General features: G+C 38.5%; 231 protein-coding genes, 2 tRNA genes, 1 pseudogene and 1 other annotated feature. Of the genes and pseudogenes, 217 read left to right on the top strand and 17 right to left on the bottom strand.

Features of this window, described 5'->3' with window-relative positions:
- Nucleotides 1–685: transposase (locus tag FAR12_RS02360; protein WP_137298122.1), on the bottom strand; the 685-nt coding region annotated here is incomplete at its 3' end.
- Between the two features lie 713 nt (nucleotides 686–1,398).
- On the opposite strand from FAR12_RS02360, the gene murG reads away from it, so the two are divergent.
- The 32 genes from murG to pyrE all read left to right on the top strand — a co-directional run bounded on the left by murG (nucleotide 1,399) and on the right by pyrE (nucleotide 33,529).
- Complete coding sequence (gene murG / locus FAR12_RS02365) at nucleotides 1,399–2,496, top strand: undecaprenyldiphospho-muramoylpentapeptide beta-N-acetylglucosaminyltransferase (RefSeq protein WP_126405787.1); 1,098 nt, start codon at nucleotides 1,399–1,401, stop codon at nucleotides 2,494–2,496.
- 161 nt (nucleotides 2,497–2,657) lie between these two features.
- Complete coding sequence (gene murB / locus FAR12_RS02370) at nucleotides 2,658–3,566, top strand: UDP-N-acetylmuramate dehydrogenase (protein WP_126405789.1); 909 nt, start codon at nucleotides 2,658–2,660, stop codon at nucleotides 3,564–3,566.
- Between the two features lie 228 nt (nucleotides 3,567–3,794).
- Nucleotides 3,795–4,580, top strand: coding sequence for a cell division protein FtsQ/DivIB (locus FAR12_RS02375; RefSeq protein ID WP_126405791.1), 786 nt, complete (start codon nucleotides 3,795–3,797; stop codon nucleotides 4,578–4,580).
- Nucleotides 4,558–5,256: a DUF881 domain-containing protein gene (locus tag FAR12_RS02380; RefSeq protein WP_126405793.1), complete on the top strand. Its 699-nt coding sequence runs from the start codon at nucleotides 4,558–4,560 to the stop codon at nucleotides 5,254–5,256. The genes FAR12_RS02375 and FAR12_RS02380 overlap by 23 nt, the downstream gene beginning before the upstream one ends.
- A gap of 58 nt (nucleotides 5,257–5,314) precedes the next feature.
- Nucleotides 5,315–6,043: a DUF881 domain-containing protein gene (locus FAR12_RS02385; protein WP_126405794.1), complete on the top strand. Its 729-nt coding sequence runs from the start codon at nucleotides 5,315–5,317 to the stop codon at nucleotides 6,041–6,043.
- A gap of 2 nt (nucleotides 6,044–6,045) precedes the next feature.
- Nucleotides 6,046–6,387 (top strand): small basic family protein, encoded by a 342-nt coding sequence (locus FAR12_RS02390; RefSeq protein WP_126405796.1) that lies wholly within the window; start codon nucleotides 6,046–6,048, stop codon nucleotides 6,385–6,387.
- Between the two features lie 282 nt (nucleotides 6,388–6,669).
- Entirely contained in the window at nucleotides 6,670–7,959 is a 1,290-nt protein-coding gene (gene ftsA, locus FAR12_RS02395) for a cell division protein FtsA (RefSeq protein WP_126406704.1), read from the top strand.
- Nucleotides 7,960–8,089: 130 nt separating this feature from the next.
- Nucleotides 8,090–9,232 (top strand): cell division protein FtsZ, encoded by a 1,143-nt coding sequence (gene ftsZ, locus FAR12_RS02400; protein ID WP_126405798.1) that lies wholly within the window; start codon nucleotides 8,090–8,092, stop codon nucleotides 9,230–9,232.
- Nucleotides 9,233–9,497: 265 nt separating this feature from the next.
- Nucleotides 9,498–10,430 carry a sigma-E processing peptidase SpoIIGA gene (gene spoIIGA / locus FAR12_RS02405; RefSeq protein WP_126405800.1) on the top strand — a complete coding sequence of 311 codons (933 nt, stop codon included), beginning with the start codon at nucleotides 9,498–9,500 and terminating at the stop codon, nucleotides 10,428–10,430.
- 153 nt (nucleotides 10,431–10,583) lie between these two features.
- A complete protein-coding gene (gene sigE / locus FAR12_RS02410) occupies nucleotides 10,584–11,303 on the top strand; it encodes an RNA polymerase sporulation sigma factor SigE (RefSeq protein ID WP_126405802.1) in 720 nt (239 codons plus the stop codon).
- 166 nt (nucleotides 11,304–11,469) lie between these two features.
- A complete protein-coding gene (gene sigG, locus FAR12_RS02415; protein WP_126405804.1) occupies nucleotides 11,470–12,249 on the top strand; it encodes an RNA polymerase sporulation sigma factor SigG in 780 nt (259 codons plus the stop codon).
- 178 nt (nucleotides 12,250–12,427) lie between these two features.
- Nucleotides 12,428–12,691 (top strand): YlmC/YmxH family sporulation protein, encoded by a 264-nt coding sequence (locus FAR12_RS02420; protein WP_126405805.1) that lies wholly within the window; start codon nucleotides 12,428–12,430, stop codon nucleotides 12,689–12,691.
- Between the two features lie 76 nt (nucleotides 12,692–12,767).
- On the top strand, nucleotides 12,768–13,580 hold the full coding sequence (gene pgeF / locus FAR12_RS02425; protein ID WP_126405806.1) for a peptidoglycan editing factor PgeF: 813 nt from the start codon (nucleotides 12,768–12,770) through the stop codon (nucleotides 13,578–13,580).
- An 11-nt stretch (nucleotides 13,581–13,591) separates the two neighbouring features.
- Nucleotides 13,592–14,263 carry a YggS family pyridoxal phosphate-dependent enzyme gene (locus FAR12_RS02430; RefSeq protein WP_126406706.1) on the top strand — a complete coding sequence of 224 codons (672 nt, stop codon included), beginning with the start codon at nucleotides 13,592–13,594 and terminating at the stop codon, nucleotides 14,261–14,263.
- A 13-nt stretch (nucleotides 14,264–14,276) separates the two neighbouring features.
- Nucleotides 14,277–14,735: a cell division protein SepF gene (locus FAR12_RS02435; protein ID WP_126405807.1), complete on the top strand. Its 459-nt coding sequence runs from the start codon at nucleotides 14,277–14,279 to the stop codon at nucleotides 14,733–14,735.
- 6 nt (nucleotides 14,736–14,741) lie between these two features.
- Nucleotides 14,742–15,005 carry a YggT family protein gene (locus FAR12_RS02440; protein ID WP_126405808.1) on the top strand — a complete coding sequence of 88 codons (264 nt, stop codon included), beginning with the start codon at nucleotides 14,742–14,744 and terminating at the stop codon, nucleotides 15,003–15,005.
- 85 nt (nucleotides 15,006–15,090) lie between these two features.
- Nucleotides 15,091–15,864 (top strand): YlmH family RNA-binding protein, encoded by a 774-nt coding sequence (locus FAR12_RS02445; RefSeq protein WP_126405809.1) that lies wholly within the window; start codon nucleotides 15,091–15,093, stop codon nucleotides 15,862–15,864.
- Between the two features lie 116 nt (nucleotides 15,865–15,980).
- Nucleotides 15,981–16,496 (top strand): DivIVA domain-containing protein, encoded by a 516-nt coding sequence (locus FAR12_RS02450; RefSeq protein ID WP_126405810.1) that lies wholly within the window; start codon nucleotides 15,981–15,983, stop codon nucleotides 16,494–16,496.
- Between the two features lie 42 nt (nucleotides 16,497–16,538).
- Nucleotides 16,539–16,789 (top strand) — a binding site (T-box leader).
- A gap of 83 nt (nucleotides 16,790–16,872) precedes the next feature.
- On the top strand, nucleotides 16,873–19,644 hold the full coding sequence (gene ileS / locus FAR12_RS02455) for an isoleucine--tRNA ligase (RefSeq protein ID WP_126405811.1): 2,772 nt from the start codon (nucleotides 16,873–16,875) through the stop codon (nucleotides 19,642–19,644).
- A gap of 158 nt (nucleotides 19,645–19,802) precedes the next feature.
- Nucleotides 19,803–20,093, top strand: a complete 291-nt coding sequence (locus tag FAR12_RS02460; protein ID WP_126405812.1) for a hypothetical protein — start codon at nucleotides 19,803–19,805, stop codon at nucleotides 20,091–20,093.
- A gap of 230 nt (nucleotides 20,094–20,323) precedes the next feature.
- On the top strand, nucleotides 20,324–20,818 hold the full coding sequence (gene lspA / locus FAR12_RS02465; RefSeq protein WP_126405813.1) for a signal peptidase II: 495 nt from the start codon (nucleotides 20,324–20,326) through the stop codon (nucleotides 20,816–20,818).
- Nucleotides 20,790–21,701 carry an RluA family pseudouridine synthase gene (locus tag FAR12_RS02470; RefSeq protein ID WP_126405814.1) on the top strand — a complete coding sequence of 304 codons (912 nt, stop codon included), beginning with the start codon at nucleotides 20,790–20,792 and terminating at the stop codon, nucleotides 21,699–21,701. Before lspA ends, FAR12_RS02470 begins: the two co-directional genes overlap by 29 nt.
- A gap of 187 nt (nucleotides 21,702–21,888) precedes the next feature.
- Nucleotides 21,889–22,431, top strand: coding sequence for a bifunctional pyr operon transcriptional regulator/uracil phosphoribosyltransferase PyrR (gene pyrR / locus FAR12_RS02475; RefSeq protein WP_126405815.1), 543 nt, complete (start codon nucleotides 21,889–21,891; stop codon nucleotides 22,429–22,431).
- A 125-nt stretch (nucleotides 22,432–22,556) separates the two neighbouring features.
- On the top strand, nucleotides 22,557–23,855 hold the full coding sequence (locus tag FAR12_RS02480) for a uracil-xanthine permease family protein (protein WP_126405816.1): 1,299 nt from the start codon (nucleotides 22,557–22,559) through the stop codon (nucleotides 23,853–23,855).
- Nucleotides 23,856–24,028: 173 nt separating this feature from the next.
- Complete coding sequence (locus FAR12_RS02485) at nucleotides 24,029–24,961, top strand: aspartate carbamoyltransferase catalytic subunit (RefSeq protein ID WP_126405817.1); 933 nt, start codon at nucleotides 24,029–24,031, stop codon at nucleotides 24,959–24,961.
- Nucleotides 24,924–26,210 (top strand): dihydroorotase, encoded by a 1,287-nt coding sequence (locus FAR12_RS02490; RefSeq protein ID WP_126405818.1) that lies wholly within the window; start codon nucleotides 24,924–24,926, stop codon nucleotides 26,208–26,210. Before FAR12_RS02485 ends, FAR12_RS02490 begins: the two co-directional genes overlap by 38 nt.
- Nucleotides 26,207–27,310 carry a carbamoyl phosphate synthase small subunit gene (locus FAR12_RS02495; protein ID WP_126405820.1) on the top strand — a complete coding sequence of 368 codons (1,104 nt, stop codon included), beginning with the start codon at nucleotides 26,207–26,209 and terminating at the stop codon, nucleotides 27,308–27,310. The genes FAR12_RS02490 and FAR12_RS02495 overlap by 4 nt, the downstream gene beginning before the upstream one ends.
- The gene (gene carB, locus FAR12_RS02500) at nucleotides 27,289–30,501 is read left to right on the top strand and encodes a carbamoyl-phosphate synthase large subunit (RefSeq protein ID WP_126405822.1); all 3,213 of its coding nucleotides are present in this window, start codon (nucleotides 27,289–27,291) and stop codon (nucleotides 30,499–30,501) included. The genes FAR12_RS02495 and carB overlap by 22 nt, the downstream gene beginning before the upstream one ends.
- Nucleotides 30,501–31,274 carry a dihydroorotate dehydrogenase electron transfer subunit gene (locus FAR12_RS02505; RefSeq protein WP_425456138.1) on the top strand — a complete coding sequence of 258 codons (774 nt, stop codon included), beginning with the start codon at nucleotides 30,501–30,503 and terminating at the stop codon, nucleotides 31,272–31,274. The genes carB and FAR12_RS02505 overlap by 1 nt, the downstream gene beginning before the upstream one ends.
- Nucleotides 31,271–32,182, top strand: a complete 912-nt coding sequence (locus FAR12_RS02510; protein WP_126405826.1) for a dihydroorotate dehydrogenase — start codon at nucleotides 31,271–31,273, stop codon at nucleotides 32,180–32,182. The genes FAR12_RS02505 and FAR12_RS02510 overlap by 4 nt, the downstream gene beginning before the upstream one ends.
- Before the next feature lies 1 nt (nucleotide 32,183).
- Nucleotides 32,184–32,900: an orotidine-5'-phosphate decarboxylase gene (gene pyrF, locus FAR12_RS02515; protein WP_126405828.1), complete on the top strand. Its 717-nt coding sequence runs from the start codon at nucleotides 32,184–32,186 to the stop codon at nucleotides 32,898–32,900.
- Nucleotides 32,897–33,529: an orotate phosphoribosyltransferase gene (pyrE, locus tag FAR12_RS02520; RefSeq protein WP_126405830.1), complete on the top strand. Its 633-nt coding sequence runs from the start codon at nucleotides 32,897–32,899 to the stop codon at nucleotides 33,527–33,529. Before pyrF ends, pyrE begins: the two co-directional genes overlap by 4 nt.
- Nucleotides 33,530–33,557: 28 nt before the next feature.
- Here the strand turns inward: pyrE and FAR12_RS02525 are convergent, their stop codons facing one another.
- Together FAR12_RS02525 and FAR12_RS02530 are read right to left on the bottom strand one after the other, a co-directional pair.
- Nucleotides 33,558–33,818 carry a DUF3949 domain-containing protein gene (locus tag FAR12_RS02525; RefSeq protein WP_126405832.1) on the bottom strand — a complete coding sequence of 87 codons (261 nt, stop codon included), beginning with the start codon at nucleotides 33,816–33,818 and terminating at the stop codon, nucleotides 33,558–33,560.
- Nucleotides 33,819–33,921: 103 nt separating this feature from the next.
- On the bottom strand, nucleotides 33,922–35,637 hold the full coding sequence (locus tag FAR12_RS02530) for an Rqc2 family fibronectin-binding protein (protein ID WP_126405834.1): 1,716 nt from the start codon (nucleotides 35,635–35,637) through the stop codon (nucleotides 33,922–33,924).
- Between the two features lie 354 nt (nucleotides 35,638–35,991).
- Between FAR12_RS02530 and FAR12_RS02535 the strand changes: the two genes are divergently transcribed.
- From FAR12_RS02535 to spoVM, 17 genes are all read left to right on the top strand, one after another.
- Nucleotides 35,992–38,691: a cation-translocating P-type ATPase gene (locus tag FAR12_RS02535; protein ID WP_126405836.1), complete on the top strand. Its 2,700-nt coding sequence runs from the start codon at nucleotides 35,992–35,994 to the stop codon at nucleotides 38,689–38,691.
- 62 nt (nucleotides 38,692–38,753) lie between these two features.
- Nucleotides 38,754–39,629, top strand: a complete 876-nt coding sequence (locus tag FAR12_RS02540; protein WP_126405837.1) for a YicC/YloC family endoribonuclease — start codon at nucleotides 38,754–38,756, stop codon at nucleotides 39,627–39,629.
- A gap of 60 nt (nucleotides 39,630–39,689) precedes the next feature.
- A complete protein-coding gene (gene remA / locus FAR12_RS02545) occupies nucleotides 39,690–39,953 on the top strand; it encodes an extracellular matrix/biofilm regulator RemA (protein WP_126405839.1) in 264 nt (87 codons plus the stop codon).
- A gap of 9 nt (nucleotides 39,954–39,962) precedes the next feature.
- Nucleotides 39,963–40,580 carry a guanylate kinase gene (gene gmk, locus FAR12_RS02550; RefSeq protein WP_126405841.1) on the top strand — a complete coding sequence of 206 codons (618 nt, stop codon included), beginning with the start codon at nucleotides 39,963–39,965 and terminating at the stop codon, nucleotides 40,578–40,580.
- The gene (rpoZ, locus tag FAR12_RS02555; RefSeq protein WP_126405843.1) at nucleotides 40,581–40,796 is read left to right on the top strand and encodes a DNA-directed RNA polymerase subunit omega; all 216 of its coding nucleotides are present in this window, start codon (nucleotides 40,581–40,583) and stop codon (nucleotides 40,794–40,796) included.
- Between the two features lie 138 nt (nucleotides 40,797–40,934).
- Complete coding sequence (coaBC, locus tag FAR12_RS02560) at nucleotides 40,935–42,146, top strand: bifunctional phosphopantothenoylcysteine decarboxylase/phosphopantothenate--cysteine ligase CoaBC (RefSeq protein WP_126405845.1); 1,212 nt, start codon at nucleotides 40,935–40,937, stop codon at nucleotides 42,144–42,146.
- A complete protein-coding gene (gene priA / locus FAR12_RS02565; RefSeq protein ID WP_126405846.1) occupies nucleotides 42,143–44,542 on the top strand; it encodes a primosomal protein N' in 2,400 nt (799 codons plus the stop codon). The genes coaBC and priA overlap by 4 nt, the downstream gene beginning before the upstream one ends.
- Before the next feature lie 24 nt (nucleotides 44,543–44,566).
- Nucleotides 44,567–45,055, top strand: coding sequence for a peptide deformylase (gene def / locus FAR12_RS02570; RefSeq protein WP_126405848.1), 489 nt, complete (start codon nucleotides 44,567–44,569; stop codon nucleotides 45,053–45,055).
- Nucleotides 45,048–45,995 carry a methionyl-tRNA formyltransferase gene (fmt, locus tag FAR12_RS02575; protein ID WP_126405850.1) on the top strand — a complete coding sequence of 316 codons (948 nt, stop codon included), beginning with the start codon at nucleotides 45,048–45,050 and terminating at the stop codon, nucleotides 45,993–45,995. Before def ends, fmt begins: the two co-directional genes overlap by 8 nt.
- Entirely contained in the window at nucleotides 45,988–47,331 is a 1,344-nt protein-coding gene (gene rsmB, locus FAR12_RS02580) for a 16S rRNA (cytosine(967)-C(5))-methyltransferase RsmB (RefSeq protein ID WP_126405852.1), read from the top strand. Before fmt ends, rsmB begins: the two co-directional genes overlap by 8 nt.
- Nucleotides 47,332–47,411: 80 nt before the next feature.
- Entirely contained in the window at nucleotides 47,412–48,497 is a 1,086-nt protein-coding gene (gene rlmN / locus FAR12_RS02585) for a dual-specificity RNA methyltransferase RlmN (protein WP_126405854.1), read from the top strand.
- 8 nt (nucleotides 48,498–48,505) lie between these two features.
- On the top strand, nucleotides 48,506–49,255 hold the full coding sequence (locus tag FAR12_RS02590) for a Stp1/IreP family PP2C-type Ser/Thr phosphatase (protein WP_126406708.1): 750 nt from the start codon (nucleotides 48,506–48,508) through the stop codon (nucleotides 49,253–49,255).
- A 5-nt stretch (nucleotides 49,256–49,260) separates the two neighbouring features.
- Nucleotides 49,261–51,243 (top strand): Stk1 family PASTA domain-containing Ser/Thr kinase, encoded by a 1,983-nt coding sequence (gene pknB / locus FAR12_RS02595; RefSeq protein ID WP_126405855.1) that lies wholly within the window; start codon nucleotides 49,261–49,263, stop codon nucleotides 51,241–51,243.
- 94 nt (nucleotides 51,244–51,337) lie between these two features.
- Nucleotides 51,338–52,222 carry a ribosome small subunit-dependent GTPase A gene (gene rsgA / locus FAR12_RS02600; RefSeq protein ID WP_126405857.1) on the top strand — a complete coding sequence of 295 codons (885 nt, stop codon included), beginning with the start codon at nucleotides 51,338–51,340 and terminating at the stop codon, nucleotides 52,220–52,222.
- Nucleotides 52,223–52,224: 2 nt separating this feature from the next.
- Nucleotides 52,225–52,878, top strand: coding sequence for a ribulose-phosphate 3-epimerase (gene rpe, locus FAR12_RS02605; RefSeq protein ID WP_126405859.1), 654 nt, complete (start codon nucleotides 52,225–52,227; stop codon nucleotides 52,876–52,878).
- A 74-nt stretch (nucleotides 52,879–52,952) separates the two neighbouring features.
- Entirely contained in the window at nucleotides 52,953–53,600 is a 648-nt protein-coding gene (locus FAR12_RS02610) for a thiamine diphosphokinase (RefSeq protein ID WP_126405861.1), read from the top strand.
- Nucleotides 53,601–53,704: 104 nt separating this feature from the next.
- On the top strand, nucleotides 53,705–53,785 hold the full coding sequence (spoVM, locus tag FAR12_RS02615) for a stage V sporulation protein SpoVM (protein ID WP_017551496.1): 81 nt from the start codon (nucleotides 53,705–53,707) through the stop codon (nucleotides 53,783–53,785).
- Nucleotides 53,786–54,091: 306 nt separating this feature from the next.
- Here spoVM and rpmB read toward each other — a convergent pair whose 3' ends face one another.
- Nucleotides 54,092–54,280: a 50S ribosomal protein L28 gene (rpmB, locus tag FAR12_RS02620; RefSeq protein ID WP_126405863.1), complete on the bottom strand. Its 189-nt coding sequence runs from the start codon at nucleotides 54,278–54,280 to the stop codon at nucleotides 54,092–54,094.
- A 371-nt stretch (nucleotides 54,281–54,651) separates the two neighbouring features.
- Between rpmB and FAR12_RS02625 the strand changes: the two genes are divergently transcribed.
- The 126 genes from FAR12_RS02625 to FAR12_RS03245 all read left to right on the top strand — a co-directional run bounded on the left by FAR12_RS02625 (nucleotide 54,652) and on the right by FAR12_RS03245 (nucleotide 186,257).
- A complete protein-coding gene (locus FAR12_RS02625; RefSeq protein WP_126405865.1) occupies nucleotides 54,652–55,014 on the top strand; it encodes an Asp23/Gls24 family envelope stress response protein in 363 nt (120 codons plus the stop codon).
- A gap of 15 nt (nucleotides 55,015–55,029) precedes the next feature.
- Nucleotides 55,030–56,703, top strand: a complete 1,674-nt coding sequence (locus tag FAR12_RS02630) for a DAK2 domain-containing protein (RefSeq protein WP_126405867.1) — start codon at nucleotides 55,030–55,032, stop codon at nucleotides 56,701–56,703.
- A gap of 82 nt (nucleotides 56,704–56,785) precedes the next feature.
- On the top strand, nucleotides 56,786–58,837 hold the full coding sequence (recG, locus tag FAR12_RS02635) for an ATP-dependent DNA helicase RecG (protein WP_126405869.1): 2,052 nt from the start codon (nucleotides 56,786–56,788) through the stop codon (nucleotides 58,835–58,837).
- A 186-nt stretch (nucleotides 58,838–59,023) separates the two neighbouring features.
- A complete protein-coding gene (gene fapR, locus FAR12_RS02640; RefSeq protein WP_126405871.1) occupies nucleotides 59,024–59,587 on the top strand; it encodes a transcription factor FapR in 564 nt (187 codons plus the stop codon).
- A 60-nt stretch (nucleotides 59,588–59,647) separates the two neighbouring features.
- Nucleotides 59,648–60,637 carry a phosphate acyltransferase PlsX gene (plsX, locus tag FAR12_RS02645; protein WP_126405873.1) on the top strand — a complete coding sequence of 330 codons (990 nt, stop codon included), beginning with the start codon at nucleotides 59,648–59,650 and terminating at the stop codon, nucleotides 60,635–60,637.
- 21 nt (nucleotides 60,638–60,658) lie between these two features.
- Entirely contained in the window at nucleotides 60,659–61,606 is a 948-nt protein-coding gene (fabD, locus tag FAR12_RS02650) for an ACP S-malonyltransferase (RefSeq protein ID WP_126405875.1), read from the top strand.
- On the top strand, nucleotides 61,603–62,346 hold the full coding sequence (fabG, locus tag FAR12_RS02655) for a 3-oxoacyl-[acyl-carrier-protein] reductase (protein WP_126405877.1): 744 nt from the start codon (nucleotides 61,603–61,605) through the stop codon (nucleotides 62,344–62,346). The genes fabD and fabG overlap by 4 nt, the downstream gene beginning before the upstream one ends.
- A 165-nt stretch (nucleotides 62,347–62,511) precedes the next feature.
- Nucleotides 62,512–62,745, top strand: a complete 234-nt coding sequence (acpP, locus tag FAR12_RS02660) for an acyl carrier protein (RefSeq protein WP_126405879.1) — start codon at nucleotides 62,512–62,514, stop codon at nucleotides 62,743–62,745.
- Between the two features lie 148 nt (nucleotides 62,746–62,893).
- Nucleotides 62,894–63,634, top strand: coding sequence for a ribonuclease III (rnc, locus tag FAR12_RS02665; RefSeq protein ID WP_126405881.1), 741 nt, complete (start codon nucleotides 62,894–62,896; stop codon nucleotides 63,632–63,634).
- A gap of 31 nt (nucleotides 63,635–63,665) precedes the next feature.
- Entirely contained in the window at nucleotides 63,666–67,232 is a 3,567-nt protein-coding gene (smc, locus tag FAR12_RS02670) for a chromosome segregation protein SMC (RefSeq protein ID WP_126405883.1), read from the top strand.
- 31 nt (nucleotides 67,233–67,263) lie between these two features.
- Nucleotides 67,264–68,256, top strand: a complete 993-nt coding sequence (ftsY, locus tag FAR12_RS02675; protein WP_126405884.1) for a signal recognition particle-docking protein FtsY — start codon at nucleotides 67,264–67,266, stop codon at nucleotides 68,254–68,256.
- 591 nt (nucleotides 68,257–68,847) lie between these two features.
- Complete coding sequence (locus FAR12_RS02680) at nucleotides 68,848–69,180, top strand: putative DNA-binding protein (protein WP_126405886.1); 333 nt, start codon at nucleotides 68,848–68,850, stop codon at nucleotides 69,178–69,180.
- 11 nt (nucleotides 69,181–69,191) lie between these two features.
- Nucleotides 69,192–70,559, top strand: coding sequence for a signal recognition particle protein (gene ffh / locus FAR12_RS02685; RefSeq protein WP_126405888.1), 1,368 nt, complete (start codon nucleotides 69,192–69,194; stop codon nucleotides 70,557–70,559).
- A gap of 117 nt (nucleotides 70,560–70,676) precedes the next feature.
- Nucleotides 70,677–70,949, top strand: a complete 273-nt coding sequence (rpsP, locus tag FAR12_RS02690; protein ID WP_126405890.1) for a 30S ribosomal protein S16 — start codon at nucleotides 70,677–70,679, stop codon at nucleotides 70,947–70,949.
- 8 nt (nucleotides 70,950–70,957) lie between these two features.
- Entirely contained in the window at nucleotides 70,958–71,188 is a 231-nt protein-coding gene (locus tag FAR12_RS02695) for a KH domain-containing protein (protein ID WP_126405892.1), read from the top strand.
- A 169-nt stretch (nucleotides 71,189–71,357) separates the two neighbouring features.
- A complete protein-coding gene (locus FAR12_RS02700; RefSeq protein WP_126405894.1) occupies nucleotides 71,358–71,744 on the top strand; it encodes a YlqD family protein in 387 nt (128 codons plus the stop codon).
- 12 nt (nucleotides 71,745–71,756) lie between these two features.
- Nucleotides 71,757–72,275, top strand: coding sequence for a ribosome maturation factor RimM (rimM, locus tag FAR12_RS02705; RefSeq protein WP_126405896.1), 519 nt, complete (start codon nucleotides 71,757–71,759; stop codon nucleotides 72,273–72,275).
- The gene (gene trmD / locus FAR12_RS02710; RefSeq protein ID WP_170972088.1) at nucleotides 72,275–73,015 is read left to right on the top strand and encodes a tRNA (guanosine(37)-N1)-methyltransferase TrmD; all 741 of its coding nucleotides are present in this window, start codon (nucleotides 72,275–72,277) and stop codon (nucleotides 73,013–73,015) included. The genes rimM and trmD overlap by 1 nt, the downstream gene beginning before the upstream one ends.
- Before the next feature lie 136 nt (nucleotides 73,016–73,151).
- Nucleotides 73,152–73,496 (top strand): 50S ribosomal protein L19, encoded by a 345-nt coding sequence (rplS, locus tag FAR12_RS02715; protein WP_126406710.1) that lies wholly within the window; start codon nucleotides 73,152–73,154, stop codon nucleotides 73,494–73,496.
- A gap of 318 nt (nucleotides 73,497–73,814) precedes the next feature.
- Nucleotides 73,815–74,366, top strand: coding sequence for a signal peptidase I (gene lepB / locus FAR12_RS02720; RefSeq protein ID WP_126405900.1), 552 nt, complete (start codon nucleotides 73,815–73,817; stop codon nucleotides 74,364–74,366).
- 216 nt (nucleotides 74,367–74,582) lie between these two features.
- On the top strand, nucleotides 74,583–75,446 hold the full coding sequence (gene ylqF / locus FAR12_RS02725; RefSeq protein ID WP_126405902.1) for a ribosome biogenesis GTPase YlqF: 864 nt from the start codon (nucleotides 74,583–74,585) through the stop codon (nucleotides 75,444–75,446).
- Nucleotides 75,447–75,548: 102 nt separating this feature from the next.
- Complete coding sequence (gene rnhB / locus FAR12_RS02730; protein ID WP_126405904.1) at nucleotides 75,549–76,319, top strand: ribonuclease HII; 771 nt, start codon at nucleotides 75,549–75,551, stop codon at nucleotides 76,317–76,319.
- 10 nt (nucleotides 76,320–76,329) lie between these two features.
- Complete coding sequence (locus tag FAR12_RS02735; protein ID WP_126405906.1) at nucleotides 76,330–78,036, top strand: hypothetical protein; 1,707 nt, start codon at nucleotides 76,330–76,332, stop codon at nucleotides 78,034–78,036.
- Entirely contained in the window at nucleotides 78,033–78,326 is a 294-nt protein-coding gene (locus FAR12_RS02740) for an EscU/YscU/HrcU family type III secretion system export apparatus switch protein (protein WP_126405908.1), read from the top strand. Before FAR12_RS02735 ends, FAR12_RS02740 begins: the two co-directional genes overlap by 4 nt.
- A 204-nt stretch (nucleotides 78,327–78,530) precedes the next feature.
- Nucleotides 78,531–79,691: an ADP-forming succinate--CoA ligase subunit beta gene (gene sucC, locus FAR12_RS02745; RefSeq protein ID WP_126405910.1), complete on the top strand. Its 1,161-nt coding sequence runs from the start codon at nucleotides 78,531–78,533 to the stop codon at nucleotides 79,689–79,691.
- Between the two features lie 73 nt (nucleotides 79,692–79,764).
- Nucleotides 79,765–80,667 carry a succinate--CoA ligase subunit alpha gene (gene sucD, locus FAR12_RS02750; protein WP_126405912.1) on the top strand — a complete coding sequence of 301 codons (903 nt, stop codon included), beginning with the start codon at nucleotides 79,765–79,767 and terminating at the stop codon, nucleotides 80,665–80,667.
- 80 nt (nucleotides 80,668–80,747) lie between these two features.
- Nucleotides 80,748–81,614, top strand: coding sequence for a DNA-processing protein DprA (gene dprA, locus FAR12_RS02755; protein WP_126405914.1), 867 nt, complete (start codon nucleotides 80,748–80,750; stop codon nucleotides 81,612–81,614).
- A 382-nt stretch (nucleotides 81,615–81,996) separates the two neighbouring features.
- Nucleotides 81,997–84,072, top strand: coding sequence for a type I DNA topoisomerase (gene topA / locus FAR12_RS02760; RefSeq protein WP_126405916.1), 2,076 nt, complete (start codon nucleotides 81,997–81,999; stop codon nucleotides 84,070–84,072).
- 345 nt (nucleotides 84,073–84,417) lie between these two features.
- Entirely contained in the window at nucleotides 84,418–85,320 is a 903-nt protein-coding gene (xerC, locus tag FAR12_RS02765) for a tyrosine recombinase XerC (protein WP_126405918.1), read from the top strand.
- A gap of 25 nt (nucleotides 85,321–85,345) precedes the next feature.
- Nucleotides 85,346–85,888 carry an ATP-dependent protease subunit HslV gene (gene hslV / locus FAR12_RS02770; protein WP_126405920.1) on the top strand — a complete coding sequence of 181 codons (543 nt, stop codon included), beginning with the start codon at nucleotides 85,346–85,348 and terminating at the stop codon, nucleotides 85,886–85,888.
- A 13-nt stretch (nucleotides 85,889–85,901) separates the two neighbouring features.
- Nucleotides 85,902–87,308 carry an ATP-dependent protease ATPase subunit HslU gene (gene hslU, locus FAR12_RS02775; RefSeq protein ID WP_126405922.1) on the top strand — a complete coding sequence of 469 codons (1,407 nt, stop codon included), beginning with the start codon at nucleotides 85,902–85,904 and terminating at the stop codon, nucleotides 87,306–87,308.
- A gap of 81 nt (nucleotides 87,309–87,389) precedes the next feature.
- Entirely contained in the window at nucleotides 87,390–88,169 is a 780-nt protein-coding gene (codY, locus tag FAR12_RS02780) for a GTP-sensing pleiotropic transcriptional regulator CodY (protein WP_126405924.1), read from the top strand.
- Between the two features lie 426 nt (nucleotides 88,170–88,595).
- Nucleotides 88,596–88,991 (top strand): flagellar basal body rod protein FlgB, encoded by a 396-nt coding sequence (flgB, locus tag FAR12_RS02785; protein WP_126405926.1) that lies wholly within the window; start codon nucleotides 88,596–88,598, stop codon nucleotides 88,989–88,991.
- A gap of 2 nt (nucleotides 88,992–88,993) precedes the next feature.
- Entirely contained in the window at nucleotides 88,994–89,443 is a 450-nt protein-coding gene (gene flgC, locus FAR12_RS02790) for a flagellar basal body rod protein FlgC (RefSeq protein WP_126405928.1), read from the top strand.
- 14 nt (nucleotides 89,444–89,457) lie between these two features.
- Entirely contained in the window at nucleotides 89,458–89,766 is a 309-nt protein-coding gene (gene fliE / locus FAR12_RS02795) for a flagellar hook-basal body complex protein FliE (protein ID WP_126405929.1), read from the top strand.
- 210 nt (nucleotides 89,767–89,976) lie between these two features.
- Nucleotides 89,977–91,569, top strand: coding sequence for a flagellar basal-body MS-ring/collar protein FliF (gene fliF, locus FAR12_RS02800; RefSeq protein ID WP_126405931.1), 1,593 nt, complete (start codon nucleotides 89,977–89,979; stop codon nucleotides 91,567–91,569).
- A gap of 12 nt (nucleotides 91,570–91,581) precedes the next feature.
- Nucleotides 91,582–92,598, top strand: coding sequence for a flagellar motor switch protein FliG (gene fliG, locus FAR12_RS02805; RefSeq protein WP_126405933.1), 1,017 nt, complete (start codon nucleotides 91,582–91,584; stop codon nucleotides 92,596–92,598).
- Complete coding sequence (gene fliH, locus FAR12_RS02810) at nucleotides 92,582–93,355, top strand: flagellar assembly protein FliH (RefSeq protein WP_246010283.1); 774 nt, start codon at nucleotides 92,582–92,584, stop codon at nucleotides 93,353–93,355. The genes fliG and fliH overlap by 17 nt, the downstream gene beginning before the upstream one ends.
- 1 nt (nucleotide 93,356) lies before the next feature.
- A complete protein-coding gene (gene fliI / locus FAR12_RS02815) occupies nucleotides 93,357–94,673 on the top strand; it encodes a flagellar protein export ATPase FliI (RefSeq protein WP_126405937.1) in 1,317 nt (438 codons plus the stop codon).
- Between the two features lie 6 nt (nucleotides 94,674–94,679).
- Nucleotides 94,680–95,123 carry a flagellar export protein FliJ gene (gene fliJ, locus FAR12_RS02820; RefSeq protein ID WP_126405939.1) on the top strand — a complete coding sequence of 148 codons (444 nt, stop codon included), beginning with the start codon at nucleotides 94,680–94,682 and terminating at the stop codon, nucleotides 95,121–95,123.
- A 9-nt stretch (nucleotides 95,124–95,132) separates the two neighbouring features.
- Nucleotides 95,133–95,726: a MotE family protein gene (locus FAR12_RS02825; protein ID WP_126405941.1), complete on the top strand. Its 594-nt coding sequence runs from the start codon at nucleotides 95,133–95,135 to the stop codon at nucleotides 95,724–95,726.
- Nucleotides 95,727–95,754: 28 nt separating this feature from the next.
- Nucleotides 95,755–97,095 carry a flagellar hook-length control protein FliK gene (locus FAR12_RS02830; RefSeq protein WP_126405943.1) on the top strand — a complete coding sequence of 447 codons (1,341 nt, stop codon included), beginning with the start codon at nucleotides 95,755–95,757 and terminating at the stop codon, nucleotides 97,093–97,095.
- 11 nt (nucleotides 97,096–97,106) lie between these two features.
- Nucleotides 97,107–97,757, top strand: coding sequence for a flagellar hook assembly protein FlgD (flgD, locus tag FAR12_RS02835; protein ID WP_126405945.1), 651 nt, complete (start codon nucleotides 97,107–97,109; stop codon nucleotides 97,755–97,757).
- Nucleotides 97,758–97,771: 14 nt separating this feature from the next.
- Nucleotides 97,772–98,158 carry a TIGR02530 family flagellar biosynthesis protein gene (locus FAR12_RS02840; RefSeq protein ID WP_126405947.1) on the top strand — a complete coding sequence of 129 codons (387 nt, stop codon included), beginning with the start codon at nucleotides 97,772–97,774 and terminating at the stop codon, nucleotides 98,156–98,158.
- 84 nt (nucleotides 98,159–98,242) lie between these two features.
- Nucleotides 98,243–99,109, top strand: coding sequence for a flagellar basal body rod protein FlgG (gene flgG / locus FAR12_RS02845; RefSeq protein WP_126405949.1), 867 nt, complete (start codon nucleotides 98,243–98,245; stop codon nucleotides 99,107–99,109).
- A 52-nt stretch (nucleotides 99,110–99,161) separates the two neighbouring features.
- Nucleotides 99,162–99,383, top strand: coding sequence for a flagellar FlbD family protein (locus tag FAR12_RS02850; RefSeq protein ID WP_126405951.1), 222 nt, complete (start codon nucleotides 99,162–99,164; stop codon nucleotides 99,381–99,383).
- Nucleotides 99,373–99,801 carry a flagellar basal body-associated protein FliL gene (gene fliL, locus FAR12_RS02855; protein WP_126405953.1) on the top strand — a complete coding sequence of 143 codons (429 nt, stop codon included), beginning with the start codon at nucleotides 99,373–99,375 and terminating at the stop codon, nucleotides 99,799–99,801. The genes FAR12_RS02850 and fliL overlap by 11 nt, the downstream gene beginning before the upstream one ends.
- Nucleotides 99,802–99,847: 46 nt before the next feature.
- On the top strand, nucleotides 99,848–100,846 hold the full coding sequence (fliM, locus tag FAR12_RS02860; protein ID WP_126405955.1) for a flagellar motor switch protein FliM: 999 nt from the start codon (nucleotides 99,848–99,850) through the stop codon (nucleotides 100,844–100,846).
- Nucleotides 100,836–102,086, top strand: a complete 1,251-nt coding sequence (gene fliY / locus FAR12_RS02865) for a flagellar motor switch phosphatase FliY (protein WP_126405957.1) — start codon at nucleotides 100,836–100,838, stop codon at nucleotides 102,084–102,086. Before fliM ends, fliY begins: the two co-directional genes overlap by 11 nt.
- 20 nt (nucleotides 102,087–102,106) lie before the next feature.
- Nucleotides 102,107–102,469, top strand: a complete 363-nt coding sequence (cheY, locus tag FAR12_RS02870; protein ID WP_126405959.1) for a chemotaxis protein CheY — start codon at nucleotides 102,107–102,109, stop codon at nucleotides 102,467–102,469.
- Between the two features lie 81 nt (nucleotides 102,470–102,550).
- Complete coding sequence (locus FAR12_RS02875) at nucleotides 102,551–103,225, top strand: flagellar biosynthetic protein FliO (protein WP_246010284.1); 675 nt, start codon at nucleotides 102,551–102,553, stop codon at nucleotides 103,223–103,225.
- Nucleotides 103,222–103,887, top strand: a complete 666-nt coding sequence (fliP, locus tag FAR12_RS02880) for a flagellar type III secretion system pore protein FliP (RefSeq protein ID WP_126405961.1) — start codon at nucleotides 103,222–103,224, stop codon at nucleotides 103,885–103,887. Before FAR12_RS02875 ends, fliP begins: the two co-directional genes overlap by 4 nt.
- Nucleotides 103,888–103,901: 14 nt before the next feature.
- Complete coding sequence (gene fliQ, locus FAR12_RS02885; RefSeq protein ID WP_126405963.1) at nucleotides 103,902–104,171, top strand: flagellar biosynthesis protein FliQ; 270 nt, start codon at nucleotides 103,902–103,904, stop codon at nucleotides 104,169–104,171.
- Between the two features lie 4 nt (nucleotides 104,172–104,175).
- Entirely contained in the window at nucleotides 104,176–104,952 is a 777-nt protein-coding gene (fliR, locus tag FAR12_RS02890; RefSeq protein ID WP_126405965.1) for a flagellar biosynthetic protein FliR, read from the top strand.
- Nucleotides 104,953–106,035, top strand: a complete 1,083-nt coding sequence (gene flhB, locus FAR12_RS02895; RefSeq protein ID WP_126405967.1) for a flagellar biosynthesis protein FlhB — start codon at nucleotides 104,953–104,955, stop codon at nucleotides 106,033–106,035.
- Nucleotides 106,036–106,128: 93 nt separating this feature from the next.
- On the top strand, nucleotides 106,129–108,168 hold the full coding sequence (gene flhA / locus FAR12_RS02900) for a flagellar biosynthesis protein FlhA (RefSeq protein ID WP_126405968.1): 2,040 nt from the start codon (nucleotides 106,129–106,131) through the stop codon (nucleotides 108,166–108,168).
- Nucleotides 108,165–109,334 carry a flagellar biosynthesis GTPase FlhF gene (flhF, locus tag FAR12_RS02905; RefSeq protein ID WP_126405971.1) on the top strand — a complete coding sequence of 390 codons (1,170 nt, stop codon included), beginning with the start codon at nucleotides 108,165–108,167 and terminating at the stop codon, nucleotides 109,332–109,334. Before flhA ends, flhF begins: the two co-directional genes overlap by 4 nt.
- Nucleotides 109,331–110,197 carry a MinD/ParA family protein gene (locus FAR12_RS02910; protein WP_126405973.1) on the top strand — a complete coding sequence of 289 codons (867 nt, stop codon included), beginning with the start codon at nucleotides 109,331–109,333 and terminating at the stop codon, nucleotides 110,195–110,197. Before flhF ends, FAR12_RS02910 begins: the two co-directional genes overlap by 4 nt.
- 11 nt (nucleotides 110,198–110,208) lie before the next feature.
- Nucleotides 110,209–111,303: a protein-glutamate methylesterase/protein-glutamine glutaminase gene (locus FAR12_RS02915; RefSeq protein WP_126405975.1), complete on the top strand. Its 1,095-nt coding sequence runs from the start codon at nucleotides 110,209–110,211 to the stop codon at nucleotides 111,301–111,303.
- Nucleotides 111,304–111,382: 79 nt separating this feature from the next.
- A complete protein-coding gene (locus tag FAR12_RS02920; RefSeq protein WP_126405977.1) occupies nucleotides 111,383–113,437 on the top strand; it encodes a chemotaxis protein CheA in 2,055 nt (684 codons plus the stop codon).
- Between the two features lie 31 nt (nucleotides 113,438–113,468).
- Nucleotides 113,469–113,939, top strand: a complete 471-nt coding sequence (locus FAR12_RS02925; RefSeq protein ID WP_126405979.1) for a chemotaxis protein CheW — start codon at nucleotides 113,469–113,471, stop codon at nucleotides 113,937–113,939.
- A gap of 4 nt (nucleotides 113,940–113,943) precedes the next feature.
- Complete coding sequence (locus FAR12_RS02930) at nucleotides 113,944–114,585, top strand: chemotaxis protein CheC (protein WP_126405981.1); 642 nt, start codon at nucleotides 113,944–113,946, stop codon at nucleotides 114,583–114,585.
- Nucleotides 114,578–115,075, top strand: a complete 498-nt coding sequence (locus tag FAR12_RS02935; protein ID WP_126405983.1) for a chemotaxis protein CheD — start codon at nucleotides 114,578–114,580, stop codon at nucleotides 115,073–115,075. The genes FAR12_RS02930 and FAR12_RS02935 overlap by 8 nt, the downstream gene beginning before the upstream one ends.
- A gap of 181 nt (nucleotides 115,076–115,256) precedes the next feature.
- Nucleotides 115,257–116,021 carry a FliA/WhiG family RNA polymerase sigma factor gene (locus tag FAR12_RS02940; RefSeq protein ID WP_126405985.1) on the top strand — a complete coding sequence of 255 codons (765 nt, stop codon included), beginning with the start codon at nucleotides 115,257–115,259 and terminating at the stop codon, nucleotides 116,019–116,021.
- A gap of 49 nt (nucleotides 116,022–116,070) precedes the next feature.
- Nucleotides 116,071–117,426, top strand: coding sequence for a FapA family protein (locus FAR12_RS02945; protein WP_126405993.1), 1,356 nt, complete (start codon nucleotides 116,071–116,073; stop codon nucleotides 117,424–117,426).
- An 84-nt stretch (nucleotides 117,427–117,510) separates the two neighbouring features.
- Nucleotides 117,511–117,813: a hypothetical protein gene (locus FAR12_RS02950; protein WP_126405996.1), complete on the top strand. Its 303-nt coding sequence runs from the start codon at nucleotides 117,511–117,513 to the stop codon at nucleotides 117,811–117,813.
- A 9-nt stretch (nucleotides 117,814–117,822) separates the two neighbouring features.
- Nucleotides 117,823–118,383, top strand: a complete 561-nt coding sequence (locus FAR12_RS02955) for a hypothetical protein (protein ID WP_126405999.1) — start codon at nucleotides 117,823–117,825, stop codon at nucleotides 118,381–118,383.
- 155 nt (nucleotides 118,384–118,538) lie between these two features.
- The gene (gene rpsB / locus FAR12_RS02960) at nucleotides 118,539–119,240 is read left to right on the top strand and encodes a 30S ribosomal protein S2 (RefSeq protein ID WP_126406002.1); all 702 of its coding nucleotides are present in this window, start codon (nucleotides 118,539–118,541) and stop codon (nucleotides 119,238–119,240) included.
- A 169-nt stretch (nucleotides 119,241–119,409) separates the two neighbouring features.
- Nucleotides 119,410–120,291, top strand: a complete 882-nt coding sequence (tsf, locus tag FAR12_RS02965; protein WP_126406005.1) for a translation elongation factor Ts — start codon at nucleotides 119,410–119,412, stop codon at nucleotides 120,289–120,291.
- A 374-nt stretch (nucleotides 120,292–120,665) separates the two neighbouring features.
- On the top strand, nucleotides 120,666–121,391 hold the full coding sequence (gene pyrH, locus FAR12_RS02970; RefSeq protein WP_126406008.1) for a UMP kinase: 726 nt from the start codon (nucleotides 120,666–120,668) through the stop codon (nucleotides 121,389–121,391).
- Nucleotides 121,391–121,948: a ribosome recycling factor gene (gene frr, locus FAR12_RS02975; RefSeq protein WP_126406011.1), complete on the top strand. Its 558-nt coding sequence runs from the start codon at nucleotides 121,391–121,393 to the stop codon at nucleotides 121,946–121,948. The genes pyrH and frr overlap by 1 nt, the downstream gene beginning before the upstream one ends.
- Nucleotides 121,949–122,298: 350 nt before the next feature.
- Complete coding sequence (uppS, locus tag FAR12_RS02980) at nucleotides 122,299–123,075, top strand: undecaprenyl pyrophosphate synthase (protein ID WP_126406014.1); 777 nt, start codon at nucleotides 122,299–122,301, stop codon at nucleotides 123,073–123,075.
- Between the two features lie 22 nt (nucleotides 123,076–123,097).
- On the top strand, nucleotides 123,098–123,877 hold the full coding sequence (locus FAR12_RS02985; RefSeq protein WP_126406017.1) for a phosphatidate cytidylyltransferase: 780 nt from the start codon (nucleotides 123,098–123,100) through the stop codon (nucleotides 123,875–123,877).
- Nucleotides 123,878–124,064: 187 nt separating this feature from the next.
- The gene (locus FAR12_RS02990; protein WP_126406020.1) at nucleotides 124,065–125,210 is read left to right on the top strand and encodes a 1-deoxy-D-xylulose-5-phosphate reductoisomerase; all 1,146 of its coding nucleotides are present in this window, start codon (nucleotides 124,065–124,067) and stop codon (nucleotides 125,208–125,210) included.
- A 14-nt stretch (nucleotides 125,211–125,224) separates the two neighbouring features.
- The gene (gene rseP / locus FAR12_RS02995) at nucleotides 125,225–126,493 is read left to right on the top strand and encodes an RIP metalloprotease RseP (RefSeq protein ID WP_126406023.1); all 1,269 of its coding nucleotides are present in this window, start codon (nucleotides 125,225–125,227) and stop codon (nucleotides 126,491–126,493) included.
- Nucleotides 126,494–126,692: 199 nt separating this feature from the next.
- Nucleotides 126,693–131,012: a PolC-type DNA polymerase III gene (locus FAR12_RS03000; RefSeq protein WP_126406026.1), complete on the top strand. Its 4,320-nt coding sequence runs from the start codon at nucleotides 126,693–126,695 to the stop codon at nucleotides 131,010–131,012.
- Between the two features lie 302 nt (nucleotides 131,013–131,314).
- The gene (gene rimP, locus FAR12_RS03005) at nucleotides 131,315–131,785 is read left to right on the top strand and encodes a ribosome maturation factor RimP (RefSeq protein WP_126406029.1); all 471 of its coding nucleotides are present in this window, start codon (nucleotides 131,315–131,317) and stop codon (nucleotides 131,783–131,785) included.
- An 82-nt stretch (nucleotides 131,786–131,867) separates the two neighbouring features.
- Nucleotides 131,868–133,007 carry a transcription termination factor NusA gene (nusA, locus tag FAR12_RS03010; RefSeq protein WP_126406031.1) on the top strand — a complete coding sequence of 380 codons (1,140 nt, stop codon included), beginning with the start codon at nucleotides 131,868–131,870 and terminating at the stop codon, nucleotides 133,005–133,007.
- 17 nt (nucleotides 133,008–133,024) lie between these two features.
- Nucleotides 133,025–133,306 (top strand): RNase P modulator RnpM, encoded by a 282-nt coding sequence (gene rnpM, locus FAR12_RS03015; RefSeq protein WP_126406034.1) that lies wholly within the window; start codon nucleotides 133,025–133,027, stop codon nucleotides 133,304–133,306.
- The gene (locus FAR12_RS03020) at nucleotides 133,306–133,608 is read left to right on the top strand and encodes a YlxQ family RNA-binding protein (protein ID WP_126406038.1); all 303 of its coding nucleotides are present in this window, start codon (nucleotides 133,306–133,308) and stop codon (nucleotides 133,606–133,608) included. The genes rnpM and FAR12_RS03020 overlap by 1 nt, the downstream gene beginning before the upstream one ends.
- 19 nt (nucleotides 133,609–133,627) lie before the next feature.
- A complete protein-coding gene (gene infB, locus FAR12_RS03025) occupies nucleotides 133,628–135,865 on the top strand; it encodes a translation initiation factor IF-2 (protein WP_126406041.1) in 2,238 nt (745 codons plus the stop codon).
- A complete protein-coding gene (locus tag FAR12_RS03030) occupies nucleotides 135,865–136,146 on the top strand; it encodes a DUF503 domain-containing protein (RefSeq protein WP_126406044.1) in 282 nt (93 codons plus the stop codon). The genes infB and FAR12_RS03030 overlap by 1 nt, the downstream gene beginning before the upstream one ends.
- Before the next feature lie 107 nt (nucleotides 136,147–136,253).
- A complete protein-coding gene (gene rbfA / locus FAR12_RS03035; RefSeq protein ID WP_126406045.1) occupies nucleotides 136,254–136,625 on the top strand; it encodes a 30S ribosome-binding factor RbfA in 372 nt (123 codons plus the stop codon).
- A gap of 119 nt (nucleotides 136,626–136,744) precedes the next feature.
- The gene (gene truB, locus FAR12_RS03040; RefSeq protein WP_126406048.1) at nucleotides 136,745–137,668 is read left to right on the top strand and encodes a tRNA pseudouridine(55) synthase TruB; all 924 of its coding nucleotides are present in this window, start codon (nucleotides 136,745–136,747) and stop codon (nucleotides 137,666–137,668) included.
- A gap of 64 nt (nucleotides 137,669–137,732) precedes the next feature.
- Nucleotides 137,733–138,692, top strand: a complete 960-nt coding sequence (ribF, locus tag FAR12_RS03045; RefSeq protein ID WP_126406051.1) for a bifunctional riboflavin kinase/FAD synthetase — start codon at nucleotides 137,733–137,735, stop codon at nucleotides 138,690–138,692.
- Between the two features lie 176 nt (nucleotides 138,693–138,868).
- Entirely contained in the window at nucleotides 138,869–139,138 is a 270-nt protein-coding gene (gene rpsO / locus FAR12_RS03050) for a 30S ribosomal protein S15 (protein WP_126406054.1), read from the top strand.
- A gap of 257 nt (nucleotides 139,139–139,395) precedes the next feature.
- On the top strand, nucleotides 139,396–141,513 hold the full coding sequence (gene pnp, locus FAR12_RS03055) for a polyribonucleotide nucleotidyltransferase (protein WP_126406057.1): 2,118 nt from the start codon (nucleotides 139,396–139,398) through the stop codon (nucleotides 141,511–141,513).
- Nucleotides 141,514–141,791: 278 nt separating this feature from the next.
- Nucleotides 141,792–142,730, top strand: coding sequence for a polysaccharide deacetylase family protein (locus tag FAR12_RS03060; protein ID WP_126406060.1), 939 nt, complete (start codon nucleotides 141,792–141,794; stop codon nucleotides 142,728–142,730).
- A 123-nt stretch (nucleotides 142,731–142,853) separates the two neighbouring features.
- Nucleotides 142,854–144,092, top strand: coding sequence for a M16 family metallopeptidase (locus tag FAR12_RS03065; protein ID WP_126406063.1), 1,239 nt, complete (start codon nucleotides 142,854–142,856; stop codon nucleotides 144,090–144,092).
- Between the two features lie 118 nt (nucleotides 144,093–144,210).
- A complete protein-coding gene (locus FAR12_RS03070) occupies nucleotides 144,211–144,456 on the top strand; it encodes a YlmC/YmxH family sporulation protein (RefSeq protein WP_126406066.1) in 246 nt (81 codons plus the stop codon).
- A 252-nt stretch (nucleotides 144,457–144,708) separates the two neighbouring features.
- Nucleotides 144,709–145,602, top strand: a complete 894-nt coding sequence (gene dpaA / locus FAR12_RS03075; RefSeq protein WP_126406068.1) for a dipicolinic acid synthetase subunit A — start codon at nucleotides 144,709–144,711, stop codon at nucleotides 145,600–145,602.
- Between the two features lie 5 nt (nucleotides 145,603–145,607).
- Nucleotides 145,608–146,207 (top strand): dipicolinate synthase subunit B, encoded by a 600-nt coding sequence (gene dpaB, locus FAR12_RS03080; RefSeq protein ID WP_126406071.1) that lies wholly within the window; start codon nucleotides 145,608–145,610, stop codon nucleotides 146,205–146,207.
- 406 nt (nucleotides 146,208–146,613) lie between these two features.
- On the top strand, nucleotides 146,614–147,663 hold the full coding sequence (asd, locus tag FAR12_RS03085) for an aspartate-semialdehyde dehydrogenase (RefSeq protein ID WP_126406074.1): 1,050 nt from the start codon (nucleotides 146,614–146,616) through the stop codon (nucleotides 147,661–147,663).
- 56 nt (nucleotides 147,664–147,719) lie between these two features.
- On the top strand, nucleotides 147,720–148,964 hold the full coding sequence (dapG, locus tag FAR12_RS03090; protein WP_126406076.1) for an aspartate kinase: 1,245 nt from the start codon (nucleotides 147,720–147,722) through the stop codon (nucleotides 148,962–148,964).
- 77 nt (nucleotides 148,965–149,041) lie between these two features.
- Complete coding sequence (gene dapA / locus FAR12_RS03095) at nucleotides 149,042–149,917, top strand: 4-hydroxy-tetrahydrodipicolinate synthase (protein WP_126406079.1); 876 nt, start codon at nucleotides 149,042–149,044, stop codon at nucleotides 149,915–149,917.
- A 168-nt stretch (nucleotides 149,918–150,085) separates the two neighbouring features.
- On the top strand, nucleotides 150,086–151,753 hold the full coding sequence (locus tag FAR12_RS03100; protein ID WP_126406082.1) for a ribonuclease J: 1,668 nt from the start codon (nucleotides 150,086–150,088) through the stop codon (nucleotides 151,751–151,753).
- 190 nt (nucleotides 151,754–151,943) lie between these two features.
- Nucleotides 151,944–152,702 carry a ClpP family protease gene (locus FAR12_RS03105; RefSeq protein ID WP_126406085.1) on the top strand — a complete coding sequence of 253 codons (759 nt, stop codon included), beginning with the start codon at nucleotides 151,944–151,946 and terminating at the stop codon, nucleotides 152,700–152,702.
- A complete protein-coding gene (locus FAR12_RS03110) occupies nucleotides 152,699–152,911 on the top strand; it encodes a YlzJ-like family protein (RefSeq protein WP_126406089.1) in 213 nt (70 codons plus the stop codon). The genes FAR12_RS03105 and FAR12_RS03110 overlap by 4 nt, the downstream gene beginning before the upstream one ends.
- Before the next feature lie 233 nt (nucleotides 152,912–153,144).
- Complete coding sequence (locus tag FAR12_RS03115) at nucleotides 153,145–155,496, top strand: DNA translocase FtsK (RefSeq protein ID WP_126406091.1); 2,352 nt, start codon at nucleotides 153,145–153,147, stop codon at nucleotides 155,494–155,496.
- Nucleotides 155,497–155,903: 407 nt separating this feature from the next.
- Nucleotides 155,904–156,629: a GntR family transcriptional regulator gene (locus FAR12_RS03120; RefSeq protein ID WP_126406715.1), complete on the top strand. Its 726-nt coding sequence runs from the start codon at nucleotides 155,904–155,906 to the stop codon at nucleotides 156,627–156,629.
- A gap of 52 nt (nucleotides 156,630–156,681) precedes the next feature.
- On the top strand, nucleotides 156,682–157,782 hold the full coding sequence (locus FAR12_RS03125; RefSeq protein ID WP_126406094.1) for a BMP family lipoprotein: 1,101 nt from the start codon (nucleotides 156,682–156,684) through the stop codon (nucleotides 157,780–157,782).
- 357 nt (nucleotides 157,783–158,139) lie between these two features.
- Nucleotides 158,140–159,666 (top strand): ABC transporter ATP-binding protein, encoded by a 1,527-nt coding sequence (locus tag FAR12_RS03130; RefSeq protein WP_126406098.1) that lies wholly within the window; start codon nucleotides 158,140–158,142, stop codon nucleotides 159,664–159,666.
- Nucleotides 159,666–160,724, top strand: a complete 1,059-nt coding sequence (locus tag FAR12_RS03135; RefSeq protein WP_126406101.1) for an ABC transporter permease — start codon at nucleotides 159,666–159,668, stop codon at nucleotides 160,722–160,724. Before FAR12_RS03130 ends, FAR12_RS03135 begins: the two co-directional genes overlap by 1 nt.
- A 1-nt stretch (nucleotide 160,725) precedes the next feature.
- Nucleotides 160,726–161,685 (top strand): ABC transporter permease, encoded by a 960-nt coding sequence (locus FAR12_RS03140; RefSeq protein ID WP_126406104.1) that lies wholly within the window; start codon nucleotides 160,726–160,728, stop codon nucleotides 161,683–161,685.
- A gap of 190 nt (nucleotides 161,686–161,875) precedes the next feature.
- A complete protein-coding gene (yfmF, locus tag FAR12_RS03145) occupies nucleotides 161,876–163,156 on the top strand; it encodes an EF-P 5-aminopentanol modification-associated protein YfmF (RefSeq protein ID WP_126406107.1) in 1,281 nt (426 codons plus the stop codon).
- Nucleotides 163,156–164,454, top strand: a complete 1,299-nt coding sequence (gene yfmH, locus FAR12_RS03150) for an EF-P 5-aminopentanol modification-associated protein YfmH (protein WP_126406110.1) — start codon at nucleotides 163,156–163,158, stop codon at nucleotides 164,452–164,454. Before yfmF ends, yfmH begins: the two co-directional genes overlap by 1 nt.
- A gap of 187 nt (nucleotides 164,455–164,641) precedes the next feature.
- Nucleotides 164,642–165,364 carry an elongation factor P 5-aminopentanone reductase gene (ymfI, locus tag FAR12_RS03155; protein WP_126406113.1) on the top strand — a complete coding sequence of 241 codons (723 nt, stop codon included), beginning with the start codon at nucleotides 164,642–164,644 and terminating at the stop codon, nucleotides 165,362–165,364.
- 70 nt (nucleotides 165,365–165,434) lie between these two features.
- Entirely contained in the window at nucleotides 165,435–165,695 is a 261-nt protein-coding gene (locus FAR12_RS03160) for a DUF3243 domain-containing protein (RefSeq protein WP_126406116.1), read from the top strand.
- A gap of 271 nt (nucleotides 165,696–165,966) precedes the next feature.
- Complete coding sequence (locus FAR12_RS03165; RefSeq protein WP_126406119.1) at nucleotides 165,967–166,758, top strand: DUF3388 domain-containing protein; 792 nt, start codon at nucleotides 165,967–165,969, stop codon at nucleotides 166,756–166,758.
- A gap of 137 nt (nucleotides 166,759–166,895) precedes the next feature.
- Nucleotides 166,896–167,813 carry a helix-turn-helix domain-containing protein gene (locus FAR12_RS03170; RefSeq protein ID WP_126406122.1) on the top strand — a complete coding sequence of 306 codons (918 nt, stop codon included), beginning with the start codon at nucleotides 166,896–166,898 and terminating at the stop codon, nucleotides 167,811–167,813.
- Nucleotides 167,814–167,876: 63 nt separating this feature from the next.
- Nucleotides 167,877–168,455, top strand: coding sequence for a CDP-diacylglycerol--glycerol-3-phosphate 3-phosphatidyltransferase (pgsA, locus tag FAR12_RS03175; protein ID WP_126406125.1), 579 nt, complete (start codon nucleotides 167,877–167,879; stop codon nucleotides 168,453–168,455).
- 46 nt (nucleotides 168,456–168,501) lie between these two features.
- Nucleotides 168,502–169,755, top strand: a complete 1,254-nt coding sequence (locus FAR12_RS03180) for a competence/damage-inducible protein A (protein ID WP_126406128.1) — start codon at nucleotides 168,502–168,504, stop codon at nucleotides 169,753–169,755.
- Between the two features lie 246 nt (nucleotides 169,756–170,001).
- The gene (gene recA, locus FAR12_RS03185; RefSeq protein WP_126406131.1) at nucleotides 170,002–171,042 is read left to right on the top strand and encodes a recombinase RecA; all 1,041 of its coding nucleotides are present in this window, start codon (nucleotides 170,002–170,004) and stop codon (nucleotides 171,040–171,042) included.
- 256 nt (nucleotides 171,043–171,298) lie between these two features.
- Nucleotides 171,299–172,861, top strand: coding sequence for a ribonuclease Y (gene rny / locus FAR12_RS03190; RefSeq protein ID WP_126406134.1), 1,563 nt, complete (start codon nucleotides 171,299–171,301; stop codon nucleotides 172,859–172,861).
- A 150-nt stretch (nucleotides 172,862–173,011) separates the two neighbouring features.
- Nucleotides 173,012–173,809, top strand: a complete 798-nt coding sequence (locus FAR12_RS03195) for a TIGR00282 family metallophosphoesterase (RefSeq protein WP_126406137.1) — start codon at nucleotides 173,012–173,014, stop codon at nucleotides 173,807–173,809.
- Between the two features lie 190 nt (nucleotides 173,810–173,999).
- On the top strand, nucleotides 174,000–174,260 hold the full coding sequence (gene spoVS, locus FAR12_RS03200) for a stage V sporulation protein SpoVS (RefSeq protein ID WP_003211281.1): 261 nt from the start codon (nucleotides 174,000–174,002) through the stop codon (nucleotides 174,258–174,260).
- Between the two features lie 408 nt (nucleotides 174,261–174,668).
- Nucleotides 174,669–176,402: a 2-oxoacid:acceptor oxidoreductase subunit alpha gene (locus tag FAR12_RS03205; protein ID WP_126406140.1), complete on the top strand. Its 1,734-nt coding sequence runs from the start codon at nucleotides 174,669–174,671 to the stop codon at nucleotides 176,400–176,402.
- A 2-nt stretch (nucleotides 176,403–176,404) separates the two neighbouring features.
- Nucleotides 176,405–177,271 (top strand): 2-oxoacid:ferredoxin oxidoreductase subunit beta, encoded by an 867-nt coding sequence (locus tag FAR12_RS03210; protein WP_126406145.1) that lies wholly within the window; start codon nucleotides 176,405–176,407, stop codon nucleotides 177,269–177,271.
- A 197-nt stretch (nucleotides 177,272–177,468) separates the two neighbouring features.
- Nucleotides 177,469–179,013, top strand: coding sequence for a tRNA (N6-isopentenyl adenosine(37)-C2)-methylthiotransferase MiaB (gene miaB, locus FAR12_RS03215; RefSeq protein ID WP_126406148.1), 1,545 nt, complete (start codon nucleotides 177,469–177,471; stop codon nucleotides 179,011–179,013).
- 1 nt (nucleotide 179,014) lies between these two features.
- Nucleotides 179,015–179,446, top strand: coding sequence for a YlbF/YmcA family competence regulator (locus tag FAR12_RS03220; RefSeq protein ID WP_126406151.1), 432 nt, complete (start codon nucleotides 179,015–179,017; stop codon nucleotides 179,444–179,446).
- A gap of 161 nt (nucleotides 179,447–179,607) precedes the next feature.
- Nucleotides 179,608–179,796: a hypothetical protein gene (locus FAR12_RS23230; protein WP_170972068.1), complete on the top strand. Its 189-nt coding sequence runs from the start codon at nucleotides 179,608–179,610 to the stop codon at nucleotides 179,794–179,796.
- Nucleotides 179,797–179,947: 151 nt separating this feature from the next.
- Complete coding sequence (locus FAR12_RS03225) at nucleotides 179,948–180,490, top strand: outer spore coat protein CotE (protein ID WP_126406154.1); 543 nt, start codon at nucleotides 179,948–179,950, stop codon at nucleotides 180,488–180,490.
- A gap of 209 nt (nucleotides 180,491–180,699) precedes the next feature.
- Complete coding sequence (gene mutS, locus FAR12_RS03230; RefSeq protein WP_126406157.1) at nucleotides 180,700–183,312, top strand: DNA mismatch repair protein MutS; 2,613 nt, start codon at nucleotides 180,700–180,702, stop codon at nucleotides 183,310–183,312.
- A gap of 21 nt (nucleotides 183,313–183,333) precedes the next feature.
- Nucleotides 183,334–185,172: a DNA mismatch repair endonuclease MutL gene (gene mutL / locus FAR12_RS03235; RefSeq protein WP_126406159.1), complete on the top strand. Its 1,839-nt coding sequence runs from the start codon at nucleotides 183,334–183,336 to the stop codon at nucleotides 185,170–185,172.
- Nucleotides 185,173–185,332: 160 nt separating this feature from the next.
- Entirely contained in the window at nucleotides 185,333–185,782 is a 450-nt protein-coding gene (locus FAR12_RS03240; protein ID WP_126406161.1) for a hypothetical protein, read from the top strand.
- A gap of 121 nt (nucleotides 185,783–185,903) precedes the next feature.
- Entirely contained in the window at nucleotides 185,904–186,257 is a 354-nt protein-coding gene (locus tag FAR12_RS03245) for a hypothetical protein (protein ID WP_126406162.1), read from the top strand.
- Between the two features lie 49 nt (nucleotides 186,258–186,306).
- On the opposite strand, the gene mreBH is transcribed toward FAR12_RS03245, so the two are convergent.
- A complete protein-coding gene (mreBH, locus tag FAR12_RS03250; RefSeq protein ID WP_126406164.1) occupies nucleotides 186,307–187,314 on the bottom strand; it encodes a rod-share determining protein MreBH in 1,008 nt (335 codons plus the stop codon).
- A 276-nt stretch (nucleotides 187,315–187,590) separates the two neighbouring features.
- Here mreBH and miaA point away from each other — a divergent pair, with 276 nt between their 5' ends.
- The 3 genes from miaA (at nucleotide 187,591) to spoVK (ending at nucleotide 190,084) form a co-directional block, all read left to right on the top strand.
- Entirely contained in the window at nucleotides 187,591–188,556 is a 966-nt protein-coding gene (gene miaA / locus FAR12_RS03255) for a tRNA (adenosine(37)-N6)-dimethylallyltransferase MiaA (protein ID WP_126406166.1), read from the top strand.
- Nucleotides 188,557–188,582: 26 nt separating this feature from the next.
- Complete coding sequence (gene hfq / locus FAR12_RS03260) at nucleotides 188,583–188,822, top strand: RNA chaperone Hfq (RefSeq protein ID WP_126406168.1); 240 nt, start codon at nucleotides 188,583–188,585, stop codon at nucleotides 188,820–188,822.
- 314 nt (nucleotides 188,823–189,136) lie between these two features.
- Nucleotides 189,137–190,084, top strand: a complete 948-nt coding sequence (gene spoVK / locus FAR12_RS03265) for a stage V sporulation protein K (RefSeq protein WP_126406170.1) — start codon at nucleotides 189,137–189,139, stop codon at nucleotides 190,082–190,084.
- 15 nt (nucleotides 190,085–190,099) lie between these two features.
- Here the strand turns inward: spoVK and FAR12_RS03270 are convergent, their stop codons facing one another.
- Nucleotides 190,100–190,726: a trimeric intracellular cation channel family protein gene (locus tag FAR12_RS03270; protein ID WP_126406172.1), complete on the bottom strand. Its 627-nt coding sequence runs from the start codon at nucleotides 190,724–190,726 to the stop codon at nucleotides 190,100–190,102.
- 214 nt (nucleotides 190,727–190,940) lie between these two features.
- On the opposite strand from FAR12_RS03270, the gene hflX reads away from it, so the two are divergent.
- From hflX to FAR12_RS03295, 5 genes are all read left to right on the top strand, one after another.
- A complete protein-coding gene (gene hflX / locus FAR12_RS03275; RefSeq protein WP_126406174.1) occupies nucleotides 190,941–192,197 on the top strand; it encodes a GTPase HflX in 1,257 nt (418 codons plus the stop codon).
- A gap of 12 nt (nucleotides 192,198–192,209) precedes the next feature.
- A complete protein-coding gene (locus FAR12_RS03280; protein WP_126406176.1) occupies nucleotides 192,210–193,481 on the top strand; it encodes a methionine gamma-lyase family protein in 1,272 nt (423 codons plus the stop codon).
- A 122-nt stretch (nucleotides 193,482–193,603) separates the two neighbouring features.
- Entirely contained in the window at nucleotides 193,604–194,014 is a 411-nt protein-coding gene (locus FAR12_RS03285; RefSeq protein ID WP_126406178.1) for a MerR family transcriptional regulator, read from the top strand.
- A 28-nt stretch (nucleotides 194,015–194,042) separates the two neighbouring features.
- Nucleotides 194,043–195,377, top strand: a complete 1,335-nt coding sequence (glnA, locus tag FAR12_RS03290) for a type I glutamate--ammonia ligase (protein ID WP_126406180.1) — start codon at nucleotides 194,043–194,045, stop codon at nucleotides 195,375–195,377.
- Between the two features lie 443 nt (nucleotides 195,378–195,820).
- Complete coding sequence (locus FAR12_RS03295) at nucleotides 195,821–196,318, top strand: hypothetical protein (protein WP_170972069.1); 498 nt, start codon at nucleotides 195,821–195,823, stop codon at nucleotides 196,316–196,318.
- A 68-nt stretch (nucleotides 196,319–196,386) separates the two neighbouring features.
- On the opposite strand, the gene lexA is transcribed toward FAR12_RS03295, so the two are convergent.
- Nucleotides 196,387–197,010 (bottom strand): transcriptional repressor LexA, encoded by a 624-nt coding sequence (lexA, locus tag FAR12_RS03300; RefSeq protein ID WP_126406182.1) that lies wholly within the window; start codon nucleotides 197,008–197,010, stop codon nucleotides 196,387–196,389.
- Nucleotides 197,011–197,165: 155 nt separating this feature from the next.
- On the opposite strand from lexA, the gene yneA reads away from it, so the two are divergent.
- From yneA to FAR12_RS03355, 11 genes are all read left to right on the top strand, one after another.
- Complete coding sequence (gene yneA / locus FAR12_RS03305; RefSeq protein ID WP_126406184.1) at nucleotides 197,166–197,480, top strand: cell division suppressor protein YneA; 315 nt, start codon at nucleotides 197,166–197,168, stop codon at nucleotides 197,478–197,480.
- A gap of 17 nt (nucleotides 197,481–197,497) precedes the next feature.
- Nucleotides 197,498–198,154, top strand: coding sequence for a YneB family resolvase-like protein (locus FAR12_RS03310; RefSeq protein WP_126406186.1), 657 nt, complete (start codon nucleotides 197,498–197,500; stop codon nucleotides 198,152–198,154).
- Between the two features lie 75 nt (nucleotides 198,155–198,229).
- Entirely contained in the window at nucleotides 198,230–198,463 is a 234-nt protein-coding gene (locus FAR12_RS03315) for a DUF896 domain-containing protein (protein ID WP_126406189.1), read from the top strand.
- Nucleotides 198,464–198,753: 290 nt separating this feature from the next.
- Complete coding sequence (gene tkt / locus FAR12_RS03320) at nucleotides 198,754–200,760, top strand: transketolase (RefSeq protein ID WP_126406191.1); 2,007 nt, start codon at nucleotides 198,754–198,756, stop codon at nucleotides 200,758–200,760.
- Nucleotides 200,761–200,918: 158 nt separating this feature from the next.
- A complete protein-coding gene (gene sirA / locus FAR12_RS03325; RefSeq protein WP_126406193.1) occupies nucleotides 200,919–201,356 on the top strand; it encodes a sporulation inhibitor of replication protein SirA in 438 nt (145 codons plus the stop codon).
- Nucleotides 201,357–201,484: 128 nt separating this feature from the next.
- A complete protein-coding gene (locus FAR12_RS03330) occupies nucleotides 201,485–201,700 on the top strand; it encodes a YneF family protein (RefSeq protein ID WP_126406195.1) in 216 nt (71 codons plus the stop codon).
- Between the two features lie 145 nt (nucleotides 201,701–201,845).
- Nucleotides 201,846–203,594 carry an ABC transporter transmembrane domain-containing protein gene (locus FAR12_RS03335; protein WP_126406197.1) on the top strand — a complete coding sequence of 583 codons (1,749 nt, stop codon included), beginning with the start codon at nucleotides 201,846–201,848 and terminating at the stop codon, nucleotides 203,592–203,594.
- Between the two features lie 4 nt (nucleotides 203,595–203,598).
- A complete protein-coding gene (locus FAR12_RS03340; protein ID WP_126406200.1) occupies nucleotides 203,599–205,389 on the top strand; it encodes an ABC transporter ATP-binding protein in 1,791 nt (596 codons plus the stop codon).
- A 105-nt stretch (nucleotides 205,390–205,494) separates the two neighbouring features.
- A complete protein-coding gene (locus tag FAR12_RS03345; protein ID WP_126406203.1) occupies nucleotides 205,495–206,202 on the top strand; it encodes a cytochrome c biogenesis CcdA family protein in 708 nt (235 codons plus the stop codon).
- A 192-nt stretch (nucleotides 206,203–206,394) separates the two neighbouring features.
- Nucleotides 206,395–206,754 carry a response regulator gene (locus FAR12_RS03350; protein ID WP_126406206.1) on the top strand — a complete coding sequence of 120 codons (360 nt, stop codon included), beginning with the start codon at nucleotides 206,395–206,397 and terminating at the stop codon, nucleotides 206,752–206,754.
- Between the two features lie 136 nt (nucleotides 206,755–206,890).
- On the top strand, nucleotides 206,891–207,379 hold the full coding sequence (locus FAR12_RS03355; RefSeq protein ID WP_126406209.1) for a CcdC family protein: 489 nt from the start codon (nucleotides 206,891–206,893) through the stop codon (nucleotides 207,377–207,379).
- A 248-nt stretch (nucleotides 207,380–207,627) separates the two neighbouring features.
- Here FAR12_RS03355 and FAR12_RS03360 read toward each other — a convergent pair whose 3' ends face one another.
- Nucleotides 207,628–208,053 (bottom strand): DUF2621 domain-containing protein, encoded by a 426-nt coding sequence (locus FAR12_RS03360; RefSeq protein WP_126406211.1) that lies wholly within the window; start codon nucleotides 208,051–208,053, stop codon nucleotides 207,628–207,630.
- Nucleotides 208,054–208,262: 209 nt separating this feature from the next.
- Here FAR12_RS03360 and FAR12_RS23235 point away from each other — a divergent pair.
- Both FAR12_RS23235 and FAR12_RS03365 read left to right on the top strand, forming a co-directional pair.
- Nucleotides 208,263–208,359, top strand: a tRNA-Sec gene (locus tag FAR12_RS23235).
- Nucleotides 208,360–208,669: 310 nt separating this feature from the next.
- Nucleotides 208,670–209,443, top strand: a complete 774-nt coding sequence (locus FAR12_RS03365; RefSeq protein ID WP_126406214.1) for a LysM peptidoglycan-binding and 3D domain-containing protein — start codon at nucleotides 208,670–208,672, stop codon at nucleotides 209,441–209,443.
- 256 nt (nucleotides 209,444–209,699) lie between these two features.
- Here the strand turns inward: FAR12_RS03365 and FAR12_RS03370 are convergent, their stop codons facing one another.
- Nucleotides 209,700–209,951, bottom strand: coding sequence for a hypothetical protein (locus FAR12_RS03370; RefSeq protein ID WP_126406217.1), 252 nt, complete (start codon nucleotides 209,949–209,951; stop codon nucleotides 209,700–209,702).
- A gap of 257 nt (nucleotides 209,952–210,208) precedes the next feature.
- Here FAR12_RS03370 and FAR12_RS03375 point away from each other — a divergent pair, with 257 nt between their 5' ends.
- The 6 genes and pseudogenes from FAR12_RS03375 (at nucleotide 210,209) to FAR12_RS03400 (ending at nucleotide 215,092) form a co-directional block, all read left to right on the top strand.
- Nucleotides 210,209–211,072 carry a hypothetical protein gene (locus FAR12_RS03375; protein ID WP_126406220.1) on the top strand — a complete coding sequence of 288 codons (864 nt, stop codon included), beginning with the start codon at nucleotides 210,209–210,211 and terminating at the stop codon, nucleotides 211,070–211,072.
- A gap of 4 nt (nucleotides 211,073–211,076) precedes the next feature.
- On the top strand, nucleotides 211,077–212,108 hold the full coding sequence (locus FAR12_RS03380) for an alpha/beta fold hydrolase (protein WP_126406223.1): 1,032 nt from the start codon (nucleotides 211,077–211,079) through the stop codon (nucleotides 212,106–212,108).
- Between the two features lie 186 nt (nucleotides 212,109–212,294).
- Entirely contained in the window at nucleotides 212,295–212,504 is a 210-nt protein-coding gene (gene fbpA / locus FAR12_RS03385) for a Fur-regulated basic protein FbpA (RefSeq protein WP_126406226.1), read from the top strand.
- 132 nt (nucleotides 212,505–212,636) lie between these two features.
- Nucleotides 212,637–213,572 (top strand): aldo/keto reductase, encoded by a 936-nt coding sequence (locus FAR12_RS03390; RefSeq protein WP_126406229.1) that lies wholly within the window; start codon nucleotides 212,637–212,639, stop codon nucleotides 213,570–213,572.
- A 14-nt stretch (nucleotides 213,573–213,586) separates the two neighbouring features.
- A pseudogene (locus FAR12_RS03395) lies at nucleotides 213,587–214,534 on the top strand (aldo/keto reductase family protein).
- Between the two features lie 18 nt (nucleotides 214,535–214,552).
- Entirely contained in the window at nucleotides 214,553–215,092 is a 540-nt protein-coding gene (locus FAR12_RS03400) for an NADPH-dependent FMN reductase (protein ID WP_126406232.1), read from the top strand.
- 36 nt (nucleotides 215,093–215,128) lie between these two features.
- Here the strand turns inward: FAR12_RS03400 and FAR12_RS03405 are convergent, their stop codons facing one another.
- Both FAR12_RS03405 and FAR12_RS03410 read right to left on the bottom strand, forming a co-directional pair.
- Entirely contained in the window at nucleotides 215,129–215,449 is a 321-nt protein-coding gene (locus FAR12_RS03405; RefSeq protein ID WP_126406235.1) for an ArsR/SmtB family transcription factor, read from the bottom strand.
- Nucleotides 215,450–215,866 carry an SRPBCC family protein gene (locus FAR12_RS03410; RefSeq protein WP_126406240.1) on the bottom strand — a complete coding sequence of 139 codons (417 nt, stop codon included), beginning with the start codon at nucleotides 215,864–215,866 and terminating at the stop codon, nucleotides 215,450–215,452. It lies immediately after the preceding gene.
- Between the two features lie 180 nt (nucleotides 215,867–216,046).
- On the opposite strand from FAR12_RS03410, the gene FAR12_RS03415 reads away from it, so the two are divergent.
- The 4 genes from FAR12_RS03415 to FAR12_RS03425 all read left to right on the top strand — a co-directional run bounded on the left by FAR12_RS03415 (nucleotide 216,047) and on the right by FAR12_RS03425 (nucleotide 218,493).
- Nucleotides 216,047–216,937, top strand: a complete 891-nt coding sequence (locus tag FAR12_RS03415; RefSeq protein WP_126406242.1) for a GNAT family N-acetyltransferase — start codon at nucleotides 216,047–216,049, stop codon at nucleotides 216,935–216,937.
- A 32-nt stretch (nucleotides 216,938–216,969) separates the two neighbouring features.
- Nucleotides 216,970–217,146, top strand: coding sequence for a hypothetical protein (locus FAR12_RS23240; protein WP_170972070.1), 177 nt, complete (start codon nucleotides 216,970–216,972; stop codon nucleotides 217,144–217,146).
- A 148-nt stretch (nucleotides 217,147–217,294) separates the two neighbouring features.
- Entirely contained in the window at nucleotides 217,295–218,053 is a 759-nt protein-coding gene (locus FAR12_RS03420) for a GNAT family N-acetyltransferase (RefSeq protein WP_126406245.1), read from the top strand.
- Nucleotides 218,054–218,124: 71 nt separating this feature from the next.
- Complete coding sequence (locus FAR12_RS03425) at nucleotides 218,125–218,493, top strand: YkvA family protein (RefSeq protein WP_126406248.1); 369 nt, start codon at nucleotides 218,125–218,127, stop codon at nucleotides 218,491–218,493.
- A gap of 43 nt (nucleotides 218,494–218,536) precedes the next feature.
- Here FAR12_RS03425 and FAR12_RS03430 read toward each other — a convergent pair whose 3' ends face one another.
- From FAR12_RS03430 to FAR12_RS23250, 3 genes are all read right to left on the bottom strand, one after another.
- The gene (locus FAR12_RS03430) at nucleotides 218,537–219,748 is read right to left on the bottom strand and encodes a hypothetical protein (RefSeq protein ID WP_126406251.1); all 1,212 of its coding nucleotides are present in this window, start codon (nucleotides 219,746–219,748) and stop codon (nucleotides 218,537–218,539) included.
- Between the two features lie 132 nt (nucleotides 219,749–219,880).
- Nucleotides 219,881–219,974 (bottom strand) — tRNA-OTHER (locus FAR12_RS23245).
- Nucleotides 219,975–220,014: 40 nt separating this feature from the next.
- Nucleotides 220,015–220,176, bottom strand: coding sequence for a hypothetical protein (locus FAR12_RS23250; RefSeq protein ID WP_170972071.1), 162 nt, complete (start codon nucleotides 220,174–220,176; stop codon nucleotides 220,015–220,017).
- Between the two features lie 100 nt (nucleotides 220,177–220,276).
- On the opposite strand from FAR12_RS23250, the gene FAR12_RS23255 reads away from it, so the two are divergent.
- A complete protein-coding gene (locus FAR12_RS23255) occupies nucleotides 220,277–220,429 on the top strand; it encodes a hypothetical protein (RefSeq protein ID WP_170972072.1) in 153 nt (50 codons plus the stop codon).
- 11 nt (nucleotides 220,430–220,440) lie between these two features.
- Here the strand turns inward: FAR12_RS23255 and FAR12_RS03435 are convergent, their stop codons facing one another.
- Together FAR12_RS03435 and FAR12_RS03440 are read right to left on the bottom strand one after the other, a co-directional pair.
- Nucleotides 220,441–221,109, bottom strand: coding sequence for an SOS response-associated peptidase (locus FAR12_RS03435; protein WP_126406254.1), 669 nt, complete (start codon nucleotides 221,107–221,109; stop codon nucleotides 220,441–220,443).
- 145 nt (nucleotides 221,110–221,254) lie between these two features.
- Nucleotides 221,255–221,539, bottom strand: a complete 285-nt coding sequence (locus tag FAR12_RS03440; RefSeq protein ID WP_126406257.1) for a phage holin family protein — start codon at nucleotides 221,537–221,539, stop codon at nucleotides 221,255–221,257.
- 136 nt (nucleotides 221,540–221,675) lie between these two features.
- On the opposite strand from FAR12_RS03440, the gene FAR12_RS03445 reads away from it, so the two are divergent.
- The 9 genes from FAR12_RS03445 to FAR12_RS03485 all read left to right on the top strand — a co-directional run bounded on the left by FAR12_RS03445 (nucleotide 221,676) and on the right by FAR12_RS03485 (nucleotide 229,296).
- A complete protein-coding gene (locus tag FAR12_RS03445) occupies nucleotides 221,676–221,894 on the top strand; it encodes a DUF1659 domain-containing protein (RefSeq protein WP_126406260.1) in 219 nt (72 codons plus the stop codon).
- A 37-nt stretch (nucleotides 221,895–221,931) separates the two neighbouring features.
- On the top strand, nucleotides 221,932–222,144 hold the full coding sequence (locus FAR12_RS03450) for a DUF2922 domain-containing protein (RefSeq protein ID WP_126406263.1): 213 nt from the start codon (nucleotides 221,932–221,934) through the stop codon (nucleotides 222,142–222,144).
- A gap of 68 nt (nucleotides 222,145–222,212) precedes the next feature.
- Nucleotides 222,213–222,350 carry a YvrJ family protein gene (locus tag FAR12_RS03455; RefSeq protein WP_126406266.1) on the top strand — a complete coding sequence of 46 codons (138 nt, stop codon included), beginning with the start codon at nucleotides 222,213–222,215 and terminating at the stop codon, nucleotides 222,348–222,350.
- Nucleotides 222,351–222,886: 536 nt separating this feature from the next.
- Nucleotides 222,887–223,087, top strand: coding sequence for a cold-shock protein (locus FAR12_RS03460; protein WP_019152604.1), 201 nt, complete (start codon nucleotides 222,887–222,889; stop codon nucleotides 223,085–223,087).
- Between the two features lie 135 nt (nucleotides 223,088–223,222).
- Nucleotides 223,223–224,368, top strand: a complete 1,146-nt coding sequence (locus FAR12_RS03465) for an exonuclease SbcCD subunit D (protein WP_126406269.1) — start codon at nucleotides 223,223–223,225, stop codon at nucleotides 224,366–224,368.
- Nucleotides 224,365–227,505, top strand: coding sequence for an AAA family ATPase (locus tag FAR12_RS03470; RefSeq protein ID WP_126406272.1), 3,141 nt, complete (start codon nucleotides 224,365–224,367; stop codon nucleotides 227,503–227,505). The genes FAR12_RS03465 and FAR12_RS03470 overlap by 4 nt, the downstream gene beginning before the upstream one ends.
- Nucleotides 227,506–227,636: 131 nt before the next feature.
- Nucleotides 227,637–228,341, top strand: coding sequence for a YwaF family protein (locus tag FAR12_RS03475; protein WP_126406275.1), 705 nt, complete (start codon nucleotides 227,637–227,639; stop codon nucleotides 228,339–228,341).
- Nucleotides 228,338–228,841, top strand: coding sequence for a P-loop NTPase family protein (locus tag FAR12_RS03480; RefSeq protein ID WP_126406278.1), 504 nt, complete (start codon nucleotides 228,338–228,340; stop codon nucleotides 228,839–228,841). The genes FAR12_RS03475 and FAR12_RS03480 overlap by 4 nt, the downstream gene beginning before the upstream one ends.
- A gap of 2 nt (nucleotides 228,842–228,843) precedes the next feature.
- A complete protein-coding gene (locus FAR12_RS03485) occupies nucleotides 228,844–229,296 on the top strand; it encodes a GNAT family N-acetyltransferase (RefSeq protein WP_126406281.1) in 453 nt (150 codons plus the stop codon).
- Here the strand turns inward: FAR12_RS03485 and FAR12_RS03490 are convergent, their stop codons facing one another.
- Nucleotides 229,297–229,617 (bottom strand): DUF3889 domain-containing protein, encoded by a 321-nt coding sequence (locus FAR12_RS03490; protein ID WP_126406284.1) that lies wholly within the window; start codon nucleotides 229,615–229,617, stop codon nucleotides 229,297–229,299.
- A 120-nt stretch (nucleotides 229,618–229,737) separates the two neighbouring features.
- Here FAR12_RS03490 and FAR12_RS03495 point away from each other — a divergent pair, with 120 nt between their 5' ends.
- Nucleotides 229,738–230,538 carry an MBL fold metallo-hydrolase gene (locus tag FAR12_RS03495; RefSeq protein ID WP_126406287.1) on the top strand — a complete coding sequence of 267 codons (801 nt, stop codon included), beginning with the start codon at nucleotides 229,738–229,740 and terminating at the stop codon, nucleotides 230,536–230,538.
- Nucleotides 230,539–230,686: the final 148 nt, after the last annotated feature.

The raw sequence follows: 230,686 nt of genomic DNA on the forward strand, positions 1-230,686 counted from the left end.
TTCGTAAGGCTTTTCGTTCTGTAACGTCTGAAGATGCTTCAATTTGTTTATCATATTCGGTTACGACTTCATCTACTTTTTGAACCATTTGATTGAGTTCTTTCAATGATAGTTGTTCATCGCTTTCACGCTCAATTTCAGGCATAATTTGGTTATCAAGTAGCTCATTGTACAACTGGTTTGACTTATCAATTAAACTCTGATGAAATTTCTCGATCGCTTTCTTCCAGACAAACGTAAATTTATTCGCATTCGCTTCAATCTTTGTACCATCAATAAATATCGCTTCTTGATCGATCAGTTTTTCTTCAATCAATTGACAACGAAATTGGACGAAACATTGGCGGATTAAATCTTTCACTTCCGGTTGAACACGAAATCGGTTGATTGTACGGTAGCTTGGTTCATACCCTTGAGCTAGCCACATCATACGGATACTGTCTTTTAATAGAGCTTCAATTTTACGCCCGGAAAAAACAGATTGAGTGTAGGCACATAGAATAATTTTAAGCATCATGCGTGGATGATAGGCAGGACAACCTTCATTTCGAAGAAATGGTTCAAACGCTTCTTGAGGGATACTTTCAACTAAATGATGGACATGGAAGGCAATATCATTATTTTGTAATTTTACTTCTAAATCCAAAGGCAAAACAATTTGATTCATGATATAATTTTTAAACATAAGGACCCTTCTTTCGGATGAAATTTGGTGTGGTAACTTTATTTTATCAGAAGTGGTCCTTATTTTTATTCTAAAAATAATCAAAGCCGGTGAAATTTTACTTGTCGTAAAATTTCACCGGCTTTTTCATCTTAGAGGTGGGGTTTTGTCCCAGCCTCTTCTTTTTTGTTTTTGCTGTTTTTTTAGGCTCTGATAATGTTCATTGTTGATTTATTGATCTTCGACAAGAAGTAGTCCCCACTTAACCGGAGTAATTCCGTTTATTTTAAGAAATTAATGGATATTAGGTGAAATATGCGGAGATTCTCCGCTAAAAGACCTTAAAAGTCTCAATATCATGAAAAATATATAACTTAAACGGAAAAATTCCGCTTATCTATAGGGAAAAAGGTGAATTTCTAGATTTAGCAGGAATTTTTCCTCTTATTTTTTTTGCAATAAATTCATCACCCACATTATTATAAAAACTAGTTTTAACAAATGTAAAAGTGGTTGTTCAGTGGCAACATTTAACGTTAAAATATATACTTTGTGTTTATAATGCTATTGGTTGCTGTTTTTAGATGATTTTACACGGTTCTTTTAGTAAAATGATGAAGATAATACAAATTCATGTCGAGATCATTAAAATTATTTAACATTATGATGTTGTTATCTCATATTATCGGTGAATATAGTAGAATGGTTAGGTGTCAAATTTAAGAGGTGAAAACATGCGAATTGTAGTCAGTGGAGGAGGTACCGGAGGACATATTTATCCGGCGCTAGCCCTAATTAGAGAAATTCAAAAAGAAAATAAAGAAGCTAAATTTTTGTATATTGGAACGCAGCAAGGTTTAGAAAGTAAGCTTGTTCCAAGGGAAAATATCCCTTTCAAATCCATACATATTACAGGCTTTAAAAGGAAGCTGTCATTTGATAACGTGAAAACCATTTATCGCTTTGTAAAAGGTGTTTCTGACAGTAAGAAACTATTGAAAGAATTTAAGGCTGATATCGTCATCGGTACGGGGGGCTATGTTTGTGGACCTGTCGTTTACGCTGCGTCGAAGCTTGGAATTCCAACGATTATTCACGAACAAAACAGCGTACCTGGATTAACCAATAAATTCTTGAGCAGATATGTGAACAAAATTGCGATTTGTTTCGATGAAGCAAAAACTTATTTTCCAGAAGAAAAGGTTGTGTTCACAGGAAATCCTCGTGCTTCAGAGGTACTATCACAGGATGGAGCTCGTGGCCGACTTTCTGTAGGTCTTAAACCAGGGATTCCAGCTGTGTTAATTTTCGGTGGAAGTCGAGGAGCAAGACCAATAAACGAAGCTGTGATAAAATCACTTTCGGAATTTGGAACTAAGCCTTATCAAATATTATATGTGACTGGTGATGTTCACTTTGAGAATGTGAAAAAGGAAGTTGAACTAGTTGGGAATCCGGACAATGTTATTATCAAACCATTTATTCATAATATGCCAGAGGTATTAGCGGGAATTGATTTAACCGTTTCAAGAGCTGGAGCTACGACTTTAGCGGAATTAACGTCATTAGGTATTCCAAGTATTCTTATACCAAGTCCATATGTGACGAATAATCATCAGGAAAAAAACGCTCGCTCATTAAGTGATCGAGGCGCGGCTAAACTTCTATTGGAAAATGAGTTAACGAGTAAAAAGCTAATAGAGGAAATCGATAAGATTTTGATGGATGAAAAATTATTAGCAAGTATGAGAGTCGCAGCTGAAGAGCTTGGGATTCAAGATGCTTCTAAAAGACTGTTCAACGTCATGAAAGAATTAACTAGCAGAAAATGATTGGTCGTTTTTGACCAAAAAAAGCATAATTTATAAGTAAGGCTCTTTTCTCGAACGTGTAAGGGTGTTTGGGAAAAGAGCATTAGAATCAAAAACAAAAAACATTAGTGACATGAAAATATTAAGTAATCAATAACCTCAAGTTTGAAAGGGAGGTCAACATGAACGAGCTGATTTCAACATTGAATGAGTTAAACGTGGGTAAGGTAAAGGAAAATGAACCACTCGCAAATCATACAACAATTAAAATTGGTGGCCCAGCAGATTGTTTTATTGAGCCATCTTCACTAGAAAATCTTCAAAAAACAATGGAAATCATCCGAAAAACTAAAATCAAATGGCGGGCTATTGGACGAGGATCGAATCTACTTGTTTCAGATAAAGGAATTGAAGGAATTGTTATAAAGCTTGGTCCTGGACTAGCTAATTTAGAAGTAGACGGAACAGAAGTAACGGTTGATGGGGGTTACTCTTTAGTAGCTCTCGCTACATTGATTAGCAGAAAGGGGTTATCTGGACTTGAATTTGCAAGTGGTATTCCCGGGTCTGTTGGTGGAGCTGTGTATATGAATGCCGGTGCTCATGGTTCAGATATCTCAAAAATTCTAACGAAAGCCCTTATTTTATTTGAAGATGGAAACCTCGAATGGCTATCGAACGAGGAAATGGGATTTTCATATAGAACCTCCGTGTTACAAAAACAACGTCCGGGTATTGTCGTTCGTGCTGTGTTTCAATTGTCTGAAGGAGACGGTGAAAAGATTAAAGAACAAATGAAAAAAAATAAGAACTATCGAAAAGACACGCAACCATGGGATTCACCATGTGCAGGGAGTATCTTTAGAAATCCACTGCCAAACTACGCTGGGCAATTAATCGAAGAGGCTGGCTTAAAAGGATATTCCATTGGAGGAGCAAAAATTTCTGATATGCATGGGAACTTCATCGTTAATGATGGTGGTGCTACAGCAGAAGATGTATTGGCTTTGATTCAATATGTAAAAGATACCATTTTTGAAAGAAAACATATAAGAATGGAGACAGAGGTAGAAATTATCGGTAGAAAATAGGAGTATTTTCCTAATCTGAAATCAACTCTAATACCAAAATTTATGGTATAATCTAACACTAGATTAATCATTTTTTTTGGTATTAAATTTAGGATAACGGCATGAATATCGTGCCGTTGTTTTTCTCTTTTTATGGTATTATATCTACATAAATAGTAGAAAGAGCAAACATCAAAGGACTTTGATATCACGCAGATTTACCCATAAGGGAAAATAGAGGTGAAAGGATTGGAAAAAGGGAAGATCGTTTCGTTAGAGGATCGTGTTCCTAAGCTTAAGCAACAAAGACGAAGGAAGGCAAATAAGCGCCTTATATTTCTCTTGCTTCTGTTTTTTGCGCTGATCAGCTGTGTAGTTTATTTCCAATCGCCGCTTAGTCATGTTAACAAGATAAGTATTGATGGGAACGATACATATACGGATGATGAGCTAGTCTCCCGAAGTGGTATAACGAACAAGATGAATGTTTGGAAAATAGATGAAGCTGACATTGAGAAAAAGCTAAAAGAGCTCCCAGAGATAAAATCTTCGAAGTTAAAGGTAACATTCCCAAATCATGTTTCCATAAAGGTTGTCGAATGGAAACGAATTGCAAACATTATGAGAGAAGGGAATTTTCATGCTATACTTGAGAATGGTCAAATCCTTGGTGAACAAAAAGGACCAATACCAGTAAATTCTCCAATTCTAGTTGATTTTTCAGAAGGAGAAGCATTGGAAGAAATGATCAGTGGCTTAAAAGCTATTCCAAACGAAGTTTTAAATTCTATTTCAGAAATTCATTATACCCCGAAGGAAACAGATAAATTTCATATTACATTATTTATGAATGATGGTTTTGAGGTAAGTGCTTCTCTAAGAAGCTTTGCGGAAAAAATGTCTCATTATCCATCAATTGTGAGCCAGCTTGATCCAAATATAAAGGGTGTTATTGATTTAGAGGTTGGTTCGTTCTTTAAAGCGTTTGAAGTGGAAGGTGCTGAGGAAGAGAATGAAACTGAAGCTGAAGGGTAAATATGTCATTCTCTCGTTAGTTAGTCTAGTATTAGGTTATATGATCGCTTTTTCCTATCAATTAACTAGGGAAAACGAATCGGATACTATTACAAATAGTCAATGGGAACGAGATATAGAGCTTAGGAATGAATTAATCGCTCAAGAAGAAAATAATCGAGAGCTACAACAAGAATTAGCTGACAAGCAAGAGAAGCTTTTACAAATGGAAGAAGAGTTATCAGAGCAAGAACAAGGTTTTTTTAATCTTGCCGAAGATGCGGAAAAGTATCGGATGTTCCTTGGGAAAGTGAAAGTCAAAGGAAAAGGTGTAACTGTAACTCTTGCAGATGGGCAGTACGATCCGAACGAAGAAAATATCAACAATTATTTAGTACATGAGCACCATGTCTTTAATGTGATTAATGAATTATATGTGTCAGGTGCAACAGCTATTGCGATCAATGGACAAAGATTAACGCATAATTCTTATATCGTTTGTAATGGTCCTGTCATTGAGGTAGATGGAAATCCTCATCCTGCACCATTTGTGATAACAGCAATTGGTGACCCTGAGGTGCTTTCTGCAGCCATTAATATTACTGGTGGCGTAAAGGACATGCTTGTTAATGAGAATATTGAATTTAAGTTAGAAGAGAACCAACAAATCGTACTTGACCCTATTTTAGGATCTTAATGAAAATAAAAACTATCACCCATTCCTTGTCCACATAAATAGAAAGTAAGGTGATTCGGTGGGCAAAAAAAAGACATTAAGTTTCACATTTATTACGATGATTATCGGTTTAATGTTAGCTATTCAATTCCGCTCTGTGCAAACACCAGAGGTTCGAGATACGCGAGACACATGGCAACTCAGAGAAGATTTAAACGAAGAAATGGAATTGAAAGCTCGATTAATAAAAGAGATTCGTGCTAATGAACAAAAATTAGCGGAATATGAAACTGAACGAAAACAAGGTCAGGAGCTGGCGTTGAAAAATACGTTGAATGAATTGAAAGAAGAAGCAGGCCTAACGGATGTAACTGGTCCAGGAGTTACGATTCAAATTTCAAAATTAGATGATGAACTATTACTAGACCATCTTGATTATACACTCTCTCCAGATTTATTAAGACGGCTTTTAAACGAATTAAATATGTATGGTGCGAAAAATGTTTCGATTGGCGGACAAAGGGTTATCAATACTACTGTTATTAGAGAAATTGCTGGCGAAACGAAAATAAATGGTCGTTCTCTTAAAAATTTTCCACTTGAAATTCGAGTCATTACTGAAACATTTGAAGATGCTCAAGAATTATATAATCGCATGGTCGTCTCGAAAGCAGCCGAGGAATTTTTCATTGATAATCTAAAGGTAAATGTTTTAGAGCCAGAGATGAGTGTGACCGTCCCTGCTTATGAAGACTCGATTAGAATTAGAAATATTGAATCAGTTAAAGCTGATAAAGGAGAAAGTTAGAAATGTGGCTTCCGGTATTAGGACTGGTTGTAGGAATTCTTCTAGGATTTATGAGCAATTTTAGTATACCAGACGAATACTCCAATTATCTTTCGATCGCAGTTCTTGCTGCCCTAGATACATTGTTTGGTGGGATTCGAGCTCATCTACAAAACATATACGATGAGAAGGTTTTTGTATCAGGTTTTTTCTTTAATATTATCTTAGCTGCAAGTTTAGCTTTTCTAGGTGTTCATCTTGGTGTAGACTTGTACTTAGCAGCAGTTTTTGCTTTTGGAGTTAGATTGTTCCAAAACATTGCGGTCATTAGAAGAATTTTGATTGCTAAAAACTCGACTAAATGAGTTAATTTACATTGTACGAAGATTTATTAAAAACAAACATAGCTAAACAATTTAGAATTAATTAATTTTATTGCTTTTTGAATCAAATTGACATAGCCTGTTCGTTTTTTTACTTGAAGTGAGCTATTTTGACAATGATTCAAAAAGAAAATTAGAAAAAAATGAATTTATTAAAAGGGAAAATATCAACTTTGCCGAATAATTTTATAGATTAGGTAAATTATTCGTTTGCATTGATTGTTGTTCAGGAAATTGAATTGTTAAGAGGAGGTGCCAATGAGAATGAACAGCAACGACATATACGTAAGTCTTGACATCGGTACATCCAGTGTAAAAGTAATCATTGGTGAAATGGTAAATGATTCTTTAAATATTATTGGAGTAGGTAACGTAAAGTCTGAAGGCTTAAGAAAAGGCTCTATCGTTGATATAGATGAAACCGTTCATTCTATTAAAAAGGCGGTAGATCAAGCTGAGAGAATGATAGGAATGGAAATAAGACAGGTGATTGTAGGTGTAACAGGCAATCACGTCCTTCTTCAGCCGTGTCATGGAGTAGTAGCCGTCTCAAGTGAGAATAGAGAAATCACAAATGATGATGTCGCAAGAGTTATCGATGCGGCACAAGTAATTTCAATTCCACCAGAACGAGAAATTATTGATGTAATCCCGAAACAATTCATCGTTGATGGATTAGATGAAATTACGGATCCGCGAGGAATGATTGGTGTTCGTCTTGAAATGGAAGGAACCATTATTACTGGATCAAAAACGATTTTACATAATACATTACGATGCGTAGAACGAGCCGGGTTAGAGATTTTAGATATCACTCTTCAACCTTTGGCAGCAGGTGCGTTTGCGTTATCTAAGGATGAAAAGAATCTTGGAGTAACCCTAGTTGATATCGGGGGTGGCTCTACCACAATTGCAGTGTTTGTGAATGGTCACCTGCAGGCAACTAGTGTAATCCCGATTGGCGGAGATCATATAACAAAAGATTTATCTATCGGTCTTCGTACTTCAACGGATGACGCAGAAAAGATAAAATTGAAGCATGGACATGCTTTTTATGACCATGCCTCAGAGGAAGAAGTTTTTAGTGTTCCAATTATTGGCTCTGATCAACATCAGCAATTCAATCAACTTGAAGTGGCTGATATTATTGAAGCGAGAATGGAAGAAATCTTTGAATTAATTTGTGGCGAAATAAAGCGCCTCGGTATTTACGATTTACCGGGTGGTTACGTTCTTTCCGGTGGGGTAGCACAAACGCAAGGCGTTCTTGAATTGGCGCAGGTCATTCTTGAAAATCGAGTGCGAATTGCCATTCCTGATTATATTGGTGTTCGTGAACCACAATATACAACTGCTGTTGGGTTAATCAAATTTGCTTATAAGAATGCCAAAATGCAAGGCAGAAGCTTAAGCACTCAATTAGCGGTAAATGAGCCAAAAGAGAAACGTGTTCCAAAGCAAACACAACAAACAAAAACAATAAAACAAGAAAAACAATCAGAAGAAAAAATAACATCGAGAGTTAAGAAATTCCTTGGTTACTTTTTTGAATAGTTGAACGCTCTTTAATACATTATAAGAATTCAACTTATCGATTACTTTCAAGTTAGAAAGCAAAATTCTACTTGTAGAGGACGGGATAAATAGTGCTATTAGGAATATCGACGAATTAGGAGGATTTGTCATGTTGGATTTTGATACAAATTTAGACTCATTAGCGACTATAAAAGTAATCGGCGTCGGTGGGGGCGGAAATAATGCCGTCAACCGAATGATTGAACACGGTGTCCAAGGCGTTGAGTTTATTGCTGTGAATACAGATGCTCAGGCTTTAAATCTATCGAAAGCCGAAATAAGAATGCAAATTGGCGGAAAGCTTACAAGAGGGCTTGGAGCTGGAGCAAATCCTGAAGTAGGTAAAAAAGCTGCTGAGGAAAGCAAGGAACAGATTGAAGAAGCATTGAGTGGAGCAGACATGGTGTTCGTTACTGCAGGAATGGGTGGCGGAACTGGTACTGGAGCTGCACCGGTTATTGCGCAAATTGCGCGTGATTTAGGCGCGTTAACAGTAGGTGTTGTAACACGTCCTTTTACATTTGAAGGTAGAAAACGTTCTAATCAAGCAGCGGGTGGAATTCAAGCTATGAAGGAAGCGGTTGATACATTAATCGTGATTCCGAATGATAGATTATTAGAAATCGTCGATAAGAGTACTCCAATGCTAGAAGCGTTTAGAGAAGCAGATAACGTATTACGCCAAGGTGTTCAAGGTATCTCAGATTTGATTGCTGTCCCAGGTCTAATCAATCTTGACTTTGCTGATGTTAAGACAATTATGTCTAACAAAGGTTCTGCTCTTATGGGAATTGGTGTTTCAGCAGGAGAAAATCGTGCAGCAGAAGCAGCTAAAAAGGCTATCTCTTCACCGCTACTTGAAACATCTATCGACGGAGCTCAAGGTGTCTTAATGAACATTACAGGTGGAACGAACCTAAGCTTGTATGAAGTTCAAGAGGCTGCTGATATCGTAGCAACTGCTTCTGACCAAGAAGTAAATATGATATTCGGTTCCGTTATTAACGAAGACTTAAAGGATGAAATCATCGTTACAGTTATCGCTACTGGTTTTAATGAAGAAGTTGCACAAGCAAAATCTTTTAGACCAAATATCGGACAAGCAAAGCCAAGTTCATATGATGCTGGCGCTCCTCGTCGCGAAGTACGTAGAGAAGAAGAGGTAGTAGAACCAACACGGACAACTGCTTCTCAACAAGAGGATGCATTGGATATTCCAACATTCTTGAGAAATCGTAATCGTAGACGTTAAGTTAACAAACCAAAGCATGGCCAATTTGGTCATGCTTTTTTCTATGGTCTTTTCTTCTATTTTCCTCTGAAAAAACTTCATTTCACGGTTTCCAATCCGCAAATAAGAAAAACTGACAAAATCCGAATGAATATGTGAAAATTTATTCCAGAAAGTGACACACTTCCATATTAAATGTGCGCTATACTTTTTCGTAACAGATTAATAGAAATACACTTCATGCAATCTAGTATATTCCCATCCTGAAGCAAAAGGGGGAGAGATATTGACGATCTATTTGGATGTCATTTGGGCCCTCAACTTTCTGTTCGACACCCTGCTTTTATATTTAACTGCGCTCATTCTAAAACGAAAAGTCAGTTATTTAAGACTTGTTATGGGAGGCATCGTCGGTTCAATCATTATTTTATTATCAATCACTCCGTTAAATGACTATTCCAATCATCCGGCGACAAAATTATTTTTTTCCTTTTTGATGATTTTGGCTGTGTTTGGATACAAACGACTTCGTTTTTTTCTAAATGGTGTCATGACGCTATATTTGGTCACTTTTCTTACTGGTGGCGCATTAATAGGTGTTCATTACTTCATCCAATTTGATTTTCAGTTAGCTTCGAATGTTGCTTTAAGAAGTATTCAAGGATTTGGTGATCCAATTAGTTGGTTGTTTGTACTGTTAGGATTTCCTCTCGCTTGGCATTTTTCGAAAACAACAATAGGAAACATAGAGATTACAAAGATTCAGTATGATCAAATTGTGGATGTTTCCATAAAAATAGACGATGTTTTAATGAACTTTAAGGGTTTGATTGATAGCGGTAATGGGTTATATGATCCTATTTCTAAAATGCCTGTCATGTTCGTATCGTTAAAAAAGATGACGGATATACCAGAGGCCATTTCGATTTTAGCAAATGAAGCGGAGAGTATTATATCAGGGGAGGAGCGTCTTCCTTCAGAATGGGAATTTAAGCTGCGAATCATCCCTTATAAGGTGGTTGGACAGGAGCATCAACTCATTATTGCAGTAAAACCAGACGAGATTATGATTGACAATGGAAAGGAAGCGTTGCAGGTAGAAAAAGGGTTAGTATCTTTTACATTTCAGCAATTATCATCGGATGACGCCTTTGAGTGTATTGTTCATCCGAAAATGTTAACGGGGATGAAAGGTAAAACTTCAACCAAAGTAAGTTAATCGAATGAATCTAGAAATGGATGAAGATTAAGAGAAAAACGAACAAGATTAGCATTTATCATTTGTTCGTTTTTAAAATGAACTATTTTTGAACTTGATGAAACTAGGCTCTTTTTCAAACTAATATGAACATGTTTATAAGGAGGACAACAGATGAAAAACTTGAAACTTCGCTTATCCTACTATTGGTATAAACTATTAATTAAACTCGGAATTAAAACAGATGAAGTCTTTTATATAGGTGGAAGCGAAGCACTCCCTCCTCCTTTGACGAAGGAAGAAGAAGAAATATTATTGCAAAAACTTCCTCAGGGAGATAAGGCAGCACGGTCTATCCTAATTGAACGAAATCTTCGGCTTGTTGTATACATCGCTAGGAAATTTGAAAATACAGGTATCAATATTGAGGATTTAATCAGTATTGGAACAATCGGCCTCATTAAGGCGGTTAATACGTTCAACCCGGAAAAGAAAATAAAATTAGCTACATATGCATCGAGATGTATCGAAAATGAGATTCTTATGTACTTAAGAAGAAATAATAAAATAAGGTCTGAAGTATCCTTTGATGAGCCATTGAATATTGATTGGGATGGAAATGAGCTTTTGCTCTCTGATGTATTAGGGACAGAGGAAGATATTATTACAAAAAATCTTGAGGCGACTGTTGATAAAAAGCTTCTCTTGAATGCTCTCCACCAATTATCCGACCGTGAAAAGCAAATTATGGAACTGCGGTTTGGTCTTGGGAATGGAGAAGAAAAAACACAAAAGGATGTGGCGGATATGCTGGGTATTTCTCAGTCTTATATTTCTCGCCTAGAAAAGAGAATTATTAAGCGACTAAAAAAGGAGTTTAATAAAATGGTCTAGTCGCATGGACGAAAAAAATTTATCGGTGAAAAAATCCAATGTCCACTAGTTTTCATGACTATTCATGACAAATTTCGACAGCTATGACTCGTATCGAGGTGCATATTTTTCCTTCTCAAGGAGATACTGTTTTTTGTACAGCAGCTCCTGTGAGGAGGGAAAAGAATTGACTCGAAATAAGGTTGAAATTTGCGGTGTGGATACATCTAAGCTCCCGGTGCTTAAAAATGAAGAAATGCGAAAGCTCTTTAAGCAAATGCAGAGCGGAGACACGTCTGCACGTGAAAAACTCGTTAATGGGAATTTACGTTTAGTATTAAGCGTAATACAGCGTTTTAACAATAGGGGCGAGTTTGTGGATGACCTGTTCCAGGTTGGTTGTATAGGTCTAATGAAATCAATTGATAACTTTGATTTAGGTCAAAATGTAAAGTTTTCTACGTATGCTGTTCCGATGATTATTGGAGAAATTCGACGTTATTTAAGAGATAACAATCCAATCCGTGTTTCACGTTCATTAAGAGATATAGCCTATAAAGCCCTGCAAGTAAGGGAAAAATTAATGAGTGAAACTTCGAAGGAACCAACAGCAGCAGAAATTGCGAAGGTGCTTGATGTACCTCATGAGGAAATCGTTTTTGCTTTAGATGCCATCCAAGATCCAGTTTCATTGTTTGAACCCATCTATAATGATGGAGGAGACCCGATCTATGTAATGGACCAGTTAAGTGACGAGCGAAATAAGGATATCCAATGGATTGAGGAAATTGCTTTAAAAGAAGGAATGCGTCGCCTAAATGAAAGAGAAAAGCTTATCTTAAGGAAGCGGTTTTTCCAAGGAAAAACCCAAATGGAAGTGGCCGAAGAAATCGGGATTTCTCAAGCTCAAGTATCTCGGCTAGAAAAAGCTGCCATCAAACAAATGAATAAAAACATACAAAGCTAAGCTGCCAAATCGGCAGCTTTTTAAGTCTGTAGACATTTAATAAGAGTGTCTACAGGCCTTTTTAGGATAAAAAGATATCAAGCATTTGGAGTGGAAAATCAACTTTTCCAACTACTATTCATTTTTCTCCTATCTCAACTCATATAAATAATAAGAGAAACCGTAGGAGTTGATTTGTATGGTAAGAATTTCAGAATTTCAGATGAAAGACGTTGTGAATATATCAGATGGAAAAAAACTTGGGAATATTGGAGACATTGATATTAACCTAAAAACAGGCAGAATTGAATCGATTATTATCGTAGGTTCAGGGAGAGTATTAGGCCTATTTGGTAAAGAAGATGAAGTAACTATTTCTTGGAAAAATATTTTGAAAATTGGAGAGGATGTCATTTTAGTTCGTTATAATGATGTCCCAGAGTTAAAGTACTTGCCCGAGTAAGAATTTTTCCTAATATACTGTGACCTACTGCGCTTTTCGTGTTAAACTAAATAAAAACGCTTAAGAGGTAATGAAAATGGAACCATTCATTTTAAAGAATGAACAATTTTTTCTCATTGATGGATGGAACAAAGACTCTCTTGTGGCCGGATTTACCACAAAAAATGGCGGAATGAGCCGTGAGGCATTTTCTTCTTTAAACATAGGATTTCACGTTCAGGATGAATCCAAATCAGTTTGTCAAAATCGAGAATTGATTGGCGACCTGCTTCATTTCCCCATTCAAAACTGGGTAGGAGCTGAGCAGACTCATGGAATCAAGATAGCAAAAGTGAACCGTGACGAGCGAGGCATTGGAGCAACCGTGTATGAAGATTCCTTTAAGGACACCGATGGATTCTTCACGAAAGAGTCTGGGGTGTTGCTAACATTGTGTTATGCCGACTGTGTTCCTCTTTACTTTTACGCTCCAAAACAACATGCAATTGGGGTAGCACATGCTGGCTGGAAAGGGACAGTCCATGGCATCGGTAAAGAAATGGTGAATGTGTTTCAAGGGGAACAAGTGAGTCCAGATGACATTTTTGTTGTGATCGGCCCATCAATTTGCGAAAATTGTTATATTGTTGATGATCGCGTGATAGAATTAGTTCATAAAATACTAGAAGATGTCGAAGAAAAACCATATAATTTAATAAATGGTAATCAATACTATTTGAATTTGAAAGAGCTCAATCGATTGATTTTAATTAAGGCAGGAATTCCAGAGGAAAATATTCAAGTGACAAATTTCTGCACTAGCTGCCATAGTGACCAATTTTTCTCACATAGACGTGATAAAGGAAATACAGGTCGGATGATGAGCTTTATTGGTTGGAAGGAGGATTAGCACAAGTTACAATGCAAGTGACAGACAATCTTACACATATAAATGAACAATTAAACGAAGCTTGCAAGAAGGCAAATCGGAATCCAAATGAAATAACTATCATTGCGGTTACGAAATATGTCACGATTGAAAGAGCCAAAGAGGCGGTTGATGCTGGAATTACGGATTTGGGAGAAAATCGTGAAGAAGGATTAAACGCTAAATGGGAAGTTCTTAAGGACAAGCCAAGATGGCACTTTATCGGTACCTTGCAAACGAGAAAAGTAAAAAACATCATCGATAAGGTCGACTACATACATTCCCTAGATCGATTATCCCTTGCGGCAGAAATTAATAAACGTGCTAATCGTACAATTAACTGTTTTATTCAGGTAAAGACCTCTGAAGAGGAGTCAAAGCACGGTTTAGCTCCAGAAGAGGTAATCCGATTCGTAAAAGAACTACAAGATTTTTCAAATATACGAGTGGTTGGATTAATGACAATGGCTCCTTTTACAAATGACGAAATGATTTTAAGAAATTGCTTTAGAACTGTTAAAGCACTACAGGAGAGTATTCAAGAACTTCATCTAGATTTTGCACCGTGTCATGAGCTATCAATGGGAATGTCCAATGATTTTGCTATTGCCATTGAAGAAGGTGCAACGATGATTCGAATCGGAACCGCATTAGTCGGTGAATAAAGAGGTGTGAATAATGAGTATTAAATCAAAAATAAAAACATTTTTTTTCTTAGACGATGAATATGACTATGAAGAGGAAGGTTATGAAGAAGAAGTAGCACCACCTGCTCGTTCTCAAAAGTACCAACCTACGAGTGCTACAACACAGAAACAAAATGTTGTCAGCCTTCAAAGTGTCCAGAAATCATCAGGTTCTAAGGTTGTTTTGGTGGAGCCACGTGTTTACGCAGAGGCACAGGATATTGCAGATCAATTGAAAAATCGTCGTGCTGTCGTTGTGAATCTGCAAAGAATTGATCGAGATCAAGCAAAGCGTATTGTCGACTTTTTGAGTGGTACTGTATATGCTGTTGGGGGAGACATCCAAAAGATTGGAACAGATATTTTCCTTTGCACACCTGATAATGTTGAGGTTTCAGGAACAATTTCGCAAATTCTACAAGAAACTGAATATGAAGATTCGAGGTGGTAGGGCTACATGTTATTGATATTTACGATATTAGTTAATTTGCTCCAGTATTACTCATGGGCTCTGATTATTTACATTTTGCTTTCATGGTTTCCAAATGCAAGAGAATCAGTGATTGGACAATTTCTAGCGAGAATTTGTGAACCATATTTGGATCCTTTTCGCCGAATCATACCGCCTTTAGGGATGATTGATATTTCTCCAATTGTCGCAATCTTAGTTTTACGTTTTGCGACATCTGGATTAGGACAGTTATACCAATGGATCGCATAATGGAGATCTTTTGATGGAAAAGGGGTAGGATTGTTTTCCCCTTTTTTTTCCTTTTTGAATTTAGCTACTAGCATAAGGTGATTACATGAATATTTATCAGCATTTCCGACCGGAAGAGCGAGAATTTATCGACCAAGTGCTTCAATGGAAGGATTTTGTGGAGAATTCCTATTCTCCAAAGCTAACCGATTTCTTGGATCCGAGGGAACAGCAAATTATAAAAACCATCATTGGCACTGGGTCTGAAATAAAAGTTGCTTTTTTTGGAGGCTTGGAGGAAAACGAGCGGAAGAGGGCGTTGATTTACCCAGACTATTTAAATGTTGAGAAGGATGATTTTAATATTCAATTGTTCGAGATTGAATATGCAACGAAATTCATCACGATAGAACATCCGCAAGTATTAGGAAGCCTTATGGGGCTTGGCCTTAAAAGAGGGAAATTTGGAGATATCATTATTCAAAACGACCGAGTTCAATTTCTTGTCGGGAAAGAAATAAGCGATTATATCCGAATGCAGCTTACACATATTGGCCGTTCGTCCATTTCACTAAAAGAGATTCCCTTAGAGGAAGGGCTTTACATTCATGATAGCTGGCAGGAAATAAGTACAACCGTTTCTTCGCTCCGATTAGATACCATTATGTCAGCACTTCTTAACATCTCTCGACAAAGGTCGCAGGAATATATAAGAGCTGGTCGAGTGAAAGTGAATTGGACAACCATTGAAAATCCTGCTTTTGATTGTGATGTAGCTGATATGATATCTGTTAGAGGCTTTGGTCGTTCGAAGATTATTTCTATCGAAGGAAGAACAAAAAAGGACAAGATCCGGATTATTGCTGGAAAACAGAAATAAGTCGGTTTTGAGAAAAATTATTGGAATCATGCAGGAAAAACGAAATAAATGTCGAATAGTTGGTTATATCAACTATCAATACATAAATATTTTACTAAAATATGGAGGTGGCCTTCATGCCATTAACACCTTTAGATATACATAACAAGGAATTCACAAAAGGATTCCGTGGTTATGATGAAGATGAGGTAAATGAATTTTTAGACCAGGTTATTAAAGATTACGAATTAATTATTCGCGAGAAAAAAGAGTTAGAGGAAAAATTAAGCGACGTCAATGCTCGTCTAGGTCATTTCTCTAATATTGAAGACACACTTAATAAATCAATTGTTATTGCCCAAGAAGCAGGGGAAGAAGTAAAGCGTAATGCACAAAAAGAAGCGAAATTAATTATTCGTGAAGCTGAAAAAAATGCCGACCGAATTGTAAATGAATCTTTATCTAAGGCAAGAAAGATTGCCCTTGAAATTGAAGATTTGAAGAAACAATCTAAAGTCTTCAAAACTCGATTCAAAATGCTCATTGAAGCCCAATTGGATCTTTTAAATAATGATGATTGGGACCATTTGCTTGAATACGAAGTTGATACAACAGAATTAAAATCTGCTGAACAAGAAGACACAATGGCTTGACGCATAGCGTTAGAACGTCATATAATACGTAAATAAAACATAATTCATACAATGAGAGGGACAGTACAAGATTCTAGAACTTACTGTAGCGAGCCGAAGATGGTGGAAGTTCGGCGTAGGTAGAAGATTGGAAAATCACCCTTGAGTACCTAGTTGAACATAGAACAAGTGGTTTTTACTTCTTGTCTGAGTAGGCTAAGGCGAGTCATTCACGTTACGAATTCTTTGAGCGGATAGATTTATTCTATCTACAAGGGTGGTACCGCGGGAGTTAAAACCTTCTCGTCCCTTTTATGGGGATGAGAAGGTTTTTTGTGTTTTTATTAGCCTATAATGTATGATGAGTGGTAATGGAGTTTTTTAGGAGGAAAGAATAATGGAATACAAAGACACATTGTTAATGCCAAAAACTGAATTTCCAATGCGAGGAAACCTTCCAAAGAGGGAACCTGAAATTCAAGAAAAATGGAATGAAATGGATATTTATAAAGCTGTACAGGAAAGAACACAGGGACGCCCGTTGTTTGTATTACACGATGGTCCTCCATACGCAAATGGGGATATCCACATGGGCCACGCGTTAAATAAGATTCTTAAGGATTTTATCGTACGCTATAAGTCCATGAGTGGCTTCCAAGCACCGTATGTACCAGGTTGGGATACACATGGATTACCAATCGAGCAGGCGCTTACGAATAAAGGTGTTAAGCGTAAGGAGCTAACTGTTGCTGAATTCCGCAAACTGTGTGAAGAATATGCTTATCAACAAATTGATAATCAGAGATCTCAATTTAAACGCTTAGGTGTTAGAGGAGATTGGGAAAATCCATATATTACTTTAAAGCCAGAATATGAAGCACAACAAATTAAAGTGTTTGGTGAAATGGCTAAAAAGGGTTATATCTATAAAGGCTTAAAGCCAGTATATTGGTCCCCTTCAAGTGAATCTGCTCTTGCAGAAGCTGAAATCGAGTACCAAGATAAGAAATCTGCGTCAATCTACGTTGCTTTTGACGTGAAAGATGGAAAAGGAGTATTAGATACAGATACTCAATTTATTATCTGGACTACAACGCCTTGGACAATTCCAGCGAACTTAGGAATCACTGTTCATGGTGACTTAAGCTATGTTGTAGTTGAAGCTTCAGGCAAAAAATTCGTGATTGCAAAAGATTTGTTAGAATCAGTAACAAATGAATTAGGATGGGAAAATCCATCTGTTATTAAGACAGTTCAAGGTTCAGAATTAGAATATATTATTGCAAAGCATCCGCTATATGGTCGTGATTCTCTAGTAATGCTAGGAGAACATGTAACGACAGATGCTGGTACAGGTTGTGTTCATACAGCTCCTGGTCACGGGGAAGATGACTTCTTAGTTGGTCAAAAATATGGTCTTGATGTATTAAGTCCAGTAGATGATAAAGGCTGCTTTACAAATGAAGCAGAAGGCTTTGAAGGCTTATTCTATGATACAGCGAATAAACCAATCACAGAAAAGCTTCAAGAAGTTGGTGCTTTATTAAAGCTACAATTTATCACGCACTCTTATCCACACGATTGGAGAACAAAGAAACCAGTTATTTTCCGTGCGACTGCTCAATGGTTTGCATCTATTAAAGATTTCCGTGAGGACCTTCTACAAGCAATTAAAGAAACAAAATGGGTGCCTGCATGGGGAGAAACAAGACTCTTTAATATGGTAAGAGACCGTGGGGACTGGTGTATTTCTCGTCAGCGTGTCTGGGGTGTTCCGATTCCTGTATTTTATGCGGAAAACGGAGAACCTATTATTACGGATGAAACAATCAATCATGTATCAAACTTGTTCCGCGAACATGGTTCAAATATTTGGTTTGAACGTGAAGCAAAAGACTTACTACCAGCAGGCTTTACGCATGAATCAAGTCCAAATGGAATCTTCACTAAAGAAACAGACATCATGGATGTTTGGTTTGACTCAGGTTCTTCGCATCAAGCAGTACTTGAAGAGCGTGAAGACCTTCAGCGTCCAGCTGACCTGTATTTAGAGGGTTCAGACCAATATCGTGGATGGTTTAACTCTTCTTTATCAACTGGGGTAGCTGTTACTGGAAAGGCTCCATATAAGGGCGTTTTAAGCCACGGTTTTGCATTAGATGGTGAAGGACGTAAAATGAGTAAGTCAATTGGAAACGTCGTAGTCCCAGCTAAGGTAATGGATCAGCTAGGTGCCGATATTTTACGATTATGGGTAGCTTCTGTTGATTATCAGTCAGATGTTAGAGTATCTGATGCGATTCTAAAGCAAGTAGCTGAGGTGTATCGTAAAATCCGTAACACGTTCCGTTTCTTACTTGGAAACTTGGAAGACTTTAATCCAAGTGAAAATAAAGTTGCGTATGAAAACCTAAGAGAAGTGGACCAATTTGTTTTAGTAAAATTAAATGAATTGATTAAAAATGTTCGCAACGCATACGAAAATTATGAGTTTGCATCCATTTATCATGCAGTCAATAATTTCTGTACTTTAGATTTAAGTGCTTTCTATTTAGATTTTGCAAAGGATGTTCTTTACATCGAAGGCGCTGATCACCAAGACCGTCGCGCGATTCAAACAGTTCTTTATGAATCCTTAATCGCCCTAACTAAATTATTATCACCAATCCTTTCGCATACTGCAGACGAGGTTTGGAGCTTTATTCCAGATGCGAAAGAGGCAAGTGTTCAATTAACAGATATGCCTGAGTACGTGGAGTTAGCAAATGGTGAGAAATTAGTAGAAAAGTGGACTAAGTTCATGACGCTTCGCGATGATATCCTTAAGGCTCTAGAGGAAGCGAGAAATGCGAAAGTCATTGGTAAATCTCTATCTGCTAAAGTGAGCCTGTATGTAAATGGACCAACAAAAGAATTATTAGATTCCATTTCAGAGAACTTACAGCAGTTATTTATTGTTTCTGGTTTTGAAGTTGCTGGTTCATATGATCAGGCACCTGAGGAAGCGGTAAAATTAGAAACTGCAGCAATCGTTGTTTCCAAAGCAGAAGGCGAAACATGTGAGCGTTGTTGGGTTGTAACACCAGAGGTTGGCCATGATCATGACCATCCAACACTTTGCCCGCGCTGTGCAGAAGTCGTAAAAGAAAATTACAGTCATTTAGCCTAAAGTTAAGACTCTTCGAGATTATTCTCGGAGAGTTTTTTCTTTTATAGTGATATATTCCAACTCCGTTAATGCTTGTTCTCTCTGTTAAATGTTTGTCTGTGTCAGAAAATGCACTAGGGAAATAATAAGGGAAAATAAGATAAAACGGAGGTTTAGATATGGAAGCATTTACGAAAAAGAAGCTCTATTCAGAACTCCGTACAATGAAAAAAGAATTACAAGATAGTCTTGAAAATAATAACTGTTCACCGCTTGTTAAGCCCTTAATTGAGGAAGAGTTAAAGGATGTTGAGAAATCGATGGAAAAGCTCGAAAATGGAAGCTTCGGTTTATGTGAAATTTCTGGAGAGCTAATTCCAACAGATTATTTAGCCATTGTTCCAACGATTCAATCCATGGAAGACGTTGATGAAATAACCAAGTATTATTGTAAGCCGATCTTTACTTGAGGATATTTTTCACACAGATTGTAGTTTTTCGTATTAGTGAGGATTTATGTTTAGTTTTTTGACTTCGGGGCATCTTTTCGAAAAATTTAATGAAAACGGCTTTAATCATTCTCAATTTTCTTGTTACACTTCAACCGTTTCGAAAAGAGCCATCCCTAATGCTATCGTTTTTACAGGTAGTATGCTAAAATGCAAAGGTAACAATTTCGTGAGAGCTGGAGGTTACCTTTGTGTTTTTTTATTACATACTTGCACTTGTAATTATTGTAATTGATCAATTAACAAAATGGCTGATTGTAAAAAATATGGATTTAGGGGAAAGTATTACGATTATCAAAGATTTCCTTTACATTACATCTCATCGTAATCAAGGTGCTGCTTGGGGGATTCTTCAAGGGCAGATGTGGTTTTTCTACATTATCACAATCGTTGTAATTATTGGGATTGTTTATTACATGGCTAAGCATACAAAAGGTAAGAAGCTATTAGGTATTTCACTTGGATTGATGCTTGGTGGTGCTATCGGTAACTTTATCGATCGCGTATTTCGCAAGGAGGTCGTGGACTTTGTCGATACATACATCTTCGGCTACGATTTTCCGATTTTTAATGTAGCGGATTCAGCGTTAGTCGTAGGAGTAGCCCTACTCATGATTCAAATGTTCCGCGAAGAGCGTGAAGCAAAGGAGAAAGCACATGGAGAAAAAGGAACACATCATTCTTGAGGAACATGCAAATGAAAGAATTGATAAAGTACTTTCAACATTAAATAAAGAATGGTCAAGAACTCAAGTTCAGCAGTGGATAAAAGAAGGGCATGTCCTCGTTAATGGACAGCCAATCAAAACAAATTATAAGGGTTCTTTGAATGATAAAATTGAAATCACAATTCCAGAACCAGAAGAATTAGATGTCATTCCCGAGGAAATGGATCTGGAAATTTATTACGAGGATAAGGATGTTATCGTTGTAAATAAACCTAAAGGGATGGTTGTCCATCCTGCACCGGGACATTTAACTGGAACACTTGTTAACGGTTTAATGGCCCATTGTAAAGATTTATCTGGTATTAATGGTGTCCTAAGACCAGGAATCGTTCATCGAATTGATAAAGATACGTCAGGCTTATTGATGGTTGCAAAAAATGACTTTGCGCATGAGGATTTAGTTAATCAACTTGTTGCGAAAACAGTAACGAGACGTTATCGTGCAGTAGTTCATGGAAATATCGCTCATGATGATGGAACGATTGATGCACCAATTGCTCGTGATCCAAAGGATCGTCAAAGCATGACAGTTGTAGATAATGGAAAGCATGCTGTTACACATTTTCACGTTTTAGAACGTTTTAATGACTTTACCCTTGTTGAGTGTCAATTAGAGACAGGAAGAACCCATCAAATTCGTGTCCATATGAAGTATATTGGGTTTCCTTTAGCTGGGGATCCAAAATATGGTCCAAGAAAAACAATTGATTTTGGTGGACAAGTTCTGCATGCCGGAATCCTTGGATTTATTCATCCACGAACAAAGGAATATCTAGAATTCGAAGCTCCACTTCCAAAGGATTTTGTCGAATTGTTGGAAAAGCTTCGAAATAATCGTTGACAAATGTTCCAATAATAAGCTACTATGACTATAGTTTAATAAGTCCTTTAAGACAGTCCAGAGAGGCTGAGAAGGAAACGGATCGTAGGTTGGAATAGGTATGTCTAACTTACATTAAGCATAGCATTCGTCTATCCTCTCACCCTTTGGTTGAGAGGATTTTTGTTTTCCGAGAGGATGTGTAAGAATGGTCGAAAAAGCTGTTGTGTTAGATGAGCAAGCGATTCGTAGAGCATTAACAAGAATTGCTCACGAAATTATTGAGAAAAATAAAGGTATTGAAGGCTGTGTTTTAGTTGGAATTCGTACAAGAGGAATTTATCTAGCGAATCGTCTAGCAGAGCGCATTCAACAAATCGAAGGTAAAGCCATTGCAGTTGGTGAATTAGATATTACTCTTTATCGTGATGACTTAACAACGAAAACAGATAATCAAGAGCCGCTTGTAAAGGGTTCAGATATTCCAATTGATGTTACAAACCAAAAAGTAATTTTAGTGGATGATGTTCTTTATACAGGAAGAACGGTAAGAGCAGCACTGGACGCGTTAGTTGATTTAGGAAGACCATCTTCCGTACAGCTTGCAGTACTAGTAGACCGCGGACACCGTGAGTTGCCGATTCGAGCAGATTATGTAGGGAAAAATATTCCGACTTCAAGCTCTGAAAAAATTGTAGTGGAATTAACTGAAATCGATGAACAAGAACAAGTAAGTATATACGAAAAATAAGATTGACCTTTTAATTGTAGTCCAGAGAGGCTAGCAAAAGGAATTGTATAGGGATACCTCTATACTATTTCGCCTAACCTCTTTGATAAATTTCAAAGAGGTATTTTTTTTAGGGGGAAAATGAAATGAATAAACCAGTACTTGATATTAATGAAAAACCAACACCCGCACAAATGATAACACTTAGCTTTCAGCACATGTTTGCCATGTTTGGAGCAACCATCTTAGTACCAAAATTAGTTGGTTTAAGTCCAGCGATTGCTCTTTTAACAAGTGGAATTGCCACGATTTTATTCTTACTTATCACACAGTTTAAAGTGCCAGCTTACTTAGGTTCATCTTTTGCCTTTATTGCACCGATTTTGATTGCATCAAATGAGGGAGCGAATCCAGGGAACGCAATGATAGGGGCAATGGCAGTAGGAATTACCTACGGAGTTGTGTCTTTAATCATCTGGAAAACAGGCTATAAATGGTTAATGCGTCTTTTACCAGCAATCGTTGTTGCGCCAGTTATTATGGTAATCGGTCTTGGATTATCTGGAACAGCGGTAGACATGGCGATGAATGTAAATGGGGAGTATAACTTCTGGCACTTTACAGCTGCTTTAGTTACATTGTTTGCAGCCATCATCTTCACGGTTTATTTCAAAAATATTTTAAGTGCAATGCCGATTTTACTAGGACTAATCGTTGGATACATTTATTCAGCTATCATCGGAATTGTTGATTTCACACCAGTAAAAGAAGCGAACTGGTTTGAACTTCCTAAATTCTTATTCCCAGGAATCGATTATGAATTTACGATTACATCATCTATCTTACTGGCAATGGTACCAATCGTCTTTGTTACAATTTCAGAGCATATCGGACATCAATTAGTACTAGGTAGAGTAGTTAATCGCAATTATATTAAAGACCCAGGCTTGCATCGTTCGATTGTCGCTGACGGTTTAGGAACTTTTGTTAGTGCGTTCTTAGGTGGACCACCAAAAACAACTTATGGTGAAAATATCGGCGTACTAGCAATTACAAGAGTATATTCAATCTATGTTATCTTCGGAGCAGCAATCATTGCTATCCTGTTCTCATTCGTAGGTAAGGCAATGGCATTCATTCAAACGATTCCGACTGCGGTCCTTGGTGGAATTTCCATCTTACTCTTCGGAATTATTGCTTCAAGTGGTTTGAGAATGCTGGTTGAAAGTAAAATTGATTTTGGAAACAATAGAAACTTAGTGATATCTTCAGTTATCTTAGTTCTAGGTATCGGTGGAGCAGCATTAAGAATAACAGATTCTTTCAGCATTGAGGGAATGGCATTAGCTGCGATTGTTGGGGTTATTCTAAACCTAGTTCTACCAGGAAGAGATAAAGAAAACCAATCGTTAGAAGATGAGATGAAAAATAATGATGTCGCATAGGTACACCTTTTAAATAAATCCGAGAGATTTACAAGGGTGTGATTTTGCTGGCAATAAAGGAGGCATACAGTGCTACCTAATTGTCAGGATTATTTAACACACCCTGAGTCCATATCAGGGTGTGTTTTTTTACAGGTAAACCAGTGTTATCGAAATTGAAGGAGGGTTTCTTTATGAAGCATCTATTAACCACAAATGCTTTATCGCTTGAAGAAGTGAGGATGATTATAGAGGAGGCACAAGTTTTTGCCGAAGGAGCTACCTGGCAACCAGAGCAGCAAACCTTTGTTGCAAATTTATTTTTCGAACCGAGCACAAGAACGAAATGTAGCTTCGAGGTTGCGGAGAGAAAGCTAGGTCTAAATATCATTCCGTTTGAGGTAAATGCTTCAAGTGTGTTAAAAGGAGAAACTCTTTATGATACGATTCGCACATTAGAATCAATTGGTGTGGATGCTGTAGTAATACGACATAGCGAAGATAACTATTTCTCTGAATTAGAAGGCAAACTTAAGACGTCAATTATCAATGCAGGAGATGGCTGTGGGCATCATCCAACACAGTCCTTACTAGACCTGCTCACAATTCAACAGGAGTTTGGACATTTTTATGGTCTAAAGGTCGCGATTATCGGAGATATTCGACATAGCCGAGTGGCTCGCTCAAATGCCGATGTGCTTCACCGTCTAGGGGCAGAGGTTGTTTTCTCAGGACCAGAGGAATGGTTTGATGAAAGTCTTTTGGAAAGTGGTAAATACGAGGAAATTGACCAAGCGATAGCGACGTCTGATGTTGTGATGCTACTACGAATTCAGCATGAGCGACATGAGCAAGATGGACAGGATGGAAAAGAAGCGTATCACAAAAAGTTTGGGTTAACAGTTGAGAGAGAAAAGACAATGAAGGCAGGAAGCATCATTATGCATCCTGCACCGGTTAACCGAGACGTAGAAATTGCTGATGAGCTTGTGGAATGTGAGCGTTCAAGAATATTTAAACAAATGGAGAACGGTGTTTTTGTCCGCATGGCAGTACTGAAAAGAGCATTACAAGAAGGGGGAAAAATCAATGTCAATCATCATCAAAAATGGCCAATTGCTTACTAATGAAGGAGCTCTAGAACAACAGGATATTTTTATAGAAAATGGAATCATCGAAGAAATAGGTGCGTCTATCACGAGAGAAGCAAAAGAAGTCATTGATGCGAAAGGATTACTTGTTGCCCCTGGATTGATTGATTTGCATGTTCACCTGCGCGAGCCTGGAGGGGAAAAGAAAGAGACGATTGCAACAGGGACACTTGCTGCGGCAAAAGGAGGATTTACAACAATTGCTCCAATGCCAAATACAAGACCTGTTCCAGATTCAAAGGAACAATTACAATGGCTTAACCAAAGAATTGAAGAGACAGCGTCCGTAAGAGTACTACCTTATGCGTCGATTACGGTACGAGAGCTTGGTCAAGAATTAACAAACTTCGAAGAATTGAAAGAAGCAGGAGCTTTTGCATTTACGGATGATGGTGTCGGTGTTCAAGATGCATCCATGATGTTAGAGGCGATGAAGAAGGCATCTGCTATCAACATGCCAATTGTCGCTCACTGTGAAGAGAACACGCTCATTAATAAAGGAGCTGTTCATGAGGGAGATTTTTCAAAGAAACATGGAATCAACGGAATTCCTTCCGTATGTGAATCTGTACATATTGCGAGAGATGTCCTTTTAGCTGAAGCAGCAGATTGTCATTATCATGTTTGCCATATCAGCACAAAGGAATCTGTTCGTGTCGTTCGCGATGCAAAGCGAGCTGGTATTAAGGTGACTGCAGAAGTGACACCACATCATCTTTTACTATGTGAGGACGATATCCCTGGACTAGATACAAATTACAAAATGAATCCACCACTACGAAGCAGGGAAGATAGAGAAGCCTTAATCGAAGGGCTCTTAGATGGAACAATCGATTTTATCGCTACTGACCATGCCCCGCATACAGTTGAAGAAAAAGCGGAAGGCATGCAGCTTGCTCCATTTGGAATTGTAGGATTAGAAACAGCGTTCCCACTTCTTTACACATACTTTGTCAAAGACGGAATTTTAACCTTAAAGCAATTGATTGACTTCTTAACGATAAAGCCAGCTGAAGCTTTCGATTTATCTTATGGAAAATTAGAAGTAGGAAAAGCAGCAGATATCACATTAATTGATTTGCAACATGTCGAAAAAATTGACCCAGAGACTTTCGTATCGAAAGGAAAGAACACACCGTTTGGAGACTGGGAATGTGCAGGCTGGCCACAACTTACTATCGCCTCAGGAAAAATTGTTTGGAATAGAGAGGGTGTAACAGCATGAAAAGACAATTAATTTTGGAAGATGGTAGCGTCCTTTTAGGTGAAGGATTTGGAAGTGAAAAAGAAACGATAGGTGAAGTCGTTTTTAATACCGGGATGACAGGGTATCAAGAAATCTTATCTGACCCGTCCTATTGCGGGCAAATTGTTACGCTAACTTATCCTCTCATTGGGAATTATGGCATCAATCGCGATGACTTCGAATCGATTACGCCTGCAATATCAGGTTTTATTGTGAAGGAAGTAGCCGATTTTCCTTCAAACTGGAGAAATGAAATTTCCTTGAGTGAGTATTTTAAAAGCAAAGACATTCCAGGAATTTCCGGCATTGATACAAGAAAATTAACGAGAATTATCCGCAAGTATGGAACGCTAAAAGGGGCAATCTGCTCAGCGGATGAAGATGTTCAAGGAGTTCTGGAGAGATTAAGAGAAACCACACTACGAAATGACCAAGTGAAACAGGTTTCTACGAAAAATGCCTATCCAAGTCCGGGAAGAGGAAAAAGAGTTGTCCTTGTTGATTTTGGAATGAAGCATGGTATTTTACGCGAACTGAACAATAGAGATTGTGATGTTCTAGTCGTACCTTACAATGTTACAGCAGAGGAAATACTCCGTTTAAGTCCAGATGGCGTGATGCTTTCGAATGGACCGGGAGACCCGAAGGATGTAACAGAAGGAATTGAGATGATTCAAGGAATTCTTGGGAAAGTGCCACTATTCGGAATTTGCTTAGGACATCAACTCTTTGCGTTAGCATGTGGAGCAAATACAGAAAAGATGAAATTTGGTCACCGTGGTTCGAACCACCCTGTGAAGGATTTAGTTACAGGTAAAGTAGCGTTAACATCACAAAACCATGGTTATGCCGTAGAAGATGCTTCCATTGAAACTACACGATTAGAAGTGACACATATTGCTTTAAATGATGGCTCAATTGAAGGTTTGAAGCATAAGGATTTTCCTGCGTTTACCGTTCAATATCATCCTGAAGCTTCACCAGGTCCAGAGGATGCCAATTATTTATTTGACCAGTTTATGAGCTTAATAGAATCTGAGGAAAGTGGTGCAAACAAATGCCAAAGCGTACAGATATAAACAGTATTTTAGTCATCGGATCAGGACCGATTGTCATCGGTCAAGCAGCGGAATTTGATTATGCAGGAACGCAAGCGTGTATCGCCTTAAAAGAAGAAGGCTATAAGGTCATTCTTGTTAACTCCAATCCTGCCACCATTATGACTGATACAGAAATTGCTGATGTTGTCTATATTGAGCCGCTCACACTTGAATTTGTTAGTCGCATTATTCGAAAAGAACGCCCAGATGCCATCGTGCCAACATTAGGAGGGCAAACTGGATTGAATTTGGCAGTCGAGTTAGCCAAGTCTGGTGTGCTAGACGAATGTGGCGTTGAAATATTAGGAACGAAGCTTTCAGCGATTGAACAAGCAGAGGACCGGGATCTTTTTCGTAGCTTAATGAATGAGCTTGGTGAGCCAGTTCCAGAAAGCGAAATTGTCCACAATGTTGAGGAATCCCTTCAGTTCGTTCAAACAGTGGGTTATCCAGTCATCGTTCGTCCAGCCTTCACACTAGGTGGTACTGGCGGAGGGATTTGCCACAACGAGGAAGAGCTAATTGAAACAGTACAAAGCGGCTTGAAATATAGCCCTGTAACTCAATGTTTACTGGAAAAAAGCATTGCAGGATTCAAAGAGATTGAATACGAGGTTATGAGAGATTCAAATGACAATGCGATTGTTGTTTGTAACATGGAAAACATTGACCCAGTTGGTGTTCATACAGGAGATTCAATTGTTGTAGCGCCAAGTCAAACATTAAGTGACCGAGAGTATCAGATGTTACGAAATACATCTTTGAAAATTATCCGTGCTCTTGGAATTGAAGGTGGCTGTAATGTTCAGTTAGCGCTTGACCCATACAGCTTCCAATACTACATTATCGAAGTAAATCCACGGGTTAGTCGCTCATCGGCTTTAGCCTCTAAAGCAACCGGTTATCCAATTGCGAAGTTAGCTGCAAAAATTGCGGTAGGTTTGACGCTAGATGAAATGATGAACCCGATTACCGGAAAAACCTATGCAAGCTTTGAGCCTGCACTAGACTATATCGTGACAAAAATTCCACGTTGGCCATTTGATAAATTTGATTCTGCCAAGCGTAATCTAGGGACACAAATGAAAGCAACAGGAGAAGTGATGGCGATTGGCCGCACCTTCGAGGAATCCTTACTAAAAGCAATTCGCTCTTTAGAGGCAGGCGTTTATCATCTTGCTTTAAATGATGGGGCAGATATCGAGAACGAACTATTAGAAAAACGAATTCGCAATGCTGGCGACGAAAGATTGTTTTACATCGGAGAAGCGTTAAGAAGAGGGCATAGCATTGAGACGATTCATGAATGGAGCCAAATCGACCTCTTTTTCCTTCATAAGATGGAAAAAATCGTTAAGTTTGAAGATGTCATTCGTGAAAATCACTTTGATTTAGAAGTAGGAAGAAAAGCGAAAGAAATGGGCTTTTCCGACAAGACATTAGCACAGAACTGGAATAGTACTGAGCTTACGGTTTATGGGTGGCGCAAAGAGAATGGCATCATCCCTGTCTACAAGATGGTTGATACATGTGCAGCCGAATTTGAATCAGAAACACCTTACTACTACGGTTCTTATGAAGAGGAAAACGAATCAATTGTGACAGAGAAGAAAAGTGTTGTTGTGCTTGGTTCAGGTCCGATTCGAATTGGCCAAGGCATTGAGTTTGATTATTCAACCGTTCATGCTGTCTGGGCGATTAAAGAAGCAGGTTACGAAGCGATTATTATTAACAGCAACCCAGAAACAGTTTCCACGGATTTTAGCATCTCCGACAAGCTCTATTTCGAGCCTCTGACAATCGAAGACGTTATGCACATCATTGACTTAGAGCAGCCAGAAGGAGTTGTTGTTCAGTTCGGTGGACAAACAGCTATCAATCTAGCATCTAAGTTAGTAGAAAGAGGCGTGAAGATTCTTGGCACATCACTTGAAAATATCGATGGAGCAGAGGACAGAGATAAGTTCGAGCATGCCTTATCCCTATTAAATATTCCACAGCCTAAAGGGAAAACAGCCCTATCAGTTGAAGAAGCAGTGAAGATTGCAGCAAGTATCGGATATCCCGTATTGGTTCGTCCATCTTACGTTCTCGGAGGGCGTGCGATGGAAATCGTCTACCATGAGGAAGAGCTTTTACACTATATGAAAAATGCCGTCAAAATTAACCCAGAGCATCCTGTGTTAATTGACCGTTACTTAACAGGCAAAGAAATTGAAATTGATGCGATTAGTGACGGTAAGTCTGTCTTAATCCCTGGTATTATGGAGCATATCGAAAGAGCCGGGGTTCACTCAGGTGACTCGATTGCGGTCTACCCAACACAAAGTATAACGGCTGAAATTAAAGCTAAGCTTGTAGATTTTACAGAGAGACTAGCAAAAGGCTTAGGTATTATCGGGCTTTTGAACATTCAATATGTTGTTTCAAAAGGAGAGGTCTTTGTAATTGAAGTTAATCCTCGTTCAAGCCGGACGGTTCCATTCCTTAGTAAAATTACGAAGGTGCCAATGGCGAAGATTGCGACGAAGGTTATTCTTGGACAATCTCTAGAGGAGCAAGGCTACGAATCAGGTCTTGTACCTGAAAAATCTGGCGTATATGTAAAGGTTCCGGTATTCTCCTTTGCTAAACTACGCAGAGTGGATATTACATTAGGACCGGAAATGAAATCAACAGGCGAGGTTATGGGCAAGGATACAACACTAGAAAAAGCATTGTACAAAGGACTCGTGGCATCAGGAATGAAAATTCAGCCATTCGGTACGGTATTGATGACGGTGGCTGATAAGGATAAGGAAGAATCCCTTCAGTTAGCAAAAAGATTTGCTGCGATTGGCTTCCGTATCATGGCAACGAGTGGAACAGCAGACTCTATTAAATCGGTTGGAATTCCGGTTCAAGTAGTCGACAAAATCGGAACAGAGGGACCAGATCTTCTCGATGTCATTCGAAATGGTGAAGCACAATTTGTTATCAATACCTTAACAAAAGGAAAACAGCCAGCTCGTGACGGCTTTAGAATCCGCCGTGAATCCGTTGAAAATGGAATTCCGTGCTTAACTTCTCTTGATACGGCAGAAGCAATGCTCCGAGTACTCGAGTCGATGACATTTTCAGCAGAGCCAATGGGTGCACAAACACCAGTACGAGAGGCGGTTTTTCAGTGATAGTAAACGAGAATTGCACAATTGTTTCACAAAAAGAAATTGCTGCGAATATTTACGAGCTCATCCTTCGAGGTGAGCTTTCTGCTGAAATGAAGGAACCTGGTCAGTTTGTCCACGTTAAAGTAGCGGATGGACATGACCCATTGCTTAGAAGACCAATTAGCATAGCGAATATCAATCATGAAAAGAAGGAATTTACTTTAATCTATCGACAAGAAGGTAGAGGCACAACGCTTTTATCGACGAAAAAAGAGAGTGAAACAGTGGATATTTTAGGACCGTTAGGACATGGATTTCCGATTGAAGAAACCGAGCCTGGGGAAACAGCACTACTTGTAGGTGGTGGTATCGGAGTGCCTCCTCTTTACGAATTATCACAGCAGCTTGTTTCACGTGGTGTGAAGGTTATCCATGTTCTGGGCTTTCAAACGAAGGAAGCGGTTTTTTATGAAGATAAATTTATGGAACTAGGGCAGACCTTTGTAACAACGGTTGACGGAACATATGGTACAAAAGGGTTTGTGACAGATGTTATGAAAGATTTAAGCTTTGACACGATTTATTCATGTGGACCAAAAGCGATGCTAAAAGCTGTAGAAGCGAACTATGCTGCAGATAAAAAGGTCTACCTGTCTTTAGAAGAAAGAATGGGCTGCGGAATTGGCGCTTGCTTTGCTTGTGTTTGTCACACAGCAGATGACCCAACCGGTTTTTCTTATAAGAAGGTTTGTACAGATGGTCCAGTGTTTAGGGCAGGGGAGGTCGTGCTATGAATCGATTAGAGATAAATTTACCTGGGCTGCACTTAAAAAATCCAGTCATGCCTGCCTCCGGTTGCTTTGGCTTTGGAAGAGAGTTTGGTAGCTTGTATAACCTTAGTGACCTAGGTGCGATTATGATTAAAGCGACGACAGTTGAGCCGCGCTTTGGTAATCCAACTCCACGAGTAGCAGAAACTTCTGCAGGGATGTTAAATGCCATCGGTTTGCAAAATCCAGGTCTTGAGAAGGTTTTGAATGAAGAGCTTCCGTGGCTGGCTCAATATGATGTTCCGATTATCGCCAATGTGGCTGGCTCGACCGAAGAGGATTATGTTGAAGTCGCTAAAAGAATTTCGACCGCTCCGAATGTTCATGCTCTTGAGCTGAATATCTCCTGTCCAAATGTGAAGACAGGAGGAATTGCTTTTGGAACAATTCCAGAGGTGGCAAAAAGCTTAACGAAAAAAGTAAAAGAAGTTTCTGAGGTGCCTGTCTATGTGAAGCTTTCTCCTAATGTAACCAACATTGTGGAAATGGCAAAAGCAGTTGAGGATGGCGGAGCAGATGGACTAACAATGATTAATACTTTGCTCGGAATGAGACTTGATCTGAAAACGGGGAATCCGATTCTTGCAAATAAGACAGGAGGTCTGTCTGGCCCAGGCATTAAGCCTGTTGCGATTCGAATGATATACGAGGTAAGTCAACAAGTCTCCATTCCGATCATCGGCATGGGTGGAATCGAACGTGCCGAGGACGTAATTGAATTTTTCTATGCGGGCGCTAGTGCTGTCGCGGTTGGAACAGCCAACTTTGTTGACCCGTTTGCATGCCCGAAAATCATTAAAGATTTGCCAGAATTACTTGAACAACTAGGATTTGACCATATTTCTGAATGTACAGGAAGGAGCTGGAAGTAACTTGAAAAATTCACTAATTATAGCCCTAGATTTCTCTAATAAAGAGGAAGTTTTTCAGTTCTTAAATCGTTTTGATGATGAGAGCCTTTTTCTAAAAGTTGGGATGGAGCTTTTTTATCAGGAAGGTCCTAGAATCATTCAGGAATTAAAAGAAAGAGAGTATCAGATATTCTTAGATTTAAAGCTTCATGATATTCCGAACACGGTATATGGTGGGATGAAAGGTCTTGCGAAGCTAGGCTGTGATTTGGTCAATGTTCATGCGGCTGGGGGAAAAGAAATGATGCGTGCTGCTCTTGAAGGTTTAGAGGCAGGGACGGCTCCTGGTAGGGTGCGTCCAGCATGTATTGCAGTAACTCAATTGACAAGTACATCGGAACAGCAAATGAGAAGCGAGCAGTTGATTGAAGCAACTCTAGAGCAATCGGTTATTCATTATTCCTTAATCGCGCAAGAAGCTGGCTTAGATGGTGTTGTATGCTCTTCACATGAAGTTGGACTTATACGAGAGCAACTAGGAAATGAATTTGTAACAGTTACTCCTGGAATTCGATTAGGAACTGACCTTGTTCAGGATCAAAAAAGAGTGGCGACTCCAGAACAAGCTAGAATTGCTGGTGTATCTGCTATCGTCGTTGGACGTGGTATTACGAAGGCAGAAGATCCATATAGAAGCTATCAAGAATACAAACAAGCGTGGGAGGGTGTTCGCGTATGAAAAAGCAAATAGCAGAGAGATTACTAGACATTGAGGCAGTTGCCTTAAAACCAACAGAGCCTTTTACTTGGTCATCAGGGTTGCAATCACCGATTTATTGCGATAATCGATTAACTCTTTCCTATCCAACTGTGCGAAAGGAAATTGCTAATGGGTTAAAGGAGTTAATCGTCGAGAATTTTCCAGGTGTGGAGCTGGTAGCAGGGACAGCAACAGCTGGTATTCCTCATGCGGCTTGGGTAAGTGAGCTTCTGGATTTACCGATGTGCTATGTTCGTTCAAAAGCAAAGGGACATGGAAAAGGGAAGCAGATTGAAGGAAAAACGACAGAAGGACAAAAAGTGGTCGTAGTGGAAGACTTAATTTCCACTGGTGGAAGTGTCCTTACAGCCGTTGCAGCATTACGTGAAGCAGGCTGTGAAGTACTAGGAGTAGTTGCAATTTTTACCTATGAGCTTGAAAAAGGGAAAGAATTGTTGGAGGTATCAGGAATTACTGCGTATTCCTTATCTGATTTCTCTACATTAGTAGAGGTTGCAGAAGCACGAGGTTATGTTAAGGCAGAAGATTTGGTGAGTCTAGCAGAGTGGAAGAAGGATCCTGCTGAGTGGGGAAAGGTGCATCAATAAGTGTTAAGCCAGTATCATGGATACTGGCTTATTTTTTATGTCTCCATTTATACAAAAGAGTTGCTAGGATGTTTGCTCCAATAAAAAGGGGGTTCCCCTGAGCGTTAAAGTGTAATTGTTCGTTTTCGAAACTCATTTTTTCATAATACTCATTTTGGCTTAGTCCCAGTGCCTTACGCTCTTTATCCATTTCTTTTAGTTCCTTAATGTAGCGATATTGAATTGGCAGGAGTATGAATGACAACAAAATATAGGCTAAAATAATTCCCAATATCACTTTAGATCCCATTTTCTTATCCTCCTCTTATTGAAAATATTCCCATTATAGTAATACATACGAATAAAATCTGTAAAAGATTCAATAAAAAAAGATAGCAGGGATATTACCCTTACTATCTTGATTTTTTTAACCTTAAAACTGTATCCTCTTCAGGAGTGATGTACACTGTTTGTTGATTTTCATAAATCACATACCCAGGTTTTGCGCCAGATGGCTTTTTGACATGGCGGATTTGAGTATAGTCAACGGGTACGGAACTCGAACTTCTTGCCTTACTGAAATACGCTGCTAACTGAGCTGCCTCAAGAATTGTCTCATCAGAAGGGGCAGGATTACGAATAACGACGTGAGAGCCTGGAATATCTTTTGTATGAAGCCAAAACTCGTCTCTTCCGGCCAATTTATTTGTTAAATAATCATTCTGTTTATTGTTTTTGCCGACAAGAATTTCAGTTCCATCAGTAGCTGTATATTTCTCCAAAATAGGCTTTGCATTTATAACGTTCTTGCTGCCTTTCTTTTGGCGATCGCGTAAATAGCCACCTTCAATTAATTCTTCGCGGATCTCTGAAATGTCTTTTGTGGATGCTGTCTCAACCTGTTGAAGTAAAGTATCGAAATAGGCAACCTCTTCCTTCGCCTTTTCCATTTGTTCACTGGCCATCACGAGCGCGGTCTTGGCTTTCTGATATCTTGTGAAAAATTTCTGCGCATTATCAGACGGTGATTTTTGGGGATTTAACGGGATTTTTACCGTTCCACCATTTTCGTCATAATAATTGATGACCTCGATTTCCTTCATCCCTTTTTCAACCGCATAAAGATTGGCAGTCAACAATTCCCCAAAAAGCTGATGTTGATTGGCGTTTTCTGCTTCCGTAATGGTAGCTTGAAGCTTCTTGATTTTTTTCTCGTTCTTTTCTTTTTCATTCAAAATAAATCTTTCTAAGTCGTTTGCTTGCTGTTTCACCCGATCACGGTCGGCCTTGCCAAAATAGAAACGGTCTAAAAGCTCGCTTAACGAATCATATTTCTTACTCTCGCCCTTTAGATGCTCCATCGGCAAGAGGTAGAAGGACTCTTTATTATCGAATGAAGTAATCGAAGGTTCATATTGATGTTCCTTCATTTTTTGCAACAGCGTCAAGAAAGTTTTCGGTAGTGTAACTCGGTTTGCGATTCCAGTTTGATAAACAATTTCCTTTGCAAAAAGAGGGGAGATCCCCGCAAATTGCTCGACGAGTTGTTTATCTAATTTCCCCGCATTAAAATCAATTTTTCTTAAAAGATCCTCTTCTGTTGCTTCAAGTGGATTTTGTTTATTTTGTGTAGGAGGTGCAATATACTCTTGGCCTGGCATGATTGCACGATGGCTATTGACCGCATAAGAAACATGCTTAATGCTGTCTAAAATCAAATTCTTAGTTTTATCAACTAAAATGATATTACTATGTCGGCCCATAATTTCAACGATTAGTTGTTTAGATGAAATATCGCCAATCTCATTTCTTCCTTTTACTTCAAAAACGAGCATACGGTCCATGCCGATTTGGTGAATATCTTCTAAAATATACCCCTCAAGATGCTTTCTTAGGAGCATGCAGAACATCGGTGGTTCACTCGGATTTTCATAGGATTCATTTGTTAGTTGTGCTCTAGCATAACTTGGGTGAACGGATAGAAGTAGCTTATGATTTTTCCCATTAGCCCGAATAATGAGCACAATTTCATTTTTGTAGGGTTGATGTATTTTATTAATTCTTCCCCCTTTTAAAAGGGAAGAGAACTCATGCGTGATCGCTCTTGTAAACAAACCGTCAAATGACATTCGAAACATCCTCTTCTAATTAAAATCTCAACTTCCATAATAGCTTACTTTAAGGGAAAAGACGAACATATTAAAGCACCCTTTGAAACTTTTTAATTGTCTAGCTCCAAGCACTATCGGCTCGAGTGAAAAATAAAGAACATTTTTCCTTGGTCACAAGCCAATCCGACAAGGAGGTTAAAGAACAACCTCCTCGCCGGCTCGTCTTGTGCTTGTCGCCGATTAACAAGCGCTTTTTTGCTTTTCTTAATTTGTAGCATTTTTTAGGACGAGTCTGAATAAGCTTTCTTTAGAGTAGGCTGGCTCTGATTACAATAAATTGCTGCCAATATCAAGGAGGAGTGAGATGGTCGGATGAAGTTCCATGAAATGAATGAACGCGATGTTGAAAAAGTCTTGAATACCGACTTAAAAGAAGGGTTATCAAGCGCAGATGTTCAAAAAAGGATTAAGCAACATGGATATAATGAATTAGCTGAAGGAGAAAAGCAGTCCGCACTACTCTTATTTTTTAGTCAGTTTAAAGATTTTATGGTTCTGGTTCTATTAGGAGCCGTCTTGATTTCAGGTTTGCTCGGAGAATATATTGATGCGATTGCCATTGTGGCCATCGTCATTATAAATGGATTTTTAGGTTTTTTTCAGGAACGGAAAGCAGAGAAATCTCTTGAGGCATTAAAGGAACTATCCGCCCCACAGGTTTCTACATTACGGGATGGTCAGTGGGTGAAAATCCCTTCAAAAGAGCTTGTTGTAGGGGATATTTTGAAGTTTGGTTCAGGGGATCGAATTGGTGCAGATGTTAGAATTATAGATTCGAAGAGCCTTGAAATAGAAGAGTCTTCCTTAACCGGGGAGTCACTGCCAGTTGCAAAAACTACAGCGAGAATTGACAAGGGTGATGTCGGAATCGGCGATATGGAAAATATGGCCTTTATGGGAACGATGGTGACAAGAGGGGCTGGAACAGGTGTAGTCGTTGCTACAGGAATGAAGACGGCAATGGGACAGATTGCTGATTTGCTGCAGAATGCAGAAACCGTCATCACGCCTTTGCAAAGAAAGCTCCAGGAGCTTGGAAAAATTTTAATCGTTGTGGCAATCCTTCTTACTATTCTTGTTGTCTTTGTCGGTGTTATTCAAGGAAACGACCTATATACGATGTTTTTAGCAGGGGTATCGTTAGCTGTTGCTGCCATTCCAGAAGGGCTACCCGCTATCGTCACTGTTGCGCTCTCTCTAGGTGTCCAGCGAATGATAAAAAACAATGCTATTGTTCGAAAGCTACCTGCTGTTGAAACATTAGGCTGTGCCTCCGTTATTTGTTCGGATAAAACTGGGACGATGACACAAAACAAGATGACCGTGACTCATCTTTGGAGTGGAGGAAACACATGGACGGTTGATGGTGTCGGCTACGATCCTCATGGTAGATTTTATCGTGCTGAGTCTAAACAACCGATTGATGTTAAAAAGGAAAAGTCACTGCAGCAAATGCTTATGTTTGGCATGATGTGTAATCATGCTAGTTTAAAAGAGAAAGAAGCCAATGAATTTATCGTAGATGGGGATCCGACAGAAGGTGCGCTCCTTGTTGCGGCGATGAAAGCAGGCTATAATCGTGATTTATTATTAAAACAATATGAAATCGTACAGGAATTTCCGTTTGATTCAACGAGAAAAATGATGTCGATTGTCATAAAGGATGCCAATGGTCGTCAGTATGTCGTTACAAAAGGTGCGCCAGATGTATTAGTTGGGATTAGTGAATCGGTTCTTTGGGATGGGAAGCGAGCCACTTTTTCAACAGATATGAAAAATAATGTCCAATCAGCCATCAATAATCTCGCCTCACAAGCACTAAGGACGATTGCGATTGGTTTTAAAGAAATCCCTGCGAAAACTCTTATTTTTAGCGAAAAAGAAGCGGAAAAGGATCTCATCTTTATTGGCTTACAAGGAATGATTGACCCGCCAAGGCCAGAAGTGAGACAAGCGGTCAAAGAATGTAAGGAAGCTGGAATCAAAACCGTTATGATTACAGGTGACCATGTGATTACAGCTAAGGCAATTGCAACACAGCTAGGCATTTTAACAGCGAAGAAAAAAGTACTGGATGGAAATACATTAACAAATATGACGACAGAAGAGTTAGAGGAAATCGTCGATGATGTGGCTGTATTTGCTCGAGTTTCACCTGAACATAAATTAAAGATCGTGAAGGCGTTGCAAAATAGAGGGCATGTTGTCGCGATGACCGGTGATGGAGTCAATGACGCACCTGCCATCAAAACAGCGGATATTGGCGTAGCGATGGGGATAACTGGAACAGACGTAGCGAAGGAAGCATCGGCATTAATTCTCCTCGATGATAACTTTGCAACAATTAAGGCTGCGATTAAAGAGGGCCGAAACATCTATGAAAATATTCGAAAGTTTATTCGCTACCTATTAGCTTCGAATGTTGGAGAAATTCTCGTTATGCTTTTTGCAATGTTGTTGGCCTTGCCGCTGCCTCTCGTTCCGATACAAATACTTTGGGTGAATTTAGTTACTGATGGCTTACCTGCGATGGCTCTTGGTTTAGACCAGCCTGAGGGGGACGTTATGAAAAGAAATCCTCGAAGTCCAAAAGAAGGAATATTTGCCAGAGGACTTGGGTGGAAGGTCGTCTCTAGAGGTTTCTTAATCGGGATTTCTACCTTGATAGCCTTTATAATCGCGAACAATGAAAATCCGGATCATCTTGCTTATGCACAAACAGTTGCTTTTGCTACATTAGTTATGGCTCAACTGATCCATGTTTTTGATTGCCGCAGTGAAAAATCGATTTTTGTCCGCAATCCGTTTGGCAATATGTATTTAGTTTGGGCAGTGATTTCGTCAATTTTACTTATGTTTGTTGTAATCTATTATCCACCGCTACAACCGATATTCCATACTGTTCCGATCCTTGCAAAAGATTGGATTATGATACTAGGTTTGGCGGCAGTACCAACTTTTTTACTAGCCGGAACATTTTTGGCAAGAAAAAGAAAAGAAACTGTGGTATAATCCAAAAGGTGATAGAGGAGACTCTATTACCTTTTTCAATTTGATTATTTGGGTGTGTTGCTATGATTGTTAGCATGACTGGATTTGGCCGTAGTACGGCAGAAAAAGACAAATATTCTGTAACAGTAGAGATTAAAGCTGTTAATCATCGGTTTTTAGAATTCAATATTCGAATGCCTAGACAGTTATTTGTGATTGAGGATAGAATCAAAAAGAAAATCAGTGAACAAGTAACAAGAGGAAGAATCGAGGTTTTTGTGACACTCGAGGGTTCTGGGAATTTCTCTTCTAAAGTAAATGTGGATTGGCAGCTTCTTGATGAATATGTTCAATCTATTAAAGCGATTCAAGATAAATACCAACTTGAAAACCCAATCTCACTTCAAGATATATTGCTCCGCGAAGATTTTATTTCCTTTGATGAAGACCATGCTGGGAATGCAGAACTAGAGACTCTTGTTCTTGACGCAATTGATGAGGCTGCAAAGCAACTTAAATCGATGCGTGTAATTGAAGGCAATGTTCTTGCAAGCGACATACATAACCAATTAAATATTTTTAGTAAAAGGGTCGTTAGTTTAAGAGAATATGCTCCAAGTGTCGTCCAGCTTTATACAGATAGATTGCGAAGAAGAATGGAAGAATTCGCAAATGGACAAATCGATGAAGCTCGTCTTGTTAATGAAATAGCTATTTTTGCTGACAAAGCAGATATTAACGAAGAGTTAACAAGATTACATAGTCATATCGACCAGTTCCAAAAGATTATGAAGTTAGATGAACCGGTTGGTCGGAAAATGGACTTCCTCCTTCAGGAAATGAATCGAGAGGTTAACACAATTGGCTCTAAAGCAAATGATTCTAATATTGCTAGAGAAGTTGTTGAAATGAAAAGCTTACTCGAGAAAATGAAAGAGCAGGTTCAAAATATAGAGTAGCCTTGGTTTAGAAACATGTAAGCAAGGTAAAAATAAATAACTGACTAATGGGGGAGAAGCATGTCAATTAAATTAATCAATATCGGATTTGGGAACATCGTTTCCGCAAACCGTATTATCTCAATTGTAAGTCCTGAATCTGCTCCGATAAAAAGAATTATCCAAGATGCAAGAGACAGGGGGGCTTTAATCGATGCAACTTATGGAAGAAGGACACGTGCGGTCATTGTTATGGATAGTGACCATGTCATCCTTTCCGCTGTACAGCCTGAAACAGTGGCAGCTCGATTAAATGACCGTGATGAAATAATGGATGAAGGGTAGGTACATTTCATGCAAGAGAAGGGGTTATTAATCGTTTTATCTGGACCCTCGGGAGTTGGGAAAGGTACCGTTCGTAAGGAAGTTTTTTCACAAGAGGATACCGCTTTTGAATACTCCATTTCAATGACGACGCGTAATCCTCGACAAGGTGAGGTCAATGGTGTCGATTACTTTTTCAAAACAAGGGAAGAATTTGAAGAACTGATTAAACAAGGAAAACTTCTTGAATATGCTGAATTTGTTGGGAACTACTACGGTACCCCAGTAGATTATGTTCGAGAAACCTTAGATAAAGGAAAAGATGTTTTTCTAGAAATCGAAGTAGAAGGGGCAAAACAGGTCCGCGAGAAGTTTCCGGACGGATTGTTCATTTTCCTCGTTCCGCCAAGTCTTTCTGAATTGAAAAATCGTATCGTTACAAGAGGAACAGAAACAGAGGATGTTATCAATAATCGTATGAACGCTGCAAAAGAAGAAATTGAAATGATGCATTTATATGATTATGTTGTGGAAAATGATAAAGTAGAGAATGCAGTTGAGCGTATCAAAGCGATTGTAATTGCAGAGCATCTACGTCGCGAACGAGTAGAACCAAAATATAGAAAAATGCTGGAGGTTGAACTATAAATGTTATATCCATCAATAGATTCACTTTTAACGAAGATCGATTCAAAATACTCATTAGTTTCTGTAGCAGCAAAAAGAGCACGTAGATTACAGCAGGGTGAAAGATTAATTCTTACTAAATATGTTTCGCATAAACCAGTTGGTAAGGCATTAGAAGAAATTCACGCTGATAGACTTACTTTCCGTGTTACGAACCAAGAAGAAACTGCTGAATAAGAGATGTTTCATTATTGAACAACCTAGACATTAGGTTGTTTTTTATTTGAGAAGCTGATCGGATAAAAAAGATGCAATGAAACGACAATTCTTGCATAATGGAAGAAAGATATTTGTTACTCGGGACGGGGGTTCATTATGTTAAATGGGAAAAAAGTTTTACTATGTGTGACAGGAGGAATAGCAGTCTATAAAGCTGTTGCTCTCACAAGTAAATTAACGCAAGCAGGGGTAGAGGTAAAAGTTATTTTAAGCGAGTCTGCAGCGAAATTTGTCACTCCGTTAACATTTCAAGCGATGTCTCGCAATGAAGTTTATATAGATACGTTTGATGAAAAAAATCCGAAAGTAATCGCTCATATCGATTTGGCTGACTGGGCTGATTTAATTCTCGTTGCCCCAGCTACAGCAAATACGATTGGAAAATTGGCCAATGGTATTGCCGATAATATGATTACAACTACACTTTTAGCAGCGACGGCTCCAGTCTGGATTGCTCCGGCCATGAATGTTCATATGTATGGGCATCCAGCCGTCATAAAAAATATTGAGACGCTTCATCAATTTGGTTATCAATTTATTGAACCGAGTGAAGGGTATCTAGCGTGTGGGTACGTAGGAAAAGGCAGACTTGAAGAACCAGAGAAAATCGTCCAGATTATGGAGAACTTTTTCCAACCAAAGGAACTACCACTTCAAGGGAAAAAGGTTCTTGTAACCGCAGGTCCAACACGGGAAAAAATTGATCCAGTTCGCTATATTACGAATCTCTCAACTGGAAAAATGGGTTATGCACTTGCAGAGAAAGCGATAGAACTAGGAGCGGATGTAACGTTGGTGTCTGGTCCAGTATCGATTGCCCCACCTAAGGGGGCTCGCCTAATCAATGTCGAAAGCGCGGAAGAAATGTTCAATGCAGTCACCAATATTTTCAGCACGGCAGATCTCGTTATCAAGACAGCGGCAGTATCTGATTACCGTCCAAAGGTATCCTATGATGAAAAGATCAAAAAGCAGCCTGGTGATGAGGTTCTTGAACTTGAAAGAACGAAAGATATTTTATCCGAATTAGGGAAACAAAAAACTCATCAGGTTCTTGTAGGATTTGCTGCGGAAACAAGTAATGTAGAAGGCTACGCCAAGGGGAAGCTTGAGAAGAAAAATGCCGATATGATTGTAGCGAATGATGTCAAAGCAGAAGGTGCAGGATTTGGGACCGATACGAATATTGTCACCATTTATAAGAAGGACGGTTCAGCGATTGAATTGCCGTTGATGTCCAAGCAAGAGGTTGCGAAGAACATCCTTTTAGAAGCGAGTAAATTACTAAAGGGTGACAGAACACAATGATCGCGAAGGTTATTGTTGATGTTCCTGCAAAGCAAACGGATCGCGCATTTGATTATTTAGTTCCTGAGTCCCTTGAAGACGTTATTAAACCTGGGGTCCGAGTAATTGTTCCTTTTGGTCCAAGAAAAATCCAAGGATTTGTAATTGGTTTCAGTGAGCGCTCCGAATTTACAGGGCTAAAGGAAATCATCGAACCAATGGATTTGACACCTGTGTTAAATGAGGAATTATTGGGCTTAGGGGATTGGTTAACAGAACAAACCCTTTCCTATAAAATATCAGCCTTTCAGGTTATGCTCCCGGCTGCATTAAAAGCGAAGTATGAAAAAAAGATTAAGTTAAGGCAGAGCATGGACCAACTTCCGGAACAGCTTCAGTTTTTATTCGAGAAAAATGACACGATCCTTTGGAACGAGGCTGAAGGTTACTTAGCACAGCTTCAAAAAGAGGCAACAAAAGGTACTGTTGAAGTCCTATATGAAGTAAAAGAACGAGTAAAAAAGAAGAAGTTAAAGCATATATCTGCAAAAGTTTCGAAGGAAGAGCTTATGACTCAAAAAGAGCAGCTTGCTGCAAATGCAGAGAAACAGAAAGCTGTGCTAGATTTCTTTATCGAAAATCCAAAATCGATCGAGCAACGAGAGCTTTTATCAATTCTCGATGTTCCAGCGACTACTATAAAGAGCCTTGTAAAAAAAGGACTGCTATTAGAAGAAGATTTAGAGGTATATCGTGATCCTTACGAAGACCGAGTTTTTGAAAAAACGAAGCCACTAACTTTAACGGCCGAACAGGAACAAGCGATTTCTCCTATCTTAGCTACATTGGAAGAAAACAAGCAAAAGGTCTTTTTGCTTTATGGGGTGACAGGTAGCGGTAAAACAGAAATCTACCTACAATCCATTCAACGTGCCATCGAAATGGGGAAGGAAGCAATTGTTTTAGTCCCAGAGATTTCTTTGACACCGCAGATGGTGAAACGATTCAAAGGGAGATTCGGGAATGAAGTAGCGGTCCTTCATAGTGGCTTATCTTCAGGAGAGAAATATGATGAATGGCGTAAAATTGAGCGCAAAGAAGTAAAGGTAGTAGTGGGGGCAAGATCTGCTATTTTTGCTCCTTTTGAGAATTTGGGTATTATCATTATCGATGAAGAGCATGAAACGAGCTATAAGCAGGAAGATAATCCGCGCTATCATGCAAGAGATGTTGCGATCCAGCGTGCGAACTTTCATCAATGTCCAGTTATTTTAGGAAGTGCTACGCCTTCTTTAGAAACCTTTGCGCGCGCACAAAAAGGTGTCTATGAACAGTTAAACTTGCCAAAAAGGATGAATAATCAAGCACTGCCTTCCGTAGAGATTATTGATATGCGTGAGGAACTTCGCGAAGGCAACCGTTCGATGTTTTCAAGAGCGCTCATAGAGGGATTGAAAGACCGTCTCGAGAAAAAACAGCAGATTGTCTTGTTTTTAAATAAACGTGGACATTCGTCATTTGTCATGTGCCGTGACTGCGGCTATGTCGACAATTGCCCTAATTGTGATATATCCCTTACATATCACCGCTTTAGTCAGCAAATGAAATGTCACTATTGTGGATACGAATCCTATGTTCCTTCCACATGTCCTGAATGTAATAGTGAACATATTCGCTATTTCGGCACGGGAACGCAGAAGGTGGAAGAGGAGCTTGGCAAAGTCTTACCAGAGGCAAGAGTCATTCGAATGGATGTAGACACGACAAGTCGCAAAGGTGCTCACGAGAAACTATTAAATGATTTTCAAGATGGAAAAGCTGATATTCTCCTTGGGACACAAATGATTGCCAAGGGTTTGGATTTTCCAAACATTACCCTTGTTGGTGTTCTTTCAGCAGATACGATGCTCCATTTACCGGACTTCCGTTCCTCAGAGAAAACCTTTCAGCTGTTAACTCAGGTTAGTGGACGAGCAGGAAGACATGAATTGCCTGGGGAGGTCATTATTCAAACCTATACGCCTGAGCATTATAGTGTAGAGCTTGCAGCTACACAAAATTTTGACCACTTTTTTGAGCGAGAAATGATGATTCGTCGTGCTCATCAATATCCGCCTTATTACTATATTGCTTTGATCACGGTAAGTCATGAAAATGTAGCGTATGTTGCATCGACTACAGATAAAATTACGAAATTTGTCCAATCAAAGCTATCGAGGGAAGCGAGTGTCCTTGGGCCAGTTGCTTCACCGATCTCGCGGATCAAAAATAGATATCGATATCAATGTTTGATAAAATACAAGCGGGAACCTAACTTAAACCAAACATTAAAAACAATTTTAGAACATTATCAGCAAGAAATGGTCTCAAAAGGACTACAAATCTCGATTGATGTGAATCCTTATATATTAATGTAGACCAAGGAATTTGGAGGAAATATTTTGACTGTAAGAGCGATTGTTACCTATCCTGCCGAAATTTTAGAGCAGGAATGTGAACCAGTAACGGTTTTTGATAAAAAATTAGTGAAGTTATTAAATGATATGTATGATACGATGATTGAATTTGATGGAGTCGGTCTAGCAGCTCCGCAAATTGGCATCAACAAACAAATTGCGGTAGTAGATATAGATGATGAATCGGGAACAATTGAACTCATTAATCCTGAAATTCTTGAAACGAGTGGAGAAGATTTAGGAGTTGAGGGGTGCCTCAGTTTTCCTGGATTGTATGGGGAAGTAACGAGACCTTATTATGTAAAAGTAAAAGCGCTGGATCGTAAAGGAAGACCATTCGTAATTGAAGCGGAGGATTACTTAGCTCGTGCTATCCAACACGAAATTGATCATCTACATGGCATTCTGTTTACGTCAAAGGTAAGCAGGTATTTGAAAGAAGAAGAGTTAGAGGAAGTGGAACAAAATGACTAAGATCGTATTTATGGGGACACCTGATTTCTCCGTACCAGTACTACAACAAATTATTACAGATGGATATGAGGTAATCGGAGTTGTGACTCAGCCTGATAGACCGGTTGGGAGAAAAAAGGTGTTAACACCTCCTCCTGTTAAGGTAGAAGCAGAGAAGCATGGGATTCCTGTTTTTCAACCTGAAAAAATTCGTGTGCAAGAAGAGTTGGATAAAATTCTCGCGCTGAATCCAGATTTAATTGTTACTGCTGCATTCGGACAAATTTTACCGAAGGCGTTGCTTGATGGACCGAAATTGGGTTGTATCAATGTTCATGCCTCCCTTTTACCAGAGCTACGAGGCGGAGCACCCATGCATTATTCTATTATTCAAGGGAAAGACAAAACAGGCATTACGATTATGTATATGGTTGAAAAGCTTGATGCAGGCGATATGCTTACCCAAGTTGAGGTACCAATTACGGAGACAGACACGGTCGGAACTCTTCACGATAAATTAAGTGTAGCTGGTGCGAAGCTATTATCAGAAACCCTTCCTAAGTTATTAAACGGAGAGTTAAAAGGAACTCCGCAACGTGAAGAGGATGCAACTTTTGCTTATACAATTAAGCGTGAGCAGGAAAAAATTGATTGGACAAAAACTGGAGAAGCTATCTATAACCATGTTCGCGGAATGAATCCTTGGCCAGTAGCCTATACCACACATGATGGAGCAGTTATGAAAATTTGGTGGACAGAGAAAGTAAAAGGCTCGGGTCAGAAAGCTCCAGGAGAAATCATAGCGTTAGAAGAGGATGGGTTCGTTGTTGCGACAGGGAATGAAACAGCTGTGAAAATAATCGAGCTCCAGCCATCAGGGAAAAAGCGCATGAAAGCAAGTGATTTTTTACGAGGAGCAAAACTTTCAGTTGGAGACAGATTAGGAGTCGAGCATGAGTAATAAAAAGAATGTCCGAGAAAGTGCTTTAAACCTCTTAGAAGCAATTGAAAAGAATCAATCGTATAGTAATCTCCTACTAAACAATGTTATAAAAAAAAATAATGTTGATCCGAAAGATATTGGGTTATTAACGGAATTAACCTATGGAACTTTGCAACGAAAAATGACGTTGGATTTCTATTTGGAGCCATTTTTAAAAAAGGCACGGAAATTAGAACCATGGGTAAAACAGCTTTTAAGAATTACCCTGTATCAAATGACCTATTTGGATAAAATTCCAGATAGAGCGGCAATTTATGAAGCAGTGGAGATTGCGAAGAAAAAGGGCCATAAAGGAATTTCGAGTATGGTCAATGGTGTTTTGCGGACGATTCAGAGAGAGGGAATCCCAAGCCTAGAAGAGATTAAGGATCCGATTGAACGTCTTGCGATAGCGACGAGCCATCCAGAATGGTTGGTAAAGCGTTGGGTAGAACAGCTTGGATTTGAAAAGGCGCAAGAAATGTGTGAGATCAATTTGACTGCGCCACTACAGACAGCTCGTGTGAACACAACGAAGATGAACCGTGAAAAATGCCTTCAAATGCTCCTAGAGGAAGGTTATCAGGTTGAAGCGAGTCCGGTTATCCCCGAAGCCATTAAATGTTTGAAAGGGAATTTAGCGAACTCGAATGCCTTTAAGGAAGGCTATATCACGATTCAGGATGAAAGCTCGATGCTCGTCGCTCATGCATTAGGTGTTGAGAAAGATGAACATATTTTAGATGCATGTGCAGCACCAGGAGGAAAATCAACACATATTGCCGAAAAGCTAAGTTTAACTGGCCAAGTCATTTCTCTTGATCTACACGAGCATAAAGTGAAGCTTATTGCTGAAAATGCCAATCGTCTCGGGTTAAGTAACATCGAAACGAAGGCATTGGATAGTCGAAAAGTCCAGGAGCATTTTGAAAAAGAGAGCTTTGATCGAATTCTTCTTGATGCACCTTGCTCTGGCTTGGGCGTAATGAGAAGAAAGCCGGATATGAAATATACAAAAAAAGAAGAGGATGTCTTTAGGCTCCATTCGATTCAGACTGATCTTTTAAAAGCAGTCGCGCCTTTATTGAAAAAAGGTGGTATTCTTGTATATAGTACATGTACGGTCGATGATGAGGAAAATGATCAGGTTGTGAAAGCATTTTTAACCAATAACCCAGATTTTGAGGGGGATTTAGGTTTTAAAAAGAGAATGCCAGAAGCTATTCAACCATTATGTAAGGACTACTCTCTACAAATTTTACCTCAGGATTTTGGATCAGACGGATTTTATATAGCAGTATTAAGAAAGAACTGATTTTGAGCAACAATAAAATAATTTAAAGGCAATAAGTCTGGCAAACTAGATGCCAGACAGCAAAGAAAGCAGGTGTAGGAATGGAACAGACAACAAGAGAAAAGAAGCAAGTAACGAATCAGAAACCATCCATTTATTCCTTACAATTACATGAGTTGAAAGAATGGTTAGAGGAAAAGAATGAAAAGGCATTTCGTGGAGAACAGATTTTTGATTGGCTTTATTTAAAACGGGTTACAACTTTTGAAGATATGTCGAATCTATCTAAGGGTCTTCGTGAAAAGTTAGCAGAGCATTTTACGATTACAACATTAAATACTTTAATTCAACAAACTTCATCAGATGGTACGATCAAGTTTTTATTTGAGCTTCACGATGGTTTTTCCATTGAGACGGTATTAATGCGCCATGAATATGGAAACTCCGTTTGTGTAACGACACAAGTAGGCTGCAGAATCGGCTGTACGTTCTGTGCTTCGACGCTTGGTGGGCTAAAAAGAAACTTAGAAGCAGGAGAAATCGTCTCTCAGGTCGTAAAAGTACAACAGGCACTTGATGAAACAGATGAAAGAGTTAGCTCAGTTGTAATCATGGGAATTGGAGAACCGTTTGATAATTTCGATTCCATGATGTCATTCCTAAAAATTATCAATCATGATAAAGGGCTAAATATTGGTGCCCGTCATATTACCGTTTCAACAAGTGGAATCATTCCCAAGATTTATAAATTTGCTGATGAAAATTTACAAATCAATTTTGCCATTTCTCTGCATGCACCGAATACAGAGATTAGAAGCAAATTAATGCCGATTAACAGAGCGTATAAACTTCCTGACTTAATGGAGGCAGTGAGGTATTATATTGATAAAACAGGTCGCAGAGTTAGTTTCGAATATGGTCTATTTGGTGGGGTAAATGATCAAGTAGAACATGCGGAAGAATTGGCTAAGTTGATTAAAGGGATCAAATGTCATGTCAATTTAATTCCGGTTAACTACGTTCCTGAACGAGATTATGTAAGAACACCTAGAGAGCAAATCTTCTTATTTGAAAAAACATTAAAGCAGCATGGGGTCAACGTAACGATTAGAAGAGAGCAAGGCCATGATATTGATGCTGCATGTGGACAGCTACGTGCAAAGGAGCGAAAAGAGGAGACGAGGTGACTGGTGAAGTGAATGCCATTTTTATGACAGACAAAGGGAGAGTACGCCAGAATAACGAAGATAATGGCGGGATTTTTGTAAATAAGGATGGGCAAAGACTAGCCATTGTAGCAGATGGAATGGGGGGCCACCGTGCTGGTGATGTAGCTAGTGAAATGACAGTGGCAACCCTTCAGGCCATGTGGGAGCAAACAGAGCGAATTGAAACTGCAGACGAGGCGGAGAACTGGTTACGGACACATATTAAGAGTGTCAATTCTATTTTGTTTGAGCATGCAAGGACAAATGAAGAATGTGATGGAATGGGGACAACCATTGAAGCGGTAATTGCTACAGGTCTCTTTACAACCGTTGCCCATGTAGGTGATAGTCGTAGTTATATTGCTAATCCAGATGGATTTCAACAGTTGACAGAAGATCATACGCTTGTCCATGAACTGGTAAGGACTGGTCAAATTTCTGAGGAAGACGCGGAACATCATCCGAGAAAGAATGTTATTTTACGCGCGCTTGGAACTGAGCAGGACGTAAAAATCGATGTAAAAACAATTATGTTTGAAGAAGGAGATTACCTTCTGCTCTGTTCTGATGGTCTTTCTGGTAAGGTAACGAAAGAAGATATGAAGGGGGTCCTTGAAAGTGAGGATTCCTTAGAGAAAAAAGCTTCAACACTTATCATGATGGCAAATGAGAATGGCGGCGAAGATAACATCACCCTTGTAATTTTAGAATTTGAAGATGACAGAGAAAGAGGGTGAATTAGATGTTAATTGGAAAAAGAATAAGCGGTCGTTATAAAGTCCTCGATATGATTGGCGGAGGCGGGATGGCAAACGTTTATTTAGCCCATGATATGATCCTAGATCGTGATGTGGCTGTCAAAGTACTTCGTCTCGATTTTTCTAACGATGAAGAATTTATTCGCCGTTTTCATAGAGAAGCCCAATCTGCCACAAGCTTGGCACATCCAAATATCGTTAATATTTACGATGTTGGCGAAGAGGATTCGATCTATTACATCGTGATGGAATATGTCGAGGGACAAACCTTGAAACAATACATACAACAGCATTCTCCAGTGCGCGTGGATGTTGCTCTAGATATATTACAGCAACTTACGTCAGCTATTTCTCATGCCCATCAAAATCATATTGTGCATAGGGACATTAAGCCCCATAATATTTTGATTGATCATGATGGCAATGTGAAAATTACTGATTTCGGCATTGCAATGGCGTTAAGTGCTACAAGTATTACACAAACAAATTCGGTATTAGGTTCTGTTCATTACTTATCTCCAGAACAAGCACGTGGTGGAATGGCGACGAAAAAATCCGACATCTATTCACTCGGGATTGTCATGTTCGAGCTTCTTACGGGGAGATTACCATTTTCGGGAGAATCGGCTGTCTCGATTGCTTTAAAGCATCTCCAATCGGAAACACCATCAATAAGACGATGGAATCCAACCATTCCTCAAAGTGTGGAAAATATTGTCTTGAAAGCGACTGCTAAAGATCCTTTTCATCGCTATGACAGTGCAGAGGATATGGAGCGTGATCTACGCTCAGCACTTGATCCTGAAAGAATCAATGAAGCAAAATTTGCTATTCCGGAAGATGACGAAGCAACTAAAGCAATTCCGATTATTTCTGATGAACGTCCTTATCGGAATATAGATGATACGAAAATCCGAGAAAAGGATCAAAATGCGAATAAATCCGAGCAGGATAAAATTGCAGAGGATAGCGATAAGAAAAAGAAACCAAAAAAGAAGAAGAAAAAGTGGCCTGCAATATTAGTGTCTGTTTTCGTTTTGCTTATTATACTATTTGTTTCGGCAGTTTTATTTCTTCCTGACATTCTCGCCCCAGACGAGATTGAAGTACCAGATGTAGCAGGAATGGAATTAGAGGACGCGATTCAAGATATTCAGGATGCTGGTTTTGTTTTCGGAGAAGCAACAGAAATTTCAGATGAAGACGTTGAAGAAGGATTGGTTGTCAAAACGGATCCAAAGGCAGGAAAGATTTTAACAGAAGGAACGACGGTAAATGTATATATAAGTACTGGAAAAGAAAAAATGGAATTACTTGATTATACTGGTCGTGCCTATGAAGATGTTTTCCAGCTATTAAAGGATCAATTTAAAGATATCACCAAAAAAGAAGTAAATGATGACACTGTCGCTGCAGGCAATATAATCGAACAATCGATTGCACCTGGTGAGGAAATCATTTCAGAAGAAACTGTGCTTGAATTTACGGTCAGCAAAGGGCCGGAATTGATTGAATTAAAGGATTTAACAGGTTATAACGCAAAAGGGATAGATGAATATGCTGCGTCTGTGGGATTAAATATTGATATCTCCAAGGAGGAGTATCATGACACGGTTGAAAAAGGCTTAGTCATTTCACAAGATCCGAAAGCGGGAACGGAACTTATGAAAGGCGATAATGTTACCGTTGTTTTGTCAAAAGGTAAAAAAGAGATTCCTCCAAAAGATGTGGTTGAAGAGGTTACGATTCCATATGAACCTGCTGTCCCTGGAGAGCCACAAATGGTACAAATCTTTGTAGAGGATATGATTCATAGTAGTACGGAACCGTATGAGACCTTTGAAATCACAAGTCCTACTACGAAGAAAATTACCTTAAAGGTTGCTTCAGACCGAAAGGCTGGCTATAAGGTGATCGTAGATGATCGTGTTATCATTGATAAATCAGTTCCTTATCCTGGGGAATAATGAATAGGGGAGAGAGGAAGTCGATTGCGATTGGCAATTGATTTCCTTTCAACCTGTACAGAGTGGAATAGTATTTTTCCAAAGGAGTGTATATATGCCTGAGGGCAAAATTATTAAAGCATTAGCTGGATTTTATTATGTGTTGACGGATGAAAATAGGGTAATCCAATGTAGAGGCCGCGGTGTTTTTCGGAAAAATAAAGTGAGTCCTCTTGTTGGAGACGAGGTTGTTTTCCAAGCAGAGAATGATCGTGAAGGCTATATTTTAGAAATAAAGGATCGTAAAAATGAATTAGTACGGCCACCGATTGCCAATGTGGATCAAGCGATTCTCATCTTTTCAGCGGTGGAGCCGGATTTTAGTACGACCTTATTAGACCGTTTCCTTGTCCTGATTGAATTTAATCGAATTCGACCGATTATCTGTGTTTCCAAAATCGATTTAACTACAGAGGAAGAACGAAATAGAATTGAAGCGTATGCGGCTGATTACGAGAAAGCTGGATACAAAGTCATTCTAACTTCGTCAGTAACAGAGGATGGGATAAAGCAGTTGCTACCTCTTCTCGAAGGAGGAATCTCTGTTTTTGCAGGTCAGTCAGGAGTGGGGAAATCCTCATTACTAAATGTTTTGAAGCCTGATTTAGAGCTTGAGACCAATGAGATTTCCACCCATTTAGGACGTGGAAAACATACGACTCGCCATGTGGAATTAATTGAAATTGGCGCAGGATTAGTTGCGGATACTCCAGGATTTAGTTCATTGGAATTTACGGAGCTTGAGGTCGAGGATTTAAATTACTGCTTCCCAGATATTGAGGAAACGAGTGAAAAATGTAAGTTTAGAGGCTGTTTACATATGCAAGAACCGAAGTGTGCGGTGAAGCAGGCCGTGGAAGATGGGGAAATTCCACAGTATCGCTACGAGCACTATAAGGTATTCCTTCAAGAAATTAAAGACAGAAAGCCGAGGTATTAGAAATGGTAAAAATCGCGCCTTCTATTTTATCAGCGGATTTTTCAAAATTGGGAGAGGAAATTAAGGATGTTGAAAGAGGAGGAGCGGAACTCATTCATGTAGATGTGATGGATGGGCATTTCGTTCCGAATATCACAATCGGTCCTCTAATCGTGGACGCTATTAGACCAGTAACAAAGCTGCCTTTAGACGTACACCTTATGATTGAGAATCCAGATCAATATATTGAAGCTTTTGCAAAAGCTGGAGCAGATTATATTACCGTACATGTCGAAGCATGTCGCCACCTTCATCGTACCATTCAAAATATTAAATCTTATGGAATTAAGGCTGGAGTTGTATTAAATCCGGCTACACCAGTAAGTACGATTGAACATATTATTGAAGATATCGATATGGTTCTTTTAATGACGGTTAATCCTGGTTTTGGTGGGCAAAAATTCATTTCATCTGTGGTTCCGAAAATTAGACAGGTGAAGGAAATGGCTGATGCTAAAGGGCTCGACATTGATATTGAAATTGATGGCGGTGTCAACACAGAAACGGCCAAATTATGCACTGATGCAGGGGCAACAATACTTGTGGCTGGTTCTGCGGTTTATGACAAAGAAGACCGTCAAAAAGCGATTGAAGAGCTAAAAAGAAGCACCATGTAAGGTTGTAGAAAAATAAAAACAGTAAGTCAGCTATTTGGATAGCTGACTTCTTTATTAGGGAAAGGGCGAGGAGTATGATCATTAACATATTGGCTGGTGGGCCAGAAGAGCAGTTACCAGAGCTCAAGAGCTATCTAGAAAACGATGTGTTATGGGTCGGAGTCGATAGGGGTGTATATACCCTTCTTTCCTATGGAATTGAGCCGAAGATGGCGTTTGGTGACTTTGATTCAGTCAATGACGAAGAAATGCAATTCATACATACAAAGGTGAAATCTCTTCGTATTTATAAATCGGAGAAAGATGAGCCTGATATGGAGCTTGCTCTCACATGGGCAGTTGAGCAAAAGCCAGAACGGATTCGCCTATTTGGCGCCACGGGAGGGCGACTGGATCATTTTTTGGCGAATGTCCAATTGCTGTTGAGATCTTTGATTGAAGAGTGGTCTAGTTCTATTGAAATTATTGACCAACAAAATCTGCTCTATGCAGTTCGTCCAGGTACCCATCAAATCAAAGTAGATGAACAGAAAAAATATATTTCCTTTCTCCCAATTGCAGGTGCAGTCGAGAATCTTACGCTTAGTGGTTTCAAATATCCATTAAAAGATCGTCATATTCCTGCGACTTCTACACTATGTATTAGTAATGAACTTATTGATGAATGTGGTACTTTTTCTTTTACTGAAGGCATATTATTGGTGATAAGAAGCAAGGATTAAAAAATTCCAATATAAGAGTACTCATTTTTATCTGATGAATATGATGATATGGAGAAAAATCGTGAAGAGAAAGTTGTATGCGTGAGATGGTGAGGAGGGACATTATGAAATTTTATACAATTAAACTTCCAAAATTTCTAGGTGGCATTGTCCGGGCCATGCTAGGAACTTTTAAGAAGGGCTAATTTTTTGCACCTCATACATTATGAGGTGTTTTTTATTATCATAAAATGGACAAAATAATGACAAAAGGCTGTTTTCGTAATAATTGTTGCTAAAATCCTACTGCCGTTGGCCAGCGGCCGATTTTAACGTAAAAATAGTTATATGGTGCATCGTAACAAGTTTACAAGCTCTTTTCTCGATTTTTTCGACCATTATTCATTGAAAACAAAGATAAATTCATTGTTTTTTACTACAAAAGCGACAAAGTGTGAGAAAAGAGCATAACAGAAAAAGAGCATCCCAAAAGGATGCTCTCATTCTCATTATTATACTCGTTCAACTTTACCTGATCTTAGCGCTCTTGCAGAAACCCAAACACGCTTAGGTTTACCATCAACAAGAATACGTACTTTTTGAAGGTTAGCACCCCATGTACGCTTGTTAGCGTTCATAGCGTGAGAACGTGCATTACCTGAAGTAGTTTTTTTACCAGTGATTACACATTTACGTGGCATATTTATTTCCCCCCTTACTATGAAAGGTGTATCATTTTAACTTATACTTTCGCGCAATTTAAAATTGCCATTCATAATTTTAATGCGAAAAACTAATATAGATTTTTCGACTATTAAAAGATACTTTAATAATTTATCATACAAACTTTTGGAATGCAATAGTTCAGCTGTGAGTTTCAAGAAAATTTCCTTGACAGATACTTGTCGCAATTGCTTGCAAATTGACGTGGTACTTTTAAATTTGATTTCATTATAGTAAAATGACTTTAGTTGAATTTCTATCACAAGGTATTAAGATGAAATTATGCTTTTATTTTTCAAATGTGAATAGATTCTTCAGCACGGAGTTATTTCCAAAGGGGGAACGATCGATGTCCATTGAATTAAAAACGAACTACGGACAAATTGATATCTCAAACGATGTAATTGCTACAATTGCTGGTGGAGCAGCAGTTGATTGCTATGGTATAGTAGGAATGGCGTCAAAGCAACAATTAAAAGACGGATTAACCGAAATATTACGTAGAGAAAATTTCACACGTGGTGTCATCGTTCGCCAAGAAAATGACGAAGTACATATTGATATGTATATTATCGTTAGTTACGGAACGAAAATTTCCGAGGTAGCTCATAACGTCCAATCAAAAGTAAGGTATACATTGGATAAAACAGTAGGCTTAAGTGTCGAATCGGTAAATATTTTTGTTCAAGGCGTACGTGTTACGAACCCGTAGTGAGGAGGAAGTTTTGTGTCAATTAATACTTTAGATGGAAAGCGTTTTGCACAGATGATTGCTCAAGGAGCTCATCACCTGTCCACTAATGCAAAATATGTGGATGCATTAAACGTCTTTCCAGTTCCAGATGGAGATACTGGAACGAACATGAACTTATCGATGACTTCTGGTGCTAAGGAAGTTAGAAATAATGTTCAAGACCATATTGGTCGCGTTGGAATTGCTCTATCCAAAGGTCTCCTAATGGGAGCGCGCGGAAACTCAGGAGTTATTTTATCTCAGTTATTCCGTGGCTTCTCAAAGAATATTGAGCAAAAGAGTACGATAAATGGAACGGAATTCGCTGCTGCATTTGAAGCAGGTGTACAAACTGCTTATAAAGCTGTTATGAAGCCAGTAGAAGGCACGATTTTAACAGTGGCAAAAGATGCTGCAAAGCATGCGGTAGAAGCTGCTAAAAAAAGCGATGATATCGTTAAGATCATGGAAGAAGTAGTAGCTGAAGCGAAGGCGTCTCTAAAAAGAACTCCAGACCTTTTACCTGTATTAAAAGAGGTTGGAGTTGTTGATAGTGGTGGTCAAGGACTAGTCTTTGTTTATGAAGGATTCCTTGCTGAATTAAAAGGTGAGAAATTACCTGAAGCACCATCTGAATTGCCAAAAATGGAAGAACTAATTAGTGAAGAACACCATAATCATGTTCAGGGTCACATTAATACAGCAGATATCATTTTTGGATATTGTACAGAGTTCATGGTGAAATTTGAATCTGAGAAGCTAAGCAAAACTCCATTTTCAGAAGATAAATTCCGTCAAGACTTAAGTCAATACGGCGACTCTTTATTAGTAATTGCTGATGAGAATGTCGTAAAAGTACATATTCACTCTGAGCAACCAGGTACTTGCTTATCTTATGGTCAACAATATGGAAGCTTAATCAATATGAAGATTGAGAATATGCGTGAACAGCATACGAGTATTGTTGGTGAAGATCATAAGGCTCCTGCGCCTGCAGTGAAAAAAGAAAAGCAGGAGTTTGGAATTGTAGCGGTTTCAATGGGAAATGGAATTGCTGATTTATTCCGTAGCATTGGTGCCAATGCTGTGATTGAAGGCGGACAAACGATGAACCCTAGCACAGAGGACATCGTGAAAGCAATTAAGGAAATCAATGCGAAGAAGATCATTATTCTTCCAAATAACAAAAATATCATCATGGCTGCTGAACAGGCTGCAGAAGTGTCAGAAGAGGATGTTATTGTCGTTCCTTCGAAAACTGTACCACAAGGATTAGCGGCACTTCTTGCCTTTAATCCATCTGCAGGTCTTTCTGATAATAAGGAAGGCATGACAGAAGCGATGAGCCATGTTAAGACTGGACAGATCACTTTTGCAGTTCGTGATACAAATATAGAAGGTGTAACGATTGAGAAAGACGATTTCATGGGCATTGCCGATGGGAAAATTATCTTAACAGATAAGAATCGATTGAATGCTGCAAAAGGACTTCTTAAAACAATGTTAGACGAAGATTCCGAAATCCTTACGATCTTAAAGGGTGAAGAAGCAACGGACGAAGACATTGAAGAATTAACAGCATTCATTGAAGAAGAATTCGAAGATGTTGAAATCGAAGTACACGATGGAAAGCAACCATTATATTCATTTATCTTCTCAATTGAATAACTTCTTATATGAACTTACAAAAGCATGGCTATCTTAGTCATGCTTTTGTTCATCATTCCGGAGTGGTTAAAGGAGTTTTAAAGTGAATGACAAAGTGTTAAAACAATCCATCACACAAGTTAAAGGAATTGGCGAAGAGACAGCGCAAGTTTTGGCGGAATTGAATATTTACACCGTAGAGGATCTCCTAGAGTACTATCCGTTTCGATATGAGGATTATCGGCTTCGTGATTTAACACAGGTCGCTCATGATGAAAGGCTTACAGTTGAAGGAATCGTTCAAAGCGAGCCTTCCCTTATGTACTTTGGTAGAAAGAAATCAAAACTTACGGTCAAATTGCTCGTTGGCAATTTTTTGATTCAAGTGACGTTTTTTAATCAGTCGTACTTAAAAAATAAGCTATCTCTTAACGAAACCATTCAAGTGACTGGGAAATGGGATATGCATCGACGGACGATCACCGCTTCTGAAATGAAAATGGGACCTTCCCAACAGAAAGAAAGTCTCTCTCCGATTTATAGTGTCAAAGGAAGTGTAACGGTTAAAGGGATTCGTCGATTTATTCAACTAGCATTTCACCAATTTGGAGAACACATTGAAGAAACGATGCCCCAAAATTTAATCAATAAATATCGACTTCCTAATCGGCGTGATGCCCTTCGAATGATTCATTTTCCACAAAATGATCAAGATTTGAAACAAGCACGTCGAAGATTCGTCTATGAAGAGTTCTTATATTTTCAATTAAAAATGCAAGCGCTAAGAAAATTTGAACGTGAACAGTCACAAGGGATCATTCAAAAATATGATTTGGAAAAATTGCAGACCTTCTTAGACAGCCTTCCTTTCCCATTAACAAATGCGCAAAAACGAGTCGTTAATGAGATTTTGGCGGATATGAAATCAAACTATCGTATGAGCCGTCTCCTTCAAGGGGATGTTGGCTCAGGTAAAACAGTTGTGGCGGCAATTGCTCTATTTGCAAGTCATACGGCTGGCTATCAAGGTGCGTTAATGGTTCCTACAGAAATTTTGGCGGAACAACATGCTGAATCATTAAAAAGTCTCCTTGAGCCATTCGGACTGAAATGTGAGTTGTTGACTAGCTCTGTCAAAGGGAAACGTCGAAAAGAGATATTAGAACAGTTGCAGGCGGGAGAAATTGACATTCTAATTGGAACTCATGCCTTAATCCAAGATGAAGTTCATTTTCAAAAATTAGGATTAGTCATAACGGACGAACAGCACCGTTTTGGTGTAGGGCAGCGTAAGATTCTTCGGGAAAAAGGGGAGAATCCAGATGTTCTCTTTATGACAGCAACTCCTATTCCAAGGACTCTTGCGATTACAGTCTTTGGAGAGATGGATGTATCGATTATTGATGAAATGCCTGCTGGTAGAAAAATAATCGAAACCTATTGGGCGAAGAAAGAGATGCTTGATCGCATTCTATCCTTTATGGAAAAAGAGTTATCAAAAGGTAGACAAGCTTATGTGATTTGTCCATTAATCGAGGAATCTGAAAAGCTAGATTTTCAAAATGCGATAGATGTCCATTCGTCTTTGCAAGTCTATTTTCAAAATCGCTATGAGGTCGGTTTAATGCACGGCCGCCTTGGAGCAGATGAGAAAGATAATGTGATGAAAGCTTTTAGTAATAACGAGATTCAAGTTCTTGTTTCGACCACCGTGGTAGAGGTAGGGGTCAATGTTCCAAATGCGACGATGATGGTCATTTATGACGCTGAACGATTTGGGTTATCACAGCTCCACCAGCTCCGCGGACGTGTTGGACGAGGAAGCGAACAATCGTATTGTATTTTACTTGCTGACCCGAAATCAGAGGTCGGGAAAGAACGAATGCAAATTATGACAGAAACAAACGATGGTTTTGTGCTCAGTGAAAAGGATTTGGAATTAAGGGGTCCAGGGGACTTTTTTGGAAAAAAACAAAGTGGAGTGCCAGAGTTTAAGGTGGCCGATATGGTTCATGATTATCGCGCGTTAGAAACTGCGCGTAATGATGCAACCGCCCTTATACAGTCAGCTGTTTTTTGGGAATCTCCTGAATATGAACATTTACGAGAGTCTCTCCAAGAATCTGGAGTATTGGAAGGGGAAAAACTAGATTAAGGATAACGTTTTTCTCGCGTTTCTTTCTGAAGAGAAAAGAGCGAGTTTTTGGGCTTGTTTTACGAAACAATCATTATTAGAACAGCCTTTAGGAATGCAAGGAGACGAATTACTTCTTGCAAACTCTTTTTTAAAATTATATACTACTATTAGTACCTAGTCTTAATAACTTGGACGGTGTCATGCATGAAGAGGAATAAAAGAGAGCGGCAAGCATTATTAACAGAAACGATAAAGGAAAATCCTTTTATCACAGACGAAGAGCTTGCTGATAAATTTACAGTTAGTGTTCAAACGATTCGACTAGATCGTTTAGAACTATCCATACCTGAATTAAGAGAGAGAATCAAAAACGTCGCTGAGAAAAACTTTGAGGATGAGGTTCGTTCCTTACCAATAGAAGAAGTAATTGGTGAAATAATTGATATGGACTTAGATAATTCAGCTATTTCTATTTTAGATATCAAAAAAGAACATGTTTTCAAACGAAATCAAATTGCAAGGGGACATCATCTTTTCGCACAAGCTAACTCACTGGCAGTTGCTGTGATTAATGATGAGCTTGCTTTGACAGCAAAAGCGAATATTCGCTTTACTCGCTCCGTTCTTGAAGGTGAAAGAGTTGTTGCAAAGGCAAAGGTCATCAGTATTGATGAAGAAAAGGGCCGTACTCTTGTTGAAGTAACGAGCTTTGTAAATAGTGAAATTGTTTTTATAGGTGATTTTGAAATGTATCGTTCACATGCGTGAGCGTAAGGTCATTCACATACGTAGTGGATTAAATTTTGATATTTAAGGAATGTGACATAAATGAAACTAGCAATCGATGCAATGGGTGGAGATAACGCACCAAAGGAAATCGTTTTAGGGGCGATGAAGGCCGTTGCGACTTATAAAGATCTACATATTATTTTAGTAGGTAATGAAACACAAATTAAAGAACATCTAGCAAATGATGAGAGAATCTCGGTAATGCACACAGATGAAGTCATTCTTGGTACTGACGAGCCTGTTCGTGCGGTTAGAAGAAAAAAGAAAGCTTCTATGGTATTAGCTGCACAGCTTGTGGCTGATGGTGAAGCTGATGGATGTATTTCTGCAGGGAACACAGGAGCCTTAATGGCAGCGGGCTTATTTGTTGTCGGCAGAATTGAAGGAATTGATCGACCTGCTTTATCTCCGACTCTACCAACTATTGGTGGTGAAGGATTCCTTTTACTAGATGTCGGTGCGAATGTAGATGCTAAACCAGAGCATCTCTTACAAAATGCGATTATGGGCTCCATTTACTGTGAAAAAGTAAGAGGCGTGGCAAATCCACGTGTCGGATTACTGAACATTGGTACTGAAGAGAAAAAGGGGAATGAACTTGCTAAACACACCTTTACTCTTCTACAAGATTCCAATCTGAATTTTGTTGGAAATGTTGAGGCGCGTGATTTATTAGACGGTGTTGCTGATGTAGTAGTTACAGATGGATTCACCGGAAATATGGTGTTAAAAACGATTGAAGGAACAGCTATGTCTGTTTTTAAAATGCTGAAGACTGCTCTGTCTAGTAATTTGAAGACAAAGCTAGCTGCTGCTGTCATTATGCCAGACCTTAAAGGTCTAAAAGCTAAAATGGATTATTCGGAATATGGTGGGGCTGGCCTTTTTGGACTCAAGGCGCCAGTTATAAAGGCTCATGGGTCTTCTGATGCCAATTCAGTATTTAGTGCCATTCGCCAAGCTCGCGAAATGGTTGAAAAAGAAGTTACAAATACGATTAGAGAAGCAGTAGAAAAAACACAAGATTAATGAATGAAAAGGAGACTTTTAATGGGAAAAATAGCTTTTTTATTTCCAGGTCAAGGCTCACAAGCTGTGGGGATGGGTAAATCACTTTTTGATAAGGAAGATTCAGTACGTGCTCTATTTGAAAAGGCTGATACGAGACTCGGACTCTCTCTTTCAAAAACGATTTTTGAGGGCCCGATGGAGGAGCTTACTTTAACAACGAACGCTCAGCCAGCATTACTCGTGACGAGCATCGCGATTTTACAATATTTCAAACAAGCCAATATTGAAGCTGATTATGTAGCCGGACATAGCCTTGGTGAATATACTGCACTTGTTGCAGCTGGTGCTTTATCTTTTGAGGATGCAGTATATGCGGTCCGAAAAAGAGGAGAATTCATGGAAGAAGCTGTACCAAATCGTGAAGGTACAATGGCAGCCGTATTAGGCTTAGGTCGTGACGAGCTGGCGAAAGTAACCGAGGAAATCGCAAACGAAGGAAATCCTGTACAACTAGCTAATATTAATTGTCCAGGACAAATCGTCATTTCGGGTTCACGTAAGGGCGTGGAGCTCGCAAGTGTAAAGGCAAAAGAGGCTGGAGCAAAACGTGTATTACCTCTAGAAGTAAGTGGACCATTCCATTCAAGCCTGATGAAACCTGCTTCCACTAAGCTTCAAGGAGTCCTTGATGAAATTGAGATTAAAGAAGCGAACATTCCTGTTATTGCAAATGTAACTGCGACTGAAATGAGTGCTCCTATTGAGATTAAGGAAAAGCTTATCCAACAGTTATATTCTCCTGTTCAGTGGGAAGATTCAGTTAAGAAAATGATTGATCTTGGTGTAGACACCTTCATTGAAATTGGACCAGGTAAGGTGTTATCCGGATTAGTGAAAAAAATCGACCGTTCAGCTAAAGTGTTTAATATTTCTGATGAAGAAACGTTTGCAGCTGTTCATGAAGCATTAAAGGAGGAGCTACGATGAAACTAGAGGGAAAAAGTGCATTAGTTACAGGGGCATCTCGTGGAATTGGTAGAGAAATTGCCCTAGAACTAGCAAGACAGGGTGCAAACGTAGCTGTTAATTATGCTGGCAGTGAAAAGCTAGCGAATGAAGTCGTCGCTGAAATTAAAGCACTTGGTCGCGAAGCTTTTGCTATTCAAGCGAATGTTGCCGATGGCGGATCTGTTACCGACATGGTGAATAAAGTGATCGAACAATTTGGAAGTCTCGATATATTAGTAAACAATGCTGGTATTACGCGCGATACTTTGCTTATGCGGATGAAGGAAGACGATTGGGATGCGGTTATTGATACGAATCTTAAAGGTGTTTTCCTGTGCACGAAGGCAGTCACTCGTCAGATGATGAAGCAAAGAAGCGGTCGAATCATCAATATCTCATCGATTGTTGGCGTAAGTGGAAATGCTGGTCAAGCTAACTATGTTGCTGCAAAAGCTGGGGTAATCGGGTTAACGAAAACGACTGCTAAAGAATTTGCTTCACGAGGCATTACTGTGAATGCAGTCGCACCAGGATTTATTTCAACAGACATGACCGATAAGCTTACGGAAGAAATTAAAGGGGAAATGCTGAAGCAAATCCCACTTGCTCGCTTAGGCGATCCAGAGGATATTGCAAAAGTAGTTGCATTCCTAGCATCCGAAGACAGTCGCTACATGACAGGTCAAACACTACATGTAGACGGCGGAATGGTGATGTGATAAGTAAGTGGCGGCTCATTACCGCCACACAATTTGTGTTAAATTCCACTTTTATTATGAAAAAGTTATATGTTATATAAGTCAATTTCAAATGAAAATAGGCAAAAATGAGATTGATAAATTAAACTAAAATAACTATAATGGCTTGAGGGGAGGTGAACAAGCATGGCAGACGTATTAGAACGTGTAACGAAAATCATCGTTGACCGCCTTGGTGTTGAAGAATCTCAAGTTAAACTTGAAGCAACTTTCAAAGAAGACCTAGGAGCTGATTCCCTAGACGTAGTTGAACTAGTAATGGAATTAGAAGATGAATTCGATATTGAAATTTCTGACGATGATGCAGAAAAAATCACAACAGTTGGTGACGCAGTTAATTACATAAACGCCAATTCATAATCGTTAGAATCCTAAAAAGCTCCGTTTTAATAGCGGGGCTTTCTTCTGTAAAAATGACCTGTTTTCTTAAAATATATCTTTGCCTTTTAGTGCAAATATAAGTACACTTAGAAAATGGAATGTAAAAAAATAGCAAGGTGGATTAGACATGCGTAAGAGTGGGAACGAAAGAGAAAAACGCACATTTCGTAATAGAGATAGACATTTTAAAGAATTTCAAGATAAAATAGGTGTACCATTTTCGAACGAGAAATTGCTTATACAAGCATTTACTCATTCATCATATGTGAATGAGCATCGCAAGAAGCCTTATGATGATAATGAAAGGCTCGAGTTTTTAGGAGATGCTGTACTAGAATTAACCGTTTCACAATTTCTATATAAAAAATATCCAACTATGACTGAAGGGGAACTGACGAAGTTAAGAGCAGCTGTTGTATGTGAACCTTCTCTCGTTGCATTTGCCAATGAATTATCCTTTGGAGAATACGTTCTCTTAGGAAAAGGTGAAGAGATGACTGGTGGAAGAACAAGACCAGCATTGCTAGCAGATGTTTTTGAAGCATTTATTGGAGCTTTATTTTTAGATAAAGGAATTGAAACGGTCGTTCGTTTTCTAGAGAAAGTGATTTTTCCTAAAATTGATGCAGGTGCTTTTTCTCATGTGATGGATTTCAAAAGTCAGCTACAGGAGCATGTACAGCGTGATGGCTCAGGGGTTATTGAATATAAAGTGTTACAAGAAAAGGGCCCTGCTCATAATCGTGAATTCATCTCTCAAGTCTCCCTAAATGGGACAGAAGTTGGCGTTGGAACAGGAAAATCGAAGAAAGAGGCAGAACAGCATGCTGCCCAAATGGCTTTAGAAAAACTAAAAGCCCATATATAACAGTTGAGATGAGATGAAGGGGGATACAAACGTGCATCTGAAACGTTTGGATGTAGTAGGCTTTAAATCATTCGCCGAGCGCATTGGGGTTGACTTTGTAACGGGTGTTACGGCAGTTGTTGGCCCGAACGGAAGTGGAAAAAGTAATATTACCGATGCAATCCGCTGGGTGCTTGGTGAACAATCAGCTAAATCCCTCCGTGGAGCAAAAATGGAAGATATCATTTTTGCAGGAAGCGACTCGAGAAAGCCACTAAATTTTGCAGAAGTGACGTTAACACTTGAAAATGAAGATCAATTTTTACCAATTGATTATAACGAAGTCAGTGTAACTAGAAGAGTCTATCGTTCTGGGGACAGTGAATTTTTTATTAATAAACAGAGCTGTCGTTTAAAAGATATTATTGATTTATTCATGGACTCTGGTCTCGGTCGTGAAGCTTTTTCGATCATAAGCCAAGGTAGAGTAGAAGAAATTTTAAACAGTAAGGCTGAAGAACGAAGAACGATTTTTGAAGAGGCGGCCGGCGTTCTGAAATATAAGACTCGTAAAAAGAAAGCTGAAGGCAAGCTGACGGAAACGCAAGAAAACTTAAATCGTGTAAATGATATTGTTCATGAGCTTGAAGGGCAAGTTGAGCCATTGAAAATTCAAGCATCGATTGCAAAAGATTATCTCCAGCAAAAAGAAGAGCTGGAGAAAATTGAAGTTGCTCTAACAGTCTATGAAATCGAAGAATTGCATGGAAAATGGGAACAGCTTTCAAAGCAACTTGAGCAAAATAAGCATGTCGAGATGGAACTTTCTGCTACTTTACAAACAAAAGAAGCAAAAGTTGTCGAGATGAGAGAGCAAATTGCAGCAATTGATGAATCGATAAACGATTTGCAAACGGTACTTCTTCATGCATCCGAGGAGTTAGAAAAGCTTGAAGGGAAGAAAGAAGTTTTAAAAGAGAGAAAGAAAAATGCGAAGCAAAATAAAGAGCAGCTAGAAAAGTCAATTGCCTCATTATCAGCGAAAATTGCTGAGCTTTCTAAGGAAAAAGATGAGCAAGAAGAAACTGCTAATGCTTTGGAAAAAGAAGCGAGTGAGCTTCAGAAAATTCTTTCGGAAAAACAAAATCAATTAAAGCTTTTCAGCGAAAATATTGAAGAAAAAATCGAATCACTAAAGAGTGATTATATTGAGATTTTAAACCAGCAAGCTACTTATAAAAATGAACTTCAAAATATTGACTCCCAAATCGGACAACAGCAACAACGAAGCAAAAGACTTGATGAAGATAACCAGAAATATTTAGAAGACCGTCGTGTTATTGAGGAAAAAAGAGCCGCGATTATGTCCAAGCTGTCTGTCGTGCAAAAAGAGCTAGAAGAACAGGTTCATATTTTCCGAAATGAGCAGGCAAAGCTTGAGAATCTTCGCAACCAATATGACAAACAGGAATCTACTTTATATCAAGCATATCAGTTTTTGCAAAAGGCAAAGTCAAGAAAAGATATGCTTGAAGAGATGGAAGATGATTATTCTGGATTCTTCCAAGGTGTAAAAGAAGTTCTAAAAGCAAGAGAAAATGAGCTTTCTGGTATTGAAGGAGCGATTGCAGAACTTATTCAAGTTCCAAAAGAGTACGAGGTTGCTCTTGAGACTGCATTAGGTGGAGCGGCACAACATGTTGTCGTGACCACAGAGGAAAGTGGACGAAATGCGATTCAATACTTGAAGAAAAACTCTTTTGGTCGGGCAACATTTTTACCAATGAGTGTCATCAAAGGGAAATCTCTTTCTTCTCAGCAACTCCAATTGATTCAGGGCCATCCTGCTTTTGTAGGTGTTGCTTCAGATTTGATTGGCTCAGAAGAGAAATACAGCAATGTGATCACAAATCTTCTTGGGAATGTTGTGATTACTAGGGATTTAAAAGGTGCCAATGAAATGGCTAAGATCCTCCAATACCGTTGTCGATTTGTTACCCTAGATGGGGATGTCGTCAATGCGGGAGGTTCGATGACCGGTGGTGCTGTTAAAAAGCAATCTACTTCCCTTTTAAGTAGAAAAGGTGAATTGGAAGACTTAAAGGAAAAGCTTGCTGAAATGGAAAGGCAAACTGCCATCAAGGAAGAGCAGGTCAAGGAGTCAAAAGCAAGCATTCAAGATCAGCAAACTCTTTTAGATGATCTTCGAAAAAAAGGCGAGGAGCTTCGAATCGAAGAGCAATCAATCAAAGGGGACTTGCGTGAGGTCGAATTTGAAGAAAAGAACATGAATGAAAAGCTTGCTTTGTATGATTCAAATATCTCACAATATGGAGAAGAAAAGGAAAGACTCTCAGCAAGGAAGGTAGAATTAACCCGTCTACTAGAAGAATCGGAAGAAACAAAGCTTTCCCTTGATCGAGAGATTTCTCTCCTTACTGAACAGAAAAACACACAAATTTCTTCTAAGGAAACGGTCTCGGAAGAAATTGGTGAGTTAAAGGTGAAGCTAGCTGCCAAAAATGAGCAAGCTCGTAATGCTCGTGAAAATCTTACAAAAACGAGTTTTGAGTTAGATGAGGTTAGTCAAAACTATGATTCTGTTAAGGAAGATTTAGATTTACTATCTTCAGAAATGACAGACAGTACATCTGGTGCGGAATATTTAGAAGAAGCAGCTTCGCAAAAGCTTCAGGATAAAAATGAAACGACGAAGCTTATTGCATCTCGTCGTGAAGAAAGATTAGCACTACACGGTCAGGTTGAGGATGCTGAGCTTGAAGTGAGAGAGCTAAAACGTCAGCATAAAGGTCTAATCGGAATTTTGACAGACGAGGAAGTTAAATTGACTCGTTTAGATGTCGATTTAGAAAATCGCTTAACGCGTTTACGCGAGGAATACTTGCTTTCTTATGAAGGGGCAAAGGATGATTATCCATTAACGATTCCTGCTGACGAAGCAAGGAAAAAGGTGAAATTAATTAAGCTTTCCATTGAAGAACTAGGAACAGTCAACTTAGGAGCCATTGAAGAATATGAGCGTGTTTCTGAGCGCTACGAATTTCTTTTAGAACAAAAGAATGACCTTCAAGAAGCGAAGGATACGCTATTCCAAGTGATTGATGAGATGGATGAGGAAATGAAAAAGAGATTTGAACAGACCTTCTATGGCATTCGCTCACATTTCGAATCTGTATTCCAATCATTATTCGGTGGTGGACGAGCTGATCTAAGGTTGACTGACCCAGAAGATCTTTTAAATACAGGTGTGGAAATCGTTGCTCAGCCACCAGGGAAGAAATTACAAAATCTCGGCTTGTTATCAGGTGGAGAACGTGCTCTAACAGCAATAGCTTTACTCTTCTCGATTCTTAAGGTGCGACCTGTACCATTCTGTATTTTGGATGAGGTGGAAGCTGCTCTTGATGATGCCAATGTCCATCGTTTTAGTCAATATCTAAAACGATATAGCCATGAAACGCAATTCATTGTTATTACCCACCGTAAGGGAACAATGGAAGGTGCAGATGTGCTGTATGGGGTAACGATGCAGGAATCAGGTGTGTCGAAATTAGTTTCTGTTAGACTTGAAGAATCAAAAGAGCTAGTAGAATCTTAAAAGTTGATCGCTGAAAAAGGAAGGGAAGCGTATGAGTTTTTTTAAGAAGCTAAAAGAAAAAATTACACAGCAAACAGATGCGGTTACAGAGAAGTTCAAGGATGGACTGACGAAAACGCGTGATAATTTTTCAGGTAAAGTAAATGATTTAGTAGCCCGTTATCGCAAGGTAGATGAAGATTTTTTTGAAGAGCTAGAAGAAATCTTGATTCAAGCGGATGTAGGCTTTGAAACGGTAATGGATTTAATTGAAGAGCTGAAAATGGAAGTGAAGCGTAAGAACATTCAAGACCCAGCAGAGGTTCAAAGTGTTATTTCTGAAAAACTTGTGGAAATATATGAGGGTGCTGATGAGGCGTCTACTGAGCTAAATATTCAAGCTGAGGGATTAACGGTTCTATTATTTGTTGGTGTAAACGGGGTTGGAAAAACAACAACGATTGGAAAGCTTGCCCATAAGTTTAAGTCAGAAGGTAAAAAAGTTGTCCTCGCTGCTGGTGATACGTTCCGTGCAGGTGCGATTGAACAGCTAGAAGTATGGGGAGAACGTGTTGGTGTTGACGTTATTAAGCAAGGTGCGGGCTCTGATCCAGCGGCTGTCATGTTCGATGCTATCCAAGCTGCGAAGTCAAGGGAAGCTGATATACTGATTTGTGATACAGCAGGACGTCTGCAAAATAAGGTAAACTTAATGAAGGAGCTTGAAAAGGTGAAGCGCGTGATTGAACGTGAAGTTCCTGGTGCTCCTCATGAAGTTCTCCTTGTTCTAGATGCAACGACAGGTCAAAATGCCTTGATTCAAGCGAAAACATTCAAGGAAGCTACGAATGTAAGTGGAATTGTATTAACGAAGCTTGATGGTACTGCAAAGGGTGGTATCGTGCTTGCGATCCGCAATGAACTTGGGATTCCAGTGAAGTTTGTAGGTCTTGGTGAAAAAATGGACGATCTCCAAGAATTTAATGCAGAGCAATACGTTTACGGATTATTTGCTGATTTGGTTGAAAAAGAAGAATTAGACTGAGTTGTTTATGCCCGGTACACAGTGTGTGCCGGGTGTTTTTGTGGGACTAGGTAATGTTTTAGGATCAAGGATTAGCGAAAATACCGTTCAAGAGGAGTTTCGTTGACAGGATAAGCAGAAAATCCGTAGGAGCTGTCAATGAAGAATAGTTTCATTGACAGGTTTAGTTGAAAACCAGTAAGAGTTGTCAATTAAGAGCAGTTTCATTGACAGGATAAGCCGAAAAGCAGTAAGAGTTGTCAATGAAGAACAGTTTCGTTGACAGGATAAGCAGAAAACCCATAAGAGTTGTCAATGAAGATCAATTTCGTTGACAGGACAAGCCGAAAAATCGTAAGAGTTGTCAATCAAAATCAGTTGCACCAAAAGGATTAACTATAATCAACTATGATTGCTCCGATAAGAGTATATCTGTAGATGAGTGAAGGCAGCTTTTACAAAGAAATTAGTCCATTCTAACGTAATCTTCCCGCAATGGGCTTAATAACTCATAAACGCAATTGTGAGTAAAGATAAAACCTTGACAATACTATATGGATGCGTGTACACTGACTATGTAAAGGCTTTTCACTTAACAAGGAGGGATGAGCTGTGCTTGAAAAGACAACTCGTATCAATTATTTATACGATTTTTATCAATCCTTGTTAACACCAAAACAGCAGAGCTATATGTCTCTATACTACTTAGATGATTTTTCCCTTGGAGAAATTGCCGATGAATACGGTGTAAGTAGGCAGGCGGTGTACGATAATATTAAGCGTACGGAAGCCATGCTCGAGGAGTATGAAGAAAAGCTATGTTTATTTGATAAATTTCAAAAGCGAAATAAGCTTTTGAATGGAATAACAGAAGCTTTAAAAACTGATTCTCCATCGAAACAGGCATTATTAGAAGCAGTAGCAGAGCTTGAGAAATTGGATTAGGAGGCGGCAAGATGGCATTTGAAGGATTAGCCGACCGACTGCAAAATACGATGCAAAAGATCCGCGGTAAAGGGAAGGTCTCTGAAGCGGATGTAAAAGAAATGATGCGTGAAGTTCGTCTTGCTCTTTTAGAAGCGGACGTTAACTTCAAGGTTGTAAAAGAATTTGTTAAAAAAGTTAGCGAGCGTGCCGTTGGACAAGAGGTTTTAAAAAGCTTAACGCCTGGCCAACAAGTCATCAAGGTTGTAAAAGAAGAATTAACCAACTTGATGGGTGGCGAGGAAAGTAAGATTGCCGTCAGCAACCGTCCTCCAACTGTCATTATGATGGTGGGATTACAGGGTGCAGGTAAAACCACAACAACTGGTAAGTTAGCAAACCTACTACGCAAGAAATACAATCGAAATCCAATGCTAGTTGCTGCCGATATATATCGTCCTGCTGCGATTAAACAGCTTGAAACGCTTGGAAAACAGCTTAATATGCCTGTGTTCTCCTTAGGAGACCAAGTGAGTCCTGTAGAAATCGCAAAGCAAGCAATTGCCAAAGCAAAAGAAGACCATAATGATTATGTTCTTATTGATACGGCTGGTCGCTTGCATGTGGACGAAGCTCTAATGGGTGAACTAAAAGAGATTAAAGAACTATCAAACCCAAATGAGATTTTCCTTGTAGTTGATGCAATGACTGGACAAGACGCTGTCAATGTAGCCCAGAGCTTCAATGAACAGCTTGGCTTAACTGGTGTCGTATTGACGAAGCTTGATGGGGATACTCGTGGGGGAGCAGCGCTATCGATTCGTTCTGTGACCAACACACCTATTAAATTTGTAGGTCTTGGTGAGAAATTAGATGCATTGGAATCCTTCCATCCAGAACGCATGGCTTCACGTATTCTTGGTATGGGAGACGTTCTGACTTTAATCGAAAAAGCACAGTCTAATATTGATGAGGAAAAAGCGAGGGAAATGGAGCAGAAAATGAAGTCAAATTCATTTACTCTTGATGATTTCCTGGACTCATTAGGGCAGGTTCGCAACATGGGACCTCTTGAAGATCTTCTGAAAATGATGCCTGGTGCGAATAAGATGAAGGGTCTTAACAATCTTCAAATTGATGAAAAGCAAATTTCTCATGTTGAAGCGATTATTCAATCGATGACGAAGGAAGAAAAAATTCATCCGGAAATCATTACATCGAATCGTCGTAAACGAATTGCAAAGGGAAGTGGGACTTCTGTACCGGAGGTAAACCGTCTCCTTAAGCAATTTGAAGACATGAAAAAAATGATGAAGCAAATGTCAGGAATGCAGCAAAAAGCCAAGAAAAAAGGGAAGAAAAAAGGCGGGTTTAACCTTCCATTTAATCCTTTTCAATAAGAAATTTGCTGATTTGACCTAAAAAAATTCAACTGACAAGAAAAAACACTTTACAAACTATTTAACAATCTGTTATTATTCTATCTTGTGTGAAACTATTCGGAGGTGCTATTAAACATGGCAGTAAAAATTCGTTTAAAACGTATGGGAGCAAAAAAATCTCCTTTTTATCGTATTGTAGTAGCTGATTCTCGTTCTCCTCGTGATGGACGTTTTATTGAAACAGTTGGAACTTATAATCCAGTAGCTGAGCCAGCTATCGTTGAAATCAACGAAGACTTAGCTCTTAAGTGGTTAAAAGACGGTGCAAAACCATCTGACACAGTTCGTAACTTATTCTCTAAACAAGGCATTATGGAAAAATTCCATAACGCTAAGTTCAGCAAGTAATAGACGATATGAAAGAGCTTATTGAAACAATTGTTAAGCCTCTTGTAGATTTTCCAGAAGACGTTCTAGTGAATGTCGCGGAAGAATCTGACCGAATTACTTATAAACTTAACGTGAATAAAAGCGATATGGGAAAAGTAATCGGAAAGCAAGGGCGCGTCGCTAAAGCTATTCGAACTGTTGTCTATGCAGCAGGATCTACACAACAGAAGAAAGTCTTTTTAGAAATTGTTGAGTAAGGCTCACCGTATTATTACGAGAGACACAAAAAAAGGAGGGGAAACCCTTCTTTTTTTTAACTATTTTCTTGTTTTTCGAATGGAATGTGCTGTTCATTACCAATAAAGGTAATAGCAGTACATAAATGAGTTGAGAAAGACCTAAAAAAGCGCAGAGGAGGCGCTGAGCTTGAATATTCTACAAAGTGTCGTGGTTAAACAGGTACTTACGGAAAAAAGCAAAGAACAGCTGCTCCAAAAATACGAAGGCAATCGTCTGCAACTTAAGAAGGAATGCGAACAGCTGATGTTCGAATTAAAAAAACTTGAAAAAACGAAGAAATACCAAATTGGAAATTTAAACAAGCAATTTGAAAAAGAAATACATACTCGCAGAGAAAAAATAAAGCTTCTCGAGTTTCAAATAGAACAATTACATATGCTACCATTAGGAAGCGAACTAAAAGAAAAAGAAATACAAAGTATAGTTGAAATAAATGTAGGCGACGTTTGGGAAGATATCGTGACGAATAAAACGATTATCATAAAAGATGGCATCGTTGCTGAAATTCGCTAGAGGTGATGATTGTTGGAAAAATGGTTTAATGTAGGAAAAATCGTAAATACTCATGGAATTAGAGGAGAAGTTCGTGTCATTTCTAAAACGGACTTTGCTGAGGAGCGTTATACGAAAGGAAATAAATTGTACTTATTCATGCCTGATGCAAAAGAGCCGATCGAATTAACGGTTGCATCACATCGTGTCCATAAGAATTTCAATCTTTTAACCTTTGAGGGCTATGAAAATGTCAACGAAGTAGAGAAAATGAAGGGTGGCATTCTCAAGATTCGTGAGGACCAGCTTACAGAGCTTGAAGAAGACGAATTCTATTTCCACGAAATTATTGGATGTCATGTATTCACGACAGATGGTGAAGAAATTGGGAAAGTGCGCGAGATTTTAACACCTGGTGCGAATGATGTTTGGGTCGTAAAAGGTAAAGGTGGAAAAGACATCTTAATTCCTTATATCGAGCAGATTGTCAAAAAAGTAGATATAAAGGAACAGACCATTATTATTGAGCCGATGGAAGGGTTACTGTCATGATGAAAATTGATGTCTTGACCCTTTTTCCGGAAATGTTCGAAGGGGTTCTTGGAAGCTCAATTTTAAAAAAAGCAGCGGAACAAAAAGCTGTTGACTATCATATCGTTAATTTCCGCGAGTTTGCTGATAACAAGCATAAGACCGTTGATGATTACCCATATGGCGGTGGGGCAGGAATGGTGCTTAAACCACAGCCAATCTTTGATGCTGTTGCCCATCTAAAGGAAGAAGCACAAAGTACGAAGCCTCGTGTTATTCTTCTATGTCCTCAAGGGAAAACGCATAATCAGAAGATCGCGGAAGACTTGGCTAAGGAAGAACATTTAGTCTTTATTTGTGGCCATTACGAAGGCTATGACGAGAGAATTCGAGAACATGTGGTGACAGATGAGTTATCGATAGGGGATTACGTGCTGACTGGTGGAGAGCTAGGGGCTATGGTCGTAATCGATAGTGTAGTGAGACTCTTACCAGAGGTTCTGGGAAATGAAGAATCTCATCAAAGAGACTCTTTTAGCACAGGATTTCTTGAGCACCCCCATTATACAAGACCTGCTGATTTCCGTGGAATGAAGGTTCCAGATGTTCTAACCTCAGGAAATCATCGTTTAATAGACGAATGGAGAGGGAAGGAATCGCTTAAGCGGACATATGAGCGCAGACCGGATCTACTTGAAAATATTGAGCTGACAAATGAGCAAAAAAAATGGCTAAGAGAATTTGAAAATCAGAAGAAATAGCCTTGATACGACTTGAGTATTATGGTATGATAATTTTTGTGACTTAGACTACTATAGTTTACGTCTTATAACGATGTTCCGCTGCATTTATAGGCAAAAGTCCTGCAAGAGCGTCTGTTGGAAGGAGTTGAAAACGATGCAACAATTAATTGAAGAAATTACAAAAGAACAACTTCGTGGGGATCTTCCTGCTTTCCGTCCTGGTGATACAGTACGTGTACACGTAAAAGTTATCGAGGGAACTCGTGAGCGTATCCAGCTTTTCGAAGGTGTTGTAATTAAGCGTCGTGGTGGTGGAATTAGCGAAACTTTTACAGTACGTAAAGTTTCTTACGGAGTAGGCGTTGAGCGTACTTTCCCAGTACACACACCAAAAATTGCGAAGCTTGAAGTTATTCGTCGCGGTAAAGTTCGCCGTGCTAAACTTTACTACCTACGTAACCTACGTGGTAAAAAAGCTCGTATTAAAGAAATTCGATAATAAAAGCTTAAAACAGAAAGGGGCTTGTTCAAGTAAGAATCTGAAAAGATTTTTACAACAAGCTCCTTTTTTGTGATATTAAGGTAGAATCGTTGGTAAAATATTCATAGATGCTCCTTATGACTTTTGGCTGTTGTTAGCAAGAATACATACGATTATACTAAGTCTCATTCGTTCTTACTTCATACATGTAAGCTATGATAGTTTACTTTTAAACTGTGAATTGTCATAATTATTGTAAATGAGTAAGTCTCTTAAAAGAAAATGTGCCATTATAGATTAATTTAACTGTACTTATGAAATGGTGGGGATTGATACGTGGCGAAGAAAAAAAATGAGCTTTGGGAATGGACAAAGGCACTGATAATAGCTGTTCTGTTAGCAGTTGTCATACGATTTTTCTTATTTGCACCAATCGTGGTAGATGGAGAATCCATGATGCCAACTTTACATGATCAGGATCGTATGATTGTAAATAAATTTAGCTATAAAATTGGTGAACCGGAACGATTTGATATCATCGTCTTTCATGCACCGGAAAACAAAGACTATATAAAGAGAATCATCGGACTACCTGGTGATAAGATTGAATACCAAAACGATACTCTTTATGTGAATGGAGAAGCTATAGAGGAACCATACTTAGATGACTTCAAAAATCAAGTGATCGATGGACCTTTAACAGAGCCTTTTACACTTGAAGAGCTAACAGGGCAAGAAACAGTTCCTGAAGGTCATTTGTTTGTAATGGGAGATAATAGACGCTATAGCAAAGATAGTCGTCATATCGGAACAATACCGATGGAAAAAGTATTAGGGAATACCAGTATGGTATACTGGCCCCTTGAGGATATAGGCATCGTTGATTAACAACGCTCTTTTCTCAAACTTTGTTGTTTTGGAGCAAAAAACAATGAAATTATATTTGTTTTCAATGATAACTGTTCGTAAAACAATGAGAAAAGAGCTTGCGAACTTGATACGATGTACTAAATGACTATTTCTACGTTAAAATCGGTAGTAGGATTTTAACAACATCTTTACGAAAATAGCCATTAACAAACATACTTAAAAGGGGGTGTAGTCATGACGATACAATGGTTTCCTGGACATATGGCAAAAGCACGCCGACAGGTGACAGAAAAGCTGAAGCTAGTTGATATTATTTTTGAATTAGTGGACGCGAGAATACCATATTCCTCCCGAAATCCAATGATCGATGAGATCATTCAGCATAAACCACGTTTGGTACTTCTGAATAAAGCGGATATGGCTGATAAGGAAGTAACAAAGGAATGGATTCGTTTTCTTGATGAGCAAGGAATTAAATCTTTGGCGATAAATTCCCATGCTGGAGCTGGAATGAAAGATATCGTTATTGCTGCAAAATCGATCCTCAAAGAAAAATTCGATCGAATGGAAGCAAAAGGCGTTAAGCCAAGAGCGATTAGAGCGATGATTGTGGGGATACCGAATGTCGGGAAATCGACTTTAATTAATCGGTTAGCTAAAAAGAATATCGCTAGAACAGGTAATACGCCTGGTGTGACAAAAGCGCAGCAATGGATAAAGGTTGGCAAAGAACTCGAATTACTGGATACACCAGGAATTCTTTGGCCGAAATTTGAGGACCAAGAGGTTGGTTCAAAGCTCGCTTTAACAGGTGCGATTAAAGATACTATTCTAAACCTCCAAGACGTCTGTATTTACGGATTGCGCTTTTTAGAGAGGGAATATCCACAGCGTTTAAAGGAACGTTATAGCCTGGATGTAATCCCTGAGGACGTTGTTGAGTTATTTAATGAAATCGGCAAGCGTCGGGGTGCGCTCATGAGCGGTGGAGAAATCAATTATGATAAAGTGACTGAACTTGTGATTCGTGATATCCGTTCAGAGCAATTCGGTCCATTGTCATTTGAAAAACCAAATGAGACGGAATCGAACGAATAAATAAATGGAAAGACCTTCTTAGTTAATGAGGAAGGTCTTTACTTTTTTCTAAAATAACCGATACATTTATTAAGTAGTTTTTAGAGAGTGAGGCAGTTCACCTTGAGTTCATACACGATAAAAGAAATAGAAGAAAGACTTAAATCAATTCAATTAATTGATGATCCATTTTTAGAAGAGGTTAAAATGGATGGCCGCAAGGGATCTCAGCAATTACTAAACAAATGGCATAACCGCTATAACCAAAAGCAACAAGCTGAAGAAAAATTTCTACAGATGTCTAGTTATGAGCGCGACCTTCACAAACAAGGCTATCGCTTCATCGGAGGAATTGATGAAGTGGGTAGAGGACCACTTGCAGGACCCGTTGTCGCGGCGTGTGTCATCCTACCAGAGGGCTTTAAGCTATTAGGGCTTGATGACTCTAAGAAGCTAACTGAAGCGAAACGTGACGAATTTTACGAATATATAAGAGAGCAGGCTGTTTCTATCGGAATTGGCATGATTGAAGCAGAAGAAATTGATGCCATCAATATTTACGAGGCTACAAAAAAAGCAATGCTTTCCGCCATCCAACAATTATCCATTAAGCCTGATTTCTTATTGATTGATGCAATGCCCTTACAAACCCCATTTCCAACTGAGTCGATCATAAAAGGAGATGGAAAAAGTATCTCGATTGCTGCTGCTTCAGTCATAGCCAAGATTACAAGAGACCGCATGATGAAGGAAATCGACCAGGAATATCCATACTATCATTTTTCGAAAAATATGGGCTATGGAACGAAAGACCATTTGTTGGGACTTGAGCAACATGGCATTACTCCCTATCACAGAAAAAGCTTTGAACCGATAAAAAGCATGCTGAAATGAGAGGATACGAATGTTTGCAAGCTTCATACAGTCATTACAAAAGCAGAATATAACCCCTCAAAACACAAATCGTAGCTTTCAACCTGGGCAAATTTTTCACGGAAAAGTCTTGAAGCTATTTCCACAGCAAACGGCAGAGGTCCAGATTGGAAATCAAAAAATGATTGTGAAGCTTGAGGTTCCCTTGTCGGCAGATGCAAGATATTGGTTTCAGGTTCAACCTGGGGAAGGAAAGGTCCACTTAAAAGTGTTACCTATGGCTGACACCGGAAGCCATTCTCAAGCTCCGGTAGCAACTGGTTTATTAAAGCAATTTAACCTTCCATTAACAAAAGAAAACCAGGAGACGGTTAACTTTTTTCTAAAGGAACAGTTACCGATTACAAAAGCATCGATCCAAGGAGCTTCAAGTTTGCTAGCAGATAACCATGAGCTTAAAGATGGATTAGCCGCGTTAAAGGAAATGGTGACAAGAAATCTCCCTTTGACTAAAAATGTTTTAGCAGGCATACTTTCAAATATTAAAAATGAACCGATGCACAACCTCATGGAGACTCTACAGACGCGCTTGAGTGAGGGAGTATTAACGAGAAATGGCCAACAGCTACTCTCAGTATTAAATGAACTCATCATGACAGGACAGGAGAAAGCAAACGGAAAAATCGTTAGTGACCTGATGCGAGTTTGGTTAAATCCAAATGGGAACGCAGATTCTCAAACTGCACTCAGTGTTCTCCAAAAGTTATCCATAGTTGAACGGAAACCAGAAGGGCAACTGTTGCAAGAGTTAGGTGCACGCTTACTGCAAAATTCAAATTCATCATTATCTCAAAATGCGAGCGAACGATTAGCTCGAGCACTGCAAAATAATCAGGATGTGCTTGTTAAGCATGCTCTTTCTACTGAACTAGAAAATGCCACTGGTACACACTCTTTGTTATCGAACAAGGCACAAGTCTCTTCCGTTGTTCATGATGCTGGAATGGATCTGAAGATGAATCAGGCGAACTTATCTGAGCAAGAAACAACTCTTCTAAATAAAATAATCGGTGAAGCTCCGCGAATGAATTGGGAGGATAGCAAAACAATTTCAGACCAATTCAAAAGTCTCGTTAGCAAACTCGGACTCGATTATGAGCATAGCTTAGCCCAAGGATTTAAGGGTGGAGAACAGCAGGAACTTCAAAAAATAGATGCTTTAAAAGCCATGTTGCTCCAAGTAATCGGTGACGATGTTCAGCCTTCTGTTAAAGAGGTAGCAGAACAGCTGCTGAACAAAATAACTGGCATACAGCTTTTATCACAGGATTCTGGGCTCGTTCAACAATATGTGATGCAAATACCTCTATCTTTTTGGAATAAAACAACGGAATTAACGGTGCAATGGAATGGTCGCAAGAAGGAAAATGGTCAGATTGATCCAGATTATTGCCGAGTACTTTTTTATTTAGATTTGGAATACATGCATGAGGTTATTGTGGACATGCAGATCCAAAATAAAATCTTGAATATTACCATTATTAATGATGTAAAAGATATTAAGTCTATATCTCAGCCTTTTATCAAGGACTTAAAAGATAATCTTGAAAAACAAGGCTTTAAGCTTAGCAATATTCATTTCCTTTCGACAGATGAACAAAGGGAGAAACAGCTGAAAAAGGTTCCAAATCGAATCTATCAATCTAGTTCATATAGTGGGGTGGATATTAAAATATGAGGGAGCAGGAAGAGCGGCATATACGAAAAGAAGCGATTGCTCTAGGATACGATTCTGGGCAAGATGAGGCACCTAGAGTGTTAGCAAAAGGAACAGGGCTGGTTGCAGACAATATCCTTGAAAAGGCTGTAGGCCATGATGTACCTATTCAAGAAGATGCCTCATTAGTTGAATTATTAGGGAAACTGAACATCAACGAAACGATTCCTGAGGAATTATATCAAGCCGTGGCAGAGGTGTTCGCATTTATCTATAGAACCAACAAAGAAGTAGGTCATAAGAAATTATGAATCTACTTTTTCATTATGCTGAAATAAAAGAATATTATTATTTTTGGCATAATGGTAGACAACTTATTTTTAGAATTATAAAATGAAAGCGCAGTCTATTATTTATCAAGCAAGAGTAAAAGGAGTTTGCTTCTATTTGCTTATATAAAGTAGTAGAAATATATGTATTATGGAACCCTTTTACAACAATAAGGAGGATGGGAAATGAATATTCACGAGTACCAAGGTAAGGAAATCCTGAAGTCATTTGGGGTATCCGTTCCTAACGGAAAAGTGGCTTTCACCGTTGAAGAAGCTGTTGAGGCAGCAAAGGAATTAGGCACTGAGGTTTGTGTTGTTAAAGCACAAATTCATGCTGGGGGACGTGGAAAAGCTGGTGGTGTAAAAGTTGCGAAGAGCCTAGACGAGGTTCGTACATACGCTAGTGAAATTTTAGGCAAAACACTTGTTACTCACCAAACAGGTCCAGAGGGGAAAGAAGTAAAACGCTTATTAATTGAAGAAGGCTGCGATATTAAAAAAGAATACTACGTAGGATTAGTACTTGACCGTGCCACTTCTCGTGTAGTTTTGATGGCTTCAGAAGAAGGCGGAACTGAAATTGAAGAAGTTGCCGAAAAAACACCGGAGAAAATTTTCAAAGAGGAAATTGATCCTGTTGTAGGCTTACAACCGTTCCAGGCTCGTAGAATTGCTTTTAATATTAATATTCCAAAGGAATTAGTGAATAAAGCAGTCAAATTTATGATGGGCTTATATCAAGCATATATTGAAAAAGATTGCTCTATTGCTGAAATTAACCCACTTGTTGTAACAGGTGATGGAGATGTTATGGCACTAGATGCTAAATTAAATTTTGATTCTAATGCACTTTATCGTCAGAAAGATGTTTTAGCATATCGTGATCTAGAAGAAGAGGATCCGAAGGAAATCGAAGCATCCAAGTACGATTTAAGTTATATTTCATTAGATGGAAACATCGGTTGTATGGTTAATGGTGCGGGTCTTGCGATGGCAACCATGGACATCGTTAAGCATTATGGTGGAGATCCGGCTAACTTCCTTGATGTAGGGGGCGGTGCAACTGCTGAGAAAGTAACTGAAGCATTCAAAATCATCCTTTCTGATAAGAACGTAAAAGGTATTTTTGTTAATATCTTTGGCGGTATCATGAAATGTGACGTCATTGCTACAGGTGTTGTAGAAGCAGCGAAGCAAGTAGGATTAAGCGTACCATTAGTTGTACGTTTAGAAGGTACTAATGTTGAAATTGGTAAGAAAATTCTTGCTGAATCCGATATTGATATCATTGCTGCTGATTCAATGGCAGATGGCGCACAAAAAATTGTTTCATTAGTAGGATAAGGTTCAGCTAATTTTAGCGCGTAACTTTTTATCTAAATCTTGAGAAACGCAAATCAGAAAGGAGAAAGATCTCGTGAGTGTATTTATTAATAAAGATACAAAAGTAATTGTACAAGGGATTACTGGCTCTACTGCCCTTTTTCATACAAAACAAATGCTAGAATATGGAACTCAAATTGTTGGGGGTACTACTCCTGGTAAAGGCGGCATGGAGGTAGAAGGTGTACCTGTTTTTAATACAGTAAAAGAAGCGGTTGAAGCTACTGGCGCAACTGCATCTGTTATCTATGTACCAGCTCCATTTGCTGCAGATGCTATTCTTGAAGCGGTTGATGCAGAGCTAGATCTTGCAATCTGTATTACAGAGCATATCCCAGTTTTAGATATGGTAAAAGTTAAACGTTATATGGAAGGCAAGAAGACTCGTTTAGTAGGACCAAACTGTCCTGGAGTTATTACTGCTGACGAATGTAAAATCGGAATCATGCCTGGTTATATTCATACGAAGGGCCATGTCGGTGTTGTGTCCCGTTCTGGTACATTAACATACGAAGCGGTTCATCAGTTAACTCAAGCTGGAATCGGTCAAACAACAGCTGTAGGTATTGGTGGAGACCCGGTAAACGGAACGAACTTCATCGATGTATTAAAAGCATTCAACGAAGACCCTGAAACTTACGCAGTTATTATGATTGGTGAGATCGGTGGTACAGCAGAGGAAGAGGCTGCTGAGTGGGTAAAAGCGAACATGACGAAGCCTGTAGTAGGCTTTATCGGTGGACGTACAGCACCTCCAGGAAAGCGCATGGGTCATGCTGGTGCGATTATCTCTGGTGGTAAAGGTACAGCTGATGAAAAGATCCGTGTCATGAACGATTGTGGAATTGCTGTAGCAGACACTCCATCTGTTATGGGTGAAACATTAATTAAAGTTCTAAAAGAAAAAGGACTTTATGATAAATGTAAAACACATTAATAAATAACTTTATTAATGTACGGTTAGTCCCTTCGTAATCGGAGGGGCTGACTTGTATTTGTAAAGAGGAGGAAAATATAATGGATGAATTTAAAAGACGGCTTGTCACCTTGCATCATTGCAAAGGCATCAGCTGGAAAACCATTTACCAGCTCTTAAAGCTTGACCCTCAATTAAACACTTTATTTGAAGATAAGATTATCCCTCCCACACAAGCCCCTATAAAAGAAAAGCTCCTTGAAGACCTTCATTCATCTTCTATTCAAGAACAAATCCATCATTATCACTTAAACAATATCCATATGATTACATTTTTTGATGACGAATACCCGCAAGCTCTAAAAGAAACATATGAGCCACCTTGGGTGCTATACGGTAAAGGCAAAATTGAATTACTCCAAAGAGAGGTTAAACTAGCAGTTGTAGGTTCAAGACAGGCCACAGACTATGGGAAAAATGCAATAGATACGATTTTTCCAAAATTGATTGAAAAAAATGTTCTTTTCGTCAGTGGATTAGCAACAGGTATTGATACGATTGCCCACCAGAAAGCGATAGATCTTGGTGGGGAGACAATAGCCGTAATTGCTGGAGGTTTTTATCATATTTATCCTAAAACAAATAAAGATTTGGCTCTGCACATGATGAGACATCAACTCGTCATTTCAGAATATCCTCCGAATACGACACCTTCTCGATGGCAATTTCCTATGAGAAATCGTATTATAAGTGGGATGTCGAGAGGAACCTTTATTGTTGAAGCAAAACAGAAAAGCGGTTCACTTATAACGGCAAATTATGCTGTTCATGAAGGTAGAGAGGTTTTTGCCCTTCCAGGCAGTATTTTTAGCGAAAATTCTATTGGTACGAATGAACTCATTCAACAAGGCTCAAAATTGGTATTTAAAGCAGAGGATATAATAGAAGAATTATTCTATTCCTGCTAAAAATTCAAAAGAAATTCGTCAAAAAAATAAATTTTTGGAAAAAAGGTTGAAATTATCTTAAATCTAGTATACATTTTGCAACAGGTGAAAGATTAAGTATTTATATTTGACAAAAGCCACATTTTTGTTCTTAATATGGTGATTGTAGCATGTGTGCGAGGACCTCAGAATTTTTAATTAGAACACGAATCTTCGTTCAATCGTGTTGAAGTAAAAGTTTCCCGTCCTTGACAGTTGTGAAGATTGCATATTTAATAATAATGAATATTTAAAAAATTACCCGGTATGTTTTACAGGGGAAATGTTGATAATTATGGGGAAATGAAAGAACGTTTTCGAATCCCTTAATAAATATAATAAACCCTCTTGAGGAGGACAATTGATGTCAGATTTTCTTGTAATCGTTGAGTCGCCTGCAAAGGCCAAAACGATTGAGAAGTATTTAGGAAAAAAATATAAAGTAAAAGCATCCATGGGACATATCCGTGACTTGCCAAAAAGTCAAACTGGTGTAGATGTGGAACATAATTATGAGCCGAAGTACATTACTATCCGAGGAAAAGGCCCTGTTTTAAAAGAGTTAAAGACTGCTGCAAAAAAAGCGAAGAAAATCTATCTCGCGGCTGACCCGGATCGTGAAGGGGAAGCAATAGCTTGGCATTTAGCTCACAGTTTAGATATAGACATTCAATCTGATTGTCGAGTTGTATTTAATGAAATAACAAAGGATGCTATTAAAGAATCATTCAAACATCCTCGTCCGATTAATATGGATCTCGTTGATGCTCAGCAAGCAAGAAGAATTCTTGACCGTTTAGTAGGATATAACATTAGCCCATTATTATGGAAGAAAGTTAAAAAGGGCTTAAGTGCAGGGCGTGTCCAATCGGTTGCTGTTCGTCTTGTTATTGAGCGTGAAAAAGAAATCCAAGCCTTTGTACCGGAAGAATACTGGTCCATTGATGCAGAATTCTTAAAAGGGACTGAAAGCTTTGAAGGAAGCTTTTATGGTGTTAACAATAAAAAAATTGAATTAACATCTGAAGCTGAAGTACAAAACATCATGAAGCAGTTAAAAGGGAATAAGTACAAGGTTACGGCTGTAACGAAAAAGGAAAGAAAGAGAAATGCAGCTGCTCCTTTCACAACCTCTTCTCTGCAACAGGAGGCAGCACGAAAATTAAATTTCCGTGCGAAAAAGACAATGATGCTGGCTCAGCAGCTTTATGAAGGTATCGACTTAGGCAAAGAAGGAACAGTCGGTTTAATTACATACATGAGAACGGATTCAACAAGAATTTCAGAGCTTGCTCAAAATGAAGCTGCTGGATATATTGAATCTACTTATGGCGTACAATATTTACCTACTGAAAAAAGAAAAGAAAAGAAAAACTCAAATGCGCAAGATGCCCATGAAGCGATTCGACCAACAAGCACGCTTCGTGAACCAACTAGCATGAAGGATTTTCTCTCACGTGATCAGTTACGTCTATATCGTTTGATTTGGGAACGGTTCGTGGCTAGCCAAATGGCTCCTGCTGTTATGGACACGATGAGTGTAGATTTGCAAAATGGGGATGTCGTATTCCGAGCAACTGGTTCGAAAGTCAAGTTTCCTGGTTTTATGAAGGTGTATGTTGAAGGAACGGACGACCAAACAGAAGAAAAGAACAATATGCTGCCTGACTTAAGAGAAGGCGACGAAGTGTTCAAAAAAGATATTGATCCGAAGCAACACTTTACCCAGCCACCTCCACGTTACACAGAAGCACGACTTGTTCGTACTTTAGAGGAATTAGGAATAGGTAGACCTTCAACCTTTGCGCCGACATTAGATACGATTCAGAAGCGTGGCTATGTGGCATTAGACAATAAACGTTTCATTCCAACTGAGTTAGGTGAGGTCATTCACGAAATCATGATGGAGTTTTTCCCAGAAATCATCGATGTTGAGTTTACTGCGAGAATGGAGCAGGATCTTGATAATGTGGAAGATGGAAAAACAAGATGGGTTAGTATCATTGATGATTTTTACAAGGATTTTGAAATACGCTTAAAAAAGGCCGAGCAGGAAATGGCTGAAATAGAAATCAAGGATGAGCCAGCAGGAGAAGATTGTGAGCAATGCGGACATCCAATGGTCTTTAAAATGGGTAGATACGGAAAGTTCATGGCTTGCAGCAACTTCCCTGATTGTCGCAATACGAAACCAATTGTGAAAGATATTGGTGTGAAATGTCCGAAGTGTGAAAAAGGAAATATTATCGAGCGTAAGAGTAAAAAGCGTCGGATTTTTTATGGTTGCGATCAGTTCCCTGAATGTGATTTTATTTCTTGGGATAAACCGTTACCACGGAGCTGTCCAAAATGTGAGAGTCTTCTTGTTGAGAAGAAACTTAAAAAGGGAATTCAAGTTCAGTGCGTGAATTGTGACTATAAAGAGGAGCAACAAAGCTAAGAAGGGTGAGCGAACTGCTCACTCTTTTGTCTGCGCTCTTAAAAGATTTATTGGTATTTGAAACTTTTATTATTCTTAATTCGTATTAAATTACGAATAGTCGGTTTGTGAATAATCTTAAAGAAATAAAAAAGAATGACAATATCATCTTGCAAGTTATTTGTAAATGGTATTTAATAAGTAGTCGGGTATGATTTTTCAAAAAGAGTTCAGTTTCTTTATTGAATTGGATTTTTAAAGTTCGCAACAAACAATTCAGAACTTTGTGAAAAATTTGTAAATTTTCTTGCGTGGCAAGAATGTTTGTGCTATTATTGAATAGCTATGCCCTGTGAGGTGAAATTAGTGACAGATAACCGTGATGGCATTAAGTTGTTTTTACAGTATTTGCAAATAGAAAAGAACTACTCTCCTTATACAGTTGAATATTATCAAGGGGATCTTCTAGAATTTAGTTTGTTCATGTCTGAACAAACTATTGCAAAATGGGACGAAGTGGAATACCAGGACGTTCGATTGTATTTAACAAAGCTTTTTGAACAAAAACTCGCAAGAAAGTCTGTTGCTCGAAAGATTTCTAGTTTGCGCAGCTTTTATAAATTTTTAGTACGTGAAATGCTTGTAGTATATAATCCTTTTGCACAAGTTTCAATTCCAAAGATTGAGAAGAGATTACCCGAATTCTTTTATGAGGAAGAACTGGTAGCTCTTTTTGAAGCCTGTGATGAAGCTGAACCAATTGGACAGAGAAATAGGGCGATACTTGAATTGCTCTATGCGACAGGTATTCGTGTCAGTGAGAGTTGCTCGATTCGTCTCAAAGATATCGATATGGAATTGTCCACATTATTGGTGCATGGAAAAGGGAGAAAAGACCGCTATGTACCTTTTGGTAGTTTTGCTCATGAAGCGCTAGAAAGATACATATCATATGGACGAAGAGAAATTCTTACGAAAAATAAAAAAGAGCATGATTATTTACTTGTAAATTTTAGAGGTGGGCCCTTAACACCAAGAGGTTTACGTACAGTTCTTAATAGCATCATAGAAAAGTCATCTTTGAATGGACAAATTCACCCTCACAAGCTTAGACATTCCTTCGCTACCCACCTTTTAAATAATGGGGCGGATATGAGGACGGTTCAAGAATTGTTAGGACATGCAAATTTATCATCCACGCAAATTTATACACATGTCACAAACGACTATTTGAAAAAGACTTATATGGCTCATCATCCAAGAGCGTAATGTCTCTAATAAAGGAGGAAAATGTATGAATCAATTTCATGCCACAACCATATTCGCAGTTCAACATAACGGGAATTGTGCAATGGCAGGAGATGGTCAGGTTACATTTGGTAATGCGGTAGTGATGAAGCACACAGCACGAAAGGTTAGAAAGCTGTTTAATGGTAAAGTACTTGCTGGTTTTGCAGGTTCGGTTGCTGACGCTTTTACACTTTTTGAAATGTTTGAAGGGAAATTGGAGGAGTTCAATGGAAACCTTCAAAGAGCAGCTGTTGAGCTTGCGAAGCAATGGAGAAGCGATAAGGTTTTAAGGAAATTAGAAGCGATGCTCATTGTCATGAATCAAGAAAGCATCCTCTTAGTATCAGGGACTGGTGAAGTAATTGAGCCTGATGATGGGGTTCTAGCGATAGGTTCTGGTGGAAATTACGCACTTTCTGCTGGAAGATCACTAAAACGTTATGCAGGAGAGCACTTATCAGCAAAAGAAATTGCCCAGGCAGCCCTTGAAATTGCTGCGGAAATATGTGTTTACACAAACCATAATATTGTCGTAGAAGAGCTATAAGGAGGAATGCAAAATGGCAAAAGGGACTAATTTAACTCCAAGACAAATTGTTGAACGACTAGATCAGTACATAATTGGTCAAAAGGATGCTAAAAAAGCAGTTGCGGTAGCTCTAAGAAATCGTTATCGTCGCAGTTTATTGGATGAGAAGCTTCGTGATGAGATTAATCCTAAGAACATTTTAATGATTGGCCCAACCGGAGTAGGGAAAACTGAAATTGCTAGACGGATGGCGAAATTAGTCAATGCACCATTTGTTAAGGTGGAGGCAACGAAGTTTACCGAGGTTGGTTATGTAGGTCGTGATGTTGAATCGATGGTGCGGGATCTTGTGGAAACTTCTGTACGTCTTATTAAAGAAGAAAAAATGCAAAGCGTAAAAGAACGTGCAGAAGAAAATGCAAACAGACGCCTAGTCGAACTACTAGCACCATCTTCAAAGAAGACGACAAACTACAAGAATCCTCTTGAAATGTTGTTTGGTGGAGGTACTAATCAACAGGAGCCAGACACGAACTCTTCGGATGAGTATAACTTGCAAGAAAAACGAAAAATCGTAAGAGAAAAACTGGCGATGGGCGATTTGGAAAACGAAATCGTGACTGTTGAGGTCGAAGAGCAACAGCCTTCCATGTTTGATATGCTTCAAGGTTCAGGCATGGAACAAATGGGGATGAATATGCAGGACGCGTTAAGCGGACTAATGCCAAAAAAACGAAAGAAGCGCAAACTTACCGTTAAAGAAGCAAGAGTCGTTTTAACAAACGAAGAAGCTCAAAAGCTGATTGATATGGATGAGGTTACACAAGAAGCGGTCTTTCGTGCAGAACAATCAGGCATTATATTCATTGATGAAATCGATAAAATTGCAAGTAAGAATCACGGTGGATCATCAGCAGATGTCTCTAGAGAAGGTGTTCAAAGAGATATTCTCCCAGTGGTTGAAGGATCTACAGTTGTCACAAAATACGGTTCTGTGAAAACCGACCATATATTATTTATGGCAGCAGGGGCGTTCCATATCGCTAAGCCATCAGATTTAATTCCTGAGCTACAAGGACGTTTTCCGATTCGTGTAGAACTAACGAAGCTCACAGTGGATGACTTCTTTAAAATTCTGATTGAGCCTGATAATGCACTTATCAAACAATATCAAGCTTTATTGGAAACAGAAGGTATACAAATTGAATTTTCTGACGATGCTATTCGTAAGATAGCAGAAGTTGCTTTTGAAGTGAATCAAAATACGGATAATATTGGGGCGAGACGTCTACATACAATCCTAGAGAAGCTTTTAGAGGATTTATCCTTTGAAGCTCCAGATATTACGATGGAAAAAGTCGCGATTACACCTCAATACGTTGAAGAGAAGCTAGGAGCAATTTCGAAAAACAAGGATTTAAGCCAGTTTATTTTATAAACACGTGCTCTCTTTATAATTGTAAAAGAAACAAGTAGAAAAAGATTTCTTATATTTGAATGGTTTTTAGGAGGAAGAACAATGGATTTATTATCAAAAACTAGAAAAATTAACACATTACTACAAAAAGCAGCAGGTAAGCCAGTAAATTTCAAAGAGATGTCAGAAACACTAAGTGAAGTTATTGAAGCAAATATCTTCATCGTAAGCAGAAGAGGAAAGCTATTAGGCTTTGCTGTTAACCAAAAGATTGAAAATGATCGTATGATCCAAATGCTTGAGGATCGTCAATTCCCTGAGGAGTATACAAACAATCTTTTCAATATCAAGGAAACATCTCCAAATCTTGATATCGAGAGTGAATATACTGCTTTCCCAGTTGAAAACAAGGAATTGTTCCAAAACGGTCTTACAACTATCGTTCCAATCATCGGTGGTGGGGAAAGACTTGGTACCCTTATTTTAGCTAGACTTCAAGAGCAATTCCATGATGATGACCTTATTCTTGGAGAATACGGTGCTACTGTAGTAGGTATGGAAATTCTTCGTGAAAAAGCAGAAGAAATTGAAGAAGAAGCTCGTAGCAAAGCTGTTGTACAAATGGCAATCAGTTCATTATCTTACAGTGAGCTTGAAGCAATTGAACATATTTTTGAAGAGCTAAGTGGACATGAAGGTCTATTAGTTGCTTCAAAAATTGCTGACAGAGTTGGAATCACACGTTCTGTTATCGTAAATGCTCTACGTAAGCTTGAAAGTGCTGGTGTAATTGAATCTCGTTCTTTAGGAATGAAAGGAACATACATTAAAGTACTTAACGACAAGTTCTTAGTGGAATTAGATAAGTTAAGAAATAACTAATAGTAACTAATATATGAAACCCTCCAGAAAATGGAGGGTTTTTTCATTTTATTGGAATTTGTCATTTTTTGCTGGATCGATTAGTTCATCGAATATTACAAGTAACGCATAATCTGTCCTTTTCTACCAAAATCTCTAAGATATTTGTAAAAATGAGAGTATTTTCCTACGATGATTCGACAGGATTCTGCCATTTTCTTAGATATCCATTGGTTCTGTAACATAGCAATAGTGATTTTGACATTGGATAAATTTAAGTAAAATTAATGAAAACAGGTCCTATATCCCATTTTTTTTAACGAATATTGCATAGACATATCAATTCTTATTCATTACAATGAATTATGTATTACATTTTTCATCGAAATATTACAATCTTCTACAAATTGATTACAATTGTATTGATATAATAACGGGGGTGAGGAATTGAAACTGTTTTCAAACACGATTTCAACTCTTGAAAATGCATTGAATTATTCTTCTACAAAACAAAAGGTGATATCTCAAAATATTTCTAATGTAGATACGCCAAATTATAAATCAAAAGAAGTAAGCTTCAAATCAGCGTTACAGAACGCGGTTGATTCTTCTATGACAGCTAGACGTACAGATGCAAGACATATTGACTTTAATGGGCAAGCATCTTCTGGTATAGCCGTTACAACAAACAATAGTACATCTTACAACAATAATGGAAATAATGTTGACCTCGATAAAGAGATGGCCGATTTGGCAAGTAATCAGATTTATTACAATGCGTTAATCGAAAGAATAAGTGGGAAGTTTTCAACACTTCAATCTGTCATTAAAGGAGGGAAATAACAGTGTCTATTTTCCATAGTATTAATACTTCTGCATCAGCATTGACTTCACAGAGATTAAGAATGGATGTTATCTCATCAAATATGGCGAATGTTGATTCCACACGAGCGGAATTGGTGAACGGAGAATGGGTACCATACAGACGTAAATCTGTCGTACTCCAGGCGAACGAAGGTGGCTTTTCTTCCTTCTTAAATGTTGCGATGAATAAAGGTGAAGTGGGTAATGGTGTAAAAGTGTCGCGGATTGTCGAAGACGAGACACCTTTTAAAGAAGTATATGACCCGGAACATCCAGATGCCGACGAGAATGGCTATGTACAGATGCCAAACGTTGACCCGTTACGAGAAATGGTAGATTTAATCAGTGCAACAAGATCATATGAAGCTAACGTTACGGCTTTAAATGCTTCCAAAAGTATGCTCATGAAAGCATTAGAAATTGGAAAATAAGGAGTTTACCCTAAATGAATAATATTTCGTTTCCTAATGTCTCAAAGGTCTTTCAAACGAATCAGACTTCACAAACTTCATCTACTACACCATTCGAAGCGCAAAAGAGTTTTGCGTCCGTACTTAAGGAATCAATTGAAAAAGTTAATCAAGCACAGCTTGAATCTGATGTTATGACTGAGAAATTAGCACGTGGTGAAAATGTAGATTTGCACCAAGTTATGATAGCGAGTCAAAAGGCAAGCGTTACGCTTTCTGCCACAATGGAAATTCGTAATAAAGTTGTTGAAGCATATCAAGAAGTTATGAGAATGCAAGTTTAATATAGTTTAACCAGTTTCATAGTGGTTTACTTTAATTTAAAAAACGGACTTAGCTTTGTTATAAATTAGCGTTCGTTTTTTAAATTAATCTTCACACATTGTGAGATCAACTCAGTTGAGTTGTTGGTGAACAACTTTGTTGGTAAACAACATTGTTGTTGAAAAGCTCTGCTTTTTCCATCAATTAGACAGAATAGCCGGGGGATAAGAATGACAGTTGCGTTTCAAAAATATATAGAAAAAATAAAAGAATACTGGAATGGCCGTTCTAAGAAACAAAAAACGCTCATTATCGGTTCAATTCTGTTATTGGTAATCGTTATTTCGCTCTCAATATTTTTTGCAACGAGAACGAATATGGTTCCCCTATACAAGGACTTGTCCCTTTCTGAAGTAGGAACAATTAAGGAAAGTCTTGATAGTAAAGGAATCAAATACGAAATAACAGAAGGCGGTACAACAATTAGTGTACCTAGTGAACAGGCGGATAGTTTGATTGTAGAACTTGCAGCAGAGGGCTTACCGAAGTCTGGTGGAATTGACTACTCGTTTTTCAGTCAAAATGCCGGCATTGGGATGACTGACAATGAGTTTAATGTCATGAAGCTTGATGCTATGCAAACAGAACTTGCTAACCTGATCAAGGGAATCGAAGGGGTTAAAGATGCGAAGGTAATGATTAACCTTCCATCTCAAGGGATATTTGTTTCAGATGCAGACGAACAAGCCTCTGCATCAATTGTCTTAAATACAGAGCCAGGATATCAATTTGAAGAGAAGCAAATTACTGCTCTATATAATCTTGTATCAAAGAGCGTACCAAACTTACCTACTGATAATATCGTCATCACCAATCAATATTTTGAGTATTTTGATCTAAAAAATGGAGAAAATTCTTCAGGAGATATTTTCACGGCTCAAAATAATGTTAAGAAAGAAATTGAGAGAGATGTTCAACGTCAAGTTCAAAGTATGCTGGGAACATTGATGGGTCAGGATAAAGTAGTAGTTTCAGTGACTGCGGATATCGATTTCAAACAAGAAAACAGAGAAGAAAACTTAGTGACGCCAGTTGACGAAGAAAACATGGAAGGAATTGCAATCAGTGCTCAGAAAATCACTGAAACCTTCACTGGTGAGGGAGCTGCTGCTGAAGGAGTACCTCAGGGTGAAGATTCAGACGATGCTTTAACTGGATATGCAACAGGTTCAAACGGAAATGGCGATTACGAGAAAATAGAAGAAACGATTAATAACGAAGTAAATAAGATTCGTAAAGAGATTATTGAAAGTCCATATAAGATTCGTGATTTAGGAATTCAAGTAATGGTGGAACCGCCAGTGGCTGATGACGAAACTTCTCTTCCACAAGAAAGAGTAGATGACATCACAGACATGTTAGCAACGATTGTTAGAACAACAATCAATAAGGATGCTGTCGAAGGCGAATTAACAGACGAGGCTATCCAGGATAAAATTGTTGTCTCTGTTCAACCGTTTAACGGAAAACCACAGTTTAGTAATCAACCAAGCACGAGCATACCATGGTGGGTATTTGTGTTAGGTGGAGTATTAATTTTAGTGATTATCCTATTAATCTTCTTATTCATGCGAGCTCGCAAGAAACGTGAGCAAGAATTATTGGCGATGGAAGAAGCTAGCGCTGCGCTCCTTGAAGTTCCAGATGTGAATGAAGAGCAAGAAACAGAAGGTAGCTTACGACGAAAACAGCTTGAAAAGATGGCGAAGGATAGTCCAGAAGACTTTGCTAAGTTATTAAGGACGTGGATTGCAGAAGACTAGGAGGATTGAAAGTTGGTTAAAAGAGAGCAGAAAGAATTAACAGGAAAACAAAAAGCTGCCATTCTTCTTATTTCACTCGGACCTGATGTGTCTGCGTCTGTATACAAGCACTTAAGTGAAGAGGAAATTGAAAAACTAACATTGGAGATTTCTGGTGTAAAGAAGGTTGATTCTCACGCCAAGGAAGAAATTTTGGAAGAGTTCCATAATATCGCCTTGGCTCAGGATTATATTTCTCAGGGTGGTATTGGTTATGCCAAAACCGTACTGGAAAAAGCATTAGGTAGTGATCAAGCAGCTGTTATTATCAACAGACTTACATCAGCACTTCAGGTTCGCCCGTTTGATTTTGCGAGGAAGGCAGATCCAGCCCAGATTTTGAATTTTATTCAAAATGAGCATCCGCAAACAATCGCACTTATTTTATCTTATTTAGATTCTACACAAGCAGGACAGATATTATCTGAACTACCTCAAGAAATGCAAGCGGATGTTGCAAGAAGAATCGCGGTAATGGACAGTACTTCTCCTGAAATCATTAACGAAATCGAACAGATTTTAGAGAGAAAGCTATCTTCTACTGTTACACAGGACTACACACAAACCGGTGGAGTGGAAGCTGTTGTCGAAGTGCTTAATGGTGTAGATAGATCGACTGAAAGAACAATCTTGGATGCACTTGAAATTCAGGATCCTGAATTAGCAGAAGAAATTAAGAAGAGAATGTTTGTATTTGAAGATATTGTCACTCTTGATAGCCGTGCAATTCAACGAGTTATCCGTGACTGTGAAAATGAAGACCTTATGCTTTCACTTAAAGTATCAAGTGATGAGGTTAAGGAAATTGTCTTCAACAATATGTCTAAGCGTATGGTTGAAACGATGAAAGACGAGATGGAATATATGGGACCTGTTCGATTGCGTGATGTCGAAGAGGCGCAATCAAGAATTGTGGCCATTGTTCGCCGTCTAGAAGAAGCTGGTGAAATTGTAGTCGCTCGTGGCGGAGGGGATGATATTATTGTCTAGGCTTATCAAATCAAGATGGTCAAATCTTGAAAACCAAGAGAATAAAGTCATTACCATTAAAAGCTTTCAAGTAGAAACGGAAAATAATGATGAAGAAATAGTTAATCATAGAGTATTCGCAGAAAGAGACATGATTCTAGCTCAAGCAAGAGAAGAAGCAGCTGCAATCGTGAACGAGGCCAGGCTCTATAAGGAATCGGTTGAGGCGAGTTTAGTAGAAGAGAAAATGGCTTGGGAGCAAGAAGTCATCCAGCTATCGAATGAAGCCAAGCAAAACGGTTATTCGGCAGGACTTGACGAAGGTCGAGAGCAAGGATATACAGAAATGCTTCAGTTAATTGAACAAGCGAAACAAACAGTTGATTCGTCGAAACTAGACTATCGTAAGAAAATTGAGGATTCTGAGCAAACAATACTCGACCTCGGCTTGAAAGTAGCGCAAAAAATTCTTGGAACTCACCTTGAGGGGAATTCAGAGCATTTTATTACGGTTGTAAAACGTGCGCTAAAAGAAGCCAGAGAATATCGAGAAGTACAGCTCCACATTCATCCAATGCATTACGAATTTATTCTTTCGCAAAAGGATGATTTAAGCAAAATATTCCCGAAGGAAACAGAGATTTATATTTATCCGGATGGTGAATTATCAGAGCAAAGTTGTATTATCGAATCAGCCAATGGAAGAATCGATGCTAGTGTCGATCAACAGCTTGAAGAAATAAAAGTAAAGCTTTATGAAATGCTGGAGAGTGAGTAAAGTGAAGGCAGCTGACTTATTAGAGCAAATAGACCATATAGACACATTTAAACATTACGGTAGGGTCAAAAGAGTCGTAGGACTTATGATTGAATCTCAAGGCCCTGAAAGTTCCATTGGGGATGTTTGCTATATTCATGTCGGCCACAAGAAAAAACGCAAAATTCAGGCAGAAGTGGTTGGTTTTAAAGATGAAAATATTATTTTAATGCCTTACACAACCGTCAATGATATTGCGCCTGGTAGCCTAGTAGAAGCCACTTTAAAGCCTTTAGAGATTAAAGTTGGACCAGGGCTCATCGGAGGAGTTTTTGATTCACTAGGACAACCTCTTGATGGCTCTCCACTACCAAAAGGATTAACTCCTGTATTAACCGAGCAACAGCCACCAAATCCGCTTACGAGACCGCCTATTGATGAGTCGATTGAAGTAGGTGTGAGGATGATTGATAGTCTCCTTACCGTTGGAAATGGGCAGAGGGTTGGGATATTTGCGGGAAGTGGTGTTGGTAAGAGTACTTTGCTTGGAATGATCGCAAGGAACACAACGGCTGATCTAAACGTCATTGCCCTTATTGGAGAACGTGGACGTGAGGTACGAGAGTTTATTGAGAGGGACTTAGGTCCAGAAGGGCTAGCCCGTTCAATTGTCGTTGTTGCCACATCTGATCAACCAGCTCTCATGCGGATAAAAGGTGCTTTTACCGCTACTGCAATTGCAGAATACTTCCGTGACAAAGGCTTGAATGTCATGATGATGATGGATTCTGTTACACGGGTAGCGATGGCGCAACGAGAAGTAGGTCTTGCGATTGGGGAACCTCCAACAACTAAGGGATACACACCATCCGTGTTCGCGATTCTACCAAAGCTATTGGAACGGACTGGTACTAATGTACATGGTTCGATTACCTCTTTTTACACAGTTTTAGTAGACGGAGACGATATGAACGAGCCAATTGCTGATACAGTACGAGGTATCCTCGATGGACATTTTGTACTTGATCGAGATTTAGCTAACAAGGGCCAATATCCGGCAGTGAATGTTCTTAAAAGTGTCAGTCGTATTATGAATCATATTGTTCCTGAAGAGCATCGCAAATCTGCGGAAAAGCTTCGGGAAATGTTAAGTACTTATATAAACTCTGAGGATTTAATCAATATCGGAGCATACAAAAAAGGTTCTTCAAGAAAAATTGACGAGGCAATTCGTTTGTATCCTGAAATTATTGACTTTTTAAAACAGGAAACAAGTTCTAAAGTATCCTTAGATGATGGTCTGCAGCAATTATACAGACTTATGGGAAAAGGTGAGTAATCTAGAATGAGCTACCAATATAAATTTGCTAGGGTCTTAACCCTAAAGGAACGAGAAAAGGAAGAAGCCCAATCTGTTTACCAGGATGCGGTTAAAAAGTTTGAGGAAGTTGCGGAAAGACTCTATGAGTTACTGAAAAAGAAAGAAGAGTTAGAGGAATTCCAAGCGAGTGGACTCAAAGGCGGCCTTCCGATTTTGCAAATACGTCATCATCAACAATTTATAGGAAACTTAGAAAAGACGATACAGCATTATCAAAAAATGGTAATCAATGCCCGTAATCGGATGAATCTCTATCAAGAAAAACTGATGGACAAGAACATTGAAGTGAAAAAGTTCGAAAAGATACGAGAAAAAGATTTCACGCATTTTATGGAAAACTTAAAAGCAACTGAAAGCAAACAAATGGATGACATTTCCATCCAGCATTATATGAACTGGGGAAGTTAGGTGATATAGGTGGCAAATACAGAGCTAGAAAAAGAAGAAAAAAAAGTTAGTCGGTTTCAATGGTTTGTGTTTACTGGTATTATCCCAACTTTATTTGCCATTTTAATTGTCCTTATCGTTCTTTCGTTTGCTGGAATAAACGTCTTTGACAAGGCGAAGGAATATGGTCAAAAGATTCCTTTTCTTTCAAACCTCATCGAAGAAAATACTCCTAAGACGATTGAAGAATTGGAAACGACAATGATTAAGCTTGAAGGTCAAATAAAGGATAAAGAAGCACAAATTGCTGACCTTGAGACTGAGCTTGACGGAAAAGATAAGGAAGTCGAGCGTGGGAAGCTTGAAATGGAACAGCTTCAAATGCAAATTGACGAGCTAATGGCCATTCAAGAGGAAAACAAAAAGGCGTTTAAAGATATTGTCGAGACGTATGAAACAATGTCCGCCAAAAAAGCAGCTCCCATTATTACGAACATGAGCGAACAAGAGGCTCTCAAAATTCTATCGAATCTTAATTCAGAGCAATTAGCATCGATCATGGAGAATTTAGAGCCAGCAAATGCGGCAAAATATACGGAGCTTTTAACGAACGAAAACGAATAAGTCGGGGTACTTGAAAGGAGGTGAAAATGTGCAAATCGGTGGATTGGGTTTTATGAATACAATTGCATCTTCAGTAAAAGGAAGTACGCAGACTTCTGGTGAAAGTGGTTTTCAAGGACTATTTGGTCTGATGCTAACGGGCACCCAAACTAGTGAGACTAGTTTAACTGATTCAGGTTCCGGTGAATTGACAAAAGAACAATTGCAAGACCTACTCGCTTTCTTAAAATCAGAAGATATTTTTGAAGTAGAAGGTGGCATGAAACTTCTTAATCAATCATTGTCAGCAACTGAACAAGAGGAACTTCTCTCTTTTATTCAGGAAGCAATAGGGACTGATGTGAACTTAGGAGAATTAATTTCGCAATTAAAAACTGCTTTAGGGATGACAAATGAAAATCTCCAAGATGTTGAAACATCCGATAATAGTAACAAGGATGCTGAAATAAAGCTTGAAGATCTACTCATCGTTGTAACCGAAATGGCATCTGTCCCATTAGAAAATTTGAAAGAATTAATGAATGGAGACACTGCTCAATTGATCAAAGCTATTAAGTTGTTTGATTTATTGGCGTCAGAGAATGGAGCAATTTTTGAAAAAGGGATGGTTTTAGATAAAGGAACCACTTTTGACCAAAGCAAGATGAAGGATTTGCTTCAGCAGTTGACAACAAAGTTTGAGCAATTAATGGAGAAAAATTCAGTAGTGGATCCTGCAAAGCAAGCAGCCAAAATGGAATATTTACAAAAGGCTTTTGCTCCTGTAGCAGCAGAGATAAATGCTAAGCTTTCTACAACAAAAGGAATTAGCGAAATTCAGTCAGAACAAAAACCTGTACAAGCTAAAACTGAAGTTGTAAATGGTACGGTTCAATTTCAACAAGTTACAAAGGCAGAGCAATTAACTTTAACGCTAAGCCAATCAGGTAAGCCAACATCAACGGCAGATTTAATTAAACAATTTGAGAATATTTTAGCAAGAAGTCAATTTTCAAATGGAGCTGGAACGCAAAAGCTTCTAATTAAATTGAATCCTGAGCATTTAGGTGCTTTGCGGATTGAGTTAATCCAAAGAGATGCAGGAATCGTTGCCAAGATTATGACAACGACACAGGTGGCGAAGGAAGCATTAGAATCTCAACTTAATGGATTAAAGCAAGCCTTTGGTTCGCAAAATATTCAAGTGGATCGACTAGAGATTACCCAGTCTGTTTTACAACAACAGGATAGATATTTTGGAAGAGAACAACAGCAACAATCTCAGCAGCAAGGACAGGAACGTCAGGAGCAACAAAGAGGAAATGAAGAAGGAAAGGAACAAGCCTTCAATGTTTCTCTAGAAGAAGCTCTTATTAACACAGAAGTGTAGGAGGTGAAAAAATGACAAATACAATTGATCCATCTTTATATCTCTCAAACTATCAAACTCAAAAGACGACAGGTTCAAATGTACTGGGAAAAGATGATTTCTTGAAAATCCTTATGGTCCAATTACAAAACCAAGACCCAACGAGTCCGATGGAGGATCGAGAGTTTATCGCTCAAATGGCTCAGTTTTCTTCCTTAGAGGCTATGACCAATATGAGCAGTACGATGCAACAATTTGTTGATTCTCAAAATACGAATTTATTGATTTCTTATAATCAATTTATTGGTAAAGAAGTAAATTGGCACAAGCTAAACTATTCTACTGAAGATCCGAATGCACAACCAGAGGTTCTAGAAGGTAAAGGTAAGGTTGAGTCGATTCAGTTTAAGGATGGTACGGTCCAATTAATTCTTGAAGACGGAACCATTTTAGAACCAGCTAATATATCTGGTGTTGGTGGCTCTTCAAGTGGAACAGCTGATAGCAGCTTAGTACAAGCAAGTATGCTAATAGGCAAAATGGTCACTTATCTTAATGAATCTCAAGAGGAGTTAACTGCGATAGTTAAATCCGTTTCGATCAAGGATGGAAAAACGTTATTCCAATTAGATGATGAGAATCAGACAAGCATTACTGCTCAACAAATGACGAAAATTGGATAAAAAGGGTTGGTTGGATGGATAAGTCTACATTTAGGCCAATACAATCTCAGCCGATTGCTACCCAGAGACTTCAACAAAAGAAGTCAAATCAAGTAAACGGAAATTCTTTTTCCTTTCATTTTCAGCAGGCAATACAAGAAAATAATAAGTTAGTTTTGAGTAAGCATGCCAAAGATAGGCTCGAGCAACGCGGAATTCATATTTCCGAAAACCGTTGGGAGCAAATTGAAGGAAAAGTGCAGGAAGCGAAAAAACTAGGAATAAAGGATTCTCTAGTACTTCTGGATAATGCAGCGCTGATTGTGAGCGCCAAAAATAATACAGTTATTACCGCAATGGATAGACAAGAGGCAACATCACAAATTTTTACGAATATTAACGGGACGATTGTTCTCGAATAAAAAATGGAATGGCTGGACCTATTTAGGAGGCCAAGAGCTGTGGACTGATTGAAGCAGCTCATAACGAAAGGAGAAGTTCTTAATATGTTACGCTCAATGTACTCAGGTATTAGCGGAATGAAAAACTTCCAAACAAAATTAGATGTAATCGGAAATAATATTGCCAACGTAAATACTTTCGGTTTCAAAAAAGGTCGCGTGAACTTCAAAGATATGATTTCCCAAACAGTAGCTGGAGCAAGTTCTCCATCAGCAACTCTTGGTGGGGTAAATGCAAAGCAGGTTGGACTTGGTTCAACATTAGCTGCAATTGATACCATCCACACACAAGGAAGTCTTCAAACTACAGGTCGTGGACTTGACCTAGCGATTTCTGGAGATGGGTATTTTGTGGTAGCACCAAACCAAGCTGCTGGAACAACGTTTGAAAACATGGATAAGAATTTTACAAGAGCTGGTAACTTTTATTTAGATACTCAGGGAAATCTTGTGAATTCTGATGGAATGTATTTGCAAGGCTATAAATTGGATACGGAAACTGGTGCAATTGTAATGGATGGAGGAAATAGAACATTAGGGATTATTAATATTCCTACAAACGCACAAAGTTACAGCATTTCAGATAAAGGGGAAGTACAATACGTAGACGCTGCCGGTAATTTAACTTATGCAGGACAAGTTATAATTGCTAAGTTCCCAAATGCTGAGGGCCTAGAAAAAGCAGGTTCTAACCTATTTGCTGAATCTAATAACTCAGGTGCTGCACAAGCAAGTGCTCCATATGAAGACGGAGCAGGCTCAGTAGTAGCTGGTGCCCTAGAAATGTCGAACGTTGACCTTTCTGAAGAGTTTACTGAGATGATTGTTACACAACGTGGTTTCCAAGCAAACACTCGTATTATCACAACTTCTGATGAAATTCTACAAGAGCTAGTTAATTTAAAACGATAGGTTAAGGGAGGGACAGGACTGAAGTGATGAGTCTTCAGTCCTGAAAATAACCGTGATTAATGTTACTAGATTAAATGGAAAGTCATTTATGATTAATGCTATCTATATCGAAACAATTGAGTCTTTTCCCGATACGACGATTACCCTTTCAAACGGGAATAAATATGTCGTGAAGGAATCAGAGGACCAAGTAGTGCAATTAGTTACGAAATTCTATCAAACTGTTAACCTATTCGGACTTCAACAGTTGGAGGGGGCAGAGCATGAAAAATAATAAACTTGTTATGATAATGTTAATCATCCTAATTGCGATAACCCTTGTAGGTGCTGTTGCAGTTGTCGTTGTGTTAAAGGTTACAGGTGCTGAAAAAGCTGATGGACCAACGATCGACGAAGTGATTGAAGCTTCTGTCGATATACCGGAAATCACAACAAACTTAGCTGGAAATGATTTAATTCGAATCTCTTTTAAAATTGAGACAGATAGTAAAAAAGCTAAGGAAGAATTAGAAAAAAGGGACTTCCAAGTAAAGAACATCATCATTCTTTCATTATCCGAAAAAACAACTGAACAAATTCAGGGCAGTGAAGGGCAAACTAAACTTGAAACTGAACTGAAGGATAAGATTAATGAATTGATGCAGGAAGGTAAAGTGGAGAAAGTTTATATTACAGGTTCACTCCTCCAATAATGTTACACAAACCAAAATGATTTATAAGTACTGGAGGTGAGGATTCATGTCTGGAGAAGTATTATCGCAAAGTGAAATTGATGCCTTGCTATCTGCGATCTCCACAGGAGAAATGGATGCAGATGAGCTCAAGAAAGAAACAGTTGAGAAAAAGGTCAAGGTATACGATTTTAAGAGAGCGTTAAGATTCTCAAAGGATCAAATCCGGAGCTTAACAAGAATACATGAAAATTTTGCCCGCTTACTGACGACATTTTTTTCAGCACAATTAAGAACATATGTGCAAATTTCCGTTGCATCTGCTGACCAAATTCCATATGAGGAATTTATCCGTTCGATTCCGAAAATGACGATATTAAATGTTTATGATGTACCTCCGTTGGATGGAAGAATTCTAATGGAAGTTAATCCGAATATTGCGTACGCGATGATGGATCGAATGATGGGTGGAAAAGGGTCTAGCATTAACAAGGTAGAGAACCTAACGGAAATCGAAACGAAAATCATGGCGAGCACGTTTGAACGCTCCTTTGAAAATTTACGGGAGGCTTGGGCAAGCGTAGCAGACATTGATCCAATGCTAGCTGATTTCGAAGTGAATCCTCAGTTTTTACAAATGGTTTCACCGAATGAGACAGTGGTGGTCATTTCACTTAATACAACAATTGGGGAGACTTCAGGGATGATAAATATTTGTATCCCGCATGTCGTTTTAGAACCAATAATTCCAAAGCTTTCCGTTCATTATTGGATGCAAACAGATAAGAAGGAAAGAGAACCTTTGGAAATTGCTGCATTGGAAAAGCGTCTTAAACAAGCCGATATTCCAATTGCTGTTGAATTAGGTGGTTCTGAGATCTCCATTCAAGATTTCCTAATGCTTGATGTTGGTGATGTCATTGAACTCAATCAACAAATCGAACAGCCATTAACAATAAAAGTTGGCGATATTCCTAAGTTTGTAGGACAGCCAGGAAAATTAAACAAAAAAGTCGCTGTACAAGTACTTGATACATTGAAGGGGGGAGACGACGATGGTGAGTAGTGATATGCTCTCTCAAGATGAAATCGATGCTCTACTAAGAGGCACAGATGATAGTGAAATAGAGACGAATGAAGCAGAAGATATCAATGTAGAAGATTACCTCTCGTCAATGGAACAGGACGCTCTTGGGGAGATTGGAAATATCTCATTTGGAAGCTCTGCAACAGCTCTTTCTACTTTACTTAACCAAAAAGTCGATATTACAACACCAACGGTTTCTGTCATACCGAAACAAAGTTTAAAGGATGAATTCCCACATCCATATGTGGCCATCCAGGTTAAATACACTGAAGGCTTTTCCGGCACGAACTTGCTTGTGATTATGCAAGAGGATGCAGCCATTATTGCTGACTTAATGTTAGGTGGCGATGGTTTAAACCCGGCTGAGTTAATGGGAGAAATCCAATTAAGTGCAGTCCAAGAGGCAATGAATCAGATGATGGGCTCATCAGCCACGTCCATGTCTACAATTTTTAGTAAAAAGGTTGATATCTCTCCGCCAACAATTGATGTGTTAGATGTTGTCCACGGAGCAGGAACTGAAAAAATTCCAAACGAAGACATGCTTGTCAAGGTCTCATTCAGACTTAAGGTTGGAAGTTTAATTGATTCTAACATCATGCAGCTTGTTCCTTTAGATTTTGCTAAGGATTTAGTGGCCGAGTTATTAGACCCTAAGGATTCAGCGCAAGCGATGGATTCAATGGTTGCAGAACCAAGTCCACAGCCACAAGCACAGGCAGCACCTATAAATCAGGCAGCGCCTACAAATCAAGCACCTATGGGAGTACAACAACCAACAATGCCGCAATATGATGCACCAGTTAACCAAGGAAATTGGCAGCAAAATTCACAAGCACCTGGTTACCAAGTGCCTGGACCGCAGCATTTTGGTTCCCAATTTACACAAGGGGCACAACCAAATGTTCAACCAGCTGTTTTCTCTAGCTTTGAACAGTACCCGCTACAGGAATCAGAATCTAAAAATCTGAATATGTTGCTTGATATTCCACTTCAAGTAACTGTAGAGCTCGGACGAACAAAAAGATCAGTTAAGGAAATCCTTGAGCTTTCACCTGGTTCTATTATTGAACTAGATAAATTAGCAGGTGAACCGGTGGATATTCTAGTAAATAACCGTCTGATTGCTAAGGGAGAAGTTGTAGTTATTGACGAGAACTTTGGCGTTCGTGTAACGGACATCATTAGTCAAAGTGACCGACTAAATAAACTTAGATAAATATTGGGGGAAGACTATTAATGGCGCACAAAATTTTAATCGTAGATGATGCTGCATTCATGCGTATGATGATTAAGGACATTTTAACGAAAAATGGTTTTGAGGTTGTTGGCGAAGCAGCTGATGGAGCTCAAGCAGTAGAAAAATATCAAGAAACCAACCCAGACCTCGTGACAATGGACATCACGATGCCAGAAATGGACGGAATTACTGCATTAAAAGAGATTAAGAAAATTAATCCAAATGCAAAGGTTATTATGTGTTCAGCTATGGGACAGCAAGCAATGGTTATTGATGCTATCCAAGCAGGAGCAAAAGACTTTATCGTAAAACCATTCCAAGCTGACCGTGTTATTGAAGCTATTTCAAAAACATTAGGATAACATTATGATGGCGGCTTTTAGCCGCCTAATCCTTCTTATAAGCGTTACATGAAAAAATTCTTAAGTTAGAGGTGTACCCAGTTGCAAAAGATACATAAAATCATCACGGTGATGCTACTCTTATTCGTTGTACTGTTAAGCACAGATATAAAAGTCTATGCAGAACCAGAGGATAGCGTAAAGGAGTTGTTTGAAAAGCCAAAAGATGAAAACACTGAGACAAAACAAACTCCTGAAAAAGAAGCAGAAGATATCACTGTTCAGGAAAACACAACCGTAGGGATAACTGCCTGGGATATCATAAAGATGATTTTTGCAACGATCTTTGTGATTGCACTTCTTTACTTTTTACTGAAGTATATCAATAAAAAAAGCCATGGCTATAAAGATTCTCAATTGATTCAAAATATCGGGGGAGCTCCTCTTGGTGCAAACCGCTCTGTACAAATGATTAAGGTTGGGGAACGAGTTCTTGTGGTCGGTGTAGGAGAAAATATTCAGCTGTTAAAAGAGATTGAAGACGAAGCAGAAGTTCGTCAAATCATCGAAGATTATAACAACAAAATGGAGCAGCTAATAAGCCCAAGCGATATTGTGACAAAGGTTCTTCAAAGAACAAAAACTCTAAATGTATTTGAAAAGGAAAAAGAAAATACTTCATTTTCTTCTGTCCTGAAATCACAATTAGATAAAATTTCGAAGGATCGAAAGAAGTTATATGATGAAATGGAGAAGAAAGGGTCAGACGAAAGATGAATGAGTTTATGGAGTTTTTTAACACAAGCGACCCCACTAATGTATCAACATCTGTGAAGCTAATGTTGCTTCTAACCGTAATGTCCTTAGCTCCAAGCATCTTGGTTTTAATGACTTCTTTTACTAGAATTGTTATCGTTCTTTCCTTTGTCAGAACGGCGCTTGCCACACAGCAAATGCCACCTAACCAAGTAATCATTGGCTTATCGTTATTCTTAACTTTTTTCATTATGGCTCCTACATTTCAGGAGGTTAATAAGGAAGCTTTAACACCTTTGTTTAATGAAGAGATTTCGCTGGATGAAGCGTATGAGCGGGCAGCGATGCCACTTAAGGAATTTATGAGTGCAAATACGAGACAGAAGGATCTAGCTTTATTTTTAGAATATACAAAGGCAGATCGTCCTGAGTCCATTGAGGACATTCCGTTAACGACATTGGTTCCGGCCTTTGCCATCAGTGAAATTAAAACGGCGTTTCAGATTGGATTCATGATATTTATCCCGTTTCTCGTCATTGATATGGTAGTAGCTAGTATCCTCATGTCGATGGGGATGATGATGCTACCGCCCGTTATGATTTCATTGCCATTTAAAATTTTGCTCTTTGTCCTCGTAGACGGATGGTATTTAGTTGTGAAATCCCTATTAGATAGCTTTTAAGCAGGTGAAAATGTATGACTCCAGAAAGTGTAATCTCAATCGCAGAGCAGGGGATATGGGTGGTACTAATGGTCAGCGGCCCATTGTTGGTTCTAGCATTAGTAGTCGGATTGATTATTAGTATTTTTCAGGCGACCACTCAAATACAAGAGCAGACGCTGGCGTTTGTTCCAAAAATTGTTGCTGTTTTATTAGGAATTGTCTTCTTTGGAAAGTGGATGCTGAGTCATATGCTTTCATATGCCAATGATATTTTCTCTAATTTAACAAGGTTTGTGGGATGAATATATGCTAGATATGCTTCCAGAGTTTCCTGCGTTCTTATTAATTTTTGTTCGAGTAACATCCTTTTTCTTGATGATGCCAATTTTTTCGTATCGAACGATTCCGGCAACACATAAGCTAGGATTTGGTTTTTTTCTTGCCTGGATTATGTTCTATACGATTGATGCACCGGTACTTGAAATAAACGGTGCATACTTTTTATTGATTATGAAAGAAGCACTTGTCGGCCTATTAGTCGGTTTTATTGCTTACTTAATTCTTTCAGCTATTCAAATTGCTGGGGGATTCATTGATTTTCAGATGGGCTTCGCGATTGCAAACGTAATAGACCCACAAACGGGTGCTCAAAGTCCATTAACGGGTCAATACTTTTATATGATTAGTTTACTTTTCTTACTTAGTGTGAATGGTCATCATCTACTCTTAGATGGTGTTTATCATAGCTATGAATTTATACCGATCGATCAACCGTGGATTTCTTTTGGTGATGAAGCAATTGTAACGTTCGTGTTAAAAGCTTTTAGTTATATGTTCATGATTGCCTTGCAAATGTCTATTCCGGTTGTTGGAAGTTTGTTTTTAGTCGATGTTGCCTTAGGAATTGTAGCTCGTACAGTACCTCAGCTAAACGTATTCGTTGTTGGGCTACCAATAAAAATCGGCGTAAGCTTCATCATCATTATTGCAGTTATGGGTGTAATGATGGGAGTTGTCTCACAGCTATTTGAACAAATGCTGGTGACAATGAGAGGCCTTATGGATCTAATTGGAGGTTCATAAATGGATTTCGTAAGATTAAATTTACAATTTTTTGCTGGAGAGAAAACGGAAAAGGCAACGCCAAAAAAACGTCAAGATAGTCGAAAAAAAGGTCAGGTTGCCAAAAGTCAGGATATCAATACAGCGATCGTATTGCTTGCTGTATTTCTCGTACTGATGTTTGCCGGTAAGTACTTTTATACTTCCTTATTAAATATATTCCGTCATTCTTATCAGGAATATATCGGCATGGATCTGACAGAAAAAAATGTCCAAATGATTTTTCTCGATGTTATAGAAGAATTGGTCTTTGTTCTAGCCCCAATCATGGTAGTTGCCATGCTTGCCGGTGTGGTAGCTAACTATATGCAATTTGGTTTCTTATTTTCAACAGAGTCAATTCAACCTAAGTTGGAAAAATTAGACCCAATTAAAGGGTTTAAAAGAATTTTTTCAATGCGGGCGATCGTCGAGTTATTAAAATCGATATTAAAAATTGTTTTAGTTAGTGTAGCAACGTTTTCGGTGCTTTGGATGCGGAAGGAAGAAATCCTAATTCTTGCGCAAAAGTCCGTTGGTGCAAGTCTTGCTACAATAGCTAATTTAACAGTGCAAATGGGATTAATCGCTTGTGTTCTTCTTATTTTCTTGGCAGTACTCGATTATTTATATCAGAAATATGATTTTGAAAAAAATATTCGAATGTCAAAACAGGATATAAAAGATGAGCATAAGAACATTGAAGGAGACCCGTTGATCAAATCTAAGATTAAACAACGTCAAAGGGAAATGGCGATGCGGCGGATGATGCAAGAAATTCCAAATGCCGATGTCGTCATTACAAATCCAACCCATTATGCCATTGCCCTAAAGTACGATGAGAATAAACGAGATGCCCCTTTTGTCGTAGCAAAGGGTGTCGATTTTATGGCTCAGAAAATAAAACTTATCGCTAAAGAAAATGATGTCATAATGGTGGAAAATCGACCTTTAGCTCGTGCCTTATATAGCCAGGCCGAAATTGGGGATGTCATCCCTGAGGAATTTTTCAAAGCGGTAGCAGAAATTTTAGCGTATGTCTATCGAACGAAAAACAAAATCTAGACTACCACAAGTAATTATTTACCGGATTCTTAAAAAGACCGGTTAGTTTTAGGGATTGTGTCGTAAAGATGCAATCTTGATAGGGGGAACACCATGAAAGCAAAAGATCTTTCTGTATTGCTTGCAGTTATTTTAATAGTGGCTATGCTTATTATCCCATTGCCAACATGGTTATTGAGCTTGCTGATTATTGTCAATATCGCAATAGCATTACTGATTCTTTTAATATCAATGAATATCAATGAACCACTACAATTTTCAGTCTTTCCCTCGCTTCTTTTATTAGTAACGTTATTTCGATTAGGGCTGAATGTATCGACTACTCGAGCGATTCTTTCAACAGGTGAGGGTGGAGGAGTAGTAGAAACCTTTGGATCCTTTGTTATTGGTGGAAACATCGTTGTTGGACTAGTTGTTTTCTTTATCTTGGTTATCATAAATTTCATCGTTATTACTAAAGGTTCAGAACGTGTTTCTGAAGTAGCAGCACGTTTTACGTTAGATGCTATGCCTGGGAAACAAATGAGTATTGATGCAGACTTAAATGCCGGCATGATCTCAGAGCAGGAAGCTCGAAAACGACGAGAAAAGGTTAGTAGTGAAGCTGATTTCTATGGTTCTATGGATGGTGCCAGTAAATTTGTTAAAGGTGACGCTATTGCTGGGATCATTATCACACTTATAAACCTTGTCTTCGGGATCGTCATTGGTGCTGTACAGCTCGGACTCCCACTAGCAGAAGCTGCAACAAGATTTTCTTTGTTAACAGTCGGCGATGGACTAGTGAGTCAAATCCCGGCCTTATTAATCTCTACTGCTACAGGTATTGTTGTAACAAGAGCCGGTGCATCAGATGGAAGCTTGTCTCATGATATTTCGAAGCAGCTTCTTGCACAGCCGAAGATGATGTATGTTACTGGTGGAACAATCATCGTACTAGGTTTATTAACACCAATTGGAATTGTTATTACATTACCGGTTGGCGGTTTACTCATTTTTGCTGGTTATCGAATGTCTAGGACACCAATTGAAGAAAAGGAACCACTTGAAGATCTGGACGAACAAGTTCAGGCAGATGAAATGAAAAGTCCGGAAAGTGTCGTTAGTCTTCTCAATGTCGATCCAATTGAGTTTGAATTTGGCTATGGGTTAATTCCATTAGCAGACTCGAATCAGGGCGGGGATTTATTAGACAGAATTGTCATGATTCGAAGACAGCTTGCGATTGAACTTGGATTGGTCATTCCAGTTGTGCGAATTCGCGACAATATTCAGCTTCAACCGAACGAATATCGTCTTAAAATCAAAGGGAATGAAATGGCTCGGGGAGAGTTACTTCTTGATCATTATCTCGCTATGAGCCCTGGAGTTGAAGATGATTCGATTGAAGGAATCGATACGGTTGAGCCGTCATTCGGCTTGCCAGCTAAGTGGATTACCGAAGGCATGAAAGAACAGGCTGAAATATTTGGCTATACGGTTGTCGATCCACCTTCCGTTGTATCTACTCACATCACAGAGGTCATAAAAGCGAATGCTCATGAGCTTCTAGGTCGACAAGAAACAAAGCAGCTCATTGACCATGTGAAAGAAAGTTATCCAATTTTAGTTGAGGAAGTTACGCCAAACCCACTCTCTGTAGGAGAAGTACAAAAGGTACTTGGCAAACTTTTACGCGAAAATGTTTCAATACGTAATCTACCAATTATTTTTGAGACCTTGGCTGATTTTGGCAAAGTCACTTCTGATACTGATCTTTTAACAGAATATACCCGTCAGGCATTAGCGCGTCAGATTACAAATCAATATAGTACAAATGGACAAACTTTAAAGGTTGTCACAGTCTCCGGTAAAGTGGAGAAAATCATTGCTGATGGTGTACAAACAACGGAGCACGGAAACTATCTTTCCATCGATCCAAGTGTTTCACAAACCATTCTTGAATCGATTGCGAATCAAGTTGAGCAACTTTCTTTAATGGAACAAACACCGATTGTTTTATGCTCACCGGCTGTAAGAATGTATATTCGTCAATTAACAGAGCGTTATTTTCCACAAATTCCGATTTTGTCTTATAACGAGCTAGAGGCCAATGTTGAAGTACAAAGCGTAGGGGTGGTGAATATAGATTGAAGGTAAAAAAATACGTGGCATCCTCCATGCCAGAAGCAATGAAACAAATACGTTCTGAATTAGGAAATGATGCCGTCATTTTAAATTCAAAAATCGTATATACGGGCGGCTTTCTCGGTTTTTTTAGAAAAAAGAATATTGAAGTGATTGCAGCGATGGATCAGGTAGGGAAAATGGAGCCAAAGGTGAAAGAGAAGCCGAAGTTAACTCCGGTTTCTCAACCTGTGAAAAATGCGCCAATCGCTAAGCCTCAGGTGTTCACCACTCCAGAAAAAAGACAGGAGCGTCCATCTGGAGACTTACTCAATGAATTAGCTGAATTAAAGGCAATGGTGAAAAACATGAGTGCAACAGGTCAAGGAGGCAAGTCTTATCCTGGTCCTTTGGAAGGCCTATATCTTGAGCTCAAAAAGCAAGAAATTGAACCATATATCTGTGAAGAATTAATGGCTGTATTGTTAGAAAAATGGTACACCCTGGGTGCTGCTTCATCTGCGGAAGAGGTAAAAGCATGGTGTAAGGAATTGATGAAGGAACGAATCTCTGACCTGCCCTATGGAGAAATATCTTTCACGAAAAAATATGTGAACGTGGTCGGTCCAACTGGTGTTGGGAAGACGACTACTTTAGCAAAAATAGCCGCTGATTCGATCCTTAAATTCCATAAAAAAGTCGCTCTTATTACGACTGATACATATCGAATTGCGGCGATCGAACAGCTCAAAACCTATGCAAAAATATTGGCGATACCTTTAGAGGTTTGTTATAACCTTGATGATTTTAGAAAAGCCTGTGAAACCTTTAAAGATTATGATGTTGTTCTAATCGATACAGCAGGCAGGAATTTTCGCAACGAACAATATGTGGTCGAATTGAAGCAAATTCTTGATTATGACAATGAAATGGAAACCTTCCTTGTCCTATCTTTAACTTCAAAACAGAACGATATGGAAGAAATCTATAAACAGTTCTCAAGCATTACAATTAACCAATTTATTTTTACTAAAATGGACGAAACTTCATCGTATGGTGCGATGTACAACATGATTGACAAGTATCGAATTGGAGCAGCTTATTTAACTAATGGACAAAATGTCCCAGACGATAAGGTGGCAGCATCAGCAGACGTGATTACCAAACTGATTCTTGGGGATGAAACGAAATGAAAGACCAAGCTGAGGCATTAAGAAAAAAGTTACTTCAAAAAGACCAAAAATCGATGATAGCCAAAACATTAGCAGTTGTTAGTGGAAAAGGCGGAGTAGGAAAATCGAACTTTTCGTTAAACTTTGCCATTACCTTATCTAAGAAGGGCCATAAAGTGTTACTATTTGATATGGATGTAGGAATGGGAAATATCGACATTCTTTTAGGAAATAGTTCACAATATAGCATCGTCGATTTTTTTGACGAACAAGAATCTTTAAAGAATATTGTTACAGAAGGTCCAAATGGGCTCCATTATATCGCTGGGGGAACAGGACTCAGTCGTCTTTTTAAGGTAGAAGAGCGATTAATGAATAAATTTACGGAAGAACTTTCGGCCCTATTCGAATATTACGAATATGTCATTTTTGATATGGGTGCAGGTGTAACGGAAGAGTCGCTTCATTTTATTCTATCGGTCGATGAAATCATTTTAGTGACGACTCCTGAACCAACGTCTGTAACCGATGCGTATTCTATGTTAAAGCATATTCATATGCTAAACAAACAGGTTCCATTCTTAATCGTTGTGAATCGAGCACTTTCTGAAGAAGATGGTGTACAAACATTCAATCGACTAAAGATTGTTGCCAAAAGATTTTTAGACAGAGAAGTAGAGCCATTAGGGATGATTCCAGATGATCGTGCCATCCCACTTGCTGTCAAGAAGCAGGTACCATTTGTTTTAGATGGAAAATCGGCAGCCTCGAAAGCAATCATTCAAATTGTCGAGCAGTATGAACAACAGAATTTCACAGAACTTCAACCAGCAAGAACTTTTCATTTTGTTTCAAAGTTGAAGCAATTTCTCTTTGAAAGGTAGTGCTACCAGTCATGCAAAAAATTAAAGTGCTTATTGTCGATGATTCAGCATTCATGAGAAAACTGATACAAGATTTTTTATCAGAGCATCCGTCCATAGAAGTAATAGGCACAGCTAGAAATGGGGAGGACGCCCTAAAAAAAATTAAGGTATTGAGTCCAGATGTGGTAACGATGGATGTAGAAATGCCAGTACTTAATGGTTTAGATGCACTTCAAAAGATCATGAATGATCATCCAGTGCCAGTGTTAATGCTCTCCAGCACGACAAAGCAGGGTGCAGAAAATACGATGCAAGCGATGTCCTTGGGTGCTATAGATTTTATCGCAAAACCATCTGGTGCCATTTCACTAGATCTTTATAAAGTAAAAGAAGAATTAATCCAAAAAGTTATTTCTGCAAGTAAGGCGAATTTAACCCAGTTATCAAGAGACTCTCGTGGAGATTATGCAAAAAGGACTACTACTCCATCTGAGGATTGTAGTAAAATAGAACGAAAGGGACCAATATCTGGAACCCGAAAAAAAACTATTTCAAAAAAGCTTATCTGTATTGGAACATCTACAGGTGGCCCGAGAGCATTGCAGCAGGTTGTGACAAGACTTCCCAAAAATATAGATGTACCGGTATTTGTCGTGCAGCATATGCCAGCAGGCTTTACAAAAAGCCTCGCAGATAGACTTAATTCCCTCTCTGAATGCATTGTGAAGGAAGCAGTCGATGGTGAAATTGCTGAAAGAGGGACAATCTATATTGCTCCAGGAGGTTTCCACTTAACGGTCAAGCAAATGGGGACAAGCTTAATAATCCAATTAGATGACGTTACTCCTCCAAGAGGTGGCCATAGACCATCCGTCGATGTCATGTTTGAATCGATTAGCCATATCAATGAGTATTCAAAAATTGCAGTGATCATGACGGGAATGGGTTCTGATGGTTCACAAGGATTAATCGAATTAAAGAAAACTGGGGTAGTCACAGCTATTGCGGAATCTCAAGAGACATCTATTGTATACGGAATGCCAAAGGCTGCCGTAGCAACGAAATTAGTAGACGAAGTTCAAAATGTAGAAAAAATTGCTGAAGCAATTTTGAGATACATATAGGGTGTGTTCAAAAGGTCATGGAATGTACTTTTTCAATGACTTTTTGAACCTCTTCTACAAGTCGAGGGGGGTAAGACAAATGGAAATGAACCAATATTTAGAAGTCTTTATAGAAGAAAGCAAAGAGCATCTACAAAGCTGTAATGAAAGACTATTGGACTTAGAAAAAAATCCAGAGGATATGAACATTGTGAACGATATTTTTCGTTCTGCTCATACATTAAAAGGCATGTCTGCCACAATGGGTTATGAGGATTTAGCGAGCCTTACTCATCAAATGGAGAATGTGCTTGACGCTATTCGTAATCACAAATTATCAGTTTCACCTGAACTATTAGATATTGTTTTTCAAGCTACGGATGATTTGGAAGCAATGGTATTCTCAATTGCAGATGGTGGCGATGGTAAGAGAGACGTAAAAGAAGTAGTCGAAAAACTTAAATTAATTGAAAAGGGTGAAAGCCCTTCTCAAAGCTCTGCGAAATCAGAGGTGGCTGCCACGGCTACGGCTATCGCACCTGCTTCGGCTAAAGCAAAGAGTAATTATGATGAATTTGAATACACAGTTCTGCAACAATCTAAAGAACAAGGCTTCGAAGCATTTGAAATTACGATTGCTTTAAGAGAAGATTGTCTACTAAAAGCAGCAAGAGTCTATATGGTATTTGAAGTGTTAGAGAAGGTTGGAGAGGTTATTAAATCAACTCCATCTGTAGATCAGTTAGAGGAAGAACAATTTGATCAAGAATTTACCGTCTCAATTGTTTCAAAGGAGTCTCTAGAAGATTTGCAGAAAATGGTCATGAAGGTATCTGAAGTTGAGAAGGTTGAAGTCGTAACAATTTCTCTTGATGGCGACAGAAGTAATCAAGAGGAAATAGTAGAAGAAGTAATTGTTGATGAAGTTGCAAAAATTTCTAGTACTGATTCTTCTTCAGAAGAGCAAAAGAAATCTGCGACTACGAGCACAACAACTAAACAACCAAACAATAAAACGATCCGTGTTAATATTGAAAGACTAGACATTTTATTAAACCTATTTGAAGAGCTTGTTATTGACCGCGGGAGATTAGAACAGATTTCCAACGATCTAAAAAACCAAGAACTTCATGAAACAGTCGAAAGAATGTCGAGAATTACAGGAGACCTACAAAATATTATCTTAAATATGAGAATGGTGCCTGTTGAAACGGTATTTAATAGATTCCCGAGAATGGTGCGTCAGCTTGCGCGTGATCTTGGTAAGAAAGTGAATCTAGAAATCATAGGTGCAGAAACAGAATTAGATCGTACTGTAATCGATGAAATTGGTGATCCACTTGTTCATTTAATTCGAAATGCTTTAGACCATGGTTTAGAAACACCAGAGGTCCGTAGAGCAAATGGAAAGAATGAAGAGGGTTCGGTTGTTCTTAAAGCGTTCCATAGTGGAAATCACGTATTTATTGAGATCGATGATGATGGAGCAGGTATTAATCGTCGCAAGGTCCTTGAAAAGGCGATTAAGAATGGAATCATTTCTGAACAAACAGCAGCGACTCTATCAGATAAAGAAGTATTCGATTTAATCTTTGCATCAGGCTTTTCTACAGCAGACAAAATTTCTGATGTATCTGGTCGTGGCGTTGGTCTCGATGTAGTGAAAAATACGATAGAGTCCCTTGGAGGATCCATTTCGATCGATTCGAAAGAAGGCAAAGGTTCAACCTTCTCTATTCAATTACCACTTACATTATCGATTATTTCTGTCATGCTTGTGGAAATTGCAAAAGAGAAATTTGCTGTTCCACTTTCATCGATTATCGAAACAGCGATCGTGAAGAAGGATGAAATCTTAAATGCACATAATCAAAAAGTGATTGATTTCCGTGGGAAAGTAGTTCCACTTTTATTCTTAAAGGATATCTTCGAGGTTCCTTCTCAAGGCGAAGGAGATGACTTCTATTCTGTTGTAATCGTTAGAAAAGGTGACAAAATGGCTGGATTAGTCGTAGACTCCTTTATTGGTCAGCAAGAAGTCGTTCTTAAATCACTAGGAAACTATTTAACAAATGTTTTTGCGATTTCCGGTGCTACCATTCTTGGCGATGGACAGGTAGCTTTAATCGTAGATTGTAATGCCTTGATAAAATAAGTACTTAAAGGATAAGAGGAAGGTGACTGTTATGACCGAGACTTTAACAGATGACTTAAAATACATTGTTTTTCAACTAAAAGAAAAAGAATATGCAATTCCTGTTAATAAAGTACACTCCATTGAAAAAATTGAACATATTACTAGAGTTCCTGGTGTAAGTTCATATATCAAAGGTGTCTTAAATTTAAGAGGAGTCGTTACTCCAATTATTGATTTACGCCTTCGATTTGACATTGAGGAAGTGGCATATACAGATAGCACAAGAATCATCATTGTGTCATTCGATGATATGGAAGTCGGATTAATTGTTGATACAGCGAATGATGTCATTGATATTAAAGCAGAGGCGATAGAACCACAGCCTGAAGTTGTGGGTGTTGATGAAGCTGAATACATCAATGGTGTTGCTAAGCTTGATAAGAGATTGCTTATTCTATTAGATCTTGAAAAGATTCTACAACGTGATGATCTAAAAACTACTTATGGAAATGAAGGATAAATAAATGAGTTTCCTCGATAAATTTTCAACTGTCCATCTAGATGTGCTAAAAGAGGTGGGGAATATTGGTGCTGGCCATGCTGCCACCTCTCTTTCCACATTATTGAATAAAAAAATCGACATGAGAGTACCCAAGGTAAGTGTGGTTTCTTTTGATGAGATGATGGACATGGCTGGTGGTCCTGAAAATATCGTGGCAAGTGTCTTTTTAAGAATTGAGGGGGACGCTCCAGGTAGTATGTTTTTTGTTCTTTCGATAGAGCAGGCAAATACCTTTATTAAACAGATGATCAATGATGTTCACTTTTCATTTGAAAATCCACCCTATCATGAATTAGCGATGTCTGCTTTGCAGGAGTTAGGGAATATCTTATCTGGTTCCTATTTGTCATCATTATCCGATTTCACAAATTTGGATTTATATCCTTCAGTCCCAGCGTTAAGTATTGATATGGTTGGTGCAATTATTAGCTTTGGCTTAATTGAGCTATCTCAAGTTAGTGATTATGCAATCGTAATTGACACTGCTTTAGACGATGATGACACTCATTCTTCGGAAAGTGTTAAAGGGCATTTTTTTCTCTTGCCCGACCCGGACTCCTTTGAGACGATTTTTAAAGCTTTAGGAGTAGCTGAAGATGAATGATACTGTTCAAATCGTGAAAGTCGGAATTGCTGATATGAACATTGTGACGACACCTAATCTGATTCGAACTTCTGGACTGGGTTCCTGTGTTGGAGTGGTCGTTTACGATCAGGCGAAGGAATTGGCGGGATTAGCTCATGTGATGCTACCTGATTCCTCTCTCGCAAAAAGTGGAATTATGAACATAGCGAAATATGCCGATACTGCTGTGAAGGAGCTTGTTAGCCGGATGATTGAACTAGGCGCAAGAAGCTACTCACTGAAAGCAAAAATTGCTGGCGGTGCTCAAATGTTTCAATTTACTAGTAGTAATGACATGATGAGGATTGGTCCTCGAAATGTGGAAGCAGTTAAGAGAGAGCTTGCTATGTTAAAAATCACCTTAGTTGCAGAGGATGTTGGAGGAAGTAGTGGACGAACGATCGAATTTGATCCTAAAACATGCTTACTTAATATTCGTACTGTTAATAAAGGGATCAGAGATTTATAGTGGTGTAATCAGTCCTTTTTATTAAAAGGGCTGATTTTTTCTGTAATCAATTATATTGATCGTGAACAAATTTGAAGTCATCTAATATGCACATCATTAATTTGATATAATAGAATAGAGTTCACTAAGTCCTAAGATTGAATTTTACCATCAAATTTGTCGATGGTCCTAGGAGGTTACGATGGGAATTGTGTTGACAGCTGAGGAACAAATTATATGGGAAAAATGGATTTCTGCTAGAGATGAAGAAGCGGGAAATCTGTTAGTGAAAAAATACATGCCCCTTGTCAGCTACCATGTTCAAAGGGTGTCTGTTGGCCTTCCGCGAAACGTATCTAGAGATGATATCCATAGTTTGGGATTAATGGGACTGTACGATGCTCTGGAAAAGTTTGACCCGACGAGAGATTTAAAATTTGATACTTATGCTTCCTTTAGAATACGGGGGGCTATTATAGATGGTTTAAGAAAAGAAGATTGGTTATCGAGAAGTACAAGAGATAAAGCGAAAAAAATTGACGCTGCCATCGGGAAGCTTGAGCAAAAGCTGATGCGAAATGTTACGGCAAAAGACATTGCCAGCGAGTTAAATCTTACGGAAGAAGAAGTCGTGACGACAATGAACGAACATTTCTTTTCCAGCGTACTCTCGATTGACGAGAATCCAGGCGAGCAAGAAGAGAAAGATGGACAAAACTTTGCCATTAAAGATACAAAGGCCGAGATTCCTGAAGAGAAAGTGGTAAAAGACGAACTCATTAAAGAAATGGCAGAAATGATTTCCCATCTCAATGAGAATGAACAATTGGTTCTTAGCTTGTTTTACCAAGAGGAATTGACATTAACAGAAATTGGACAGGTCATGGATTTATCTACATCAAGAATTTCACAAATTCATTCAAAAGCAATTTTTAAATTGAGACAATCACTAAGCAAAATGGTCTAGCATCCAGATTAACAACTATAAAGATATAACTAGAAAGAAGGTTGGCAAAATGGATACTCCGTTTCGAGTAAAGATTTCGAAGAATCAATTAGAGGCTTATATCGAATTGCAAGAGCAACTTGATGAAGATTTTACAATTTCAGTTGGTGAGCTAGAAGCTTTTTTGAAAGAACATCAAGTAGTCTTTGGCATCATCCACACAAAGCTTCAAGAGATTGCAATAGAGCCATCGAATATCGAGTACCCGTTTTTAATTGCTGAAGGAATTCCTCCTCAGCATGGTGAAGATGCATATTTGACTGTTGAATTTAAAAAAGAAGAAACAAAGCAGAAAGAAAAGGTGAATTTCCGAGAGGTTCTTGATATTCCGTCAATAAAATCGGGTGAAGTTATGGCATCAGCAATACCACAGACCTTTGGTATTAATGGCACAGCGGTAACTGGAAAAGTACTCCCAGCCCACGACGGGAAGCCTTTAAAGGTTAAACCGGGGAAAAATGTGATACAAAATGGCAATCAATTCATAGCAACGATTGACGGAGAAGTGAGTATTACCCATAAAGCCATTACAGTTAACCCTGTTTTTGAAGTGAGGGGCGATCTAGACTTAAAAACAGGAAATGTTAATTTTGTAGGAAATGTCGTTATTCATGGTAATGTGCCAACGGGCTACGAAGTGGTTGCAGGCGGAGATATTAAGGTATATGGTCTCGTTGAGGGAGCACAGCTAGTAGCTAGAGGAAATATTCTTATTTCTGGTGGAATTGCTGGAGGTAATCGTGGAAATGTTGTTGCTGGTGGAAGTATTCAAGCCAATTTTTTAAATCAAGCAGCTATAAGAGCGGGGCAGGATGTTATTATTCATACTTCCTCGTTGCATAGTAATGTTGAGGCCAAAGGAGCGATTTATTGCAAGAACGGTCATGTTATTGGTGGTACGCTACGTTCTGGTAAAGATATTTATGTGAAGGAACTTGGCAACGATCTCTATACAAAGACTGGTCTTGCAGTTGGTTATGACCCATCCATTGACAAAAAGGAATTGAGCCTCAAAGAGGAAGCTGAACAGATTTCTGAAAATGTTAAAAAACTGGAACTGATTGAAAATAAGATTCTAGTTTCCCTTAAACAAAAAGGACAGGTGACAGAACAAGAAAAAGAGCTTCTCCTTAAGCAAAGAGCAACAAAAACGCAGCTTGAGAAACAGTTAGAAAGTACTCTTAGGAAGCTAGAAGTGATAGAGTTCGAGAAAAGTGATCGAAGCAATTTCAGTATCTTCGTATATGATAAAGTTCATCCTAACACGAGTTTGCATTTTGGGAAATACTCAAGATTGGTTCATACGACTCACTCGTATGTTAGATTTTATATAAGAAATAGTGAAATAGTTTTCGACCCAATTTGATGAACCTGCTATATTAATGAGAAGTAGTTTTCACATAGCCTTAACTGAATAATTTAGTATAAAAAATCAAGGACGTGGTTGAAGATGAGCCTCAAAGCGATTGAAATGCAGGTTGCACTTCCTAGAACATTAGATGCACAGAAATTACAAGAGCAAATGCAACAACGAGGTCAATTACAAACTGATTTTTCCGCTGAGAATGTGAAAAAGGAAGAGATAAAGAAAGAGCATACTGTTTTGAAGCAGGAGCAAAAGGATATTGCTAGGTTTCAAAAAGAAAGAAACCAGGAACATCATTCGGGCGACCGAGGTGAAAAAAAGGATAAAGAGCACCAGCAAAAAGAAAAACACCCTTATAAAGGTACACGTGTGGATTTTAGTGGATAGAGGGATCGTATGACAATTTTAATCATATTTAGTATCGTACTTAATGTCGTTGCCCTATTTTGTATCGCAATTCTGTACTTGCGGCAAAATAGACTTCTAGAAGTAGAAAAAAAACAGGAAAAACTCATTAAAGAAATGGAAGAGGTTATCTCAACGTATTTAATGGAAATGACCGAGGAAAATGAAAGATTTATTAATAAGGTCAGAGAGATGACAACTAAACAAACAACGAAAGAATATATAGCAGAAGAGCCGATAAAGGTAGAAGTCGATTTGGAGCGACCAGCGCCTAGAAAAGGCAATGTATATCAAGCGGTTCAAGCGTACAAAAAAACACCGTCCTCCAATACAGTGAAACAACAAGAGAATGCAGTGGAAATCACTCCTGCCACTGAAGTACCACCACAACAGGAGAATGACAATAATTCTACTGATCTATATTCTCAATCGTTTTATTATCAGGCTCTTTTACTTAAGAAACAAGGTCTGTCGATCGAGGACATCGCGCGAAGACTTAATAAAGGAAAAACCGAAATAGAGTTACTATTCAAATTACGACAAAATGAATAAGAATGACTTGATTCGCATCTCTACATATGCTATATTTACAAATGGTGTTAATACACACGTTCATGGATTTAGGCAATTGGTGCTGTTGCAAGACAGTTTTTGTCTAAAAATGATATGAGCGGAGGCAAACAAAACCATTTAGGAGGAAATAACACATGTCAGTAATTTCTATGAAGCAATTGCTTGAAGCTGGTGTACATTTCGGACACCAAACTCGCCGTTGGAACCCAAAAATGAAGAAATATATCTTCACTGAGCGTAACGGCATCTACATCATCGACCTACAAAAAACAGTTAAGAAGGTTGAAGAAGCTTATAACTGGGTAAAAGAATTAGCTGCTAATGGTGGTACAGTTCTTTTCGTAGGTACAAAGAAACAAGCTCAGGATTCTGTTAAAGAAGAAGCAGAACGTTCTGGAATGTACTATGTTAACCAACGTTGGTTAGGTGGAACATTAACAAACTTCGAAACAATCCAAAAGCGTATTGGTCGCTTAAAAGATATCGAAAGAATGTCTGAAGACGGTACTTTCGAAGTATTACCTAAAAAAGAAGTTGTTCAATTAAAGAAAGAACAAGAACGCCTTGAAAAATTCTTAGGCGGAATTAAAGATATGAAGCAACTTCCAGATGCTTTATTCATCATCGACCCTCGTAAAGAGCGTATTGCTGTAGCTGAAGCTCACAAGTTGAACATTCCTATCGTAGGTATCGTTGATACTAACTGTGATCCAGATGAAATCGACGTAGTTATCCCTGCGAACGATGATGCTATCCGTGCAGTTAAGCTTTTAACAGCTAAAATGGCAGATGCGATTTTAGAATCTAAGCAAGGTGAAGAAGTAGCACCTGCGTAATTGTTAGGTGTTGGAGCAATAAAAGCTCAATAGATCTGCTTGAATGAAGGTGATAAGAGGGCTTTACCCTTCTTTATCACCTTTTTTTGAGAATTATTTACAAATCATAGATTAGCTTTCGCTAGTCTTGCAAAAAATAACGATACATACCTTAAGGAGGATAACCAAAATGGCAATTACTGCTCAAATGGTAAAAGAACTGCGTGAAAAAACTGGCGCAGGTATGATGGACTGTAAAAAAGCGTTAACAGAAACAAATGGTGATATGGAAAAAGCAATTGATTTCTTACGTGAAAAAGGGATTGCTTCAGCTGCGAAAAAAGGTGACCGTATTGCTGCAGAAGGTCTTACTACTGTAAAAGTAAACGGAAACGAAGCTGTAATCTTAGAAGTTAACTCTGAAACTGACTTTGTTGCGAAAAACGAAGGTTTCCAAACACTTGTACAAGAATTAGCCGATCACTTACTTGCTAAGAAGCCTGCAACTGTAGAAGAAGCTGTTGCTCAAACAATGGATAACGGTGCTACTGTTGAAGCTCATATTAACGCTGCAATCGCTAAAATCGGTGAAAAGTTAACTTTACGTCGTTTTGTAATTGAAACTAAAACTGATAACGATGCATTCGGTGCTTACCTACACATGGGTGGACGCATTGGTGTATTAAGTGTTCTTGAAGGAACTACTGACGAAGAAGCTGCTAAGGATGTTTCTATGCACATCGCTGCATTAAACCCTAAGTTTGTTTCTCGTGACGAAGTATCTGCTGAAGAAGTAGAGCGTGAGCGTCAAGTTCTTACTCAACAAGCATTAAACGAAGGAAAGCCTGAAAACATTGTTGCAAAAATGGTTGAAGGACGCCTTGGAAAATACTTTGAAGATGTGTGTGTTAACGACCAAACATTCGTTAAGAACCCAGATCAAAAAGTTCGCCAATTTGTTGAATCAAAAGGCGGAAAAATCCGTAGCTTCGTTCGTTATGAAGTAGGAGAAGGTATCGAAAAGCGTGAAGATAACTTTGCTGAAGAAGTTATGAGCCAAGTTAAAAAATAATTGACAGTCAGATAAGTTGTCTCTAACTTGAGACAGCGTTCTTATCTAAAAAGTAGGGGACACATTGTGTTCCCTCTTTTCAAAGAAAAGGCTCTTTTCGTAAATGTTGTTGCTTTCGATTCATAAATTGGTATACAAATTAACTATATTGCTAAAAAAACAATTTGGGAGCAACGAAAAGTGCCGTGCAAAAATCATGTGTGCCCTTAAACCTAATAGGAGGGGTAAATGTCGGCTCTTGGACATTTACGAAAACTACAATCATTGCGAAAACAGCAAAAGTAAAAGGATACAATTTTCTCCTTGGAGGTCGCGTTCGACTTCGTGGATACAATAGACTTCAAGGAAATTGAAATATACATATGGAGGTTCCAATGAGCAGTCCAAAATACAAACGAGTTGTCTTAAAGCTAAGTGGTGAAGCTTTAGCCGGAGAAAAAGGTTTTGGAATTAATCCAACCGTAATTAAATCAGTGGCAAATCAAGTAAAAGATATAGCAGAATTAGGTGTTGAAGTAGCCGTTGTGGTTGGTGGTGGCAATATCTGGCGTGGAAAGATTGGCGAAGAAATGGGAATGGATCGAGCAAATGCTGATTATATGGGCATGCTTGCAACGGTTATGAACTCATTAGCTCTTCAGGATAGCCTTGAACAAGAGGGTGTAGAAACTCGCGTTCAAACATCTATCGAAATGAGACAGGTAGCTGAGCCATACATCCGTAGAAGAGCGATTCGTCATCTTGAGAAAAAGAGAGTTGTCATTTTTGCTGCTGGAACAGGAAATCCATACTTCTCTACAGATACAACTGCAGCCTTACGTGCTGCAGAAATTGAAGCAGATGTCATCCTCATGGCGAAGAACAATGTGGATGGAGTATACTCTGCCGATCCAAGAATTGATGCTAATGCGAAGAAATACGATGAACTTTCTTATTTAGATGTATTAAAAGAAGGCTTAGCAGTTATGGATTCTACAGCATCATCTTTATGTATGGATAATGATATCCCACTCATTGTTTTTTCAATCATGGAGAATGGAAACATTAAAAGAGCTGTTCTAGGTGAAACAATTGGAACTATTGTAAGGGGGAAAAACTAATGCCAAAACAAGTCATTGCTAATGTAAAAGACAGAATGACAAAAGCTATTGGGGCTTATACTCGTGAGCTTGCAAGTATTCGCGCTGGACGTGCAAGTGCTTCTCTACTAGACAGAATCACTGTTGACTATTATGGTGCACCAACTCCAGTCAACCAGCTTGCTGGTGTGTCAGTTCCAGAAGCTCGTCTTCTAGTGATTCAACCTTATGACAAATCTGTTTTAGGAGAAATTGAAAAAGCGATTTTGAAATCGGATCTTGGTTTAACACCAACGAACGATGGTAGTGTGATTCGCTTAATGATTCCTCAATTAACAGAAGAGCGCCGTAAGGACCTTGTGAAAGTCGTGAAGAAGGAAGCGGAGGAAGCAAAAGTAGCAATCCGTAACATTCGTCGCGATGGTAACGAGGATCTTAAGAAGCTTGAGAAAAACGGTGAAATAACTGAAGATGCACTTCGTGGATATTCAGATGATATTCAAAAAGTAACAGATGAGTATATTGCGAAAGTAGATAGTCTTACTAAAGATAAAGAAAAAGAAATTTTAGAAGTATAAGGTTCTTCCTCAGGCCCTCTAATCTTTAGGGGGTTTTTCTTTTATTATCTGCTTCTGTGTCTTAAAAAGGTTGGCATGTACATATTTTATTAGAGACTTCATTTTATTGAGAAAAATATATTCTATCCCTATTTTGTATGCTATCTTCTTAATAAATCTTTATTTTTAGTTGGAATAGCAATAAAGTTTGAGAAAAGAACCATAATTTTTGGTATGATAGATGCAGAAAAGGTAAAATAGTGGAATATATTGACTTTAAGGATCTGTTTTTCTCATAAAATAATACCTGCCGATTGAAGCGAACTGTACGTAGAATCAGAGAAAAATCATCCTTTGGAGGAGCAGAAATAATGTTAGATAAAATGAAGCCTTGGAAGAACACGAAAAATTCTTCCGTTCTCCGAGATAAGATAGAAGTGATAAAAGAACAGTCTATCCCAGCTCACGTAGCGATCATTATGGACGGTAATGGTAGATGGGCAAAGAAAAGGGCGTTGCCTCGAATTGCTGGTCACCATGAAGGGATGAAAGTGGTGCGTAAAATTACTAAGCTTGCTAATCAGCTTGGAATTAAAAGACTCACTCTTTATGCTTTCTCCACAGAAAATTGGAAGCGTCCGAAAACTGAGGTTGATTACTTGATGAAGCTCCCTGAGGAATTTCTAGGGACGTTTTTGCCAGAGTTGGTCGAGGAGAATGTTAGAGTCGAGATGATGGGCTATAAAGAGAGCTTGCCATCCCACACTCTTAAGGCGATTGAAAGAGCAATGAACGCAACAAAAGAAAATAATGGATTAGTATTAAATTTTGCCCTGAATTATGGTAGTAGAGCAGAGATTGTCGATGGGGTCAAACGTGTCTTAGATGATTACAAACGTGGTATAATAAGTGAAGAAATGTTGAATGAGGATTCTTTTTCAACTTATTTAATGACAAAGAATACTCCAGACCCTGATCTCTTAATCAGAACGAGTGGAGAAATTCGCTTAAGTAATTTTATGCTTTGGCAATTGGCGTACACAGAGTTTTGGTTCACAGATGTGCTTTGGCCTGATTTCAATGAAAATCATCTATTGGAGGCAATAGAAGTATATCAAAATCGCCAAAGACGATTTGGTGGAGTATAACGAAGGTGTTGAATATATAATAATGAAACAAAGAATTATTACAGCAGTTATCGCAGCAGCCGTTTTTCTACCAATAGTTATATTAGGTGGACTGCCAATTGTTTTACTAGCATATTTATTGGCATCTGTTGCTTTGTATGAATTGTTAAAAATGCGAAATCTAAAGATTTTTTCCATTCCAGGTATTGTTTCATTGATTTTATTATGGATTATTTTGTTACCGGAAGGAATTTGGCCAGATATAGCGCTGACCAAGATTGAGGTTGCTGCCATTGCAGTCTTACTCTTTCTAAGTTATACAGTGATCACAAAAAATAAGTTTACTTTTGAGGATGTTGGCTTTTCCATTATCGCGATTGTTTATGTAGGCTTAGGCTTCTTCTATTTTATTGAAACGAGAGAAGAAGGTATTGTGTACATTATCTACTCCTTGTTCATGATTTGGGCAACGGATTCTGGTGCTTATTTTATGGGACGTGCTTTTGGTAAAAGAAAGCTATGGCCTGAAATTAGTCCTAATAAAACAGTTGAAGGCTTCTTCGGCGGGATCGTATGGGCTGTTATTGTCTCTATTCTTTTTGTTATTTTCACGGATATCGATGCATCTTTCCTTGAGTTTGGTATTTTAACGATTGCTTTATCGATATTTGGGCAACTTGGGGATTTGGTCGAGTCTGCTTTGAAAAGACATTATAATGTCAAAGATTCTGGTAATATTCTTCCAGGACACGGTGGGATACTAGACCGTTTTGACAGTCTCTTATTTGTATGGCCGCTTTTAAACTTCTTTTATTTATTATAGAATGGCGGTTTACTTCCATTTTTAAATTTCAACTTTAAGAATTATCCAGCGCTAGGACCATTGATAGTTTTTTCTGTATTCGAACGATAATCCGTTAACCGGAAATGCGGGGTTGTTTTAACGAGGACCCTAATTCAATACTGATAATCAATGGTCCTGCGCTTTTCTTATTTCAGGAGTGAATTTGGTGAAATATATTAGTTTATTGGGAGCAACAGGTTCCATCGGGACACAGACATTGGATATTATTCAAGAACATCCTAGTGAGTTTCGTCTAGTTGCGATGTCGGTGGGACGTAATATAGCACTTGCGAGAAAAATTATAGTAGAAAATAAGCCTGAACTTGTATCTGTAGTGAATAAAGAAGATGCTGATCGTTTAAGACATGAGTTTCCTAATATCACGTTTACTTACGGTGCAGAAGGTCTAGTAGAAATTGCTACATATCCGAAAGCTTCCATATTACTTAATGCAGTCATCGGAAGTGTAGGGCTTTTTCCAACACTGGAAGCAATTCGGAATGGAAAAACAATCTGTATAGCCAATAAGGAAACTTTGGTCACTGCGGGTCATTTAGTAATGAACGAAGCAAGAAAATACGGTGTTCCAATCCTCCCAGTGGATAGTGAACATTCAGCGATTTTTCAAGCGTTACAGGGAGAGAAAGAAAAGAACATTGAAAGACTTATTCTCACTGCATCTGGAGGAAGCTTCAGAGACAAGAATAGAGAAGAATTGCAGAATGTAACTGTAGAACAGGCCCTAAACCATCCAAATTGGTCTATGGGTGCAAAGATTACGATTGATTCTGCATCAATGATGAATAAAGGGCTAGAAGTAATTGAAGCACATTGGCTATTTGATATCCCATATGAAAAAATAGATGTCCTACTTCATAAAGAAAGCATTATTCACTCCATGGTTGAATTCCACGATAGTAGTGTAATTGCACAATTAGGAACACCGGATATGCGAGTGCCAATCCAATATGCCTTAACATATCCGGATAGACTCCCATTAAAGACTGCTAACCGCCTTAATTTAGCTGAAATTGGTCAGCTCCATTTTGCTAAGATGGACATGGAAAGATTCCGTTGCCTTCATTTTGCTTTTGAGGCCGGAAAAATTGGAGGAACGCTGCCAACTGTATTGAACGCAGCCAATGAAACTGCGGTGCAAGCCTTCTTAGATGGAAAAATTACTTTCCTTCAAATAGAGGATTTCATTGAAAAATCATTGAGCTCTCATAAACCTGTGATGAATCCGAATCTTTCTCTCATTCAGGAGGTAGACTTAGAGACAAGAGCATATGTGAACACACTTCTACAATAAAAGGTGGTTATATTTTGAGTACAGTAATAGCCTTTATTATTATTTTTGGAGCGCTAGTTTTTTTTCATGAATTAGGACATTTAATTTTCGCGAAACGAGCAGGCATCCTTTGCCGTGAATTTGCGATCGGGATGGGACCAAGGATCTTTTCCTTTACGAAAAATGATACAGTCTATACAATCCGCCTCCTACCTATTGGGGGATATGTTCGTATGGCTGGTGAAGACCCTGAAATGGTCGAAATCAAACCAGGATATCGCGTCGGCTTAATGTTTGATAGTAATGAAGAAGTAAGCAAAATCATTCTTAACAACAAAGAGAAGTATCCTGACCTACGTATTATCGAAGTAGAATACGCAGATGTTGAACATGAATTAATTATCAAAGGATATGTTGAAGGTGAAGATGACGATGAGGTTCTGCAAACCTTCAAGATTAGTCGCACTGCAGTATTTGTAGAGAATGGCAAAGAGAGCTTAATTGCTCCATATGACCGACAATTTGCATCTAAAACACTTGGTCAAAGAACAATGGCGATTTTCGCAGGACCAATGATGAACTTTATTCTGGCGTTTGTTGTCTTTGTTATTATTGCCTTGATTCAAGGAATTCCGTCGACTGAACCGATGCTTGGGAAGCTAACACCTGATGGTAGCGCAAAGGAAGCGGGGCTACAAGAAGGAGATATTATTTATTCTGTTGGTGGAGCTGAAATTTCTAGTTGGACTGATGTAGTCGAAATTATTCAAAAGAGTCCAGAGAAGGAATTGGAATTTCACCTTGAACGAGATGGACAGGAGTTGACTATTCCTGTAACACCGAAGAAACAGGAAATTGAAGAGGGAGAAACGATTGGGATTATTGGGGTATACAGCCCGATGGAAAAATCTCCTCTAAAAGCAGTAGTCTACGGTGGAGAGGAAGTCTATACCTGGACAAAGGAAATCTTCTCAATGGTTGGGAAACTCGTTACTGGTCAGTTTTCCATTGATGCACTTTCCGGTCCTGTAGGAATCTATCAACAAACCGATACAGTTGCCAAGTCAGGTATTTTATACTTGATGAAATGGGCAGGAGTACTTAGCATCAACTTAGGGATTATGAACCTATTACCAATCCCAGCCCTAGACGGTGGAAGACTCATGTTCTTTGCTGTTGAAGGTTTGAGAGGCAAACCAGTTGACCGTCAAAAAGAAGGTATGGTCCATTTCATCGGCTTCGCTCTACTCATGCTCCTAATGCTCGTCGTCACTTGGAACGACATACAAAGATTCTTCTTATAAGATTATTGGCTATCTCACTAGAGGTAGCCATTGTTTTTTTCCACATATAAATTTGGCATTAATTTTTATAATTCGACAAAAATCTCATAACCCGAACTTTATGGTATAATTATTTTCGTGAATCACCTCAAAAACAAACAAACCAAATCGACACAGTCGACAGAAAAATAGATGAACCAATAGAGAGGAGAGAGAGTGAATGAGTGGTGCCTCTGACAAAAAAGAAGCATTCCAGCACTTGCTCCAGCAACTACAACTAACAGACGACCAAACAATTTCTCATTTTACCAATGCAGAAATCGATAAGGTCATGGTTGAAAGGCAAGCAAGAAAATGGCATTTTTATTTCAAATTTGAAGAAATTTTACCAAGAAACGTATTTACGCTTTTTACCTCGCAACTCGAGAAAACTTTCTCTCATATTGCTAGCACCTCCTATTCCATTCAAGTAACAAACCAACAAGCTTCAGAACAGCAAATTTTAGATTACTGGAGTACTTGTGTCCAGCAGCTTGAAGGAATGGCGCCACCTTTATTAAAATTACTCAATGAGCAGATTCCAAACGTTATAGGGAACAAGGTAGTTATAAAGGTGACGAACGATTTAGAAGGAATTGCAATCAAGAAAAAATACGCAGAAATAATTTCGAATTCTTACCAACAACTTGGATTTCCTCCTGTAGTCATTGACACAGAAATCCATGAACAAGCCTCAAATGAACAATATGAGCAATTTTTAGAAGCGAAACAACGAGAAGACCAAGAACGCGGTCTACAAGCATTAATGGAAATGGAAAAACAAGAAGCAGAAAAAGAAGCGGGGATTGAAGTTCCTTCTGGTCCACTACAGATTGGACTTACGATCAAAGATGACGCAGATTTCCGTAAGCTAATTGATATTGTGGACGAAGAACGTCGCATTGCAATCGAAGGTTATGTATTCGCAGCGGAGACGAAAGAACTGCGAAGTGGTAGAACACTTTTAACCTTTAAGATTACCGATTATACGAGCTCAATCATGGTAAAAATGTTCTCTCGCGATAAAGAGGACGCAGCTCAATTTGAACGTGTTCAAAAGGGGATGTGGCTTAAGGTCCGCGGAAGCATTCAAAATGATACATTCGTCCGCGATTTAGTTATGATCGGAAATGACTTAAATGAAATAAAACCAATTGGAAGACAAGATACAGCAAAAGAAGGAGAAAAGCGAGTTGAGCTTCACCTTCATACACCAATGAGCCAAATGGATGCAGTCAGTCCTGTTAGTAGTCTTGTTGCCCAAGCGAAAAAATGGGGCCATAAAGCGATCGCGATTACCGATCATGCGGGTGCTCAATCATTCCCGGAAGCGTTTGGAGCTGGGAAAAAGAATGATATCAAAATTCTTTATGGAATTGAAGCTAATTTAGTCGATGATGGAGTGCCAATTGCTTATAATGATGCCCATCGTCTTCTTGCAGAAGATACGTATGTCGTATTTGACGTAGAAACCACTGGATTATCAGCTGTATACGACACGATTATTGAACTAGCGGCAGTCAAGATTAAAGATGGAGATATTATCGACCGATTTGAAGCCTTTGCTAACCCGCATCATCCGTTATCTGCAACTACAATTGATTTAACGGGAATTACGGATGAAATGGTACAGAACGCACCAGAAGTAGAAGAAGTATTAAGAGATTTCCACAAATGGGCTGAGGACGCAGTATTAGTTGCCCATAACGCATCATTTGATATGGGATTCTTGAATGTCGGTTATAAAAAAAGTGGCTTAGAAAAAGCGACTAATCCTGTCATTGATACATTAGAATTAGCACGTTTCCTTTATCCTGAAATGAAGAACCACCGCTTAAATACATTGGCGAAAAAGTTTAATGTTGAATTAACTCAGCATCACCGTGCCATTTATGATGCAGAGGCAACAGGGTATTTGTTGCTTATTATGTTAAAGGAAGCCCTTGAAAAAGGAATCAGCTATCATGATGAATTAAACGACAACATGGGGAAAGGGAATGCCTATCAAAGAGCACGCCCGTATCACTGTACATTACTTGCGCAAACTGAAGCGGGGCTAAAAAATCTATTCAAGCTCATCTCCATTGCTCATATTAATTACTTTTACCGAGTGCCTCGCATTCCAAGATCGGTCCTGCAAAAATATCGCGAAGGAATACTAGTTGGTTCTGCCTGCGATAAGGGGGAAGTTTTTGAGGGAATGATGCAAAAGGCACCAGAGGAAGTAGAAGAAACGGCAAGATTCTATGATTATATTGAGGTACATCCGAAAGAGGTTTATTCTCATTTAATCGAGTTAGAGCTTGTGCAAAATGAAAGTAAGCTAGAAGACATTATTCAAAATCTCGTTAAATTAGGGGAAAAGCTCGAGATTCCTGTTGTGGCAACAGGTAATGTTCACTACTTAAACCCAAATGACAAGATTTACAGAAAGATCTTAATTAATTCACAAGGTGGGGCAAACCCGCTTAACCGTCATAATCTTCCAGACGTGCACTTTAGAACAACGAATGAAATGCTACAAGCTTTTTCGTTCCTTGGGAAGGAGAAGGCGAAGGAAATCGTCGTGACTAACACGAATAGAATTGCAGACATGATCGATGACATCAAACCAATTAAGGATGATCTCTATACACCTCGAATTGAAGGTGCAGAAGATGAGATGCGTTCGATGAGTTATGATATGGCGAAGAAAATCTATGGGGAGCCTCTACCAGAAATAGTTGAAGCGCGTCTAGAAAAAGAGCTGAAAAGTATCATCGGTCATGGTTTTGCCGTTATCTATCTTATCTCTCATAAACTTGTGAAGAAATCATTAGACGATGGCTATCTTGTTGGTTCACGTGGTTCGGTCGGTTCGTCGTTAGTTGCGACGATGACAGAAATTACGGAAGTGAATCCACTACCGCCGCATTATGTATGTCCAAGCTGTAAGCATTCTGAATTCTTCAATGATGGCTCTGTTGGCTCAGGTTTTGACTTACCAGATAAGGATTGCCCGAATTGTGGTACGAAGTATAAAAAAGATGGACATGATATTCCGTTCGAAACATTCCTTGGCTTTAAAGGGGATAAGGTACCAGATATCGACTTGAACTTCTCAGGGGAGTATCAACCTCGTGCTCACAACTATACGAAGGTATTGTTTGGTGAGGAGTACGTTTACCGTGCAGGAACGATTGGTACGGTCGCAGATAAAACGGCCTTTGGTTATGTAAAAGCGTATCAGCAGGATAATAATTTACAGATGCGCGGTGCGGAGATTGAAAGACTTGCTACTGGATGTACCGGTGTAAAAAGAACAACAGGTCAGCATCCAGGGGGAATCATCGTTGTTCCGGATTATATGGATATTTACGACTTTACGCCAATTCAATTTCCAGCAGATGATAGAAATTCTGAATGGAAAACAACGCATTTTGATTTCCATTCCATTCATGATAACGTATTGAAGCTTGATATACTTGGACACGATGATCCAACGGTTATCCGTATGTTACAGGATTTAAGTGGCATTGATCCGAAGACGATTCCGACGGATGATAAAGATGTTATGAAGATTTTCAGTGGTCCAGAAGTTCTTGGAGTAACAGAAGAACAAATTATGTGTAAAACAGGTACTCTAGGAATTCCTGAATTTGGTACACGATTTGTTCGACAAATGTTGGAGGATACAAAGCCGAAAACATTCTCAGAACTTGTTCAAATATCGGGTCTATCACATGGTACAGATGTATGGTTGGGGAATGCACAAGAACTCATTCATAACAGTACGTGTACACTAAGTGAAGTTATCGGTTGTCGTGATGATATCATGGTTTACTTGATCTATCAGGGACTCGAACCATCATTTGCTTTTAAAATCATGGAGTCGGTTCGTAAAGGTAAAGGACTATCTGACGAAATGGAAGAAGAGATGCGTAAAAACGAGGTACCAGAATGGTATATCGATTCATGTAAGAAAATTAAGTACATGTTCCCGAAAGCCCACGCTGCTGCCTACGTCTTAATGGCTGTGAGAATTGCTTATTTCAAAGTGCATTATCCGCTCTATTATTACGCAGCATACTTCACTGTACGCGCAGAGGATTTTGACATTGAGGCGATGGTTAAGGGCTCTCAAGCTATTCGTGCAAAAATTGAAGAAATCAATGCGAAGGGCTTAGAGGCGTCTACCAAGGAAAAGAACCTCTTAACTGTTCTAGAGCTTGCATTGGAAATGAACGAGCGTGGATTTACCTTTAGCAAAGTAGATTTATATCGTTCAAGTGCATCAGAGTTTATTATTGATGGAAATTCATTAATTCCACCGTTCAACTCGATCGCAGGACTTGGAACGAACGCTGCAATCAATATCGTGAAGGCACGTGAAGACGGTGAATTCCTATCAAAAGAAGACTTGCAGCAAAGAGGAAAAGTTTCCAAAACGATTATGGAGTTTTTGGACAATCATGGTTGCTTAACTGGAATGCCAGATCAGAATCAATTATCCTTGTTCTAATTGATGAATGATTCTGTCTCTGTCAAGCAAATAATGCGTTCTCATTTGCATAAAAATATTGGTTATGGTATAGTTTTATTGGAAATACTATCGATAACTCTCGTTTACAAGAGTGGGGCTACCCCACTCTTTCGTGTTGTGTAGGATAAATTTTGGAGGGAGATGTGGTTTCTAAGTACGTACTTATGAGGCAACATCTCTTACTCACAGGCTTTTATACATAACCGGCCGTATGTATCAGATACACTTCTTCCTTTTCATTCTTTATGCATTTCTATACAGATAAAGTTAGGAGGGAATATATGAGTAAAGTAATTGAAGTAGTTGAAGAAATCGCGAGTCCAATTATTAATGAACTTAATCTCGAACTAGTAGATATTGAGTATGTAAAGGAAGGGAAAAATTGGTTCCTTCGTGTGTTCATTGATAAAGAAAATGGTGTTGACATCGAAGAATGTGGAATGGTTAGTGAAAAGCTTAGTGAAAAGCTAGATGAACTTGACCCAATTCCATATAACTACTTTTTAGAGGTATCTTCTCCAGGTGCAGAACGACCTCTCAAAAAGGATAAGGATTATGAAAAGGCAATTGGAAAAAATGTATTTATCAAAACGTATGAGCCAATCGATGGCGGAAAGACCTTTGAAGGAATTTTAAAAGAATTCGGAGATGGTCAGGTTACGATTGAGATGACAATTAAGACTAGGAAAAAGACCGTGCAAATTCCGTTTGATAAAATCGCAAATGCGCGACTAGCAGTCACTTTTTCTTAAACGTTAGTTCTTTTTAAAGGTAGTGCTTGATTTAAAAACATGAACAATCAGTTTATAGTGATCTAAAGGGGGATATATTCAAATGAGCAGTGAATTGCTTGATGCTCTTGATATACTTGAAAAAGAAAAAGGAATTTCAAGAGATGTAATTATTGAGGCGATTGAAGCGGCGTTAATATCCGCGTATCGTAGAAACTTTAATCAAGCGCAAAATGTAAGAATAGACTTAAACCTAGGTACAGGTACAATGAAAGTCTATGCCCGTAAAGAAGTAGTGGATGAAGTATTCGATCCGCGTTTGGAAATTTCTGTTGAAGATGCTCGTCAGATCAATCCTAACTATCAAATTGAAGACGTAGTAGAGCTTGAAGTAACACCAAAAGACTTCGGTCGAATTGCAGCGCAAACGGCTAAGCAGGTAGTAACTCAACGTGTTAGAGAAGCAGAACGTGGTATTATTTATTCTGAGTTTATCGATCGTGAAGAAGATATTATGACTGGTATCGTTCAACGTGTAGATTCAAAGTTTATCTATGTTAGCTTAGGAAAAATTGAGGCAATTTTACCTGCTAATGAACAAATGCCAAATGAAAGATACAAACCACATGATCGTATCAAGGTGTTCATTACAAAGGTGGAAAAAACAACAAAAGGTCCACAAATCTTTGTATCTCGTACACATCCTGGTCTTTTAAAACGATTATTTGAAATTGAAGTACCTGAGATTTATGACGGTACTGTTGAAATCAAATCCGTTTCAAGAGAAGCTGGAGATCGCTCGAAAATTTCTGTTCACTCTGAAAATCCAGAAGTAGATCCAGTTGGTTCTTGTGTAGGTCCAAAAGGAGCGAGAGTACAGGCTGTGGTTAATGAGCTTAAGGGTGAAAAGATCGATATTGTGAAGTGGTCAAGTGATCCAGTTGTTTTTGTAGCAAATGCTTTAAGCCCGTCTAAGGTGTTAGATGTTATCGTTAGTGAGGAAGAGAAAGCAACAACGGTTGTTGTTCCTGATTACCAACTATCCTTAGCAATCGGAAAACGTGGTCAAAACGCACGCTTAGCTGCAAAGCTAACAGGCTGGAAAATTGACATCAAGTCAGAGACAGATGCAAGAGAAGCAGGTATTTTCCCAAGAGAAGAAGGAATTCTTTTATTTGATGAGGAAAATGACGACGATACAGAACTAAGCTTCGATTATGAAACTGACGATAATCTCGAGTAAAAAGAGGTGAGGGATGAATGAACAACAGAAAAAAAGTTCCTTTGCGTAAATGTGTCGCAACCGGTGAAATGAGGCCGAAAAAAGAACTCGTTCGCATCGTTCGTTCTAAAGAGGGTGAAGTGTCCATTGACTTAACGGGAAAGAAAAGTGGCCGAGGTGCTTATCTTTCAAAGGACAAGGACGCAATTCTTTTAGCAAAAAAGAAAAACACTCTTAAAAATCATCTTGAGGTTGATATAGACGATTCAATTTATGATGAGTTACTCGAGTTAGTAGATAAGGAGAAACGACTATCCTAATGAAATCAAATCAATGGATGTCATTGCTTGGCTTAGCCAATCGAGCACGTAAAATTATTTCAGGTGAAGAGCTCGTCGTTAAAGAAATCAGAAGCGGCAAGGCAAAGCTTGTGTTGCTATCTGCGGACGCATCGGCTAACACTGCGAAAAAAGTGACGGATAAATGCAAATCCTATTCCGTCCCAGTCCGAATGGTAGAGAGTCGCGACTCTCTGGGACAATCGATAGGAAAAGAAGCCCGTGTCGTTGTGGCTGTGTTAGATGCAGGGTTTGCAAATAAGCTGAAACAATTGCTCGATTAATTCTTGCGGGGGTGAAATAATGAGTAAGATACGAGTTTACGAATATGCAAAGAAACATAATATTTCCAGTAAAGACGTAATTACAAAATTAAAAGAAATGAATATAGAGGTTTCGAATCATATGACAACAATCGAAGATGATACAATTCAGAAGTTAGACCGTCTTTACAGCAATAAAGAGGAAAAACAACCTCAAAAAGAAAATTCTCAAGTGAACAAAGCACCTGAGAAAAAAATAGAGCAACAGCCTAAAAAGGCAATCATCGCTGACGAGGAAGACGACAAAAATGTTGGTCCTTCTACAGTAAAGGTAAAGACTGTTCCTAAAAACCGAGATGGCAAAAAAGGTGCACAAGAAACACAATCAAAGGAAAATAAAGTGTTCAAAGGGAACAACCAACCGAACAACAATTTTAAAAATAAAAACAACAAGAACCAAAAGAATAAAGGAAAGCATCAACAGCAGCAAGTAAACACTCAGCCTCCTAAGAAAAAAGAAAGAGAGCTTCCTGCTAAAATCACATTTAGTGATTCTCTTACAGTTGCGGAGCTTGCAAAGAAACTTCATCGTGAGCCTTCTGAAATCATCAAAAAATTATTCTTACTTGGCGTTATGGCTACGATCAATCAGGATCTTGATAAAGATGCGATTGAATTAATTGCTTCAGAATATGGGGTTGAAGTAGAAGAAGAAATCAAAGTCGACGTTACTGACTTAGAGGTATACTTCACTCAAGACGAAGAATCTGAATTAGTTGAAAGACCGTCTGTTGTAACGATTATGGGACACGTTGACCATGGTAAAACAACATTACTTGATTCCATTCGTAACACAAAAGTTACAGCTGGAGAAGCTGGTGGAATTACACAGCATATCGGTGCTTACCAAGTAGAAGAGAATGGTAAGAAAATTACATTCCTTGATACTCCTGGACACGCAGCATTTACGACAATGCGTGCACGTGGTGCGAAAATCACGGATATCACGATTCTTGTTGTAGCTGCTGACGATGGTGTAATGCCTCAAACGGTTGAAGCAATTAACCATGCCAAAGCTGCTGAAGTTCCAATTATTGTTGCAGTGAACAAAATTGATAAAGAAGCTGCGAACCCTGATCGTGTGATGCAGGAATTAACTGAGCATGGTTTAATCCCTGAAGCATGGGGAGGAGAAACAATCTTTGTTCCGCTTTCTGCGTTAACGGGTGAAGGAATTGATTCTTTATTAGAAATGATTCTTCTAGTTGGTGAAGTAGAAGAGTACAAGGCAAATCCAAATCGTAAAGCGATTGGTACAGTAATTGAAGCTCAATTGGATAAAGGCCGTGGCTCAGTAGCGACCCTTCTTGTTCAAAACGGAACATTAAAAGTAGGCGATCCGATTGTAGTTGGTAATACATTTGGACGTGTTCGTGCGATGGTAAATGACCTAGGTCGTCGTGTAAAAGAAGCTGGTCCTTCTACACCTGTAGAAATCACTGGTTTAAATGACGTACCTCAAGCTGGGGACCGTTTTGTAGTCTTTGAAGATGAAAAGACAGCACGCCAAGTTGGAGAATCTCGTGCTACACAAGCTCTTCAAGCGCAAAGAAGTGAAAAGACTCGTATCAGTCTTGATAATCTATTTGACCACCTTAAGCAAGGTGAAATGAAGGATCTAAATCTTATCGTTAAGGCCGATGTTCAAGGTTCTGTTGAAGCTGTAGCAGCTGCATTCCAAAAGCTTGAAGTAGAAGGCGTAAACGTGAAAATCATCCACACTGGTGTTGGTGCAATTAATGAATCAGATATCACATTGGCAGCAGCTTCAAATGCAATTGTGATTGGATTCAATGTTCGCCCAGATAATAACGCTAAACGTGCGGCTGAATCAGAAGATGTAGATATTCGTCTACACAGAATTATTTATAAAGCAATTGAAGAAATTGAAGCTGCGATGAAAGGGATGCTTGATCCTGAGTTCCAAGAAAAAATCATTGGGCAAGCTGAAGTTCGTCAAACGTTTAAGGTTTCTAAAGTTGGAACGATCGCTGGTTCTTATGTGACTGACGGTAAAATCACTCGTCATAGCGGCGTGCGTTTAATTCGTGACGGAATCGTTATTTTTGAAGGAGAAATTGATGCTTTAAGACGCTTCAAGGATGATGTTAAGGAAGTTGCACAAGGTTATGAGTGCGGGATTACAATTAAAAACTTCAATGATGTCAAAGAAGGCGACGTAGTTGAAGCATATATTATGGAAGAAGTGGAACGTTAATGATAGTTGGCCTTGCAGTGTGCGAGTGTATTATTTATGATGCACATTCTCTAAAGGAGAAGCGGTCCGTGTTGCAAAAGGTGTTGACTCGTCTCAAGCAGAGATTCAATATTTCGGTTTCAGAGGTAGAGTTTCAAGATGTCTGGCAAAGAACAAAAATTGCCATTGTAGCCGTGACCTCTTCGCATGTTTCAACTGAAACAGAACTGCAGAACGCTCTAAATTTTATCGATTCTTTTCCTGAAATTGAAAGGACGATTACAAATATAGAGTGGTTATAGGTCAGAAATTTTCGCTTTCATTTAAAATAATTATTTTTGTGAAGTGTAAGCTGTAGCTTGATTCAAGGAGCTACACTTACACTTCTATCAGACTAGAGGTGACTATAATGGGCCTTAGATCTACTCGTGTTGGAGAACAGATGAAAAAAGAGCTAGGCGAAATCATCGGACGGAAGATTAAAGACCCACGGATCGGGTTTGTGACCGTTACTGATGTTCAGGTTACTGGAGATCTCCAGCAAGCAACGGTGTTTATCTCTGTGTTAGGTGATGAAGAGCAAAGAGAAAACACGTTAAAAGGTCTTGCGAAAGCGAAAGGATTCATCCGTTCAGAGATAGGACAAAGAATCCGTTTGCGCAAAACGCCTGAAATTACTTTTGAATTTGACGAATCAATAGATTACGGTAATCGTATTGATTCCCTTCTATATCAAATTAAGGAAGAGAATCATTCTAAGGATAATGACGAGCAAGAGTAAGCTCGGGTTCTTTTTCAATAAGTACCAGGTACCACAAAACGAAGGGATAGACGAGGATGTCTATCTCTTTTTCTATGTTTAGAGTCAACGTTCCAAAATTCAAAAATGGAGGTTTCTTGATGGAAGGGATTTTACCACTATACAAACCAAGAGGAATGACATCACATGATTGTGTGTTTAAGCTTCGAAAAATTCTTCGCATGAAAAGAATTGGACATACAGGCACATTAGACCCTGAAGTCGATGGTGTCCTACCAATCTGTCTCGGTCGTGCCACTAAGGTTGCTGAATACATAACAGATGCAGGGAAGACCTATGAAGGCGAGGTCACAATTGGCTTTTCAACGACGACTGAGGATGCTGGGGGAGAAGTGGTTGAAAGAAAGTCAGTTGAGCGAAAATTTACGAGAGAAGAAATTCTTGCTTGCTTAACGAATTTGACAGGGGAGATTACCCAAACTCCTCCAATGTTCTCTGCTGTTAAAGTAAATGGGAAAAGATTATACGAATACGCACGTCAAGGAATCGAAGTAGAACGTCCATCAAGGCAGGTCACGATTTATGAAATAGACCTTTTAGATGGCAGGCAAATCTTTGAAGGAGAAACCGTTTCTTTTCGTTTCCGAGTATCATGCAGCAAAGGAACGTATATCCGAACACTTGCGGTTATGATCGGTGAAGCACTCGGCTATCCAGCACATATGTCCGATCTTACAAGAATCAAATCTGCACAGATCACTCTTGAGGATTGTATTACATTAGAAGAGGTTGAAAAGTTAGCGGCAGAAGGGTCTATAGAGAAGGTGCTAAGACCGATTGAATCGGCTTTATATTATTTGCCGAAATATGAAATAAATGATAAATTAATTGAGAAAGTAAAAAATGGCGTAGCTTTACCAATCCCTCAAGGATTTTTAGATGAAAAGGGACCGATTGTTGTTGAAACGCCAGATGGTACAGCGTTGGCGATCTATCAAGCGCATCCGCTTAAGGAAGGTCTTATGAAGCCAACAAAAGTATTGAAAATACAAGAGACCGAATAGCCAACTATATAGCTGGCTATATCTTTTTTACAAGTAGGTATAGTAGGAAATAGGTGAGAATCGCGTGGAAGTTATTCATATTCATCATCCATATAAGATTGAGCCTGGGCAATTTTTACCAATGACGATAGGCTTAGGCTTCTTTGATGGAGTACATTTAGGACATCAGAAGGTAATCAACACTGTTCGTGAGATTGCTGAAGAAAAAGGGGTTAAGAGTGCGATCATGACCTTTGATCCCCATCCGTCTGTTGTTTTACAAAAGAATGTAAAACATGTGGAGTATATTACTCCAATAAAAGAAAAGGCAAGATTGATAGAGGAATTAAATATCGATTATTTATTCGTTGTACATTTTACGAAAGAATTTGCCGGTCTATTACCAGAGGAATTTGTTGAACAATATTTGATTGGCCTAAACGTCGTTCATGTTGTCGCAGGATTCGATTATTCATATGGAAAAATGGGCAAAGGGACGATGGAAACATTGCCAACTCATTCCCAAGGTAAGTTTGAAGTCACAGTTGTTCCAAAGCTTACCTTAGAAAATAAGAAGATTAGTTCGACACTTATTCGCCAATTGATTAAAGAAGGACAGTTAGACAGACTTCCTGCTTATTTAGGGAGATTTTATACTACTTCTGGAATTGTAATCCATGGAGATAAAAGAGGTAGAACCATTGGATTTCCAACGGCGAATACAGATGTTGACGACGCATTTTTTGTTCCTCCAATTGGAGTGTACTCGGTTAGAATTCTCGTAAATGGTGTATGGCATGAAGGAGTTTGTAATCTTGGTTATAAACCGACCTTCAAAGAGGAACAGGAGCCAAAACCTTCTATTGAAGTCCATATTTTTAATTTTGACGAAGATATTTACGGACAAGAAGTAGTCATTGAATGGCATAATCGAATTCGTTCTGAAAAGAAGTTCTCCGGGATTGAGGAACTTGTTCAACAGATCGAAAAAGATAAGGAAAATGCGATTGCATATTTTAAGAAAACAATTGGCACGCAAGTGTAGTGTAAACTTAGTTGTCCATAGTTTCCACTTGCATTTTGTCGTAAAACGTTGTATTCTAATAGACGTGAATTGATTTAATAAATCATTCACGCCATAATATGAACCTTTGCTTGGCAAGTCGAGTCACCGACGCTTGCTGAAGCATTCGGGGATTTAAGAAATAGGAGGTGAAACGGATGGCAATCACTAAAGAACGTAAGAATGAACTTATCAATGAGTTCAAAACACACGAGAACGATACTGGTTCACCAGAAGTTCAAATCGCTGTCCTTACTGAAGAGATTAACAACTTAAATGAACATTTACGTACTCATAAGAAGGACCACCACTCACGTCGCGGTCTTTTGAAAATGGTAGGTAAACGTCGTAACCTTTTAACTTACCTTCGTAACAAAGATGTTCAACGTTACCGTGAGTTAATCACTAGACTTGGATTACGTCGTTAAAAGATGAAAAGCGGGATTCTTCCCGCTTTTTTGTTAGCATGAAAAACTTGGAAAATTAATACATACTCGTTTATTTTAAGTCTGAAAAAAGATGTACATACTATAGAGGTACGCTATTCTTAGCTCATAAACCTAAACGGAGCATCAAAATTTTACTTTTGAATATAATTGTCTTCTAGCAAAAAGTTAGATGAAATTTATAATAAAAAAATGTATTACATTAAATAGTTAGTTAGTAAGAGAGGGGTTAAAAAAGAATGGAACAAAAGAAGACCTTTTCTATAGAATGGGCTGGTCGTACTTTAACCGTCGAAATGGGCCAGCTTGCTAAGCAAGCAAACGGTGCTGTATTAGTCCGCTATGGGGATACTGCTGTGCTAAGTTCTGCAACAGCTTCAAAAGAACCGAAGAAATTAGATTTCTTCCCATTAACTGTGAATTATGAAGAAAGACTATATGCAGTCGGAAAAATTCCTGGTGGATTTATTAAAAGAGAAGGGCGTCCAAGCGAAAAAGCGATTTTAGCAAGTCGTCTTATCGACCGTCCGATTCGACCACTTTTTGCAGATGGATTCCGTAACGAAGTACAAGTTATCAGCATCGTAATGAGTGTGGATCAAGATTGCTCTTCTGAAATGGCTGCAATGTTTGGATCATCACTTGCATTATCTATCTCTGATATTCCTTTTGAAGGACCAATTGCTGGTGTTACAGTTGGACGTGTTGATGGAAAGTTCATCATTAATCCGAATGTAGAAGAAGCAGAAAAGAGCGATATTCACCTTGTTGTGGCTGGTACAAAAGATGCGATTAACATGGTTGAAGCTGGGGCTGAAGAAGTACCAGAGGAAACAATGTTAGAAGCAATTATGTTCGGTCATGATGAAATTAAGCGCCTTATTGCTTTCCAAGAAGAAATCGTTGCCCAAGTCGGCAAAGAAAAAACGGAAGTTGTGCTTTATAGTCTTGATGAACAATTAGAAGCTGAAATCCGTAATGAATGTGAAAAAGACATGATTCAAGCGATTCAGGTTCAAGAAAAGCATGCTCGTGAAGACGCTATTAAAGCTGTAAAAGATCGCGTTGTAGCAAAGTATGAAGAGCAAGAAGTAGACGACGATACGTTAAAACAGGTGAAACAAATTTTGGACAAGCTTGTAAAAGGCGAAGTTCGTCGCCTTATTACGGAAGAAAAAGTTCGTCCAGATGGCCGTAATCCTGATGAAATCCGTCCTTTATCTTCTGAAGTTGGACTATTACCTCGTACGCATGGTTCAGGACTATTTACGAGAGGTCAAACTCAAGCATTAAGTATTTGTACATTAGGTGCCCTTGGGGACGTGCAAATTCTTGATGGATTAGGAATCCAAGAAGAGAAACGTTTTATGCACCACTATAATTTCCCTAGCTTCAGTGTCGGGGAAACTGGCCCAATTAGAGGACCAGGTCGTCGTGAAATTGGTCACGGTGCTCTTGGAGAACGTGCATTAGAACCGATTATTCCTGATGAAAGTGATTTCCCTTATACAATTCGACTTGTATCTGAAGTATTAGAGTCTAACGGTTCTACTTCTCAAGCAAGTATCTGTGCAAGTACATTAGCAATGATGGATGCAGGGGTACCTATTAAGGCTCCAGTAGCTGGTATTGCAATGGGACTTGTGAAGTCTGGGGAACATTATACAGTTCTAACGGATATCCAAGGTATGGAAGACCACTTAGGAGATATGGACTTTAAGGTTGCTGGTACATCTAAAGGTGTTACAGCATTACAGATGGATATCAAGATTGATGGCTTATCTCGTGAAATCCTTGAAGAAGCATTGTTACAAGCGAAAAAAGGACGTATGCAAATCCTTGAGTCTATGCTTGCAACACTTTCAGCACCAAAGAATGAGCTTTCTAAGTATGCTCCAAAAATCTTAACGATGCATATCAATCCTGATAAGATTCGTGACGTAATTGGACCAAGTGGTAAGCAAATCAATAAAATTATCGAAGAAACTAACGTTAAAATCGATATCGAGCAAGATGGAACAGTCTTCATTTCTTCAACTAATGAAGAAATGAATCAAAAAGCGAAAAAGATTATTGAAGACATCGTTCGTGAAGTGGAAGTTGGACAAATGTATTTAGGAAAAGTAAAACGAATTGAAAAATTCGGTGCATTTGTTGAAATCTTTAACGGCAAAGATGGCTTAGTTCATATTTCAGAATTAGCAGAAGAACGTGTAGGAAAAGTTGAAGATGTTGTCGCTATCGGTGATGAACTACTTGTAAAAGTAACTGAAATTGACAAGCAAGGTCGTGTCAACTTATCACGTAAGGCCGTTCTTAAAGAACAACGTGAACAAAACGAACAAGCACAGAAGTAAGGAGTATTCACTCGCGTAAAGATTTTTTGTGCTCCTATACTTTTTAAAAAGTCAGGGCAAGCCCTGGCTTTTTTGTGTATTACGTACTACTACTAGGAAGATGTCTAGCTCCAGCGGCTAGCCCCTCGAGGTCGCTTCAGAAAATATGCTGAAGTTGAAGAACAAACTTCATCATATTTTCCTCCAGCGCTTGTCGGGGCTGAACAAGCCGCCTCCGCATTTGAGTGTTCTACCTTGTCCTAACCTTTCATAATTTGTTATGAAAGGAGGCAAATAAAATGAAAAAGTTTGCATATATTGCTATGATCATTTTACTTGGGGTATTAATCGTTAATAATTCTCTTACGGATCAGTATTTGGTAAAGTTAAAGGGTGATTCAGTTTTAACTAGTAAGAAAGCAGACCCTTTGTATGAGGAGATTAGCCTCAAGGCAAAGGAATATGAAAAACCCCCAATCGATGCCAAGATTGACCGAGTATGGAAAACCATTCCTGGAATCAATGGATTGAAGGTTGACATAGATGCTTCCTATAAGAAAATGAAAAAGGCTGGAGAATTTAATCAGGAAAAACTCGTGTTTACTGAAGTTAAGCCCTCCGTTCATTTAGCTAATCTTCCTCCTAGTCCAATTTATAAGGGGAACCCTGAGAAGCAGATGGTAAGCTTAATCATTAATGTAGCTTGGGGAAATGAGTACTTATCGCCTATGTTAGCGACATTGAAAAAGAATCATGTGCATGCGACCTTCTTTTTAGAGGGAAGATGGGTGAAAAACAATCCAGAACTAGCAAAAATGATTGTAGCAGCAGGTCATGAAGTAGGAAACCATTCATACACCCATCCAGATATGAAACGTTTATCTGGTCCGATGATTAGGCAGGAAATATCAAAAACTAATGAAGTCATTAAAGCAACAACTGGAAAAGTACCAACTTTACTTGCACCACCAAGTGGTAGTATGCGTGATGAAGTTGTTTCCATAGCAGCTGAATCCGATTTGAGAACGATTATGTGGAGTGTAGACACAATCGATTGGCAAAAACCAACACCTGAAGTGCTTATTCAGCGTGTGGTAAGTAAAGTTCATCCCGGTGCCATCGTATTAATGCATCCAACCGCCTCGACGGAAAAAGCACTAGACCAATTAATTAAAGAATTAAAGGGGAAAAATTTCGAACTGGATACTGTATCGGAGTTAATTAGTGAAGAAAGATAATCTCGTTCAAGAACCTAGATAGACAGGATTATTGGTTCTCTTGGATAAAAAAGGGATTATAAAGACAAGCTAAAGAAATAGAAACGATATTAGCATCGTGTTTTGGAAACAGGAGGAGTCATTGTGATAAAGAAATATACATGTCAAAACGGAGTAAGAATTGTACTAGAAAACATCCCTACTGTTCGTTCTGTTGCAATCGGAGTTTGGATTGGAACAGGTTCACGTAATGAAACACCTGAAAATAATGGGATCTCTCATTTCCTTGAGCATATGTTCTTTAAAGGAACGAAGACAAGATCAGCCCGTGAAATAGCAGAATCCTTTGACAGCATAGGGGGACAAGTAAATGCCTTCACGTCAAAAGAATATACTTGTTATTACGCGAAAGTTCTCGATAACCATGCTGGTTTCGCATTAGATGTTTTAGCTGATATGTTTTTCAACTCAACTTTTGTTGAAGAAGAATTAGCCAAGGAAAAGAAAGTTGTCTGTGAAGAGATTAAAATGTATGAAGATACACCAGACGATATTGTTCACGATTTACTAAGCAAAGCAATCTACGAAAATCATGCTCTGGGTTATCCAATCTTAGGGACAGAAGAGACGCTTGATACGTTCAATGGAGCAAAATTGAAGGAATATATGCATGATACATACACGCCAGAGAATGTTGTTGTCTCCATTGCTGGAAGCATCTCAGATACATTTATTGCTGAAGTCGAGAAGTATTTCGGTAGCTATGAAGGCGGAAAACAAGAACAAGTAGATTCGAAACCAACTTTCCATACGAACCGACTAGCTCGTAAAAAGGAAACTGAACAGGCTCATTTATGTATCGGTTATGAAGGACTTCAAGTTGGCCATGAGGATATTTATAATTTGATTATCCTGAATAATGTCCTTGGTGGAAGCATGAGTTCTCGCTTGTTCCAAGATGTACGTGAACAAAAAGGACTTGCATATTCCGTATTCTCTTATCATTCCGCTTACCAAGATAGTGGAATTGTTACGATTTATGGAGGCACAGGTGCAAAGCAATTGGATGAATTATATGATACCGTCCAAGAAACACTCTCTAAGCTTAAAGCTGAAGGAATTACAGCGAAGGAATTGAATAATTGTAAGGAACAGCTTAAGGGAAGCCTAATGCTCAGCCTCGAAAGTACAAATAGTCGTATGAGTCGTAACGGGAAAAATGAATTAGTCTTAAAACGTCATCGTTCCCTTGACGATATTGTGCTAGAAATTGATAAAGTCACAAAAGAGAATGTAGACAAATTAGCAAATAAAATTTTTACAGACCAATTTTCGGTTTCGTTAATTAGTCCAGACGGTGCCCTACCAAAAAATTTAGTATAAACAACTCCCCAGCAAGGTGTGCTACTTTGCTGGGTGTTTTTTTAAAAAAGAGCTTATTCTAAAATCTCTTATTCCTCGATACATATATAAAGAGAGGGATTGAAAGGAGATTTATCTGATGAGACTAAGCGAACTAAGTGGAAAAGAAATTGTCGACGTCAAGAAGGCGGAGCGCCTAGGAGTTCTGGGCCAAACCGACTTAGAAATTGATGAAAGAAGCGGTCAAATAAGAGCATTACTCATTCCATCATTAAAATGGTTTGGTTTTAAACGCCAAGGCGGAGAAGTGAGAGTTCCATGGCGGCATATCAAAAAAATCGGAAACGACATGATCATCATCGACATCCCCGACGACGAGGATTGACTTTTAAGTCAGTCCTCTTTTTTATTGGCTAAAAAAGGAACACTTTTGAAATTGCGTATTCCTTAACCAAATTTGACTGATTTAGTCGGATAACTCACCGATCGCAAATTTCGAACATATGATGTTGGAGTAGTTCGCAATATGCTTTTTTTAACAATTCATAATGAGTAACTGGAAAAGGCAATCACTCTAAAACATTATGAATGTTTCTCTCCTAATTTAGGATTCCTTAAAAAAGAAGGTGGATGTTTTATGCTGACAGGATTGCATTTAGCAGTCATCGGTGGTGATGCAAGACAGCTAGAAATTATCCGTAGACTTACTGAACTCGATGCAAAACTCTCCTTAATCGGTTTTGAACAACTTGATCATGCTTTCTCTGGAGCAGTCAAAGAAAAAATCGATGAGACAGATTTCTCCACAATCGATGCGATTATTTTACCAGTAGCCGGAACAAGTTTAGAGGGTCAGGTAGAAACGATTTTTTCAAATGAAAAGGTGTATCTAACAGAAGACATCTTACTCGATACGCCATCCCATTGCACAATATATTCTGGAATAACGAATGCTTATCTAGATGGAGTCACCAAAAAAGCAGACCGCCGACTCGTTCAGCTGTTTCAAAGAGATGATGTCGCCATTTACAACTCAATTCCTACCGTAGAAGGAACCATCATGATGGCGATTCAACACACTGATTTTACCATTCATGGTTCAAACATCATTGTTCTCGGTCTCGGAAGAGTTGGTATGACTGTTGCTAGAATATTTGATGCTTTAGGTGCTCATGTAAAGGTCGGGGCAAGAAAAACGGAACATATAGCGAGAATAACGGAAATGTCGCTCACTCCTTTTCATTTAAAAAACCTCGATGAACATGTAAAAGACGTTGATATTTGTATAAATACGATTCCTCATTTGATCGTTACAGCATCCGTCATATCGAAAATGCCTTCCCACACGTTAATTATCGACATAGCCTCTAAACCAGGTGGTACAGACTTCCGCTATGCCGAAAAAAGGGGAATTAAGGCTTTGCTTGCACCAAGCTTGCCTGGGATCGTAGCTCCTAAAACAGCAGGTCAAATATTGGCGAACGTTCTTTCACAAGTATTAAACGAGGACTTACAATCACGAAAGGGGTAAGCAACATGAGCTTAAATGGAAAAAGAATCGGTTTTGGGTTAACAGGATCCCATTGCACTTACGATGCGGTTTTTCCGGAAATTGAAAAATTGGTAAATGCAGGGGCTGAAGTGTTGCCTGTTGTAACCTTTACTGTTAAAAATACAGAAACCCGCTTTGGAAAAGGGGAGGATTGGGTTCAAAGGATTGAAGATATTACAGGGAACAAAGTCATCGATTCGATTGTCAAAGCTGAGCCGTTGGGACCAAAAATTCCATTAGATTGTATGGTGATTGCACCGCTGACTGGAAATTCTATGAGTAAATTCGCCAATGCGATGACAGACAGTCCCGTTCTTATGGCCGCAAAGGCTACATTACGCAATCGAAATCCAGTTGTCCTAGGCATCTCAACGAACGACGCGCTAGGATTAAATGGTGTGAATCTTATGAGACTAATGGCCACAAAGAATATTTATTTTGTTCCTTATGGTCAAGATGACCCCGTCAATAAACCCAATTCATTGGTAGCCCGTATGTCTTTAGTATCGGAAACGATCGAAGCAGCGATAAATGGAGAACAATTACAGCCAGTACTAGTAGAAAAGTATAAAGATCTAAACTAAAGTAGCATTCCTAACATAGATGTTAAATCTTAATGCCGATATTAAGGCAGTGAAATACTTTTTAGCTCTACCCATGTAAATTGTAAGCTCTTTTCTCTTTATTTAAGACTTTGTCCCTTTGAAAATAAGCCTAATTCCATATATGTTAGAACCTAAAGCATCACTTTTTGAGAAAAGAGCTATTACTAGTAGCAAAAATTTATTTCTTTAAAGTATGAATATGATAAAATAGATGGTATCATTGAATAAATTTCATGATGCTTGAAGATTTAGTCAAACTTTTTACATTGCGAAATTGACTCTATTTTAATTATTTCTAAGAAGAGGGAAATGGTTCATTAACTCTCCCTCTCTTAGAGTTAAACTTACAATCAGATATTGAAGTGTATGGAAGGGGAAACATTTGATGGCAGAAAGAAAAGCATTTCATGTAGCAGTAGTTGGAGCAACAGGCGCAGTAGGGCAGCAAATGCTCAAAACGCTTGAAGATAGGAATTTCCCTATTTCTAAATTGACTGTTTTATCTTCAGCCCGTTCAGCTGGAAAGGCAGTCCTTTTTAACGGACAAGAGCATATTGTCCAAGAAGCAACTCCAGACAGCTTTGAAGGAGTAGACATTGCTCTATTCAGTGCTGGAGGAAATGTATCGAAGGAATTAGCGCCTGAAGCTGTAAAGAGAGGTGCCATTGTCGTTGATAATACGAGTGCATTCCGTATGGATGAAAATACTCCACTTGTTGTTCCTGAAGTAAATGAAGGAGATCTTCATCTTCATAATGGAATTATTGCAAATCCAAATTGCTCAACGATTCAAATGGTAGTAGCCCTACAACCTATTTTTGAAAAATACGGGCTAAATAAGGTGATTGTGTCAACTTATCAGGCTGTTTCAGGCTCTGGTACTCAAGCGGTTGAAGAACTGTACGAGCAAACAAAAGCGATCATCAATGAAGAGAGTTATGAACCGAAAATTCTTCCGGTAAAATCAGACAAAAAACATTATCAAATTGCATTTAATGCGATTCCACAGATTGATAAGTTTGAAGCGAATGGTTATACATTTGAAGAAATGAAAATGATAAATGAAACAAAGAAAATCATGCATTTACCTGAGTTAAAGGTCGCTGCTACCTGTGTACGTCTACCAGTTGCTACTGGGCACTCTGAATCTGTTTATTTTGAAGTGGAACAGGATGGAGCAACAGTAGCGGATATTAAAGCATTGTTAAAGGATGCACCAGGTGTAGTCCTACAGGATGATCCAGACAATCAAATCTATCCAATGCCAGCTGATTGCGTTGGAAAAAATGATGTGTTTGTCGGAAGAATTCGCCAAGACTTAGACGAAGTAAAAGGATTCCACATGTGGGTGGTATCAGATAACCTTCTCAAGGGTGCAGCATGGAACTCTGTTCAAATTGCTGAGAGCTTAATAAAGATTGGACTAGTTAAATAATTTGCTTCATTTGAAATTAGACATCATGAGGTTTTCTTAATAATTGAGGTGTTACGATGAAAATAATCGTTCAAAAATTTGGAGGAACATCTGTAAAGGATGAAGGAGCTCGAGAATATGCGAAAAAACATATTCAAAAAGCATTATCTGATGGCTACAAAGTTGTTGTAGTTGTATCAGCCATGGGACGAAGTGGTGATCCATATGCAACGGATACTCTCTTATCCTTAATAGGTGGCTCTAAAACAAAAGTAACAAAGCGAGAGCAGGATTTATTGCTTTCTGTCGGTGAAGCTATTTCTAGTGTAGTTTTTACAAATATGCTATTAGATAATGGTGTAAATGCTACTTCACTTACTGGAGCACAGGCAGGATTTAGAACAAGTGCAGATCATACCAATGCAAAAATCATCAAAATGGAATGTGATCGTATCATTGAAGAATTTAAAGAATATGATGTTGTTGTGGTTGCTGGTTTCCAAGGTGCAGCCAAAAATGGCGATACGACGACCATTGGTAGAGGTGGAAGTGACACATCAGCAGCTGCATTAGGTGCAGCACTTCAAGCAGAATGGGTCGACATTTTTACGGATGTAGAGGGCATTATGACTGCGGATCCAAGGATTGCGGAAAATGCTAGACCATTAACGGTGGTAACGTATAACGAAGTTTGTAACTTGGCTTATCAAGGTGCAAAAGTGATTCATCCACGAGCCGTTGAAATTGCGATGCAATCGAAAATTCCGATTAGAATTCGCTCAACATATACGGACAATCCGGGGACTTTGGTTACTTCGATCAGTAGAAACAACCATGGTAGTGATATTAAAGAGCGAACAGTAACAGGGATTGCCCATCTTGCCCCGGTTACGCAAATCAAGGTTTTTGCTAAAAAAGGCCAATACAATCTGCAAACAGAAGTTTTCAAGTCAATGGCAAATGAAAAAATCAGTGTAGATTTTATCAATATTTCTCCTAATGGTGTTGTGTATACCGTTACAGATGAGATGAGCGATAAAGCAGAAAAGATACTAACTGACTTAGGCTACGAACCTGAATTGGAAAGAAATTGTGCGAAGGTTTCCGTTGTTGGAGCCGGAATCGCGGGCGTTCCTGGAATTACAGCAAAAATTGTATCAGCATTATCTGAAAAAGGAATTCGTATTCTACAATCTGCAGATAGTCACACGACCATTTGGGTATTGGTGAAGGAAGATGATCTTGTAACGGCTGTGAATGCCCTACATGACGCTTTTCAACTTGAGAATGACACCTTCGAATATGAACGGATGGAAAATTAATAAAGAGAAAGGGTAGTCTTTTTGAGTTCGAAAAGGCTACCTATAAAAAGGTTAAATGTACTCAAGGGAGTGTAAATATGGCTTTATTTGGTAGAGTTTCGACGGCAATGGTAACCCCTTTTGATAATAAAGGGCATATCGATTTTGCAAAAACGACTCAATTAATCAAATATTTAATTGAAAATGGTACCGAATCATTAGTAGTTGCGGGTACAACAGGTGAATCGCCAACGTTAACGAAGGAAGAAAAGATTGCTCTTTTTCAGCATGTCGTAAAGGTTGTAGATAAGCGTATTCCGGTTATTGCAGGTACAGGCAGCAACAATACCTATGCATCTATCGAGCTAACAAAGAAGGCAGAGCAGCTTGGAGTAGATGGGATTATGGTGGTTGGGCCATATTATAATAAGCCAAATCAAGAGGGACTTTATCAGCATTTTAAAGCAATTGCGGAAAGTACGACATTGCCTGTAATGGTGTATAATATTCCTAGTCGCTCTGTTGTAAATATTTCACCAGAAACGATCATTCGTTTATCAAAGATCCCGAACATTGTAGCCGTAAAGGAAGCAAGTGGAGATTTGAGCGCGATGACGAACATCATTTCGAATACAGATGATGATTTTTACTTATATAGCGGTGACGATAGTCTTGCGTTACCAGTTCTATCGATTGGTGGAGCAGGGGTAATTTCCGTTGCATCCCACATTATCGGGAATGAATTGCAAGAGATGGTTCAAGCATTTTTAGATGGTGACACGAAGCGCGCAGCTAAACTCCATCAAGAGTTATTACCAACAATGGTAGAACTCTTTAAAGCACCGAACCCAGTTCCGGTTAAAACGGCTCTACAATTAAAAGGGTTGAATGTTGGCTCCGTTCGTTTGCCACTTGTTCCTCTGACAGAAGCAGAGAGAAACAATTTAATTGCTTTAATTAATGTAGAAAAATAATGCTCAGAAACGGCTTGAAAAACTCAGGCCGTTTTTGTGTTTTATTGGACATTCTGAAGGCCTGTAGAAGTTGCTCCTACTTAATTTTGTTGGAAAGGATTTCTATTTTCAAGTATAATGAGGATAACTGATCCAGCTCGTAATACAACAAGTAGGAGGAAATATAAATTGAACATACGAACGAATGAAAACATCAAGGTAGTGGCTCTGGGGGGAGTCGGAGAAATCGGGAAAAATATGTACATAGTAGAAGTGGACAATGATTTATTTGTCCTTGATGCTGGTCTTATGTTACCTGAGAATGAAATGCTCGGTATTGATATTGTTATTCCTGACATAACTTATTTAACGCAAAACAAGGAACGGGTAAAGGGGATATTTTTAACGCACGGACATGAGGATCATATTGGAGCATTGTCATATGTATTGCGTCAACTTCAAGTGCCGATTTATGGGACGAAACTAACACTTGCATTAGCAAAGGCCATCATCAAAGAACAGGAGTTTAAAGGGAAAGCGGAGTTTATCGAAATCAATTCTAATACCATGTTAGAGTTTGATGAGGCGAAAGTATCCTTTTTTAAAACGAACCATAGTATTCCTGATTCTGTTGGGATTGCTATCCATACTTCAAAGGGTGCAGTTGTGTATACAGGCGATTTTAAATTTGACCAGACTGCAAATGAGCTTTACAAGCCTGAAATCGGTAAGATGGCTCAATTAGGTGAAGAAGGTGTCTTATGTCTGTTATCTGATAGTACAGACGCTGAAAAACCGGGGTATACTCCATCAGAAGCTGTTGTCATCAGAGAAATGAAAGATGCTTTTTATAATGCAAGAGGAAGAATTATAGCAGCATCCTTTGCTTCGGATTTGAATCGCATTCAGCATATTTTTGATGCTGCCTATGAAAGTCGTAGAAAGATTGCGGTTGTAGGCAAAAGCCTGCAAAAGGTTTTTGATATTGCGATTGAACTTGATTATTTGTATGTTCATCACGAACTCATTATTCCAATTAATGAGTTAAAGGATTATGCTGATGACGAGCTAGTCATTTTAACGACAGGAATGCAAGGTGAGCCGATTGAAGCCTTACAAAAAATGGCGAAAGGCCAACATAAGCAAGTTAATGTTCAAAAAGGCGATACAGTATTAATTGCAGCTTCACCGCTACGTGGTAGAGAAGTGTTCGTTTTTAAGACGATAGACATGTTAAGTCGAGCTGGAGCAAATGTAATCTCTGGTAGACGCTTAGTGAATACATCTAGCCATGGAAGCCAAGAAGAACTAAAATTTATGCTCAACTTAATGAATCCTAAATTCTTTATTCCTGTTCATGGAGAGTATAGAATGCTTCGTGCTCACAGTAAGATTGCCAAGGAGATTGGCATAACTGATGATCGGATTGCTGTCATTGACAAAGGAGAAGTAGTCGAACTGAATGGGGACCAAATCAAAGTTTCAAGCAAGGTAGCCGCAGGAAATGTGCTTGTCGATGGGAATGGTGTTGGAGATGTAGGCAATATCGTTCTACGAGACAGAAAGCTATTGTCACAGGATGGCATTTTAATTGTCGTTGTTACTTTGAATAAAGCAGAGAAGAAGGTGTCTGCTGGTCCAGAGATCATTTCTCGTGGCTTTGTCTACGTCCGTGAGTCAGAAGAACTGATGGAAGAATCGGTTAATCTAGTCCGAGGAATTGTTGAAAAGAATCTACAGAAGGACTTTTTTGATTGGACTACTATTAAGCAAGATATGAGAGACGGCTTGAATCAGTATTTATATGAAAAAACAAAACGCAGACCGATGATCTTACCGATCATTATGGAGGTCTAATCCAAAACGACACTAGTTGTGTCGTTTTAGTTTTGTAGTAACAGTCAATAATTATAAAACACTTGATCTTATAGGCTGATTCTAAAACGACACATATGTGTCGTTTTTTATTTTGAATGGAAATACCTGCATGAAATGTATTCGAGGGTTGAATAATAGAGATAGCATGCGAAGAAGGGAGAAGATTCTAATGGATCATGATTATAGATGGAAAAATGCTGAGGGTGATGGTGGACAAGAGCCGGAGCCACCAAAAGAAGAAAAGCCATCACCTTTAATGGAAAAAATCCAGCAGCTTGGTCAAACAAATGTCCCACAACTCTCACAGGACTCCAAAATTCATTGTTTAACAATCGTTGGACAAATAGAAGGCCATATGCAGCTTCCGCCACAAAATAAGACAACAAAATACGAACATATTATTCCGCAAATTGTGGCCATTGAGCAAAATCCAAAAATCGAAGGTCTTCTCATTATTTTGAATACTGTTGGTGGAGATGTTGAAGCAGGATTGGCGATTTCTGAGATGCTAGCTTCTTTATCAAAACCATCGGTTTCACTCGTCTTAGGTGGTGGCCACTCAATCGGAGTACCAATAGCTGTTTCCTGTGACTACTCTTTTATTGCTGAGACGGCAACAATGACAATCCATCCAATCCGATTAACAGGGCTTGTGATAGGGGTCCCGCAAACCTTTGAATATTTAGATAAGATGCAAGAAAGAGTCGTAAGCTTTGTGACGAAGCATTCCAATATTTCCGAGGAGAAGTTTAAGGAATTGATGTTTGATAAAGGTAATTTAACTCGTGATATTGGAACGAATGTGATTGGAAATGATGCGGTAAAATACGGGCTGATTGATGAAGTAGGTGGGATTGGTCAAGCGATGAAAAAGTTAAATGAACTAATTGAATTAAATAAAGAAGAAAATGAGGGGATGGTGCAATGATTTTATACACGACGATGCCTTTAGAGCTCGTTTACCCAATTGCAGAAAGTGAATTTGCAAAGCGAAGAACAGTTAACTATGAGGGCATATCGTTAATTGTGGAGCAGGATGAGGACCATGCCTATCGTGTAATTCAAGTATTGAGTACAAATCCAGCACACTTCTTAGATACGAGATTTCAACCAGGTGCAAAGATTTCTCTGTCTTAAGAAAGAACAAATAGAACTGTTGTACGAGCTTATGGTATAATAAATTCAAACCACATGAGAGCAGCCACTTTGGCTGCTTTCGTTTTTACATACTTTAAGAGAGTCCATTTCAAGATGTACCAAGGTGAATTAAAAAATGAACAATTTCTCAAAAACCTGTCTTTTCAAATGTTCGTTTTTTACTTGATATATGTTTGACAAGTTTACGATAATAACTAAATTAAGGTGATTGAATGGCAAAGAAAAAAAGAAGAAAAACAAAGAAAAATAATCAGTTTAAACGGACAGTTCGATTTGAACTAATCGGGCTTATATTAGTTGCACTAGCAGCCATTTCAATTGCGAACTTAGGTGCAGTTGGTGGAGCTATCGTCCTCTTTTTCCGTTTTTTTACTGGTGAATGGTATATGCTGTTTTTACTTGCCCTCGTTTTGATAGGGGGATATTTCATTTGGAGAAGAGAAATTCCAAACTATTTCCATCAAAGACTAATAGGTATTTACTTAATTGTTGCTGCGCTCTTGCTTTTGAGCCATGTAACTTTATTCGAAAATCTATTAAATAACGAAAAGTTTGACGACCCAAGTGTAATTAAAAAGACGTGGGAACTATTTTGGATGGAGGTTAACGGGGAGACAAGTACCACTGATTTAGGCGGTGGAATGATTGGCGCAATTATGTATGCGATGTTCTACTTTTTATTTGAGGGAGCAGGAACAAAGATCATCTCGATCGTGCTCATCATTATTGGCTTAATCCTTCTCACTGGAAAAACCTTCGGAGAGGCCGTTGGTAAGCCATTCGTTTTTGTTGGAGGTTTTATTAAGAACCAATGGAAAGCGTTCCTAGGCGACGTTCAGCACTCAAAGCAAAAAAGAAGAGAAAGACAAGAAGCTATACGCACTGAGCAACAGGAGCGTGAACAAAATAAAGAAGTTAAAGAAGAGCCGGCGACAATTATCCCTGTTGAAGTGCCTAGAGAAAAACCTGTTTCTAAGCCGGAACCGATTATTTCAAGCTTTGCTGAAAAAGCGTATGATCGCACTGAAAAAACAATTTCTGCTGATGCGCAAAACAATAAGGGTATAAAAGAAGGGGAACCGCACGAGTTAGAAGAGGAAATCGCACCTCCGATTACATTTACAGAAGTGGAAAACGTCGACTACAAGCTTCCTCCGATAAAACTACTTAAGCTTCCGCGGCATACGGACCAAAGTGGAGAATATGAATTAATTCATGCGAATGCAGCGAAGCTCGAAAGAACCTTCCAAAGCTTCGGCGTGAAGGCTCGTGTAACACAGGTTCATTTAGGACCAGCTGTTACTAAATATGAGGTTCATCCAGATGTCGGGGTTAAAGTAAGTAAAATCGTCAGCTTAAGTGATGATTTAGCACTAGCATTAGCGGCAAAAGATATTCGGATTGAAGCACCGATCCCAGGTAAATCTGCAATTGGAATTGAAGTACCGAATTCAGAGGTCGCGATGGTTTCGCTAAGAGAAGTGCTTGAATCGAAACAAAATGACAAGCCTGATTCTAAATTACTGATCGGCTTAGGTAGAGATATAACAGGGGAAGCGGTTTTAGCAGAATTGAACAAGATGCCTCATTTATTAGTAGCAGGAGCAACTGGTAGTGGGAAGAGTGTTTGTATTAACGGGATTATTACGAGTATTTTAATGCGTGCAAAGCCACATGAAGTAAAGCTTATGATGATAGACCCGAAAATGGTTGAATTGAATGTGTATAATGGCATTCCTCATCTACTTGCACCAGTTGTTACAAATGCTAAAAAAGCTTCACAGGCACTTCAAAAGGTCGTTAGTGAAATGGAGCGACGTTATGAGCTCTTTTCCCATACTGGAACAAGAAATATTGAAGGGTACAATGAGTTTATCAATCGCCATAATGCAGAAGCAGAAGCGAAACAACCATTATTACCTTATATCGTTGTGATCGTAGACGAGCTTGCTGACTTGATGATGGTAGCCTCGAATGATGTTGAGGATGCCATTACTCGTTTAGCACAAATGGCTCGTGCAGCAGGAATACACTTGATTATTGCGACTCAACGACCTTCTGTTGACGTTATTACAGGAGTCATTAAGGCGAATATACCTTCGCGAATTGCATTTGCTGTATCTTCTCAGACGGATTCTAGGACGATTCTGGATATGGGTGGAGCAGAAAAACTACTTGGTCGAGGCGATATGTTATTCTTGCCAGTAGGTGCATCTAAGCCGATTCGTGTCCAAGGAGCATTTTTATCCGATGAAGAGGTAGAAGAGACAGTAAACTTTGTTATTGGTCAACAAAAGGCCCAGTATCAGGAGGAAATGATTCCAGATGAAATCCCTGAAACTACATCTGAGGTTGAGGACGAATTATACAATGAAGCAGTAGATTTAATCGTAGATATGCAAACTGCTTCTGTTTCAATGCTTCAAAGAAGATTTAGAATTGGTTACACACGAGCTGCAAGACTGATAGATGAAATGGAACTTCGAGGTGTTGTTGGGCCGTATGAAGGAAGTAAACCACGAGCGGTATTAATAGACAAGCCGTCAGAAGAAGCAAGTTCATAGAAAGTTTATATCCAAAACAGACCGTAGAGAAACTCACAAATTTTTAGAGTATCTCTACGGTTTTTTATATAGAAAAAAATGAATTGGTTAGAAAGAACTCATATAATCTCAATTAAAGATATCTTCCCTCTTTTCTGATAGTTCTAGAAATATCTGGAACTAGAGCATCTCAAATAGGTTATACTATTGTAACCCCTTACTATATTTTTTTAGCAAGAATGGTAAATGTTAGGTCATTGGAAGCGTTATATTCGTAAGTTGTAAATAAATCTGACGTATTTTTTGTAGAATCTTGTCTTTCTCTATTTATTTATACCTAGAAAAATGGTATAGTATTTTCGATTAGTAGGATTGATTATACATCAGAGGTCTGATGTCTTGGAGAAAACTGGTTGGAGGAAGCAAAGATGTCCATCAAGGCAGATAATAGACACTTATATTTACAAGTGATTGATCGGATTAAGCAAGATATCGAAGAAGGTATCTACAAAGAGAGAGAACAGCTTCCCTCGGAATTTGACCTTGCAAAGCTCTTAGGAGTAAGCAGGGCAACCCTTAGAGAAGCGCTTCGTATTCTTGAAGAAGAAAATATAATTATCCGACGTCACGGTGTAGGGACTTTTGTGAACGCAAAACCTTTATTTTCTTCCGGCATTGAACAACTTAATAGTGTAACTAATATGATTGTTCAAGCTGGAATGAAGCCAGGGACCATTTTCTTTAGCTCAGACACTGAAGCTGCTACTGAGGAGGATGTTCGTCGTTTCTCATGTTCAATAGATGATGAAATTGTCGTGATTGAAAGGGTACGTACTGCAAATGGGGAACCAGTTGTCTATTGTGTTGATAAAGTTCCGAAGGCCTTTCTTCCAGATACCTTTTCCCATGAAGAGGAATCCATGTTCAAGATTTTGGCCGAGTCAGCACAAAGAAAAATTACATACGCAGTTGCAGAAATTGAACCTGTTGGATATCACGAAAGAATTTCACCTATACTAGAATGTGAACCAGAAACAGCATTGCTTGTATTAATGCAAATGCATTTTGATGAAATGGATGAGCCCATTCTATACTCAGTCAATTACTTCAGGGCTGATAAATTCAGTTTTCATGTACTTAGAAAGAGAGTGTGAACTGAATAGTCCGATTTTTTCTACTAAATCAAATTTATAGGGGGTACAAACCTTGAAAAAGCGTAAATTTGGATTAGCTTTATCACTCGTACTTGCAGCAGGAACAATTTTAGGGGCTTGTGGAAACAAGGAAGAAGAACAAGGCGGCGGAGATGGAGCTTCAAAAGAAGAAGCAAACATTAAAGTTGGACTAGTTACAGATACTGGTGGCGTAGATGATAAATCATTTAACCAATCTGCTTGGGAAGGTTTAAAGAAGTTTGGTGAAGAATTTGGTCTTAAAGAAGGCGAAGGGTATCGCTACCTACAATCTGAAAAAGAAGCAGATTATATCCCGAACTTAGGTCAATTTGCTGATGGTGGCTTTGATGTTACATTTGCAGCAGGTTTCTTACTTGAAGATGCTGTACAAACATCTGCTGAACAAAATACAAGTGCAAACTTCGCATTAATTGATAGCTTATTAGCGAATGCAGACGGAGAAACAGTTTGGTTAGACAACGTTTCTAACGTAACATTCGATGAGCACACTGGTTCTTTCCTAGTTGGAGTAATTGCTGCAAAGACTACAACTAAGAAAAAAGTTGGCTTTGTTGGCGGAGTAGACTCTCCACTAATCAAGAAGTTTGAAAATGGATTCAAAGCTGGTGTTAAATCAGTTGACCCTACTATCGAAATCGTAACACAATATGCTGGTGACTTTAACAAACCAGAAAACGGAACTAGCATTGCTTCAACTATGTACACTGGTGGCGCTGATATTATCTATCATGCTGCAGGTGGAACAGGTAATGGTGTATTCACTGAAGCGAAAAACCGTAAAGCTAATGGCGAAGATGTTTGGGTAATCGGTGTTGACCGTGACCAACATGAAGAAGGTATGCCTGAAAACGTTACTTTAACTTCAATGGTTAAACGTGTAGACAATGCTGTTTATGAAATTTCAAAAATGGCAAAAGAAGGTAACTTCCCTGGAGGTAAAGAAACAGTTTTCGGTCTTAAAGAAGAAGGTGTAGGTATTGCACCAACTACTGAAAACGTTAGCCAAGAAGCGCTTGACTTAGTAGAAGAGTACAAGCAAAAGATTCTTAGTGGTGAAATCGAAGTTCCTAAAACAGATGAAGAATTTGAGGCTTTCGAAGCTTCTCTATAATAAGTGATCGATAAGGCTAGTTGTGAAACATGCGCTAGCCTTATCTTTTCGATTAATGTACATTTATTGGCTCATTTATTCTTCAGGATGGCCACATTGACAACTTTGGTAGGCTGAAGGATAACTGAACCAATAAACAACTTTAACGAATGTGCAAGTCTTGAATCAAAATTAAAAAACGATTTTTAACTTGAAGAGTCGAAATACACTAGGAATATTTAATGTTTAGATTGTTATCTTAAAAAGAGGAATTCGTTTTTTAACTTGAAGCAAAAGGAAAAATGGACTCATTCAAGTTGTTTTATAGGGTCAAAAGAATAATATTTTTCCATTGCGAAAATGGGGAGTGATTTTTAAGTGGAATATGTAATCGAAATGAACAACATTCGCAAGGAATTCCCTGGAATTGTTGCAAACGATAACATTACGTTGCAAGTGAAAAAAGGGGAAATTCATGCGTTGCTTGGGGAGAATGGTGCAGGAAAATCAACCTTGATGAATGTTCTTTTTGGGTTATACCAACCAGAAAAAGGGGAAATCAAGGTAAATGGACAGCCGGTTAAAATTACGGATCCGAATGTGGCAAACCGTTTGGGAATTGGAATGGTGCATCAACATTTCATGCTTGTCCATAATTTCACTGTAACTGAAAACATTATCTTAGGGAGCGAGCCTACAAAAGGCGGAAAGATTAATATTAAAGATGCCGCTAAAAAAGTAGAAGAGCTTTCAAAGAGATATGGTTTATCTGTTGATCCTTATGCAAAAATTGAAGATATTTCAGTAGGGATGCAGCAACGTGTTGAAATCTTGAAAACGTTATACCGTGGTGCAGAGATTTTAATCTTCGATGAGCCAACAGCCGTTCTTACTCCTCAGGAGATTAAAGAACTTATTCAAATCATGGGTAAGTTAGTGGCAGAAGGAAAATCGATTATCTTAATTACCCACAAGCTTAAAGAAATTATGGAAGTTTGTGATCGCTGTACAGTTATTCGTAAAGGAAAAGGAATTGGGACTGTTGAAGTTTCAGAAACAGACCCCGACCAACTTGCTGCTTTAATGGTTGGCCGCGAAGTTCACTTTAAAGTTGATAAAAAAGAAGCACAGCCTACTGACGTAGTGTTGGAAGTGAAAGATTTAGTAGTCATTGATTCAAGAAATATTCCTGTAGTAGAAGGACTTAATTTAGAAGTAAAAGCTGGAGAAATTCTAGGAATCGCTGGTGTTGATGGAAACGGTCAAACCGAACTAATCGAAGGAATCACTGGACTTAGGAAGATTAAGTCAGGAAGTGTAAAGATTAACGGCAAAGAGACTGCTCATCTATCATCACGTAAAATTACGGAGACTGGGGTAGGTCATATCCCTGAAGACCGTCATAAGCATGGACTAGTTCTTGATTATACCATTGGAGAAAATATGGTGTTACAGACCTACTATCAAAAGCCATACTCGAATTCTGGAGTCTTAAGTTACAATAAGATTTATGAGAAGGCTAAAAGCCTCATTGAAGAATACGATGTGAGAACGCCTTCTGAGTTTACACCAGCGAGAGCTCTATCTGGTGGTAATCAGCAAAAAGGGATTATAGCTAGAGAAGTGGACCGTAGTCCGAGCCTTTTAATTGCTTCCCAGCCGACTCGTGGATTGGATGTAGGAGCGATTGAGTTTATCCATTCGAAGTTAGTAGAAGAACGGGATAAAGGAAGAGCTGTACTACTTGTATCATTTGAGCTTGATGAAGTTATGAACTTAAGTGACAGAATTGCCGTTATTTATGAAGGCAAAATCGTCGCAATTGTTGACCCTAAAGAAACATCAGAACAAGAACTAGGGTTACTCATGGCTGGTGGTAAGAAAGAAAGTGTAGGTGTTTCATAATGCAAAAGCTGTTGAAAAATCAAAGATTATTTAATATCGTTGTTCCGCTCTTCTCTATCCTTCTTGGGATACTAGTTGGAGCTATTATTATGCTGATATCTGGTTATGATCCAGTTAGTGGCTATGAGGCGCTTTTCAATGGAATGTTTGGAAGCCCTAAATCAATTGGTGAAATGATTCGCGCAGCTTCACCACTTATTTTGGCTGGTTTAGCGGTAGGATTTGCTTTTAAAACAGGACTTTTTAATATTGGGGTAGAAGGCCAATTATTAGTCGGCTGGTTAGCGGCTGTCTATGTGGGATACACTCTTGATTTACCTGCAATCATACATGTGCCTGTGTCCATTTTAGCGGCTGCCATTGCGGGAGGAATTTGGGGGATGATCCCAGGCTTCCTGAAGGCAAGATTTAAAGTTCATGAAGTTATTGTGACCATTATGTTGAACTATATAGCTCTTTATTCAACTGCAGATATCATTAAACGTTATTTGTATGCTGGTAATGAAAAGTCATTCCCAATTAAAGAGTCAGCTTCTTTAGCTTCTACATTCCTTGCAGACATGACCGAGGGTTCTCGACTGCACTGGGGGATCGTAGTAGCCATTTTAGTAGCTATCATTATGTGGTTTATTTTAGAAAAGACTACTACAGGTTACGAGTTAAAAGCAGTTGGATATAATCAACATGCTTCCATGTACGCTGGAATGAATGTTCAGAAGAATATCGTCCTTTCAATGACGATCTCTGGAGCGTTTGCAGGGATTGCTGGTTCTATGGATGCTTTAGGAACGTTTCAAAATATGACAGTAATGTCTGCGTTCACAGGAACAGGTTTTGATGGTATTGCTGTTGCGTTATTGGGTTCTAACAATCCATTTGGAATTATTTTAGCGGCCCTTTTATTCGGTGGACTAACAACTGCTGCTCCACAAATGAACTTTAATGCCAATGTTCCACAAGAGTTGGTTGACGTAATCATCGCATTAATTATTTTCTTTGTAGCAGCTAGTTATTTAATTCGTTACATTCTTACACGTTTCAGCAAGGAGGGGAAGTAAGATGAGTTTTCTTGACATTTTATCGATTATTATTCCAGCTGCACTCTATACAGCTGCCCCTCTAATTTTTACAGCTTTAGGAGCGGTCTTTAGTGAGAAGTCTGGTGTCATTGGACTTGGAGTAGAAGGTTTAATGGTATTTGGAGCATTCTCTGGTGTTTTGACAACTTTGTTACTTGAAGGAAATATGGGTGAAATTACACCATGGCTAGCAATTTTGATTGCAGCTATCGCTTCTGGGATTTTCTCTCTTATCTATGGTGTAGCTGTTATTTCCTTAAGAGCTGACCAAACAGTTACGGGAGTAGCCATCAATATGTTAGCAGTTGGTTTAACTTTATTTTTAATCAAAAAGATTTTCAATAAAGGGCAAACAGATTTTGTGGATTTCCGAATTGATAAGGTAGATTTCCCGGTTCTTTCAGATATCCCTGTTATTGGAGATATTTTCTTTTCCGGAATTCCTTATACTTCTTATATCGCAATTGCGATGGCGTTCGTAGTTTGGTACATCATTTATAAAACACCATTTGGTTTGCGCCTAAGATCAGTTGGAGAACATCCAGCTGCAGCTGATACAATGGGGATCAATGTAAACCGTACACGATATATTGCCGTTATTTTATCAGGTGTTTTCGCTGGTGTTGGTGGTGCCGTATACGCACTTTCGATTTCAGGAAACTTTACAGGACATACAATTGCAGGACAAGGATTCTTAGCAATTGCAGCGATGATCTTCGGAAAATGGCATCCAGTTGGAGCAATGGCAGCGGCGCTATTCTTTGGGTTTGCACAATCATTAGGAATCACAGGTGCGCAAATTCCATTCCTACAAGATATTCCGTCTGTATTCTTAATAATGGCTCCTTACATTTTAACAATATTAGCTCTTACTGGCTTTGTTGGACGTGCAGAAGCTCCGAAAGCTTCAGGTGTTCCGTATATTAAAGGTACTAGGTAAAGAGCACATCGAGAACCCGACATTATTGTCGGGTTTTTATTTTTAAACGTCGGAACTTGAAATGGAAAATACATGAAGGGTATAGTAGAAATATCCAATTGTGATGTTCAATGAAAGAACTGTTAATGGGTATGATATTAAAGACCAGAAAGAGATATACATATAATAAGATGCTAAGGAGGATGACTAAATGGCAGTGATATCAGAAACAGTTAAGGAAATGCAGGGCTACAAGCTTCATATCGTCAAAACCGAGAAATTCAAGACGAACACTTTAGTCTGGAAAATGAAGGCCCCTTTGAATAAAGAGGATGTCACATTAAGGGCCTTGCTTCCCTATGTTTTACAAAGTAATTCAAAAGCCTATCCTACCTCAACCGAACTAAGAACGTACCTAGATGAATTATATGGAGCTAGCTTTTATGTGGATTTGTCAAAAAAGGGTGAATATCATGTTATTAGCTTTGCTCTTGAGATTGCTAATGAAAAGTTCCTGTCCGATCATACTCCATTACTAAAAAAAGCGTTCGAATTTCTTTCAGAAGTTTTAACCAACCCAAATGTAACGAATAAGGCTTTTGACAAGGAAACGATCGAAAAAGAAAAGCGTACATTAAAGCAAAGAATACAGTCTGTTTATGATGATAAAATGAAGTACTCGAATTCTCGACTAGTGGAGGAAATGTGCAAAGGGGAAAAATACGCTCTTCATGTTCATGGTGAAATGGACGTGGTTGATGCAATCACTCCTGAAAGCTTATTTTCCTACTATGAGAAGGCTTTTGCAGAAGATGAATTAGATTTCTACATTGTAGGGGATGTTTCAGAAGATGAAATTACATCAATAGCAAATGACAGACTTCAATTCGCGCATCGACAACCAATAGCCATTGACATGGAGAAAGACACCAACCAAAGAGAAGTCAAAAAAATCAATGAAGTTCAGGATGTCAAACAAGGGAAACTCAATATCGGTTTTAGAACAAATGTAGTCTATGGTGATGAGGATTACTATGCCCTTCAAGTACTAAATGGCATATATGGCGGATTTTCTCATTCGAAGCTTTTCATCAATGTTCGTGAAAAAGCAAGCCTCGCATATTATGCAGCAAGTCGCCTTGAAAGCCATAAAGGATTAATGATGGTTATGTCCGGTATTGATCACAAAAACTATGATCAAGCGGTTTCCATTATCGAAGAGCAAATGACAGCGATGAAAAACGGAGACTTCACCGAGCAGGAGCTTACACAAACGAAAGCGGTAATAAAAAATCAATTGTTAGAAACGATTGATACTGCCAGAGGAATTGTCGAGGTTCTGTACCACAACGTCGTTTCACATCAAGATATTACACTGGATTATTGGATTGAGCAGATGGATAAAGCGACGAAAGAAGAGATTGTAAAAGTTGCGGAGAAAATTCAATTAGATACCATTTACTTTTTAACAGGGCAGGAGGTGGCCGAGTAATGGAGAAAATTACTTTTGAACAATTGCAGGAAGAGCTTTATTATGAAAAATTATCGAACGGATTAGATGTATACATTTTACCGAAAAAAGGATTTAACAAAACCTATGCTACTTTTACAACAAAATACGGTTCAGTTGATAACCATTTCGTCCCTCTTGGCAAGGATGAATTTGTGAAGGTACCCGATGGAATTGCCCATTTCTTAGAGCATAAGCTATTTGAAAAAGAGGATGGCGATGTGTTTCAGCAATTTAGCAGACAAGGAGCGTCTGCCAACGCCTTTACTTCCTTTACAAGAACAGCCTATTTATTTTCAAGTACATCAGATGTGGAATTAAATCTTGAGACGTTAATGGATTTTGTTCAGGAGCCGTATTTCACGGAAAAAACGGTAGAAAAAGAAAAGGGAATTATCGGTCAAGAAATTACAATGTATGACGATAATCCTGATTGGAGACTGTACTTCGGATTAATTGAGAATCTATACAAAAATCATCCGGTTAAAATTGATATCGCTGGCACAGTTGAATCGATTTCTCATATTACGAAAGATATGCTTTATGAGTGCTACAACACTTTTTATCATCCAAGTAATATGCTTCTATTTGTTGTTGGGCCAGTCGATGTTGAACAGATTATGAAGCAAATAAAGGATAATCAAGCGAAGAAGCCATTTAAGGACCAGCCTGAGGTTCAGCGCCAGTTTGAACAAGAAATTCCCGAAGCAAACGAAGCTAAAAAAGTGCTGCAAATGAATGTGCAAACTTCTAAATGCTTACTTGGAATTAAGGCGCTACATGTTGAGCAAAGTGGAGAAGAAATGCTAAAAAATGAATTATCAACAAATATCCTCCTCGATATGTTATTTGGGAAAAGTACTGCTAATTATGATAAATTGTACAATGAAGGCTTAATCGATGATACGTTTTCCTATGATTATACACAGGAAAAAGGGTTTGGCTTTGCGATGATTGGTGGCGATACGAGTGACCCTGAAAAACTCGTAGAGACTTTAAAGGGAATGCTCTTTGAAGGAAAAGAGCAGGGGCTTACAGAAGAAAGCTTAGAGCGCACCAAGAAGAAGAAAATTGGTGGATTTCTTCGAGCTGTCAATTCACCTGAGTTTATCGCGAATCAATTTACACGATATGCTTTTAATGAAATGGACCTTTTTGATGTTGTTCCGATGCTTGAGAAAATCACCATTGGCGATGTTAAAAAGGTAGCGCAAGAATTTATTTCAGAAGAACGTTTTTCTGTATGTCAGGTAATACCGAAGAAAAAAGAAGCTTCATAATATATAAATGTAATTATAACCAGGCTGATTGAAAACGTTTGTCTTTCAAGGCGCGAAGGCTTGGGAGGAGCGGAGTTACCATAGTAGGTAATGAGCATCCGGACAAGGCGAAGCAACGAAGAAAGCGAGCGTTTGTCAATAGCCTGGAAGCGTCCTAAGTGACGCTTTTTCTAATGGGAGTTGGATCATGAAAAAATATGCATTAGTAACTGGAGCGAGTGGGGGAATAGGGAGAGCCATTTCATTAAAGCTAGCAGAAGAAGGATATTCCCTCTATTTACACTATCATCAAAATAAGGAAGCAATGAGCAATCTAATGGAGGAGCTTTCTCAATATGAAGGCGATTTTATTCCGATCCAAGCAGATTTATCAACCTCAGATGGCTATATGCAGATAGTAAGGAATATATTTTCCATCGATGCGATTATTCATAATAGTGGCATGGGGCATTACGGCTTACTCGTAGATTTGCCGCAGGAAGAAGCGGAGAAGCTAATCACCACACATGTAACGAGTCCTTTGTTACTCACGAAGGAACTACTTCCAAAGTTATTATCGAAAAAGAGTGGCAATGTCGTTGTCATTTCCTCGATTTGGGGTCAAACCGGAGCAGCTTGTGAGGTTGCGTATTCGACGGTAAAAGGGGCTCAACTTTCTTTCGTGAAAGCTTTAAGCAAAGAGGTTGCCTTAAATGGGATTCGGGTAAATGCTGTAGCTCCAGGAGCAATCGAAACGCCTATGATGGCATCCTTTACGGAAGAAGACCTTGAAAGTATTTCAGAAGAAATCCCGATGGGGAAATTGGGTAAACCAGAAAACGTTGCAGATGTTGTTTCGTTTTTGCTTTCGGAAAAAGCTGCTTATATTACGGGACAAATCATTCCAGTCAATGGCGGTTGGTATACATAAAAATCTTGATGAATAATTTTATAAACCGTTATGCAAAATAACCTTGTAATACAATTAAGGAGGTTATTTCATGTCTGTACTTGATAACTGGAACCAGTGGAAAGACTTTTTAGGAGATCGCTTAAATCAAGCTGAGAACCAAGGAATAAATCAACAGGTCATTAGTGACGTTGCTTATCAAGTAGGGGATTACTTGGCAAAACAAGTCGATCCGAAAAACGAGCAGGAAAGAACTTTAGCTGATCTATGGTCTGTTGCTAGTCCAGAAGAGCAACATGCAATCGCGAATGTAATGGTGAAATTAGTACAAAACAACGGATCACAAAAATAGGATATACAAACTTGAAAGAGAGGCAGCGCCTCTCTTTTTTACACGTTTTTAATTTCTATAGAACAGTATTTAGGATTGTAGACTTATCTTTTGATTTTTCCTTCCCTATTCATAGAAAATCCTTTATTATAGAAGCTAGATGAATTTGCTTTTTTTTGGTGATTTTGTCGAAAAAGAGGAAAAAATGGAGAATGCCATATACTGGAGCTATAAGTTATTTTCGTGTTCTGTTGGCAAAGACTCTCCTATTTCACTTCTAAGGAGGTTTTCCATGGAGAAGAAAGAATGGTACTTAGAATATGAAATACAAAAGAACCGTCCAGGACTCCTTGGTGACATTTCTTCATTATTAGGGATGTTATCTATCAATATTGTGACGATTAATGGAGTTGATGAAGGTCGACGAGGGTTATTAATTTTAGCGGAAAACTATGATCAAATCGTTCGACTTGAGTCTATTTTAAATACAATGGATACAATAAAAGTGATCAAGCTGCGCGAGCCGAAGTTAAGGGATCGATTAGCAGTTCGTCACGGCCGATACATACAAAGAGATGCTGACGATAAAAAGACTTTCAGATTTGTGCGCGACGAACTTGGCTTATTAGTAGATTTTATGGCAGAATTATATAAGAAAGAAGGCCATAAGCTGATTGGTATAAGAGGGATGCCTCGAGTTGGGAAAACAGAATCCGTCGTTGCAGCCAGTGTTTGTGCAAATAAACGATGGTTGTTCGTATCTTCCACTTTATTAAAACAAACGATTCGCAATAAATTAATAGAGGACGAGTACAACGAGGATAATCTGTTCATTATCGATGGCATTGTCTCTACTAGAAGAGCTAATGAACGCCATTGGCAGTTAGTAAGGGAAATTATGCGCTTGCCAGCAGTTAAGGTTGTCGAGCATCCAGATATTTTTGTGCAAAATACAGAATATACGCTGGAGGACTTTGACTATATCATTGAGCTTCGGGACAATCCTGAACAGGAAATCACATATGAAATTGTGGAAAAGAACAGCATGTTTTCGGATTCTGATTTTGGCGGATTTGATTTCTAATTAGACTCTTTTATCAAACCTTGTTGCTTTTATAGAAGGAATCAAGCAATCTTTTGAAACATATAAGGCCATTATTGTTGCTTATACATATACAAAATAGCGTTTAGTAAAGTTACGCAGTTGGAAGGTGTTACAAATTGACTGAAATAGGAAATCGATTAAAGGAAGCTCGTCTTGAGAAAGGCATGAGCTTAGATGAATTACAAACGGCAACCAAAATTCAAAAAAGATATCTACAGGGGATTGAAGACGGTAACTATAACATGATGCCAGGGCCTTTTTATGTCCGCGCATTTATTAAGCATTATGCAGAAGCCGTTGACTTAGATCCAGATGAATTATTTGAAGAGTTTAAGTCTGAGATACCGAATACCTTTAATGACGACCTTCCGGAAAAAATCTCTCGTGTGCAGACGCGAAAGAATATTTCAGGAAGTAGTTCGAAGTTTTTTGATATTCTCCCGAAGGTATTAGTTATTGCTTTTGTGATTGGTGCATTAGCTGTGATATGGTATTTTTATTCAAAGAATACTGACAATGAATCTAACTCTCCGGTAGATAACAATAATGCAGGAACATCTTTTGAACAAAAAGAGAATTTGGCAAAAGATGATGTAGAGGAAGAAAAGCCTGCTGATGATGAAGAAGTAGAAGAGGAAGCTACAGGAGACGAGACTGGTACTGATGGTACTACTGAAGAAGAGCCAGAAATTCCAGCTCAAGAGATTGCTGTAGTAGAAGCTCAAGGGAAAAATACTGTATTTGAACTCAAGAATGCGGAGAAATTTGAAGTTAAGCTTGTTTCAACAGGTGAAACTTGGGTTAGTATGAAAAACGGTAATGGCAAATCCCTATTCCAAGGAATGCTGAAAAGAGGAAGCGCTGAGGAAAGCTATTTAGTAGATTATACGAATGAAACCGAAGCGGTACTTAAAATTGGGAATGCCGTCAATACGGAAATCTATGTAAATGACGTAAAAGTGGAGTATGCATCGGCACCTGCTGACTATGTTACTCAAAATATTACGATTCGTTACACCAAAGTAGCACAATAGTCATCGATTCGGTGACTATTTTTCTGCTTTCTATTTACACCTATAGACTATGGAGGGTCAAAAATGAATTTACCAAATAAAATAACGATATCAAGAATCCTACTTATACCTATTTTTCTACTTGTGATGCTTGTACCTTTTTCATGGGGAGATATGAGATTTTTAGGGGCTGACATGCCTATCACTCATTTTGTTGGAGCACTAATTTTTATCTTTGCTTCTACAACAGACTGGGTTGACGGCTATTATGCTCGCAAATACAACATGGTTACCAATCTAGGGAAGTTTTTGGACCCACTGGCTGATAAACTGCTCGTGTCTGCTGCGTTAATTGTTCTTGTTCAATTGGGTATGGCTGCTTCTTGGATTGTCATCCTTATTATTAGTCGTGAATTTGCTGTGACTGGTCTTCGCGCGATTTTAGCAGGTGAAGGAGAAATCGTTGCTGCAAATATGCTAGGGAAAATTAAAACGTGGGCACAAATTGTTGCGATCTCAGCTTTGCTTTTACATAATACAATTTTTGAAATGATTGGACTACCATTTGATCTAATTGCGCTTTGGGTTGCTATGGTTTTCACAATTTGGTCTGGTTGGGATTACTTCAATAAAAACAAGCATGTCTTCATTAACTCAAAATAAGATAGTAAGGTAGTTCTTTATAAATTCTCAGATGAGGGGTCTTTTGATGAATGCGGAAATTATTGCAGTTGGTTCAGAGCTTTTACTTGGACAAATTGCCAATACGAATGCTCAATTTCTATCAAAGCAGCTTGCTAATATTGGAGTGAACGTATTTTATCATACGGTTGTCGGTGACAATTCGGGTCGGCTAAAACAGGCAATAGAGGTAGCGGAGAGTCGTGCGAACATGATTATTTTTACCGGTGGGCTCGGCCCTACGAAAGATGACTTAACGAAAGAGACAATCGCTTCTCATTTAGGCAGAGGTCTTATTCATGATGAGGATGCTTTAAAGTCAATAGAGCAGTTTTTTGTCACGACAAAAAGAGTAATGACGGAAAATAATCGCAAGCAAGCCCTTGTCCTTGAAGGTTCTCAGGTTCTTCCAAACGATCACGGAATGGCTCCAGGGATGGTTTTAGAAGTGAAAGAACGTACTTATATGCTCCTGCCTGGACCACCAAAAGAAATGCAGCCGATGTATACGGCCTATGGGGAGACAGCGATCTTAAATCTTCTTCAACCGCAGGATAAAATCGTTTCTCGTGTCCTCCGATTCTTCGGTATCGGTGAATCACTATTAGAAACCGAAATAGAAGATCTAATCGATGAACAACAAAATCCTACGATTGCACCACTCGCCGCTGATGGAGAGGTTACACTTCGATTGACAGCTAAGGAAAAAACAGAAGAGCTTGCCAATCAGTTAATCGAGGCTACGGAAAAGAAGATTCTTAGCCGAGTCGGACAATATTTTTATGGCTATGATTCAACTTCTCTCATGCAGGAGCTTTTTAATGAGTTACAAAAACGGGAACTGACTTTGGCTTGTGCGGAGAGCCTAACCGGTGGATTGTTTCAGCAGGAAATTACTTCGATTTCTGGAGCAGGGGACGTATTTAAAGGTGGCGTTGTCTGCTATGCTACTGAAATAAAAAACAGAGTCCTTCATGTAAAGCAGGAAACATTAGATACGGAGGGTGCTGTTAGTAGTGCGACTGCTATCGAACTCGCAGAAAATGTAAGAGAGCTGCTTCAAGCTGATATCGGGATTAGTTTTACAGGTGTCGCTGGACCGACCGAACAGGAAGGAAAACCCGTTGGCATGGTTTTTGTCGGTTTAGCTATTGCAGGTCGCCCGACTGAAGTTGTCCAGCTTCAGCTTGCAGGAACAAGAGCAGGAATTAGAGTCAGAACAGTAAAGCATGGATGTGCATTATTACTAAATAGTTTAAAGGATTCACAGAATACGATTTAATGTATTCTGTGATTTTTCTTTTCAGATAATGGCTAATAAAATCAATTTGGCTCAGGAATTCTGTTCAAATTGATCATTTTGCTTACTAGAAAGAAAGATTTACCACTTAAATTCGGTTGAAAAAAATCGAATGGATGTTCGATTTTTCTCTCGACAAACGAATTTAAAACAGTTATAGTAGAGATAGGTTTTTGAGAAGAAAGCTAAATAATGATATATGTGTTATTTAATAAGGAGGAATTTATTGTGAGTGATCGTAAAGCAGCCTTAGAAATGGCGTTAAAACAAATAGAAAAGCAATTTGGTAAAGGTTCAATCATGAAGCTTGGGGAGCAAACTGATCGTCAAATAGCTGTTTCACCAAGTGGTTCTTTAGCATTGGACGCTGCACTTGGCATTGGCGGATACCCAAAGGGACGTATTATTGAAATCTATGGACCTGAAAGCTCAGGTAAAACAACAGTAGCTTTACACGCTATCGCGGAGGTACAAGCAAATGGAGGACAAGCTGCATTTATTGATGCCGAGCATGCTTTGGATCCTGTTTATGCTTCAAAATTAGGTGTTAATATTGATGAGTTGCTTTTATCACAGCCAGATACTGGGGAACAAGCGCTTGAAATCGCAGAAGCTTTAGTACGTAGTGGTGCTGTAGATATTCTAGTAATTGACTCAGTAGCTGCACTTGTTCCGAAAGCGGAGATTGAAGGAGAAATGGGAGACTCTCACATGGGATTACAGGCCCGTTTAATGTCTCAGGCTCTTCGTAAGCTTTCAGGTGCTATTAATAAATCAAAGACGATTGCAATTTTCATTAACCAAGTTCGTGAAAAGATTGGTGTTATGTTCGGAAACCCTGAAACTACACCTGGTGGAAGAGCATTAAAGTTTTATAGCTCTGTACGTGTAGAAGTCCGTCGTTCGGAGACATTGAAGCAAGGTAATGAAATGGTTGGTAATAAGACTAAGATCAAAATTGTGAAGAATAAAGTAGCTCCTCCATTCCGTACTGCCGAAGTAGATATTATGTACGGTGAAGGTATTTCTAAAGAAGGAGAGATTATAGATATCGGTTCTGATTTAGAAATTGTTCAAAAGAGTGGAGCTTGGTATTCATATAACGGTGAGCGTATAGGTCAAGGACGCGAGAATGCTAAATTATTCTTAAAAGAAAATCCAGAGCTACGCCTTGAAATTCAACAAAAAATCCGTGATCATTATGGTCTTGATGGGGTTCAAGTATTACCAGAAGATGATGGGCAAGAAGAATTGGAACTAATGGAATAAGATAAATGGCAGCAAAGCGATATCGCTTTGCTGTTTTTTACAGATTTTTAGTATCCCTTTAATTGGAAAAAGCCGTCAATTCAGATACTTGACAATAAAATTTCACACCTTTACAATTAATATGTATATTTTACAATTTTTAATGATGATTAAAACGTGAAAAAGCCTTTGTGCTGTATGTTGATGAAGAACAATGTACATGCCGACAGTTTAGAAACGTAAAAAACAAAAGTTCATAGCAAGAGGAGGTGAAATGATGGATTTATTACCGGTAATCATCTCCATTTTGCTTGGCCTGTTCGTCGGTGCAGTTGTTGGCTATTTTGTTCGTAAATCCGTTGCTAAAGCAAAGCTTGTTGGCGCTAAAGATGCGGCGGAGCAAATCTTAGAGGATGCGAAGCGTGATGCAGACTCTATTAAAAAGGAAGCTCTGCTAGAAGCAAAGGATGAAATTCACAAGCTTCGAACAGAAGCTGAACGTGAAGTTCGTGATCGAAGAAATGAATTGCAAAAACAAGAAAATCGTTTGATGCAAAAAGAGGAAAATCTGGATCGAAAAGATGAATCGTTGGATAAACGTGAATCGCAATTAGAAAAGAGGGACGATTCTCTTAACAAAAAACAACAGCATATTGAAGAGATGGAAAGCAAAGTGGACGAGATTTTAAAAAGGCAGCAAACTGAGCTAGAACGCATCTCAGGCTTAACTCGTGATGAGGCAAGATCCATCATTCTAGAGCGCATGGATAAGGAATTATCACATGAAGTCGCTCTAATGATAAAAGAGAGTGAAAATAGAGCAAAAGAAGAAGCGGACAAGAAGGCGAAAGAAATCTTGTCACTAGCCATTCAGCGATGTGCAGCAGACCACGTGGCAGAAACCACTGTATCTGTTGTAAGCTTGCCAAATGATGAAATGAAAGGTCGCATCATTGGTCGTGAAGGCCGTAATATTCGTACGCTTGAAACTCTTACAGGTATCGACCTTATTATCGACGATACACCAGAAGCTGTTATTCTTTCAGGATTTGATCCAATTAGAAGAGAAACAGCTAGGTTAGCTTTAGAGAAGCTAGTTCAAGATGGTCGTATTCACCCAGCACGTATTGAAGAAATGGTGGATAAAGCTCGTCGTGAAGTGGATGAACACATTCGTGAAATTGGTGAACAAACTACCTTTGAGGTTGGAGTTCATGGTCTCCATCCAGACCTAATCAAAATTTTAGGTCGCTTAAAGTTCCGTACAAGCTATGGTCAAAATGTTCTTAAGCATTCCATTGAGGTTGCTCAACTTTCTGGCTTACTTGCTGCAGAACTTGGTGAGGATGAGACATTGGCACGACGTGCAGGATTGCTTCATGATATCGGTAAAGCAATTGACCATGAAGTAGAAGGAAGTCATGTTGAAATTGGGGTTGAACTTGCAACGAAATATAAAGAGCACCCAGTTGTCATCAATAGCATTGCTTCACATCATGGCGATAGTGAACCAACCTCTGTCATTGCTGTCTTAGTAGCAGCGGCTGATGCCTTGAGTGCTGCTAGACCAGGTGCAAGAAGAGAGACACTAGAGAATTATATTCGTCGCTTAGAGAAGCTTGAAGAGATTTCTGAGTCTTATGAAGGCGTTGAGAAATCATTTGCAATTCAAGCTGGTCGTGAAGTACGAATTATCGTAAAACCAGACCAAATTGACGATTTAGAGTCGCATCGACTTGCAAGAGATATCCGTAAGAAAATCGAAGCGGAGCTCGATTATCCAGGTCATATTAAAGTAACAGTGATACGTGAAACAAGAGCAGTTGAATACGCAAAATAAAACGGTGCATATGCATCGTTTTATTTTTTTTGATAGGATGTTCGTTTGTATAAATTGCTTTTTTCCTAAAAGCCATCTCACGTTTTATAAAATATAAGCATTCTATGCTATAATGGACTACTAGAATGAGAAGTAGAAAGGGATTAACATATGGATATTTTGTTTGTTGGTGATGTAGTAGGGTCTCCGGGCCGTGATATGATCACAGAATATGTTCCAAAGCTAAAAGAAAAATACCGCCCACACATTACGATTATTAATGGTGAAAACGCTGCAGGTGGAAAAGGAATCACAGAAAAAATATATCGTAGCTTCTTAGAGGTTGGTGCACAAGCAGTAACGATGGGAAACCATACTTGGGATAACCGTGAAATATTTGAGTTTATTGATAAGGCCAAATATCTCGTACGTCCAGCTAATTTTCCTGAGAATAATCCTGGTAAAGGGATTGTGTATATAAAAATGAACCAGATCGAAGTCGCAGTCATCAATTTACAAGGGCGCACATTCTTGCCACCAAGTGATGATCCATTTTTGAAGGCGGATGAGCTCATTGCAGAAGCCAAAGAGAGAACGCCGTTCATTTTCGTTGATTTTCATGGAGAAGCAACAAGTGAAAAGCAGGCACTTGGGTGGTATTTAGATGGAAGAGTGTCTGCGGTGGTCGGAACTCATACTCATGTTCAAACTGCTGATAATCGCGTCTTGCCAAACGGAACAGCTTATATATCAGATGTTGGCATGACAGGGCCATATGATGGGATCTTAGGGATGGACCGTGAAATAGTATTAAAGCGTTTCTTAACCAATCTTCCTGTCCGCTTTGAGGTTCCAACAACAGGACGTACTCAATTAAGTGCGGTTTTAATTCAATTAGATGATAAAACAGGTTTAGCGAAAAAAATTGAACGAATCTTAATAAATGAAGATCATCCGTTCTTTTCATAGGTTTATTTTTGCAAAATACGCTCGGTGAAAACTCGAACCTCCTTGTGAAAATATTTACCCCATTTTTTCCATTATTTCGTCCAAGCTGGAATATGTTTTTTCTGCTTGGAATATAGTAGCAATGGAATCATATATACCTGACTGTCCAATACGAGGGCATCAGGAGGGGTTAATGAGGAGGAGCTAGGGAATGGAAATATTAAAAGTTTCAGCAAAATCTAATCCTAATTCTGTAGCTGGTGCGCTTGCCGGAGTTCTGCGCGAAAGAGGTGCTGCAGAAATTCAGGCGATCGGGGCGGGTGCATTGAATCAAGCCGTGAAGGCAGTAGCAATCGCAAGAGGATTCGTGGCACCTAGCGGCGTTGATTTAATCTGCATCCCAGCCTTTACAGATATCCTGATTGATGGAGAGGAACGAACGGCTATTAAGCTAATTGTCGAACCTAGATAACAGCAAAAGTGATGATCCTGTTTGCTCTGCAAGCAGGTTTTTTCTTGCGGAAAATAGGGACATGTATAATAAATACATAACTTTTTATTATGTATTTAAAATGAAAAAATATTCATACTTTCGTCAATATTTGCTCGGAAAGGCTTGCAATTTTTACAACATAGGTCTAGAATTGAAAGCGTTTAGTACCCTTCTTTTTCATAGGTTTGTGATCAGGGATTGTACTACTCATGAGGAAATTTCAAAATGTTGGATGTTGGTTATTAATACGAATTTTATAGAATAGATAGAATTTTTTATCAATATAATATTCGTTTTTTTAACTTTAATAAACCATTATGAGATGGACTCACCTAGATTAAATAACGATTTTACATATTTTTTAATGTATCCGAAGGGGTGTAAGACATGATCAATCAACTTTCTTGGAAAGTTGGCGGACAACAAGGGGAAGGTATTGAAAGTACTGGGGAAATTTTTTCAATTGCTCTGAATCGTATGGGCTACTACTTGTATGGCTATCGTCACTTTTCATCACGAATCAAAGGCGGACATACGAACAACAAAATCCGCGTAAGCACAACACAGGTGCGGTCTATCTCAGATGATTTAGACATTTTGGTTGCGTTTGACCAAGAAACAGTAGATCTGAACTACAAAGAACTTCACGATAAAGGGGTTATTATCGCAGATGCGAAATTTGACCCGAAGCAACCAGAAGATACGAATGCAAAATTGTATGCAGTTCCATTTACGGATCTTGCTACAGAACTTGGAACATCTCTAATGAAAAACATGGTCGCAGTTGGTGCAACATGTGCTGTATTAGATTTAGATATTAATAGCTTCAGAGAAGTAGTACAAGAGATTTTTGGCAAAAAGGGTCAACAAGTCGTTGACAAGAACATGGAAGCAGTAAAAGCTGGTTTCGATTATATGAAGAGCCAAATTTCTGCAGATGCTGTTATGCAGTTAGAAAAAGCAGACGGCAAAAAGCGTCTATTTATGATTGGGAACGATGCCATCGCTCTAGGTGCACTCGCTGGAGGATGCCGCTTTATGGCTGCATATCCAATCACTCCTGCTTCAGAAATTATGGAGTATTTAATTCAAAAGCTTCCTGCACTAGGTGGTGCTGTAATCCAAACAGAAGACGAAATTGCAGCAGCTACTATGGCGATAGGAGCAAACTATGCAGGGGTACGTGCATTAACGGCATCTGCTGGTCCTGGCCTATCGTTAAAAATGGAAGCAATCGGTCTATCTGGGATTACAGAGCAGCCGCTTGTAATTGTTGATACTCAACGTGGTGGTCCATCAACAGGATTGCCAACGAAACAAGAACAATCAGACTTAATGGCGATGATTTATGGTACACACGGGGAAATTCCAAAGATCGTTATGGCTCCAAGTACTGTTCAGGAAGCATTTTATGATACTGCTGAAGCTTTCAATCTAGCTGAAGAATATCAATGTCCTGTTATTGTACTATCAGACTTACAATTATCATTAGGAAAACAAACCGTTGAACCTCTTGATTATAGTAAAGTAGAAATTCGTCGAGGAAAGCTTCAACAAGAAGAACTTCCAGAGATTGAAAATAAAGGGTATTTCAAACGTTACGAAGTGACAGAAGATGGAGTTTCTCCTCGTGTTATTCCTGGTATGAAAAATGGTATACACCATGTTACTGGGGTAGAGCATGATGAAACAGGTAAGCCATCTGAATCTGCTTTGAATCGTAATGCACAAATGGATAAACGCTTCCGTAAGATAGAGAATATTAAATTTAATACCCCAGTTTATAAAAACGCTCCTCATGAAGAAGCGGATATTCTGATTGTAGGATTTAACTCAACTCGTGGGGCAATTGAAGAAGCGATTACTCGCCTTGAGAAGGATGGTTTAAAAATCAACCATGCTCATATTCGTTTAATCCACCCATTCCCAACTGATGAACTACTTCCATTAGTGAAGTCAGCTAAAAAAGTACTAGTAGTAGAGAACAATGCTACAGGACAATTGGCGAATATTCTTAAGATGAACGTCGGACATGCTGAAAAAGTAACGAAGCAATTGAAATACGACGGAAATCCATTCTTGCCACATGAAATTTATACAAAATGCAAGGAGCTGTTCTAAAAATGGCAACTTTTAAAGACTTTAGAAATAATGTAAAGCCGAACTGGTGCCCAGGATGCGGAGATTTCTCTGTACAAGCGGCAATTCAGAGAGCGGCAGCAAATGTCGGTTTAGAGCCAGAACAATTAGCAGTGGTTTCTGGAATCGGATGTTCTGGACGTATTTCTGGTTACATTAATTCATATGGTTTCCATGGTATTCACGGACGCTCCCTTCCTATTGCACAAGGGGTAAAAATGGCTAATCGTGATTTAACTGTTATCGCTTCTGGGGGTGACGGGGATGGATTCGCGATTGGTATGGGTCATACGATCCATGCGATTCGTCGTAATGTTGATGTAACTTATATCGTTATGGATAACCAAATTTATGGTTTAACAAAAGGTCAAACATCTCCAAGATCGGCAACTGGTTTTAAAACAAAATCCACACCAGCCGGTTCTGTAGAACAGCCGATTTCACCAATGGAGATGGCCCTAACTGCTGGAGCAACTTTTGTTGCACAGAGTTTTTCTACAGATTTGAAGGATTTAACTGCTTTAATAGAAGCAGGAATTAAGCATAAAGGCTTCTCTTTAATCAATGTATTTAGTCCTTGTGTAACTTACAATAAGGTGAATACGTACGATTGGTTTAAAGAAAATCTTACAAAGCTAGCAGATATTGAAGACTATGATTCTTCTAATCGTGAGCAAGCAATGCAAACGTTAATGAAGCACAATGGTTTAGTAACAGGACTTATCTATCAAAATACGGAGCGTCCTTCTTACCAAGAGCTTCTTAATGGCTACTCAGAAACACCACTTGCTACTGCAGACTTACAATTAGATGAAGCACATTTCGAGAAGTTAGTTGCGGAGTTTATGTAAGGAAACATTCTTATAAGTCTATTAGAACAACCTCAAGCATACTTGGGGTTGTTTTTTACATGAACATAGTAAAAACCTTGTCAGAAGTAGGTTGCTATTGTATTCGGCCGGTGTAGGGTTTATACTTTTATAATGTGTGTATTAGTAAATTTGTAAATGAAATTTGGAGTAAATCCTAGTAAGAAAGGAGATTCTTCATGAACGAAAATCAACGTTTAGAAGGTCAACAAGTGAAAGCGGCTAATCCTTCGGACAAAAAATCCGAAAAGGATTACAGCAAGTATTTTGAAACCGTTTATGTGGCACCTTCCTTAAAGGAAGCGAAAAAGAGAGGTAAAGAAGAGGTTAAATACCATAATGACTTCGCTATTTCTGAAGAATTTAGAGGACTAGGTCAGGGGCGTAAATTCTACATCCGTACTTATGGTTGCCAAATGAATGAGCATGACACAGAAGTTATGGCTGGAATTTTTCTAGCATTAGGATATGAACCTACTGATACAGTAGACGATGCCAACGTCATCCTATTAAACACTTGTGCAATTCGTGAAAATGCTGAAAATAAAGTGTTTGGTGAACTAGGGCACTTAAAGCATCTAAAAACGGAAAATCCTGATTTGCTTATTGGTGTATGTGGCTGTATGTCTCAGGAAGAATCTGTTGTCAATAAGATTCTTAAAACGTACACACAAGTAGATATGATTTTTGGTACTCATAATATTCATCGTCTACCAAACATTCTTCACGAAGCTTATATGTCTAAAGAGATGGTTGTTGAAGTTTGGTCAAAAGAAGGCGATGTCATCGAGAATCTACCAAAGGTTCGTCGTGGCAATATTAAGGCATGGGTGAATATTATGTACGGATGTGATAAATTCTGTACATATTGTATCGTTCCTTATACACGCGGAAAAGAACGTAGCCGCCGTCCAGAAGAAATTATTCAAGAGGTTCGTCAGCTTGCGGCACAAGGATATCAAGAGATTACGCTTCTTGGTCAAAACGTAAATGCGTATGGGAAAGATTTTGAGGATATGAAATATGGTCTTGGTGACTTAATGGATGAAATCCGTAAAATTGATATCCCTCGCATTCGTTTTACAACAAGCCATCCTCGTGACTTTGATGACCATTTAATAGAGGTACTTGCAAAAGGTGGAAACCTTGTTGAGCACATTCATCTTCCAGTACAATCTGGATCAACAGATGTCTTAAAGATTATGGCTCGTAAATATACGAGAGAACAATACTTGGAGCTTGTACGTAAAATTAAAGCTGCGATTCCAAATGTAGCATTATCTACTGATATAATCGTAGGTTATCCAAACGAAACAGATGACCAGTTTGAAGAAACTTTATCTTTATATCGTGAAGTTGGATACGAGCATGCTTATACGTTCATATATTCTCCAAGAGAAGGTACGCCAGCTGCTAAAATGCAAGACAATGTTCCGATGAGAGTGAAGAAAGAACGGCTTCAACGTCTTAACAGTCTTGTGAACGAACTATCAGCTGAAGCGATGAAAAAGTACAAGGATAAAGTTGTTGAGGTTCTAGTTGAAGGTGAAAGTAAGAATAACCCTGATGTTTTAGCTGGATACACTCGTAGAAACAAGCTTGTTAACTTTGTAGGCCCAAAAACAGCCATTGGTAAGGTTGTTAAGGTGAAAATTACGAATGCAAAAACATGGTCATTAAACGGAGAAATGGTGGAAGAATTAGAACAAGTTGAGGTGAAGTAAGATGGCAAAATATAATAAAGATGAAATTGTATCCCGTGCACGTGAATTGGCTGCTATGATTGCTGAAACAGAAGAAGTAGATTTCTTCAAAAGAGCTGAGGCACAAATTCATGAGAATGAACGAGTACGTAAGCTAATTGATGAAATTAAAGGACTTCAGAAGCAAGCGGTTAATTTACATCATTACGGAAAACCAGAAGCTTTAAAAAGAACGGAAGATAAGATTGCAAAAATTGAAGCTGAACTTGATGCGATTCCAGTTGTTCAGGAATTCAAGCAATCTCAAGGTGATGTCAATGACCTTCTTCAACTTGTAGCTTCCACAATTTCTAATAAAGTGACGGATGAAATCATCACTTCAACAGGTGGAGACCTGTTGAGCGGAGAAACTGGAGCAGAAATGAAGAACAAGGAATGCTCTCACCACCATTAAGATATAGTAAAAATCCCCTATGCCGAAATCTCGGTATGGGGGATTTTTTTGTCTCTTTGGCTAAAATTCAGCTTTGACCGAGGTGTGAATGAACACAAAATATCAACACCTACATTCACCCATTTCTAGGTATATGCATAGGATGTTCTATATTCGAATTTTTGATTGAACGCGAAAAAAATGGATTAGAACAAGGCTTAATTGGGTGCCCAATAGGTATTAATAAGAAGCTGTTCTCGTTAAGATGGTTGTTAAAATCCTACTGCCGTTGGCCAGCGACCGATTTTAACGTAGAAATAGTCAGTTGGTGCATCGTAACACGTTTGCAAGCTCTTTTCTCTTTAATTTAAGACTAATTATTATGGAAAACACAGATTAATTTATTGATTTTTTGTTCCAATAGCAAGAATGTATGAGAAAAGAGCCCAACAAAAAGATAAGCACACTAGTCTAATATCCCGCATAGGATGAAATGAAACTGAATGAGGAGGTTCGCTCGCAATGGGAGAATACAGAGAGATTATCACAAAAGCGGTCGTAGCGAAAGGACGAAAATTCACTCAATCCAATCATACGATTAGCCCGAAGCACTATCCAACGAGCATTCTAGGTTGCTGGATTATTAACCATACGTACGAGGCGAAAAAGGTTGGAAAAACAGTTGAAGTTTGCGGCTACTATGATATCAATGTTTGGTACTCCTTTAATGATAATACACAAACCGAAGTCGTCACAGAACGAGTAGACTATACAGACGTTATTAAGCTAAAATACCGCGATCCAGATTGTCTCGACGAACTCGATGTAATTGCTAAAGTGTTACAGCAACCAAACTGCATAGAGGCTGTGATTTCCCCGAACGGAAACAAAATAATTGTTCACGTTGAAAGGGAGTTTCTTGTAGAAGTAGTCGGCGAAACAAAAATTTGTGTCGAAGTCCATGCTGGTAAGCATAAAGACGATGACGACGATTACTTTGACGTAGACGATGAGGAATTTGAAGATTTAGATCCAGATTTCTTAGTCGGCTCTGAAGAGGAGTAGAACAAAGCTAGGGAGGTTATGCTTCCTAGTTTTTTCTTTTGTAACCGTGAAAATTGGAAATCGATTCAAACAATACAACCAATTCTTGCCCTATGCTATAATGAGAGAATGAGTAGATAAAACAGAATTGCTAGTTCTATTAAATGTGAAAATGAATCAATTTAAAAAACTTATTATCTCAACACAAATGAGAGTTTTGGAGGATTTATATGGCTGCTACATATACGCCGATGATACAACAATATTTACAGGTGAAGGCAGACTACCAAGATGCCTTTTTATTTTTTCGTCTAGGAGATTTTTACGAAATGTTTTTTGATGATGCGATAAAAGCATCACAGGAATTAGAAATTACATTAACGAGTCGTGAAGGCGGCACCGCGGATCGAATCCCGATGTGTGGTGTACCTTATCATTCGGCCCCTCAATATATTGAAAGACTTGTAGAAAAAGGTTATAAAGTGGCGATCTGTGAACAGACAGAGGACCCGAAACAGGTGAAGGGGATTGTAAAACGAGAAGTTGTACAATTGATTACCCCAGGGACGATGATGGAAGGTCGCGGCCTAAATGAAAAAGAAAATAACTATATTGCTACAGTAAGCATTTTTGACGAAAAGAGCTATGGATTTGGCTATAGTGATTTATCAACCGGGGAAAACCAAGTGACCATATTAGAAGGTGACTTTGAACTTGTTCTCAATGAATTAGCTCTGTCTGGAGCAAAGGAAGTAGTTATCCCATCGAGCTTGGATGATTCCCTACGAGGAAAAATGAAGGAGCGCTTTGGAGCAACTCTATCAATTGAGGACAACGATCATTTAAATGAGAGTTTTTCCATGCTGCTTCATGGATTAGAGGAGCCGAAACTGGCAAAGACAATTTCTAGATTGTTTAACTATCTCTATCGAACGCAAAAACGAACTCTTGATCACTTGCAGCCAGTTACGCGCTATGAAATCCAGCAATTTATGAAAATTGATTATTATTCGAAACGAAATCTAGAGCTTACGGAGACGATTCGTTCGAAAGGGAAAAAGGGTTCTCTTTTATGGCTATTAGATGAAACAAAGACGGCAATGGGAGGAAGGCTTCTTAAACATTGGATTGACAGACCTCTTATTCAAAAAGCAGACATCTTACGTCGCCAGTCACTTGTGGAAACATTCATGCGTCATTACTTTGAACGTCAGGATATTCGTGAAAAGTTGACTGAAGTATATGACTTAGAGCGGTTAGCTGGACGAGTTGCGTTTGGAAACGTCAATGCCCGTGACTTAATCCAATTAAAGCGTTCTTTAATGCAAATTCCAGCCCTTAAGGCAATCATAAATGACTTGAACAATGAAGCGGCGAAAGGTTTAGCGGAACAACTTGATCCTTGTGAAGAAGTGGTCGATATTTTAGAGCGGGCAATCGTGGAAAATCCTCCGTTATCGATTAAGGATGGAAATATTATTCAAGATGGCTATCATGAAGAGCTTGATCGCTACCGAGATGCAAGTAGAAACGGAAAGACATGGATTGCCCAGTTAGAACGTGAAGAACGTGAAAAAACTGGTATTAAAACGTTAAAAGTCGGTTATAACCGTGTATTTGGTTACTATATTGAAGTGACCAAAGCCAATCTTCACTTGCTGAAGGATGGCCAATATGACCGCAAGCAGACACTAACAAATGCCGAGCGCTTTATTACTCCAGACTTGAAAGAAAAAGAGTCATTGATTTTACAAGCGGAGGAAAAAAGTGTCGAGCTAGAATATGAGCTATTCACAGAGATTCGTGAACTTGTTAAAGGGTATATCCCAAGATTACAGCAATTAGCGAAAACGGTCAGCGAAATCGATGTGCTGCAATGCTTTGCTTCGATTAGTGAAGAAAGACATTATGTGAAACCGAGCTTTTCCGATGAACGAATCATTCTGTTAAAGGATGGACGTCATCCGGTTGTCGAAAAAGTCATGAAGGCGCAAGAGTATGTGCCGAATGATTGCTATATGGACCAAGAACGGGAAATGCTTCTCATTACAGGACCGAACATGTCTGGTAAAAGTACGTATATGAGACAAATTGCTTTAACGGCGATTTTAGCTCAAATCGGATGTTTTGTACCAGCAAATGAGGCGACTTTACCAATTTTCGACCAGGTCTTTACGAGAATTGGAGCGGCTGACGACTTGATTTCAGGGCAAAGTACATTCATGGTTGAAATGTTAGAAGCTAATAATGCAATTGAGAATGCAACCGAAAATAGCTTAATTTTATTTGATGAAATTGGTCGTGGAACTTCGACGTATGATGGAATGGCGCTTGCACAAGCGATTATAGAGTACATCCATAATCGAATTGGTGCAAAGACATTATTTTCAACTCATTACCATGAGCTGACTGTACTTGAAGAAGAATTGAAGCAACTGAAGAACATTCATGTCAGTGCAATCGAACAAAACGGTAAGGTTGTCTTCCTTCATAAAATCAAAGAAGGAGCAGCAGATAAGAGTTATGGAATTCATGTTGCCCAGCTTGCGAACTTGCCAGCGAGTCTGATTGGACGAGCAAAAGAGATTCTCCATGCTTTTGAAAGTCAAGATGCAGTGAGTAATGGACAAGCTCCAAAAGTAGAAAAGGTTGAAGAAGTCGCTATGGCAACGGATGCCCAGTTATCTTTCTTCGATGAGCGTCCGGTTGTTACGGAAAAAACGACTCTATCTAGTAAAGAAAAGCGTGCATTAGAGCAAATTAAAGAAATTGATATATTAGAGCTAACGCCAATGCAGGCGATGAATACACTTTATGAGCTTCATAAAAAATTGAAGAACTAATTCGCGAAGGGAGGGTGACTGATGGGGAAAATTATTCAGTTGGATGATTTACTTTCCAATAAGATAGCAGCTGGTGAAGTAGTCGAACGGCCCGCTTCTGTTGTAAAGGAATTAGTGGAAAATGCGATTGACGCAAACAGCACGATTATTGAAATTGAAGTAGAGGAAGCAGGACTTTCGAAGATTCGTATTATTGATAATGGGGACGGGATTGAAGAGTCAGATGTGTTGATGGCTTTTAGAAGACATGCGACAAGTAAGATTAAGGATGATAAGGACCTATTTCGCATTAGAACGCTTGGTTTCCGTGGCGAGGCCCTACCGAGTATTGCCTCTGTTTCACGTTTGGAGTTGAAAACCTCCACAGGTGAAGAAGGAACAAGGCTAGTGCTTGCAGGCGGACATATAGAGGTCCATGAAAAAGCATCTGCGAGAAAAGGAACGGATATCCAGATCACCGATTTATTTTATAATACTCCTGCCCGTTTAAAATACATGAAGACTGTTCATACAGAGTTAGGGAATATTACAGACATTGTAAATCGTCTGGCCCTATCTCATCCAGAGGTGTCATTTCGCCTAGTACACAATGATCGAAAGCTGCTTCATACGAACGGAAATGGTGATGTCCGCCAAGTGCTGGCCGCAATTTACGGCTTAAATATTGTGAAGAAAATGATTCCAATCCATGCATCATCATTGGATTTTACGATTAGTGGCTGGCTTGCTTATCCAGAGATTACGCGTGCGTCACGAAACTATATTACAACGATGGTGAACGGACGTTTCATCAAAAATTATCCGTTAGTCAAAGCAATTCAAGAAGGGTATCATACCCTTCTTCCGATTGGTCGCTTCCCGATCGTCATGATTAACATTGAGATGGATCCGATTCTAGTAGACGTCAATGTGCATCCTTCAAAAATGGAGGTTCGATTTAGTAAAGAAGCTGAATTAAACCAATTGGTGGCACAGACGATTAAAGAAGCATTTCATACGAAAGAGCTCATTCCAACTGGGATGCAACGGGAACCAAAAGAAGTAATTCGAACAGAACAACCTTCTTTTGACTTAGACCATCTCCCAATTGCAAAAGAGGAACAGCCACCGATCGAATATGATCTACCTGAAATCGAACCATATTCTCCTCCTGTCCAGACTCCATTTGTACAGAAAATGGAATGGACAGTTGAAATGAAACAAGAAGAGACGAGCGTACCGACTTTCTCAGAGCCGGTGCTAGAAAAAGAGGAAGAAGTACCAGCACCGATCGAATCACGCGTTCCACCTCTCTATCCAATTGGTCAAATGCATGGAACCTATATATTTGCGCAAAACGAAAAAGGGCTTTATATCATTGACCAGCATGCGGCCCAGGAACGAATCAAGTACGAATATTTCAGAGAAAAAGTGGGACGAGTTGAAAAAGAACTACAGGAAATGCTCGTTCCGCTCACTTTTGAATATTCATCTGATGAGACTATTAAAATTATGGAACATAAGGATAAACTTGAGGAAGTCGGAGTTTTCCTTGAACCATTTGGGATAAATAGCTTTATCGTTCGTTCTCATCCACAATGGTTTCCAAAAGGGGAAGAGAAGGAAACCATCGAAGAAATGATTGAACAGCTCTTAACAATGAAAAAGGTCGATATTAAGAAATTAAGAGAAGAAGCTGCCATTATGATGAGCTGTAAAGGTTCCATTAAAGCCAATCATTATTTGCAGACAAGTGAAATTCAAGCTCTGCTTGATGAACTAAGAAGGTCTTCAGATCCTTTTACATGTCCTCATGGCCGGCCAATTATTATTCATTATTCCACTTATGACATGGAGAAGATGTTTAAGCGAGTGATGTAGAAAATCGCCAAGCTCAAGTATGAGTTTGGCGATTTTTTGTCTTTCTGGGGGAATTCATTTCCAATATGTAGAAGAGAGTTATAATAAAGTTAATCATCGAGGTAGAAAAAAGTTTTGTCTATCATAAATATAGTAGTAGGCCATTCTTAGGGGTGATCAATTGGTTGTATTAGTTATTTTGCCTTTCTTTATCGGTTTGCTCTTGATTGCTTTTATCATTATTGCTGCAGTGAAAAATAAGGAAGGAGGAGAGAAGATGATTCGCCATTTATACACGTATTTAGTTCTTTTTGCGACATTAATGATGGTGATAGGAGGAGGAATTTCTATCTTTATGGCTACTGCTGATTTAGTGAGTCCACCTGCCTATTATCAGAGCTATTCTGATTTTAAAATGATGAAGCAAGCAGAAAAGGTCCCAGGTGAGAATCAAGAATCATTAAGTGAAGATGAGCTAAAAACCCAATATGATCAGCTCATTGAAGATGAAGAACAGAGACAGAAAAACAACGCTGTTAATCAAATTATTAAAAGTTTAGGCTTTATTGTTATTCCGCTTCCGATTTTCATTTATTTTAATAGATTGAGAAAAAAGATTATCGAAACATAATGGAAGTTAACTCGTTCATTCACTTGGACTAGGAAATTGCCCATTTAGCTTGTCTACCCATTCCGAACTATAAGCTGTCTACATATAATGGACTAACTGAGAATAGAGGGGAGGCAACTAAATGAACTCGCATCAAAATGACAAAAGACTTTATGGCTACGGAGGACCAGGTGGATATGGGTATCCAGGAGCAGGATACGGTTATGGCTACGGCCCTGGCTATGGTCCTGGATACGGCGGCTATGGGTACGGATATCCAAGTGGTAATGTATATACAGCAGGGTTACTTGGTTTAGGAGCAGGCTTATTAGGCGGGAGTCTTTTAGGTCAAGGGGGACATTTTGGTGGCTACCAAGGACACCAACATGGACATCATCATGGTGGACACAACCATGGTGGACACAACCATGGTGGACACAATCATCATAACGACGGACATCATCATCATGACGGCAATCACAGACGCTTAAAATAATAGTTAAAGGACACCCACGAAAAAAATTGTAGGTGTCCTTCTATTTTTATTAACGGATTGATTGTTGTAGTCTTTTCATTAAACGTAAAGAATCGCCAGTACCTAATGCAACTGATTCTAGAGGATTCTCAGCAAGCTGCACAGGAACAAAAATTTCCTTGCTTAGCCATTCTTCCATTCCGTTAAGCAGTGATCCTCCACCAGTTAAAATAACACCGCGGTCTACGATATCACCACTTAGTTCTGCTGGACATTCTTCGAGTGTAGCGCGAATTGCTTCAAGAATATGAAGAAGTGATTCCTTTAATGTATCACGAATTTCATAGGAAGATAGGGTAATGGTTTTTGGCAAGCCGGTTACTAAATCTCTACCTCGTACATCCATCGCTAGTTCGTGATGATCGACAAGAGCGTAGCCAATTTCCATTTTTACTTGCTCAGCTGTTCTCTCACCGACAAGTACATTATATTGTTTACGGATGTACTGGATAATTTCTTCATCAAGTCTGTCGCCACCAACGGTGATTGATTGACATGCTACTACACCACCGAATGAAATAATGGCAACTTCGGTTGAACCGCCACCGATATCAACAATCATGTTTGCAACAGGCTCATCGATCGGAAGACCAGATCCGATAGCTGCAGCTACTGGCTCATCGATTAAAATAACTTGCTTGGCACCAGCGTTGCGCGCGGCATCTTGAATCGCTCTTTTATCAACACTTGTTGCTGCTGAAGGAGTACAGATTACAACGTTCGGTTTTCTAACCGTAAGTCCTGTTAACTGGGCCGCTTTTTTCATAATAATTTTGAGAAGTTCAGTCGTAATATCATAATCGGCAATCACTCCATTTTTTAGCGGACGAATAACACGAATATTCGCAGGCGTCTTTCCGACCATTTCTTTGGCATCACGACCAAAAGCAATGACTTTCTGCGTATTAATATCGATTGCTACAATGGAAGGTTCGTTGAGAACAATTCCTTTATTTTTACTGTAAACTAATATATTTGCTGTTCCTAAATCGATTCCAATTTCATTTGCTGAAAGCATTTTTTTCCCACCAATTCCTTATTGTTTTTACTTTATATAAATTAGCACGAGATATGTCGAAAAAGGGGGTTGTTATCTAAACGTTAAGGAATTGTAATGAAACAAGAAAAAATCGGAAATAACCTAGGACTTTGAATAGGGGTAAAAAGGATTGGGCATAATTGATAAATGTTGAGTAAAATGGAGAATCCTTTAAAAAATGCCTTTAAATGTGTTACGATGTATTAGCACAAGTTCTTTATAAAACACAAATGGATTGAAAAGGCAGTGGCGGTAGTGGATAAGCATGAAAAAGTAGTGGTTTTAATTGGACCTACAGCTGTAGGGAAAACGAAACTAAGCATTGAGTTAGCAAAAGCTTTTAATGGAGAAATCATTAGTGGAGATTCGATGCAGATTTATAAAGGGATGGATATTGGAACCGCCAAGATTACCCCTGAGGAAATGGAAGGCATACCCCATCATTTAATTGACATTAAAGAGCCTCATGAATCTTTTTCTGTTGCAGAATTTCAGGAGCGGGTTCGAAAAAAAATTACAGAAATTACACAACGGGGAAAGCTACCAATGATTGTGGGAGGTACGGGCTTATACATTCAATCCGTCATATATGATTATCAGTTTTCTGATGCCCCATCAGACGAAAAATTCCGACGCACTCTTGAAAATAGGGCTGAAGTAGAAGGCAACGAAGCAATATATGAAGAATTACAGAAGGTTGATCCAGTAGGAGCGAAAACAATTCATCCGAATAACCTACGAAGAGTTGTTCGAGCGCTGGAAGTTTTTCATTGCACTGGTAAAACAATGTCTCAATATCAAGAAGGGCAGACGCCTGAATTGATGTATGATACAGCAATCATAGGGTTGACGATGGACAGAGAAAAATTATATGAGCGCATTAACAAACGAGTGGATATTATGATGGAACTAGGATTGTTAGAGGAAGTAAGAGAGCTTTTTCAATCCGGGTTGAAAGATTGTCAATCCATTCAGGCAATTGGCTACAAAGAGATTTATGAATATTTATATGGTAAAATATCTATTGTGGAAGCCAATGAACAGCTGAAACAAAATTCTCGTCGGTATGCGAAACGCCAGCTAACTTGGTTTCGTAATAAAATGGATGTGGAGTGGTTCGACATGTCAGATGTGACGACAATCGAAACTTTACATAAAAAAATTACGGAAATTTCTTCGTATATTGAAGGAAAGCTAGAAATAAAATCGAATACATATTAATAGAGATAAAAGAGGAGGATCCCATGATGAAACAATCCATTAACATTCAAGACCAGTTTTTGAATCAGTTGCGTAAGGACGGTATCAGCGTTACAGTATTTTTATTGAATGGTTTTCAATTAAGAGGCCAGATCAAAGGCTTTGATAATTTTACTGTTTTGTTTGAATCTGAAGGTAAACAGCAGCTTGTATACAAGCATGCGATTTCAACCTTTGCACCTCAGCGGAATGTTCAGATTGATTTAGAAAGTCCACAACAATCATAATTAATGGCGATTTTCTCGAAGGGGAAAATAGCTTGAAGAATTGATTCGTGTCACAAAAAACTAAAACAAGTCAAATATTAAAAAGGTCCACTTCATACCGAGGTGGGCTTTTTTGATCGAGAAAAAATCCTAATGAAATTGGACTGAATTGAATACATATAGATTAGTTACCGTTTTTGTTAAGTTGATCAGTGCAATAGTACGTCCCATATAGGCGTTTGTCACAACAATAGTATTCTTTGAGTATATTGTTTTTAAGGAAGGACTTTTCACAGCACAAAAAACAGCCTTGAAAGAAATGAGAGGTGAAAGCTTTGGACCAACCTTTTCGCATGAAAAATAACGGACAAATTAGTATCGTCCTTAATTCACAACAGAGAAAAACATTAGAAAAAGAACTTCCAGATTTAAAAGTTGTTCCAAAGGAAATTCAACAGGAGCATGCCGCGTTAAAGGAAATTGAAGAGGAGCTCGCTGCACTTGTTGGAATGGAAGAAATGAAAAAAACAATAAAAGAAATTTATGCTTGGATATATGTCAATAAAAAGCGAGAAGAAGTAGGTTTAAAGGCGGGAAAGCAAGCTCTTCATATGATGTTTAAAGGGAATCCTGGAACAGGAAAAACAACGGTAGCAAGGTTGATTGGGAAGTTATTTCATCGGATGAATGTTCTAACGAAAGGACATCTCATTGAAGCAGAACGGGCAGACTTAGTCGGGGAGTATATTGGACATACTGCACAGAAAACAAGAGACTTAATTAAAAAAGCAATGGGTGGCATTTTGTTTGTTGATGAGGCCTATAGCTTAGGGCGTGGGGGAGAAAAAGATTTCGGAAAAGAAGCGATTGATACGATGGTAAAGCATATGGAGGACAAACAGCATGATTTTATCCTCATATTAGCTGGATACTCTCGGGAAATGGATCAATTTCTAACTTTAAATCCAGGTTTGTATTCGCGATTTCCACTTGTAATTGATTTTCCTGACTATACGATTGATCAGCTCATGGAAATTGGCGGGAAAATGTTGAAGGAAAAAGAATATACATTAAGTCATGAGGCAGAAAAAAAGCTTCGTGAACATCTATATTGGGTTAAGACGTCCTTAAGCTTAACAAGCTTCTCGAACGGAAGATATATGAGAAATATTATTGAAAAATCGATTCGTTCTCAATCGATGAGACTTCTCCTACAAAATCATTATGACCGGCACGACCTGATGACGATACGGAGTAATGATTTGATTTTGGATGATGACTAGAAAAAGAGGTGCCTTTTACATTTTATAAAAGGCACCCTTTTTTTCGAAAGATAATCTTTTTGGAAGTCTCCAATTGTATGTATAGGATAGGACACGTAATAAAGTGACGAGAACAAAAAGAATATATAACTCCATTGAACTAACAGCTAATTTAAGGCCGATTGCTAAGCCGCAAACGATCGCCCACACCCCGTAAATTTCTGCGTTTAAAATAAGTGGTTTTCTCCCAGCGAGTAAATCTCGAATCATTCCTCCGCCACTTCCAGTTAAAACAGCTGCAACAATGACAGCACTTAAAGGTAAATTCATTTTAACAGCATACATGGCTCCTTGAATGGCGAAGGCTGATAATCCAATGGCATCAAAAAAGTTTCCCCATCTTTGCCAAAGCTTCAGGAGATTGTTTAGAAATAAGAATACGATAGTAATAGATAAAAGGGCAATTTGAAAAAATACACCTTGCTCCCATAATGCTGAGACAGGCACCCCGATTAAAAGATTCCTTATTGCTCCACCACCAAATGCAGTGACAATTCCTAATATGTATACTCCTAAAATATCAAAATCTTCTTCCATCGCAATAATGGCACCACTCATGGCAAAGGCCACTGTGCCAATCATACTTAATACTTCCCAGGTCATGCAGTTTTCTCCTCTAATCTAGAAATCTCAGATGTAAATTTTCGAACTTTAAAAATGCTTTCAAGCAAATATACAAACAAACAAATTGATTTTATCACGGAAAGCCTTAATCTCCAATGAAAAATTCGTTTTGTGAGACATTATTTGATATGATGAAAGCAAAGTGTTAATTGTTGTCTCAAAAGGGAGGCAACTCATGTAAGGAGGCAATTTAGTGAATCAAGAAACTAGCTACGAAAAAGTCATCATTGTTGGTTGTCAAACAACGGAAGATGAACTTCGATATGAATATTCTATGGTTGAACTTGAGTCTTTAACAGAAACAGCAAAAGGAAAGGTCGTTGCAAAATTAATTCAAAAGCGTGACCGCGTTCATCCCTCTACATACATAGGAAAAGGAAAAGTAGAAGAATTAAGAGCACTTGAGGAAGAGCTTGAAGCAGACCTCATTATTTTTAATGATGAATTATCTCCGAGTCAGGTCCGAAATCTTTCTGCCCATATTGATGCAAGAATTATTGATCGAACCCAATTAATTCTTGATATCTTTGCGACGCGTGCTCGCTCAAAAGAAGGGAAATTGCAAGTTGAGCTTGCTCAGCTCCAATATCTTTTACCTAGACTTGGCGGACAAGGTACTCAGCTCTCAAGACTTGGTGCCGGTATTGGAACGAGAGGTCCTGGGGAAACAAAGCTAGAGTCAGACCGTCGACATATTCGTAGAAGGATTGATGATATTAAAAACCAATTGTCTGTCATTGTTCAGCATCGAGACCGCTACCGTGAAAGAAGAAAGAAAAATAAGACGTTCCAGATTGCGATTGTTGGTTATACAAATGCAGGAAAATCAACACTTTTTAACCGATTAACGGAAGCGGATTCCTTTGAAGAGAATCAATTGTTCGCTACCCTTGATCCAATGACGCGAAAAGTCATTTTGCCAAGTGGCTTTGGTGCACTTTTGACAGATACGGTTGGATTCATTCAAGACCTTCCGACAACATTGATTGCTTCATTCCGTTCTACATTGGAAGAGGTGAGTGAGGCTGACTTAATCCTTCATGTAGTCGATATGTCGAATGAGGATTATTATCAACATGAAGAAACCGTACATAAATTGTTAGAGGATTTAGAGGTTCATCAAATTCCTCAGCTAACCGTCTACAATAAAAGGGATTTACAACATGTTGATTTTGTTCCTACTGCTAAGACAGAGACGATTAGCATCAGTGCCTTTGATAAGGAAGATCGAATTCACTTGAAGCAGAAGGTTGAAAAGCTCGCCATTCAATCAATGGAGTATTATCATGTAGAAGTGCCATCTTCTGAAGGGAAGCTACTTTCCCAGTTGAAGAATGAGACGATTTTAAGAGAATTGAACTTTCATGAAGAAAAACAAGTCTATGTTTGTAAAGGGTATGCGCTTAGTGACCATCAAATCTATGGACAGTTGAAAAAATATACAGTTTAGAAGGAGAGCAACATGTTTCAACAATTAAAATATGGGAACAAGCTAGAAAAAATCATAAAGGAAGTAGAGGTAAAAATCGAACCGTTACATAAAGAAATTGATGAACGCATCGACCGAAATCAATTTCGTGTCTTAACAAGCTTTCAAAACAAGCGTGTTAGTGATTCGCATTTCATTCCGTCAACCGGCTATGGCTATGATGATATCGGTCGAGATACATTAGAAGAAATATATGCTGAAGTGTTTGGTGGGGAAGCTGGGCTTGTGCGACCGCAGATTATTTCTGGAACACATGCGATTTCAATTGCACTCTTTGGTGTACTCCGACCGGGGGATGAACTCCTCTATATTACGGGGAAGCCGTATGACACGTTAGAAGAAATTGTCGGGATTCGTGGCAATGGTGTCGGTTCCTTAAAGGAATACGGAATCTCCTATAATAGCGTTGCCTTAACAGAAGAGGGGCAAATTGATTATCCTGCAATCAAAGCAGCTATGAAGCCGAATACGAAGATGATTGGAATTCAACGTTCCAAAGGCTATGCTAACCGACCATCCTTTACAATCGCTCAGATTAAAGAAATGATTGCTTTTGTAAAAGAAATTAAGCCAGATACCGTTGTGTTTGTTGATAACTGTTATGGGGAATTTGTAGAAGATTTAGAGCCATGTCATGTTGGTGCTGATTTAATGGCAGGTTCTCTCATTAAAAACCCAGGTGGTGGACTTGCGAAGACGGGTGGATATCTAGTTGGGAAACAGGAATGGATTGAAGCGTGTTCCTACCGCTTAACTTCTCCAGGAATTGGCCGAGAAGCAGGGGCGTCTCTTTATAGTTTGCAGGAAATGTATCAAGGATTTTTCTTGGCTCCCCATGTTGTTGGACAAGCATTAAAAGGGGCAATCCTAACGGCTGCAACTTTAGAGAAACTAGGAATGAACACGAATCCAAAATGGAACGCAGCTCGTACTGACTTAATCCAGTCTGTACAATTTGATGATAAGGAGAAAATGGTTGCCTTTTGCCAAGCAATTCAATTTGCTTCTCCAATTAATTCACATGTCACGCCGTACCCTAGTTATATGCCAGGTTATGAGGATGATGTAATTATGGCTGCAGGAACATTTATTCAAGGAGCTAGCATTGAATTAACGGCTGATGGTCCGACACGTCCACCATACGTTGCCTATGTTCAGGGAGGATTAACCTACTCGCATGTTAAAATGGCGATTTGTCTCGCGTTGAATCATTTATTAGAAAAGGGTCTTTTGCAGGTGGATTAATACTTTAGATTACTAGAAAAAAATATTTTAAATTTTTATGTCATAAAACCTAACATGGTGTTGACAGAAAAACTAACATTTCATATAATAAAAACATGATAGAAAGGTGGAGAGACAATCGCATGAGCGGAAGTGAAATTCGTCGTACGATGCCACTATTTCCAATAGGAATTGTGATGCAATTAACTGATTTAACTGCACGTCAAATCCGCTACTACGAGGAACACCAATTGATATCTCCAGCAAGAACAGAAGGGAATAGGAGAATGTTTTCTCTTAATGATATTGACCTTCTACTCGAGATTAAGGATTTAATTGATCAAGGTGTCAATCTCGCTGGAATTAAACAACTTTTTTCCGCAAAGGAAAAACAAGTAGTGACAGAAGAAATGCAGAAGGAAGCTAAAAAAGTAAGACGTGAATTATCTGATGATGAATTGAGGAAAATTCTTAGGTCTGAATTAACGCAGGCCGGAAGATTTAATCGTTCCTCACTACGTCAAGGGGATATGTCTCGCTTTTTTAAGTCATAAAAAGTAGTAATAATGGGGAGGAAGTAGAATGGCGAAGTTTACAAAAGATGATATCAAAAGATTGGCAAATGAGGAGAACGTAAAGTTTATCCGTCTACAATTCACAGACATCTTAGGAACAATTAAGAATGTTGAGATTCCTATTAGTCAGCTTGAAAAAGCATTAGACAACAAAATGATGTTTGATGGTTCTTCTATCGAAGGATTCGTTCGTATTGAAGAATCTGATATGTACCTATATCCAGATCTTGATACATGGGTTGTATTCCCGTGGACTGCTGAAAAAGGTAAAGTAGCACGCTTAATTTGTGATATTTACAATCCAGATGGTACACCATTCTTAGGTGACCCTCGTAACAACCTCCGTCGTATTTTAAAAGAGATGGAAGAGTTAGGATTCACTGATTTCAACTTAGGACCTGAGCCAGAATTCTTCTTATTCAAGCTTGATGAAAAAGGCGAACCAACTCTTGAACTTAATGATGCTGGTGGTTACTTTGACCTTGCTCCAACAGATCTTGGTGAAAACTGCCGTCGTGATATCGTTCTAGAATTAGAAGAAATGGGTTTTGAAATTGAAGCATCTCACCATGAGGTAGCTCCTGGTCAGCACGAAATTGATTTCAAATATGCTGATGCGATTACAGCATGTGACCAAATTCAAACCTTTAAATTAGTTGTAAAAACGATTGCTCGTAAGCATGGTCTTCATGCGACATTCATGCCAAAACCATTATTTGGTGTAAACGGCTCTGGAATGCACAGCAACGTTTCATTATTCAAAAACGGAGAAAATGCATTCTATGATCCAACTGGAAACTTAGAGCTAAGCGATACAGCTCGTCAATTCATCGCTGGTATCATTAAGCATGCTCCTAACTTTACTGCTGTAACTAACCCAACAGTGAACTCTTACAAGCGTTTAGTTCCTGGTTATGAAGCACCTTGTTATGTTGCCTGGTCTGCTAGAAACCGTTCACCATTAATTCGTATTCCTGCTTCTCGCGGCTTAAGTACTCGTGTTGAAGTAAGAAGCGTAGATCCAGCTGCTAACCCATATTTAGCAATGGCTGCTCTTCTAAGTGCTGGTCTTGATGGAATTAAAAACAAATTAACTCCTCCAGCACCAGTAGATCGCAATATTTATGTTATGACAAGAGAAGAGCGTATCGAAGAGGGTATCGTTGATTTACCAGCTACTTTAGCTCAAGCACTTGATCAATTAAAATCAGATGAAGTAATGACTGCTGCACTAGGTGAGCACATTCTTGAACACTTCATCGAAGCAAAAGAAATCGAATGGGATATGTTCCGTACTCAAGTTCATCCATGGGAAAGAGAACAATACATGTCAATGTATTAATAAATGCAAGAACCCCTTAACCATTTCTGTGGTTAAGGGGTTTTTCGTGTTTGGATGTGTTCAATCCTCTTAATAATATATTCCGATTGTGCGAAGAAAAAGAGAACAAAGAGAGGGATGAAAATAAGAATAATCTTTCGATGCCAAGTTAAGTTGTATTTCATAGTAAATGACGAGGCAATAAAACTAGCAAGCAATTGCGTGAAAAAATACCCCATAGAACTCATCCTTTCACTCTTTTTTCTTAGTGTGGTGCAAATTTAGAATAATCATTCTAGAAAACCAAAAAAGCAAATAGAGAGCTTTTTGGGTTTTCAGACTTATATTGACTATTAGCTAGATGTTATCACGCCCATCATAGATATATAAATCATCCTAATTTGTATATTTATCCTATTCGCAGGGGAAATTATTCCAGATATATGGAGTAGGAGGCTTGTTTGATGAAGATTATGAAATACACGAAACCATTACTAATACTAATGATGATTCTTCCTTGGTTATCGATTCCTATGTTAGGAAAAGCTGCATTTAAAAGGTTTTTATCGGCAGGTCTGTTTATTTCATTGATGGTTAGATTTACTAACTTTATTGCAAAAAAGAGAAAATGGTGGTGGTGGTATACAAAACTCCATCCGGAAATTTCGGGATCTATTCCTTTAATAGTTGGACCGTTTTTTATCGGTTCCATGTGGATTCTAAAACTGACATATGGCAAGTTTTTTAGATACATGCTATTCAATTTAATCATCGATGCATTTTTTACGTTTGTACTAGTGGACCACTGGTTAACTAAATTTGGGATCGCCTCATTGGTGCGAATGAAAAAGATTCAATTATTATATGTGTTCATCATCCTGGCATTACAGTTATATGGTTTTCAATATTTAAAAGAAAACTTTTCAGGCTGGAAACAAAGGGTTGAAGAAAATTTAAATTAATAGTTAGCGAAAAATGTTCAATCCATAGAAAAAAGCAAGCCGAGGCTTGCTTCATCTGTTTACTATATTTAATGAATGTGGCGATATACACCAATCACTTTACCAAGAATCGAGACGTTTCTTAAAATGATAGGTTCCATAGTAGAGTTTTCTGGTTGTAGACGAATGTAATCTTTTTCTTTAAAGAAACGCTTTACCGTTGCTTCATCTTCATCTGTCATTGCTACAACAATATCTCCGTTATTTGCGGACTGTTGTTGACGAACAATAACATAGTCTCCATCTAAAATACCCGCTTCAATCATACTTTCTCCCATAATTTCTAACATGAAAACATTCTCGTCGTCAGCAGCTAGTCGCTCTGGTAATGGGAAATATTCCTCCACGTTTTCGATAGCTGTTATGGGTAAGCCTGCTGTTACCTTTCCAACAACCGGTACATTAATGACCTTGCTCTTTGGAATATTAGAAGCCTCATCGATTTCTAAAATCTCAATCGCCCTTGGCTTAGTAGGATCGCGACGGATAAGTCCTTTACTTTCAAGTCTAGCTAAATGGCCGTGAACGGTAGAACTTGAAGCAAGTCCAACAGCCTCTCCAATTTCTCTGACGGATGGTGGGTATCCTTTAAGCTTGACTTCGTCTTTTATAAATTCAAGAATATCTTGCTGTCTTTTTGATAGCTTGACCATACTTTCACACCTCGAATCTTATTTCTTGTTTTGATTATAGCATGTATTACCAATTGATACAAACATAAGTTCGAATTTTTGTTGACATGAAACAAGTGTTCGTATTATAATAAAATCAAATAAACGAACATACATTCTTAAATGAGGTGTTTTTAATGAAGAAAATTTGGAATCGATATTCTTATGCTATTATACTAATCTTATTGAGTTTTTCTTTGGCTTTTGTTTTTGGACAAAAATCTGAATCTAATATAAATGAAGAATTTATCTCTATCACTGTTCAGGAAGGTGATTCTTTGTGGGAATTATCAAAAGCATATGCGGACGAGCATCAGCTATCTTCTAAACAGTTTATTAACTGGGTAAAGAAGACGAATGAAATTGATGATAATATAAATGTAGGTGATTCTATTATCATTCCAGTGAAGTCAGATAATCTGTTTTTAGCTAGTAGTGGGGAAAACGAATAGTAAGGAAGTATTGCTAAATGAATGCAGTTATATATTGTCGCGTAAGTACGAAAAAAGATACTCAAGAATCCTCTTTAATGAGACAAGAGGAAGAACTTTTAGATTTAGCTTCTAATTATCAATTTGAAGTAGTGAAGGTCATAAAAGAGCAAGCTAGCGGGTATGATTTGGAGCGAGATGGCGTTATTGAGTTATTATCTCTTATTAAGGATAAGAACGTTCAGGTTGTTTTAATTCAAGATGAAACAAGGTTAGGAAGAGGTAATGCGAAAATTGCCTTGTTACATTGTATTATGAAAGAAAATGTTACTCTTTACACAGTTGCGCATAATGGACAACTTCAAGTATCTGAAGCAGATTCTATGGTATTACAAATCGTCGGGATGGTAGAGGAATATCAACGGAAAATACATAATATCAAAATCAAAAGAGGTATGAAAAAGGCTATTAAGGAAGGCTATAAGCCGCAAAACAATCTTAAAAATCTTGGTATAAGTAGTGGCAGAGAACGGGTAGAAATACCGATTGAGGAGATTGTGCGGCTCAGACAAAATGATCTTACCTTTGCGGAGATTGCTGCAACCTTAAGAGGATTTGGATATCCAGTCTCAAAGGCTACTGTTCACAGAAGATATCAGGAATATATTGAAGATAAAGGAAGCCAGAAAGCATAAGCTCATTTCTTGTAAAAAGATTTAATTCATAGTAATATTTATGTTACTTAAAGGTAAACAAAAAGGAGTTTAATCATGCTTTCAAAAGAAAAAATGGCAAGAATTAATGAGCTAGCAAATAAAGCGAAGCAAACGCGTCTTACAGATGAGGAAGCAAAAGAGCAAACCTCACTTCGCAAAGAATATTTGGAGACTTTTCGCTCATCGATGCTTACTACATTAAAAGGCGTAACCATCATGGATCCTGATGGAAATGATGTTACTCCAGATAAATTGAAGCAGTACCAAAATAAAAATAAGTTAAATTAGATACCTAAAGGAATGCGTTTATACGTTATTCCTTTTTCTGTTCCTTCGAAAGGTTTTTATTTTACACATAGAGACAAAAAATAGTGGGAGAATAGGAACAAAATTGATTTTTTCCATAAAATATTGACTATATTGGTTGTGAAAAAATTAACAGGCATATATATTTAATAGGTAGAGTGAATTTCATTAGCGTTTAAAAAGTTATGCTGGAATATCCTGCCTTGCCTTTTTACTTGCTAAATGCCTGAAAGTTTCACTTACAGAAGGAATACATAGGAGGGATAGATACAATGTTTGGACAAGTTGATACATTATCTATTAACGCAGTTAGAACCTTGTCAATCGATGCAATTGAGAAAGCGAATTCAGGTCACCCTGGGATGCCAATGGGAGCTGCGCCAATGGCGTACACTCTATGGACAAGACATATGAACCATAACCCAAAAAATCCACAGTGGTTTAATCGTGATCGTTTCGTTTTATCTGCTGGACATGGTTCCATGCTTTTATATAGCTTGTTACATTTATCTGGTTATGAAGTAACAATTGAGGATTTAAAGCAATTCCGTCAGTGGGGCAGTAAGACACCTGGGCACCCAGAGTTTGGTCATACTCCTGGAGTAGATGCAACTACTGGACCATTAGGTCAAGGGATTGCAATGGCTGTAGGGATGGCAATGGCTGAACGTCATTTAGCTGCTTCATACAATAAGGATAAGTATGATTTAGTCAACCATTTTACATACAGTATTTGTGGTGATGGAGATTTAATGGAAGGTGTTTCTGCGGAGGCAGCTTCATTAGCAGGTCATTTAAAGTTAGGTAAACTAGTTGTATTATACGATTCAAATGACATTTCTCTTGATGGTGATTTAGATCGTTCATTCTCTGAAAGTATTGCAGATCGTTTCAAATCTTACGGATGGCAATATATTCGTGTTGAAGATGGCAATAACCTTGAAGAAATTGCGAAAGCGCTTGAAGAAGCGAAGAGTGATGAAACGCGTCCAACTATGATTGAAGTTAGAACAGTCATTGGTTACGGTTCTCCGAATAAATCTGGTAAGTCAGATGTTCACGGTGCACCACTTGGAGCAGACGAGTTAAAGTTAACAAAAGAAACATATCAGTGGTCATTTGAAGAAGATTTCCATGTACCAAGTGAAGTATATGAGCAATTTAAGAAATTCATTGCTGAAAATGGCGAAAAGAAAGAAAAAGAATGGAATGAGCAATTTCAAGCTTATAAAAATGAATACCCAGAATTAGGTGCACAATTAGAAGCAGCGATGAAGGGTGAGTTAATCGAAGGCTGGGATAAGGATATTCCTGTCTATGAAGAAGGAAAAAGCTTAGCGAGCCGTGCTTCATCTGGTGAAGTGTTAAACGGAATTGCTAAAAATCTTCCATACTTTATTGGAGGCTCAGCTGACTTAGCTGGTTCTAATAAAACTACTATTAAAGGTGTTGGTGACTTCACACCTGAAACATTTGAAGGTAGAAATATTTGGTTTGGTGTTCGTGAATTTGCGATGGGAGCTGCGATGAACGGCATGGCTCTTCATAGCGGCTTGAAAATATTTGGAGGTACATTCTTCGTATTCTCTGATTACCTAAAGCCGGCGATTCGTCTAGCTGCTTTAATGAAGCTTCCTGTTACTTATGTATTCACACATGATAGTATTGCTGTTGGTGAAGATGGTCCAACTCATGAACCAGTTGAACAATTAGCAGGCTTAAGAGCAATGCCTAATTTAGACGTTATTCGTCCTGCTGATGGAAATGAAACAGCGGCAGCTTGGAAATTGGCTGTAGAATCAACTGATCGTCCAACTGCACTTGTGTTAACACGTCAAAATTTACCGACATTAAAGGATACAGATAAGAACGCTTATGAAGGTGTATCTAAAGGTGCATATGTTGTTTCACCTGCACATACTGAAAATCCAGACGTATTGTTACTTGCAGCTGGTTCTGAAGTACCTCTTGCAGTTGAAGCACAAAAGGCTCTAGAAAGCGACGGCATTCATGCTTCTGTAGTAAGTATGCCTTCTTGGCACCGTTTTGAGCAACAGTCACAGGAATACAAAGATAGTGTTATTCCGAAGAGTGTGAAGAAGCGTTTAGGAATTGAAATGGGCGCATCTCTAGGTTGGCACCGTTATACAGGTGATGAAGGCGATGTCCTTGCAATCGACCAATTCGGAGCATCAGCACCAGAAGCGAAAATTTTAGAAGAATATGGCTTCACTACGCAAAATGTAGTTGCACGTGTGAAGGCTTTACTTGCAAAATAATAAAAATGAGGTACTAGCTTATAGCTAGTGCCTTTTATTTATGATAATTTATGCGAATTCGACAAAATATGTGAAAGTTTTTAACTATTTAAGACAAACATTTTCAGAATTTTCCTATATAATAGAAAAAAAGGAGTGAATAAAGGAGGGGTATAGGTTTGAGAACCTATCAACTATATATTATCGATGATGAATTTGCCTCCCACTATTTCGGAAGAGAACACATGTTTTTTCGCTTGTTTAAAGAATATGAAGAAGCCCATGGGGAACTTCAATCAATAATAAGGAAACAAATCCAATACATAACTAAATCAATTCCTAGCATCCGTTTCCATCAATCCATTCAACAGCAGCTACAAAATCACAATGGATTTTCTATGGAGCAGGGCTTATACATACTAGACCAAGGAAGAGGAAGCTCAGCCAGATTGGAAATCTTCGATCGGTATTTCTTACTTGAATCACAAGGGAACTACGAAGCAGAAACTAGTTTCTTTGAGGTGCTTAGAAAAAATGAGCGATCGATCCTTGCCATCGACTTGAAAAACAATCATTATGGCTGGTTAAAACCGATAAAAGAGCGGAAATTTGTCTAAAGAATACTTTTTCTCATGAAATTTGTGAAAAGAGCGGTGAAAAGGAAGGAAAATTTGGTGCAAATATTGTATAATAACCTTTGGTCTAGTACACTGTATGATAGACAACATGAAGGAGGAAATTTTATATGTGGCCTTATATTCTAGTAGGTGTAATCGCTTTGCTAGTTGGTGTAGCACTAGGGTTTTTCATCGCTCGTAAATATATGATGACTTATCTAAAGAAGAACCCACCAATTAATGAACAAATGCTAAAAATGATGATGATGCAAATGGGTATGAAACCATCCCAAAAGAAAATCAATCAAATGATGTCTGCAATGAACAAGCAGCAAGGTAAATAAAGCATAATCAATAACCACCTTATCCAACAGTGATAGGGTGGTTATTTTTTTTTAGTCTATATAAATTTAGAAGAATGAAAACCTTTCTTATTTTGAAAATATTTGGTAAACTATTTTGGTTATAACGTCAATGGGAGGACCCAATATGAAAGTGTTTTTGCAATTATCGTGGTTTTTTAAGCAGGAAAGAAAAGCATATATATCTGGAACATTAATCTTATTGTTTGTCGCTTTGTTACAGCTAATTCCACCGAGAGTTATTGGAATTGTTGTAGATGAAATTAACAGAGATAGTTTTCAGGTGGCTGATTTATTGAAATGGATTGCTGTACTGGTTGGGGCAGGATTACTTATGTATGTTCTGCGTTATTATTGGCGAATCATGATTTTTGGATCGTCAGTTAAATTAGCAAGACAGCTTCGTAATCAACTATATGAGCATTTCACGAATATGTCACAATCCTTTTATCAACGAAAGCGGATCGGAGACTTAATGGCTCATGCCACTAATGACCTTTCAGCCATTCAACAAACTGCAGGCTCTGGTGTGTTGACGCTTGTCGATTCACTCGCAACAGGAGGGTTTGTCATCATCGCAATGGCCGCAACGATAAGCTGGAAGTTGACATTAATATGCTTGCTTCCCATGCCCTTAATGGCCATTTTAACAAGCTGGTATGGGACGTTACTTCATCAACGCTTCCATAAAGCACAAGAGGCTTTCTCTTCTTTAAATGATAAGACACAGGAAAGTATTAGTGGGATTAAAGTCATTAAAACATTTGGACAGGAGAAAGAGGATATCGAGGACTTCCGCCAGCTATCGGATGATGTTGTGCAGAAAAACGTCTCTGTAGCTAAAGTTGATTCCTTGTTTGACCCTACCATATCGCTCATCGTTGGAATCTCTTTTTTCTTATCTATTACTTTTGGTGCTAGATATGTACTTATGGGAGAAATTACAATCGGAGAATTAATTTCGTTCACTTCTTATTTAGGCTATTTGATTTGGCCAATGCTTGCTTTCGGGTGGCTCTTTAATATTGTCGAAAGAGGTCGTGCATCGTATGATCGTGTCTCACAATTATTAGCTGAAAGAACTGAAATAATCGATCGAGAACATGCGTTAGAATTTGTTCCAAGCGGAGATATTGAATTCAAGATTGAAGAGTTTACATATCCGGGGGAAAAAGAATCCATTCTCCGAAATATTCAGTTTCATTTAAGGCAAGGAGAAACATTAGGAATTGTCGGAAAAACGGGGGCAGGGAAGACATCTCTATTAAAATTATTGATTCGTGAATTTGATGCTGAAAAGGGTATGATCGTTTTTGGTGGGAAGAAAATTGATGACTACCGAATCAAAAGGCTAAGGGAAGCAATCGGCTATGTGCCACAAGACCACTTCCTTTTTTCAGCCACGATAAAAGAAAACATCGCTTTTGCCATGCCGACCATTAACGTAGAAAAGGTTCATCAGGCAGCATCGATTGCCTCCATCCATGAGGATATTCTCGAGTTTACCGACGGTTATGAAACGGTAGTGGGGGAAAGAGGCGTATCATTATCTGGTGGACAAAAGCAACGAATCTCAATCGCGCGTGCCTTATTAATGGACCCTGAAGTTTTAATATTAGACGATTCCTTATCTGCCGTAGACGCGAAAACCGAAGAGTCTATTCTTACAGCTCTGAAGGAGGAGCGTGACGGTAAAACAACGATTATTACAGCCCATCGATTAAGTGCCATTCAGCACGCTAATTTGATTCTTGTGTTGGATGAAGGGGCAATTGTTGAAAGAGGGACTCATGAGCATTTAATGGAACAAGATGGATGGTATAAAGAAATGTATTTACGGCAGCAGTTAGAAGAACTTGTGGAGCAAGGAGGATAAGACTATGAAGAAAATGAATCCAAGTAATAACAATGATCAGCATAAGGTCTTGATGCGCCTCCTTACCTATACGAAGCCACATTTAAAAACGATTATCATTGCTTTTGTGTTGTTGCTAATTGCCACCATTGGCGATATTTTAGGACCAATTTTAGTAAAGATATTCATTGATGATTATTTGACTCCTGGATATCTTGTCTTCGACGCTCTATTTGTACTAGGAGCTGCGTACTTAGGCATTCATATTATGAATGTTGTAGTGTCCTATATACAACTATTGAAATTTCAAGAAATTGCTTTAAAAATTATCCAAGCAATGAGAGTGGATGTTTTTACGAAGGTTCAAGCTCTTGGACTAAAGTATTTTGACAAAACACCTGCAGGAAGTATTGTATCAAGGGTCACAAATGATACAGAAGCAATAAAGGAAATGTTTGTGACAGTCCTTGTGACCTTCATTCAGAGCGGATTCCTCATGGGTGGTATTCTTGTCGCGATGTTCATATTAAATGTTAAGCTTGCTCTGTTTTGTCTATTCATTTTACCGGTATTATACATGATTATTCGTACGTACCGCCGTCTTAGCTCGAAGTTCTATCATGACCTAAGAGAACGTTTAAGCCAGCTTAATGCAAAGCTAAGTGAGTCACTTCAAGGGATGGGGATCATTCAAGTTTTTCGTCAGGAAAAAAGACTAAGAGAAGAATTCGAAGACATCAACAATAAACATTTTCAGGCAGGGATGCGAAATATTAAAGTGGATGGATTATTGCTTAGACCAGCAATTGATTTAGTCTATATTGCTGCTTTAATTCTTGTACTTAGCTTTTTTGGTGTCACTTCCTTTAATAGTCCGGTTGAAATAGGAGTGCTCTACGCCTTTATTAACTATTTAGATCGCTTCTTTGAGCCTGTGAACAATTTTATGCAACGACTTTCCTTGTATCAACAAGCAATAGTCGCAGCGACACGTGTATTCAAGCTTCTCGATGAAACGGAGCTTGCTCCGGAACAAGAGGGTGCTGCAGGGCAAATTCAAGACGGTGAAATTGAATTTCGAAATGTGAGCTTTTCCTATGATGGAAAAAGGGATGTCTTAAAGAATATTTCTTTTACTGCTCGTCCGGGAGAAACAGTCGCTCTGGTTGGTCATACAGGGAGTGGAAAAAGCTCGATTATCAATTTAATGATGCGTTTTTACGAATTCAATCGAGGTCAAATTTTAGTCGATGGTAAATCGATTAAAGAGTATGCTGAACATGAATTACGAGAAAAAATTGGGCTTGTTCTACAGGATCCGTTCTTGTTCTTCGGAACAATAAAAGACAATATTCGCCTTCATAATAAGGACATGAGTGATCAAGAAATAGAGGAAGCGGCACAATTTGTGCAAGCACATTTGTTTATTGAGAAACTAGAAGATCAGTATATGCATCAGGTTGTGGAACGGGGAGCGACTTTCTCTAGTGGTCAACGTCAGCTCCTAGCCTTTGCTCGAACGATTGCTGCTAATCCTAAAATTCTTGTGCTAGATGAAGCAACAGCTAATATTGATACGGAAACAGAAGAGGCCATCCAAACAGCTTTGGCAAAAATGCGAGAGGGAAGAACGACGATTGCTATTGCTCACAGGCTCTCTACTATTCAAGATGCTGACTTAATTCTTGTGTTGCACCATGGGGAGATTGTTGAAAGAGGAACACATCAAGAACTTCTTGCTCAAAGTGGTTTATATCACAAGATGTATCTATTGCAAAATGGCTCTACAATCAAGTTTGAAGATGTTGTAGGTTAAGAGTGTTGTGTCTTGGACACAATTTGTTCACATACTCATCAATATCATTTCGAGGAAATCTCTGTTAAAATGAATGCATAAAAAAGTATAGCAGGAGTTGTTAACATGGCAGATGTGAACGTATTTCTCGCGCTTGGGGCAGGGTTCTTAAGTTTTATTTCACCTTGTTGCTTGCCTCTGTATCCTGCATTCCTATCTTATATAACAGGGATGTCGGTGGGAGAATTAAAAAACGAGAATGCAATGCTACAGAAAAGAAGTCTCTTACATACGCTCTTTTTCCTATTAGGATTCTCGATTATATTTTTAGCTCTAGGATTCGGTTCTTCGTTTATCGGAGAGTTTTTCGCCCAATACAATGATTTGATCCGTCAATTAGGGGCTATCTTTATCGTTTTCTTTGGATTGATGATCGTAGGGATATTAAGTCCAGAATTTTTAATGAAGGATAGAAAATTTGAATTTAAGAACAGACCTTCCGGTTATTTTGGTTCAGTGTTGATTGGGCTTGCTTTTGCAGCCGGTTGGACTCCTTGTACAGGACCGATCTTAATGTCGGTTATAGCGTTAACAGCGACGAACCCAGGCTCTGGACTTGTTTATATGATTGCCTATATATTAGGATTTGCAATTCCTTTCTTAGTCCTATCTTTCTTTATTGGAAAAATGAAATGGATTCGCAAGAACAATGTTCTCATTTTGAAAATTGGTGGTTATATTATGATTGTGATGGGGATTGTACTCTTCTTTGATTGGATGACAAAAATCATAATCCTCTTTTCAGGACTTTTCGGAGGTTTTAAAGGTTTCTAATGATGTATAATTTTTGCATCTAAAATGTCGATTTTTTGTAACAAATTTTGACAAAAATAAGAAAAATGTCGGATTCTATTCGTTGAATCCACATGTATATTCCTTTACATTTAAATAGTAATACCATTATAATGAATAAATATAGTACTATTTTACTAGTTATCTTTTTGTTAGTTCTGGGGGTATACACCGATGGCGAGAATATTGATAGTAGACGATGCAAAATTCATGCGATTAACATTATCTAACATATTATTGAAGGCAAACCATGAGATAGTCGGAGAAGCCGAAACGGGAATGGATGCAGTTACGCTTTATCGGAAATTAACACCTGATTTAGTGACAATGGATATTACGATGCCTGAAATGAGTGGTCTTGAGGCAATGAAGGAGATTAAGAAAGAGTTTCCTCAGGCAAAGATCATTATGTGCTCTGCAATGGGACAGCAAAAAATGGTTGTCGAATCTATTGAAGCAGGGGCAAAAGATTTCATCGTTAAACCATTTGAGGAAGGCCGTGTACTTGAAGCTGTAAATCGAGTATTAAACTAAAGCTAAAAGCCATTTAAGTAGATTGCTTAAATGGCTTTTTTACGTTAAAAGTGATTTTATGAAAATCCTTGTCTCAATTCTGTAGCGTTTGGTATATAATGTAGGGGAGAATCTTACTAAAAAGAGGATGACTTCGATGAACTATGTCGTCATTACATCCATTGGTGCCGTATTCATGGCTATAATTGCAATGGTTGTTCGGATGAAATCAGCAAAAAAACCAGTATCTGCAAAGAAAATAATCCTTCCACCTATTTTTATGAGCACCGGTGCTCTCATGTTTATTTTTCCCGTGTTCCGTGTGACTCCCATCGAGATTGTTGAAGCGGTAACGGTTGGATTGCTATTTTCTACTTTACTTATCAAAACATCGAAATTTGAAATTCGTGATAATGATGTCTATTTACAACCATCAAAGGCGTTTATTTATATTCTAGTGAGCTTACTTGTTATCAGGATTATTGCTAAGCTTGTTCTGAGTTCGACTATAGATGTTGGACAGCTCGGTGGAATGTTCTGGATCCTTGCCTTTGGTATGATTGTTCCTTGGCGTATTGCGATGTTTATTAATTTTAAGAAAATACAGCAGCAGTTGTATGAAAATGTACCAACAAAAACAGTGTAAAGAAAAGGCTCTTTTCGCAAAGCTTGTTGCTTTTAGAAGAAATTAAATAAATAGTAATATTTTCTCTTAAAATCAGTAACAGTTGGCGAAAAGTGCCGAGCAAAAATAATTTGTAGCACTAAACCACCTGAAGGTGGCAGCGCCTCATAGGCGGTGTAAATGTCGGATTTAGGACATTTACGAAAAAAACAACAAACAGTAGGAAAATAGTGAATGAAAAAAGCCTGAATCATTTTGATTCGGGCTTTTTAAAATAGATGCTGGTAAGGTACTACATCTATTTGTTTCTCATTCAATTTTTTTAATAAAAATTTATGGTCTCGTTTCGGGGTTGCAAGTATGTAGCCGCGAATGACGATATCTTGAGTTATTTTGTCGAGCTTTTCTTTTACGGCAAGCTCACCAATTTTACCAGCAATCTTTTGCCTTGCTACATCTCGGAATAGCTCTGGTACAGGACTAACTAAGTCTTCAAGTAAATCCTTTTCCTGTTGGCCCCAAAGATGTCTCGTCTTGTTCACATAATGTTCTTCCCAATCCATATCCGATTTGCCATCTTCCTTAGGCATCCTCTTTAAGAACTTTCTGAACATGAAAAATCCACCAATCGCCATCGAACCAGCAAATATGACGATCCAAACTAAGATAAACCACAAAAACCAACCTTCAAGCATCCGATCACCTACAAAACTGATATTTTCCATTTCTATTATAGACGTTTGAGTTGCGTTTAGACAAGGGATTGATGATTTATGATATGCTATAGTAGGATTCGGTAAAAAATATTACGAAAATGTGAATAGGAAAAAGGGAAATCTTTTAAATCTCTCATATTTTGTTGTAAGAACAATAGTTTCTCGATATAATGATAATTGTTCATTTCGGGGCTGAATGGGGTACTGGTGTCCTCCGTGGTCTTCAAAACCATCTGTGTCCTGCGTGCCAGGATAGCTGGGTTCGATTCCCAGGCGGTCCCGCCAATATAATTGCTCTGAATGGATATTCTTTTATATAAACTATAAGAACTTAAACCTCCTTGCGATTTTGGGATTCCAAAATGGCGAGGAGGATTTTTTAGTTAGGGCGCGTAGTTCTGAACTACAATCTACCTAATTCTAAATATTACTGGCACTAATAAACATTAACATGGGTGTTTCTACACATCTTTTGTAATATTGTTATCAAATTGTTATTCTCGTAAAGGATTTTATATCTCCCTGTTCTTTTTTTGTAAGACAAGTTTGTTAAGATAGTCCACATGAAAGTAAGCCATGGGAGGCAAATGAGAATATGAAACGAAAATTAGCAACGTTTGTGGCAACTACAGCGATTTTTACATCAGTTGCAACCACTGCACAGGCACAAGAAGTTACCGTACATAAGGGAGATACTCTTTGGGGCTTTTCACAGGAATACGGGGTATCCGTTGATTCTATTAAGAAATTGAACAGTCTTTCTAGCGATTTAATTCATCCTAATGATGTTCTTGTCGTTACTCCAGAGAAAAAGGTTGTTGTTAAAAAGGGAGATACCCTTTGGGAGATTGCTAGAGACAACGGAGTAACTGTCGACCAATTAATGGAATGGAATAAGCTCACATCTGATTTAATCCATCCTGGTCTAAATTTGACTATCGAATTAGGTAAAACAAATACAGCACAACCTACCAGCACTGGAACAAAAACACCAGCACCAGTAAAAGAAACAACAGGACAAACTGAGACTCAAACCAATACTCAAGCGAGCTCAGCTCCTGTCGAAGAAAAAATTTCAGGGAGAGTCATCACAGTAGACGCCACTGCCTATACGGCAAGTTGTGAAGGCTGTTCAGGAATTACGAGCACAGGTATCAATTTAAAGGAAAATCCGGATGCTAAAGTCATCTCGGTTGATCCAACTGTGATTCCATTAGGCTCCAAAGTTTATGTTGAAGGATATGGCTATGCAACAGCTGCTGATACTGGCGGTGCGATTAAAGGGAACAAAATCGATGTGTTTGTTCCAAATCACGCAGATGCTGTTCAATTTGGACGCAAACAAGTGAAAGTAACGATTATTGACTAATATATAGAAAAGGGCACACTTCAAAATAAAAGTGTGTCCTTTTCATTGTTTAGGAAATCACAGATTTCGCTGTTGTGGATAAGTTTGTTACAAAGTGTATCTAGGTTTAGCTCCAGCGCCTAGCTCCTCGAGGTCGCTTCAGACCAGATGTTGAAGTTGAAGAACAAACTTCATCATCTGGTCCTCCAGCGCTTGTCGGGGCTGAGCAAGGCGCTTGCGCTTTTGTTCTGATCCTAAAGACTTTAAATAATAAAGCCTACCAAAACCCAAACGGCACATTCCCATTCCAACTCTTCAACACAGTTTTAAATACTTGAAAATGATACAGAAAATGATCAGCGAGCAATGAACTTTCATCACGAAAATCATAGGCAATTAAGAAGTTTTCCAGCATGTCCTCATCGCAATTTTCTCCAAATCCTTTAATCCATAGTTTAAAGGATAATTCTTCTCCTAGTTTCCCAAGGCCACATCTATCAAAAGCTGCTTGAATTTGTTCCTTATTCATCTACTCATCCTTTAAATTAATAGTATTTACAAGATTCCATTATATTCAAGCGTAGCTTGTTCGATAAGGCTTTATCCATAAACGGGCAGGGGCAAATCTACTATTTTTGACACTTTTTTGTGTAGCTTGTCTATTATATAGTGAAGTTTATTTTTAAAAATTATTCATTCTGGGTACATGTGATTGTTTGGGAGGGATTTTAAGGAGGAAACACCATTACTTAATAAATGGATGACGGCTGAAAGGAGAATAGACAAATGGAAAAAGAGCTGCGAGAGCTTGTCGATGCATTTAAAAAACTCGGATTTCCGTCTGAGTTAAATGACTATATCGAGAAACTGGTAGAGTCCAGAGCAACGAGCGAACCAACAGATTTACTGGGTAAACTCAGACAGTTTGACCTCTCCAAGGAGTTAACAGAATTTGTAGGAAACATGGTCAAACAACGTGTGCAAAAAGAGATGAAAGAGATGTTAGATAACGTTTTGAAACTTGATCCTCCAGAAGAATTAAGAGTGCTGTTGAATCGAGTAATGGAGGTGCTTTCTACATTCAATTGGCAAAGTTTTTATGAGAGATTACGAAATTTTGGCTTTTTAACTGAATTGAAGTTAAATGAACAAATCCAAAATAGCTTGAATCGAAAAGAAGTTATTGAGTTTCTCAACCAATTTTCTTTTGTATATGCAGAAATGCTGGAAAACTTGAATAAACTTGTTGAAATGATTTCTGGACCATTAAACCTTCCAACGAAAAACGATGTAGCGAATATTGCGAAGCTTGCGATTCAACATGAAGAGAAGCTTAATGCAATTGAAGAACAGCTAAATAGCCTTGATCAATTTATAAGAGAAAGGCTTTCTGCAGAAGTTGGGCCAGTTACCTTAAAACCAGCAACTTCCACTGATGTTCAATCAGTTACACTTAAACCCACTCTATCTAAAGAAGCGCAAACAGATACAGTAAACTTGGCTCCAGCACCATCAGACCTTGATGCAAACGCACGTAGAAGAAAGAGGAAATTACTTCTATTCCAAAGTATATTACAGCCATCAAATGACTTATTGGATCGGAACAATCCATTGAGTCTAATTGACTTATTAGGTCCTAAGGAGCGATGAATGAATGGGACTGGTAGAAGAAAAACAAAGATGGGAAAGATTCTTAAACGTTTGGCGAGAAGAACCACCTAAGGGTGCAGAGACACCACGCGAGGCGATATGGAAACTTAATAAGGCTACCCTCTGGTACTATCCTGCTGTAAATAAAAGGTATGCCACTCCAATTTATCTCATTTATAGTTTGATCAATCAGGCTACTATACTCGACTTGTCTACTGGAAGCAGCGTTATTGAAGCTTTCGTTGACGAAGGATTTGATGTGTATCTAATTGATTTCGGGGTACCAGGTTATGAGGATAAAGATTTAACGATGGAAGACTATATTGTTAAATATATTCAAAATGGAGCGAGAAGAGTGTTGAGACATTCCGGGGTGGATGAACTATCCGTTATGGGTTTTTGTCTAGGGGGAACATTGGCAGCTATCTATGCGAGCGTGGCAAAAGAGCCAATTAAAAATCTGATTCTAGATGTTGCGCCAATTGATTTTTTTGTTTGGCCAACTTTCAGCCAGTGGATTCAAGCTCTAAGAGTGGAAGAGTTAAGCTTTGAACGTCTAATCAATCAAGTGGGATTGATTCCAAGTCGACATATGGAGGCTGGCGTACGGCTAATAACTTCACCTATGTATGTAAGTCCATACCTCTCCTTATTGAATAAGGCGAATAATGAACAATATGTGGAAAAATGGCGAGCATTTCGTCGATGGACAAAAGAACATATTCCGATGCCTGGTGGGGTATTAAATCAGTTATTAAATGATTTCTTAAGAGGAAACAAAATAGTGGAAGGAGCTTTAACTGTAGATGGTAAAAGGGCAGACTTATCAAACATTAAAGCAAATCTACTCGTCATTGCTTCGACCTATGACAGACTTGTTCCAAAAGTTACGACGATGAAGATAATGGACCTTGTTTCGAGTGAGGATAAAACCTATCATGAGCTCCAAGGGGGGCACGCTACCTTAACAAACAATGGTAAACTACCTGATTATCTTCAAGACTGGCTACCAGAACGGTCAACTCCATTACATTAAATAGTGTTGACTTTTAGTTGAAAACCTTATATATTTTAGGAAATTATTGAAAACCGAGTAAGTAAGTCGGTTTAATAAAATTTGCCTTTTGGTCAACCAATGGCTCCTTAAATGATTACGTTGTGAAACGTAATGGTTTAGGAGCCATTTTTATTTAGTTTTAAAAAATGGAAAGGAGAGCTGGTAATGGGAAAACTTCTTCGTCAAGCCGTTGAAAAGAGACGTAAAGAATTAATCTGCAAGCTGTATCCTCATTTTGTCATTCGTAGTGAGGATAAGGAGTTGTTTGAATTATCTTTAACAGAATTAGAAAATGAATATAAGAAATTAAAATCGGAACTACATCCACATAGTCAATTAGAATCTATACACTGGAGACATAAATCTTATTTTTGATGAAAAGGGGATCATTTGTCATTTTGTTGAAATTGATGAAACAATCTAAAAAATCAAATCTTTTGATTAGCAAATCTGAAAATAAAGGTTTATATTTAAAATTGACAATGACCGAAGGGAGCTGTTTACACTATGCCAAAAACGCGTATTGGAAAAACGGATTTATCTGTCAATCCAATTGGATTAGGGGCGAATGCCATTGGAGGACACAATATCTATGAAAATATTGATGAGGCAGTTTCTAAAAAGATTATACATACTGCTGTCGAACATGGGATGAACTTTATTGATACAGCTTATTTCTATGGACTTGGCCGCTCCGAAGAGTTAATTGGTGAAGTGATGAAGGAGCATGGGAATCGCGAGGATTTTATCATTGCTTCAAAAGCATCCTATAAGTTTGTAGATGGAAAGGTTGTTCACAATAACGATCCTCAATTTCTAACACAAAGCGTCGAAGAAGCTTTGAAGAGAATGCAAACCGATTATATTGATTTGTTTTACGTTCATTTTCCTGATGAGGCTACTCCGAAATATGAAGCAGTTGGAGCTTTGCAGAGATTAAAGGAACAAGGGAAAATCAGAGCGATTGGTGTCTCTAATTTTTCATTAGAGCAATTAAAAGAAGCGAATCAAGACGGATATGTGGAAGTGCTACAATCTCATTACAATTTGTTCAATCGAACAGCCGAACAAGAAATTTTCCCATATGTTTCTGAAAATAAGATTTCGTATGTTCCATACTTCCCATTAGCAAAAGGGCTTTTAACTGGAAAATACACACGCGAAACTCAGTTAACAGAAAGTCAAAAGAAACATCCGTTATTTAAAGAAGAGGTTTATTTTAGCAATTTAGAAAAAATTGACCATTTACATGAAATTGCCCGTGAGAAGAATTCAGAGGTAGGACATATTGTTCTTGCTTGGTACTTAACGAGAGAGCCGATTGATGCGGTGATTCCAGGTGCAAAAACACCAGAGCAAATCATCAACAATAATAAAGCTGGAGAAGTTAAATTAACAGATTCTGAGATTGCTAGAATTGATCAGATATTTTCAACTAATTAAGGAGATGATTATTGATGGAATATCGGCGTTTAGGAAACACAGGCTTAAAGGTAAGTGAAATCAGTCTCGGTAGCTGGTTAACCTATGGGGGCTATGTTGAAGAGCAGAATGCTACATCTTCTATTGATAAAGCATATGAGCTAGGGATTAACTTTTTCGATACGGCGAATGTGTATATGCGTGGAGAGGCAGAGAAGGTGGTCGGAAAAGCTCTTAGCAAGTATGAGAGAAGTTCTTATGTACTGGCAACCAAGGTTTTCGGAAAAATGGGAGATGGCCCTAATGACGCTGGACTTTCGCGCAAGCATATTATCGAACAATGTCATGCAAGTTTAAAAAGAATAGGTACAGATTATATTGATATTTATTATTGTCATCGATTCCACAATGAAACTCCGTTGGAAGAAACTTTACGTGCATTGGATGATTTAGTTAGACAGGGGAAAGTCCTTTATGTAGGTGTTAGTGAGTGGACGCCTGAGCAAATTTCAGAAGCGGTTCATCTGGCGGATAAGAAGTTGCTTGACCGCATTGTCGTGAATCAGCCAAACTACAGCATGCTTCACAGAAACATTGAGAAAGAAATCATTCCTGTATCTAAGAAACATGGAATTGGTCAAGTCGTGTTCTCTCCGTTAGCTCAAGGTGTTTTAACAGGGAAATATAAAAAAGGAGAAGCTTAACCAGTGGGTAGCCGTGCTTCTCAAGAAAACTATAGCAATCTATTTGGTGTATTGAACGATCAAAATCTGGATAAAGTAGAGAGTCTGAAGATAGTGGCTGAGAATGAAAGCTTAACTTTATCACAGCTTGCTATTGCTTGGATCTTAAGACAGCTAAATGTAGCGAGCGCACTAGTTGGAGCTAGTCGTCCAGAGCAACTTGAAGAAAATGTGAAAGCATCTGGTGTCAAATTAAGTGAAGAAACACTTCATCAAATAGAAGAAATATTATCCGTCTAGCAAAGGTGGTACTACTAAATGAAATTTGTTGCACTAGTTGGAAGTACAAGAAAAGAATCGCTCAATTTAGGCCTAGTGAAAACGTTACAAGAACGATATGGGGAAAAAGTGGAGATTTCTATTGCTGACATAGGAGAGCTTCCTTTTTACAATCAAGATGATGAAAATAATCCAAGGGACGTCGTGAAGCAGTTTAAAAAAGAAATTGCGAATAGCGATGGAGTTCTAATTGCAACCCCAGAATATAACTGGACGATTCCTGGTGTCTTGAAAAATGCATTAGATTGGCTATCACGTGTGGATAAAGTATTAGTAGGGAAACCGGTTATGATCGCAGGAGTTTCTGGTGGACAGGTCGGCAGTTTACGTGCCCAATTGCATCTTCGCCAAGTCTTAGCGAGTCCTGGACTTGCTGCGAACGTACTGCCTGCTGCTGGAAATGAAGTTCTTGTCAATTTTGGACCAAGTAAGTTTAAGGATGGAAAACTAATTGACGAGGCGACATTAACCTTTGTTGATGGGGTTTTCGAACGGTTTGTTGATTGGGTGAAGAAATAACGAGAAAAACATCGCTTGGATGCCCAAGCGATGTTTCTATTTTTCCTCATTCTCAACCACATGCTTCAAAATTGATAGCCTATTGCTCCAGAACTGTTCGTAAAAAGCTAGCCAATCTTTTAATTCCTTTAGTGGTTCAGGACGGAGTTGATAAATTTTTTCTCTTCCAACTTTTCGTCCACTCACGAGCTTTGCTTCTGAAAGAATATGAAGATGCTTGGCTACAGCAGTGCGACTGATTGGGAAATGGGAACTGATTTCCGAAATCGGTAATTCCTTATGGGCTAGTAATTTAAGAACATCTCGCCGTGTCGGATCGGCAATCGCTTGAAAGACATCATGTTTCGCAGCGTTCACTTAGTTCTCCACAACCGTTTTAAGTTTATTAACGATACCAACCCAACCGCCATTCATGCGATCACGGATAACTGAAGCATCTTCACCAGCTTTTGGAACAACTGCATCTGGAGTTTTCCAACCACCATGAATCACAGTGAATTCTGTATGTTCTCCTACTTCTTTTAAAAGAAATGAAACAACCCATCCATCTGTGTCCCAGGCAAATTTAATTAAATGTGGTTTGTCTACTTCTAGCACTTTACAAGGAGATGGACCAAAAGGGGACTGAATATGAAATTCATGACCTTCTTCTAATGCAAAATCACTTCGCATAAACCAAGTGCCAATCCCTTCTGCTGTAGAAACCTTTGCCCATACTTTTTCGATAGGGGCCTCAATGAGGATAGTTTGTTTAATATCTTGTACAATTTCCATTTTGTATTCCTTCTTTCTTATTAAAAATGAAACCATTTGGTTTTATGTTCGCATCATATAACACCTTTTGGTTTCATGTCAACTTAAACTTTTGCTGTTCAATTCGAAGAGTCAAATAGTATTATTAGGTAGAGATACCAGACATATACATTTTTGAAATGAAGGAAAGGAGGGGGAATTATGTTTAAGGTTCGAAGCTCAAATGATATAAGTGAGATTTCGAGGTTCATTTCCGAGATGAACAGCCAGTCAAAGCATCATATAGGTTATTGTGGGACTGAGGCGGTTGAGATTGAACACACTTTATTAAATGATTTTTCTGATCTTGCATTTGAGGAATCGTTCCTTTGTGCCTATGAGGGAGAAAGTCTAATAGGTGTCCTCGGCTTAGATTACGATAAAGATTCAACAGAAGCGGAACTTTGGGGTCCGTTTATTTCAAATAACAATTGGCAAGAAGTTGCTAATCTTTTGTGGGACACTATGTTGAAAAACTTTCTGTTCCCTTTGAGGAGAATATATGGATTTTATAATGTAGAAAACCTTGCTGGAAAATGGTTCATGGAACTGCAAGGAGCTAAGTTTGAAGGGGAGCATTCGTTCATGACGATTCCCTCTAGAAATGTTTCCTTGAATCAATCAACAACTATTACAATAAACGAAATGCAAGATGACTATATTAAAGAGTTTAAAGCTCTGCATGAGCAAGAATTTCCTAACACCTATTTTTCTGCTGAAGAAATTATAAGTAGACAAGGTGAAGAGCAGAAACTCTTTATTGCTGTGGAACAACAGCAATTTTATGGCTATGTTTTTTGTGAAGTGACTCCAGAGTTTGGTGAAGGAGACATTCATTTTCTTGCAGTTTCATCGACGGCAAGAAAGAAGGGAGTAGGAACTCAACTACTAAAAAAGTGTCTTGAATTTTTTTCGTCATTCAAAACGATTAAGGAAATTACTTTAAGTGTAAAATCGGATAATCAAGCAGCTTTAAAGGTGTATCTGAATGCAGGATTTTATGAGAAACATAGATTGAAATTTTTTAGCCTAGACAGACAAAAAACTTCTTAAGGGCGAAATTTATAAAAAGGGGAAAGTCAAATATGGGTGTATTTTCATTTTTTCCAATCTTGATGATGTTTTTGTATCTAGCGGCAATTGGATTCTCGATTTGGTTCGCAGTAAGCTTAATTAAAGCGCAAAGAGAACGAAATGTTATATTAAAGGAAATATCAACTAAGCTTGAGCAAAACTCAGATATTAAGAAAGATGAACTGTAAGAAAACGTGTCCTTCATGAACAATGGGGGACATGTTTTTCTCTTTCCTGCTACAGCCACTCGATTTTTCCAGAAAAGTGGTTATTCGTATTAAGTATTCTAAATAAATGGTATAATTGGAAAACAGCGAAGATAAGGAGAACTAGATTATGGATGCAATTACATTTAAGAATATATTCTATCGTGGACGCGTAGTATTTGAGGATGAGTTAATCAGACACTATCATACTGAAGAATTGCTAGTCTACTATTCTGGGAATTTTCTGCAGTTTAAGAGAATGCCTCGGATAGACGAATGGCTTCGAGCATTTGAGTATTTAAGAGAATTCCATGTGAAAAATGGACAGAATCATGTGAAATTTCTTTTTCCTGAAAATGAAGTGATTCCTGATGAATTGTTACATACGATGAAGAGCTCAGGCTTTGATATCGGATTTGTGGAATTGTATGTGATCGAGCCTAGGAAATTTCCATTAGCGCCTGTTACTGCAAAAATAAATGTGCAAAAGGTAACAGAAGAAAATTGGCAGGATTTTGCCCAATTAAATTTTGAAGTGGATTCCAAGTTTGGTGAAGCATTCGCAATCGGAAAGAGAGATATGCATGAGCGGAATTTGAATGATGAGAGATTTCTTCAGCTCATTGCCTATTACGACAATGTACCTGCGGGAACCGTTGATATTATTATTGGAAAGAATACGGCAGAAATTGATGGTTTGGTTGTATTAGACTCGTATCAGAAAAAGGGGATTGGAACACAACTCCAGCAATTTGTTATGAATGAGTTTTCCGATAAAACAGTCATTTTGGTAGCTGATGGTGAAGATACACCAAGAGAAATGTACAAGAAACAGAATTACCAATATCGAGGAAAAAAGTATGAAGCATTGAAAGTTTTTTCCGATTAGGAATTTTTGCACATCAGTAAATTTAACTCCTGTGCGATATAATAAAGATATAGTGAAAGGGGAGTCTATAGATGGATAGCATGGAAAAGCATTATTCTGAGGATAAATTCTGGACAAAATTGAAGAAGTTCGCAGTCAAAGCAGGGCACTCTGTAGTGTACACAGTTCTCTTACTGTTCTATACATTACAAAAACCGGACCTACCGAAGAAAGCAAGAATAACGATTCTAGCTGCACTTGGCTATTTTATCCTCCCGGTTGATTTAATTCCTGATTTTGCTGTAGGAATTGGATTTACAGATGATCTTGGTGCTCTTGGCGTTGCTCTTATTCAAGTAGCAATGCATATAGATGATGAGGTTAAACAAAAAGCAAAAGCGAAGCTTACAGACTGGTTCGGAGCAAACGTTGATACATCAGAAGTTGATAAAAAGTTATAGAAATGAAAGGAGACAGCATATATGGCTGCCTCCTTTTCTAGTTTCATTTTAGCGGATGTTCCTCGAGATATTTGACCAATTCTTCATAATTGTAGGTTGCAAATATAGCTTCTTCTTGGTTGAATACAACAAAGGTATAGCCAAGAGGGTATAAATCACCAGTATGAAATTTGACTTCAACGTCAGGAAATTGGTCCGTAAATTTGGGATTTGATAAAGGATCTAAGAAAGCCCCATCCCCAATTCCAAGAACCGAATATTTATCAGGACTTGTCGGTTTCCATTGCTCATCTAGTAGTTCCTCAGGTGGTTCTAATTCGACTGTTAATGTTTGAACTTCTGTTTGTGTTGGATCAGTCATATGATTAAATTTGACTTTCATATGGACTTCTTGCCCTAACTTAAGATTTTCAATATCTTCTGTATAAAACTCGTGTCCACCATCATTAACAATCTTATTCACTCGGTCAATTTTCATAACTGGACCAAAGTTCTCGATTTCAAAAGGCTCAAATTTAGAGGCGAAGTACTCGATAATCTCGTCAGAATTGTTTGACTGAAAAATAACCTCTTTTTCATTAAATATATAGAAACTTGGAGCTTTAGTTATATTCAGCTCTGGATACTGCTGCTGTGCAGAATTAATGTCGGACGTTCTCATTCCTGAAATAGGGACGCCACCATTTCCGAGTGGTAATGTTGCAAAAAAGTCTACATATTCATTTTCATTTTCAGAAACATATAAAATAGAGTAACTGTAAGAATCCTCACTTAAAAGAGTTTGATAAGAAACGACCTGTTCTTTTTCTAGTGCGACATAATAAGTACCTTTTTTCCCGTCTTTAAAGTTGGCCTTAATTTTATAAGCTTGGAATCCAGGATCATTAGGTAAGTAAATGATTTGATCTTTTGTAGAATTTCCTTCAAAAAAAGGGAATTCATCAACTGAAAGTGGGTCCAGCATTAATACTCGAACGTATGTAGGCTGTTCTCCATTAAATTCAATCTTAAAATCCTCAACTGGATTGACATTGGTTGTTTTCGCATTAGCTACTATCTCGGTTTGTTCTTGCTCATTCATCAATTCACCATTCCATTTGAATTCGCCAAGTGTTACATTCACTTTAGTACTACCAACTGTGACGTGCGGAATTGGAGGTTGCTCTTCTTTATGCGCTTTATAGCCATCTAAACCAACCATAAGCCCTAAAGCTATAACGATTCCGATTCCCCATATCCATTTTCTTATCTTCATAAAATTCCCCTTATCTATCTTTCTTTTATTCTCAAGATGAATTTCTCCGAAGTAGAACTATTATCTATAAATATACCATTTACTGTTAGAAAAGTTAAAGGGAGGAAATGTTGTGGGAGGAAAAAAAGAGTGAGGGACTTGGCAGGAATTGAACCTGCTAAATACTCAGAGCAAGTGTCTAAATTGACACTACTGCTGGTTGCTCTACCGTTGAGCTACAAGACCCTCATGACTAGTATTAGTTCAAATGAATGAATTTATGCAATCTAGATATGTTCATATCCTAAGCGTACATAATCCTTAACCGACTGACAATCGACGACATAGTACATCTTATGGTCATGCGTAATCACCGCTTTTTCTTCATTTTTGCCCGCATATTCTAACGCTTTTTCCAAAGTTGAAAATTCATTTTCAAACATGTCCATGCGAATTCTCCTTTTAAGTAAAATAACTATTCATAGGATGGACAAAATCTGCGAAACCTAACATTTATTCTCGATAGATTTTTTTGTAGGAGGTGTTGAGATGCCACGAGGAAAAGAGATTGAGCAGCTACCGATGTCAAATATTGCACCAAGTATTGGGAAAGATGCGAGTAGCACAAATCGTGAGGTATTAGGAAGTATTGTCGATGGAGACCAACCAAAGCCTAGTAATGTTAAAAAAGAAGGGAAATGATCCCTTCTTTTTTAAAAGCTATTAATCGGTACAATCAACTCTGATATTTCATTTTTAGCAGAGTTGACTAATGTTGAAACAGGGTATTTTTCCATTTCATCAGCAGGATAGGGAGTGATGAACTCCTTAAGTACTTCAATGTCTTGTTGTCTTGGATCTAACCATGTTTCATATGTATGAGGTGGTAAAATGACTGGCATACGATCATGCACATCCTTCGTGACTTCATTTGGCCCCGTCGTAATGATTGTGCATGTGATAAGTGGTTTCTCACCCTTTGACCATGTTTCCCATATTCCTGCAAAAGCAAAAGGTTTACGATCCTTCATCACAAAGCGGAAGGGCAGCTTCCCATCCTCTGTTTTTTTCCATTCATAAAAACCATCAGCTAGAATCAGGCATCTTCTTCGTTTAAAGCCATGCTTAAAGCTTGGTTTTGATTCAATCGTTTCTCCTCTAGCATTGATCATTTTGTAGCCGATTTTTTCATCATCTGCCCAATAAGGGACCAGTCCCCATTTCATATTTTGGCCTATTCGCTTCCTTCCATCAGAAACAACGGTAAGAATGTTTTGTCCTGGTGCGATGTTGTATCTAGGTGTCGTTTCTTCATAATAATCAAAGTCAAAATAGGCTTGTAATTGAACGATTTCATCGGTTAATGTAAATCTTCCGCACATCTAATCACATCCTTTTTCCACTATTATAAATCAATCTACATAAAAAATCCCTGCCGATGGGGAATTCGACAGGGTGAGGTAGATGATTCATAATATCGCATAAAACTAGCAATACCAAGATTTATGACAAATTAAACCATAGTCTCTATTTTGGTTGTTTTTCTTCTTTTTTTGTATTGTTCCGAATTCCTACGGTTTGCTTAAACATTTGATGTCCTAGTACGGCTACGCCGGCAGCAATTATACCGTTAAAAATGCCATCTATGGAAAAACCGAAGGCAATTGTTCCGATTACGAGTGAGATGCCAAGTAGAAACCAAATAATGGTCCAATCGGGGATTTTAGGTGTTTGCTTTAATGCGTAGCCAATCACCCAGAGTACGGGGACTAATACATAATAATTTTCATTTAAAAAATTAATCAACTCCATCTAAATCCCTCCTTTTCGATTGATAGTTTATCTTATGAAAATAGATGCTCTTCTGCTTGTATGCTAAAAAAGTTTTTATAGGCATGTCCATTTTCCTTCAATCTTTATATATAAAAGGTGAAGGGAGGTGAGTAAGATGGCAGAAGCGATGATTATGGATTCAAAGCTACGTCTTCTATTTGAAACTGGCCTAAACGAAAAGGGAGAACCAGTTTACAAGACTAAGACGTACAGCAACATTCGCAAGGATTCAACAGCAGATCAGCTTTCACAAGCTGCACGTGCTCTAGGAGGGTTATGTGAATATCCTCTTGTAGGCGTAGAACGTGCTGACAACTTTGAAATTCTTGGTTAATAAAATGAAGATTTAATGGAATAGGAGGTGAAATACTATGGCTAAGCAATTAGAAATGCAATTTGTAACAGAAATCGGGCAAACAACGATAACTTTAGAGGCACCGAAAGAACCGATTGATCCAGTGGCAGTAAAAGCAGCTATGGACGAAGTTGTAGCATCTGAAGCTTTCTACAGCGCAAAAGGAAAGCTTGTAGCTGCAAAGGGTGCAAGATTAATTGATCGTAATGTAACAGAATACGAGATTTAATGCGGAATGGGGGCCGGAAGTAATTGTATCTGGCTCCTTATTATTTTTCAGGAAAGGGGGGAATAAAAGTGGAACAACTGATTCCTTTTATCAGTGAGGTCGGCTTTCCAATTGTTGTCACTCTTTATTTGCTTCACCGAATCGAAGCAAAACTAGACGTAGTCGTACAATCCATCCAAGGTCTACCGGAACGACTAAAAGATTAAACAAACTCCGCTTACCTTGAATCATTATTTGATGAAATGTGACTTTAAAACTCTCAAAATATTTTTAGGGGAGACAAATATTATTGTTATTACTAAGTTGATTGGAGCGGAAGGTACGAGACTCCTGCGGGAAGTGATAGTCAGGTATGACCCCACAGGTGCAGTAAGCACCGAGGAGGCATACCGACTTCCCCGCGGAAAGCGAGTGCCTGGAGTGGAAATCAACGAGCTAGGTCCAAAAAAGTCTCATAAGAATAACTTTTTTCGAGTAATTTTGTCAGGTTTCGACAGCTTTAAACATTGATATATAGGCGTTTGTCGGAAGTTTTCTGATTGACAGAATAGACTGATAATGTTATATTAATATCAGCCGTTCAACCGTGTTAGAATTCTGCAAGACACTTGTTCCAAATGTTTGGAAAGGGTCCATTTTATAAAACAGTTATGAAATGACTCGGGTAATGTAAGAACATGCAATGCGTTGTCAATGGTGAATTTTGCAAAGGCACTAGTGCCAAATAGGAGGATTTGTTTTAATGAAAAACGGTAAAGTAAAATGGTTTAACGCAGAAAAAGGATTCGGATTTATTGAATCAGAAGATGGAAATGATGTATTCGTACATTACTCAGCAATCCAATCAGAAGGATTCAAAACATTAGAAGAAGGTCAAGAAGTTTCCTTCGAAGTTGTTGAAGGAGCTCGTGGGCCACAAGCGGCTAACGTAGTAAAACTATAATAGCGAATTGACGGAACAGCTCAAACCAAAGGTTTGGGCTGTTTTTTGATCGATTAGTTTCCTATTTTTGTAACCCATTTTGAAATCCCAAACTGCTATAATAATAGAATGAAATGAAATATTGAGGTGAAGGCAATGAAATTTATTCATACTGCCGATTGGCATTTGGGAAAGCTCGTTCATGGGATTTATATGACAGAGGATCAACGAGAGGTCCTAAATCAGTTTGTGAAATTAGTAGAAGAAGAAAAACCGGATGCTGTTGTCATTGCCGGTGATTTATATGACCGTTCTGTCCCGCCGACAGATGCTGTTGAACTTTTAGATGAAATTCTATATAAAATTAACGTTGAACTAAAAACGCCGATTGTCGCAATAGCAGGTAATCACGATAGTGCAGAAAGACTTTCCTTTGGGAGCTCCTGGTATCGCAACAGTCATTTCTATTTAACTGGAAAGCTACAAAATGATTTTCAGCCTGTCCGATTGAATGGTGTTAATTTCTATTTAGTACCTTACGCAGAGCCTGGGATGGTGCGGCAGCTTTTAAAGGAAGAAACGCTTCATTCTCATCAGGAAGCAATGAAGGCTATCATCGGAAAAATTGAGGAAAATCTTAATCCGAATGAACCGAATGTGTTCGTGGGACATGCCTCCGTATTAGGAGGAAATACCTCTGATTCAGAAAGAACTCTATCTGTAGGAGGTTCTGGTTGTGTGAGCCACGACCTTTTTGCACCATTTTCCTATACAGCTCTCGGACATCTTCATAGTTCTGATGCGATCAAGCATGACAAAATCTTTTATTCAGGGTCTCTATTAAAATACTCGTTCTCTGAAGCGAAACAACGAAAATCCGTTTCGATTGTTGAAATGAATGAGGATGGGACTTTCCAGGTTCGCTATCATTCCTTGACTCCAAAGCAAGATATGCGTGAGCTTGAAGGGCATTTGGAGGAGCTATTAGATCCAAGCTTTTATGAAAAAGAGAAGGTAGACGATTACTTAAAAATTACTTTACATGATGAAGGTGCTCTTATTGACCCCATTAATAAGCTACGTCAGGTATATCCAAATGTTCTCCATTTGGAGCGGAAAATTCTCCTCACAGATATGGAGAAAAAGCAGAGTTATTCTGTAAAGAGAGAAGAAAAGAAATCGGAAATCGATTTGTTTGAGCAGTTTTATCAAGAGATGACAACAGCGGAATTTACTGTAGAGAAAAAAGGAGTTATGGCTGATGTCATTGAGAAGGTTTTAGTTGAGGAGGTGCAAAAATGAGACCGATTAAACTAACCATGCAGGCATTCGGCCCTTATGCAGGAACAGAGGTGATCGATTTCGCTTCCCTTGGAAATCGGACAATGTTTGTCATTTCAGGTAAGACAGGTGCAGGGAAGACAACAATTTTTGACGGGATTAGCTATGCTATCTACGGGAAAGCCAGTGGCGAGGATCGAAATGGGCCAGAATTAAGAAGTCAGTTTGCAAGTGATGATCTGAACACAGAGGTCTCTCTCCAATTTAGCCTTCGTGGAAAAAGCTACTTCATCAAACGTTCACCCCAGCAGGACAAAAAGAAAGAGCGCGGCGATGGATACCGCACAGTTGGTGCAACAGCTGAGCTTTATCAATTTGACGAGCATGGGGAACAACAGCTCCTTGCTGCGAATGTCAGAGATGTGGAAGAAAAAATCAAGGAAATCATGCTCATCGATAGCAATCAATTTCGCCAAATCCTGATGATTCCACAAGGGGAGTTTCGCAAGCTTTTAACCTCTGATAGTAAAGAAAAAGAAGCGATTCTACAGCGTTTGTTCCACACAGAGATTTATAAGCGGGTTGAAGAAAAATTAAAGGAAGAAGCAACTGCTTTAAAGAAATCTGTGGAGAAGCAAATGGAGGACAGAAATCTCCTTATTCGTAAAATCACGGCCCTTTACAACGAGGAGCTACAAGACTATTTAGTGAATGGAAGCGAAAATGATGTTCTTATTTTTCCGCTTTTAGAAGATGAAATTGAACAAATGAAAGAACAGCTAGAAGCGGTGAGTAAGGAAGTAAACGATAAGACGAAAGACAAAGAACTACTATCGCAAAAGCTTTACGATGCAGAAATTATTTTAAAAAATATAAAATCAAGAGATGAACTTGGTGCACGAAAAATAGAGCTTGAAGGACAAAAAGATAATATTGCGACGAAAGAAAGAGTCATTGATCTAGCAAATAAAGCAGCATTGCTCGCAAAACAGGATGAGTTATGCCATCGATTAAGCAATGAAAAGAAAGCTTTATTGAAGGATGCAGAAATTCGAGAAGTGCGCATGGCTGAGTTGAGAATTCTATTACAGCAAAGAGAAGAGGCTTGGCTAAAGGAAAAGGACAGAGAAGGGGAAAGAAAAGTTGCACAGGAAGCGATTCATTCCCTTAATCAAATAAAAGAAGAAGTAAAATCCTTCGCGCTTCTTGAACAAGAAGTTCTGAAGCTTGAGAATAAGTTAAATCAATTGAAACAACAGCATAGTACTGAAGAAGAACGTCTGAAATTGCTGGATGAAAAGCTAAAGCTTTTGCAAGAGGAGAAGAGTTCCTTAGAAAAAACAGATCTTCTATTGCTGGAGAATGACCGCAAGCTAGACAAACTTGAGAACGAATTGACGTTGTTAACGAAATACGAAGAGCAGCAAGTCCGTTACAAAGAGAATACGTCATTACTCGAGACGAAAAAAGGGATCTTTGGACAGACCCAAGCGCGCTTAGAGGATGCAAAGCTTTTAGTGACAGAATTAGATAATAGATGGCTTCATGGACAAGCGGCAAATTTAGCGAGTCAGCTTCATGATGGAGAAGCTTGCCCGGTATGTGGATCTACGACTCATCCTAATCCTGCTGCTGGAAGCGGGACAGATCTTCCTAATGAAGAAGATTTAAAGGCAGCGAAGGAACAGGTTGTTTCACTAGAGCAAGAGAAGACGGCAGCTGAGTCAGCCTTTCTTGAGATCCAGTCTAGGACAAATACGATGCGGGATACAATAGAGGATTTGCTTTCTGATATCGTTAAAGTCCGCAATGATTTTTCTGAGAATATGGTCGAACCGCTCAAAAATCAGTTGCTGGATGATCGAAAGGTTTTACAGCTAGAACAATTGAAGTTAAGCGAAAATAAGCAAAAGCTCGCAAAAATTACAAAAGAGCTGGAAGCCACTTTGGAACAAAAAGAGACTATCGCAAATACGGTTGTTGCGCTAAACGGCACTGTCAACGAAGCTTCACTTACTTTTACTGAAAATAGAACAAAGCTAGAAGGATTGAAAGTCCGTATTCCAGAAGAGTTACGTGATTATCGCAAATTTGAAGAAAAGCTACAGGCTGCCATACAGCATCAGGATCTGCTTCAGCAAAGGTTTGAACAAACGAGTCGGGCATTCCAGGAGACAAAGGAGCGATTTGCTTCTGAAGAATCTGGACTTTTAACAGTACGAAAACATGCTGAAGATAAAGAGAAAGAGCTCGACGTAGAAAGAGATGCCTTTGTTGAGCAAATGAAGGCACAAGGTTTTAGTGATTATAAACAATTTGATGCTGCGAAAAAATCAGCAGGCGAGATTGAACAGCTCGGACGAGAGATACGTGAGTATGGTCAAGAGTTAAGATCTGTAACGGATAGATATCAGGAATTGAGTGAAGCATTAAAGGATGTCCAAATTCCAGATATGGAAGGGCTAAAACTTGCCTTACATGAAGTACAGGAACAAATCACAGCACTGAACAATACGTATACAAATCTCTTAATCAAGAAAAGAGACAATGAGGAAATTCGCGATTCGATTTTGCGGATTAATGAAGAGATGAAGAATCTGGAAGAGCGCTATAATCTGGTCGGTGAGCTGTATGATATCGCGCGAGGACAAAATGCGTCGAAGATCACATTTGAACGCTATGTGCTAGCGGCATTTTTAGATGATATTCTCCTTGAGGCAAACGGTCGTTTATTAAAGATGACGAGTGGAAGATATAGCATGCATCGTAAAAAAGACCGAGCAAAGGGGAATGCACAAAGTGGTCTAGAGCTGCTCGTTTTTGACCAATATACAGGTCAAGAGAGACATGTTAAAACATTGTCTGGTGGGGAAAGCTTTAAGGCAGCCTTATCCCTTGCACTAGGTCTTGCTGATGTCGTGCAAAATTATGCAGGTGGCGTATCACTCGAAACGATGTTCATTGACGAGGGCTTCGGAACACTTGATCCCGAGTCATTGGACCAAGCCATTGAAGCATTAATCGATATTCAAAGTAGCGGCCGTCTTGTTGGGATTATTTCACATGTGCCAGAACTAAGAGAACGAATTGATGCGAGACTTGAAGTAACAGCAACGCAAATTGGAAGTACAACAGAATTTCATCTATTGAACGGTTGATGAAAAGGAGTACACTCTTATCGCAAGGGTGTACTCCTGTTATGTTATTTTCGAAAAATTAAAATATTGTTCAAATTAGAAGGTATTTCCCTTATAATGAAGATACCTTTTTGTACGGAGGTGGTGGGGGATTGACGCAATTATTCGGTCATCAATATGATCTTTATCCATTTCAATTATTTTCAGTTATGCACCTGGTAATGCTCCTCGTATTTGTTACTGGAAGTGTACTATTATATGTATATCGAAAACCTCTGAAATCATTGGAGAAGCCAATGAAGGTAATTATGTTCAGTGGTTTATTTATATTAGAATTGTTTTATCATATTTGGCTATTTAGTGGAAAGGCGTGGGAAATCTCTTTTACACTGCCACTACAGCTCTGTTCGATAAGTCTACTTCTCTGTCTCATACTCCTTATAACAGATTCAAAATTTCTTTTTCAAGTTGTCTACTTTCTAGGAATAGCAGGGGCCATCCAAGCTTTAGTTACTCCAGAACTTTTTGTAGGTTTTCCTCACTTCCGATTCTTTCAGTTTTTCATTACCCATATGCTGATTATTTGGGTGGCGCTATTTTATGCTTTTGTAAAAGAATTTCGAATTACTAGAAAAGGGTTATGGCAGGCATTTGCTTTCCTCAATATAGCAGCAGGATTTGCTTTTTTGGCGAACAAACTGACTGGTGGAAATTATATGTTCTTAGCTAGTAAACCTTCAAACCTGTCATTACTTGATTACTTAGGTCCTTATCCATATTACATCTTAGTATTGGAATGCATTGCGTTGTTATTATTTTGGGTTCTGTATCTTCCTTGGAGAGGAGCGAAAAAATGAAACGAATTATGGTCATTGGAGTATCTGCAGGTGTGGGAAAATCTACTTTTGCGAAGAGCTTAGGGGAAAAACTAAATATCAAAGTCCACCACTTAGATACATTCTATTGGAAACCAAATTGGATTGAGGCATCAAGAGATGAGCTTGTACATGCTCAAGAACAAATCATTGATGACAAAGAATGGATTATCGAAGGGAATTATACAGATACATTTCAAGTGCGTGTAGAAAAGGCAGACACGCTTATTTATTTGGAGCTTCCTCTATATGTTTGCCTCTATCGTGTTCTTAAGAGACGGATCATATATCATGGAAAAACTCGGAGCGATATGACGGTAGGGTGTCCGGAAAAAATCGATTGGGCCTTTATCAAATTTATCCTGACAACTTATTTTCCTCGTAAGCGAAAAATGGCCGAACGTTTTCAAAACTACGATAAAAAAGTGATTGTCTTAAAAAATCGTAAAGAGATTAAAACTTTTTTAAAAGAAGGAGTATAGTAGTGGAAATTAGACAATTGAGTCATCAAGATAGCATCCCAATGGACTTACTTTTATTGGCCGATCCATCGGAAGAAATGATCCAAAAATATATAACTAGAGGGGAAACATACATCGCTGAGCATGGAGGAATTGTAGTAGGCGTTTATGTATTCGTTTCATTAGGAGAAGGTACCGTGGAAATTATGAATATAGCTGTAAGAGAGGAATTCCAAGGGAAAGGTCTAGGAAAACAGCTTATTCTTGATGCGATGAATAGAATAAAGCAAGCTGGCTACAAAAGAATTGAAATTGGAACAGGCAATTCGAGTATTGGCCAGCTTGCTCTTTATCAAAAATGTGGGTTTAGAATTTCTGGGATTAAACGCGATTTTTTTCTTCGCAACTATCCAGAGCTCATCATGGAAAACGGGATTCAGTGTGTCGATATGATTCGATTATCGGTTGATTTGTAATTATCTCGGAACTTCTCGGAAAGTTATTTCAACGATACGCTCCGTCTTTTTGTCAAACTCAATATTAATAAGGACGCCGAATTCTTTATTATTCTCTTTTAGCCATAGCTTAAACTTTTCAACGGTTGTGTTTGTCCCATGAACACGGCCGATGTGCTTATAGTCTTTGATTTTTGCTGCAGGATATTTCTCCTGGGTTTTCTGCATCGCAACTTTTCCCCATTTTGCATAATCTTCTGCTGCATTAGCAACGTCTGAAGTATATACACTGAAAGCAAAAGGTACAGATAAAAGCATAAGACATATCAGTAATTTTTTCATAAACATTCTCCTTTTTTTATTTATATTTTTCTTTATTTACTGTCCCTATTCATAAAATGAAGGGTTTCAACACTGTTTATCGAAAATTTTAAAATAATGAATTGAAAAAGGGGATATAGAATGATAGAAATTACTGAAATTAATGACGTTACTTGTGTCAAAGGAACAACTCAGCAAGGCTCAATGGATGTTTATGTTTTTTTAGTAGACGGTCTACTGGTCGACACAGGGCCAGGCTCATTACTACCAGAGTTGATCCCATTTTTTGAAACAAATGATTTTGAGAAAGTGATCGTCACACATCATCACGAGGATCATACTGGTGGAGCAAAATGGATACAAGATCATAAGGAAGTGCCGATTTTCATCCATCCATTGGCGGTAGACTTATGCAGCATTAATGCAGAATATCCATTATATCGAAAAATTGTATGGGGTGAACGAAAGGCATTTCAAGCAGAGCCGATCACGAACACCTTTCAATCAAGAAGCTACAAGTGGGAAGCCATTCATATTCCAGGACATGCTTTTGATCACTTGGCCTATCTGAATCAGAATACTGGTGTACTTTTTTCAGGAGATTTGTATGTAACACCGAGACCAAAGCTCTTGTTAAGTTTTGAGAGCGTGCCTGTAATCATGGAATCGATAAGAAAAGTACTGACTTATGATTTTGCTGAAATATATTGCTGTCATGCAGGTTATGTTGCAAACGGCAAAGAAATGTTGAAAAAGAAGTTGGACTATATGGAAAATAAGAGTGGAGAGATTATTCATCTTTTCAATCAAGGTTTGACGATCGAGGAGATAAAAGAAAAGCTGTTACCGAGTAGGCATCCGATTATTCAATTTTCTAATCATGAATGGGATACGCTGCATTTTATTACATCAGTCATCGCTCACTACGAGAAATCGAGATAAGTGAACAAATCGTGAAATCGTTCTTCTTCCTTGAAAGATACTGTTTTTCAAGATACAGTAAAAATAGTAGGCTCTTTTCTCGAATTTTTGTTGATGTTGATGCAAAAATGATCAATCAAAGAGACAAGAGCTTGAAAACTCAGATGCG

Source organism: Bacillus yapensis, assembly GCF_005280205.1.
GTDB lineage: Bacteria > Bacillota > Bacilli > Bacillales > Cytobacillaceae > Robertmurraya > Robertmurraya yapensis.

Excerpts from the sequence above, each read along its gene's own strand:
- yfmH (WP_126406110.1), top strand. The coding sequence starts at position 163,156 with ATGGAGAAAATTACTTTTGAACAATTGCAGGAAGAGCTTTATTATGAA.
- FAR12_RS03330 (WP_126406195.1), top strand. The coding sequence starts at position 201,485 with ATGTGGCCTTATATTCTAGTAGGTGTAATCGCTTTGCTAGTTGGTGTA.
- mutL (WP_126406159.1), top strand. The coding sequence starts at position 183,334 with ATGGGGAAAATTATTCAGTTGGATGATTTACTTTCCAATAAGATAGCA.
- FAR12_RS03295 (WP_170972069.1), top strand. The coding sequence starts at position 195,821 with ATGAAGATTATGAAATACACGAAACCATTACTAATACTAATGATGATT.
- fapR (WP_126405871.1), top strand. The coding sequence starts at position 59,024 with ATGAAGAGGAATAAAAGAGAGCGGCAAGCATTATTAACAGAAACGATA.
- topA (WP_126405916.1), top strand. The coding sequence starts at position 81,997 with ATGTCAGATTTTCTTGTAATCGTTGAGTCGCCTGCAAAGGCCAAAACG.
- FAR12_RS03375 (WP_126406220.1), top strand. The coding sequence starts at position 210,209 with ATGGAAAAAGAGCTGCGAGAGCTTGTCGATGCATTTAAAAAACTCGGA.
- FAR12_RS03110 (WP_126406089.1), top strand. The coding sequence starts at position 152,699 with ATGATTTTATACACGACGATGCCTTTAGAGCTCGTTTACCCAATTGCA.
- FAR12_RS03160 (WP_126406116.1), top strand. The coding sequence starts at position 165,435 with ATGTCTGTACTTGATAACTGGAACCAGTGGAAAGACTTTTTAGGAGAT.
- FAR12_RS23255 (WP_170972072.1), top strand. The coding sequence starts at position 220,277 with ATGCCACGAGGAAAAGAGATTGAGCAGCTACCGATGTCAAATATTGCA.
- carB (WP_126405822.1), top strand. The coding sequence starts at position 27,289 with ATGCCAAAGCGTACAGATATAAACAGTATTTTAGTCATCGGATCAGGA.
- yneA (WP_126406184.1), top strand. The coding sequence starts at position 197,166 with ATGAAGAAAATTTGGAATCGATATTCTTATGCTATTATACTAATCTTA.
- sigE (WP_126405802.1), top strand. The coding sequence starts at position 10,584 with ATGAAAAACTTGAAACTTCGCTTATCCTACTATTGGTATAAACTATTA.
- FAR12_RS03380 (WP_126406223.1), top strand. The coding sequence starts at position 211,077 with ATGGGACTGGTAGAAGAAAAACAAAGATGGGAAAGATTCTTAAACGTT.
- acpP (WP_126405879.1), top strand. The coding sequence starts at position 62,512 with ATGGCAGACGTATTAGAACGTGTAACGAAAATCATCGTTGACCGCCTT.
- FAR12_RS02485 (WP_126405817.1), top strand. The coding sequence starts at position 24,029 with ATGAAGCATCTATTAACCACAAATGCTTTATCGCTTGAAGAAGTGAGG.
- FAR12_RS03450 (WP_126406263.1), top strand. The coding sequence starts at position 221,932 with ATGGCTAAGCAATTAGAAATGCAATTTGTAACAGAAATCGGGCAAACA.
- FAR12_RS02490 (WP_126405818.1), top strand. The coding sequence starts at position 24,924 with ATGTCAATCATCATCAAAAATGGCCAATTGCTTACTAATGAAGGAGCT.
- FAR12_RS02460 (WP_126405812.1), top strand. The coding sequence starts at position 19,803 with ATGGAAGCATTTACGAAAAAGAAGCTCTATTCAGAACTCCGTACAATG.
- FAR12_RS02540 (WP_126405837.1), top strand. The coding sequence starts at position 38,754 with ATGATTGTTAGCATGACTGGATTTGGCCGTAGTACGGCAGAAAAAGAC.
- fliM (WP_126405955.1), top strand. The coding sequence starts at position 99,848 with ATGTCTGGAGAAGTATTATCGCAAAGTGAAATTGATGCCTTGCTATCT.
- pyrH (WP_126406008.1), top strand. The coding sequence starts at position 120,666 with ATGAGCAGTCCAAAATACAAACGAGTTGTCTTAAAGCTAAGTGGTGAA.
- FAR12_RS03445 (WP_126406260.1), top strand. The coding sequence starts at position 221,676 with ATGGCAGAAGCGATGATTATGGATTCAAAGCTACGTCTTCTATTTGAA.
- pgeF (WP_126405806.1), top strand. The coding sequence starts at position 12,768 with ATGGAACCATTCATTTTAAAGAATGAACAATTTTTTCTCATTGATGGA.
- trmD (WP_170972088.1), top strand. The coding sequence starts at position 72,275 with ATGAAAATTGATGTCTTGACCCTTTTTCCGGAAATGTTCGAAGGGGTT.
- FAR12_RS03120 (WP_126406715.1), top strand. The coding sequence starts at position 155,904 with ATGTCCATCAAGGCAGATAATAGACACTTATATTTACAAGTGATTGAT.
- FAR12_RS02510 (WP_126405826.1), top strand. The coding sequence starts at position 31,271 with ATGAATCGATTAGAGATAAATTTACCTGGGCTGCACTTAAAAAATCCA.
- FAR12_RS03360 (WP_126406211.1), bottom strand. The coding sequence starts at position 208,053 with ATGCTTGAAGGTTGGTTTTTGTGGTTTATCTTAGTTTGGATCGTCATA.
- FAR12_RS03310 (WP_126406186.1), top strand. The coding sequence starts at position 197,498 with ATGAATGCAGTTATATATTGTCGCGTAAGTACGAAAAAAGATACTCAA.
- ftsA (WP_126406704.1), top strand. The coding sequence starts at position 6,670 with ATGAACAGCAACGACATATACGTAAGTCTTGACATCGGTACATCCAGT.
- FAR12_RS02535 (WP_126405836.1), top strand. The coding sequence starts at position 35,992 with ATGAAGTTCCATGAAATGAATGAACGCGATGTTGAAAAAGTCTTGAAT.
- flhB (WP_126405967.1), top strand. The coding sequence starts at position 104,953 with ATGGATTTCGTAAGATTAAATTTACAATTTTTTGCTGGAGAGAAAACG.
- spoVM (WP_017551496.1), top strand. The coding sequence starts at position 53,705 with ATGAAATTTTATACAATTAAACTTCCAAAATTTCTAGGTGGCATTGTC.
- rimP (WP_126406029.1), top strand. The coding sequence starts at position 131,315 with ATGAGTAAAGTAATTGAAGTAGTTGAAGAAATCGCGAGTCCAATTATT.
- FAR12_RS02930 (WP_126405981.1), top strand. The coding sequence starts at position 113,944 with ATGAGTTTCCTCGATAAATTTTCAACTGTCCATCTAGATGTGCTAAAA.
- FAR12_RS03370 (WP_126406217.1), bottom strand. The coding sequence starts at position 209,951 with ATGAATAAGGAACAAATTCAAGCAGCTTTTGATAGATGTGGCCTTGGG.
- FAR12_RS03205 (WP_126406140.1), top strand. The coding sequence starts at position 174,669 with ATGATCAATCAACTTTCTTGGAAAGTTGGCGGACAACAAGGGGAAGGT.
- FAR12_RS23240 (WP_170972070.1), top strand. The coding sequence starts at position 216,970 with ATGGGTGTATTTTCATTTTTTCCAATCTTGATGATGTTTTTGTATCTA.
- dapA (WP_126406079.1), top strand. The coding sequence starts at position 149,042 with ATGGCTTTATTTGGTAGAGTTTCGACGGCAATGGTAACCCCTTTTGAT.
- FAR12_RS03440 (WP_126406257.1), bottom strand. The coding sequence starts at position 221,539 with ATGGAGTTGATTAATTTTTTAAATGAAAATTATTATGTATTAGTCCCC.
- fmt (WP_126405850.1), top strand. The coding sequence starts at position 45,048 with ATGACTAAGATCGTATTTATGGGGACACCTGATTTCTCCGTACCAGTA.
- FAR12_RS03345 (WP_126406203.1), top strand. The coding sequence starts at position 205,495 with ATGGCAGATGTGAACGTATTTCTCGCGCTTGGGGCAGGGTTCTTAAGT.
- FAR12_RS03425 (WP_126406248.1), top strand. The coding sequence starts at position 218,125 with ATGGATAGCATGGAAAAGCATTATTCTGAGGATAAATTCTGGACAAAA.
- FAR12_RS03460 (WP_019152604.1), top strand. The coding sequence starts at position 222,887 with ATGAAAAACGGTAAAGTAAAATGGTTTAACGCAGAAAAAGGATTCGGA.
- ylqF (WP_126405902.1), top strand. The coding sequence starts at position 74,583 with ATGACGATACAATGGTTTCCTGGACATATGGCAAAAGCACGCCGACAG.
- FAR12_RS02910 (WP_126405973.1), top strand. The coding sequence starts at position 109,331 with ATGAAAGACCAAGCTGAGGCATTAAGAAAAAAGTTACTTCAAAAAGAC.
- FAR12_RS03280 (WP_126406176.1), top strand. The coding sequence starts at position 192,210 with ATGTTTCAACAATTAAAATATGGGAACAAGCTAGAAAAAATCATAAAG.
- pyrR (WP_126405815.1), top strand. The coding sequence starts at position 21,889 with ATGGTCGAAAAAGCTGTTGTGTTAGATGAGCAAGCGATTCGTAGAGCA.
- FAR12_RS03435 (WP_126406254.1), bottom strand. The coding sequence starts at position 221,109 with ATGTGCGGAAGATTTACATTAACCGATGAAATCGTTCAATTACAAGCC.
- tkt (WP_126406191.1), top strand. The coding sequence starts at position 198,754 with ATGTTTGGACAAGTTGATACATTATCTATTAACGCAGTTAGAACCTTG.
- hfq (WP_126406168.1), top strand. The coding sequence starts at position 188,583 with ATGAAACAATCCATTAACATTCAAGACCAGTTTTTGAATCAGTTGCGT.
- flgD (WP_126405945.1), top strand. The coding sequence starts at position 97,107 with ATGACAAATACAATTGATCCATCTTTATATCTCTCAAACTATCAAACT.
- FAR12_RS03180 (WP_126406128.1), top strand. The coding sequence starts at position 168,502 with ATGAATGCGGAAATTATTGCAGTTGGTTCAGAGCTTTTACTTGGACAA.
- rpmB (WP_126405863.1), bottom strand. The coding sequence starts at position 54,280 with ATGCCACGTAAATGTGTAATCACTGGTAAAAAAACTACTTCAGGTAAT.
- fliY (WP_126405957.1), top strand. The coding sequence starts at position 100,836 with ATGGTGAGTAGTGATATGCTCTCTCAAGATGAAATCGATGCTCTACTA.
- FAR12_RS03030 (WP_126406044.1), top strand. The coding sequence starts at position 135,865 with ATGATAGTTGGCCTTGCAGTGTGCGAGTGTATTATTTATGATGCACAT.
- FAR12_RS02420 (WP_126405805.1), top strand. The coding sequence starts at position 12,428 with ATGGTAAGAATTTCAGAATTTCAGATGAAAGACGTTGTGAATATATCA.
- FAR12_RS03390 (WP_126406229.1), top strand. The coding sequence starts at position 212,637 with ATGCCAAAAACGCGTATTGGAAAAACGGATTTATCTGTCAATCCAATT.
- FAR12_RS02840 (WP_126405947.1), top strand. The coding sequence starts at position 97,772 with ATGGATAAGTCTACATTTAGGCCAATACAATCTCAGCCGATTGCTACC.
- fliJ (WP_126405939.1), top strand. The coding sequence starts at position 94,680 with ATGAGCTACCAATATAAATTTGCTAGGGTCTTAACCCTAAAGGAACGA.
- miaB (WP_126406148.1), top strand. The coding sequence starts at position 177,469 with ATGAACGAAAATCAACGTTTAGAAGGTCAACAAGTGAAAGCGGCTAAT.
- FAR12_RS02950 (WP_126405996.1), top strand. The coding sequence starts at position 117,511 with ATGAGCCTCAAAGCGATTGAAATGCAGGTTGCACTTCCTAGAACATTA.
- rlmN (WP_126405854.1), top strand. The coding sequence starts at position 47,412 with ATGGAACAGACAACAAGAGAAAAGAAGCAAGTAACGAATCAGAAACCA.
- ileS (WP_126405811.1), top strand. The coding sequence starts at position 16,873 with ATGGAATACAAAGACACATTGTTAATGCCAAAAACTGAATTTCCAATG.
- remA (WP_126405839.1), top strand. The coding sequence starts at position 39,690 with ATGTCAATTAAATTAATCAATATCGGATTTGGGAACATCGTTTCCGCA.
- mreBH (WP_126406164.1), bottom strand. The coding sequence starts at position 187,314 with ATGCTTTCAGCAAATGAAATTGGAATCGATTTAGGAACAGCAAATATA.
- FAR12_RS03470 (WP_126406272.1), top strand. The coding sequence starts at position 224,365 with ATGAGACCGATTAAACTAACCATGCAGGCATTCGGCCCTTATGCAGGA.
- FAR12_RS03350 (WP_126406206.1), top strand. The coding sequence starts at position 206,395 with ATGGCGAGAATATTGATAGTAGACGATGCAAAATTCATGCGATTAACA.
- nusA (WP_126406031.1), top strand. The coding sequence starts at position 131,868 with ATGAGCAGTGAATTGCTTGATGCTCTTGATATACTTGAAAAAGAAAAA.
- tsf (WP_126406005.1), top strand. The coding sequence starts at position 119,410 with ATGGCAATTACTGCTCAAATGGTAAAAGAACTGCGTGAAAAAACTGGC.
- ffh (WP_126405888.1), top strand. The coding sequence starts at position 69,192 with ATGGCATTTGAAGGATTAGCCGACCGACTGCAAAATACGATGCAAAAG.
- FAR12_RS02390 (WP_126405796.1), top strand. The coding sequence starts at position 6,046 with ATGTGGCTTCCGGTATTAGGACTGGTTGTAGGAATTCTTCTAGGATTT.
- rpsB (WP_126406002.1), top strand. The coding sequence starts at position 118,539 with ATGTCAGTAATTTCTATGAAGCAATTGCTTGAAGCTGGTGTACATTTC.
- FAR12_RS03060 (WP_126406060.1), top strand. The coding sequence starts at position 141,792 with ATGAAAAAGTTTGCATATATTGCTATGATCATTTTACTTGGGGTATTA.
- FAR12_RS02915 (WP_126405975.1), top strand. The coding sequence starts at position 110,209 with ATGCAAAAAATTAAAGTGCTTATTGTCGATGATTCAGCATTCATGAGA.
- dapG (WP_126406076.1), top strand. The coding sequence starts at position 147,720 with ATGAAAATAATCGTTCAAAAATTTGGAGGAACATCTGTAAAGGATGAA.
- plsX (WP_126405873.1), top strand. The coding sequence starts at position 59,648 with ATGAAACTAGCAATCGATGCAATGGGTGGAGATAACGCACCAAAGGAA.
- FAR12_RS03000 (WP_126406026.1), top strand. The coding sequence starts at position 126,693 with ATGAGTGGTGCCTCTGACAAAAAAGAAGCATTCCAGCACTTGCTCCAG.
- FAR12_RS02435 (WP_126405807.1), top strand. The coding sequence starts at position 14,277 with ATGAGTATTAAATCAAAAATAAAAACATTTTTTTTCTTAGACGATGAA.
- FAR12_RS03115 (WP_126406091.1), top strand. The coding sequence starts at position 153,145 with ATGGCAAAGAAAAAAAGAAGAAAAACAAAGAAAAATAATCAGTTTAAA.
- FAR12_RS03490 (WP_126406284.1), bottom strand. The coding sequence starts at position 229,617 with ATGAAAAAATTACTGATATGTCTTATGCTTTTATCTGTACCTTTTGCT.
- rsgA (WP_126405857.1), top strand. The coding sequence starts at position 51,338 with ATGCCTGAGGGCAAAATTATTAAAGCATTAGCTGGATTTTATTATGTG.
- pyrE (WP_126405830.1), top strand. The coding sequence starts at position 32,897 with ATGAAAAAGCAAATAGCAGAGAGATTACTAGACATTGAGGCAGTTGCC.
- FAR12_RS03270 (WP_126406172.1), bottom strand. The coding sequence starts at position 190,726 with ATGACCTGGGAAGTATTAAGTATGATTGGCACAGTGGCCTTTGCCATG.
- yfmF (WP_126406107.1), top strand. The coding sequence starts at position 161,876 with ATGGCAGTGATATCAGAAACAGTTAAGGAAATGCAGGGCTACAAGCTT.
- fliL (WP_126405953.1), top strand. The coding sequence starts at position 99,373 with ATGAAAAATAATAAACTTGTTATGATAATGTTAATCATCCTAATTGCG.
- dpaA (WP_126406068.1), top strand. The coding sequence starts at position 144,709 with ATGCTGACAGGATTGCATTTAGCAGTCATCGGTGGTGATGCAAGACAG.
- FAR12_RS02445 (WP_126405809.1), top strand. The coding sequence starts at position 15,091 with ATGAATATTTATCAGCATTTCCGACCGGAAGAGCGAGAATTTATCGAC.
- uppS (WP_126406014.1), top strand. The coding sequence starts at position 122,299 with ATGTTAGATAAAATGAAGCCTTGGAAGAACACGAAAAATTCTTCCGTT.
- rpsO (WP_126406054.1), top strand. The coding sequence starts at position 138,869 with ATGGCAATCACTAAAGAACGTAAGAATGAACTTATCAATGAGTTCAAA.
- FAR12_RS02945 (WP_126405993.1), top strand. The coding sequence starts at position 116,071 with ATGGATACTCCGTTTCGAGTAAAGATTTCGAAGAATCAATTAGAGGCT.
- FAR12_RS03465 (WP_126406269.1), top strand. The coding sequence starts at position 223,223 with ATGAAATTTATTCATACTGCCGATTGGCATTTGGGAAAGCTCGTTCAT.
- FAR12_RS02735 (WP_126405906.1), top strand. The coding sequence starts at position 76,330 with ATGTTTGCAAGCTTCATACAGTCATTACAAAAGCAGAATATAACCCCT.
- rpsP (WP_126405890.1), top strand. The coding sequence starts at position 70,677 with ATGGCAGTAAAAATTCGTTTAAAACGTATGGGAGCAAAAAAATCTCCT.
- FAR12_RS02985 (WP_126406017.1), top strand. The coding sequence starts at position 123,098 with ATGAAACAAAGAATTATTACAGCAGTTATCGCAGCAGCCGTTTTTCTA.
- flhA (WP_126405968.1), top strand. The coding sequence starts at position 106,129 with ATGAAAGCAAAAGATCTTTCTGTATTGCTTGCAGTTATTTTAATAGTG.
- coaBC (WP_126405845.1), top strand. The coding sequence starts at position 40,935 with ATGTTAAATGGGAAAAAAGTTTTACTATGTGTGACAGGAGGAATAGCA.
- FAR12_RS03410 (WP_126406240.1), bottom strand. The coding sequence starts at position 215,866 with ATGGAAATTGTACAAGATATTAAACAAACTATCCTCATTGAGGCCCCT.
- infB (WP_126406041.1), top strand. The coding sequence starts at position 133,628 with ATGAGTAAGATACGAGTTTACGAATATGCAAAGAAACATAATATTTCC.
- fabD (WP_126405875.1), top strand. The coding sequence starts at position 60,659 with ATGGGAAAAATAGCTTTTTTATTTCCAGGTCAAGGCTCACAAGCTGTG.
- FAR12_RS03480 (WP_126406278.1), top strand. The coding sequence starts at position 228,338 with ATGAAACGAATTATGGTCATTGGAGTATCTGCAGGTGTGGGAAAATCT.
- FAR12_RS02495 (WP_126405820.1), top strand. The coding sequence starts at position 26,207 with ATGAAAAGACAATTAATTTTGGAAGATGGTAGCGTCCTTTTAGGTGAA.
- FAR12_RS03315 (WP_126406189.1), top strand. The coding sequence starts at position 198,230 with ATGCTTTCAAAAGAAAAAATGGCAAGAATTAATGAGCTAGCAAATAAA.
- ftsZ (WP_126405798.1), top strand. The coding sequence starts at position 8,090 with ATGTTGGATTTTGATACAAATTTAGACTCATTAGCGACTATAAAAGTA.
- FAR12_RS03365 (WP_126406214.1), top strand. The coding sequence starts at position 208,670 with ATGAAACGAAAATTAGCAACGTTTGTGGCAACTACAGCGATTTTTACA.
- murG (WP_126405787.1), top strand. The coding sequence starts at position 1,399 with ATGCGAATTGTAGTCAGTGGAGGAGGTACCGGAGGACATATTTATCCG.
- lexA (WP_126406182.1), bottom strand. The coding sequence starts at position 197,010 with ATGGTCAAGCTATCAAAAAGACAGCAAGATATTCTTGAATTTATAAAA.
- FAR12_RS02480 (WP_126405816.1), top strand. The coding sequence starts at position 22,557 with ATGAATAAACCAGTACTTGATATTAATGAAAAACCAACACCCGCACAA.
- FAR12_RS03020 (WP_126406038.1), top strand. The coding sequence starts at position 133,306 with ATGAAATCAAATCAATGGATGTCATTGCTTGGCTTAGCCAATCGAGCA.
- rplS (WP_126406710.1), top strand. The coding sequence starts at position 73,152 with ATGCAACAATTAATTGAAGAAATTACAAAAGAACAACTTCGTGGGGAT.
- fliH (WP_246010283.1), top strand. The coding sequence starts at position 92,582 with ATGATATTATTGTCTAGGCTTATCAAATCAAGATGGTCAAATCTTGAA.
- spoVS (WP_003211281.1), top strand. The coding sequence starts at position 174,000 with ATGGAAATATTAAAAGTTTCAGCAAAATCTAATCCTAATTCTGTAGCT.
- rsmB (WP_126405852.1), top strand. The coding sequence starts at position 45,988 with ATGAGTAATAAAAAGAATGTCCGAGAAAGTGCTTTAAACCTCTTAGAA.
- FAR12_RS03105 (WP_126406085.1), top strand. The coding sequence starts at position 151,944 with ATGGATCATGATTATAGATGGAAAAATGCTGAGGGTGATGGTGGACAA.
- FAR12_RS02470 (WP_126405814.1), top strand. The coding sequence starts at position 20,790 with ATGGAGAAAAAGGAACACATCATTCTTGAGGAACATGCAAATGAAAGA.
- FAR12_RS03070 (WP_126406066.1), top strand. The coding sequence starts at position 144,211 with ATGAGACTAAGCGAACTAAGTGGAAAAGAAATTGTCGACGTCAAGAAG.
- FAR12_RS03195 (WP_126406137.1), top strand. The coding sequence starts at position 173,012 with ATGGATATTTTGTTTGTTGGTGATGTAGTAGGGTCTCCGGGCCGTGAT.
- FAR12_RS03495 (WP_126406287.1), top strand. The coding sequence starts at position 229,738 with ATGATAGAAATTACTGAAATTAATGACGTTACTTGTGTCAAAGGAACA.
- FAR12_RS03220 (WP_126406151.1), top strand. The coding sequence starts at position 179,015 with ATGGCAAAATATAATAAAGATGAAATTGTATCCCGTGCACGTGAATTG.
- codY (WP_126405924.1), top strand. The coding sequence starts at position 87,390 with ATGGATTTATTATCAAAAACTAGAAAAATTAACACATTACTACAAAAA.
- rpe (WP_126405859.1), top strand. The coding sequence starts at position 52,225 with ATGGTAAAAATCGCGCCTTCTATTTTATCAGCGGATTTTTCAAAATTG.
- mutS (WP_126406157.1), top strand. The coding sequence starts at position 180,700 with ATGGCTGCTACATATACGCCGATGATACAACAATATTTACAGGTGAAG.
- hslU (WP_126405922.1), top strand. The coding sequence starts at position 85,902 with ATGGCAAAAGGGACTAATTTAACTCCAAGACAAATTGTTGAACGACTA.
- FAR12_RS02740 (WP_126405908.1), top strand. The coding sequence starts at position 78,033 with ATGAGGGAGCAGGAAGAGCGGCATATACGAAAAGAAGCGATTGCTCTA.
- FAR12_RS03400 (WP_126406232.1), top strand. The coding sequence starts at position 214,553 with ATGAAATTTGTTGCACTAGTTGGAAGTACAAGAAAAGAATCGCTCAAT.
- fbpA (WP_126406226.1), top strand. The coding sequence starts at position 212,295 with ATGGGAAAACTTCTTCGTCAAGCCGTTGAAAAGAGACGTAAAGAATTA.
- FAR12_RS03285 (WP_126406178.1), top strand. The coding sequence starts at position 193,604 with ATGAGCGGAAGTGAAATTCGTCGTACGATGCCACTATTTCCAATAGGA.
- fliP (WP_126405961.1), top strand. The coding sequence starts at position 103,222 with ATGAATGAGTTTATGGAGTTTTTTAACACAAGCGACCCCACTAATGTA.
- FAR12_RS03135 (WP_126406101.1), top strand. The coding sequence starts at position 159,666 with ATGCAAAAGCTGTTGAAAAATCAAAGATTATTTAATATCGTTGTTCCG.
- pgsA (WP_126406125.1), top strand. The coding sequence starts at position 167,877 with ATGAATTTACCAAATAAAATAACGATATCAAGAATCCTACTTATACCT.
- cheY (WP_126405959.1), top strand. The coding sequence starts at position 102,107 with ATGGCGCACAAAATTTTAATCGTAGATGATGCTGCATTCATGCGTATG.
- glnA (WP_126406180.1), top strand. The coding sequence starts at position 194,043 with ATGGCGAAGTTTACAAAAGATGATATCAAAAGATTGGCAAATGAGGAG.
- priA (WP_126405846.1), top strand. The coding sequence starts at position 42,143 with ATGATCGCGAAGGTTATTGTTGATGTTCCTGCAAAGCAAACGGATCGC.
- FAR12_RS02440 (WP_126405808.1), top strand. The coding sequence starts at position 14,742 with ATGTTATTGATATTTACGATATTAGTTAATTTGCTCCAGTATTACTCA.
- rbfA (WP_126406045.1), top strand. The coding sequence starts at position 136,254 with ATGGGCCTTAGATCTACTCGTGTTGGAGAACAGATGAAAAAAGAGCTA.
- fliQ (WP_126405963.1), top strand. The coding sequence starts at position 103,902 with ATGACTCCAGAAAGTGTAATCTCAATCGCAGAGCAGGGGATATGGGTG.
- FAR12_RS02955 (WP_126405999.1), top strand. The coding sequence starts at position 117,823 with ATGACAATTTTAATCATATTTAGTATCGTACTTAATGTCGTTGCCCTA.
- rnc (WP_126405881.1), top strand. The coding sequence starts at position 62,894 with ATGCGTAAGAGTGGGAACGAAAGAGAAAAACGCACATTTCGTAATAGA.
- FAR12_RS02530 (WP_126405834.1), bottom strand. The coding sequence starts at position 35,637 with ATGTCATTTGACGGTTTGTTTACAAGAGCGATCACGCATGAGTTCTCT.
- rpoZ (WP_126405843.1), top strand. The coding sequence starts at position 40,581 with ATGTTATATCCATCAATAGATTCACTTTTAACGAAGATCGATTCAAAA.
- FAR12_RS02380 (WP_126405793.1), top strand. The coding sequence starts at position 4,558 with ATGAAACTGAAGCTGAAGGGTAAATATGTCATTCTCTCGTTAGTTAGT.
- FAR12_RS03420 (WP_126406245.1), top strand. The coding sequence starts at position 217,295 with ATGGATGCAATTACATTTAAGAATATATTCTATCGTGGACGCGTAGTA.
- pnp (WP_126406057.1), top strand. The coding sequence starts at position 139,396 with ATGGAACAAAAGAAGACCTTTTCTATAGAATGGGCTGGTCGTACTTTA.
- asd (WP_126406074.1), top strand. The coding sequence starts at position 146,614 with ATGGCAGAAAGAAAAGCATTTCATGTAGCAGTAGTTGGAGCAACAGGC.
- FAR12_RS02940 (WP_126405985.1), top strand. The coding sequence starts at position 115,257 with ATGGGAATTGTGTTGACAGCTGAGGAACAAATTATATGGGAAAAATGG.
- FAR12_RS03245 (WP_126406162.1), top strand. The coding sequence starts at position 185,904 with ATGAACTCGCATCAAAATGACAAAAGACTTTATGGCTACGGAGGACCA.
- fabG (WP_126405877.1), top strand. The coding sequence starts at position 61,603 with ATGAAACTAGAGGGAAAAAGTGCATTAGTTACAGGGGCATCTCGTGGA.
- fliF (WP_126405931.1), top strand. The coding sequence starts at position 89,977 with ATGACAGTTGCGTTTCAAAAATATATAGAAAAAATAAAAGAATACTGG.
- FAR12_RS02935 (WP_126405983.1), top strand. The coding sequence starts at position 114,578 with ATGAATGATACTGTTCAAATCGTGAAAGTCGGAATTGCTGATATGAAC.
- fliE (WP_126405929.1), top strand. The coding sequence starts at position 89,458 with ATGAATAATATTTCGTTTCCTAATGTCTCAAAGGTCTTTCAAACGAAT.
- FAR12_RS02610 (WP_126405861.1), top strand. The coding sequence starts at position 52,953 with ATGATCATTAACATATTGGCTGGTGGGCCAGAAGAGCAGTTACCAGAG.
- rny (WP_126406134.1), top strand. The coding sequence starts at position 171,299 with ATGGATTTATTACCGGTAATCATCTCCATTTTGCTTGGCCTGTTCGTC.
- dprA (WP_126405914.1), top strand. The coding sequence starts at position 80,748 with ATGGATGAATTTAAAAGACGGCTTGTCACCTTGCATCATTGCAAAGGC.
- FAR12_RS03430 (WP_126406251.1), bottom strand. The coding sequence starts at position 219,748 with ATGAAGATAAGAAAATGGATATGGGGAATCGGAATCGTTATAGCTTTA.
- FAR12_RS02695 (WP_126405892.1), top strand. The coding sequence starts at position 70,958 with ATGAAAGAGCTTATTGAAACAATTGTTAAGCCTCTTGTAGATTTTCCA.
- pknB (WP_126405855.1), top strand. The coding sequence starts at position 49,261 with ATGTTAATTGGAAAAAGAATAAGCGGTCGTTATAAAGTCCTCGATATG.
- fliR (WP_126405965.1), top strand. The coding sequence starts at position 104,176 with ATGCTAGATATGCTTCCAGAGTTTCCTGCGTTCTTATTAATTTTTGTT.
- FAR12_RS03355 (WP_126406209.1), top strand. The coding sequence starts at position 206,891 with ATGAACTATGTCGTCATTACATCCATTGGTGCCGTATTCATGGCTATA.
- FAR12_RS02430 (WP_126406706.1), top strand. The coding sequence starts at position 13,592 with ATGCAAGTGACAGACAATCTTACACATATAAATGAACAATTAAACGAA.
- murB (WP_126405789.1), top strand. The coding sequence starts at position 2,658 with ATGAACGAGCTGATTTCAACATTGAATGAGTTAAACGTGGGTAAGGTA.
- frr (WP_126406011.1), top strand. The coding sequence starts at position 121,391 with ATGCCAAAACAAGTCATTGCTAATGTAAAAGACAGAATGACAAAAGCT.
- FAR12_RS02625 (WP_126405865.1), top strand. The coding sequence starts at position 54,652 with ATGTCCATTGAATTAAAAACGAACTACGGACAAATTGATATCTCAAAC.
- FAR12_RS03340 (WP_126406200.1), top strand. The coding sequence starts at position 203,599 with ATGAAGAAAATGAATCCAAGTAATAACAATGATCAGCATAAGGTCTTG.
- rnpM (WP_126406034.1), top strand. The coding sequence starts at position 133,025 with ATGAACAACAGAAAAAAAGTTCCTTTGCGTAAATGTGTCGCAACCGGT.
- FAR12_RS03415 (WP_126406242.1), top strand. The coding sequence starts at position 216,047 with ATGTTTAAGGTTCGAAGCTCAAATGATATAAGTGAGATTTCGAGGTTC.
- FAR12_RS02450 (WP_126405810.1), top strand. The coding sequence starts at position 15,981 with ATGCCATTAACACCTTTAGATATACATAACAAGGAATTCACAAAAGGA.
- gmk (WP_126405841.1), top strand. The coding sequence starts at position 39,963 with ATGCAAGAGAAGGGGTTATTAATCGTTTTATCTGGACCCTCGGGAGTT.
- ftsY (WP_126405884.1), top strand. The coding sequence starts at position 67,264 with ATGAGTTTTTTTAAGAAGCTAAAAGAAAAAATTACACAGCAAACAGAT.
- FAR12_RS03225 (WP_126406154.1), top strand. The coding sequence starts at position 179,948 with ATGGGAGAATACAGAGAGATTATCACAAAAGCGGTCGTAGCGAAAGGA.
- FAR12_RS02525 (WP_126405832.1), bottom strand. The coding sequence starts at position 33,818 with ATGGGATCTAAAGTGATATTGGGAATTATTTTAGCCTATATTTTGTTG.
- FAR12_RS02925 (WP_126405979.1), top strand. The coding sequence starts at position 113,469 with ATGACCGAGACTTTAACAGATGACTTAAAATACATTGTTTTTCAACTA.
- FAR12_RS03210 (WP_126406145.1), top strand. The coding sequence starts at position 176,405 with ATGGCAACTTTTAAAGACTTTAGAAATAATGTAAAGCCGAACTGGTGC.
- flgG (WP_126405949.1), top strand. The coding sequence starts at position 98,243 with ATGTTACGCTCAATGTACTCAGGTATTAGCGGAATGAAAAACTTCCAA.
- FAR12_RS03165 (WP_126406119.1), top strand. The coding sequence starts at position 165,967 with ATGGAGAAGAAAGAATGGTACTTAGAATATGAAATACAAAAGAACCGT.
- hslV (WP_126405920.1), top strand. The coding sequence starts at position 85,346 with ATGAATCAATTTCATGCCACAACCATATTCGCAGTTCAACATAACGGG.
- FAR12_RS03140 (WP_126406104.1), top strand. The coding sequence starts at position 160,726 with ATGAGTTTTCTTGACATTTTATCGATTATTATTCCAGCTGCACTCTAT.
- truB (WP_126406048.1), top strand. The coding sequence starts at position 136,745 with ATGGAAGGGATTTTACCACTATACAAACCAAGAGGAATGACATCACAT.
- sucC (WP_126405910.1), top strand. The coding sequence starts at position 78,531 with ATGAATATTCACGAGTACCAAGGTAAGGAAATCCTGAAGTCATTTGGG.
- FAR12_RS02920 (WP_126405977.1), top strand. The coding sequence starts at position 111,383 with ATGGAAATGAACCAATATTTAGAAGTCTTTATAGAAGAAAGCAAAGAG.
- FAR12_RS23250 (WP_170972071.1), bottom strand. The coding sequence starts at position 220,176 with ATGGACATGTTTGAAAATGAATTTTCAACTTTGGAAAAAGCGTTAGAA.
- FAR12_RS03335 (WP_126406197.1), top strand. The coding sequence starts at position 201,846 with ATGAAAGTGTTTTTGCAATTATCGTGGTTTTTTAAGCAGGAAAGAAAA.
- dpaB (WP_126406071.1), top strand. The coding sequence starts at position 145,608 with ATGAGCTTAAATGGAAAAAGAATCGGTTTTGGGTTAACAGGATCCCAT.
- ymfI (WP_126406113.1), top strand. The coding sequence starts at position 164,642 with ATGAAAAAATATGCATTAGTAACTGGAGCGAGTGGGGGAATAGGGAGA.